At 42.7% G+C, this 230,686-nt stretch carries 213 protein-coding genes and 1 pseudogene (1 of these 214 only partly in view); 117 read left to right on the forward strand and 97 right to left on the reverse strand.

Annotation, left to right across the window (positions count from 1 at the left end):
* Positions 1 to 1,704, forward strand: the 3' portion of a protein-coding gene (locus FHW88_RS19615) for a DUF3857 domain-containing protein (protein ID WP_176627597.1). The gene continues 207 nt to the left of window position 1, outside the view; the window shows 1,704 of its 1,911 coding nt (coding positions 208-1,911); the start codon falls outside the window, past its left edge; it ends in the stop codon at positions 1,702 to 1,704.
* On the opposite strand, the gene FHW88_RS30200 is transcribed toward FHW88_RS19615, so the two are convergent.
* The 5 genes from FHW88_RS30200 to FHW88_RS19635 all read right to left on the reverse strand — a co-directional run bounded on the left by FHW88_RS30200 (position 1,691) and on the right by FHW88_RS19635 (position 8,180).
* Complete coding sequence (locus tag FHW88_RS30200) at positions 1,691 to 1,819, reverse strand: hypothetical protein (RefSeq protein ID WP_255485375.1); 129 nt, start codon at positions 1,817 to 1,819, stop codon at positions 1,691 to 1,693. The genes FHW88_RS19615 and FHW88_RS30200 overlap by 14 nt on opposite strands.
* A gap of 121 nt (positions 1,820 to 1,940) precedes the next feature.
* A complete protein-coding gene (locus tag FHW88_RS19620; RefSeq protein WP_090526655.1) occupies positions 1,941 to 2,507 on the reverse strand; it encodes a C40 family peptidase in 567 nt (188 codons plus the stop codon).
* Positions 2,508 to 2,695: 188 nt separating this feature from the next.
* Positions 2,696 to 5,305 (reverse strand): DNA mismatch repair protein MutS, encoded by a 2,610-nt coding sequence (gene mutS, locus FHW88_RS19625; RefSeq protein ID WP_218117240.1) that lies wholly within the window; start codon positions 5,303 to 5,305, stop codon positions 2,696 to 2,698.
* Positions 5,306 to 5,447: 142 nt separating this feature from the next.
* Complete coding sequence (locus tag FHW88_RS19630) at positions 5,448 to 7,382, reverse strand: LTA synthase family protein (RefSeq protein ID WP_176627598.1); 1,935 nt, start codon at positions 7,380 to 7,382, stop codon at positions 5,448 to 5,450.
* Positions 7,383 to 7,616: 234 nt separating this feature from the next.
* A complete protein-coding gene (locus FHW88_RS19635; protein WP_090526647.1) occupies positions 7,617 to 8,180 on the reverse strand; it encodes a KilA-N domain-containing protein in 564 nt (187 codons plus the stop codon).
* 258 nt (positions 8,181 to 8,438) lie between these two features.
* On the opposite strand from FHW88_RS19635, the gene FHW88_RS19640 reads away from it, so the two are divergent.
* Together FHW88_RS19640 and FHW88_RS19645 are read left to right on the forward strand one after the other, a co-directional pair.
* On the forward strand, positions 8,439 to 9,209 hold the full coding sequence (locus FHW88_RS19640) for an oxygenase MpaB family protein (RefSeq protein ID WP_176627599.1): 771 nt from the start codon (positions 8,439 to 8,441) through the stop codon (positions 9,207 to 9,209).
* A gap of 3 nt (positions 9,210 to 9,212) precedes the next feature.
* On the forward strand, positions 9,213 to 9,998 hold the full coding sequence (locus FHW88_RS19645; protein ID WP_176627600.1) for a DUF817 domain-containing protein: 786 nt from the start codon (positions 9,213 to 9,215) through the stop codon (positions 9,996 to 9,998).
* Between the two features lie 151 nt (positions 9,999 to 10,149).
* On the opposite strand, the gene FHW88_RS19650 is transcribed toward FHW88_RS19645, so the two are convergent.
* From FHW88_RS19650 to FHW88_RS19660, 3 genes are all read right to left on the reverse strand, one after another.
* On the reverse strand, positions 10,150 to 10,701 hold the full coding sequence (locus FHW88_RS19650) for a sugar O-acetyltransferase (protein ID WP_090526642.1): 552 nt from the start codon (positions 10,699 to 10,701) through the stop codon (positions 10,150 to 10,152).
* A gap of 309 nt (positions 10,702 to 11,010) precedes the next feature.
* Positions 11,011 to 11,391: a hypothetical protein gene (locus FHW88_RS19655; protein ID WP_176627601.1), complete on the reverse strand. Its 381-nt coding sequence runs from the start codon at positions 11,389 to 11,391 to the stop codon at positions 11,011 to 11,013.
* Positions 11,392 to 11,424: 33 nt separating this feature from the next.
* A complete protein-coding gene (locus FHW88_RS19660; RefSeq protein WP_176627602.1) occupies positions 11,425 to 11,991 on the reverse strand; it encodes a DUF6252 family protein in 567 nt (188 codons plus the stop codon).
* A gap of 164 nt (positions 11,992 to 12,155) precedes the next feature.
* On the opposite strand from FHW88_RS19660, the gene FHW88_RS19665 reads away from it, so the two are divergent.
* From FHW88_RS19665 to FHW88_RS19675, 3 genes are all read left to right on the forward strand, one after another.
* A complete protein-coding gene (locus tag FHW88_RS19665) occupies positions 12,156 to 12,437 on the forward strand; it encodes a pyrimidine/purine nucleoside phosphorylase (RefSeq protein ID WP_176627603.1) in 282 nt (93 codons plus the stop codon).
* Between the two features lie 644 nt (positions 12,438 to 13,081).
* A complete protein-coding gene (gene gltB, locus FHW88_RS19670; RefSeq protein WP_176627604.1) occupies positions 13,082 to 17,599 on the forward strand; it encodes a glutamate synthase large subunit in 4,518 nt (1,505 codons plus the stop codon).
* Positions 17,600 to 17,602: 3 nt separating this feature from the next.
* Entirely contained in the window at positions 17,603 to 19,081 is a 1,479-nt protein-coding gene (locus FHW88_RS19675; protein WP_176627605.1) for a glutamate synthase subunit beta, read from the forward strand.
* A 117-nt stretch (positions 19,082 to 19,198) separates the two neighbouring features.
* On the opposite strand, the gene FHW88_RS19680 is transcribed toward FHW88_RS19675, so the two are convergent.
* A complete protein-coding gene (locus FHW88_RS19680) occupies positions 19,199 to 19,624 on the reverse strand; it encodes an SRPBCC domain-containing protein (RefSeq protein WP_176627606.1) in 426 nt (141 codons plus the stop codon).
* Positions 19,621 to 19,959 (reverse strand): ArsR/SmtB family transcription factor, encoded by a 339-nt coding sequence (locus tag FHW88_RS19685; protein WP_176627607.1) that lies wholly within the window; start codon positions 19,957 to 19,959, stop codon positions 19,621 to 19,623. The genes FHW88_RS19680 and FHW88_RS19685 overlap by 4 nt, the downstream gene beginning before the upstream one ends.
* A gap of 331 nt (positions 19,960 to 20,290) precedes the next feature.
* Here FHW88_RS19685 and FHW88_RS19690 point away from each other — a divergent pair, with 331 nt between their 5' ends.
* On the forward strand, positions 20,291 to 20,584 hold the full coding sequence (locus FHW88_RS19690) for a hypothetical protein (protein WP_176627608.1): 294 nt from the start codon (positions 20,291 to 20,293) through the stop codon (positions 20,582 to 20,584).
* A gap of 7 nt (positions 20,585 to 20,591) precedes the next feature.
* On the opposite strand, the gene FHW88_RS19695 is transcribed toward FHW88_RS19690, so the two are convergent.
* The gene (locus FHW88_RS19695) at positions 20,592 to 21,059 is read right to left on the reverse strand and encodes a CYTH domain-containing protein (protein ID WP_176627609.1); all 468 of its coding nucleotides are present in this window, start codon (positions 21,057 to 21,059) and stop codon (positions 20,592 to 20,594) included.
* Between the two features lie 138 nt (positions 21,060 to 21,197).
* Here FHW88_RS19695 and FHW88_RS19700 point away from each other — a divergent pair, with 138 nt between their 5' ends.
* The 7 genes from FHW88_RS19700 (at position 21,198) to FHW88_RS19730 (ending at position 29,128) form a co-directional block, all read left to right on the forward strand.
* Entirely contained in the window at positions 21,198 to 22,121 is a 924-nt protein-coding gene (locus FHW88_RS19700) for a hypothetical protein (protein WP_176627610.1), read from the forward strand.
* Positions 22,122 to 22,170: 49 nt separating this feature from the next.
* Entirely contained in the window at positions 22,171 to 23,109 is a 939-nt protein-coding gene (locus FHW88_RS19705) for a hypothetical protein (protein ID WP_176627611.1), read from the forward strand.
* Between the two features lie 54 nt (positions 23,110 to 23,163).
* The gene (locus tag FHW88_RS19710; RefSeq protein WP_176627612.1) at positions 23,164 to 24,126 is read left to right on the forward strand and encodes a hypothetical protein; all 963 of its coding nucleotides are present in this window, start codon (positions 23,164 to 23,166) and stop codon (positions 24,124 to 24,126) included.
* A 157-nt stretch (positions 24,127 to 24,283) separates the two neighbouring features.
* The gene (locus FHW88_RS19715; protein WP_176627613.1) at positions 24,284 to 27,007 is read left to right on the forward strand and encodes a carboxypeptidase regulatory-like domain-containing protein; all 2,724 of its coding nucleotides are present in this window, start codon (positions 24,284 to 24,286) and stop codon (positions 27,005 to 27,007) included.
* A 175-nt stretch (positions 27,008 to 27,182) separates the two neighbouring features.
* Positions 27,183 to 27,587, forward strand: coding sequence for a DUF1761 domain-containing protein (locus FHW88_RS19720; protein WP_176627614.1), 405 nt, complete (start codon positions 27,183 to 27,185; stop codon positions 27,585 to 27,587).
* A 163-nt stretch (positions 27,588 to 27,750) separates the two neighbouring features.
* Positions 27,751 to 28,614: an aldo/keto reductase gene (locus tag FHW88_RS19725; protein ID WP_176627615.1), complete on the forward strand. Its 864-nt coding sequence runs from the start codon at positions 27,751 to 27,753 to the stop codon at positions 28,612 to 28,614.
* Between the two features lie 115 nt (positions 28,615 to 28,729).
* Positions 28,730 to 29,128 (forward strand): hypothetical protein, encoded by a 399-nt coding sequence (locus FHW88_RS19730; RefSeq protein WP_176627616.1) that lies wholly within the window; start codon positions 28,730 to 28,732, stop codon positions 29,126 to 29,128.
* Between the two features lie 137 nt (positions 29,129 to 29,265).
* Here FHW88_RS19730 and FHW88_RS19735 read toward each other — a convergent pair whose 3' ends face one another.
* Positions 29,266 to 29,556: a YciI family protein gene (locus FHW88_RS19735; protein WP_091162351.1), complete on the reverse strand. Its 291-nt coding sequence runs from the start codon at positions 29,554 to 29,556 to the stop codon at positions 29,266 to 29,268.
* Positions 29,557 to 29,736: 180 nt separating this feature from the next.
* Here FHW88_RS19735 and FHW88_RS19740 point away from each other — a divergent pair, with 180 nt between their 5' ends.
* Both FHW88_RS19740 and FHW88_RS19745 read left to right on the forward strand, forming a co-directional pair.
* Positions 29,737 to 30,903, forward strand: coding sequence for a galactokinase (locus tag FHW88_RS19740; protein ID WP_176627617.1), 1,167 nt, complete (start codon positions 29,737 to 29,739; stop codon positions 30,901 to 30,903).
* A gap of 91 nt (positions 30,904 to 30,994) precedes the next feature.
* On the forward strand, positions 30,995 to 31,525 hold the full coding sequence (locus FHW88_RS19745; RefSeq protein WP_129569764.1) for an RNA methyltransferase: 531 nt from the start codon (positions 30,995 to 30,997) through the stop codon (positions 31,523 to 31,525).
* Positions 31,526 to 31,607: 82 nt separating this feature from the next.
* Here FHW88_RS19745 and FHW88_RS19750 read toward each other — a convergent pair whose 3' ends face one another.
* Positions 31,608 to 32,285 (reverse strand): GNAT family N-acetyltransferase, encoded by a 678-nt coding sequence (locus tag FHW88_RS19750; RefSeq protein WP_176627618.1) that lies wholly within the window; start codon positions 32,283 to 32,285, stop codon positions 31,608 to 31,610.
* Between FHW88_RS19750 and FHW88_RS19755 the strand changes: the two genes are divergently transcribed.
* Positions 32,277 to 33,047 (forward strand): YdeI/OmpD-associated family protein, encoded by a 771-nt coding sequence (locus FHW88_RS19755; protein ID WP_176627619.1) that lies wholly within the window; start codon positions 32,277 to 32,279, stop codon positions 33,045 to 33,047. The two genes, FHW88_RS19750 and FHW88_RS19755, sit on opposite strands and share 9 nt — an antisense overlap.
* Before the next feature lie 75 nt (positions 33,048 to 33,122).
* On the opposite strand, the gene FHW88_RS19760 is transcribed toward FHW88_RS19755, so the two are convergent.
* The 3 genes from FHW88_RS19760 to FHW88_RS19770 all read right to left on the reverse strand — a co-directional run bounded on the left by FHW88_RS19760 (position 33,123) and on the right by FHW88_RS19770 (position 35,014).
* A complete protein-coding gene (locus tag FHW88_RS19760) occupies positions 33,123 to 33,338 on the reverse strand; it encodes a hypothetical protein (protein ID WP_090526601.1) in 216 nt (71 codons plus the stop codon).
* A 140-nt stretch (positions 33,339 to 33,478) separates the two neighbouring features.
* Complete coding sequence (locus FHW88_RS19765; protein ID WP_176627620.1) at positions 33,479 to 34,030, reverse strand: GNAT family N-acetyltransferase; 552 nt, start codon at positions 34,028 to 34,030, stop codon at positions 33,479 to 33,481.
* A gap of 39 nt (positions 34,031 to 34,069) precedes the next feature.
* Complete coding sequence (locus tag FHW88_RS19770; RefSeq protein WP_090527600.1) at positions 34,070 to 35,014, reverse strand: hydroxypyruvate isomerase family protein; 945 nt, start codon at positions 35,012 to 35,014, stop codon at positions 34,070 to 34,072.
* Positions 35,015 to 35,237: 223 nt separating this feature from the next.
* Between FHW88_RS19770 and FHW88_RS19775 the strand changes: the two genes are divergently transcribed.
* Both FHW88_RS19775 and FHW88_RS19780 read left to right on the forward strand, forming a co-directional pair.
* Positions 35,238 to 35,723 carry a hypothetical protein gene (locus tag FHW88_RS19775; protein ID WP_090526595.1) on the forward strand — a complete coding sequence of 162 codons (486 nt, stop codon included), beginning with the start codon at positions 35,238 to 35,240 and terminating at the stop codon, positions 35,721 to 35,723.
* Positions 35,724 to 35,769: 46 nt separating this feature from the next.
* The gene (locus FHW88_RS19780; RefSeq protein ID WP_090526592.1) at positions 35,770 to 35,967 is read left to right on the forward strand and encodes a hypothetical protein; all 198 of its coding nucleotides are present in this window, start codon (positions 35,770 to 35,772) and stop codon (positions 35,965 to 35,967) included.
* A 69-nt stretch (positions 35,968 to 36,036) separates the two neighbouring features.
* Here the strand turns inward: FHW88_RS19780 and FHW88_RS19785 are convergent, their stop codons facing one another.
* On the reverse strand, positions 36,037 to 36,366 hold the full coding sequence (locus FHW88_RS19785) for a YbjQ family protein (protein WP_090526590.1): 330 nt from the start codon (positions 36,364 to 36,366) through the stop codon (positions 36,037 to 36,039).
* A 396-nt stretch (positions 36,367 to 36,762) separates the two neighbouring features.
* Between FHW88_RS19785 and FHW88_RS19790 the strand changes: the two genes are divergently transcribed.
* From FHW88_RS19790 to FHW88_RS19845, 13 genes and pseudogenes are all read left to right on the forward strand, one after another.
* Positions 36,763 to 37,254, forward strand: coding sequence for a D-glycero-alpha-D-manno-heptose-1,7-bisphosphate 7-phosphatase (locus FHW88_RS19790; protein WP_090526588.1), 492 nt, complete (start codon positions 36,763 to 36,765; stop codon positions 37,252 to 37,254).
* 140 nt (positions 37,255 to 37,394) lie between these two features.
* Positions 37,395 to 38,915 (forward strand): hypothetical protein, encoded by a 1,521-nt coding sequence (locus FHW88_RS19795; protein ID WP_176627621.1) that lies wholly within the window; start codon positions 37,395 to 37,397, stop codon positions 38,913 to 38,915.
* Positions 38,916 to 39,548: 633 nt separating this feature from the next.
* Positions 39,549 to 40,400: an ATP phosphoribosyltransferase gene (gene hisG, locus FHW88_RS19800; RefSeq protein WP_090526584.1), complete on the forward strand. Its 852-nt coding sequence runs from the start codon at positions 39,549 to 39,551 to the stop codon at positions 40,398 to 40,400.
* Between the two features lie 82 nt (positions 40,401 to 40,482).
* Positions 40,483 to 41,769 carry a histidinol dehydrogenase gene (gene hisD / locus FHW88_RS19805; protein WP_176627622.1) on the forward strand — a complete coding sequence of 429 codons (1,287 nt, stop codon included), beginning with the start codon at positions 40,483 to 40,485 and terminating at the stop codon, positions 41,767 to 41,769.
* A 2-nt stretch (positions 41,770 to 41,771) separates the two neighbouring features.
* Complete coding sequence (locus FHW88_RS19810) at positions 41,772 to 42,461, forward strand: hypothetical protein (RefSeq protein ID WP_176627623.1); 690 nt, start codon at positions 41,772 to 41,774, stop codon at positions 42,459 to 42,461.
* 1 nt (position 42,462) lies between these two features.
* Positions 42,463 to 43,509 carry a histidinol-phosphate transaminase gene (gene hisC / locus FHW88_RS19815; RefSeq protein WP_090526578.1) on the forward strand — a complete coding sequence of 349 codons (1,047 nt, stop codon included), beginning with the start codon at positions 42,463 to 42,465 and terminating at the stop codon, positions 43,507 to 43,509.
* 45 nt (positions 43,510 to 43,554) lie between these two features.
* The gene (hisB, locus tag FHW88_RS19820) at positions 43,555 to 44,694 is read left to right on the forward strand and encodes a bifunctional histidinol-phosphatase/imidazoleglycerol-phosphate dehydratase HisB (protein WP_176627624.1); all 1,140 of its coding nucleotides are present in this window, start codon (positions 43,555 to 43,557) and stop codon (positions 44,692 to 44,694) included.
* A 36-nt stretch (positions 44,695 to 44,730) separates the two neighbouring features.
* Positions 44,731 to 45,399 (forward strand): imidazole glycerol phosphate synthase subunit HisH, encoded by a 669-nt coding sequence (gene hisH, locus FHW88_RS19825; RefSeq protein ID WP_176627625.1) that lies wholly within the window; start codon positions 44,731 to 44,733, stop codon positions 45,397 to 45,399.
* A gap of 5 nt (positions 45,400 to 45,404) precedes the next feature.
* Complete coding sequence (locus tag FHW88_RS19830; RefSeq protein WP_090526572.1) at positions 45,405 to 46,154, forward strand: HisA/HisF-related TIM barrel protein; 750 nt, start codon at positions 45,405 to 45,407, stop codon at positions 46,152 to 46,154.
* Between the two features lie 52 nt (positions 46,155 to 46,206).
* Positions 46,207 to 46,539: pseudogene (locus FHW88_RS30205) on the forward strand (endonuclease domain-containing protein); the annotation flags it as partial.
* A gap of 9 nt (positions 46,540 to 46,548) precedes the next feature.
* Positions 46,549 to 47,334 (forward strand): imidazole glycerol phosphate synthase subunit HisF, encoded by a 786-nt coding sequence (gene hisF / locus FHW88_RS19835; protein WP_229701594.1) that lies wholly within the window; start codon positions 46,549 to 46,551, stop codon positions 47,332 to 47,334.
* Positions 47,335 to 47,470: 136 nt separating this feature from the next.
* Positions 47,471 to 48,058 carry a bifunctional phosphoribosyl-AMP cyclohydrolase/phosphoribosyl-ATP diphosphatase HisIE gene (gene hisIE, locus FHW88_RS19840; RefSeq protein ID WP_091162321.1) on the forward strand — a complete coding sequence of 196 codons (588 nt, stop codon included), beginning with the start codon at positions 47,471 to 47,473 and terminating at the stop codon, positions 48,056 to 48,058.
* Between the two features lie 100 nt (positions 48,059 to 48,158).
* Positions 48,159 to 49,070, forward strand: a complete 912-nt coding sequence (locus FHW88_RS19845; protein ID WP_176627626.1) for a WD40 repeat domain-containing protein — start codon at positions 48,159 to 48,161, stop codon at positions 49,068 to 49,070.
* Between the two features lie 92 nt (positions 49,071 to 49,162).
* Here the strand turns inward: FHW88_RS19845 and FHW88_RS19850 are convergent, their stop codons facing one another.
* Together FHW88_RS19850 and FHW88_RS19855 are read right to left on the reverse strand one after the other, a co-directional pair.
* A complete protein-coding gene (locus tag FHW88_RS19850; protein WP_176627627.1) occupies positions 49,163 to 49,927 on the reverse strand; it encodes a C40 family peptidase in 765 nt (254 codons plus the stop codon).
* Positions 49,928 to 50,192: 265 nt separating this feature from the next.
* Entirely contained in the window at positions 50,193 to 50,546 is a 354-nt protein-coding gene (locus tag FHW88_RS19855) for a 4Fe-4S dicluster domain-containing protein (RefSeq protein ID WP_090526563.1), read from the reverse strand.
* Between the two features lie 101 nt (positions 50,547 to 50,647).
* Between FHW88_RS19855 and FHW88_RS19860 the strand changes: the two genes are divergently transcribed.
* The 5 genes from FHW88_RS19860 to dnaJ all read left to right on the forward strand — a co-directional run bounded on the left by FHW88_RS19860 (position 50,648) and on the right by dnaJ (position 54,949).
* Complete coding sequence (locus tag FHW88_RS19860) at positions 50,648 to 51,673, forward strand: acyl-CoA reductase (RefSeq protein WP_176627628.1); 1,026 nt, start codon at positions 50,648 to 50,650, stop codon at positions 51,671 to 51,673.
* Between the two features lie 217 nt (positions 51,674 to 51,890).
* Positions 51,891 to 52,094 carry a fructose-6-phosphate aldolase gene (locus FHW88_RS19865; protein WP_090526558.1) on the forward strand — a complete coding sequence of 68 codons (204 nt, stop codon included), beginning with the start codon at positions 51,891 to 51,893 and terminating at the stop codon, positions 52,092 to 52,094.
* A gap of 4 nt (positions 52,095 to 52,098) precedes the next feature.
* Complete coding sequence (locus tag FHW88_RS19870) at positions 52,099 to 52,779, forward strand: cell division ATP-binding protein FtsE (RefSeq protein WP_090526556.1); 681 nt, start codon at positions 52,099 to 52,101, stop codon at positions 52,777 to 52,779.
* 265 nt (positions 52,780 to 53,044) lie between these two features.
* A complete protein-coding gene (locus FHW88_RS19875) occupies positions 53,045 to 53,659 on the forward strand; it encodes a nucleotide exchange factor GrpE (RefSeq protein ID WP_255485376.1) in 615 nt (204 codons plus the stop codon).
* A gap of 126 nt (positions 53,660 to 53,785) precedes the next feature.
* Positions 53,786 to 54,949 carry a molecular chaperone DnaJ gene (gene dnaJ, locus FHW88_RS19880; RefSeq protein ID WP_090526554.1) on the forward strand — a complete coding sequence of 388 codons (1,164 nt, stop codon included), beginning with the start codon at positions 53,786 to 53,788 and terminating at the stop codon, positions 54,947 to 54,949.
* A gap of 117 nt (positions 54,950 to 55,066) precedes the next feature.
* On the opposite strand, the gene pyrF is transcribed toward dnaJ, so the two are convergent.
* Positions 55,067 to 55,897: an orotidine-5'-phosphate decarboxylase gene (pyrF, locus tag FHW88_RS19885; RefSeq protein ID WP_176627793.1), complete on the reverse strand. Its 831-nt coding sequence runs from the start codon at positions 55,895 to 55,897 to the stop codon at positions 55,067 to 55,069.
* 364 nt (positions 55,898 to 56,261) lie between these two features.
* Between pyrF and rho the strand changes: the two genes are divergently transcribed.
* From rho to purS, 3 genes are all read left to right on the forward strand, one after another.
* On the forward strand, positions 56,262 to 57,896 hold the full coding sequence (rho, locus tag FHW88_RS19890; RefSeq protein ID WP_176627629.1) for a transcription termination factor Rho: 1,635 nt from the start codon (positions 56,262 to 56,264) through the stop codon (positions 57,894 to 57,896).
* Between the two features lie 90 nt (positions 57,897 to 57,986).
* Positions 57,987 to 58,709, forward strand: coding sequence for a CDP-diacylglycerol--serine O-phosphatidyltransferase (pssA, locus tag FHW88_RS19895; RefSeq protein WP_090526549.1), 723 nt, complete (start codon positions 57,987 to 57,989; stop codon positions 58,707 to 58,709).
* Positions 58,690 to 58,944: a phosphoribosylformylglycinamidine synthase subunit PurS gene (gene purS, locus FHW88_RS19900; protein ID WP_176627630.1), complete on the forward strand. Its 255-nt coding sequence runs from the start codon at positions 58,690 to 58,692 to the stop codon at positions 58,942 to 58,944. Before pssA ends, purS begins: the two co-directional genes overlap by 20 nt.
* 162 nt (positions 58,945 to 59,106) lie before the next feature.
* Here purS and FHW88_RS19905 read toward each other — a convergent pair whose 3' ends face one another.
* Both FHW88_RS19905 and folK read right to left on the reverse strand, forming a co-directional pair.
* Entirely contained in the window at positions 59,107 to 59,484 is a 378-nt protein-coding gene (locus FHW88_RS19905) for an Hpt domain-containing protein (protein WP_112655708.1), read from the reverse strand.
* Between the two features lie 16 nt (positions 59,485 to 59,500).
* Positions 59,501 to 59,989 (reverse strand): 2-amino-4-hydroxy-6-hydroxymethyldihydropteridine diphosphokinase, encoded by a 489-nt coding sequence (gene folK, locus FHW88_RS19910; protein ID WP_176627631.1) that lies wholly within the window; start codon positions 59,987 to 59,989, stop codon positions 59,501 to 59,503.
* Between the two features lie 87 nt (positions 59,990 to 60,076).
* Here folK and sppA point away from each other — a divergent pair, with 87 nt between their 5' ends.
* The gene (gene sppA, locus FHW88_RS19915; protein ID WP_176627632.1) at positions 60,077 to 61,867 is read left to right on the forward strand and encodes a signal peptide peptidase SppA; all 1,791 of its coding nucleotides are present in this window, start codon (positions 60,077 to 60,079) and stop codon (positions 61,865 to 61,867) included.
* A 104-nt stretch (positions 61,868 to 61,971) separates the two neighbouring features.
* Here the strand turns inward: sppA and FHW88_RS19920 are convergent, their stop codons facing one another.
* Positions 61,972 to 62,736: an ankyrin repeat domain-containing protein gene (locus FHW88_RS19920; protein ID WP_176627633.1), complete on the reverse strand. Its 765-nt coding sequence runs from the start codon at positions 62,734 to 62,736 to the stop codon at positions 61,972 to 61,974.
* A 186-nt stretch (positions 62,737 to 62,922) separates the two neighbouring features.
* Between FHW88_RS19920 and FHW88_RS19925 the strand changes: the two genes are divergently transcribed.
* From FHW88_RS19925 to FHW88_RS19955, 7 genes are all read left to right on the forward strand, one after another.
* The gene (locus tag FHW88_RS19925; protein WP_176627634.1) at positions 62,923 to 64,596 is read left to right on the forward strand and encodes a DNA polymerase/3'-5' exonuclease PolX; all 1,674 of its coding nucleotides are present in this window, start codon (positions 62,923 to 62,925) and stop codon (positions 64,594 to 64,596) included.
* 78 nt (positions 64,597 to 64,674) lie between these two features.
* Positions 64,675 to 65,664 (forward strand): D-glycero-beta-D-manno-heptose-7-phosphate kinase, encoded by a 990-nt coding sequence (gene rfaE1 / locus FHW88_RS19930; protein ID WP_090526535.1) that lies wholly within the window; start codon positions 64,675 to 64,677, stop codon positions 65,662 to 65,664.
* A gap of 73 nt (positions 65,665 to 65,737) precedes the next feature.
* Positions 65,738 to 66,304 (forward strand): D-sedoheptulose 7-phosphate isomerase, encoded by a 567-nt coding sequence (gmhA, locus tag FHW88_RS19935; protein ID WP_090526533.1) that lies wholly within the window; start codon positions 65,738 to 65,740, stop codon positions 66,302 to 66,304.
* An 81-nt stretch (positions 66,305 to 66,385) separates the two neighbouring features.
* Positions 66,386 to 66,889: a D-glycero-beta-D-manno-heptose 1-phosphate adenylyltransferase gene (gene rfaE2, locus FHW88_RS19940; protein ID WP_091162286.1), complete on the forward strand. Its 504-nt coding sequence runs from the start codon at positions 66,386 to 66,388 to the stop codon at positions 66,887 to 66,889.
* Complete coding sequence (locus FHW88_RS19945; RefSeq protein WP_255485377.1) at positions 66,861 to 67,868, forward strand: glycosyltransferase family 9 protein; 1,008 nt, start codon at positions 66,861 to 66,863, stop codon at positions 67,866 to 67,868. Before rfaE2 ends, FHW88_RS19945 begins: the two co-directional genes overlap by 29 nt.
* Positions 67,869 to 67,999: 131 nt before the next feature.
* Positions 68,000 to 68,629, forward strand: a complete 630-nt coding sequence (locus FHW88_RS19950) for a porin family protein (protein ID WP_090526526.1) — start codon at positions 68,000 to 68,002, stop codon at positions 68,627 to 68,629.
* Between the two features lie 164 nt (positions 68,630 to 68,793).
* A complete protein-coding gene (locus tag FHW88_RS19955) occupies positions 68,794 to 69,270 on the forward strand; it encodes a SixA phosphatase family protein (RefSeq protein WP_090526524.1) in 477 nt (158 codons plus the stop codon).
* Between the two features lie 150 nt (positions 69,271 to 69,420).
* Here FHW88_RS19955 and dprA read toward each other — a convergent pair whose 3' ends face one another.
* Positions 69,421 to 70,518 (reverse strand): DNA-processing protein DprA, encoded by a 1,098-nt coding sequence (dprA, locus tag FHW88_RS19960; RefSeq protein ID WP_176627635.1) that lies wholly within the window; start codon positions 70,516 to 70,518, stop codon positions 69,421 to 69,423.
* A gap of 248 nt (positions 70,519 to 70,766) precedes the next feature.
* Here dprA and FHW88_RS19965 point away from each other — a divergent pair, with 248 nt between their 5' ends.
* From FHW88_RS19965 to FHW88_RS19975, 3 genes are all read left to right on the forward strand, one after another.
* Positions 70,767 to 71,144, forward strand: coding sequence for a BlaI/MecI/CopY family transcriptional regulator (locus FHW88_RS19965; RefSeq protein WP_176627636.1), 378 nt, complete (start codon positions 70,767 to 70,769; stop codon positions 71,142 to 71,144).
* On the forward strand, positions 71,141 to 72,892 hold the full coding sequence (locus tag FHW88_RS19970; protein ID WP_176627637.1) for a M56 family metallopeptidase: 1,752 nt from the start codon (positions 71,141 to 71,143) through the stop codon (positions 72,890 to 72,892). Before FHW88_RS19965 ends, FHW88_RS19970 begins: the two co-directional genes overlap by 4 nt.
* Before the next feature lie 291 nt (positions 72,893 to 73,183).
* Complete coding sequence (locus FHW88_RS19975) at positions 73,184 to 73,426, forward strand: hypothetical protein (RefSeq protein WP_091162272.1); 243 nt, start codon at positions 73,184 to 73,186, stop codon at positions 73,424 to 73,426.
* 121 nt (positions 73,427 to 73,547) lie between these two features.
* On the opposite strand, the gene rsmG is transcribed toward FHW88_RS19975, so the two are convergent.
* Genes rsmG through FHW88_RS19990 form a run of 3 tightly spaced genes read right to left on the reverse strand, consistent with a single transcriptional unit; the run spans position 73,548 to position 75,881 of the window.
* Positions 73,548 to 74,174: a 16S rRNA (guanine(527)-N(7))-methyltransferase RsmG gene (gene rsmG / locus FHW88_RS19980; RefSeq protein WP_176627638.1), complete on the reverse strand. Its 627-nt coding sequence runs from the start codon at positions 74,172 to 74,174 to the stop codon at positions 73,548 to 73,550.
* Positions 74,164 to 74,769 carry an RNA polymerase sigma factor gene (locus FHW88_RS19985; RefSeq protein ID WP_090526513.1) on the reverse strand — a complete coding sequence of 202 codons (606 nt, stop codon included), beginning with the start codon at positions 74,767 to 74,769 and terminating at the stop codon, positions 74,164 to 74,166. Before FHW88_RS19985 ends, rsmG begins: the two co-directional genes overlap by 11 nt.
* Positions 74,760 to 75,881, reverse strand: coding sequence for a glycosyltransferase (locus FHW88_RS19990; RefSeq protein WP_255485378.1), 1,122 nt, complete (start codon positions 75,879 to 75,881; stop codon positions 74,760 to 74,762). The genes FHW88_RS19985 and FHW88_RS19990 overlap by 10 nt, the downstream gene beginning before the upstream one ends.
* Positions 75,882 to 76,105: 224 nt before the next feature.
* On the opposite strand from FHW88_RS19990, the gene tgt reads away from it, so the two are divergent.
* From tgt to FHW88_RS20015, 5 genes are all read left to right on the forward strand, one after another.
* Entirely contained in the window at positions 76,106 to 77,236 is a 1,131-nt protein-coding gene (tgt, locus tag FHW88_RS19995) for a tRNA guanosine(34) transglycosylase Tgt (protein WP_090526509.1), read from the forward strand.
* Positions 77,237 to 77,301: 65 nt separating this feature from the next.
* Positions 77,302 to 78,405: an LptF/LptG family permease gene (locus tag FHW88_RS20000; protein ID WP_090526507.1), complete on the forward strand. Its 1,104-nt coding sequence runs from the start codon at positions 77,302 to 77,304 to the stop codon at positions 78,403 to 78,405.
* Positions 78,405 to 79,307, forward strand: coding sequence for a DMT family transporter (locus FHW88_RS20005; RefSeq protein ID WP_176627640.1), 903 nt, complete (start codon positions 78,405 to 78,407; stop codon positions 79,305 to 79,307). Before FHW88_RS20000 ends, FHW88_RS20005 begins: the two co-directional genes overlap by 1 nt.
* A 1,008-nt stretch (positions 79,308 to 80,315) precedes the next feature.
* On the forward strand, positions 80,316 to 80,594 hold the full coding sequence (locus tag FHW88_RS20010) for a lipopolysaccharide assembly protein LapA domain-containing protein (protein WP_167516085.1): 279 nt from the start codon (positions 80,316 to 80,318) through the stop codon (positions 80,592 to 80,594).
* A gap of 3 nt (positions 80,595 to 80,597) precedes the next feature.
* Positions 80,598 to 81,485: an NAD(P)-dependent oxidoreductase gene (locus FHW88_RS20015; protein ID WP_176627641.1), complete on the forward strand. Its 888-nt coding sequence runs from the start codon at positions 80,598 to 80,600 to the stop codon at positions 81,483 to 81,485.
* 325 nt (positions 81,486 to 81,810) lie between these two features.
* On the opposite strand, the gene ispE is transcribed toward FHW88_RS20015, so the two are convergent.
* Entirely contained in the window at positions 81,811 to 82,611 is an 801-nt protein-coding gene (gene ispE / locus FHW88_RS20020) for a 4-(cytidine 5'-diphospho)-2-C-methyl-D-erythritol kinase (RefSeq protein ID WP_176627642.1), read from the reverse strand.
* 180 nt (positions 82,612 to 82,791) lie between these two features.
* Here ispE and FHW88_RS20025 point away from each other — a divergent pair, with 180 nt between their 5' ends.
* The 6 genes from FHW88_RS20025 to FHW88_RS20050 all read left to right on the forward strand — a co-directional run bounded on the left by FHW88_RS20025 (position 82,792) and on the right by FHW88_RS20050 (position 90,274).
* Complete coding sequence (locus FHW88_RS20025) at positions 82,792 to 83,613, forward strand: thymidylate synthase (RefSeq protein WP_176627643.1); 822 nt, start codon at positions 82,792 to 82,794, stop codon at positions 83,611 to 83,613.
* 73 nt (positions 83,614 to 83,686) lie between these two features.
* Positions 83,687 to 84,007 carry a four helix bundle protein gene (locus tag FHW88_RS20030; protein ID WP_218117241.1) on the forward strand — a complete coding sequence of 107 codons (321 nt, stop codon included), beginning with the start codon at positions 83,687 to 83,689 and terminating at the stop codon, positions 84,005 to 84,007.
* A 139-nt stretch (positions 84,008 to 84,146) separates the two neighbouring features.
* Positions 84,147 to 84,629, forward strand: coding sequence for a dihydrofolate reductase (locus tag FHW88_RS20035; protein WP_176627644.1), 483 nt, complete (start codon positions 84,147 to 84,149; stop codon positions 84,627 to 84,629).
* Between the two features lie 116 nt (positions 84,630 to 84,745).
* Positions 84,746 to 87,736: a protein translocase subunit SecDF gene (gene secDF / locus FHW88_RS20040; RefSeq protein WP_176627645.1), complete on the forward strand. Its 2,991-nt coding sequence runs from the start codon at positions 84,746 to 84,748 to the stop codon at positions 87,734 to 87,736.
* Positions 87,737 to 87,981: 245 nt separating this feature from the next.
* Positions 87,982 to 89,295, forward strand: coding sequence for an NAD(P)/FAD-dependent oxidoreductase (locus FHW88_RS20045; RefSeq protein ID WP_176627646.1), 1,314 nt, complete (start codon positions 87,982 to 87,984; stop codon positions 89,293 to 89,295).
* Positions 89,296 to 89,422: 127 nt separating this feature from the next.
* Complete coding sequence (locus FHW88_RS20050; RefSeq protein WP_176627647.1) at positions 89,423 to 90,274, forward strand: hydroxymethylglutaryl-CoA lyase; 852 nt, start codon at positions 89,423 to 89,425, stop codon at positions 90,272 to 90,274.
* A gap of 132 nt (positions 90,275 to 90,406) precedes the next feature.
* On the opposite strand, the gene FHW88_RS20055 is transcribed toward FHW88_RS20050, so the two are convergent.
* From FHW88_RS20055 to FHW88_RS20090, 8 genes are all read right to left on the reverse strand, one after another.
* On the reverse strand, positions 90,407 to 91,639 hold the full coding sequence (locus FHW88_RS20055; RefSeq protein WP_090526485.1) for an ROK family protein: 1,233 nt from the start codon (positions 91,637 to 91,639) through the stop codon (positions 90,407 to 90,409).
* A 246-nt stretch (positions 91,640 to 91,885) separates the two neighbouring features.
* Complete coding sequence (locus tag FHW88_RS20060; protein WP_176627648.1) at positions 91,886 to 92,107, reverse strand: hypothetical protein; 222 nt, start codon at positions 92,105 to 92,107, stop codon at positions 91,886 to 91,888.
* On the reverse strand, positions 92,079 to 92,333 hold the full coding sequence (locus FHW88_RS20065; protein ID WP_176627649.1) for a hypothetical protein: 255 nt from the start codon (positions 92,331 to 92,333) through the stop codon (positions 92,079 to 92,081). Before FHW88_RS20065 ends, FHW88_RS20060 begins: the two co-directional genes overlap by 29 nt.
* Positions 92,334 to 92,424: 91 nt before the next feature.
* On the reverse strand, positions 92,425 to 92,850 hold the full coding sequence (locus FHW88_RS20070; RefSeq protein ID WP_090526479.1) for a VOC family protein: 426 nt from the start codon (positions 92,848 to 92,850) through the stop codon (positions 92,425 to 92,427).
* 67 nt (positions 92,851 to 92,917) lie between these two features.
* Positions 92,918 to 93,535, reverse strand: coding sequence for a pyridoxamine 5'-phosphate oxidase family protein (locus FHW88_RS20075; protein ID WP_176627650.1), 618 nt, complete (start codon positions 93,533 to 93,535; stop codon positions 92,918 to 92,920).
* Between the two features lie 90 nt (positions 93,536 to 93,625).
* Positions 93,626 to 94,165: a carboxymuconolactone decarboxylase family protein gene (locus tag FHW88_RS20080; protein ID WP_176627651.1), complete on the reverse strand. Its 540-nt coding sequence runs from the start codon at positions 94,163 to 94,165 to the stop codon at positions 93,626 to 93,628.
* A gap of 96 nt (positions 94,166 to 94,261) precedes the next feature.
* On the reverse strand, positions 94,262 to 95,125 hold the full coding sequence (locus FHW88_RS20085) for a helix-turn-helix domain-containing protein (protein WP_176627652.1): 864 nt from the start codon (positions 95,123 to 95,125) through the stop codon (positions 94,262 to 94,264).
* Positions 95,126 to 95,158: 33 nt separating this feature from the next.
* Positions 95,159 to 95,884: a DUF2071 domain-containing protein gene (locus tag FHW88_RS20090; RefSeq protein WP_090526471.1), complete on the reverse strand. Its 726-nt coding sequence runs from the start codon at positions 95,882 to 95,884 to the stop codon at positions 95,159 to 95,161.
* A gap of 190 nt (positions 95,885 to 96,074) precedes the next feature.
* On the opposite strand from FHW88_RS20090, the gene FHW88_RS20095 reads away from it, so the two are divergent.
* Complete coding sequence (locus tag FHW88_RS20095; RefSeq protein ID WP_090526469.1) at positions 96,075 to 96,908, forward strand: sterol desaturase family protein; 834 nt, start codon at positions 96,075 to 96,077, stop codon at positions 96,906 to 96,908.
* A gap of 20 nt (positions 96,909 to 96,928) precedes the next feature.
* Here FHW88_RS20095 and FHW88_RS20100 read toward each other — a convergent pair whose 3' ends face one another.
* The 12 genes from FHW88_RS20100 to fdhD all read right to left on the reverse strand — a co-directional run bounded on the left by FHW88_RS20100 (position 96,929) and on the right by fdhD (position 109,579).
* Complete coding sequence (locus FHW88_RS20100; RefSeq protein ID WP_090526468.1) at positions 96,929 to 97,369, reverse strand: DUF695 domain-containing protein; 441 nt, start codon at positions 97,367 to 97,369, stop codon at positions 96,929 to 96,931.
* 195 nt (positions 97,370 to 97,564) lie between these two features.
* Complete coding sequence (locus FHW88_RS20105) at positions 97,565 to 99,982, reverse strand: glycoside hydrolase family 3 N-terminal domain-containing protein (RefSeq protein WP_176627653.1); 2,418 nt, start codon at positions 99,980 to 99,982, stop codon at positions 97,565 to 97,567.
* A gap of 313 nt (positions 99,983 to 100,295) precedes the next feature.
* Positions 100,296 to 101,693 carry a hypothetical protein gene (locus FHW88_RS20110; RefSeq protein WP_176627654.1) on the reverse strand — a complete coding sequence of 466 codons (1,398 nt, stop codon included), beginning with the start codon at positions 101,691 to 101,693 and terminating at the stop codon, positions 100,296 to 100,298.
* 106 nt (positions 101,694 to 101,799) lie between these two features.
* On the reverse strand, positions 101,800 to 102,822 hold the full coding sequence (locus tag FHW88_RS20115; protein WP_176627655.1) for an alpha/beta hydrolase family protein: 1,023 nt from the start codon (positions 102,820 to 102,822) through the stop codon (positions 101,800 to 101,802).
* Positions 102,823 to 102,889: 67 nt separating this feature from the next.
* Positions 102,890 to 103,459, reverse strand: a complete 570-nt coding sequence (locus FHW88_RS20120) for a Crp/Fnr family transcriptional regulator (RefSeq protein WP_090526461.1) — start codon at positions 103,457 to 103,459, stop codon at positions 102,890 to 102,892.
* Positions 103,460 to 103,588: 129 nt separating this feature from the next.
* Entirely contained in the window at positions 103,589 to 104,131 is a 543-nt protein-coding gene (locus tag FHW88_RS20125) for an O-acetyl-ADP-ribose deacetylase (protein WP_218117242.1), read from the reverse strand.
* 19 nt (positions 104,132 to 104,150) lie between these two features.
* On the reverse strand, positions 104,151 to 104,879 hold the full coding sequence (locus tag FHW88_RS20130; RefSeq protein ID WP_176627656.1) for an esterase family protein: 729 nt from the start codon (positions 104,877 to 104,879) through the stop codon (positions 104,151 to 104,153).
* Positions 104,880 to 104,922: 43 nt separating this feature from the next.
* Positions 104,923 to 105,528, reverse strand: a complete 606-nt coding sequence (locus tag FHW88_RS20135; RefSeq protein WP_090526457.1) for a GDSL-type esterase/lipase family protein — start codon at positions 105,526 to 105,528, stop codon at positions 104,923 to 104,925.
* Between the two features lie 100 nt (positions 105,529 to 105,628).
* A complete protein-coding gene (locus FHW88_RS20140) occupies positions 105,629 to 105,943 on the reverse strand; it encodes a hypothetical protein (protein WP_091162212.1) in 315 nt (104 codons plus the stop codon).
* A 71-nt stretch (positions 105,944 to 106,014) separates the two neighbouring features.
* Complete coding sequence (locus FHW88_RS20145) at positions 106,015 to 108,330, reverse strand: FdhF/YdeP family oxidoreductase (protein WP_176627657.1); 2,316 nt, start codon at positions 108,328 to 108,330, stop codon at positions 106,015 to 106,017.
* Positions 108,327 to 108,683 carry a DUF7009 family protein gene (locus FHW88_RS20150; RefSeq protein WP_176627658.1) on the reverse strand — a complete coding sequence of 119 codons (357 nt, stop codon included), beginning with the start codon at positions 108,681 to 108,683 and terminating at the stop codon, positions 108,327 to 108,329. The genes FHW88_RS20145 and FHW88_RS20150 overlap by 4 nt, the downstream gene beginning before the upstream one ends.
* Before the next feature lie 14 nt (positions 108,684 to 108,697).
* Positions 108,698 to 109,579, reverse strand: a complete 882-nt coding sequence (gene fdhD, locus FHW88_RS20155) for a formate dehydrogenase accessory sulfurtransferase FdhD (RefSeq protein WP_176627659.1) — start codon at positions 109,577 to 109,579, stop codon at positions 108,698 to 108,700.
* 368 nt (positions 109,580 to 109,947) lie between these two features.
* Here fdhD and FHW88_RS20160 point away from each other — a divergent pair, with 368 nt between their 5' ends.
* The 3 genes from FHW88_RS20160 to FHW88_RS20170 all read left to right on the forward strand — a co-directional run bounded on the left by FHW88_RS20160 (position 109,948) and on the right by FHW88_RS20170 (position 111,193).
* Entirely contained in the window at positions 109,948 to 110,190 is a 243-nt protein-coding gene (locus FHW88_RS20160) for a MoaD/ThiS family protein (protein WP_090526447.1), read from the forward strand.
* 136 nt (positions 110,191 to 110,326) lie between these two features.
* The gene (locus FHW88_RS20165; protein WP_176627660.1) at positions 110,327 to 110,761 is read left to right on the forward strand and encodes a GNAT family N-acetyltransferase; all 435 of its coding nucleotides are present in this window, start codon (positions 110,327 to 110,329) and stop codon (positions 110,759 to 110,761) included.
* Positions 110,762 to 110,773: 12 nt separating this feature from the next.
* Positions 110,774 to 111,193, forward strand: a complete 420-nt coding sequence (locus FHW88_RS20170; RefSeq protein WP_090526441.1) for a molybdenum cofactor biosynthesis protein MoaE — start codon at positions 110,774 to 110,776, stop codon at positions 111,191 to 111,193.
* Between the two features lie 244 nt (positions 111,194 to 111,437).
* On the opposite strand, the gene FHW88_RS20175 is transcribed toward FHW88_RS20170, so the two are convergent.
* The 5 genes from FHW88_RS20175 to moaA all read right to left on the reverse strand — a co-directional run bounded on the left by FHW88_RS20175 (position 111,438) and on the right by moaA (position 116,495).
* Entirely contained in the window at positions 111,438 to 112,496 is a 1,059-nt protein-coding gene (locus FHW88_RS20175) for a HesA/MoeB/ThiF family protein (protein ID WP_176627661.1), read from the reverse strand.
* Complete coding sequence (locus FHW88_RS20180) at positions 112,471 to 113,682, reverse strand: NTP transferase domain-containing protein (protein ID WP_218117243.1); 1,212 nt, start codon at positions 113,680 to 113,682, stop codon at positions 112,471 to 112,473. The genes FHW88_RS20175 and FHW88_RS20180 overlap by 26 nt, the downstream gene beginning before the upstream one ends.
* Positions 113,663 to 114,133 carry a cyclic pyranopterin monophosphate synthase MoaC gene (moaC, locus tag FHW88_RS20185; protein ID WP_090526435.1) on the reverse strand — a complete coding sequence of 157 codons (471 nt, stop codon included), beginning with the start codon at positions 114,131 to 114,133 and terminating at the stop codon, positions 113,663 to 113,665. The genes FHW88_RS20180 and moaC overlap by 20 nt, the downstream gene beginning before the upstream one ends.
* A gap of 158 nt (positions 114,134 to 114,291) precedes the next feature.
* On the reverse strand, positions 114,292 to 115,488 hold the full coding sequence (locus FHW88_RS20190) for a molybdopterin molybdotransferase MoeA (protein ID WP_218117244.1): 1,197 nt from the start codon (positions 115,486 to 115,488) through the stop codon (positions 114,292 to 114,294).
* Between the two features lie 17 nt (positions 115,489 to 115,505).
* On the reverse strand, positions 115,506 to 116,495 hold the full coding sequence (gene moaA, locus FHW88_RS20195) for a GTP 3',8-cyclase MoaA (protein WP_176627662.1): 990 nt from the start codon (positions 116,493 to 116,495) through the stop codon (positions 115,506 to 115,508).
* A 432-nt stretch (positions 116,496 to 116,927) separates the two neighbouring features.
* On the opposite strand from moaA, the gene FHW88_RS20200 reads away from it, so the two are divergent.
* Positions 116,928 to 117,518, forward strand: coding sequence for an NTP transferase domain-containing protein (locus tag FHW88_RS20200; protein WP_090526429.1), 591 nt, complete (start codon positions 116,928 to 116,930; stop codon positions 117,516 to 117,518).
* Between the two features lie 5 nt (positions 117,519 to 117,523).
* Here the strand turns inward: FHW88_RS20200 and FHW88_RS20205 are convergent, their stop codons facing one another.
* The gene (locus FHW88_RS20205; protein ID WP_090526427.1) at positions 117,524 to 117,967 is read right to left on the reverse strand and encodes a KTSC domain-containing protein; all 444 of its coding nucleotides are present in this window, start codon (positions 117,965 to 117,967) and stop codon (positions 117,524 to 117,526) included.
* A gap of 276 nt (positions 117,968 to 118,243) precedes the next feature.
* Here FHW88_RS20205 and FHW88_RS20210 point away from each other — a divergent pair, with 276 nt between their 5' ends.
* The 3 genes from FHW88_RS20210 (at position 118,244) to FHW88_RS20220 (ending at position 121,851) form a co-directional block, all read left to right on the forward strand.
* Entirely contained in the window at positions 118,244 to 118,969 is a 726-nt protein-coding gene (locus tag FHW88_RS20210) for an RluA family pseudouridine synthase (protein WP_090526425.1), read from the forward strand.
* Positions 118,970 to 118,989: 20 nt separating this feature from the next.
* Positions 118,990 to 120,504, forward strand: a complete 1,515-nt coding sequence (locus FHW88_RS20215; RefSeq protein ID WP_139159957.1) for a hypothetical protein — start codon at positions 118,990 to 118,992, stop codon at positions 120,502 to 120,504.
* Positions 120,505 to 120,840: 336 nt separating this feature from the next.
* Positions 120,841 to 121,851 carry a glutamine synthetase beta-grasp domain-containing protein gene (locus FHW88_RS20220; RefSeq protein WP_090526420.1) on the forward strand — a complete coding sequence of 337 codons (1,011 nt, stop codon included), beginning with the start codon at positions 120,841 to 120,843 and terminating at the stop codon, positions 121,849 to 121,851.
* Positions 121,852 to 121,935: 84 nt separating this feature from the next.
* Here the strand turns inward: FHW88_RS20220 and FHW88_RS20225 are convergent, their stop codons facing one another.
* The 3 genes from FHW88_RS20225 to FHW88_RS20235 form a co-directional block, all read right to left on the reverse strand.
* Positions 121,936 to 122,913, reverse strand: a complete 978-nt coding sequence (locus FHW88_RS20225) for a zinc-binding alcohol dehydrogenase family protein (RefSeq protein WP_176627663.1) — start codon at positions 122,911 to 122,913, stop codon at positions 121,936 to 121,938.
* Between the two features lie 73 nt (positions 122,914 to 122,986).
* The gene (locus FHW88_RS20230; protein ID WP_090526416.1) at positions 122,987 to 123,571 is read right to left on the reverse strand and encodes a Crp/Fnr family transcriptional regulator; all 585 of its coding nucleotides are present in this window, start codon (positions 123,569 to 123,571) and stop codon (positions 122,987 to 122,989) included.
* A 2-nt stretch (positions 123,572 to 123,573) separates the two neighbouring features.
* Positions 123,574 to 124,020, reverse strand: coding sequence for a gamma-glutamylcyclotransferase (locus tag FHW88_RS20235; protein ID WP_176627664.1), 447 nt, complete (start codon positions 124,018 to 124,020; stop codon positions 123,574 to 123,576).
* Between the two features lie 116 nt (positions 124,021 to 124,136).
* Here FHW88_RS20235 and FHW88_RS20240 point away from each other — a divergent pair, with 116 nt between their 5' ends.
* The 12 genes from FHW88_RS20240 (at position 124,137) to arsB (ending at position 134,463) form a co-directional block, all read left to right on the forward strand.
* Positions 124,137 to 125,495 (forward strand): glutamine synthetase family protein, encoded by a 1,359-nt coding sequence (locus tag FHW88_RS20240; protein WP_176627665.1) that lies wholly within the window; start codon positions 124,137 to 124,139, stop codon positions 125,493 to 125,495.
* Between the two features lie 172 nt (positions 125,496 to 125,667).
* The gene (locus tag FHW88_RS20245; RefSeq protein WP_090526410.1) at positions 125,668 to 126,705 is read left to right on the forward strand and encodes a hypothetical protein; all 1,038 of its coding nucleotides are present in this window, start codon (positions 125,668 to 125,670) and stop codon (positions 126,703 to 126,705) included.
* Positions 126,706 to 126,755: 50 nt separating this feature from the next.
* Complete coding sequence (locus tag FHW88_RS20250) at positions 126,756 to 127,625, forward strand: HAD-IIA family hydrolase (RefSeq protein ID WP_176627666.1); 870 nt, start codon at positions 126,756 to 126,758, stop codon at positions 127,623 to 127,625.
* Between the two features lie 263 nt (positions 127,626 to 127,888).
* The gene (locus tag FHW88_RS20255) at positions 127,889 to 128,941 is read left to right on the forward strand and encodes a UDP-glucose--hexose-1-phosphate uridylyltransferase (RefSeq protein ID WP_090526406.1); all 1,053 of its coding nucleotides are present in this window, start codon (positions 127,889 to 127,891) and stop codon (positions 128,939 to 128,941) included.
* Positions 128,942 to 128,984: 43 nt separating this feature from the next.
* Entirely contained in the window at positions 128,985 to 130,151 is a 1,167-nt protein-coding gene (locus tag FHW88_RS20260) for an aldose epimerase family protein (protein ID WP_176627667.1), read from the forward strand.
* A gap of 64 nt (positions 130,152 to 130,215) precedes the next feature.
* Positions 130,216 to 130,572, forward strand: a complete 357-nt coding sequence (locus tag FHW88_RS20265; RefSeq protein ID WP_090526402.1) for a DUF6717 family protein — start codon at positions 130,216 to 130,218, stop codon at positions 130,570 to 130,572.
* Between the two features lie 15 nt (positions 130,573 to 130,587).
* Positions 130,588 to 130,824 (forward strand): hypothetical protein, encoded by a 237-nt coding sequence (locus tag FHW88_RS20270; protein ID WP_176627668.1) that lies wholly within the window; start codon positions 130,588 to 130,590, stop codon positions 130,822 to 130,824.
* Positions 130,825 to 131,091: 267 nt separating this feature from the next.
* Positions 131,092 to 131,577 (forward strand): hypothetical protein, encoded by a 486-nt coding sequence (locus FHW88_RS20275; RefSeq protein WP_176627669.1) that lies wholly within the window; start codon positions 131,092 to 131,094, stop codon positions 131,575 to 131,577.
* Between the two features lie 153 nt (positions 131,578 to 131,730).
* Complete coding sequence (locus tag FHW88_RS20280; protein WP_090526397.1) at positions 131,731 to 132,060, forward strand: ArsR/SmtB family transcription factor; 330 nt, start codon at positions 131,731 to 131,733, stop codon at positions 132,058 to 132,060.
* Positions 132,061 to 132,100: 40 nt separating this feature from the next.
* Positions 132,101 to 132,943 carry an arsenite methyltransferase gene (locus FHW88_RS20285; RefSeq protein ID WP_176627670.1) on the forward strand — a complete coding sequence of 281 codons (843 nt, stop codon included), beginning with the start codon at positions 132,101 to 132,103 and terminating at the stop codon, positions 132,941 to 132,943.
* A 7-nt stretch (positions 132,944 to 132,950) separates the two neighbouring features.
* Positions 132,951 to 133,376: an arsenate reductase ArsC gene (locus FHW88_RS20290; RefSeq protein WP_090527580.1), complete on the forward strand. Its 426-nt coding sequence runs from the start codon at positions 132,951 to 132,953 to the stop codon at positions 133,374 to 133,376.
* A gap of 1 nt (position 133,377) precedes the next feature.
* Positions 133,378 to 134,463: an ACR3 family arsenite efflux transporter gene (gene arsB / locus FHW88_RS20295; RefSeq protein WP_176627671.1), complete on the forward strand. Its 1,086-nt coding sequence runs from the start codon at positions 133,378 to 133,380 to the stop codon at positions 134,461 to 134,463.
* Between the two features lie 71 nt (positions 134,464 to 134,534).
* Here arsB and FHW88_RS20300 read toward each other — a convergent pair whose 3' ends face one another.
* From FHW88_RS20300 to gatB, 3 genes are all read right to left on the reverse strand, one after another.
* On the reverse strand, positions 134,535 to 135,224 hold the full coding sequence (locus FHW88_RS20300; protein ID WP_176627672.1) for a response regulator transcription factor: 690 nt from the start codon (positions 135,222 to 135,224) through the stop codon (positions 134,535 to 134,537).
* Between the two features lie 106 nt (positions 135,225 to 135,330).
* The gene (locus FHW88_RS20305; RefSeq protein ID WP_176627673.1) at positions 135,331 to 136,476 is read right to left on the reverse strand and encodes a TlpA disulfide reductase family protein; all 1,146 of its coding nucleotides are present in this window, start codon (positions 136,474 to 136,476) and stop codon (positions 135,331 to 135,333) included.
* Entirely contained in the window at positions 136,477 to 137,946 is a 1,470-nt protein-coding gene (gene gatB / locus FHW88_RS20310; protein ID WP_176627674.1) for an Asp-tRNA(Asn)/Glu-tRNA(Gln) amidotransferase subunit GatB, read from the reverse strand.
* Between the two features lie 286 nt (positions 137,947 to 138,232).
* Here gatB and FHW88_RS20315 point away from each other — a divergent pair, with 286 nt between their 5' ends.
* The gene (locus tag FHW88_RS20315; RefSeq protein ID WP_176627675.1) at positions 138,233 to 138,745 is read left to right on the forward strand and encodes a hypothetical protein; all 513 of its coding nucleotides are present in this window, start codon (positions 138,233 to 138,235) and stop codon (positions 138,743 to 138,745) included.
* 229 nt (positions 138,746 to 138,974) lie between these two features.
* Here FHW88_RS20315 and alaS read toward each other — a convergent pair whose 3' ends face one another.
* Entirely contained in the window at positions 138,975 to 141,614 is a 2,640-nt protein-coding gene (gene alaS / locus FHW88_RS20320; protein WP_176627676.1) for an alanine--tRNA ligase, read from the reverse strand.
* A gap of 174 nt (positions 141,615 to 141,788) precedes the next feature.
* On the opposite strand from alaS, the gene FHW88_RS20325 reads away from it, so the two are divergent.
* Complete coding sequence (locus FHW88_RS20325; protein WP_090526381.1) at positions 141,789 to 141,989, forward strand: hypothetical protein; 201 nt, start codon at positions 141,789 to 141,791, stop codon at positions 141,987 to 141,989.
* A gap of 105 nt (positions 141,990 to 142,094) precedes the next feature.
* Here the strand turns inward: FHW88_RS20325 and FHW88_RS20330 are convergent, their stop codons facing one another.
* Together FHW88_RS20330 and FHW88_RS20335 are read right to left on the reverse strand one after the other, a co-directional pair.
* Entirely contained in the window at positions 142,095 to 144,335 is a 2,241-nt protein-coding gene (locus FHW88_RS20330; protein ID WP_176627677.1) for a hypothetical protein, read from the reverse strand.
* Positions 144,332 to 146,212, reverse strand: a complete 1,881-nt coding sequence (locus tag FHW88_RS20335) for a transglutaminase-like domain-containing protein (protein WP_176627678.1) — start codon at positions 146,210 to 146,212, stop codon at positions 144,332 to 144,334. The genes FHW88_RS20330 and FHW88_RS20335 overlap by 4 nt, the downstream gene beginning before the upstream one ends.
* A 102-nt stretch (positions 146,213 to 146,314) precedes the next feature.
* Between FHW88_RS20335 and FHW88_RS20340 the strand changes: the two genes are divergently transcribed.
* From FHW88_RS20340 to FHW88_RS20355, 4 genes are all read left to right on the forward strand, one after another.
* Positions 146,315 to 146,650 carry a MerR family transcriptional regulator gene (locus FHW88_RS20340; RefSeq protein WP_112655836.1) on the forward strand — a complete coding sequence of 112 codons (336 nt, stop codon included), beginning with the start codon at positions 146,315 to 146,317 and terminating at the stop codon, positions 146,648 to 146,650.
* Between the two features lie 91 nt (positions 146,651 to 146,741).
* A complete protein-coding gene (locus FHW88_RS20345; protein ID WP_176627679.1) occupies positions 146,742 to 148,844 on the forward strand; it encodes a ComEC/Rec2 family competence protein in 2,103 nt (700 codons plus the stop codon).
* 79 nt (positions 148,845 to 148,923) lie between these two features.
* Positions 148,924 to 149,568, forward strand: coding sequence for a DUF4412 domain-containing protein (locus tag FHW88_RS20350; RefSeq protein ID WP_176627680.1), 645 nt, complete (start codon positions 148,924 to 148,926; stop codon positions 149,566 to 149,568).
* A 71-nt stretch (positions 149,569 to 149,639) separates the two neighbouring features.
* On the forward strand, positions 149,640 to 151,526 hold the full coding sequence (locus tag FHW88_RS20355) for an LTA synthase family protein (protein WP_176627681.1): 1,887 nt from the start codon (positions 149,640 to 149,642) through the stop codon (positions 151,524 to 151,526).
* A gap of 112 nt (positions 151,527 to 151,638) precedes the next feature.
* Here the strand turns inward: FHW88_RS20355 and FHW88_RS20360 are convergent, their stop codons facing one another.
* From FHW88_RS20360 to FHW88_RS20375, 4 genes are read right to left on the reverse strand one after another with little or no spacing between them, the layout of a single operon-like run.
* Entirely contained in the window at positions 151,639 to 152,244 is a 606-nt protein-coding gene (locus FHW88_RS20360) for a hypothetical protein (RefSeq protein WP_218117245.1), read from the reverse strand.
* Positions 152,245 to 152,247: 3 nt separating this feature from the next.
* Positions 152,248 to 153,513 (reverse strand): adenosylmethionine--8-amino-7-oxononanoate transaminase, encoded by a 1,266-nt coding sequence (gene bioA / locus FHW88_RS20365; protein WP_176627682.1) that lies wholly within the window; start codon positions 153,511 to 153,513, stop codon positions 152,248 to 152,250.
* Positions 153,510 to 153,950, reverse strand: a complete 441-nt coding sequence (locus FHW88_RS20370; RefSeq protein ID WP_176627683.1) for an NUDIX domain-containing protein — start codon at positions 153,948 to 153,950, stop codon at positions 153,510 to 153,512. Before FHW88_RS20370 ends, bioA begins: the two co-directional genes overlap by 4 nt.
* The gene (locus tag FHW88_RS20375) at positions 153,950 to 154,924 is read right to left on the reverse strand and encodes a cation diffusion facilitator family transporter (RefSeq protein WP_176627684.1); all 975 of its coding nucleotides are present in this window, start codon (positions 154,922 to 154,924) and stop codon (positions 153,950 to 153,952) included. The genes FHW88_RS20370 and FHW88_RS20375 overlap by 1 nt, the downstream gene beginning before the upstream one ends.
* 93 nt (positions 154,925 to 155,017) lie before the next feature.
* On the opposite strand from FHW88_RS20375, the gene FHW88_RS20380 reads away from it, so the two are divergent.
* Positions 155,018 to 156,211: a pyridoxal phosphate-dependent aminotransferase gene (locus FHW88_RS20380; RefSeq protein WP_176627685.1), complete on the forward strand. Its 1,194-nt coding sequence runs from the start codon at positions 155,018 to 155,020 to the stop codon at positions 156,209 to 156,211.
* Positions 156,212 to 156,367: 156 nt separating this feature from the next.
* Here FHW88_RS20380 and FHW88_RS20385 read toward each other — a convergent pair whose 3' ends face one another.
* The 4 genes from FHW88_RS20385 to FHW88_RS20400 all read right to left on the reverse strand — a co-directional run bounded on the left by FHW88_RS20385 (position 156,368) and on the right by FHW88_RS20400 (position 163,174).
* Complete coding sequence (locus FHW88_RS20385; RefSeq protein ID WP_090526363.1) at positions 156,368 to 156,940, reverse strand: hypothetical protein; 573 nt, start codon at positions 156,938 to 156,940, stop codon at positions 156,368 to 156,370.
* 400 nt (positions 156,941 to 157,340) lie between these two features.
* On the reverse strand, positions 157,341 to 160,517 hold the full coding sequence (locus FHW88_RS20390; protein ID WP_176627686.1) for an efflux RND transporter permease subunit: 3,177 nt from the start codon (positions 160,515 to 160,517) through the stop codon (positions 157,341 to 157,343).
* Between the two features lie 74 nt (positions 160,518 to 160,591).
* Positions 160,592 to 161,767 carry an efflux RND transporter periplasmic adaptor subunit gene (locus FHW88_RS20395; protein ID WP_090526359.1) on the reverse strand — a complete coding sequence of 392 codons (1,176 nt, stop codon included), beginning with the start codon at positions 161,765 to 161,767 and terminating at the stop codon, positions 160,592 to 160,594.
* Positions 161,768 to 161,821: 54 nt separating this feature from the next.
* The gene (locus FHW88_RS20400; protein WP_176627687.1) at positions 161,822 to 163,174 is read right to left on the reverse strand and encodes a TolC family protein; all 1,353 of its coding nucleotides are present in this window, start codon (positions 163,172 to 163,174) and stop codon (positions 161,822 to 161,824) included.
* Between the two features lie 371 nt (positions 163,175 to 163,545).
* On the opposite strand from FHW88_RS20400, the gene spt reads away from it, so the two are divergent.
* From spt to FHW88_RS20455, 11 genes are all read left to right on the forward strand, one after another.
* Positions 163,546 to 164,754 carry a serine palmitoyltransferase gene (gene spt, locus FHW88_RS20405; protein WP_090526354.1) on the forward strand — a complete coding sequence of 403 codons (1,209 nt, stop codon included), beginning with the start codon at positions 163,546 to 163,548 and terminating at the stop codon, positions 164,752 to 164,754.
* Between the two features lie 104 nt (positions 164,755 to 164,858).
* The gene (locus FHW88_RS20410; RefSeq protein ID WP_090526353.1) at positions 164,859 to 165,977 is read left to right on the forward strand and encodes a GNAT family N-acetyltransferase; all 1,119 of its coding nucleotides are present in this window, start codon (positions 164,859 to 164,861) and stop codon (positions 165,975 to 165,977) included.
* Positions 165,974 to 166,960, forward strand: a complete 987-nt coding sequence (locus FHW88_RS20415; protein WP_090526351.1) for an NAD-dependent epimerase/dehydratase family protein — start codon at positions 165,974 to 165,976, stop codon at positions 166,958 to 166,960. Before FHW88_RS20410 ends, FHW88_RS20415 begins: the two co-directional genes overlap by 4 nt.
* Before the next feature lie 33 nt (positions 166,961 to 166,993).
* Positions 166,994 to 168,316, forward strand: coding sequence for an inositol-3-phosphate synthase (locus tag FHW88_RS20420; RefSeq protein WP_090526349.1), 1,323 nt, complete (start codon positions 166,994 to 166,996; stop codon positions 168,314 to 168,316).
* A 607-nt stretch (positions 168,317 to 168,923) separates the two neighbouring features.
* Positions 168,924 to 171,488: a DUF5686 family protein gene (locus FHW88_RS20425; protein ID WP_090526347.1), complete on the forward strand. Its 2,565-nt coding sequence runs from the start codon at positions 168,924 to 168,926 to the stop codon at positions 171,486 to 171,488.
* Between the two features lie 28 nt (positions 171,489 to 171,516).
* Positions 171,517 to 172,257 (forward strand): CDP-alcohol phosphatidyltransferase family protein, encoded by a 741-nt coding sequence (locus tag FHW88_RS20430; protein WP_090526345.1) that lies wholly within the window; start codon positions 171,517 to 171,519, stop codon positions 172,255 to 172,257.
* A 246-nt stretch (positions 172,258 to 172,503) separates the two neighbouring features.
* Positions 172,504 to 173,127, forward strand: coding sequence for a sterol desaturase family protein (locus tag FHW88_RS20435; RefSeq protein ID WP_090526343.1), 624 nt, complete (start codon positions 172,504 to 172,506; stop codon positions 173,125 to 173,127).
* A gap of 2 nt (positions 173,128 to 173,129) precedes the next feature.
* Positions 173,130 to 174,065 (forward strand): phosphatase PAP2 family protein, encoded by a 936-nt coding sequence (locus FHW88_RS20440; protein ID WP_090526341.1) that lies wholly within the window; start codon positions 173,130 to 173,132, stop codon positions 174,063 to 174,065.
* Between the two features lie 264 nt (positions 174,066 to 174,329).
* The gene (locus tag FHW88_RS20445) at positions 174,330 to 177,425 is read left to right on the forward strand and encodes a TonB-dependent receptor (protein WP_218117246.1); all 3,096 of its coding nucleotides are present in this window, start codon (positions 174,330 to 174,332) and stop codon (positions 177,423 to 177,425) included.
* Between the two features lie 378 nt (positions 177,426 to 177,803).
* Positions 177,804 to 178,604, forward strand: a complete 801-nt coding sequence (locus tag FHW88_RS20450) for a hypothetical protein (protein WP_176627689.1) — start codon at positions 177,804 to 177,806, stop codon at positions 178,602 to 178,604.
* A gap of 108 nt (positions 178,605 to 178,712) precedes the next feature.
* Complete coding sequence (locus tag FHW88_RS20455) at positions 178,713 to 179,270, forward strand: CAP domain-containing protein (RefSeq protein ID WP_090526334.1); 558 nt, start codon at positions 178,713 to 178,715, stop codon at positions 179,268 to 179,270.
* A gap of 109 nt (positions 179,271 to 179,379) precedes the next feature.
* Here FHW88_RS20455 and FHW88_RS20460 read toward each other — a convergent pair whose 3' ends face one another.
* The 4 genes from FHW88_RS20460 to FHW88_RS20475 all read right to left on the reverse strand — a co-directional run bounded on the left by FHW88_RS20460 (position 179,380) and on the right by FHW88_RS20475 (position 182,100).
* Positions 179,380 to 179,628, reverse strand: coding sequence for a DUF1456 family protein (locus FHW88_RS20460; RefSeq protein ID WP_176627690.1), 249 nt, complete (start codon positions 179,626 to 179,628; stop codon positions 179,380 to 179,382).
* A gap of 22 nt (positions 179,629 to 179,650) precedes the next feature.
* Positions 179,651 to 180,952 (reverse strand): DEAD/DEAH box helicase, encoded by a 1,302-nt coding sequence (locus tag FHW88_RS20465; RefSeq protein WP_176627691.1) that lies wholly within the window; start codon positions 180,950 to 180,952, stop codon positions 179,651 to 179,653.
* Between the two features lie 146 nt (positions 180,953 to 181,098).
* Entirely contained in the window at positions 181,099 to 181,368 is a 270-nt protein-coding gene (locus FHW88_RS20470; protein ID WP_176627692.1) for a hypothetical protein, read from the reverse strand.
* Between the two features lie 54 nt (positions 181,369 to 181,422).
* The gene (locus tag FHW88_RS20475) at positions 181,423 to 182,100 is read right to left on the reverse strand and encodes a pseudouridine synthase (RefSeq protein ID WP_090526328.1); all 678 of its coding nucleotides are present in this window, start codon (positions 182,098 to 182,100) and stop codon (positions 181,423 to 181,425) included.
* A 196-nt stretch (positions 182,101 to 182,296) separates the two neighbouring features.
* Between FHW88_RS20475 and FHW88_RS20480 the strand changes: the two genes are divergently transcribed.
* Entirely contained in the window at positions 182,297 to 183,445 is a 1,149-nt protein-coding gene (locus tag FHW88_RS20480; RefSeq protein ID WP_176627693.1) for an acyltransferase family protein, read from the forward strand.
* A 107-nt stretch (positions 183,446 to 183,552) separates the two neighbouring features.
* Here the strand turns inward: FHW88_RS20480 and rlmF are convergent, their stop codons facing one another.
* A complete protein-coding gene (gene rlmF, locus FHW88_RS20485; RefSeq protein ID WP_255485380.1) occupies positions 183,553 to 184,515 on the reverse strand; it encodes a 23S rRNA (adenine(1618)-N(6))-methyltransferase RlmF in 963 nt (320 codons plus the stop codon).
* Positions 184,516 to 184,541: 26 nt separating this feature from the next.
* Complete coding sequence (locus tag FHW88_RS20490; protein ID WP_218117247.1) at positions 184,542 to 185,012, reverse strand: nucleoside triphosphate pyrophosphohydrolase family protein; 471 nt, start codon at positions 185,010 to 185,012, stop codon at positions 184,542 to 184,544.
* 266 nt (positions 185,013 to 185,278) lie between these two features.
* Here FHW88_RS20490 and FHW88_RS20495 point away from each other — a divergent pair, with 266 nt between their 5' ends.
* The 3 genes from FHW88_RS20495 (at position 185,279) to FHW88_RS20505 (ending at position 189,462) form a co-directional block, all read left to right on the forward strand.
* Entirely contained in the window at positions 185,279 to 185,602 is a 324-nt protein-coding gene (locus tag FHW88_RS20495; RefSeq protein WP_090526322.1) for a hypothetical protein, read from the forward strand.
* A 283-nt stretch (positions 185,603 to 185,885) separates the two neighbouring features.
* A complete protein-coding gene (locus FHW88_RS20500; protein ID WP_176627694.1) occupies positions 185,886 to 188,660 on the forward strand; it encodes a TonB-dependent receptor in 2,775 nt (924 codons plus the stop codon).
* 214 nt (positions 188,661 to 188,874) lie between these two features.
* A complete protein-coding gene (locus FHW88_RS20505) occupies positions 188,875 to 189,462 on the forward strand; it encodes an RNA polymerase sigma factor (protein ID WP_176627695.1) in 588 nt (195 codons plus the stop codon).
* A gap of 8 nt (positions 189,463 to 189,470) precedes the next feature.
* Here the strand turns inward: FHW88_RS20505 and FHW88_RS20510 are convergent, their stop codons facing one another.
* Entirely contained in the window at positions 189,471 to 190,025 is a 555-nt protein-coding gene (locus FHW88_RS20510) for a dihydrofolate reductase family protein (RefSeq protein WP_176627696.1), read from the reverse strand.
* A 178-nt stretch (positions 190,026 to 190,203) separates the two neighbouring features.
* Here FHW88_RS20510 and FHW88_RS20515 point away from each other — a divergent pair, with 178 nt between their 5' ends.
* From FHW88_RS20515 to FHW88_RS20525, 3 genes are all read left to right on the forward strand, one after another.
* The gene (locus tag FHW88_RS20515; RefSeq protein WP_176627697.1) at positions 190,204 to 191,196 is read left to right on the forward strand and encodes a FecR family protein; all 993 of its coding nucleotides are present in this window, start codon (positions 190,204 to 190,206) and stop codon (positions 191,194 to 191,196) included.
* Positions 191,197 to 191,260: 64 nt separating this feature from the next.
* Complete coding sequence (locus FHW88_RS20520; protein ID WP_255485381.1) at positions 191,261 to 193,924, forward strand: TonB-dependent receptor; 2,664 nt, start codon at positions 191,261 to 191,263, stop codon at positions 193,922 to 193,924.
* A 4-nt stretch (positions 193,925 to 193,928) separates the two neighbouring features.
* Entirely contained in the window at positions 193,929 to 194,750 is an 822-nt protein-coding gene (locus FHW88_RS20525) for a DUF4249 domain-containing protein (RefSeq protein ID WP_176627698.1), read from the forward strand.
* Positions 194,751 to 194,987: 237 nt separating this feature from the next.
* Here the strand turns inward: FHW88_RS20525 and FHW88_RS20530 are convergent, their stop codons facing one another.
* Entirely contained in the window at positions 194,988 to 195,497 is a 510-nt protein-coding gene (locus tag FHW88_RS20530; protein WP_176627699.1) for a hypothetical protein, read from the reverse strand.
* 202 nt (positions 195,498 to 195,699) lie between these two features.
* Between FHW88_RS20530 and FHW88_RS20535 the strand changes: the two genes are divergently transcribed.
* Genes FHW88_RS20535 through FHW88_RS20545 form a run of 3 tightly spaced genes read left to right on the forward strand, consistent with a single transcriptional unit; the run spans position 195,700 to position 198,616 of the window.
* On the forward strand, positions 195,700 to 196,404 hold the full coding sequence (locus tag FHW88_RS20535; protein ID WP_176627700.1) for a 3'-5' exonuclease: 705 nt from the start codon (positions 195,700 to 195,702) through the stop codon (positions 196,402 to 196,404).
* On the forward strand, positions 196,388 to 198,295 hold the full coding sequence (locus tag FHW88_RS20540) for a DUF294 nucleotidyltransferase-like domain-containing protein (protein WP_176627701.1): 1,908 nt from the start codon (positions 196,388 to 196,390) through the stop codon (positions 198,293 to 198,295). Before FHW88_RS20535 ends, FHW88_RS20540 begins: the two co-directional genes overlap by 17 nt.
* A 3-nt stretch (positions 198,296 to 198,298) precedes the next feature.
* On the forward strand, positions 198,299 to 198,616 hold the full coding sequence (locus FHW88_RS20545) for a GIY-YIG nuclease family protein (RefSeq protein WP_229701582.1): 318 nt from the start codon (positions 198,299 to 198,301) through the stop codon (positions 198,614 to 198,616).
* A 216-nt stretch (positions 198,617 to 198,832) separates the two neighbouring features.
* On the opposite strand, the gene FHW88_RS20550 is transcribed toward FHW88_RS20545, so the two are convergent.
* The 7 genes from FHW88_RS20550 to FHW88_RS20580 all read right to left on the reverse strand — a co-directional run bounded on the left by FHW88_RS20550 (position 198,833) and on the right by FHW88_RS20580 (position 209,325).
* A complete protein-coding gene (locus tag FHW88_RS20550; protein ID WP_176627702.1) occupies positions 198,833 to 199,900 on the reverse strand; it encodes a glycoside hydrolase family 76 protein in 1,068 nt (355 codons plus the stop codon).
* A gap of 97 nt (positions 199,901 to 199,997) precedes the next feature.
* Positions 199,998 to 201,152 (reverse strand): glycoside hydrolase family 76 protein, encoded by a 1,155-nt coding sequence (locus FHW88_RS20555; RefSeq protein WP_176627703.1) that lies wholly within the window; start codon positions 201,150 to 201,152, stop codon positions 199,998 to 200,000.
* A gap of 66 nt (positions 201,153 to 201,218) precedes the next feature.
* The gene (locus tag FHW88_RS20560; RefSeq protein ID WP_090526297.1) at positions 201,219 to 202,355 is read right to left on the reverse strand and encodes a SusE domain-containing protein; all 1,137 of its coding nucleotides are present in this window, start codon (positions 202,353 to 202,355) and stop codon (positions 201,219 to 201,221) included.
* A 43-nt stretch (positions 202,356 to 202,398) separates the two neighbouring features.
* The gene (locus tag FHW88_RS20565) at positions 202,399 to 204,027 is read right to left on the reverse strand and encodes a RagB/SusD family nutrient uptake outer membrane protein (protein ID WP_176627704.1); all 1,629 of its coding nucleotides are present in this window, start codon (positions 204,025 to 204,027) and stop codon (positions 202,399 to 202,401) included.
* An 11-nt stretch (positions 204,028 to 204,038) separates the two neighbouring features.
* Entirely contained in the window at positions 204,039 to 207,401 is a 3,363-nt protein-coding gene (locus FHW88_RS20570; protein ID WP_175489970.1) for a TonB-dependent receptor, read from the reverse strand.
* A 258-nt stretch (positions 207,402 to 207,659) separates the two neighbouring features.
* Positions 207,660 to 208,628 (reverse strand): FecR family protein, encoded by a 969-nt coding sequence (locus tag FHW88_RS20575; protein ID WP_176627705.1) that lies wholly within the window; start codon positions 208,626 to 208,628, stop codon positions 207,660 to 207,662.
* Positions 208,629 to 208,695: 67 nt separating this feature from the next.
* Entirely contained in the window at positions 208,696 to 209,325 is a 630-nt protein-coding gene (locus FHW88_RS20580) for an RNA polymerase sigma-70 factor (protein ID WP_176627706.1), read from the reverse strand.
* Positions 209,326 to 209,519: 194 nt separating this feature from the next.
* Between FHW88_RS20580 and FHW88_RS20585 the strand changes: the two genes are divergently transcribed.
* From FHW88_RS20585 to FHW88_RS20605, 5 genes are all read left to right on the forward strand, one after another.
* Positions 209,520 to 209,903 (forward strand): hypothetical protein, encoded by a 384-nt coding sequence (locus tag FHW88_RS20585; RefSeq protein ID WP_176627707.1) that lies wholly within the window; start codon positions 209,520 to 209,522, stop codon positions 209,901 to 209,903.
* A gap of 50 nt (positions 209,904 to 209,953) precedes the next feature.
* Entirely contained in the window at positions 209,954 to 210,640 is a 687-nt protein-coding gene (locus FHW88_RS20590; protein WP_091162075.1) for an NUDIX hydrolase, read from the forward strand.
* A gap of 274 nt (positions 210,641 to 210,914) precedes the next feature.
* Positions 210,915 to 211,811 (forward strand): NUDIX domain-containing protein, encoded by an 897-nt coding sequence (locus tag FHW88_RS20595; RefSeq protein ID WP_176627708.1) that lies wholly within the window; start codon positions 210,915 to 210,917, stop codon positions 211,809 to 211,811.
* A gap of 4 nt (positions 211,812 to 211,815) precedes the next feature.
* The gene (locus FHW88_RS20600; RefSeq protein ID WP_176627709.1) at positions 211,816 to 213,234 is read left to right on the forward strand and encodes a nicotinate phosphoribosyltransferase; all 1,419 of its coding nucleotides are present in this window, start codon (positions 211,816 to 211,818) and stop codon (positions 213,232 to 213,234) included.
* Positions 213,235 to 213,292: 58 nt separating this feature from the next.
* Positions 213,293 to 214,195, forward strand: a complete 903-nt coding sequence (locus FHW88_RS20605; RefSeq protein ID WP_176627710.1) for a ribose-phosphate diphosphokinase — start codon at positions 213,293 to 213,295, stop codon at positions 214,193 to 214,195.
* A gap of 383 nt (positions 214,196 to 214,578) precedes the next feature.
* Here FHW88_RS20605 and FHW88_RS20610 read toward each other — a convergent pair whose 3' ends face one another.
* A complete protein-coding gene (locus FHW88_RS20610) occupies positions 214,579 to 215,115 on the reverse strand; it encodes a hypothetical protein (RefSeq protein WP_091162070.1) in 537 nt (178 codons plus the stop codon).
* A gap of 427 nt (positions 215,116 to 215,542) precedes the next feature.
* Between FHW88_RS20610 and FHW88_RS20615 the strand changes: the two genes are divergently transcribed.
* Complete coding sequence (locus FHW88_RS20615; protein WP_176627711.1) at positions 215,543 to 215,920, forward strand: hypothetical protein; 378 nt, start codon at positions 215,543 to 215,545, stop codon at positions 215,918 to 215,920.
* A gap of 149 nt (positions 215,921 to 216,069) precedes the next feature.
* Here FHW88_RS20615 and FHW88_RS20620 read toward each other — a convergent pair whose 3' ends face one another.
* The 8 genes from FHW88_RS20620 to FHW88_RS20655 all read right to left on the reverse strand — a co-directional run bounded on the left by FHW88_RS20620 (position 216,070) and on the right by FHW88_RS20655 (position 227,369).
* On the reverse strand, positions 216,070 to 216,615 hold the full coding sequence (locus FHW88_RS20620) for a transposase (RefSeq protein WP_176627712.1): 546 nt from the start codon (positions 216,613 to 216,615) through the stop codon (positions 216,070 to 216,072).
* Between the two features lie 845 nt (positions 216,616 to 217,460).
* Complete coding sequence (locus FHW88_RS20625) at positions 217,461 to 218,354, reverse strand: flavin reductase family protein (protein WP_176627713.1); 894 nt, start codon at positions 218,352 to 218,354, stop codon at positions 217,461 to 217,463.
* Between the two features lie 86 nt (positions 218,355 to 218,440).
* Positions 218,441 to 219,985, reverse strand: a complete 1,545-nt coding sequence (locus tag FHW88_RS20630; protein WP_176627714.1) for a carboxylesterase/lipase family protein — start codon at positions 219,983 to 219,985, stop codon at positions 218,441 to 218,443.
* 683 nt (positions 219,986 to 220,668) lie between these two features.
* The gene (locus FHW88_RS20635; RefSeq protein ID WP_176627715.1) at positions 220,669 to 221,961 is read right to left on the reverse strand and encodes an NAD(P)/FAD-dependent oxidoreductase; all 1,293 of its coding nucleotides are present in this window, start codon (positions 221,959 to 221,961) and stop codon (positions 220,669 to 220,671) included.
* Between the two features lie 456 nt (positions 221,962 to 222,417).
* Positions 222,418 to 223,557: an XdhC family protein gene (locus FHW88_RS20640; protein WP_176627716.1), complete on the reverse strand. Its 1,140-nt coding sequence runs from the start codon at positions 223,555 to 223,557 to the stop codon at positions 222,418 to 222,420.
* Between the two features lie 14 nt (positions 223,558 to 223,571).
* Positions 223,572 to 225,704, reverse strand: a complete 2,133-nt coding sequence (locus tag FHW88_RS20645; RefSeq protein ID WP_176627717.1) for a xanthine dehydrogenase family protein molybdopterin-binding subunit — start codon at positions 225,702 to 225,704, stop codon at positions 223,572 to 223,574.
* A 40-nt stretch (positions 225,705 to 225,744) separates the two neighbouring features.
* Positions 225,745 to 226,737, reverse strand: coding sequence for an FAD binding domain-containing protein (locus FHW88_RS20650; protein WP_176627718.1), 993 nt, complete (start codon positions 226,735 to 226,737; stop codon positions 225,745 to 225,747).
* Positions 226,734 to 227,369, reverse strand: a complete 636-nt coding sequence (locus tag FHW88_RS20655; protein ID WP_176627719.1) for a (2Fe-2S)-binding protein — start codon at positions 227,367 to 227,369, stop codon at positions 226,734 to 226,736. The genes FHW88_RS20650 and FHW88_RS20655 overlap by 4 nt, the downstream gene beginning before the upstream one ends.
* Positions 227,370 to 227,529: 160 nt before the next feature.
* Here FHW88_RS20655 and FHW88_RS20660 point away from each other — a divergent pair, with 160 nt between their 5' ends.
* Complete coding sequence (locus FHW88_RS20660; RefSeq protein WP_176627720.1) at positions 227,530 to 227,901, forward strand: VOC family protein; 372 nt, start codon at positions 227,530 to 227,532, stop codon at positions 227,899 to 227,901.
* Between the two features lie 4 nt (positions 227,902 to 227,905).
* On the opposite strand, the gene FHW88_RS20665 is transcribed toward FHW88_RS20660, so the two are convergent.
* Positions 227,906 to 229,666, reverse strand: coding sequence for an alpha-L-rhamnosidase C-terminal domain-containing protein (locus FHW88_RS20665; protein ID WP_176627721.1), 1,761 nt, complete (start codon positions 229,664 to 229,666; stop codon positions 227,906 to 227,908).
* Between the two features lie 514 nt (positions 229,667 to 230,180).
* Positions 230,181 to 230,654, reverse strand: coding sequence for a Dps family protein (locus tag FHW88_RS20670; RefSeq protein WP_090532899.1), 474 nt, complete (start codon positions 230,652 to 230,654; stop codon positions 230,181 to 230,183).
* Between the last annotated feature and the right edge of the window lie 32 nt (positions 230,655 to 230,686).

The raw sequence follows: 230,686 nt of genomic DNA on the forward strand, positions 1-230,686 counted from the left end.
GGTGACGATGACGTTGATATAGCGATATGGCATGACAAAAGCCGGTATATCAAGGATATAAAAGGCGTTATTTATAACCAATGGGGCAAACCCACAGGCAAATTTTCAGAAAGCGATTTTGAAGATAATACCAACCGTGATGGCTTTTCGCTTTTTACCGACCTGAAGATAAAACATTACCAGCCCAGGGTAGCAGATTATCCTTACACCATCAGTTATGAATATGATGTAAAGTCGAAACAATCACTTGACCTTGAAGGCTGGCTCCCAATACCTTCGGATGGTATAGCCGTTGAAAAAAGCTCATATACATTAATCTGCAAGCCCGATTTTAAGATCAAATACAAACAAACCAATTTATCTGTTAAACCAACAATTGGTACCAATAAACAGGGTATGCAAACATACACCTGGCAAACTAATAACCTTAAAGCTTTAAAGCATGAGCCATATAGCCCTGTTTACCGATCAATAATGCCCAGCCTGGAAATAGTGCCCGAAAAATTCATTTACCGTGGTATCAGTGGCTCATTTACCAACTGGAAAGAACTTGGGCAATGGCAATATGACAAGCTTAATGCAGGCCGCCAGCAGCTTTCGCCTCAAACTGTGGCAAACATGAAGGAGCTTACAGCATCAATAACCGATCCTAAAGCCAAAGCGCGTAAGGTTTATGAATACATGCAGGGCAAAACGCATTATATCAGCATCCAAGTAGGGATAGGCGGCTTACAACCCTTCCTGGCTTCGGATGTTGACGCTCAAAATTATGGTGATTGCAAAGCCCTCGTTAACTACACACAGGCGTTATTAAAGGCTGTCGACATCGATTCATATTACTGCGTGGTGTATGCGGGATCATCGAAGGTAAATTTCCAGCCCGACTTTGCAAGCATTGACCAGGGCAATCATGTTATTTTATGCCTGCCTTTTAAAAATGATACCACCTTTTTAGAATGTACCAGTCAGAACATACCTTTTGGCTTTTTAGGTGATTTCACCGACGACAGGATCGTACTGGCCTGTACCCCACAGGGCGGCAAATTAATGCGTACGCCAAAATACACGGCCCAGGCTAATCTCGAACAGCGCAAAGCCAATTTTACATTGAGTGCCAACGGTAACCTGTCGGGTACAATGGTTACCAATTTCAAGGGCACTAATTATGAAGATCGCGACCATGTGATCTATGAATCGAAAACAGAACAGATCAAAGATCTGAAGAAGATTTATCCCATTAATAACCTTGATATTGAAAGTGCAGATCTGAAGCAGTTTAAAGTTGAACAACCATACACCACCGAAACGTTAAAAATTTCGGCTACAGACTATGGCTCGGTATCTGACGGAAAAATAATTTTTCTGGCCAACCCGGCCAACCGTGTAAGTTCGCCGTTACGTGAGGTCCGTAACCGACATAACGATGTTTACATTAACCGTGGATATACCGATGAGGATGAGATCACTTATACCCTACCCGCAGGATACAAGGTTGATATGCGCCCTAAAAAAGTAAGCATCGAAAAACCTTTCGGAAAGTTTGAATCAAGTGCAACTGTAAATGGGGATAAGCTGGTATACAGTCGCAAGCTACAGATCATAGATGGTACATATAGTAAAGACACCTATCAGGACCTTGTTGATTTTTACCAGTCAATTGCGGATGTAGATAATGATAACGTTACCTTAGTTAAAGGTAACTAAATATCACGATACCGAGGATAATACCAAGCACCATGATCACATAAAGCATGATCTCGGTGCCTGCGAACCGCTTGTACTTAGTCCAGAATGAGTAATCTTGTTTTTTGTCGGCCATAACAGCGCAAAATTATTGAAAATAAACACACCAATTGGGTCAAATTTTAACGAATTACACCAATGTGATTTAAGCTTAATATTGGTGTAATTCGCAAAAATCCTTCTAAAATTTGTGTTACTTAATTCATGCTGGTGGGCACATTTTCGATTGAGCCAGCCCTTGAAAAGTATTTGTATAACGACGGATCGCGCAGTTTTACAATGATAACCCCGCGACGTGAGCTGGCATGCACAACATACCCATTTTGCAGGTAAACACCCACATGGCTAAACTGCTTTCCGTCGAAATCAAAAAACACCAGGTCGCCTTCCTTTAGCTCATCTTCATATTTTCGTTTGATGACGGAGATCTGCTTGCTGGTCATGCGGGGAATGGTGACGCCATAGACCTGCTGTTCCAGCAGAAATGCCAGGCCGGAGCAATCAATACCATCTTTATCAAGTCCGCCAAATTTGTAAGGCGTACCCATCCATTGATCAATAAAAGCGTAAAGGCGACCATTTTGAATACTGCCCTTATCAACCTCCATAATTTCGGAATATTTTGAAGCGATATCAGGCGAGGGATTAACCACCTCACCCGGCTGGCCGCGCATAGCGGCCTTGCGCGAGTGACATGAACTTAATATAAATGGGGAAAGGAAAAGTATAAACAAATAAAAACTACGACGCAGGTATATGCTCATAAAATAAAATTAACTTTAATGTTTATTGAGAGGATGCGGATGTTTTTAACATATTAACATGGGTGGAAGAAGTCTGCAAGTCCGATGTCCGAAAGTCCGGAAGTTAATTTCTTTGAATTAAAACCTTTACAAACTTCGACCTTTCTGACTCGCCGACTTTCGGACATCGGACTTTCGAACCTCGAAAATCAACTCTTCACCACCCTTTGAATTTCATCCAGTTTCATGAGTGCCTCAACCGGAGTAAGGGTATTTACATCAAGATTGTTCAGCGTATCGCGGATCTTAACCAGTACCGGGTCATCTATCGAAAACATCTGCATTTGTACAGCTTGTTTCTGAACCTTGCGGATACTTTCTTTGATATGCTCGCCGCCGGTACGTTCGTTTTCCAATTTCTTTAGGATCTCATTGGCGCGGCTTAACACTTTTGAGGGCATCCCAGCCAGTTTAGCTACGTGGATCCCGAAGCTGTGTTCGCTGCCACCCGGTACCAGTTTGCGTAAAAATATGATCTGCTGGCCCACTTCTTTTACCGATACGTTAAAGTTTTTAACCCGGTTAAATGAGTTGCTTAATTCATTAAGCTCATGATAATGTGTAGCAAATAAGGTTTTAGCCCTCGCTGTTGGATGGTTATGCAGGTATTCGGCAATCGACCACGCAATGGAAATCCCATCATAGGTTGATGTACCACGACCGATCTCATCCAGCAGGATCAGGCTCCTGTCGCTCAGGTTATTGAGGATGCTTGCCGTTTCATTCATCTCTACCATAAAGGTTGATTCGCCGGATGAAAGGTTATCCGACGCTCCTACCCTTGTAAAGATCTTATCAACCAGGCCTATTGACGCAGCTTTAGCCGGCACAAAACAACCCATTTGGGCCATCAGTACTATCAAGCCTGTTTGCCTTAATAAAGCCGACTTTCCTGCCATATTAGGGCCGGTAATAATGATGATCTGCTGGGTTTCCGAATCGAGATAAACGCTGTTGGTGATGTACTCCTCGCCTATCGGCAGGTTCTTTTCAATAACAGGGTGGCGACCGCCCTTAATGTCAAGTACCTTAGTTTCATTAATTTCGGGCTTAACGTAGTAGTTTTTAATGGAGATGGTTGCAAAGTTGAGCAGCACATCCAAACGGGCTATCAGTTGGGCATTCAACTGGATTGGCTTAATATATTCGGCCAGTGAATACAGCAGGTCATTATATAATTGTGTTTCAAGCGCCAGGATCTTTTCTTCGGCACCTAAAATCTGTTCTTCATATTCTTTAAGCTCGGGCGTAATGTATCGCTCGGCATTAACCAGCGTTTGCTTGCGGATCCATTCGGCTGGTACTTTATCCCTGTGGGCATGGGTAACCTCCAGGTAGTAACCAAATACGTTATTGAACGATACTTTAAGCGACGGGATCCCGGTTAACTCAGCCTCACGCTTCTGGATCTCCAACAGGTAACCTTTACCGCCGAAGGCGATCTTACGCAGCCTGTCAAGCTCTTCATTAATCCCCTCGTTCATTACAGAGCCTTTTACCAGCATCACCGGCGGCTCGGGGTTCAGTTCCCGTTCTATCTTTTCACAGATCAACGCGCAGGGGTTAAGCTGCTCGCCAATGGCACGCAGCGGGGCACTTTGTGATGATTCGGCAATCCGCTTAATTTGTGCTATGGCGGTGAGGGCCTTTTTTAACTGGCAAACCTCACGTGGATTGGCTTTTTGTAAACCTATTTTTGAGATGAGCCTTTCCAAATCACCTATCTGGCGCAGGTATTGGAGCAACTCTTCCCTCAGCTCTTCGTTTTCTATCAGGTATTCAACCACGCCAAGGCGGTCGTTAATTGCTTTGATCTGCTTCAACGGCATTACAATCCAGCGGCGCAATAAACGCGCGCCCATGGGCGAACAAGTATGATCAAGTACATCAACCAGCGTCATGGCATTTTCATTGGCCGAACCTACCAGTTCCAGGTTGCGGATGCTGAACCTATCGAGCCATAGGTACCTGTCTTCCTCTATCCTGCTGATGGCTGAAATGTGGCCCAGGTTGCGGTGTTCGGTTTCATTCAAATAATGAATAGCCACGCCGGCAGCGATGATGCCTAAATTCAGTTTATCAATACCAAAGCCTTTGAGCGATTTAACGCCGAAATGCTTGAGCAGCGTTTCGGTAGCGTAATCGCCGCTGTATGGCCATTCGTCAAGCGCATAGGTATAGAAGCGGTCGCCATAAGTATCTTTAAAATCGCGTGTACGGCTTTTGGGGTAGATCACTTCGCTGGGCGAAAAACTTTGCAGCAGCTTATCAATATAATCGCTGTTACCCTGGGCGGTCATGAACTCGCCGGTTGAGATATCAATCAGGGCAATACCTATCGTATTTTTTTCAAAGTGCAGCGAGGCCAGGTAATTATTGCTTTTTTGCTGCAGGATGTTATCGTTAGTGGCTACGCCGGGGGTAACCAGTTCGGTTACACCGCGTTTAACGATGGTTTTTGTAGTTTTGGGATCTTCCAGCTGATCACAGATGGCCACACGCTGCCCTGCGCGTACCAGCTTAGGCAGGTAAGTATCCAGCGAGTGGTGCGGAAAACCGGCAAGCTCAATATGTGTAGCGGCGCCGTTTGCCCGGCGGGTTAGTACGATGCCTAAAATACCGGCAGCCTTAACGGCGTCTTCGCCAAATGTTTCATAAAAATCGCCCACCCTAAACAGCAGCAAAGCACCGGGGTATTTCACTTTAATAGCATTATATTGCTGCATTAAGGGGGTTTCTTTGGTAGTATCTTTAGCCAAGCGGTTACTCCTTCTGTTAATCGGGTAAAGTTAATGCATTAGCGGGGGTTTTAGGGTATTGTTGAAAAGTTGGGGTAGTGTGGATATGTAGAAATAAGTGTATCTGCCACACTGATTAGGCGTATCCGTTTCTACCGAAACCCTACTTCGCCACCAACTTTCCGTTCACGATCCTATCCGTATAATCCTGTATCAGTGCCTTGCAATCCTGCATGCCTTTTTGCATTTCGGCGTTGGGTTGCGCCGTCATCAGATTTTTCTCCAGCCCCTTATCAGCCACAGCGAAAATGCCTGTGAAGTTTTTGCCATCAAACAGGTAGGTATAATTACCCTGCATAAACTGGTATATGTTACCTGTTGAGTTGATAACCCTGGGCTGCTCATCGGGCAGGTTGCTCACCAAACTCCTGCCCCATGACCTGAAGGGTTTGTTATAACCGACTAAATCGACCAATGTTGGGTAAATATCCATTTGCGATGCCAGGTCGGTGCGCACGCCTTTCAGATTATAAGCGCTGTTGGCACTGTAAAACAGGATAGGCACCGCGAAACGGTTAACCTGCTTACTATATTCGGGATAATAAGTTTGGCTGGTATGATCGGCTGTGATCACAAAAATGGTGTTGTTAAACCAGGGCTGTGTTTTAGCGTAATTGAAAAAGATCCGCAAGGAATTATCTGTATACTGAACGCATTTATCAATAGCCAGCGGACCACCCTTAAACCTTGCTTTATATTTTTCGGGCAGTTGATAAGGATCATGCGATGACAGTGTGAACAGCGTAGCCATAAATGGCTGCTTCTGGTTGCTTAGCGTACGCCCCATGAATGGGAAAAAATGCTCGTCCCAAATGCCCCAGATGCCGTCGAAATCTTTGTCGTCGTTGTATTCTGTACGGCCATAATAATTTTTATATCCCAAAATACTGCCAAAACCCTGAAATCCCATCGACCCATTGGCTGCCCCATGGAAGAACGAGGTTTGATATCCCATACTGTCACAAACTGATACCACCGACTGGATATTCTGCTTAGCATAAGGCGATGATGTAAAAGCATTCTGAAAAGATGGGATCCCCGCTATTACCGATGATACAGCATGAATGGATTGCCGTCCTGTAGCGTAAGCATTGGTAAAAATAAGACTGCTGTTTGATAGTGAATCCAAAAACGGCGTATATGATTTAAAGCCTGGGATATTAACATCGCGATTCATGCTGCCCCAATACTCGCGGGCCATGCTCTCCAGTATAATGATAACTACGTTGGGTTTAGCAGCCGGTTTGGTGTTGTATTTTTTTACGGGTTTGATATTACTGCTGATGTATGCTTCGTCTACCCAGTGTTGAAGCTTGTAGTTATTGGTTCCCAGTGTGCGGAATACAGCAAAAGGGGTGTTCAGCACAATATCGCCCTGGTTGGGAACAGTGATGTGTTTATATGCATCAACCATGTTGATAGGCCGTGTGCTATGTGCAAAATCGCCCCTGATACCACCAATAACCAGGGTAAGGATCAACAGGAAGGAAACTATCGACGATAGAAAATACACTTTCTTATCCGTTACCGCAGCGGGCTTTAACTTCACCTGTTTGTACAGCCAAACCCAGCAAACGGAACATAATATAAATATGATGATCACATACCAGTAAGCTTCCGAAAAATGGGTAAATAACAGTTTCTTGTTATTTTCATCGGCCAATACGTCAAGTGTTGCCTTGGTTGAACGCACCTGGCTAAAGCGATAGTAAATGATATCAACAAAGTTGGTGGCGTAAGCAAGCAAATTGGTAACAAAGTACAGGATAGCCATACCTTTTTGAAAAGCCGGCCGGGTATTTACAGTTAAGGGCAAAACGCTGAGCAGGATAAACAGGCTGTTGATGTACAGTAAAGCCGTTGTATCAAAGGCCATACCGTAATAGCACAATTTAAGCAGCGCCCAAAAGCTATCAACAGCGAACAGGTGCGTATTGAATGCAAAGAACAATACCCTGGCAATAAAATAAAACAAATACCCCAAAAACAGCCTGTATAAAAGTACTTTATATTCGGCCAACCTCAATTTACTTTCCATGAAAAACGCTTTGCTTTAGTTTCCCCAAAGGCTTGACCGGCAGGAGTTGATCAAACCTAATTTACCCCAGGGAGCTAATAAAAAGCGAAAGTAAAAAAAATAGAATAACAATTATTTAATACGAAATCAACGGTGATTTAATGACATTAGGTTGGCAAAACGGAATGTTAAATATTTTCAACAGAGGAAAAACGAACCCTGGGAAAGCTGAATCCCTTCTTTTATAAAAATATATCAAATAGCTTTCAATTGCCTGTACTGCCTTAAGGTAGCCTGATTGTTTCTTTTGATCCGGTAAGGCAGCTTTTTCAATTTTTCCTGTAATTGCATATAGGCCTGAAAATCGGCATTGCCCTGTAGTTTTTTCACCAGTTTATCCAACTGATCTTCAAACTTTACAATTTGCTTATAGGCCTCGTTGTTATCCCTTAAGTTGGGCAAAAATTCCCGGATGGTGCTATACACCCAAACTTCAAACTTAGGGTTAAGCCAGCCTGCAAATTTCAATGCTAAAATTTCGCACATCCATAGCCCATCCAGCTTATTCACAAATATCATGGCTTCTAGGTCAGCAGAATTCTTTGCGCTGTTCCCTTCAAAATTCGATTCATTAAACGGCAAGGGCATGCTTTTCAATTCGTCAATAAAATCTTTAGTTTGTTTCAGCTTTAAAAACTCTGTTGGGTTTTTCCCAAAGATCTTGCCCATTTCTGTGGCATTGATCATTAAATCCTTATCGCTGATATCAAACTCAACAACCTGATTATTAAATTCAAATTCAAAAACTGCATTTACCATAAGCCTGCTCTAATATATATCTAACTAAAATACAAGTATACCAACAGCAATTTTAAAACTATAAAAATTAGCAAAAAAGTTTTGAACAATTAAAAAGCCATAAAAATTAGCAATCAATTAGTAACTGAATCTGATATCAACTTTCCACCACTCTAAAATAAATCCCCTGTTTACCATTGCAAACTTAAATCATTTTAATAACTTTGAAATACAAAGTACTTTTATAAAATAAAGTAAAAGCAACAAAAAACATATAACATGAACCTTTTTGTAGATGAACATTCGATAGTGCGCAGGATCTGGGGCAAGGCAGATACCATCCTGTTCATTTTCGCCGGGGCCGCAGCCGAGTTTGCGTTAAATAAGGCTGTCGACTGGCTTTATTTCACGGGCAAACTTCCTGCTGATCCTTTAGCACGCCTGTTTAGCACCGTAGCCTATTCGCGGCAAATCATTTTTTCGGAACGCGATGAAGCTTTAAAGGCTATTGATAAAATAAATGCCATTCATAAAGGTGTTGAAACCGCCCGTGGTTCCCAAATACCCGACTGGGCTTATCGCGATGTGCTGTTCCTGTTGATCGATCTGTCCATTCGTTCATATGAATTACTGGAAAAGCCTCTTAGTATAACCGAAAAAGCCGAGGTATTTAATGTATTTTATAGAGTTGGTAAACGAATGCAGCTAACAGACCTGCCATCAGATTATCAACACTATCTGCAAATGCGTAAAGAACACCTTGAACACAACTTGATCAGCAGCGCCTTCACTGCCGACTTATATCGCCAGTATGAAAAACATCTTGGTTTTGCCCGGTACCAGATTCTGAGGCAGGCACAGTTGCTAACCGTACCCACGCAGGTTAGCCAACAACTGCCGCTGGGTAAAATAGCCTGGCTTTGGCCTGTATTAAAGTTATACAAAGCAATAAAGAACCTTAAACCCGGAAAGTTTTTAAGGGATGCCCTCCTGCCGGCGCAATACAAAATTCAGATCCAGGGAATGGACCAGGCATACGCTTTAAATTAATCCATGAAAACAGTTATTAAACATTTCGGGGTTTTTGTGCAGCAGCAGGCACTCTCCTGCCTGTTCCCGGTTCTGGTATTTGCCATGCTGGCACTTTCGCATTTGTTTACGGGCATTTTGCCCCGGTATGATTTTATGCTGATAGCTTGCCTGCTTATCCAGGCGGCTTTATATTATACCGGGATTGAAACTAAGGATGAAGCACTGGTAATTTGCATATTTCACCTGCTGGGCCTGTTGATGGAGCTTTTTAAAGTTCACTACGGTTCATGGGCCTATCCTGAGTTTGCTTATCTGAAAATAGGCGGCGTTCCGCTATATAGCGGCTTTATGTATGCCAGCGTTGCCAGCTATATGTGCCAGGCCTGGCGAAGGCTTAACCTGCAAATACAAAACTGGCCTACCCGCTACATTGCCCGCACTATAGGTATTTTGATATACTTTAATTTTTTTAGCAATCATTTTATGCCCGATATCCGCTATGGCATAGGCGTTCTGATCATTTATTTTTTCAGGCGGTCAGTAGTAGTTTTTCATTTACAGGGAAAAGTTTATCGCATGCTAACAATATTATCATTTATGCTTATAGGCTTTTTCATCTGGCTTGCCGAAAATATAGCTACCCGGCTTGGGGCCTGGCGCTATGCATACCAGCACCATGCCTGGACAGTAGTAAATTATCAGAAAATAAGCTCCTGGGCCTTCCTGGTAATTGTAAGCTTTATCATTGTTGCCGAACTGAAATTATTAAAAGACAGCACAAAGCCGTTACCGGTGTTATCAGCTTGAATACTTTCACAATGTCAAGCTCGGTAATTTCAAGTAAAGGGGCTAAGCATAAAAGAAGTTTCTTCAGTTCCTTCACATATGTCTAAAATAGCTTGCTCCCAAAGTCCCCAAATCCGAAATCGAAATTCCGAAATCCGAAATTATAATGAAATCACAATTCCCTGATCACCCGGCATGGATTTCCTGCAGCAACTATATTTGCCGGAATACTTTTGGTCACCACACTTCCTGCACCTATTGTCGTATTATCACCTATGGTGACTCCGGGACAAACAATTACACCACCACCCAGCCACACGTTATTGCCAATAGTAATAGGTGCCGCATATTCGGGGCCTTTGATCCGTTCGGCAGCTATTACCGGGTGATAGGCTGTATAGAGCTGCACATTGGGCGCCAGGAACACGTTATCGCCAAAGGTAACACGGGCACAATCCAATATAATGCAGTTAAAATTCAGAAACAGATTATCCCCGGCTATTATATTAAAGCCATAGTCGCAGTAAAAAGGCGATTGAATATCAATATTGCCTTTAAAGCTTCCCAGCAGTTGTTTTAACAGGGCCGTTTTGGTTTCTTTATCATCATAGCTTGCGGCATTGTATTGTGTAAACAATTGCCGGGCCTTTGAACGGGCGGCAACAAGTTCGGCATCTCCGGCATTATACAGTTCGCCGGATATCATTTTTTCAAGTTCAGTCATAGGGTAATGTTTGCATATGCAGGTTACAGGCAAATATAGGTGCTCAATATTTAAACCGGCCACTCATCAACAATGCAAACGCTGTTATAATTCGTTGCATTACCAGGGCATTTGCTTCAATAGGTGTGGTTAATGCACTGGACTTGGATTCATTTCAAATTTCAAAAACTATTCCTTTCTCGTTAAGTTATCTTAATAGTTAACTTTTCATAAATAAAAAGAAAAAAATATGAAAAATTTAAGAATAACAGCCGCAGCTATCGCCCTGTCATTAGCCGGCTCTTTGGCATTAGCTAACGGACACCAAGGTCAAAATACCGGTGTATCAGTAACAAAGTACACATTGACTACTGATACTGTGCCAGATAAAAATAAAAAGAAACCAAAAACTCCGGTACCCACACCAAAACCAACAGATACTGTGCCAAGTCCAACACCAACGCCGACACCAACGCCTACTGATCCAAATCGGGTACCAACTCCTGCGCCAACGCCAACACCAAACCCTTCACCAACACCTAATACCCCTAATCCGGCGCCGCAGCCAAACACCCCTAACCCAAGCCCTATACCAAATACGCCAAGCCCGACAACACCAAGCCCGACACCTAATCCGTCGAGCCCAACCAGGCCAAGTCCTGGCCAATAATTACGGATCGGTTTAAAAAAGAACGCCCCGGGATATTGCAACCCGAGGCGTTCATGTTATATTTTCTAATTTATTTAATTACTGACCTGGGTAAAGGTATAAGGCAGATTAGTGAATGTACCACCTAATATCTGCGACGTTTCAATAGAGGCAATGGTACCATCATCATTATAGTTTACTTTTTTCGTGGTCATGCTATAGGTACCGGTTATCACATTTTTTGATGGATCTATAGAGGTAATTATGATAGAACCCGAACCTGGCTCAACCACCCCCACCTGATTATAGGATGTACCGCCGGTTGATGTAAAGTAAGCCATATTTACCCTGCTGGTAGCGTCAACCTTATAAGTAGCCACCGGAAAAGTATTAACATTGGTAGCATTAGCATCACTTAAAGTAATTGTCCATTTTACTCTTTTCAGGTCAGCAGTACCAACTACATTAAATGATTTTGTTTTAGCAGTAGCATCATAATTTATAGTAGCGGTAACATCATCAGGGATCCATGATGTACCATTTATAGTTGCGGCAAGTATTTGGTCGGAAGTAGTGGAAGCAGAAGTAACAACGTCCTTTTTACAGCCCTGGAATATTATAGCTGATAAAACGAACAGCATTAATAGTTGGATTTTCCTCATATATAAATTTTATGCAAATAACGATGTTTAAGAAGTAATAATCACAACCGAAATTACTTTTTTCACATATTTTAACATTCGCCGGCACGGCGGCTTTTAATAGTTAAGCCCCAATTATAATACAATTCATTTTATTTAACCATATTAGGCCGAAATTTTTAAACATGATCAACGTAAACGAATATTTTGAAGGTGCCGTAAAATCACTGGCATACACCACTCCGCAAGGGCGCTCAACCATCGGCGTTATTGAACCCGGCGAATATGAATTTGGCACATCAAGTCACGAAACCATGACCGTAATTGAAGGCAGCCTTGAAGCTTTATTACCAGGCCAAAACCAATGGCAAACTTTTACCAACGGTCAAGTATTTGAGGTTGAAGCCAATACATCATTTAAAGTAAAAACAGAAATACAGAGTTCATATTTGTGTACTTACCGATAGTTTATAACTATGGTTCATGGATCATAGTTGATGGTTCATAGGACCGATCAATAATTTGAAGCGAATGGTGCATTAGGAATAATAGGAGCGGATACCGGCCCGTGGCTAATCCTGTGTAGTATAAGCGGATAGCCCGCCGCAGGCAACGCCCATTCAGTTGGCAGCTTAAAGTAGGCGGTTAGCCGTTTTTTTGTCTGAACCCGAATTAAACTATTCCTTCGTTTACCCTGCAAAGATATTATGTGCCTCCGGTATCCCGGAACTTCTCCTATCTTCCTCAATTAATCCAACTTTCAACCATGATCTATGAACCATCAACTATGAACTAACTTCCCAAATCCTACTAATCACATAGGGAAACACCACAAAATTTAATTTGGTTATAGCTAAAAAGTCAGCTTTAATAAATGTATTGCACAAGTTTGGTATAACTTTATATTGATTCTAAATAATTTTTTTCGTACTTTCATTTTGTACATCATAATATTTATCTCTTTTTGTTGAGATAATGTTAAATAATTATGATTTAAATAATTGATTTTTTAGAAATCTTTAAAAATTACCGTAAATTTTATAATTTATTTGAGTTTTGGTAACTTCGTGGTTACACCCCTTATAAAATTGTAAACGGTTTAATTTAAACAATGGATCAAACTGATAGCCACCAGGGTCTTTACAGACCGGAATTTGAACACGATTCGTGCGGAACGGGATTTATAACCAATATCAACGGTCATAAAACCAACCAAATTATTGATAACGCGTTAACCATGCTTGAAAACATGGAACACCGCGGTGCGTGCGGATGCGACCCCGAGAGCGGGGACGGTGCGGGAATTTTAATACAATTGCCCCATGAGTTTTTAATGGAAGAATGCTCAAACCTCGAGATCAGCCTGCCGGAACCCGGCGAGTATGGTGTAGGTATGATATTTTTACCTAAAGATTCGGCCCAGAAAAAGGCCTGTCGTACCATTATTAACAATGCTATTGAAAAATTAGGTTTACATAAGCTGGGCGAGCGTAAGCTTACCGTTGATTCATCAGTTATTGGTGAAACAGCCCGCCAAGCCGAGCCTGATATTGAGCAAATTTATATTGCAAGGCCACATCATATTACCAACGCCGATGATTTTGAACGCAAATTATTCGTGCTCAGAAGGTATATCAACAAAACCATTACTGAAACGGTAGCCGGCGCTTCTGATAATTTTTATTTTACATCGTTAAGCTGTAAAACAATTATTTACAAAGGGCAGCTTACTACCTACCAGCTGCGTAAATACTATACTGATCTTTCTGATCCGCGTATCGCATCGGGCTTTGCCATGATCCACTCGCGTTTCTCTACCAATACTTTCCCTTCATGGAAACTGGCCCAACCATTCCGCTTAATTGCGCATAACGGCGAGATCAATACCCTTACAGGTAACTTAAACTGGTTTTATGCCGGCCTGAAATCATACGCTTCGTCGTACTTTACTGCCGAAGAAATGGATATGTTGTTGCCGGTGATTGATAACAACCAGTCGGATTCTGCCTGTCTGGATAATATCATTGAAATATTGTTGCACTCCGGCCGTTCATTGCCACATGTGATGATGATGCTGGTGCCTGAAGCATGGGATGGCAACGAAGCCATGGATCCGCTTAAAAAAGCCTTCTATGAGTTCCACGCTACACTAATGGAGCCATGGGATGGACCTGCCGCAATTACCTTTACCGATGGTAAACTGGTAGGAGCCCTGCTTGACCGCAATGGTTTGCGCCCACTGCGCTTCGTGGTAACCAACGATGGTCGTGTAATAGCTGCTTCTGAAGCAGGTACTTTAACTATCGACGAAAGCACTGTTTTACGCAAAGGCCGTTTACAGCCTGGTAAAATGTTATTGATCGACACTGAAAAAGGCCGTATCATTACAGATGAGGAGATCAAGAAACAAGTTGCTTCACAGCAGCCATATGGCCGCTGGTTAGAAAACTATAAAATTAACCTGAGCGAGCTTTCAGAACCGCGTTTGGCTTTCGCCAGCCTGTCTGAAGCTTCTGTTTACCGTTACCAGCAGGTATTTGGCTACAGCCGTGAGGATATTGACACCATCATTAAACCAATGGCATTAGATGGCAAAGAGCCGGTAGGCTCAATGGGTACCGATGTGCCTTTGGCTATCCTTTCGGACAAACCTCAGCACCTGTCAAGCTATTTCAAACAGTTCTTCGCGCAGGTAACCAATCCGCCAATCGACCCGATCCGTGAGCGTTTGGTGATGAGCCTTGCTACCTTTATCGGCAACAATGGCAACCTGCTTGATGAGGATAAAATGCATTGTCATTGCGTGGTATTGAAACACCCGATATTGAAAAACCATCAGTTAGAAAAACTGCGCAGTATCGATACCGGCCTGTTCCACGCTAAAACACTGCAAACATACTTTAAGGCTGATGGCCTGCCGGGTTCACTGGAAAAAGGCATTGCACGCCTTTGCCGCTACGCCGAGGATGCTGTTGATGACGGCTTTGAGGTATTGATCCTTTCGGATCGTGCGGTTGATTCTGAGCATGCCCCTATCCCTACCCTGCTGGCTGTATCAGCAGTACACCACCATTTGATCCGCAAAGGTCGCCGTGGCGCTGTTGGCCTGGTTGTTGAAACCGGCGATGCCTGGGAAGTACACCACTTTGCTTGCTTACTGGCCTTTGGTGCTACAGCTATCAACCCGTACCTGGCGCTTTCAACTATTGAAACCCTTAAAGATAATGGCAGCCTTGAAACCAGCTACGATATCAAAAAGCTGCGGAATAACTACGTTAAATCTATTAACGATGGCTTGTTGAAGATCTTCTCGAAAATGGGGATCTCAACCTTACAGTCATACCATGGCGCACAGGTATTCGAGATCCTTGGTTTAAACAAAACCGTTGTTGACAAATACTTCCACGGTGCAGTTACCCGCATAGGCGGTTTAGGCCTCGATGAAATTGCCCGTGAAGCACTTTGCAAACACAAAATGGGCTTTGAAGCTAAAGGAGCTGACAACCTGTTACCTGAAGGTGGTATCTACCAGTGGAAACGCCGAGGCGAAGCCCATTTGTTTAATCCTACTACCGTTCACCTGTTACAGCACGCCACACGTACTAATAGCTACGAGGTATATAAAAACTATGCTAAGGCAGTAAACGAGCAAACTGAAAAACACTTCACCATCCGTGGTTTACTTGATTTTGCCCACCACCGCGAATCGATCAGCATTGATGAGGTTGAACCTGCAGAAAGCATCATGAAGCGTTTTGCTACAGGCGCCATGTCATTCGGCTCTATCTCACACGAGGCGCACAGCACCATGGCTATTGCCATGAACCGTATTGGCGGTAAAAGTAATACTGGTGAAGGTGGCGAAGACGAGATGCGTTACGACAAATTGCCAAACGGCGATTCGTTACGTTCTGCCATTAAACAGGTAGCATCGGGCCGTTTTGGGGTAACTTCAAACTACCTTACCAACGCCGATGAGTTGCAGATTAAAATGGCACAGGGTGCAAAACCAGGTGAAGGCGGTCAGCTGCCGGGCCACAAGGTTGACGACTGGATCGCTAAAACCCGTCACTCTACTCCGGGTGTAGGTTTGATCTCTCCTCCGCCGCACCACGATATTTACTCTATCGAAGATTTGGCACAGCTTATCTTCGATCTTAAAAATGCTAACCGTGCAGCCCGTATCAACGTTAAATTGGTATCAAAAGCAGGTGTAGGTACTATTGCAGCCGGTGTTGCCAAAGCACACGCAGACGTAATCCTGATTGCAGGTTATGACGGTGGTACTGGTGCATCGCCAATAAGCTCTATCAAACATGCTGGCTTGCCATGGGAGCTTGGTTTAACCGAAGCTCACCAAACACTGGTACGTAATAAACTGCGCAGCCGTGTGGTGCTACAAACAGACGGTCAACTGAAAACTGGTCGCGATTTGGCAATCGCAGCCCTGATGGGCGCCGAAGAATGGGGTGTGGCTACTGCTGCCCTTGTTGCCGGCGGTTGTATCATGATGCGTAAATGCCATCTGAACACCTGCCCTGTAGGTGTGGCTACTCAAGATCCTGAATTACGTAAATTATTCTCGGGCAAACCTGAGCATATCGTTAACCTGTTCCGCTTTATGGCCGAAGAGTTGCGTGAGATCATGGCCGAGCTTGGTTTCCGTACTATTCATGAAATGGTTGGCCGCGTACAGTTCCTGAAAGTGAAAGATAACCTGCAAAGCTGGAAAGCCAAAAAGATTGACCTTAGCGGCATCCTGCACCCGGTTACCAACACCAAAGGTATGACCTTGTACAACAGTGAATCACAGGATCATGGCATGGCCAATATCCTTGACTGGAAACTATGGGAAGCTGCGAAACCCGCTATTGAAGATAAAACCCCGGTATTTGCTTCGTTTGATGTGATCAACGTTGACCGCACCATCGGCACCTTGTTATCTAACGAGATTTCTAAAGTTTATGGTTCGGCTGGTTTACCTGACAATACCGTTAACTTCAAATTCAAAGGTTCGGCTGGTCAAAGTTTTGCAGCATTCACCACTAAAGGTGTTTCTTTCGAGCTGGAAGGCGAAGCTAATGATTATGTAGGTAAAGGTCTTTCGGGCGCTCAGATAGCCGTTTATCCGGCAGCTAATGCAACATTTGTACCTGAAGATAACATCATCATCGGTAACGTGGCCCTTTACGGCGCTACATCTGGCGAGTTGTTTGTAGGCGGTATGGCCGGTGAACGTTTCGCGGTACGTAACTCAGGTGCCACCACGGTTGTTGAAGGTATTGGCGACCACGGTTGCGAGTACATGACCGGTGGCCGTGCATTGATTCTTGGTAAAACAGGCCGGAACTTTGCAGCCGGTATGAGCGGCGGTATAGCCTGGGTTTATAACCCTGAAGGTACTTTTGCAGAAAATTGCAATACCGAAATGGTTGACCTTGACCCGCTAAGCGTACAAGACGAAGAGCAGATCCTCACCCTGCTGCGTAAACACATCACCTTAACCGGCAGCAAGCTGGCGCAAAAGATACTAAACAACTGGAATGAAGCATCAACCCAGTTTGTGAAAGTATTCCCGAGAGAGTATAAAAAAGTATTAGAGAAATTACAATATCAAACCATAGGCTAAGAAATGGGAAAACCTACAGGATTTCAGGAGTTTAATCGCGAACTTCCATCAAAAGTTCCGGCTGCTGAACGCGTTAAGAACTATAACGAATTTGTGAATTTATATACTGAAGAAAAGCTTAACCAGCAATCGGCCAGGTGTATGAATTGCGGTATCCCTTTCTGCCATTCGGGATGCCCCCTTGGTAATATCATTCCTGAGTTTAACGATGCCGTGTATCGTAAAAACTGGGAAGAAGCTTACCATATATTATCATCAACTAATAACTTCCCTGAGTTTACAGGCCGTATCTGCCCTGCCCCATGCGAATCTGCATGCGTGTTAGGCATCAACAAACCGCCTGTTGCTATTGAGGAAATTGAGCGCCATATCATCGAGATCGCTTATGAGAAAAACCTTGTAAAACCAACTGCACCGCTTGTTAAAACGGGCAAAAAGGTAGCCGTTGTAGGTTCGGGCCCTGCGGGTCTTGCCGCAGCAGCCCAACTGGTAAAAGTTGGCCACACCGTTACCATTTACGAACGTGATGACCGTGCAGGTGGTTTATTACGCTATGGCATCCCCGATTTTAAACTGGAAAAATGGGTTGTTGAGCGCCGCGTTGAAGTAATGGAAAAAGATGGCGTTATATTTAAATACAACAGCGAGGTTGGTGTAAACGTAGCTGCTGATGAACTGGTACGTAACAACGATGCCGTGATTTTAGCAGGAGGTTCAACAATCCCGCGTAACCTTAACATTCCGGGCCGTGAGTTAAAAGGCATCCATTTTGCAATGGATTTCCTGAAACAGCAAAACAAACGTGTTAGCAATATTGAAGTTACTGCCGAAGATATTATAGCTACAGGTAAAGACGTAGTGGTAATTGGCGGTGGTGACACCGGATCAGACTGTGTGGGTACTTCAAACCGCCAGGGTGCTGCATCAATCAAGCAATTTGAGGTGATGTTCCAGCCGCCGGCTCAGCGTACACAGCATATGCCATGGCCTACTTACCCAATGGTACTGAAAACTACCAGCTCACACGAGGAAGGTGCCGACCGTTTCTGGGGTGTTAATACTTTAGAATTTTTAGGCGATGAAGAAGGTAACCTGCGTGCCCTGAGAGTAGTTGATGTTGAATGGGAACAGGATTTTATGGGTCGCCCTGTAAAATTCCATGTAGTTGAAGGTTCGGAGCGTGAAATCCCTTGTCAGCGTGTATTCCTGGCTATGGGTTTCTTACATCCACAGCATGATACTTTCATCAGCCAGCTTGGCGTTGAAATTGACGACCGTAAAAACGTTAAAGCCAAAGAAGGTGTTTACCGTACCAACGTAAGCAAAGTGTTTACAGCAGGCGATATGCGCCGCGGACAATCATTGGTGGTTTGGGCTATATCTGAAGGCCGCGAAGCTGCCCGCAAGGTTGACGAGTTTTTAATGGGCCACTCTCTGCTGGAAAGTAAAGACGCTGTTAACCAGTTCGACCAGGTATTTTAATATTAGAGATTGGAGGTTTGAGATTAGAGGTTAGTTATTTTTAACTTACAAAGTAGATATCTCCTTATCATATTGTTTTAATTATGAAGCCGGGCGCTTGCCCGGCTTTGTTGTTTTTTACTTTTCCAGATACTCTTTAAGCGAAATACCCGTAATATGTGTCCAACCGGCAACAAAATTTTCTTTTTTGAAGGAATCCAACGGCGGGAAAGTTTCCAGACCGCTATGGGTGAGGATTAATTTGGTGCCATTCCCTTCAGGAAAAAGTTCCCACGTAACTTCCGAGTCGCCGTCGTAGCCATCATATCGCCAGGTATAAGCAATAGTTTTACCCTCAACAACTTTAGTTACCCGGCACAGGTGACGGTATTGAAAATTATCCTTATCCCCCGCCGTAAATTCAAATTCAAATCCTACCTCGGGTTTAAATTCGGCAAGGTCAAAATACCATTCTTTCATTTTTTCTCTAACGGTAATGGCTTCCCATACCTTTTGAATGGGCGCCGAATAAACACGTTCAATTACAAATGGTTGTGTGCTCATAGTTTGCTGTTTTTATGGTTATCTGTATTTTGTTCGTTGGTTAAAAAAGCGTCGAGGACATCCAGTTTCTGCGTCCAAAACCGGCGGTATTGCTCTGCCCAGTCTGTAACTTGCTTTAACTGTTTCAAATCGGCATGGCAATAGCGTTCCCTCCCCTGTTGCTTAATAATGAGCAAACCGCATTCGGTTAATATTTTTATGTGTTTGGATACGGCCGGCCTGCTGATATCAAAATTATCAGCCACGGCATTAAGGTTCATTTGCCGGTTGGCCAGCAGGTTAATGATCTCACGACGGGTTGGGTCGGCAATGGCCTGGAAAACATCTCTTCGCATAGTAACAGAACGGAAACATGAAACCGTTCGGTTACAAATATAAATGAAACCATTTGGTTACGCAATATCTATTTTAATTTTCTTAAAAAGATGCAACACGCACCTACAGGGTGCTACTTTACTTTCAACATACTTATTTACAAGCACATGCAATACACTCCTATCCGCAAATCATTTCATTATTCGCCAAATAAGCGATATGGTCAGCAAGCAGCAGCGCCTATACCATAGGTAATTTTACGTAGTGAAAATTGGGTGATTATACCTATTTCGGGGTATTGCTTTTTACCATATTTTTATCCCACCTGAATGTTTAATGCAATTTAATACAATGGCAGTACGTATAGTATCTATAAAAACCGACAGCGCACCGCACGATAACCCATATGTGGCCATCGACTCACTTGAGTGGATCAACGAGCGGATCAATGTAAAAGGCCTCACCGAAAGGTCGAAACTTTATGACTGGATAAAACATGAGGATGGTGAGGCTTACATTATTGATGACAAAGGCAACAAAACCAGTTTGATCCCTGCTGTTTGTCCCCAAGGCAACAAGTATGTTAAAACGGTTTACGACGAATCGAAACCCGACTATCTGCTTGGCTTACCGGAATGTGCCTGAAAAGTTGCTACCAGTTTTTAAAAGGATGAACGCTTAACCTGGCATTGTAATACCGATCATCGCCGGTTACCTCAGTTGTTACCCATGGCGGCAGTTCAAACTCTTCATCCTCGCTGCCAAGTTCAATTTCGGCCATCAGCAAACCCTGGTTATCGCCTAAAAACTCGTCAACTTCCCAAAGTTTACCGGCATAAGTAATGCGGTAGCGGTATTTTTCCAACTCAGAGGCGGCAAAATTATCAAGCAATTGAACGCCATCGGCTGTAGGAATGGTATATTCAAACTCGCTCCGGCTAAAACCTGCTGTACTTCCTTTTATAGTGATATATGCTTCGGTATCAGTAACCCGTACCCTGATAGTTTTCTTTTCATCACTAAAAATGTACCCCTGCCTGAAATGCACTGTTTCAGGCTTTGTTACCTGCTGCCATTTCTCCTGATCTACCAAAAATTTACGTTCTATTTCAATTGCCATCAGCTTATATCCGATTTACTTACAATCTGCAATTTTAGCATTATTTAACATTTGGGCGTTGGTAAATATCATATATTTATAATATATCGAACCTATATGCTAATTGCTAAACCTTTTACAAATTTAACCTGCATTGTTTTGACTTTGTTTTGCCTTGGCTGCAAACCCCGAAACATTGTTAAACACAACGGCGAAAAAGATCTGATCTCATTTAAACCTGTCTTAGGCATCAGTTATACCGAAATTGCGCGGCGTTCACAAAACGGGCTATCATTTAACCATTTTGGTTACCAGTTAGAACCGGAATGGAAAATGCGATTTGTTTCAAATGATTCTACCAGTATCTATAGTCCAACAAAAAAGCAGTTCATCAATTTCCCCCTTACCCGTGGTTATGATTCTATTTTTAATACAGCCCGCACCTGGCTCAAAGTTAAAACCATGACAAAAGACAGCATGATCATTGAATTGCTAAAGGCCTATGCAGATTCGGTTGATACGCGCGGCGCTAAAGTTTACATGGTTTTTTATGCGGATAAGTATATAACCAACGTGCTTCATGGCGATTTAAGCAAATGCAAAAGCCCGAGCAAAAAAGACTCTGTTTACATACAATGGTTAACCGATGCCGCAAATAAAAATGTTACCAAAGCCTTTGCCGCCCGGCAGCCCGTCGAACTTAAAAGCAAAAGCCCTTTGATCACCATCAGTAAACGTTACACAGAGCCAACCATGCTCAACAACTTCGATACTTCTTATGATTATATGAACCCCGAGTTTTATATTACCATCAATAAAGCCTACAGCAATTTTTACTATTCATTCTCCGTGTTCGTTGATCAGGCCGGGCAAATACATTATGGAAAACCCCTTACGGTATTTACAGAAAAAAGCTACGAGGAAAATTATATTCACCTCTCTACAGCAGTAATGAACAGTTACCTTAAATACTACCTAAACTTTATTCCCGGTAAGACACTTGGTATAGTGCATACCAGCGAGATAGCCGTTCACGTTACAGGTAACCGAGGCCGTGTAGATTTAGGCCATAAGATTATGTAAACTGTCCATTTTGCGTTCATAACAAGTCATATATTTAACAAATGCCTATATGATACCTAACAAATCCGCGGCAAAATTAACCTGCATTGTATTGGCGTTGTTTTGCCTTGGCTGCAAACAGCGCAACATTGTTAAACACAACGGCGAAAAAGACCTGATTTCGTTTAAACCCGTATTGGGTATCAACTATACAGAAATAGCGCGCAGATCAGATAATGGGCTGTCATTTAACAACTCCGGTTATCAATTAGAACCGCAATGGAAAATGCAATTCGTTTCCGATGACTCAGCCAGCATTTACAGCCCGGCTAAAAAACAATTCATCAATTTTCCGCTTACCCGCGGATACGATTCCGTTTTCAATACCGCCCGCACCTGGTTAAAAATTAAAACCATGACTAAGGATAGCATGATCATCGAAATGCTTAAAGCCCATGGCGATTCGGTTGATACTCGCGGCGCAAAGGTTTATATGGTTTTTTATGCCGATAATTATATTAAAAACACACTTCACGGCGATTTGAGCAAATGTAAAAGCCCCAACCGCAAAGACTCGATATATATAAAGCAGTTAGCCGAAGCTGCCAATAAAAACATTAAAAAAGCTTTTGCAGCCCGGCAACCGGTTGAGCTTAGCAGCAGCAGTAACCGGATAAAAATAAAAAAACTCCATACCGAGCCAACCATGCTCAACAATTTTAACCCATCCGACTATATGCGCCCTGAATTTGACATCACTATTGATAAAGCCTATGCAAACTTTTACTACTCGTTCTCAATTTTTGTTGACCCCGTGGGGCGGATGCATTATGGTAAACCCCTACGGGTATTTTTCGAAGAAACTCAAAGGGTAAGCAATACCCATCTTTCAAAAGCCGTAATGGAAACTTACCTCAAGTTTTATCTTGATGTGAAGCCAGGCAGTACACTTGGCATTGTGCATACCAGCGAGATTGCAGTAAACGTTACCGGCAAAAGTGGCTTATAATGATATCGGTCCATTTTTTAGCCATTTATCAAATTATCTATATCTTTAGCAGCAATGCTACTTATCAATCTTAAAAAGTTAAAACCGGCAGCATTTGGGCTGCTCATCATTATATCTGCCTTTATTTCAGGTTGCGGCAGCGGCTCTTCAGGTAACAAGAAAAGAGAGTTGATCTCCTTTAAACCTTACAATGGCATCAACTACTCCGAAGTATCCAGACGTCAAAAAAACGGGCTCTCGTTTAACGAATATGGCTATCAACTGGAGCCGCAATGGAAGCTAAAATTTGTTTCAGACGATTCGATAAGCATTTTCAGTCCAACAAAAAATGCTTTTATTAATTTTCCGCTAACCCGCGGCTATGATTCAATTTTCAACGCAGCGCGTTCATGGTTAAAGATAAGGCAAATCAATAAAGACAGTATAACCATGGAGATCCTGATCCAGAAAGGCGATTCCCTTGATGTTAAAGGCACCAAGGTGTTCATGCGGTTTTTTGCTGATAATTATGTAAAAAACGTTTTGCACACCGATACCACAACATTAAGAAGGCCAAGCCATGCCGATACTGTATTCATCCGTTCGCTTGCCGCTAAAGCAACTGCAGATTATACCAAGGCTTTTGCAGCCAGACAGCCGGCCATAATAACCAGCAAAAGCCCGCTGGTAACCGTATCTCGCCGTACTACCAAACCGGATATACTTAATAATTTCGATAACTCTGACGATTACCTTGACCCTACTTACGACATCGTGATCAAAAACGCTTATAAAGATTTCTATTTTTCCTTCACCATGTATGTTGATGATAAGGGCAAGTTGTACTACGGCGCCCCGCTTGTTGGATTTAACGGCGACCAGGAAAGAGAGGCTGATTATATCCATACCTCAAAAGCGGTTGTGGACAGCTACTTTAAATTTTACCTTAATGTAAAGCCCGGTACTACCCTGGGCATCATCCACTCAAGCATGGTCTCGGTACATGTTGAGGGCAAGGCCAAAACTGCAGCCAAGTAACAATTGTGCTATTTTGTATAAGCGTATAGCTTTTAGCGTTTAACTTTCGCAAGCGGCTAAAAAAAGCATTTGTAAAAAAGTGTTAAATAAACAGCCGCTAAAAATGCAATACGGCTAAATGTTTATATTAGCCCTGTTACTTCTTTAACTTATATTGATGATCATACGTCGATTTTTACTCCTATTATGCCTGTTAACCGCATTTGGCGCATCTGTTTTTGCCCAGCAGGATAGCATCCCCCTAACAACCATAATCGAAAAAACAAGCAAGTTTAACAGCAGCTACCCTATCGAGAAGGTTTACCTGCATACAGATAAACCTTATTACGCTGTTGGCGATACCATTTGGTTTAAGGCCTATGTAACCATTGAAAAGCACCAGCCATCGGCATTGAGCCGCATTGTTTATGTCGACCTGATCAACAACCGGGATTCGGTAGTTGAAAGCCAGCGCATTGCAGTTACCAATGGCTTTGCCAGCGGTAACATTGTACTTAACGGCGATACTTATAAACAGGGAGCTTATCGTTTGCGCAGCTACACCAACTGGATGCGTAATTTTGACCCGGATTATTTTTATGACCATACTTTTAATGTTGGCAACGCCATAGATAACCAGGTACGCACCAACATTACTTATAAAAGTTCAAGCAAAAGAACAGGTGTTAAAGTTGATGCCACCATCCTTTACAAAGGGCCGGACAACAGTCCATATGCCAACAAAAAAGTAAACTGGCAACTGATGAAAAACGGCGACCCTGTAAGCAAAGGCCACGGTATTACTGACGATAAAGGCGTATTGCAGGTTGACCTGCCCGAAAGCCAGGCCGATGTAATTACCGGCGGTATCCTGGTTACTTCCATTGACGTTGGCGACCGTAAAACCATTAGCAGCAGCTTTTCAATGCGTACTGCAGTAAAAGGTTATGATGTACAGTTTTTCCCCGAAGGTGGCCAGTTAACCAATGGGATCCGTACTAAAGTTGCGTTCAAAGCCATAGCTTCAAGCGGTTTGGGTGTAGACATTAAAGGAACGATAGTTGACGATAAAGGCGCCGAAATAGCCCAGATCAGCAGCGCGCATTTAGGCATGGGAATTTTCGCCATCACGCCGGATCTTGAAAGATCATACAAAGCGAACATCACCTTCCCTGACGGGTCGCAGGCTACCTATAACCTGCCACGCGTACAATCAATGGGGATAAATATTGCCGTTTACAACAATGACCCAACCAATCTTACTGTAAAAATATCGGCTAACGACCTGTTCTTTCAGCGTAAAAAAAACAAAAGCTTTTATCTGGTGGCGCAAAGCGGTGGCGTTATTTACTACGCGGCGCAAACTGTATTGCAAAGCACAGTTTATTCGGCCAATATCCCTAAAAGCAAGTTCCCCACAGGTATTGTACAGGTAACGCTGTTTTCATCGGGCGGATATGCTTTATGCGAGCGGATTGTATTTATTCAACATAATGACCAGATGAACCTGGCCCTTAAAACTGATAAACCATCCTACAGTACAAGGGGGAGTGTTAAGATCACAGTATCGGCAAAAAATAATACAACCCCGGCCGAAGGCAGCTTTTCGGTAGCTGTTGTTGATGATGGCACGGTACCATCAAATGAAGATGCAGAATCAACCATATTAAGTAATATGCTGCTTACCTCCGATCTGAAAGGTTACATCGAAAAACCGAACTATTACTTTAATAAACCCGATGATGAAAAACTGGCCAACCTGGATATTTTGATGCTTACCCAGGGTTACCGTCGCTTTGATTATGAGGATATACTGGCCGACAAAAATCCGCCTATATACCTGATGCCGGAGCAAGGCATTGACGTAACAGGAACATTGAGGACCAATGCGGGCCTCCCGGTAGCCAAAGGCAGTTTAAGGTTGCTAATTCCTGATAAAAACTTTTCGGCAGAAACAATTACCGATATGTCGGGCAATTTTAAATTCTCAAACGTGAATGTGCCGGATACGTCAAAAATTACACTGAGTGCCCGTAACAATCCTAACGGACGCAACATGGTCATATCGGTTAATGGCGAAGCTTATCAAAAACTGAGCAAAAACAACAACATCCCCGATGAGATCCTGAACATTGACAGTACTTTCCGCCCTTATTTACAAAACAGCTATAAGCAATATCAAAGTTCACGTACCATAAAAGAAGTTGTTGTAAAATCAACCAAGATCGTAAAAAAAGCCAGCCATGCTGATTATGGCACCTTCTCAGGTTTACCTATGCAGGCCGATCATGAAGTATCTGCACAGCAATTACAGGGCTGCCCTTTGTTGTTAAACTGTTTATCAACCATGGCAATGGGCCTTACCTATATCGACAACAATTTTTACGTTACCCGCGATTACAATGCCGGTGGCCGCACCCCGGTGCAGGTATATGTAGGCAGCCTGCCTGTTGATGCCAACTTTTTATCGAGCATCCCATCGAGCGAGGTCGAATCTGTGGAGATCTTTTTAAATGATGGGGTAAGCGGCATCAACCGTAGTACCCAAACCAAGGGCGTACTGGTGATTAACAAAAAGGTTGTTAAAAAACAAAAGATAACCCTCGCACAATTACAGGAACTTATCCCCAAACAAAATGTGATCACTTTTGCAGTGCAGGGTTACACCAAAGCCAAAGAGTTTTACTCGCCTAAATATGATGTAACCAAAGCAGGCACGCTTGGCGGCGATTTGCGTAATACTATTTATTGGAAACCTAACGTAATTACCGATAAAGCAACCGGCACTGCAACCATCAGCTTCTTTAACAGCGATCAGCGCGGCTCATACCGCGCTATAATTGAAGGGATTGACGCCGAAGGTAATATCGGCCGAAGTGTGATACATTATAACGTAAAATAAGATAACTCCCCCCCGGTTATTATACTTTGAAAACCCTGATCGCTTAAGCAGCAATCGGGGTTTTCCATTTATACCTATTCAGTGTTTTTTTCAAAAAGCTTTAAGCCTTGTGCATTCAGCTTTTACCTATTAATAGTTTATATTAGTACAACCAATTAATTTAAACATTATCATCATGAATTTTCAACTTATCAACTGGCTGGCCGTTGTGGTTGCAGCATTATCCGCGTTTTTAGTTGGCGGTATCTGGTACTCTCCTGCGCTGTTTGCCAATGCATGGATGGCAGATAATAAACTAACCAGTGCCGAATTACAGGCTTCCAATAAAGGCAGGGCCTTCGGCTTTACAGCCTTCTTTTCTATCATTATGGCTGTAAACCTTGCTATATTTTTAGCCGATGCAAAAACTGATCTTGCCTGGGGAGCGACAGCGGGTTTTCTTGCGGGCATCTGGACGTTTTGCGCTATCGCCATTCACAGCCTGTTTGAGCTCAAAAGCTGGCGGCTGATATTCATAAACGGCGGCTATAGCGTAGTGTCCTTAACCCTGATGGGATTGATATTAGGTGCATGGAGATAAGATGATCCACTAATGGAAAACGATTTTATGCGAATTGCACAAATAGTCATCGAGCTTTAATTTGTGTAGTTCGTTCACAAATGACATTGATGTTATACATTCCATGAACAATACTGGTGCTTTTTAGTTGAACTTTACAGTAGTTAATCCAAAATACATTACCATGGCAAGCACAACAAGTTCATTTGAAAAGACATTCACCATTGGTGGCGACATTACCATTAATCGTTTAGGTTACGGCGCAATGCGTATTACAGGTCCCGGCATCTGGGGACCGCCGAAAGATAAAGACGAAAGCATCCGTGTGTTGAAGCACGCTATTGAACTCGGTGTAAATTTTATTGACACAGCCGATAGTTATGGGCCAAATGTATCGGAAGAGTTAATTGCCAAAGCCCTGCACCCATACCCTACCGACCTCCTGATAGGTACCAAAGGCGGCCTGTTACGTACCGGCCCTAACGAATGGCCTGTGGATGCTTCGCCAAAGCATTTGAAGGAAGCCCTTGAAGGCAGCCTGAAACGTCTCCAGGTTGATCGTATAGATCTGTACCAGCTACACCGCATCGACCCTAAAGTTCCTGCCGAAAAATCATTTGAGTTTTTGCAAAAAGCACAGCAGGAAGGTAAGATCAGGCATATAGGCTTATCTGAAGTAAGCGTTGACGATATCAAGCTTGCCCAGCAATACTTTGAAGTAGTATCAGTACAAAACATGTACAGCGTTGATAACCGCAAATGGGAGGCCGAACTGGAATACACCCGCGATCATAACATCGCCTTCATTCCATGGTTCCCGCTTGGCGGCGGCAACGTACAGGGCGAAGACATATTAGGCCGTATTGCCGCCAAACACGATGCTACCATTCATCAGGTGGCGTTAAGCTGGTTATTGCATCATTCGCCAAACATTCTGCTTATCCCCGGCACATCAAGTGTTAAACATTTGGAGGAAAATATGAGAACCGCCGATATTCAACTGTCAGATGATGATATAGATGTATTGAACAGCCTGTCTGAAGCATAAATAGAACATTTGAAGAGCTAAAATTAAAAGGATGTCATTAATTTGGCATCCTTTTAATTTTGAACCAAATTGAAAGGAATGAACACCGGCAGCTATTATGAAACATCAATCCTAAATGAAAAGTAAAGAAGAAATACTGAACAACTATAACACTACTGGCAAGGATGGCCTGCCGGAAATATCAGCAGAAGACCTGCTCAACGCCATGGAAGCTTACAAACAACAATGGGCCGAGGCAGCTTTTAACGCAGCAAGGAAACAACGTAACGAAGCTTACGAGTTTGAAACTTTTAATGATTTTATCGCGAGCACCCAAACTAAGAAGCAGATGCAGGATAACTTCGGTGCTATGATAACCGCGGTAGCTGATAATGTAGTCGCCAATTTTTTGCCGGATGACAGTTCAATAAATGAGTTTGATTTTAATTTTACGATGCAGGGCAAGGGTTATACTGCTTTTTATGCTAAAGATGCTCGGGGATACTGGCAAATGAGCAGATGGGCGGAGCAATAGGCAGTAGGCAGTTTTGAGTTAGCAGTTTGCAGTGAAAATCTGTTTGACATTCTGTGATATCGCTGTCCGAAGTCCTTGGCTTCGAACAGCGGAGTTTTTTGTCACTGCAAACTGCACACTAATGACTGCAAACCGCATTAAACGTCGGCCACTTTAAAGGGCTTTACATCAACGCTTTCCCATACCTTTTGAGTAACATACGGATCATTTTGTTTCCAGGCTTCCATCTCTTCGTCGGTTTCAAACTGTACTATCATGGTTGAGCCAATCATCTTGCCTTCTTCGTTCAGCATAGCTCCTCCTAACACAAAATTACCATTGGCTTTTAAAGCCCTGGCACCATCAAGATGATGAGGGCGGGCGCCTAAACGACGTTCAAATGCCTCGGCATCGGTGTAATCATAGGCAGTAACGAGGTATTGTTTCATGGGTATCTATTTTAATTGGTATTTAAATAACAGGCCTGCAGTTTTTGCGCATGCATGCTTTATAAGGTTCGAATATCTGCAAAACTATCCCATTAAAATAAATTAAAAATTAAATTAAATTTATAACTGTAAAGTTGACAATTTTTACAATATTTGTTTCCCGAAAAACCAACCTGAATAATGAAGAATAATTTGCACCAGGAATTTATTAAGATCTTTAACAAAGAAGCAGACAACGCGTACTTTTCGCCCGGTCGTGTAAACCTTATTGGCGAACATATTGATTATAACGGTGGTTTGGTTATGCCATGCGCCATTACTTTTGGTACTTATTTACTAACCTCCCCTAATGAGGATAGCGTTTTCCGCTTCAGGAGTTTAAATTTTAGTGAGCAAAAAGATATTCCGTTGCAAATCAGTTATGAAAAAACCGGCGAAAACTGGTTTAACTTTCCTATTGGTGTTATTGACCGCTTTATTAAGGATGGTCACCCGTTAAAAGGCCTGGATATGTTATTTTATGGCGATATCCCAATTGGCTCGGGTTTGTCATCATCAGCTTCAATCGAGGTGGTTACCTCCTATGCACTTAACGACTTGTTTAACAGCGGCTATAGCAAGCTCGACCTGGTTAAACTGTCAAAAGATGTAGAAAACAACTTTATAGGTGTTAACTGCGGTATTATGGACCAGTTTGCAGTTGCCTTTGGCGAAAAGAACAAAGCCCTGATGCTTAACTGCGATACCCTGGATTACCAGGCGGTTGACAGTAATCTTGGCGATTATGTACTTGCCATTATCAACACAAATAAACCCCGCAAACTGGCCGAATCAAAATACAACGAACGCGTAGAAGAGTGCCAGGCAGCCCTTATGGCCCTGCAACAGCAACTGGACATTAAATATCTTTGCGAGATCAATAGCACTGTTTTTGAGCAATACAAACACCTGATAACCGATCCGGTTGTGTTGAAACGGGCCAAACACGTAATTGAAGAGAACGACCGTGTAAAACTGGCCGCAACGGCCCTTGCAGATAACAACCTGACCGAATTCGGCAGGCTGATGTACGCCTCACATGATTCCCTGCGCGATTTATATGAAGTAAGCGGTGTTGAACTGGATACCGTTGCTGAATACAGCAAAACCAATCCTGATGTTGCAGGTGCTCGTATGACGGGAGCAGGTTTTGGCGGATGTGCCATTGCCCTGGTAAAAGGTGGCGCGTTTGATAATTTCAGCAAAGAAATAACCGAATACTACACGCAAAAAATTGGCTATGCACCTTCAGTTTACAGCTCGCTTATTGGCGATGGTGTAGGCGAACTGGCTTCAGTAACTAACTAACCGCTTTTTTGTATTTTTGTCGATGGACCATGGTTGATGGACGATAGCCATTCACTTTAAACTATCGACTATGGACTATCGACAAAAAAATATGCGCAAATTAAAATTGGATGAGCTGAACCGGGCTACGGTTGATGAATTTAAAGCACAGGATAAATTACCGGTAGCTGTAGTGTTGGATAACGTGCGGAGTATGCACAACATCGGCTCTATTTTCCGCACCTCCGATGGTTTTGCAGTTGAACAGATCTGCCTTTGTGGTATTACAGCCCAGCCCCCTCACCGCGAAATTGAAAAAACAGCCCTTGGCGCAACCCAATCAGTAAACTGGATTTATTACGAAACCCCTTTGCAGGCTGTTGAACAATTACGTAACGATGGCTACCAGATCATAGCCATTGAACAAGCCGAAAACAGCACCATGCTTCACGAGTTTAAACCTGCCGAAGATGGCAAATATGCCCTGATTTTTGGCAACGAGGTAAACGGCGTAAGCGACGAAGTAATGCAAGCGATTGACGCCTGTATCGAAATCCCCCAGTTTGGCACCAAACATTCGTTTAATATTGTAGTATCGGCAGGGATAGTGCTCTGGGATTTTTTTGCCAAAATGGCGATATAGAACCTCACCCAAACCCTCTCCAAAAGAGAGGGCTTAAAAATGCTTCTTAAAGTCTCCCCCCTCGGGGGAGATTTAGAGGGGGTTACTTCCTCAACACATAAAACGACATTTCCTTCCTCGTTACAAAACCGAGCTTTTCATACACTTTAATAGCCCTTTCATTTTCACTTTTCACATGCAGAAATGGAATTTCAGAAGCTGCTTTGATCCGCTTAGCCTGGTTTAACAATAATTTGCCTGCATAACCACGACCAAGATAATCGGGATGGGTACAAACAGCACTGATCTCGGCATAGGGAGTAGGGTTTAAGCGCTGGCCGGCCATAGCAACCAACTTATCTCTATCAAATATGCCGTGATAATGTCCAAACTCAATAGTTCGCTCTATAAAGGGGCCAGGATTGGTTAGTTGAGTAAGTTCAATCATTTGGGGTACATGTTGCTCTGTAAGCGGCAACAGATCGTCATCAGCAAAACCAGCAGGCACCTCTCCCTCAAAAACCATCTGCAGACACTTCAGATAGTGTACTATGTTCCACTGCTCCGGGATTACAACATCATGTGGTGCAATAAATATAAAGTGGCTTTCAAAAGGAATGGTATCGTAAAGCAGGTTGAAATTTTCCGCAGATATTTCGGGAATAGCAACAAAAGGCGAAACCTCCTTCGGGAAATATTTAGCTATATCATTACCGCCCGCAAAAGCTTTATTACCGGTGCTAAGGGCGTTCCAGGCCGGGTTGTCAAGTACATGTTCCATCAAGGCAAAGCTATTAAAAATACCATGCAGCAGGGTTTGGGCTTGTCATTCAATTTTAATTTATTGCTTACATTAGCTTTATCCATAATCAATGTGCTTACTATGAATGCCCTTGCTAAAAAACTGCTGATCAAACCAAATTCACGCTGGTTGTTGCAAAATGCGCCCGCAGGTTACCAGGATAGCTTGTCTCCCCTACCGGATAATGCCAGCCTTGTATTTAACACCGAAGGCGAATTTAACGGTATCCAGCTATTTGTGACCAACACTACAGAACTGACATCCGAACTTAAGGTAATCACCCCTTTACTTAAAGACGATACTGTTTTCTGGATTATCTACCCTAAAAAAAGTTCAAGTATCCAAACAGGTCTGGAAATGATGGGCAGTTGGGACGCCCCTGCTCTGTATGGCTTACGGCCTGTAGCATCAGCTGCTGTTAACGAAGTATGGACTGCATTGCGCTTTCGGCCGGTTGAAGCTGTAAAAGTTTCTGAAGGACGAAATGAGGCTGTACGAAATAATGAGTACGGCGATTATATTGACGTGGATAATAAAATAGTAACCCTCCCTGATTACATAAAAGAAACATTGGAGCAACATCCGGCAACGCTTGACTACTTTCAATCGCTGGCTTACAGCCATAAAAAGGAGTATGTACTTTGGATCCTTACAGCCAAACAGGAAAAAACCCGCCAGGACCGCTTAACTAAAATGGTGGAAATGCTGCAGAATAAAAAGAAGAATCCTTCGGATAAATAAAAATTTCAAATGGTTACTAAACAAAAGCGCCCTGCATTTTCAACAAATACAGGGCATTTTTATGTTTAGTTTTATTTACCAGCCAGAGCCTTTTTTAGCATTACCATTTTTGATATGCTCTTCGGCAGTTGCTTTGCCCATGATGGCAGCCATTTTGTTACCTTCACTGTCAGTTCCTGTTGCAATGTATCTGCCCGATTTTACGTCGATAACGGGATTGATCATTGGTACATTTTTAGTTTTTGTTTTCACTGAATAAGCGGTGATGCCACTTCCTTTTTCTGTTGCCATGATAAGTTTCTTTTGTTTTTTAATGTTAACCCCATTTAAACTGAATTGTTTTCAGCACAGGTATAATTGGTTTCTATGCGTAAACATGCATCATTTTTTTTTAATTAAAAATAGCTGGCATAAATAATTTGTTAACAGATTTAAGTTTGTGTTAATAACGAATAAACCATCGTATCCTCAAAACGACCGTTATACAAATGATCTTCCTTAAAATAAGCTTCCTGCACAAAATTATTTTTGAGCAATAATTTAATTGAAGCGAAATTCCCCGGACTTACATAAGCTCCTATAGAGTGCAGTTTCATCACATTAAAACCATAGTCAATAGCGGCCGTTATCGCCTCCTGCATGAGTCCCTGCCCCTGGTATGCGGGGTTTAAAAGGTACCCGATCTCGGCACGGTGACTGTCTTTCTCTATCCGCCAAAAACCTATGCTCCCAATATATTTATCATTGTTTTTCAGGCAGATACACCAGGTAATGCCATCATTTTTGCCAAGCAGGTCTTCTATCACGTCTATCAGTGCAATGGCGTCATCAATGGTTTTATTGATTGGCCGGTGAATGTACTGCATCACGGTTTCGTTCGACCGCATTTCAAACAAATCGGCAGCGTCATCACGGGTAAAGCGCCTTAATATAAGGCGCTCAGTTACCAAAACAGGAAACGGATTAAAGTTGGGGCTAAGCATAAATAAATAATGTTGATAACCGGTTACAATAGCGGCATTTTAAATAAAACTGTCCGCCTCGCGATATGCTTTAATTAATGCAAGCTCACCTTCTTTTCCTGTTCCGGCAGTACCATGCTCCATACCCATTACGCCTTTATAGCCTTTATTATAAATGTGTTTGAATATGTTTTTATAATTAACCTCACCGGTTCCCGGTTCTTTACGGCCGGGGTTATCTCCTATCTGGTAATAGCCTATCTCATCGTAAACCAAATCAAGTGTCGGGATAATATTACCCTGGTTACGCTGGACGTGATACATATCATACAGGATCTTACATGACGGACTTCCCACAGCCTTACAGATGGCATAGGCCTGGTCGGGTGTACGCAGGAACAGATCCGGATTATCGCTTAGCGGCTCCAAAACCATAATAATTCCGTGCGGCTCCAGTATAGCAGTTCCCTTTTTTATGGCTTCAATAACATTGCCTGTTTGCACACCGATAGGAAGTTTCCGCGCAAAATCGCCGGGGACAACGGTAACCAGTTTGCTGCCTATGCGTTTGGCTACCTCAACCGCCTGCTTGCAGGAAGCTATAAACTTTTCAACCTGGTCGGCATTGCCTGTTGCCAGCATGTTGCTGTCATTGCCAAGGCCGGGTTGCACAAAAACCCCCATGGCCATACCCAGCTTTGCTAATATCTCGCCAATCTTTTTTTGCTGCTCAACCGGCCGGCCGCTCATCCCGTTATCCTCAATAGCGCGGAAACCTTTATCGTATGCAAATTTTATCTGGTCGATAAAATCATCGCCTGCATGGCTTTTAAACATGCCGTCGTGAATGCCATAGTTAAGGTTAAAAGGTTTATCGCCGGCTACAGCAGCTACTTCTCCTGTAGGTTGAGCGCAACCGGTAAGCGCGGAGGCTTTTAAAACACCTGTGGTAAAAAGTGAAGCCCCGGCCAGTACCGAGCTTTGAACAAAGTTTCTGCGTTTCATGAGGTTTTTTGGGTTGGTTTACGGGCTAAATATAGTCATTGTGACAGTTAATTAAACAGCACAAGGCTTTTACTATCACAATTAATCGGATTATGCAACCCGTTAAACTTGCCGGCCCGTAATAGTATATAGTCGTTACATTGTAACTATTTCGTGGCGGTAGTCCGGAGTGATTGAACCTTTTAGTATTTTAATTGTCATAACAAAAAAATTAACCACAGTTATGAAATTTCAATTAGGCTTTGTTTCCCTTATCACAATAACGGTTGCCTCTTGCTCGGGCAATCATTCAACAAATGATGCCGACACGGCAATAAAAAAGGAAGACACTGCCATGGCTAATGCACCCGACGCGCCGGCTGTAAATATGGAGTATTGCTTTTATACAACTGAAGGTACCGCCAGCCAGGATACTACAAAAGTTAACCTGCATATTAACGGCAATAAAGTTACCGGCGATATGGACTGGCTGCCTAAAGAAAAAGATGCCCGTAAAGGCAGCCTGATGGGCAATTTAAACGGCAATGTTATTAAAGCCTTATGGACTTACGGGCAGGAAGGCCGCACGGATACGCTGAGCGTAGAGTTTCAGCTAAGGGGTAACCAGCTTGCCCAAAAGCCTTACAGGTACGATCCCAAAACCGGCAAGCAACAAACCAACAGCACAGCTGATTATACAGTAATTTACAGCATGAAAAATTGCCGTTAATTTAAACGCAATTTATAAATTAGCTAAAAAATAAAAGGTCAAGAAAATGGAAAAGCGCGAAACCAGTATACTATATCTTGTTTTAGGATTATATAGTTTAATGATAAGCTGGTATTACAATCACAGTGTTATTTTACTTATTATCCATTACATATTTTGGCCTGTTTACCTGATATATGAGCTGTTGATAGGCCACCTTGCCCACGGCATGTGGAAAACCATCCCACTTTCATATTTTAAATAAAGTAAAGCAGTACTCTATAAAACAGAAAAACCACCCTAAAATCATACCAGGGTGGTTTTTCCTTTTTTATTAAACCTTTTCAACCACGACAGCGGTACCGTAAGCAAGCACTTCTGTAACGCCCTGCATTACTTCGTTGGCATCATAACGCATGTTAATAATGGCATTGGCACCAATAGCCTGCGCGTGCTGAATTAAAAGCTGGTAAGCCTCTTCGCGTGCGTTTTCGCACAGTTCAACATAAATTGAAAGCCTGCCGCCAAACAGCGATTGAAAACCGCCGGCAATATTGCCCAAGGCGCTGCGGCTGCGCACCGTAATGCCGCGTACAACGCCTAAATGCCTGGTAACCCTGTAGCCATCTAAGGCTGTACTGGTAGTAATAAGTGATGTATCCATTTTTAGTTTAAGTTTGTTAGCCAGCAATTTAACCGGCCTGATTTTTATTTAGATGTAGTATGGTTAACGATATTACGTAAATATCTGTTTTTATTTTTTGAGATCAATGGTTGTGATCAGAGATTAGTGGCTGGAGGTTAGAGATTAGTTTCTTTGCATATACAATCGCTAATGATATCTGAATTAAGAGCAAATCCTAAAATCCGTTTAATCCAGGTCAGAAACATAGCCGGTATCCGCTATTAACCAACGCAAACTCCGTTTTCAATTTAAGTAATCGAAGCAAACTACCCATGCTCCTTAAACCACCAACCATGATCTATGAACTATAAACCATGGTCTATAGACCATCGACTATGGACTAAAAAACGTACCTTCGCCAAAAAATTAAAATAGATGCCTGATAAAATTAAAGCTGTTTTTTTAGATCGTGATGGTGTGTTAAACCAGGAAATGGGTGATTACGTTCGCCGTTTTGAGGATTTCCATGTACTTGATAACTTTGATGCCCTTAAAACCCTGCAGGATCGCGGCTATATGCTGCTTGTTGCTACCAACCAGGGTGGTTTGGCCAAAGGCTGGTATACCGAAGAGGAACTGGCAAAAATGCACGCTCACCTGAAACAGGTTTATCATGAACACGGCGTTGAACTTACCGACTTTTTTTACTGCCCGCATCACCCCAACTTTACCGGCGACTGCGATTGCCGCAAACCAAAACCGGGGCTCCTGCTGCAAGGCATAGCTAAATATAACATTGATCCGTCAAAATCTTACTTTATAGGCGACCGTGAACGCGATGTTGAAGCAGGTACAGCTGCAGGTGTAAAAGGTATTTTGATAGACAGCGACCAGCCGATTAGTACGGTACTGGATCTGATATTGTAAAACGAGCTCCTCTAAATCTCCCCTGGGAGGGGAGACTTGAGTTTAAAGCCGCCCCTTCGGGGAGGATTTGGGTGGGGCTTTTTCACTTTCCCTAAAACATTTTCTTCTCTCCTGCTTTTTACAAATATTTATATTATCCTATGCAAAAAAGCCGCTACTTAAAAAACCTTGATGCTGTAATAGCCGCCTTAATCGGCTGGTTTATATTAAGCTTGTTTTTCAGGTATAGCGGTGTAGGAGTTTCTCCGGATAGTATCATGTATACCAGCGCGGCCAGGAACTTTAAAGAGCACGGTACCCTGCTAACGTTTAACCATGTACCTATTGTTGACTTTCCGGTTTTCTATCCTATTTATCTTGGTATAATTTCAGTTATCACCCAGATAGATCCTGTTAAGTTTGGCGCGGTAATGAATGGGATCATGTTCGCCACACTCATCTTTACCAGTGGGTGGATCATGGAGCGCTTTGTACCGGCTTCAAGAATTTATAAATGGCTGATGCTGGCGGCTATCATCCTGAGCCCGCCGTTGCTCCAGGTATATTCCTATTTATGGTCGGAGACCTTGTTCATCCTCGAAATCCTTTTTTTTCTGGTAGCCTTTCGGGAATATCTTTTAAAACACACGCTTAAAGCGCTTATTGTAGCGGCTGTTATAGCCGCCATAAGCTGTATTACGCGTTACGCGGCTGTTACTATTGTAGGTACAGGCGGCTTAATTTTATTGCTTGACAGGGTGCTGCCGCTTAAAAAGAAAATAGTTCATATCAGCATTTACGGACTAATTTGCATTTCGCTGCTGGTAAGCAACCTGGTATTCAATGCTTTTGTAACAGGTACAACAACCGGTCCGCGGGAGCCATCCATCACTCCGTTTAGCAAAAACCTGTATTACTTTGGTACCGTAATGTGCGACTGGATGGGCCTTACACCAAATCAACACTGGGCTGCTACACCTTTAGCCATCATCATATTCCTGGGCTTTATTGCTGCCCTGGCATTTAATTATTATCGCCGCAAGCTGGATAGTTTTGAAAATTTGGCCATTACCTTCGCATTGGTTTACGGGGCTTTTATTGTGCTCTCATCTACTTTCTCAAGGTATGAACGGATCAATCACCGCCTGTTATCGCCATTGTACATTTCGGCCTTATGGGGATATACCAGTTGGGCTTTGCTCCTGCTGAAAAAAATAAACAATACCACTACCCGGCGCATTATCGGTGCTGTAATGATTGTGCTGATGCTGGGTTTTATCACCAGCGAATTTTTGATAGATAAAGCCCGGTACAACGACCAGGTAGCCGACGAATACGGTAACCCCGGCTATACCGACGAAAGCTGGATAGATTCGGAATTTGCAGCCTATTTAAGGGGTACAGACCACAGCCTGTTTAAACCCGGCGTCAAAATCTATACCGACGCGCATGAAGCCGTTTACTTTTTTTCGGGCATGTCATCCTACCTGGTGCCGCACCGTTTCTTCACAAAGGATATCGATAAGTTTTATAAGGTGAAACATTATTATCTTATTTGGTTTAATGTATTGGAGAACCCAGAGCTAATCAACCTGAAGGATATCCAAAAGGTTAAAAACCTTAAAAAGATCAAGGATTTTGGCGAAGAAGGGGCGATTTATGAATATAAGTCTGAACCATGATTTATAGGATTTTAGGATTACCATGAATTCCATTCCCACCGTTATTGGTGATGACACGCTCCCGCCATTGTTGGTGTTGTCACCAACAACTTGTTCCCGTATCTTTTTATGAACCTATAAGGCCGCTATGCATAGCGTAAAAGTTGTAGGTGACAACACCAACAACGGCAAAAGTGATGACAAGCTGACCACAAGTTTAATATTTTAACAAATCTTTTGCCGTACCCCCCTATCTAAATCAAGTAATTGACAGCTAGTAACTTAATTTCGAATATTCAAATTTATGTTAACCCTGTTAACCCCCTCTCATTGCAATCTGCGGTTGCTGTTGTCACCAACAACGGCAAAGGTTAACAAAATTAAATTCTAAAAGCTCGTTCAATCGGACATAAAACTTCTTGAAAATTTCACGCACCCGTATACTTTTTTACATTAAATTTTGATTTAAAAAACATCTGTCTATATTTGCACCGCTAATCTATAGTTTTACTATATAAAAAATGAACGGTATCGCACTACATCATCTTCATCTGCATCACCACCATGTGGTGATCAGCTAATATGTATGTTTCTACGCGAAATAACAACCTCCGTTTATATTCTTTTTTATCATAGTCTCTTAAATTCAATCTTTTGAAAACACTTAAAATAGCTATCCAAAAATCGGGTAGGCTCAACGAAAAATCTGTTGAATTATTAAAAAATTGCGGCTTAAACTTTGAAAACTACAAAAGCTCGCTTATCTCTCCGGTATCCAATTTCCCTTTAGAGATCCTTTTCCTCCGTGATGATGATATCCCTGAATATGTGCAGGATGGTATTGCCGATTTAGGTATCGTAGGCGAAAATGTGATCCAGGAAACCGAAGTTGAAGTAAGCTATCTGCAGCGCCTTGGTTTTGGTAAATGCTCGCTCAAGATAGCAGTGCCCAACAACAGCGATATCAACTCACTGGCCGATTTACACGGCAAAGCAATTGCTACCACCTACCCTGCCATTTTAGGCAAGTTTTTAAAACAACAAAATATTACTTCAGATATCCGCACCATTTCCGGTTCGGTTGAAATATCACCAGGCTTAGGTCTTAGCGACGCCATTTGCGATTTGGTATCAACAGGCGGTACCCTTAAAAGCAACGGACTGAAACCTTTTGCCGATGTAATGTCATCTGAAGCGGTACTGATAGGCAGCAAGGCCATTGCCGAAAGCGACCTTGTGCAGGAACTGATCCAGCGTATTCAATCAGTTTTACGCGCTAAAGAAACTAAATACGTGGTACTTAACGTTGAGAAAAAAAACCTCGATGCCGTTATTGCTTTATTGCCGGGCGTAAAAAGCCCGTCGGTAGTACCATTGGCCGAAGATGGCTGGGTAGCAGTACACACTGTAATTCCCGAACGTGATTTTTGGAACCGTATAAGCCAGCTTAAACAGGCCGGCGCGCAAGGCATTGTAGTAATGCCTATTGAGAAGATCATTTTATAGTAGTTGGCAGTGGCTGTTGGCAGTTTGCACTATGGTAAATTGCTGATTGTTGCAAACTGCAAACTGATAACTGCAAACTGGAATGAAGACATACAATTATTTAGAACTTACTGCATCCGATATCCAGAAGCTGGTTCAGCGTAATGTTGACCCGGCCAATGAGATCAGGACTATTGTTGAAGATGTGATTGCCAGCGTGCAGCAGCATGGTGACAAAGCCCTGCTTGATTATGCTTTAAAGTTTGACAAGGTAGAACTGAACAAACTTTATCTTGATAAAGCCGAACTGGAAGAAATTGCCAAAGCAATATCTGCCGATCAGAAAGCAGCGTTGGAAACAGCGTATAGCAACATTTACAAGTTTCACCAAACGCAGCTAAAAACCGAGGACAAAGTTGAAACCATGCCCGGCGTAACCTGCTGGCGCGAATTAAGGCCGATTGAAAAAGTAGGCTTGTATATCCCCGGTGGCTCTGCTGTATTGCCAAGTACGTTTTTGATGCTGGGAATCCCGGCATGTATTGCCGGTTGCCATGAAATAGTAGTTTGCTCACCCCCGCAAAAAAACGGTAGGGTAAATGCTTTTATAGCTTATGTAGCGCTGATGCTGGGGATCGATAAGATCTACCTGGCAGGTGGTTCGCAGGCTGTGGCGGCAATGGCTTACGGAACTGCAAGCATCCCTAAGGTAGATAAGATCTTCGGGCCCGGCAACCAGTTTGTAACCAAAGCTAAAACCATTATCCAGTCAACCACCACAACGGCAATTGATATGCCTGCGGGCCCGTCGGAAGTATTGGTTATTGCAGATGAAACGGCTATTCCGGCATACATTGCAGCCGATCTGCTGGCCCAGGCCGAGCATGGCATCGACAGCCAGGCTGTATTGGTTTGTACCTCCGTTGATGTTGCCGAAAAAGCCATTGCCGAAGTTGAAAAACAACTGCCTGTATTGCCCCGTGGGGAGATAGCCAAAATGGCCATCGATAATTCATATGTGGTGATCACTGATAACCTGAACGAAGCAATGAGTTTCAGCAATCAATATGCTCCTGAGCACCTGATCCTGGCAACCGACAGTTGGGAACAGATCACCGGAGACATCATCAATGCGGGTTCAGTATTTTTAGGAAACTTAACACCAGAAAGCGCAGGTGACTATGCATCAGGAACCAACCATACCCTGCCAACCAGCAGTTATGCAAGGGCTTATTCGGGTGTGTCAGTTGATTCGTTTGTGAAAAAGATCACGTTTCAGCATATCACTCGCGAAGGGATCCAAAACATCGGTCCAACAGTTGAAGTTTTGGCCGAATTGGAGGGTTTACATGCACACAGGAATGCTGTGAGTGTCAGAAACAATAGTTGATCATGAAAAAGCTTGCATACCTTTTGAGTTTGTTTGCACTCACTGCTTGTCACAACGGTAATCATAAACAATTAATATCTGATACAGTTAAACGAGATACCACTACCTCGTTTAAGCCTTATCAGCTTAATAAAGACTACATTGTAATTGACACAGGTATTTTTGATGCAACTGTTATGGGAGGCTATGCCGTTGTAACAAGAAACGGAAAGCTTGCCGATACTATTGACAAATATTACGGAATTGAGAAAATTGGCAACGATAACTATTTATATCTAACAATAACAGGTACAGGGCCGGGAGAAGATGATACTTCGAAAACACAGAAATCTCAAAAATCAATCAGTGGGTCTTTGGGCAGTTATATAATGGTCGTAAATGGTAAAAAACAAAATCTGTCAGCGTTTATAACTGACTTTAATGACTATTTTTCTTCACCATCTGTAATAAACGGCAACATTTATTTCTGGCAAATAAAAAAAATAGATACAACAGGTAATAACAGTATATCGGCTGCTAAATATGATCCGGTTACCAAGAAAACCACGAATTATTATTTGGTTGATGATTATATCGAAACAGATGATGCCAACTATTTTTCAGCGCCATATTTAAAAAATGACACCATCTATTTTGACGGAGAGAATAAAAAATTAAGAAAATTCACAAAGGATTTTAAGCCTTACAATTAAAATGTTCGACATAAATAATATACTCAGAGAAAATATAAAACGTCTTGTACCCTATTCATCGGCACGCGATGAATACCAGGGTGAAGCAAGCGTTTTCCTGGATGCCAATGAAAATGCTTTTGGCTCTCCTTTAGATCAGCAGTTTAACCGCTACCCTGATCCTTTACAGTACGATTTAAAAAAACGCATTACCGAAATTAAAGGCGTACCGCCGCGCAATATTTTTGTAGGCAACGGCAGTGATGAAGCTATCGATATCCTGTTCCGCAGCTTTTGTAACCCGGGTGTTGACAATGTGATATTGGTGCCGCCTACTTATGGCATGTACGAGGTATCGGCCAATATCAACGATATCCAGGCCCGCAAAGTAAACCTTACGGAAGATTATCAGCTAAATTTAGAGGGAATTGCCGAAGCTATCGACAAAAACACCAAGCTCATCTTTATCTGCTCGCCCAACAACCCGACTGGCAATTCTATCAACCGCGATGATATTCAAACCCTGCTGGCCAACTTCAGCGGAATTGTAGTGGTTGATGAGGCTTACATCAACTTCAGCCGTCAAAAGTCATTTATACAGGAATTGACCGAATGTGCCAACCTTGTGGTAATGCAAACCCTTTCCAAAGCCTGGGGCCTGGCCGGTTTACGTGTTGGTATGGCTTTCGCCAGCGAGGAAATCATTGAGGTGATGAACAAAGTAAAGCCGCCTTATAACGTTAACGAGTCCTCACAACAGCTGGCATTGGCTGCCCTGGCAAACGTTGGTCAGGTTAATGAATGGATTAAAGAAACCCTTACACAACGCGACAGGTTGGTTTTACAACTGAAAGATTTTGAGTTTGTGGTAGATATTTACCCTTCAGATGCCAACTTTATCCTTGTAAAAACCACCAATGCTAACGGTATTTACGACTACCTGGTAAAACAGGGCATTATAGTGCGCAACCGTTCAAAAGTTGAGCTTTGCGAGGGCTGTCTGCGCATCACTGTAGGCACACCAGATGAGAACACTATTTTACTCGAAGCGCTTCAAAACTTTAAATAAAAAAATCACTAACTCAATAATTCGCTAATTCACTAATTATAAAGAATGAGTTTACAGAAAATATTATTTGTCGACCGCGACGGCACCCTGATCAAAGAGCCTGCTGATGAGCAAATTGATTCATTTTCCAAGTTGGAGTTTTATCCGGGCGCGTTAACCTATCTGCCCAAAATAGCCAAAGAACTTGATTTTGAACTGGTAATGGTTACCAACCAGGACGGTTTAGGAACTTCTGTTTATCCTGAAGATACATTTTGGCCTGTCCACAATTTCATCCTGCAAACCTTTGAAGGTGAAGGCGTAAAATTTGCTAACCAGATCATTGACCGTACTTTTGCGCGTGATAATGCCTCCACCCGTAAGCCGGGCACTGCACTGTTAACGCAATACTTAGATGCGGATAAATACGACCTGAAAAATTCGTTTACCATCGGCGATCGTAAAAACGATGTGCTGCTGGCAAAAAACCTGGGTGCAAAAGCTATCTGGCTTAACAACAACAGCAACCTTGGCGGCAACGAGTTTAGCGAAGCAGATCATATTGATGACGTTATCGCCCTTGAAACTACCGACTGGCAAAAGATCTATGAGTTTCTGAAACTTGGTCAGCGGGTATTTGAACATCGCCGTGCCACTAAGGAAACCGATATCTATATCAAAATAAACCTTGATGGTAAGGGCGATGCCAAAATATCAACCGGTTTGCATTTTTTTGACCACATGCTGGATCAGATTGCCCGTCATGGTAGTATTGACCTGGAAATTACAGCCAAAGGAGATCTGCATATCGACGAGCATCATACCATTGAAGATACCGGCATTGCTTTAGGCGAAGTATTTGCCGCTGCTTTGGGCAACAAAATGGGAATTGAACGTTACGGTTTCTGTTTGCCAATGGACGATTGCCTTGCACAAGCTGCTATTGATTTCGGCGGCCGTAACTGGCTTGTTTGGGAAGCCGATTTTAAACGCGAAAAAGTAGGCGATGTGCCTACCGAAATGTTCTACCACTTCTTCAAATCATTCAGCGATGCCTCAAAAAGCAACCTGAATATAAAAGCAGAAGGACAAAACGAACATCACAAAATTGAAGCTATATTTAAAGCCTTTGCCAAGGCAATAAAAGTGGCTGTAAAACGTGATGTAGATAAGATGGTTTTACCAAGCACTAAAGGGCTTTTGTAACTCCCCAGCCTCCTAAAGGGGGAGTAACTAATCAAAATGGAAACACCAGATCAAAACAATACATCGGGAACCGATAAAAGCCTCGCAGAGGCACCCCCTTCAGGGGGCGGGGGGGGTATCGGCATCATCCTATACGGAGCCGGAAACATATTTTCCCTAACTGCCGCTTTAGAGCGCTTAGGTATCCCCTATGACTTTATAAACAGCGAGGAGGATTTTGACAAGTACGACCGCTATATCATCCCCGGTGTCGGACATGCGGGCGCAGCCATGAATAAGCTTAAAGCTACCGGGCTTGTACCTTCCATCAAAGCGTTAAAAAAGCCCACCCTCGGTATTTGTGTAGGTATGCAATTGCTTACCTCTTACTCTGAAGAGGGCGACTCTAACCTGTTGGATATCATACCGGTTAAAACTTTAAGGTTTAAAGATAGCGCCGATCATAAAGTGCCGCACACGGGCTGGAACAGGGTTTATCCTGAAAAGGACAACCCGCTATTTGAAAATATACCGTCAGGTTCACATTTTTACTTTGTACATTCATACTTTATTGAGTATGATAAAGCATACACTTTATTAGCCTCCGATTACGGAAATCAATTTTCGGCATCAATTTGGCTTGATAATTTTTACGGCGTACAATTTCACCCCGAAAAGTCGGGCGTGTTTGGCGAAACATTGTTAACTAATTTCTCAAAAATATAAAGGATATGTACATTATTCCTGCCATTGACATTTTGAACAAGAAGGTTGTCCGTCTTCGTGAAGGCGACTACAAACAGGTAACCGAATACGATGTTACCCTTGAAGAAATGATTGAACGCTACCAGAGCAACGGCACCAACTTCATCCACATTATCGACCTTAACGGCGCAAAAAATGATTTCAGCAATCAGCAGTACCTGTTTGACGTGATCCGTAAAACTGATATGAAGGTACAGTATGGCGGTGGTATACGCAGCATCGAAAAAGTAAAAGAGCTGATAGATGCAGGCGTTCACCGCGTTATTGTTGGCACGCAGGCACTTACCAACCCTGATTTTCTACCAGATCTGAGCAAAGAGATCTGCGGCAAAGACAAATGCTCCGACCAGGTGGTAGTAGCCATCGACGTACTTGACGAGGTAATCAAATACTCGGGCTGGATGGAAAGCTCCCCCATCAAACTGATGGATTACGTTGATAAATGCCTGGCTTTAGGTTTCTTCCGTTTCCTTTGTACTGACATTAATAAAGACGGTAAATTGGGCGGTGCCGGCATTGAACTGTACGAAAAACTGCTTGACCATTCTCCGTTCATTAAGTTGATCGCCTCAGGCGGCGTTAGCTCCATGAGCGATATCGAAAAACTTAACCGCTTAAAAGTTGAGTCGGTAGTAGTTGGCAAAGCCATATATGAGGGCCATATCACCATTGAAAACGTGAAACACTGGAATTTGGACGCGCTGATATCGATATAATCGCCCCCTAACCCCCTAAAGGGGGAACAATAGTTTTATAATGAAAAGAAAAATGTTTTTGGGAGCAGATCGATTAGTCTTTCAAAACGCAGAAGCACTTCGTTATAGAATGACAGTTGCCGAAGAGTTACTTTGGGAACAATTAAAGGGTAAACGGTTGGGTGTAAAATTTCGAAGGCAGCATCCTTTAGGAATTTACATCGCTGATTTCTATTGTCACCAACATAAATTAATCATTGAATTGGATGGAAGTATTCATAATCTTCCTGATGTAATTCAAAATGATATTGTTAGACAAAACAACTTGGTTTCCGATGGACTTAAAGTATTGCGCTTTACCAATGACCAGGTGCTTAATAATTTAGAAAAAGTATTGGAAAATATAAATACGCAAATCAAAAGCTCCCCCTTTAGGGGGCGGGGGGGGTTAGCCAAGCGAATCATCCCCTGTCTTGACGTTAAAGACGGTCGTACGGTAAAAGGTGTAAACTTTGTTGACTTGCGCGATGCCGGCGACCCGGTTGAGCTGGCCTGGAATTACTCGAACCAGGGAGCCGACGAGTTGGTGTTTCTGGATATCACAGCTACCGTTGAGCGCCGTAAAACTATGGTGGAGCTGGTAAAAGCTGTTGCCAGGCAGATCAATATCCCTTTCACTATCGGAGGAGGTATTAATGAAATTGCGGATGCCGATGCACTACTCAATGCCGGAGCCGATAAAATCTCCATCAATTCGGCCGCTGTGCGTAATCCGAAGCTGATAGATGAACTTGCTAATGCCTTCGGTGTTCAGTTTGTAGTAATAGCGGTTGATACCCGTAGCATTGGTGATAAAAATATAGTACACCTGAATGGCGGCAGGCTGCCAACCGAGCGCCAAACACTGGAGTGGATCCTGGAGGCTGAAAGCCGTGGCGCAGGCGAAATCCTGCTCACTTCTATGGATCATGACGGCACCAAAGGCGGCTTTGATAATGGTTTGCTGAAAACTGTTAATGATGCCGTGCATATCCCGGTGATAGCCTCGGGCGGTGCAGGCAAGGTTGAACACTTTGTTGATGTATTTGAGAAAACCAATGTGGATGCAGCACTGGCGGCTTCAGTGTTTCATTATGGTGAGATTTTGATACCGGATTTAAAGCGGATATTGCAAAGCAATAAAATAGAAGTTAGGATTTGAGATAACGCGGCGGCCTTGCGCGATTCCCTCCCTTGGGAGGGTGTAGGGAGGGGTTTCAGCAACAGATGTACCCCCCTTCCCTGCCATTGCACATTCCCAATACACCCCTCCCCAGGGAGGAAATTAAAAGAAAAGAATGAATATAGATTTTGAAAAAACCGGCGGACTTGTCCCCGTAATTATACAGGACGAACAAACTTTAGAGGTACTGATGCTGGGTTACATGAACCAGGAAGCTTACGATAAAACCGTTCAGGAAAATATCGTTACTTTTTATTCCCGTACAAAAAACCGTTTATGGACTAAGGGGGAAACCAGCAGCAACTTCCTGCATGTAAAAAGCATCAGCATTGATTGCGATAATGATACGCTGCTGATCAAAGTGAAAGCCGACGGCCCAACCTGTCATACAGGCTCACGCAGCTGCTTCAATACCGAATTTAATCAAAATTTTATCCTGGAGCTGGAAAATATCATTGCCGACAGATATACTAACCCGGTTGAAGGATCATATGTAAATAAACTTCGCAACAAAGGCCTTAACAAAATAGCCCAGAAAGTTGGTGAAGAAGGAGTTGAAACTGTTATCGCCGCCCTTGCCGAAACAGAAACCGACCTGATCAATGAATCATCAGACCTGGTTTTCCATCTATTGGTTCTGCTTCGTGAAAAAGGTTTAACACTGGAAACTATCGCTAAAAATTTAGAATCAAGACATAAGTAAATAGTTGGCAGTTTTGAGTTTGCAGCAGGCAGTTGGAGAGTTTTAACTAATATTGCAAAATACAAAACTATAAACTGCCAACCGGCAACTGCAAACTGAAATGATCACCATCCAAAAAACAGCCGAGCTCACAGGCCATGCCAACCCAATATTCACGCTTGAGTTATCGCAAAAGCCGGGCATATTGTTTACGGGCGGAAATGATAAAGGACTGGTTGAATGGGGCTTGAATGATTTCACTTTTATTAAAGTGATGTTCCCGGTCAATGCATCTATTTATGCTATTCATTGTCCGGAGGGATATCCGCTAATGTTTGCGGGTTTGCGCAGCGGCGAAGTTCTGGTGTTTGATTTTATTCAGCAAAAATTGCTCAAACCTTTAAGGCACCACCGCAAGGCTATCTTCGATATCAAATCATCAGTTAAAAAAGATGAGTTATTAATAGCATCGGAAGATGGCACCGTATCTGTATGGAACCTTAAAACGCTTGAAATGGTGCACAGCATAACAGTATCCAGGGACACCGTTCGTTGTATTGCCGTTTCGCCGGATCAAAAACAGGTGGCATTCGGTTGCCGGGATAATCACATCGCCATTTACGACCTGGAAGATTATACTATTATTAAAGCTCTTCACGGCCATACTATGGCTGTTTTTGCGCTTGTCTACAGTCCCGATGGGAGTTACATCGCTTCCGGCTCAAGAGATGCACAGGTAAAGATTTGGGATAGCAGCAGTTATCATGAAATAAAAAATGTTCCTGCCCATTTATTTGCGGTGAACCATATTGCATTCCATCCCACCCTACCCTATTTTGCTACCGCCAGCATGGATAAAAGTATCAAGATTTGGGGATCGGACGATTTTAAACTCTACAAAAATATCAGCAGGGAAAAAGGCTATCCAGGCCATGTGTTATCTGTCAATAAATTAGCATGGGGAACTCCCGACCAACTCCTTTCGGTAAGTGACGATAAAAAGATCATTTCATGGGAGATTAAATTTAGTTGACATCCTTCTTTTTTTCAGGAAACTTATCTTACCAAATTAAACTATCTTCCTTCCGTATGCCTTTACATTATTGGGGTAAATAAGGCATGGAGCTAATTAAAAAAACGCCTTATGCCGCACAGGTTATGGGTATATTTTTTTTGCTCCCGTGAGTATATACCATCTTCGTTAATAATATCAATTTTAACCTTGCCCGATGCATGAATGATGTGCTCATTATTAAGTATAATACCCACGTGAGTTACCCTGCCTTCGGAATTATCAAAAAAAGCCAGATCGCCTAACCGTGCTTCCTTTATCGAATCAACCTTGATACCTTCTTTCACCTGCATGCTTGCATCCCGCTTAATTCTGAGGCCTTTAAGTTTGTAAACCATTTGTGTAAAGCCCGAGCAATCAATACCAAAATGCGTTCGCCCGCCCCACAAGTAAGGAGAGTTCAGAAATGCTTTAGCGGTGGCAGCAATATCTTCAGGCTCACCAATTTTACCAATTATTTCAAAACGTTCATGACCAATGCGGCATGAGGTCCCTTCTAAAAAAGCAAGCGAGCTGCCCGCCGGCAAATAAACAACACTATTGTCGCTCATTTTCCATGCCTGCGTAACCGGCTGGTAAGTGAGCTTTGAGGGATGGTTCCTGATATTTTTATACGCTATATGACCAAGCATAGCAAATTGCAAGCGGCCTATCCACCCGATATACCCATCCGCCTCGGCAATGATCTTAACCCAGTTGTTTTGCCACTCAGTAATTTCAAACACTTCGCCAAATAGCAATTGCGATACCTGCTCGCTCCGCTCACTGGGCTCGGCCCTTAGCGGGATTACAGCAAGATTACATATCCCGTACTCCATAGTTCTGTAATGTCAAATAAACAAAAATCTGGCACGTATTTTTTAATCTATACGCGGTTAACATTTTAATATGATATTATTTAATAATTGGTATCAGTAACTTTTGGGGTAAAAGCTATACGATAATACAAAATATTTTTGAAATATTTAACCCAACAGAAATCTTCCGGCAATCCTTAATACTTAATTTATCACTCGCCGAATCATCGCTAACTAAAAAGGGACATGCATTGCATATCCCTTTTTATATCCCTAAAATAATGTCCTATTCGTTCATATGCAGCCACTCTTTTTTGGCAAGCAGCTCTTCTTCGCTTTCGCGGATATCTTCGTCATCAACACAACAATCTACAGGGCAAACCGCAGCACACTGGGGTTCATCATGGAAACCTACACATTCGGTACACTTATCGGGTACTATATAATAAATATCGTCAGATAATGCAGCTTGTGTTTCTTCGGCATTCAGGGTATTACCATCGCCAAAATCAATTATCCCTCTAAGGCCAGTCCCATCGCTGAAACGCCAGGCCGCTCCTGCATCATAAATAGCATTATTAGGGCATTCCGGTTCGCAGGCCCCGCAGTTTATGCATTCGTCGGTGATTTTAATCGCCATATTTCTAAATATCTAATAATCTCAATTAACTTTGCCTGCAAATTACAAGCGTACAAATATAACAAAAAAAGGCTTTAAGGGTTTAATCCCTTAACATATATATGTCAAAAATTAATCCAAAAAACTCAATAAATTCATTTTCGGAATTAGGCAGGCAACTTCTGGCCCCCGATGCGGCATTAAGCGTACTCATTGAAAACGAACAATATCATAATGCCTGGTTTACGCCGGCAAGTGTTTCAGAAGCCGTTACAGCCATAGGCGCCATGCTTAACGTGGAAGATCTAACTACATGGCTTTCGAAATATGTGCTTGAAACAGGCAAACCTGCAAAAAACGTAGGGCTTATACTGGCAGGCAACATCCCGCTGGTAGGGTTTCATGACGTACTTTGTGTTATTGCTTCCGGCAACAAGGCGCTTATCAAAGCCTCATCACAGGATGCACGACTCATCAAAGCTGTATTGGAAAAACTGGTAGCTATTGATCCTGCTTTTGCCGGCAGCTTTAACTTTGTTGACAGGCTGGAAGGTTTTGACGCCATCATAGCCACAGGCAGCAACAACAGCTCACGTTATTTTGATTATTACTTTGGCAAAGTGCCTAACATCATTCGTAAAAACCGTAACAGTATTGCCGTTTTAAGCGGCAAGGAAAGCGCTGCAGACTTATTTAGCCTGGGACATGATATTTTAGATTATTATGGCCTTGGCTGTCGTAACGTATCCAAAATACTGGTACCGGAGGGGTATGACTTTACTTTCTTTTTCGAATCGATAGAAGATCATAAAGCCATCATTAATCATCATAAATACAACAATAATTACGATTATAACAAATCCATTTACCTGGTTAATGGTGATAAACATTTTGATAATGGTTTTTTGATGGTTAAAGAAGATGACAGGCTGACATCTCCGCTGTCAGTATTGTTTTTTAACTATTATCATGACATGGCAGAGGCCGAAAATATCGTTGATCAGAATGCCGAAAATATCCAGTGTATAGTGAGCAAACTACCGCTGCAGGTTACAAGCCAGGTGGTAGGTTTTGGACAAAGCCAGCAACCCAAACTATGGGATTATGCCGACGGCGTGGATACGATGGAATTTTTGTCAAGTCTTTAAATAAAATAAATACCTTTGGGAAGTAAGGTGAAAGGACAAAGGTAAAAGGCGAAAGGTTACTACCCTATTGTACTTGAACGACACCTTTTGCCTTTCAGCTTTAACCTTAAAAAAATGTATATTATAAAAAAGTAAGGTAAAAGGCGAAAGGTTACTACCTTTTTCACCCCAAAAGGCACCTTTTGCCTTTTGCCTTTCAGCTTTAACCTTAAAAAAAATGTATATCATAAAAGTTAAAGGGGTTGCCAAAATACCCGATTATGTACAACTACGTGATGATAAGTTTACGCTGTTGGCTTATTTCAGGGTTGACAGACCGGATAAATCGCTTGATAAGGTTGGATTAGGCGACAAGGCCGACGAGATCATGAATATTATCAAAGACCTGCCGTTTGGACAGATCTTAAAATTAGAGTTATAAAACAATGATTGGAAATTCTATAATAAAACTAAACAACGTTGATATTTTTCAACAGGCTCACCTGGTACTTTCAAACGTGAATTTACATGTTGATAAAGGTGATTTTGTGTGGCTGATAGGTCAGACAGGATCAGGGAAAAGCAGCCTGCTGAAAGTAATTTATGGCGACTTGGGGATTAAAGCGGGTACCGGTCATGCCTGTGGCTATGAATTAAGCAAGCTGCCCAGCCGCGACATTCCCTACCTGCGCCGTAAACTGGGTATAGTTTTCCAGGATTTTCAGTTGCTTACCGATCGTACCATTGAGCAAAATCTCAACTTTGTAATGCGCGCCACCGGTTGGAACGATAAAAAACTGATTGCAGATAAAGCTCTTGATGTACTTGAAAAGGTTGGCCTGCGGTCAAAATTAAAGAAAATGCCTCACGAACTTTCAGGCGGCGAGCAGCAGCGTGTAGTTATAGCACGCGCCTTGCTTAATGACCCGGAAATAATCCTGGCCGATGAACCTACAGGCAACCTCGACCCTGAAACATCTGAAGAAATTGTACTCCTGCTCAAACAAATCAGCCAATCGGGCACTGCCGTACTGGTAGCCACTCACGATTATCACATTATCCGTGCTTTTCCATCGCGTATTATCAAATGCGAGAACGGTAAGGTTTTGGAAGATGTGGAGATATGACCGCTGATCATTGATGATTACGTTGATTTCGTTGATCTTTTAATTTAATGATTGAACTGATGTTTTAAATTCGCCGGCAAGTCAAAATCATGCCGACTAATAGTCATAAACACCCTTCAAGAACAATCAACGAAATCAGCGCCATCAAAAACCAACGGTGACAAATCAACGGTTTGCCTGTCACCCTTTCTTAAAATCATTTCATGCTACTGACAGCTTGACTGCTTTACAGTTGTGGCAAGATACTTGATTGGCACTACTCGCTATGAAATTTAACGATATGTTGAAGAAAAAGAAGAAAGAAAATACGGATAATACTGAAAATATAAACGAAGTGAACAACGAGCAATTACATGATGAAGGGCAGGAACAAGCCCCGGTAGCAGAAGCTACAGCCACGGAAACCCAACAGGGAACTGCCGCTGCCCCAACTGCTGAAGAAAAGTTGAAAGACGAGCTGGCACAGGCTAATGACAAGTACTTGCGTTTATATGCCGAATTTGATAACTTTAGAAGGCGTACCATTAAAGAACGCGAGGAAGCCCGCAAAACTGAAGGTAAAGATGTAATTGTGGCTTTACTACCTGTACTTGACGACTTTGAACGCGCGCAGCGTGCCATGGATAAGGCCACAGAAGTTGCCCCGGTTAAAGAGGGCGTTACTTTGATCCAACACAAGCTAAAAAATATACTTGGCCAAAAAGGTCTGAAAGAAATGACATCAATAGGCAATGCCTTTGATGCCGACCTGCATGAAGCTATTACCAATATTCCGGCACCTACTGATGACCTTAAAGGCAAGGTAATGGACGAAATGGAAAAAGGCTACACCCTTAACGACAAAGTGATACGCTTTGCTAAAGTGGTTGTAGGAGCGTAACTGATTTCGGATTTGAGACTTTCAATTTCGGATTTATCCGGATGTGATAGTCTATCCTGATCTTACACAATATTAAATAATAATAAATCCGAAATCTGAATTTCGGAATCCGAAATTTTTAAAATTATGGCTAAAAGAGATTATTACGATGTGCTTGGGGTTGCGAAAGGCGCAAGTGCTGATGACATAAAAAAAGCATATCGTAAAATGGCTATTAAATATCACCCTGATAAAAACCAGGGCGATAAGGAAGCGGAAGAAAAGTTTAAGGAAGCTGCCGAAGCTTACGAAGTACTAAGCACTCCCGAAAAACGTCAGCGTTATGATCAGTTTGGTCACGCAGCCAACGCTTCATCGCCAAATGGTGGTGGTTATGGTGGCGGTGGCATGAATATGGACGACATATTTAGCCAGTTTGGCGATATTTTTGGTGGTGGCAGTCCGTTTGAAGGTTTCTTTGGCGGCGGCCGTCAAAGCGGTGGCGGCGGCAGGCGTGTAGCCCGCGGCAGCAACCTGCGTATCAAAGTACGCTTAACCCTTGAAGAAATTGCCAACGGCGCCGAAAAGAAGATCAAAGTAAATAAGCAGATCATCTGTAAAACCTGCGATGGCAGCGGGGCTAAAGACAAATCATCCTTCCAAACCTGCAAAACCTGCGGCGGTTCAGGAGCGGTACGCAGAGTAACCAATACCATTTTGGGTCAGATGCAAACTACCAGCACCTGCCCTACCTGTAACGGCGAAGGATCAACCATACTGTCAAAATGTAACGTTTGTCATGGTGACGGCGTGGTTCGCGGTGAAGAATTGATCACCATCCAGGTGCCTGCGGGTGTTAGCGAAGGTATGCAGTTAAGCATGAGCGGTAAAGGTAATGCAGCCCCACGCGGCGGTGTTCCCGGCGACTTGATCATCCTGATTGAAGAGGTGCCTCACGAAACATTAAAACGTGATGGCAACAACGTGATCTATGATCTGCATGTAAACTTTGTTGATGCAACTTTAGGCACATCTATTGAAGTACCAACCATTGACGGTAAGGCTAAAATAAAAATTGACCCCGGAACACAAGGGGGCAAAATACTACGCCTGAAAGGTAAGGGTTTACCGGAAGTAAATTCATATCACCGTGGCGATCAACTGGTGCATATCAACATTTGGACACCAAAAGCGTTAAGCCGCGAGGAACGTGAGATCCTGGAAAAGCTGCAGGGCTCTCCTAACTTTAAACCCAATCCGGGCAAAAACGAAAAAAGTTTCTTTGAACGGATGAAGGAATATTTTGAATAGTCTTTTTGAGGTGAAAGGATAAAGGCGAAAGCTAAAAGGTATATGCAAAGCCCGGAGTTATTATGACTTCGGGCTTTGTAGTTTAAAGAAAGTTGAAGCGTAGACGCCTGACTTGCTTTATATAACTCCTGCCTTTTCCAGCTCCACCTGCATCTGCTGTTGTAAACTTAGTGCTTCCGCACGGGCGGCATCGGCAAAATCTTCGCGATTGCTTGCATATAATATAGAACGCGACGAGTTTACGATAAGGCCGCAATCTTTAGTGATGCCGTATTTGCAAACTTCTTCAAGGCTTCCTCCCTGTGCTCCTACTCCGGGTACTAATAAAAAATTATCGGGCGCATATGCGCGGATGTTAGTAAACTCGGCGCTTTTGGTTGCGCCCACTACATACATGATCCTGTCGGCTCCGGCCCAGGTATTGGCCTTTTTTATCACATTTTCATATAAATAGCCGTCTCCGGTTTGCAGGTATTGAAAATCCTTACTGCCAACGGATGATGTCAGGGCTAAAATAATAACCCATTTACCTTCGTAAGCCAGGTATGGTGTAACACTATCGTTACCCATATAAGGCGTAATGGTAATAGCATCAAAGCTCATCCCGCCCGATTGCTCATCAAAAAATGCTTTGGCATATTTATCGGATGTATTGCCGATATCGCCCCGTTTAGCGTCAATGATACTTAAACAATCTTTGGGAAGGTATTTATAGGTATCAATTAAGCTTTGTAATCCTTTTATACCATAGGCTTCGTAAAAAGCAGCATTAGGCTTATAAGCTATACAGAGATCCTGCGTAGCATCAATGATGCGTTTGTTAAATTCAAGTATAGGATCGGGATATGATCTTAAAAATTCGGGGATCTTGTTGATATCGGGATCAAGCCCAACACATAAAAACGATTTCTTTTTTTTGATTTGTTCAATTAACTCCTGGCGGGACATCATCAGCGGCTGAATAATATTTTAATTGTCAAAAAAACTAAAAATTTGGCTTATGTGTTCTGATATAAGTGATATTTATTTAATTAATTTGAAATTAAAGAATAATTGTTTACACTTGCATCGTTTTCCATTGAATTTTTCTTGCACTAAAGAAACAATTTAAATCACCACGCTTTTTATTATCACTTTATATAATACTTGCATGGGTTTGGATGTTTACTAAAACAAGGTTTCAAGATCAATTTCTTTCAATTATAGCCTCATATGTTTTTACATGTGGTCAAGCTTTAACACTTGCATAGAAATTTTTGCCGTTTGAAAACAAATTACAATTAAAAAATCCCATTGAACTATAATTCATATCATGTCTGATAAAATTGAATTGAACGACAAACTCGTTTCTGAGTTGCGCGAAATTGCCAGAAATTTAGGTATTGCTGAGGCCGACGAACTACGTAAAGCTCAGCTTGTTGCCCGTATTATTGAACAACAACAGCTTATTGAAGCCGCCAGGGCTCAACAAAATCTGATTGAATCAAACTATACCCCTACACCCGCGCCAGGCGAAGCGCCTGCTGAAACAATTGAAAAGCCCCGAAAAAGGACCCGTGTTATAAAAACCAAAGATTCATCAAAACCACGTATAGAGGTTCCTTTAGATGATACCAATCTTTTTGATGCGCAGGATGATGAGCCATCACAAGATGATCCGGAAACGGAAATTCCTGCTGTAACTGCAGAAACAGAAGCGCCGCAAGCCGGTGAAACAGTTGCCCGTACGGAAGAAGTTGTTCCGGAAGCCCGCCCGCAAAAGTTTGAGCGCAGGGTTAACAGCAACAACCAAAATCAGCAAAAAGCACAGGAACCGCCAATCAATCTCGACTTTGATAATGTAATTGTAAATGAAGGTGTTTTGGAAATTATGCCTGATGGTTATGGCTTCCTTCGTTCATCTGATTACAACTACCTTACTTCTCCCGATGATATTTACGTATCACAATCACAGATAAAACTATTCGGCCTTAAAACAGGTGACACGGTTAGGGGCAGCATCCGCCCACCGAAAGAAGGTGAAAAATACTTCCCGCTGGTACGTGTTGAGGCCATCAACGGCCGCATCCCTGCCGAGGTACGTGACCGTGTTCCTTTTGATCACTTAACACCTTTGTTCCCTTCCGAAAAACTGAGCCTCTTCACCGATCCGAACAACTATTCAACCCGCATCATGGACCTGTTTTCGCCTATTGGTAAAGGTCAGCGTGGCTTGATCGTGGCACAGCCAAAAACAGGTAAAACCATGTTATTAAAGGATGTGGCCAATGCTATTGCCAAAAACCATCCCGAAGTATACCTTATTATATTGCTGATAGACGAACGTCCGGAAGAGGTTACCGACATGGCCCGCAGCGTACGCGCCGAAGTTGTTTCATCCACTTTTGATGAGCCTGCTGAGCGCCACGTAAAAATTGCTAACATTGTGCTTGAAAAATCAAAACGTATGGTAGAGTGTGGTCATGACGTAGTGATCCTTCTTGACTCTATCACCCGTTTGGCACGCGCTTATAATACTGTTGCCCCCGCATCAGGTAAGATATTATCAGGCGGTGTTGATGCTAACGCATTGCACAAACCTAAACGCTTTTTTGGTGCCGCCCGCAACATTGAGGATGGCGGTTCATTAACTATCATTGCTACAGCGCTTACCGAAACCGGCTCAAAAATGGACGAGGTTATTTTTGAAGAATTTAAAGGTACCGGTAACATGGAGTTACAACTGGATCGTAAATTATCGAATAAACGTATTTTCCCGGCTATCGATATTACTGCTTCAAGTACCCGCCGCGACGACTTACTGCTTGACCGTGACACGCTTCAGCGCATTTGGATTCTCCGTAACCATCTTGCCGATATGAATTCGCAGGAATCAATGGAGTTTTTACAAGCTCAAATTAGAGGCACAAAAACTAACGAAGAATTTCTGATTTCGATGAATTCGTAATATTTTAGCGATAATGAAGTTATAAGTAAGTAGAATATTATTTGTAACTTCATTATTACTTAATAAATTCCTGATAATTTCGATGGCGAAATGAAGAGACGCGTCAAAAAACACCTTCCAAATGCTATTACCTGCGCCAACCTTTTTAGCGGTTGTATAGGTATAGTTTTCGCTTTCCAGGGTAACCTCATAGTGGCTGCTTATGCCATTTTTCTTTCCTCAATATTTGATTTTTTTGATGGCCTTGCATCAAGGGTTTTAAACTCTTATTCATTTATAGGCAAAGACCTCGATTCGCTGGCCGATATGGTAAGCTTTGGCGTATTGCCGTCAGTGATCATGTACGAACTATTTTTACAGGCTCCGCAATTAAACGGCATAAGTCACCTGTTAAACTTCGTTGCATTCCTTTTACCGGTATTTTCGGCATTGAGGCTTGCAAAATTCAATAACGACACGCGGCAATCAGATAGCTTTATCGGGTTACCGACACCAGCAAACGCCATCCTTATAGCATCGCTGCCTTTAATAGTACAACAGTACGATGCTTTGGCGCATTACATTTTAAATCCTTACTTTCTAACAGTTCTGGTTTTAATAATGTGCACGCTACTGGTATCCGAAATACCGCTCATGTCGCTTAAATTCAAGAACCGCGACTTTAACAAAAACATTTTCCGTTATTTACTGCTCTTGTTTTCGGCAATACTCATACTATTTTTTAAATTTGTGGCCGTTCCGGTGGTTATATTTATTTATATCACCTTATCTCTAATTCAAACAAAACTCACAAATGACAAAGTTCCAGGCTGAAATCGACGTAATGCCCAAAAAAGAAATACTTGATCCACAAGGAAAAGCAGTAACCGGTAGCATGAAAAACCTTGGCTTAGCCGAAATTCATAACGTGCGCATTGGCAAACACATTACGCTTGAAATAGAAGCCGAAAATGCCGAAGCCGCCAGCGTCAAAGTTGACCAGGCCTGCAAAAACCTGTTGGCCAACCTGATTATGGAAAGCTATACTTTTAAAATATCAGAAGTTTAGGTTAAAGGCGAAAGGTAAAAGGTCAAAGGTTCTTTATTTGCATAAATAAAAACTTTATAAATACAAAAGGCAAAAGGGAAACCTCTTGCCTTTGTTTTTTTATATGTAAGTGGCGAAACTTTCACCTTTTACCTTTCGCCTTTATCCTTTCACCTTAAAGACTTACAAATTAGCTTCCTTTTCGGCTTTAATTTCCTTTAAAGTGATGAGGTTTGCAGATACCATGCTGTTTACCTGGTTAAACTTTTCAAATATTTCGGTTGGGTTTTGACCGCCGGCTTTACAGGCCAGCTCAACTTCCTGTATGGTAGCCTGACTTATGGGCATACCAAAAAAACCAAGGTTAGGCTTTAATTTATGAGCTGCCTGGGCTGCTAACGCCCAATCCTGGTTATTTAACGCGTTGCTGATCGTATTAAGTAGATCGGGCGATTGCTCAAGGAACATCCCAATCGAGTCAACAATAAAATCGTCGCTACCATCGGCAATCTCGTATAAAAAAGAAAGATCAAGGTCCTGTTCTGGTGAAATATCTGCCATTATAAAAGCTTTGTGTTTATTCAAAAATATGCTTTTTTACGATTAAGTTATCCTTTAGTTCATCCTTTAGCTGCAAAATATTTTTTTTGAACACAGGATGAATAAGGTTAGGTGCTATCTCGGCCAGGGGGATCAGCGTAAAACTGCGTTTATACAATTCGGGATGGGGCACCACCAGGTTAAAATCATGGATCACTTCATCGCCATAAAATAAAATATCAATATCAATAATGCGCGATCCCCATTTAACCTCCCGCTTACGACCCATTTGCAGTTCGATATTCAATATTTTTTCCAACACGTCCTGCGCCGACAGATCAGTTTGGAGCATCAGCACCTGGTTTAAATAGTCGGGCTCATCGGTTTTACCCCACGACTGGGTTTCATAAACCGACGATATCAGTTTAACCGGAGCAATCTGGGCCGAAATAGATTCAATTGCCTGCTGCAGAAACAATTCGCGGGTGCCAAGGTTGCTCCCAAGCAATAAAAAAACATCAATCATGTTGTAACAAATATAATGGAAACCGCTCTTAGCATTATACGGCTCCTTATTACTAAGTTTGCATAGTTAAAAAGATTTATAACATTAATGAAACAATTCTTCAAATTCGTTCTGGCCACTATTGTAGGGGTAATTATTTCGGGTATAATAATAGGTGTTGTAGGAGCGGTTCTTGTTATCGGCCTTATTGCATCCGCCGGCAGTGATAAAACTGTAGATGTTAGCCCAAACTCTATTTTATACATGTCGCTAAAAAATCAGATCACCGAGCGTACACCAAACAATCCTCTTGCCGGTCTGGATTTTTTGGGTTTGAATGAAGATAAATCAATCGGCTTAAATGATATCCTGGCTGATATTAAAAAAGCAAAAACCGACGATAATATTAAAGGCATATACCTTGATGAGAGTTATATGACCGCCGGCCAGGCCACTACCGAAGAGATCCGCAACGCACTTATCGACTTTAAAAAATCAGGCAAATTTATTGTAGCCTACGCCGAAGTATATACACAGGGTTTTTACTATCTGGCATCAGTAGCCGATAAAGTTTATATTAACCCAAAAGGCATTTTTGAGTTTCATGGCTTCAGCTCTCAAACCACTTTTCTGAAAGGTGCACTGGACAAATTAGGTATTGAGGCACAGATCATTAAAGTTGGTACCTTTAAAAGCGCTGTTGAACCATTGTTCCTTACCAAGATGAGCGATGCCAATAAACTACAGGTAACTTCATATCTTGGTTCACTGTACAATCATTTTTTAACCGGTATCAGCAAAAGCCGGGGCCTTAACAGGGATTCATTATTCAGCTATGCCGATAATATGCGCATTCAATTTCCTGAAGATGCCTATAAATTGAAGCTGGTTGACGGCTTAAAATATAAAGATGAGATCCTTAACGATTTGAAAAGGCGCACCGGTACCGATTTAAAAGACGATTTAAAAAGCGTTGATCTTAGGGACTACGCCAAAAGCAAAAGTGATGATTCGGACGATAAGGAGGATGATTCATCATCTAAAAACCGCATTGCTATTGTCTATGCATCAGGTGATATTACAGGTGGTGATGGCGACGACAACAGTATCGGTTCAGAAACTATTTCGAAAGCATTACGCAAAGCTCGTTTAGATGATAAAGTTAAAGCTGTGGTATTGCGTGTAAATTCGCCGGGCGGCAGCTCACTGGCATCTGATGTGATTTGGCGCGAAGTAAAGTTGATCCACGAAAAGAAGCCGATCATTGTTTCTATGGGTGATTATGCTGCATCGGGTGGTTATTACATTTCATGTGCGGCCGATTCGATCATTGCCCAGCCTAATACTATTACCGGTTCTATCGGCATTTTCGCCGTATTGCCAAACATGCAAAAACTGTTTAACGATAAACTGGGTGTAACCTTTGATGGTGTAAAAACCGGAAAGTATGCAGATTTGGGCGACATTAGCCGCCCGCTTAATCCCGACGAGCGCCTGATATTACAAAACAGTGTGAACCGTGGTTATGATGAATTTACGAAAGCAGTGGCCGAAGGCCGCGGCAAAACACAGGCTTACATTAACAGCATTGGCCAGGGCCGTGTTTGGACCGGTGAGCAGGCCCTTAAAATTGGCCTGGTTGACCGTTTGGGGAATATCAACGATGCTATCACTTCAGCTGCCAAAAAAGCTAAGATCAAAACCTATAATATTGTAAGTTACCCCGAGCAAAAAAGCTTTTTCAACAAGGTGGGCAGCGGTTTAAGCGCCGAAGTACAAACCCGCATGGTGAAAAACGAGCTTGGCGAAAATTACAGGGTTTATCAACAAATAAAGGGGATCACCCAAATGATGCGTACTCCGCAGGCCCGCCTGCCTTATGACCTTGTGATCAAATAAAATTTCATTAATACATTAATTTTGATTGTGAAAAGCTGCCCGATTTGGGTGGCTTTTTTGTTGTCCGGTAAGACTTGCAAAATTTTGAAAACTGCATAAGTCTGTTAAATATAATACATCTTATCCCTCTTCAAATAAGCATTCGGCACATTCATCGGTACATAGTCAATTCCGTAAGCATGCTTTATCAGCAGGCTAACTACCTCCATAATAGTTTGCTCCTTGCGGTGAAATTGTGGTAGTGACCCCATCATGGCATAACTTATTGGGTTTACAGATGGAATAAACGTTTCCCATTCATATCCCCGGCCCCAGATCAACCCTTTAACTGTATAGAACAGATCGGTACCGTTTTGCAACAGAAAGTGAAGCATATCAACAGAACTATTCCCGTTTTGATTAACCGTATGAAAAATAGGTGTATGTCCGCCGAAACCATGATCATCATAAGCTGCTTTGGCATTTACATCAGCCCCATGCTGTAAAAGTATTTTGGCGCAGGCAAGGCTATTATATTCGGCGCAAAAATGCATGAGTGTTCCACCCGTTAAAGGAGTATAGGTATTATTATATAAAGAATAGGTTTTGTTAACAGCAGATGGATCTATCGTCAAAGCCTGTTTTAACATCTCCTCATCGTGGGCAAAAACCGCCAGTAACGCCTTGTATTCATAATCAAGTCCGGCATCAATAAAAGCTTGCACACATTCTTTAAACCGGGGGCCGCGGGCATACATTTCAACCATCATGGTAAAAACAGGCATGCCATCATGAACTTCGTTCGGGCTGCCGCCTTTATTAAAATACGCTTTGATCTCATCAACAGCATGAGTTTCGGCGGCGTAAAGGATGTCGTTATAATCGGGCATGATCTTTTTATTAAAGTTAAAGAATCCAATGATTACTCATTCAATAATTTAAAAGACGCCAGCCAGGTATTCTCAAACTGTATTATGGCTTGCCTTTCGCGAGAAAATAGCCCTGCTCAAAAACAAACCCACCGCATAAGCTGTCATTACAATGGCTTTTTGTATTTTTACTGCCTCATTGTAATTATGGAAAATAAACCCATAGCCCGTACACTTCGTTTACTCTCACAACTCATGGAACTCCATGAGGTTAATCCGTTCAAGATCAAATCGGTAGCCAACGCAGCTTTTAAGGTTGATAAGCTCCCCTTCCCTATCGCCGGTAAAAAACTGGACGAACTGGAGAAGATTGATGGTATAGGTAAAAGCATAGCCGGCAAAGTTGCTGAGTTGCTTGAAACCGGCACCATGACCGAGCTGCAGGATATGTTGGATAAAACCCCTGCCGGTGTGGTTGAAATGATGGGTATTAAAGGCATCGGCCCCAAAAAGGTAGCTGTCATCTGGAAAGAACTGGGCATTGAAAATACCGGTGAGCTTTTTTATGCCTGCAATGAAAACCGCCTGATAGAGGCAAAGGGCTTCGGTCTTAAAACGCAGGAAGAGATCCGTAAGGCTATTGAGTTCAGGATGGCGAGCAATGGCAAATTTCTTTTTGCCCAGGTTGAAAAGGAAGCCAACGAACTGATGGATGAGGTAAAAGCCATTTTCCCTGATGCGCTAAAGCATTTCGCCGGCGAATTCAGGCGTTTGAATGAGATCATCACCGAAATTGTGATCGTAGTAGGTAGCCTTAACCATGATGTTGCCTACGAAGCGCTGGTAAATTCAACCATACTTTGCAATGTAAGTAAAAATCAAAACCATATTCAGGGCGAGCTGCAAAATGGCTTGCTCGTTGATATTGTTTGTGTAGATAAGGCTGATTATTACAAAGAACTATTTATCAATACAGGTACTGATGATCATGTACAGGCCGTTTTCGACAGGATTAATGTTCCTGTTGAACAGCCAGAAACGGAAGAAATGATCTACACCAAGGCCGGCTTAAGCTGGATGCAGCCCGAACTGCGTGAAGGTACCCTGTTTATTGAAAAGGCCGAAAAGAACATACTGCCAACGCTCATTAACTGGCACGACCTGCAAGGTACACTTCATAACCACAGCACATGGAGCGATGGCGTTAACAGCATTGAAGAAATGGCCTTGTATTGCCGGGATACCCTGAAATTAGAATACCTGGGCATGTGTGATCACAGTAAGAGCGCGTTTTATGCAAAAGGCCTGAGTATTGAACGGGTATTGCAGCAACATGAAGAAATAGATGCCCTGAATAAAAAACTCGATGGTTTCCATATTTTTAAAGGTATTGAATCGGATATTTTGTATGATGGTTCGCTTGATTATCCTGACGAGATCCTGCAAAAGTTTGATTTCATTGTAGCCTCAGTTCATTCAATCCTCAAAATGGACGAGGAAAAGGCTACGTCGAGACTGATCACCGCAATCGAAAATCCTTATACAACTATATTGGGACACCCAACAGGCAGACTTTTACTAAGTCGTAGCGGATATCCTATCAACTATAAAAAAGTGATAGATGCCTGCGCAGCGAATAACGTAGTTATTGAAATCAATGCCAACCCGTTAAGGCTCGACCTCGACTGGCGCTGGCACCAATATGCTTTAGATAAAGGTGTTATGTTATCTATAAACCCCGATGCCCACCGTATTGAAGGCTTCACAGATATGCATTACGGTATTCTTGCCGCACGTAAAGGCGGTTTGTATAAAGAAATGTGTATGAATGCTATGTCCGTGGCTGAAATTACGAAGGCGTTTGCTGCAAAGAGAGGTTAGTGATTAGAGATCAGAGGTTAGTGTTTTTTACGCGATAAACAATGACCTAATGAAGCAATGAAACAATGACTAAATTAAATGAACCTAAAAGATAAAGTACACGCTATACAGGCTACGGTTCGCAAACCGGCAATACTTGTTATTGGCGACCTGATGGTTGACCATTATATATGGGGCAATGCTACCCGCCTTTCGCCCGAGGCGCCTGTGCCTATTGTAAACGTTAAAAACGAAACCACTACATTAGGTGGTGCCGGTAATGTGGTTCAAAACCTGGTATCATTAGGTGCAAAAGTTATTGTTGCCGGCATAATTGGAAATGACCAGGCTGCCGGAGAATTGATCAAAATCCTGACCGACGAAGGCGTTGAAACTGACACTATTATTAAAGATAGCAACCGCCCTACCACAGTAAAAACCCGCGTTGTTGTTGGCAGCCACCAACTGGTACGTGTTGACCGTGAAGTTACCGACGAAGTATCGGAGCCTATCGCCAACGAGCTTATTAGTAAGCTAAGCGGTTATATTGACAACGCAGATATGGTACTTTTATCTGATTATAACAAAGGCCTGTTTTCGCCGTTCCTAACCCAGGGCATTATAAAAGCAGCAAATGCTAAAGGCAAAAAAGTAATCATCGACCCCAAAGGGCTTAATTACGAAAAATACAAAGGCGCTTTTATCATTAAGCCTAATCGCAAGGAATTGTCTGAAGCTGCTAAAACCGATAAGATCAACTCGATAGAAAGCCTGCAACAGGCCGGTAAGGTAATTTTTGAACAAACCGGGACTCAATATATAGTAGTTACCTTATCCGAAGAAGGCATGGTAATATTAAGCGAAGAGGGCTATCAAAGTTTACCGGTAAAGGCAACCGAAGTGTTTGATGTAACAGGTGCCGGCGATACTGTACTGGCCACCATGGCATACTTTATGGCGGGAGGCTTAAGCATTGAGGATTCATGCGAACTGGCCAACCACGCGGCTGCTATAGTAATTCGCCACGTGGGCAGCGCAACAACTACGGTAGATGAGATTGTTGAGGATATTTTAAAAAGCGAAAGGTAAGGCAGAGGTTAAAGGCCAATGGTTTGAATGTGCTTGCCCTAACCAACCAATGAACTAATGAACCAGTGAACGAATGAACGAAAAAATATTAAACGAACTTAAAGATCACCAGGATACGCTGCAAAGGGTAATTGATACGCTTGGCGGCGATATCGAGATAGCCTGTGATATGATTACCTCAACCATAAAAAAAGGCAATAAAGTATTACTGGCTGGTAACGGCGGCAGTGCTGCTGATGCTCAGCATATTGCAGCAGAGCTTACCGGGCGTTATGTAAAAGATCGTAAACCCTTGCCGGGCATTGCATTAACAGTTGATACTTCGGCGCTTACATCTATTGCCAATGATTACGGCTACGAACATGTATTTTCACGCCAGTTGGAGGCATTTGCCAAACCGGGCGACTTGTTCATCGGCATTTCGACGAGCGGAAACAGTCCGGGGATCCTGGCGGCATTTGAGTCTGCTAAAAAACTGGAAGTTAAAACCTTAGGCCTTTCGGGCAGGGATGGCGGTAAAATGAATGGTCTTTGCGATCTTAACATCATCGTGCCGTCAAACATTACCGCGCGTATCCAGGAAATGCATATCCTTATCGGGCATATCCTGTGTACTGCCGTTGATGACCTTTTTGATTAAACAGTACCGTAGAGACGCATCACATGCGTCGTTCTAATAATATACAAAGACACATGTGATGTGTGTTTACAGGAAAAACAAATGAGGACCGGCTTCGAAAAAACCCTTCTTGATAAAATAACAGATCAGCCGTCGCTACAGGCACAGATCAAAAACTGGCAAGCTGAAGGCAAAAAGGTGGTGTTCACCAATGGTGTTTTTGACCTGCTGCACATAGGCCATCTCACCTACCTGGCCAAAGCGGCCGAACTTGGCGACAAGCTGGTGATTGGCCTTAATGCCGATAGCTCGGTAAGGCGCATCAAAGGGCCAACCCGCCCGGTAAATGATCAAAACAGCCGTGCAGCACTGTTGGCGGCATTATTTTTTGTAGATGCCATTGTCGTTTTTGAGGAAGATACGCCCTTGAATTTAATCAGCTCCCTCCTGCCGGATATCCTGGTAAAAGGTGCTGATTACGCGGTTGAAAACATTGTAGGGGCTAAAGAAGTGATAGCAAACGGAGGCGAGGTTAAAACCATTAATTTTGTTGAAGGGTATTCATCCACTTCCATAATTGAAAAAATCAGGAACCAGATTTCCTGAACTTGATAACGACATGAAGATACTGGTGATCCGCTTTAGCTCGATGGGTGATATAATTTATACTACGCCTGTTGTGCGCTGCCTCAAAAAGCAGATCCCTGATGCCGAAGTTCATTTTTTAACCAAACCAGCTTTCAAATACATTTACGATAATAACCCGTATATTGATAAGTTGCTGTTACTAAAACCCTCGTTAACAGATACCATTAACGACATTAAGGCAGAAAAGTATGATCAGATCATTGATCTGCATAATAATCTTCGCACAAGCATCATCAAGCTTCGAACAGGCATCAAGGCATCCACCTACAAAAAACAGCCGATCCTGAAATGGCTGAGTTTAAAACTGAAACGCAACCTGGTAAGTGAGGAACATTTGGTTGACAGGTATTTAAAAGCCGTTAAATTTTTAGGCGTAGTTAATGACGATAAACCTATAGATTATTATATCAAAGCCCAACACGATATAACTAAATTACTGCCGGTTAGCCATCAACATGGCTATGTTGCTTTTGTAATAGGTGCAACACATTTTACGAAGCGGATGCCTAATTACAAGATCATCAGCATTTGCAGGCAGCTTAATTTACCTGTTTTGTTATTGGGCGGTAATGATGTAAAAGCAAATGGCGATGAAATAGCTACGGCAGTTGGTGAATCTGTTTACAATGCATGCGGAGTAACTTCTCTTGATGAATCGGTTTTTTTGGTATCGCGCGCAAAAAATGTAATTGGTTTTGATACAGGTCTCACACATATTGCAGAAGCGTTTAATGTGCCTATAGCCTCGGTTTGGGGTGGCACCACACCCGATTTGCTGGGGGTTTGGCCTTATAAAGTAAAAGAAACACTGATTGCCGGTATTGAACTATCCTGCCGTCCCTGCTCCAAATTCGGACTTGAAAAATGCCCGCTCGGACACTTTAAATGTATGAACGATATGCCAGAAGCTGATATTGTAGACTTCTCCAATCTTTAATTGCGGGTGTGACCTTGCCTAAGTTATACTTACAAATCCACAATTGTTAATATTTCACCAAAAAACATCAGATACCTTTTAATGTTAGTGTATTTGTATACTTTTGTGTATTAACTTAAATCCCTTACACGATGAAAAAAACATTACTAAGCCTGTGCCTTTTAATGGCATCCTTTGCAGCATTTGCACAATTACCTACTGTTGGTTTTAAAGGAGGTGTAAACTTCGCAACGTTACACGCAACTTCAAACGGCAGCAACCTGTCTATTAACTCAGGTACTTTAACAACATTTAATGTAGGTGCTTTTGTTGATTTCAAATTCGGAAACGTTTCGTTACAGCCGGCCCTTAACTTCACTGGCAAAGGTGGAAGTTTTAGTGGATCAAATGACGAAGATTTTGAAGGTTCTGCACAATTTAAATTGTATTATCTCCAAGTACCTGTAAACGTCGTTTACCACGTTCCTGCTGTTGTAGGCGATTTTTATTTTGGCGCCGGCCCTTTCTTAAGTATGGGTATTTCCGGCAAAGAAAAAATCAAGGTAAACGGAGATGAACAATCTGAAGACGTGAAATTCGGTAGCGGAGAAAATGAAGTTAAACGGACGGAATTTGGAGCAAATGCTATTGTGGGATTCAAATTTAAAACCGGTTTCCTAATCAATGCTAACTACGACTTGGGCTTGTCGAACATTACAAACGACGATACCGGCAAACTTAAAAACCGCGTTTTCGGAATTTCAGTCGGTTATGCGTTTTAATAACCTGGTGAAAAATTGAAGTAGACTTTGTCTGTCTTTTATTATAAGGAGAAGCAACAGCTTCTCCTTATTTATTTAGTATTATTGGAAACTTATTATAAATGTCTCACGTTATAATCACAAAACCGTAACATTACAAACCGATCGGTCAACCGTTCAAAATCATGAAAAAGTTATTATTAATACGCCACGCAAAAGCTACCCATGAAAGCGGTTATGTTGATTTTGACCGGCCTTTAAAACAATCGGGTATGCAGGATGCGGTTTTAATGGCCACCCTTTTAAAAGGACAGTTACAAATACCTCAAATTATAATAACCAGCCCTGCACTGCGTACCAAAACTACTGCCGAAATTTTTGCTAACCAGTTTAAATTACCGGCTCCTGGGGAAGACAAAAGAATTTACGAAGCCAGCGAAAACACCTGGGTTAAAGTAGTTAATAGCCTGCCCGATGAATATGATTATATAGGCATAGTTGGCCATAACCCGGGTATAAGCCAAATACTATATTACCTCACCAGCCAGCTAAAAGAGATGCCGACCTGTGCCGTGGCCATCATTACCTTTGAAAACGATACATGGCAATCCATCAGCGAAGAAGACGGGACACTGACGCATTTTGATTCACCGAAGGGGTAGCGTTGTGTCCGAAAGTCAGAGAAGTCCGTAAGTCCGAAAGAAAAAATACTATTTGACCTTCATCAGTCGCCAGCGAGGCGAAACTATTTCAAATTTTACGGAAAAAAATTACCGTTAAATAAGAATCTTACCGACTTTCGGACTCCCCACTCAATTCACTCTATAAGTTTTCCCCGGCAGCGAACTGATATACCCTTGCATTTCCATATTAAGGAGGTTCATGGCCAGTTGGCTCATAGGCATATTAGCCCTTAAAGTAAGATCATCTATGGCAAGCGGCGTTTTATTCTGCTGCAATATCTCCATAATCAGCCGTTCATCTGCCGACAAATCAAAAGGCAGCATAAATTGCTCTACAGGTTTATTGGCATCGTTCTTTTCCCAGCCAAGACTAAAAGCCAGATCGGCGGTGCAGGTGAGCAAGCTTGCTTTATTATTGCGGATCAGGAAGTTACATCCTTCAGAAAATTCATCACCCAATCTGCCCGGAAAAGCAAAAACATCCCGGTTATAGGAGTTGGCAATTTCGGCCGTGATGAGCGCACCTCCTTTTATACTGGCTTCAATTACCACAGTTGCATCGGCAATGCCGGCAACTATCCGGTTTCGCTGCGGAAAGTTTTCCCTGTCGGGATTAGTGCCCGAAGGATATTCGGATAGTAAACCGCCGTTTTCGAGCATTTTATCGGCAGTGGCCCGGTTTTGAGCAGGATAAAGCCTGTCAAGCCCATGGCCAAGTACACCGATGGTTGGCACGTTTAGCTTTACACATTCTTTATGTGCCGCTACATCAATACCATGTGCCAAACCACTTACTATTAATACATTATATTGCTGTAATTCCTCAACTAACTGGCGGCATAATTGCCTGCCATAATCGGTAGCGTTACGGGTGCCCACTATACTAATAATGTGGGGCGGGTTAAGATCCATTTTGCCCTTCGCATAAAGCAGCACCGGTGAATCGTGGCAATTTTTTAAGCGCTTGGGGTAACGGGCATCTGTATAAAAAATAACATCGATATTGTGACCTTCTAAAAACTTCAGCTCCTTTTCGGCTTGCCTCAAAGCATCGTCAAAATCCCATTTTACAGCGCGTTTCTCACCTATTCCCGGAATCCTGGTCATTTTTTCGGGCGATGCATTAAACACTTCTTCTACGCTGCCAAGATATGCGATCAGTGACTTAGCCGCTACCGGCCCGAGGTTTTTAACAAAAGATAAAGCTACTTTATGGAGTAATGACATTGGGTTTAGACGTACGGATTATAGCCTTGCAAATTATAAATATTCGGGCGATTTTCAAGCAGGACCTGTTATTTGCAATACAATATATAAAGTGTGGATATCATATTCAACTTTAAACCATATGTCTTTCCTTATTTAATTTGCATATCTGCACATTCCTAATTCGCACGCCTATTAAAAAACTACAAAAATAGTTTGCAAACTATAAAAATAGTTTTACCTTTATTCAACTATAAAAATAGTTTACTATGCGTATCAAAGAACTAACCAAAGCCGAAGAGCAGGTAATGCAGATCCTTTGGCAACTGAAAGAAGCTATTGTTAAAGACATTATTGAAGAAATGCCGGAGCCTAAACCCGCTTATAACACAGTGTCGACTGTGGTAAGGGTATTGGAGGGCAAAGGCTTTATCGACCATAAGGCCTATGGTAACTCGCATGTTTACTTTCCGCTCATCAGCGATGCGGAGTACAAAAAATTCACATTTGATAAGATGATGAAAAACTATTTCAGCAACTCATATCAAAGTTTGGTATCCTTTATTGTGGATGAAAAGAACATCAGCGTAAAAGAACTGGACGAGCTAACATCATTAATTGATAAACTTAAAAGCAAACAACAATGAACTGGCTATATTATTTGCTTGAAGCAAACTTGTACCTATGCGTATTTTATGCAGGGTACTGCTTGTTTTTAAATAAAGAAACACACTATACCTTAAACCGTATATACCTGTTATTGAGCTGTGTGATTTCATTTGTATTACCCGTTGTACAAATTGGCTGGCTAAAACCGGTTAAAACTGCAACAAAAACAATCGTTATCATTCCGCAAACGGCTTACCAAACCACCGTGCAAAAGCTTACTGTGCAGCCAACGTTAACCTTTAACGATATTTTGGTTTACGCCTATATACTTGGTACAATAGTACTTACCACAGTACTCTTTATCAGGCTTTATCAATTGGTCAAACTAACAAAGGCCACCAAAACTCTGGTTAATGATAAGTATAAACTCATCAATATAGAGGGATCAAACACCGCCTTTTCCTTCTTTAACTACCTTTTTATTGGCACAAAAACCCAAGCTAATAATATCATTATCAGGCACGAGCTGGTTCACATTCGTCAAAAACACTCGGTTGATATTGTTTTTCTGGAGTTGATCAAGATTATCAATTGGTTTAATCCGCTGGTTTATTTATTGCAAATCAGCCTGAAAACCATCCATGAATATATAGCCGACGAGCAAACTGCCGCGCAGGAAAGTGATGCCCTCAGCTATTCGTCGTTTTTGGTAAGCAATGCTTATGGGTTAAACGGCTCGCCCCTGGCGCATTCATTTTTCAATTATAACTTATTAAAAAAGAGGATAATTATGTTAAACCAAAAACGTTCGGGGAAATTAGCCAGGCTAAAATACCTCGTGGCCGTACCCATATGCGCCGGCCTGCTTTGTGCATCAACCCTGGTATTCAGTAAAACTTATGTTTTTTTCGATCTGATACCCCAACAGGAAATTGTCAATAAAAAGGTGGCCAATACGCATACAGCCCCCGCCGACACTGTAAAAGTAGACCCAGTCCGAATAAAAAAAGCAGATGTTACTGCCAAAGGTTTTAAATACGAAGAAACCGGTTACCTTGTTAATAAAAAAACCGATTTCAGGGTAATTATTACCGAAAAGAACGGAGAGCAAAAAGAATACTATAAAAGCAAAGCTACCCCGGAAGAACTGGCTACACTGAAAACTAAATACGGCTATACATTTCCTAAAATGTTAATTTATCCAAAGCTTCCACCACCTCCGCCTGCTCCACCCGCAAACAGCAAAAAACCTAAGGTTATTGATGTAAAGCTGCCACCTCCGCCACCGCCTGCAAATCCGGAAAAGATAAAGAAAGCACCTAAAGTGATAGAAGGGGCACCTGTTACCCCGAAGGCCCCCACACCAGCTGTTGCAGAACGTGTCCCGCCGCCCCCGCCACCTGCAGATCCATTTCAAACCCTATATATGTACGTCGCTAAACACACACGCTATCCGTCAAAAGCACGTGAAAACCACATTTCGGGAAAAGTGACGTTAAATTTTAATATTATTAATGGTAAAATAAGTGAAGTGGCCCTTGTCGAAGGCGTTGATCAGGATATAGATAATGAAATATTAAGAGTTGTAAATAATTTCGACGGTAATCTCGGCATAAAATCAGGCCATTATAATTTACCCATATCTATGGCTTTAGTTGCTGACAATCATAACTATTACCCCCCTGTACCTTCAAAGCAATATGATCAGGCAATGGCTTCTACAAAAGCTTCAACTACCCTTCGCGAAGTTATTGTGGTAGGCTACCCCGCAAAAGAAAACAAATAAAGATAAAGCTTTAAACAAGCTTTTATAATTGCCGACCGGCCTAAAACCGTCCCGGCAATTTTCTGCGTAAATCCCTCCGTTCTCTTTAACCGCCCTGTTTTACAAATAGCTAAATAATTTCTTTTAGTATCCAAAAATTTGTAACTTAGATATATCCAATCGGGACAATTTCTTTTAAAATATATCTAAAACAAAGCAAACACATTAAAATACGCTTTGTTTAATAAGTACCAATTATACTTCCTGGACCTTACCGTTAACCTGATTTTGTTCATTTTTAAACCTCATAATATGAAAAAGTTTGGGATCATTTTAGCAATAGTAGGCATTGTGATGCTTATTGCAGGTAATTTTTTTTATAAGCATACCATCAATGCGGTAGATAGCTCTGGCAGTTCAATTATTACTACCGGCTTAAATGGTGGATGGACATTTAAACTACCTGTTTTTGCCGGTGGTGCGTTATTTTTCCTGGGGTTTGTTTTTTGGGCAGCATCACGCACCGACAACCAGCATCATGATCATTTGATATAGAAGTTAAACCGCATTTTATAAATGATTTCTCGCAAAGACGCGAAGGCGTAAAGTGATTTACTTTAACGCAGTAGCGTCTTTATGTGCATATTTATAATCAGAAAGGTGGATTACAAATAGATTATCCCTTCACGTATATCACCTGTTTTGTTTCGAAAAACTCCTCTTTAAAGTAATCTTTCAGATGATATTGGATAACTTTTAAGCCCGATTCTTTGATCTCCTGCTCCAAATCGCCGCCCTTTAAATACAGGATACCGTTGGGTAATTTGTTATTCGATTGCTTGTTGAATTTACCTTTTACCCATGGATAAAAATCCTTTAATTGGGTAACAGCGCGTGATACTACAAAGTCAAATTTATCCGCAATTTGTTCGGCCCGCAGGTGTGATGCTTTCACATTTCTGAGGCCTAAGGCTGCAGCTACTTCCGTAACAACCTTGATTTTTTTGCCTATAGAATCAACCAAATGAAATTGTGTTTCGGGGAATAAAATAGCCAGGGGAATACCAGGAAAGCCCCCACCGGTACCCACATCAAGCACATTTTCGCCCGGTAAAAAAGCCATTACTTTGGCAATCCCAAGCGAGTGGAGCACGTGACGTTCAAATAAAAGATCAATATCTTTGCGGGAAATTACGTTGATCTGGCTGTTCCAGTGTTCATATAAAGCTGGCAATTTTTCAAATTGCTCACGCTGTTCGGCACTTAAATCAGGAAAATATTGTAGAATTATTTCAGATGTCATCCCTGTTAAAACGGTTAATAATATTGCCAAGCAGGTACCTTGCCCTAAATAATTGCGCCTTTACCGTCCCTAACGGGAGATCGAGTTGCTGGGCTATTTCTTCGTACGAAAGCTCATCAAAATAGCGTAAGGTAATCAGGTTCCTATAACGCGTGGGGAGGCTTTCAATTAATGATCTTAGCTCCTGAGTTTGTTGCTTTTTGATAGATGTTTCTTCGGGGTTAAGGCTATCCGCCTTAATTTGCAGCGGTTTTTCATCCCCTTCATCGTCCATCATGCCATGAATTGACATGGTACTTAGTTTCTTTTTGCGGATAAAATCAATGCAATTGTTAGTTGCTACCCTGAAAAGCCAGGTGCTAAAAGCAAAATCAGGCTGGTATTTTTCAAGTTTTTCAAATGCTTTGGCAAAGGTTTCAACCGTTAAATCCATTGCATCTTCTTTGTTGTTTACCATCTTAAGCACCATGAAATAAATCGAGTCTTTATAACGGTGCATCAAATCGGCATAGGCTTTTTGATCTCCCTGCCTGGCCTTCACTACCAGGTGAAAATCATTCTTTGCGTTCTCGGTAAAGTTGGCGTTTATTTCCATTGAGTAGTTTTTAAAAAGGTACCGATCAATCCAAAAACATTTAAATATGTATAATATAATAGGTCAAAAAAGGGGAGATACCACCAAAGGTCTTTGCCATTAAGTTTTTTAAATATACGATTATAAATGGCCATTTGTAATATCAACCTAAAAACGTACAAACCTAATGCCAGTAACGGTTCATATCTTAAAATAAGGAATAATATTAATAAAATATAGAATATAAAGCCGCTAACTGCATCAAAACTAAGCATACGCCTGTGCTGGTTTTTATACAGTTTCCCTACTCCCATGTGTCGCTTTTTTTGTTTAAACCATGATTTAAAAGTGGTTTTAGCCTCTGTAAACATAAATGATTCGGGGCTCAGTTCAACTACTGTGTTGTCAGGAGTAGCATGCTGGTTAACAAACAGGTCATCATCGCCTGATATTACGTGCATGTGCGAAGCAAACCCTTTTGCACTAAAAAATAACGTTTTTGTATAGGCAAGGTTGCGTCCAATACCCATATAGGGGTCGCCGGTTAACGCGCCCGACAGGTAATTGGTTGCTGTTTTTATGGTTTCAAAGCGGGTAAAAGCATTAATAAAACCACCTTTTTTATAGTAAGGAGAGTATCCCAAAACTATTTGCACACCGCTTGCAAAATTGGCTGCCATACGGCTTATCCAGTTTTCGGAAGCTGGCTTACAATCAGCGTCGGTAAATAAAAGGTGTTCATTTTTTGATGCCTTGATGCCTAAGGTAAGGGCAAACTTTTTACCGGTTTTAAAGCGGTCATGCTCGGTAATGGTAACAACTTTCAGGTGGGCGTATTTTTTTTGCATGGTTTCAAGCACCTCGTCGGAAGTATCAAAAGAGCAATCATTGATAACAACCACCTCAAAATCAGGATAGTTTTGTTCCAGTATCGATGGGAGATTTTCCTCTAAGTTACGGGCTTCGTTGCGGGCGCTGATAATAACAGAAATGGGGATTAAGACTCTGGGCGGCGGCCCTTCGGCGGGTTTATGGCCTGCAAGGCGGGTATGCCTGCTTACCAGGTAATATAGCTGAACTATAAAACAAAGCTGAAAAAGAATAAAAAGCGCGTCGTGTAAGTACGTTTCCAAACAAAAAAAATAATGAGGCAAATTTGTTAAAAATCAATGAAATTAAGGCTCAATATCAGCGTTAATTTGAAGTTTAATGTACTCTTATTTAATCCCCCTTAAAATAAAAGTACTTTAATTAACATGGTTTTAATATTCAGCACGTTTATAAATAGCTTTTATCCTGCCGCCGTTTTGGAAAGGACGGGCATGAGGGTTTTTTTTGCTAATTTTGCAACCCTAAAATGAAATTTAACTTAACAGCACAAGACCCGCTTTCAAAGGCCCGAGCCGGCGAGATCACTACCGACCACGGTACCATACAAACCCCTATTTTTATGCCGGTAGGCACTGCCGGCACTGTAAAGGCGGTGCACCAGCACGAGCTTAAACAGGATATTTCGGCGCAAATTATATTGGGCAACACTTACCACCTATATCTGCGCCCCGGTTTAAATACACTTGAAAGCGCCGGAGGACTACATAAATTTAATGGATGGGACGGTCCCATCTTAACCGATAGCGGCGGCTACCAGGTATATTCATTAACCGAGGTACGCAAAATAAAAGAGGAAGGGGTTACTTTCCGCTCGCATATTGACGGATCAAAACACTTGTTTACTCCCGAAAATGTAATGGACATTCAGCGCATTATCGGCGCCGATATTATCATGGCGTTTGATGAGTGTACCCCCTATCCCTGCGATTACAACTACGCAAAACGATCGATAGAAATGACCCACCGCTGGCTGAAACGCTGCTGCGACAGGTTTGACAGCACCGGACCAAAATATGGTTACAGTCAAACGCTTTTCCCAATTGTACAGGGTTCGGTATATAAAGATCTGCGTGTACGATCGGCCGAAGTAATAGCTTCATATGAGCGTGAAGGCAATGCCATAGGTGGCCTTTCAGTAGGTGAACCGGCCGAGGAAATGTATGCTATGACCGAAATTGTATGCAATATATTACCGCAGCAAAAACCGCGTTACTTAATGGGTGTAGGTACACCTGTAAACATTTTGGAAAACATAGCTCTGGGTATTGACATGTTTGATTGCGTTATGCCAACCAGGAACGCGCGCAATGGCATGCTTTTCACCAAAAACGGCATCATCAACATCAAAAATGAGAAATGGAAAAACGACTTTTCGGCCATTGAAGATGACAGCGATCTGTTTGCCGACAGGGATTACAGCAAAGCCTATTTACGTCATTTGATCCACTCTGGCGAAATGTTAGGCGCTCAGATCGCCACCTTGCACAACCTCCATTTTTATCTATGGCTGGTTAAAGAGGCGCGAAAAAAAATTATTGCGGGTGAGTTTTACGATTGGAAAAACATGATGGTAAAGCGCCTTGGACAGCGTTTATAACAACTCATAAAATCACAAGAAATCTCCAGGAAAAACATGGAAATTAACAATCAAACAACCGACAGATGAAAGCTTTTTTTCATAGATATTTAAAGATCATCGACAGGTTTATTATTGGCAAATACCTTGGCACTTTTATATTTACTATGGGCATTTTCATGGTGATATCTGTAGTGTTTGACGTGTCAGAAAAGCTTGATAACTTCCTGAATAAACACGCCAGTTTGCACGATATCGTCTTCAGATATTACGCGGGTTTTATTCCATTTTATTTGAATATGTTATCGCCGCTGATCAACTTCTTGGCGGTGATTTTCTTTACAGCCAAGATGGCAAACCAAACAGAAATTGTTCCGATATTGAGCGGCCGGGCAAGTTTTAATCGATTTTTAAGACCTTATGTAATCGCTTCATCAATCATATTTGTGGTGTCTTTTTTTGCAAATGTATACCTTATTCCTTTCACAAACCGGCTGAAAATCGACTTTGAAAATGCCAATGGCATGATGGACAATGACCCGACTAAGGTGGAGGTACACATGCAAATTGACAAACATACTTTTGTTTATCTTGCCAATTACGATCCCACAACTCACTTCGGTTACAATTTTATAATGGAGAAATTTAATGGTGATACGTTGCGTGAAAAACTGATTGCCGAACAAATTCAATACGATTCTTTAAAACGGATCTGGTCGCTTAAACAATACAGTGTTAAATATGTAAACGGAATGAAAGAACAATTCATTACAAGTAACACGCCAAAAGACACTGTTTTGGATATGCACCCGAGCGATTTTATTGTATATGATAACGTATACCAGGCCATGTCTTTAAGCGACCTGAACAAGAATATTGACAAGGAAAAACTGCGCCGCCCGGAATATTTAAAGGCCATTTATTTTGAAAAATATCACCGTTTTGTGTACCCTTTATCAGCCTTTGTACTCACATTAATCGGTGTTTCCATATCGTCGAGAAAGGTACGCGGAGGCGTTGGATTACCCCTGGGGATAGGTATTCTATTATGCTTCGCTTATATTATATTAGAACGGTTTGCCCTTGTATTTTCGGTAAAAGGGGGCATGTCGCCTCTGGCAGCTGTATTCATTCCTAACATCGTTTTTGGCATTTTGGGCTATTACCTACTTTTAAAAGCACCTAAATAATGGCGCAAAACACCCCCTCTACCCTAAATAAGAACCTTATAATACTCCATTTTACTGTTTTTGTGTGGGGATTTACCGGAATTTTAGGCGCCCTGATCACCATTTCGGCCGTACAATTGGTGTGGTACAGAGTACTTATTGCCTCTGTTTCGCTGTTTTTGTATTTTAAATTCAATAAAACCGATTTTAAAGTCGACAGAAAAACGCTGATCAAACTGGTGCTTACGGGGGCAATTGTGGGTGGGCATTGGATCCTTTTCTTTGCAGCCATTAAACTTTCGACGGTTGCAGTTACCCTGGTTTGCCTCTCATCCATCACACTTTTCACGGCAATATTTGAGCCGATCATCAATAAAAAAAGCATTTCAAAATTGGAAATTTTAGCCGGGATTTTAATTATTTCAGGCATCATTTTAATTTTCAAATTTGAAACAAGATACACTAAGGGTATTATAGCTGGACTTGTAAGCGCGGTTTGCGCCAGCCTTTTTTCCATCATTAACTCTCGCCACGTACAAAAATTACAGGCGCCGGTTATTGCATTTTATGAGCTATCCGGCGCTTTTGTATGGATCTCGATTTACCTTTTGATAACCTCCGGCTATACCCGGGCCATGTTGTTAAAGCCAGCGGATATTGGTTACCTGGTACTACTTGGCACCGTGTGTACATCGCTCGCTTACGTTGCCGGTGTATCCGTAATGCGCGAGCTTTCGGCGTTCAGGGTGGCGCTTATCACCAATCTTGAACCGGTGTACGGCATCATAATGTCGTTTATTTTTTTGGGCGACATGAATAAAATGACGCCGGGGTTTTGGAGTGGTGCGCTTCTTATTTTGTCGACAATCTTCTTGTACCCCGTCGCCCGAAAGCAAATTACCCAGCGCAAAACCAAAGCCTGATCTTTATATTTTTCGCCTCCTGTTACTTCGTAAAACAGCTTCAGAAACCATACTTCTGCCGGTTACCTGATAGCTGTTTAAAACCCAAAATCTATCCCGGCTTTTTAATTTCTAACCCAAAATAGGGGTGAAACCCTTGTGCTTCATTTGGCCGTTTTTAGCCCCTCAGAGCGATTCTATTTTTTTACCGCATTCTGGGCTCAATCAATACTTCAGCACAAAACAGCGGCAAAATTCAATTTTTACTTAGTGTATTAAGTTCCAATATAAAAATTGGATCGGCAAACTATACAATTTCAATTTAAGTCATTTCACATCGATTAATAAATTTGAACTAACTATTTATATTATAAAAATATAAATTTAAAAATCAGATATTTATATAATTCATATAAACAAATAATCAAACAAAAGCAATGCAAATAAAATCACAAAAAACTAAAAAAATTAGCATTTAAAAAACAACAAGCAAAAAATCATCATATAAATTTATAAATCAAATAATTAATACATCTTATTTAGCGTAAAACTTTCTAATTCGGCACGAACAAGCCCACGTCAGAAAGTGTAGTGAAGTAATGATTCAGGAATAAAAAAAAATCGCGGCATCTCTCCTGCTTGTATACAAAATCAGTTTTCGAACGGATTTTTTTTCACTCTCGCAGGATTCTCGCTAAGAAATTTTGGGCGAAAGAAATCCTCGCAATATCAAATTCCAGGGGTATTAAAAGTTCTGATTTTAGCCTTTGAAAAATACGGGCAAAATTTCACTGCGGTTATTGTCACCTCATTTTTTTGAAAGGGCAATTATCAACCGGGCAAAATCTGGGCGACTTAAATTGAAGAGCTACCGGAGGTGGACACAGCCAATAAAATATGAACCTAAAAATGCAGACACATCTCCGCACTATTTCGCGATCAAATTCCATGACCTCGATTTACATGAGATCAATTTTTATTAAACATTTAAAAAGCGGATATTGTATTACTCTAAAACCAACATCCATCATGAGCATTAAAACAATAGTCATTGTAGCCATCGCAGTTTTGCTTACCATCGTACTGATGCAAAATACCGACGAGGTTTACTTCAAATTTTTGTTCGCCACTTTCAGGGTATCCAAACTAATGATGATGCTGGTAGTTGCGGTAACAGGTTTTATATTGGGCTTGATCGTGGCATGGCCTAAAAAACAAAAGTTCGATATTGAAGGCTATCATGACGCCATGCACAAAAAAGACGACACCGATACACTAAGTGACGAAGACAGGGAATACATCAGCTAAAATATGAAAACAAAGATTGGATTTATAGGCCTTGGCAACATGGGTATCAGCATGGCCAAAAACCTCATTGACTCAGGGTACCATTTGCAGGTTTACAACCGCACACTTTCAAAGGTAGACGAGCTTGGCACCGACAGTGTAACCAAATGCCAGAGTCCTGCTGAAGCCGCGGCAAATGTGCCATTTTTGATCACTATGGTATCAGATGACGAAGTGCTGCGAGAATCGGCTGTAGGCGACGGCGGAATTTTAAAAACGCTACAGCCAAATGCTGTACACATATCCATGAGCACTATTTCACCTGGAACTTCTGAAGAATTGGCCAGGTTACATGAACAGGCAGGAAATCGCTACCTCGCTTCTCCTGTATTCGGAAGGCCCGAAGCAGCCGCTGCACGTAAGCTATGGATCTGCGTTTCGGGTGATGAACAAACTAAAATTGACGCCCGTCCTATACTTTATTTACTTGGCCAGGAAGTGATTGATTTTGGCCCCTCGGCGGGAGGTGCAAATGTGGTTAAAATAGCAGGCAATTTTATGATCATGGCATCCATGGAAATGATGGCCGAGGCATTCACCCTTGCCGAAAAAAACGGACTAAGCAGAATGCAGGTAGCCGACTTTTTCAGCTCGACGCTTTTCAACGCTCCAATTTTCCAGAGCTACGGCAAGGCCCTCGCCGGCAAGCAATATCAACCAGTAGGCTTCAAATCAAAATTGGGTTATAAAGATGCGCGCCTCGCATTTAAATTATCGCAGACAAGCGAGATGCCCATGCCTATTGCAAACGCCGTACACAGCCGTTTATTAACCGCTATTGCCAAAGGCTGGGGCGAGCACGATTGGGTGGAAGGCATAGGGCGAGGCGTGAGTGAAGACGCGGGCATTTGATTTCGGATTTCGGATGTTTGATTTCGGAATTTGTAAGTAGGATTTTGGAATCGGATATTTCTTTTAAATAAAATGCCGGAAGGTCTATCGACCGATAAAATGATCGATAAATCATCCGGCATTTACATGCAGCAGGATAATTAAGTTTCGTAGCAGAATTGTTTTATATCACAACGTCATTGCGAGGTACGAAGCAATCCCAAACTATACAGGGACGACCTGCCAATCGGAGATTGCTTCGTACCTCGCAATGATGCTTTTATTTTGCTTCGGGACAGCTTCCCGAATCCTACCAAATCCGAAATCAAACATCCGAAATCCGACATCACAAATAGAACACTTGGTTCTCCCCTTCCAAAAATTTCAAATCGGGAGTTTCAGCAAAAATACCGAACACAGATGCTCCGGTTCCACTCATGCCTGAGTATATGGCCCCTGCCTCATAAAGGGCCGCTTTGATGCCTCTGATTTCTGCATGATTTTCAAACACGGTTTGTTCAAAATCATTTTTGATAAGCTTCTTCCAATCAGCTATCGGTTCGTTGATCAAATCGAACAATGAATCTTTTACCGGGGTCGGCTTTATACCGCGAAAAGCTTCCCCTGTTGATACATGAACAGGCGGCATTACCAACACGATTTTATAAGCCGACAGGTCGAGCCTGATGTTCTCAAATTCATCACCGCGTTCAAAAGCAAACACAGGTTTGTTCTCGATAAAAAAAGCACAGTCGGCACCGAGGCGGCGCGCGTAATTGGTCATTTCATCTACCGAAAGGCCGAGTTTAAATTCATCATTCATCAACCTGATAAAAAATGCGGCATCGGCCGATCCCCCGCCCAACCCCGAGCCTATCGGAATATGCTTATGCAGATGAATGCTCACCGGTGGCAGGTCATGGTCCTGCTTGAGCATTTGATAACCTTTAACGCAGAGATTATCCTCCGGTAGGCCAGGAATATCCAGCCCGCTTGAGGTGAAGCTAAATTTGTCGCTTTTCACTACTTCAAGGGCGTCTTTAATGTCGATAGGGTAAAAAATGGTTTCGAGATTATGATAACCATCCGGCCGGCGTTCGGTAATATTGAGGCCGATGTTTATTTTTGCATTCGGAAATAAAATCATACAAATTAATTAACACGTGATGTATTTGCCAACATCCGTAGGAAACCAAAGGTAGATTATTTTTCTTTGCCTTTTGAAACTTTGGTCATTGAGTCATTAGGTCATTAAGTCATTGCCTTCTCAAAGCATTAACCTAATCAACCAATTTAACTCAATCAACCGAATCTAACTTAAAATAAAATGAAACAGTATCTTGACCTGATGAGACATGTGATGGAAACCGGAGCGCAAAAGCATGACAGAACCGGCACCGGTACAGTAAGTGTGTTTGGCTACCAGATGCGTTTCAATCTCAAGGATGGTTTCCCGATGGTAACCACCAAAAAACTGCACCTCAAATCTATCATCCATGAGCTCATCTGGTTTTTGAGCGGCGACAGCAATATCCGCTACCTGAAAGAAAATGGCGTAAAAATATGGGACGAGTGGGCCGACGAAAATGGCGACCTTGGCCCCGTGTACGGCAAACAGTGGCGCTCGTGGCCTACACCAGATGGCGGTCATATCGACCAGATCAAACAGGTGGTGAACCAGCTTAAAAACAATCCCGACTCGCGCCGTATCATCGTGTCGGCCTGGAACGTTGCCGAGGTTAACCAGATGGCCCTGCCGCCATGCCATAGTTTGTTCCAGTTTTACGTAGAGCCCCCTAACCCCCTGAAGGGGGAACAAAAGGGAAAACTTTCGTGCCAGTTGTACCAACGCAGTGCCGATATTTTCCTTGGCGTTCCGTTCAACATAGCTTCCTATGCGTTGCTCACCATGATGATGGCACAGGTATGCGACCTTGATCTTGGCGACTTTATACACACTTTTGGTGATGCCCATTTGTATAACAACCATATGGACCAGGCGCGCCTGCAGCTAAGCCGCGGTCCTCGCCCCCTGCCAACCATGAAAATCAATCCGGAGGTAAGAGATATCTTCTCATTCAAGTTTGAAGATTTCACTTTGGAGAATTATGATCCCTGGCCGCATATTAAGGCCGAAGTGGCGGTATAACTTAGTCATTGGCTTCGCGTCATTTGGTCATTGAGTCATTTTTTGATTGTCCTATTTTACGCCTGATCTTATCATGAGTAATAGAATTGAAGAACTTGAAGTGTATAATCTTTCAGAAGCATTTTCCGACAGGGTTTGGTTTATAGTGGCTAAATGGGAATACTTTGCTAAAGACACTTTGGGTAAACAAATTGTTCGCTCATCTGATTTGATTGGCGCAAACATTGCTGAAGGATTTGGACGCTATCATTACAAGGAGAATAAGAACTTCTGCTATTTTAGCCGCGGATCAGTAATTGAAACCAAAGGTTGGCTCAAAAAGGCAAATACGAGAAGCCTGATCAATAACGACGAATATCAATCGCTGCTCCGGGAATTAGAACAATTCACGTAAAATTAAACATCTATATCAAATTCATTGGGAAAGGCAATGCATAACTACAAGTCAAAAAATGACTCAATGACGCGAAGTAAAATGATGCAAAGCAAAATGACACGAAGCAAATGACCCAATGACTTAATGACCAAATAAAATGATTTTATCCATCATCGTAGCCATAGCAAAAAACCACGCTATCGGTAAAGACAATAAATTACTCTGGTATTTGCCTAATGATCTGAAGCATTTTAAAGATGTTACTACCGGGCATACCGTGATCATGGGCCGTAAAACTTTTGATTCGGTTGGTAAGCCCTTGCCCAAACGCCGCAACATTGTTATTACCCGGCAGGCCATCAGTATTGAAGGTTGCGAGGTAGTACCATCCATTGAAGCGGCCATTGAGCTTTGCAAGGCCGAGGATGAAGTTTTTATTGTTGGGGGGGCCGAGATCTACCGACAGTCAATTCCGTTAACTGATCGCATATATCTCACCATTATTGACCAGGATTTTGAAGGCGATACCTTCTTCCCGGAATTAAATCCTGATGAATGGCAGGAAAAAGATCGTGAAGATTTTGAACCCGACGAAAAAAACAAGTATAAATATTCTTTTATCACACTTGTGCGGCGCTAACATTTTTTGTCATGATTTTGTTTTAATTTAAAATTTTGTGCTTACGAAATTTTATTAGATTTGCTGCCTTATTGAAAAAAAGCTTATAAACTAATTTATTACATATTACAAATTCGATGCAAGGCAAAGGGGTTATTAAATTTTTCGCCATACTACTGGCAGTGGTGTGCTTATACCAGCTATCATTTACGTGGGTGGCCCATAAGGTTAGGGAGGATGCCAAAGTATACTCAAAGGGAGATCCTGAGAAAGAAAAAGCTTATTTGGATTCTATTTCCAATCAACCGGTTTATCCGCTATTAAAACATGATTACGCTTATGTATTGCAAAGGGAAATTGCATTAGGCCTTGACCTTAAGGGTGGCATGAACGTTACTATGCAGATCCAGCTTGATGAGCTGGTTAGGAAAATTGCCAACAACAATCCTGATGCTACTTTTAACCAGGCTTTGGCTAACGCCGACAAATTGCAGGCCAATGCTCAAACCAACCAAAAAGATTACATCGCTTTATTTGTAAGCGAGTACGAAAAGCTAAACCCCAATGGTAAACTTGCCGCTATCTTTTCAACAAAAGATAACCAGGACCACCTGAAGTTCAACGCTTCAAACAGCGAGGTTAAAACTTATCTTGAGGATTTGGCTTCAACTGCGGTTAAACAATCATTTACTGTTTTGAACACCCGTATCAACCAGTTTGGTGTAACCCAGCCAAACATCCAGTTGCAACAAGGCTCGAACAGGATTTTAGTTGAATTGCCGGGTGTTAAAGAGCCAGAGCGTGTTCGCAAATTGCTTTCGGGTTCTGCGAAGCTGGAGTTTTACGAAACTTTTGATAATGCTGAGGCATATCAATACCTGATCAACATTGACAACCTGCTTGCTGCAAAAAGCAAAACCGCCAAAGCGGACACAGGTAAATCAGTGAAAGCTGATACCACTGCTAAACTTGCAGCCGGAAAAGCTGATACAGCTAAAGGAGGTTCATTGTTAAGCAAAGTTCAAAAGAATGCTGCTAAAAACGATACTTCGGCTGCTTCATTAAGCAAAACAAAATTAGCTGCACAACACCCGTTGTTTGCAGTAATGTCATTAAACGTTGGCCAGGGTGCAAACGGCCAGCAGCAATTAGGCCAGGGCCCTGTTGTTGGTTATGCTCCACTTCAGGATACTGCTAAAGTAAATTCATACCTGCACAGTGCCGATGTTTTAGCGGTTATTCCACGGAACATCAAATTTTTGTGGGAAGTAAAACCTATTAAAAACACCAAAACTTTCGCGTTATACGCTATCAAACTTACAGGTGCCGAAAATGGCCCGGTATTATCAGGCGACGTAATTAACGATGCCCGTGCCGATAACGACCAAAAAGGCAGCCCTGAAGTTGTGATGATCATGAACTCAGAAGGTGCTCAAAAATGGCGTGCCGTTACGGCCGAAGCATCATCAGGCACCAACAAAAAAGCTATCGCCATCGTTTTAGATGATAACGTATACTCTGCTCCTACCGTACAAAACGAAATTTCGGGCGGTGTATCATCAATCTCTGGCAACTTTACCATTGATGATACGCGCGACTTAGCCAACGTATTAAAAGCAGGCCGTTTACCGGCTCCTGCCCACATCGTATCTGAGTCAATTGTAGGTCCGTCATTAGGCGAGCAGGCTATCTCTGCAGGCATTACTTCAAGTGTCTTAGGCTTAGTTGTGGTATTGATCTTCATGATCGCATACTACAATCGTGCCGGTACTGTAGCAGTTGTTGCAGTAATCATCAATATCTTCTTCCTGATGGGTGTACTGACCAGTTTAGGCGCGGTATTAACTGTGCCAGGTGTTGCAGGTATCGTATTAACCCTCGGTATCGCGGTAGATGCCAACGTACTGGTTTATGAACGTGTGCGTGAAGAGCTTGGCCTTGGCAAATCATTAAGGGTTGCAGTTTCCGACGGTTTTAAACACGCTTTGCCTTCAATCCTCGATTCACAGATCAGTACCTTCCTTACCGGCTTAATCCTGTTTGTATTTGGTTCAGGTCCTATCCAGGGCTTTGCAACTACATTGATGATCGGTATCGCAACTTCATTGTTCTGTTCATTGCTGATCTCAAGGGTTATATTTGAGTGGATGCTTGACAAAGGCATGGATATCAAATTCTCTAACCCTTGGAGCTCACATACCTTTAAAAATGCAAACTTCGCGTTCGTAAAAAACCGCGGCAAGTTCTACATTTTCTCAGGCTTATTCATTGCAGCAGGTTTGATATCTATCTTCACCCGCGGCTTTACCTACGGTGTGGATTTTGAAGGCGGCCGTAACTACATTGTTAGCTTCCCTAACAAAAACGTTACTACCGAGCAGATCCACGATGCTATCGACGCCACTTTAGGTCGCAGTACCGAGGTTAAAACCATGGGTACCGATAAATTCAGTATCACTACCAACTATCTGTTCAATGATAACTCAACAGCTGCCGATGCCAAGGTAAGGGCAACCCTTGTTAGCACATTAGCTGCTAAAGCTGAAACTAAAATTACCGACAGCAACATTTTAGGTGGTTCAAAAGTAAGTGCTACTATTGCCGATGAGTTAAAAACATCAGCTATTTACACCGTACTATTCGCCATATTTGTAATCTCGGCTTACATCCTGATCCGTTTCCGCAAATGGCAGTTCAGCTTGGGTGCCATGATCGCGACTGCTCACGATGCCTTATTGGTATTGTCGTTCTTCTCATTATTCAATGGCTTCCTTCCATTTTCACTGGATATTGACCAGGCGTTTATTGCGGCTATATTAACGGTTATCGGTTATTCAATTAACGATACCGTGGTAGTATTTGACAGGATCCGTGAATTCCTTGATCACTCTAACAAAAACGAAAAACCAGAAGAGGTTATCAACAGAGCCATTAACAGTACCTTAAGCCGTACCATTATCACAGCATTAACCGTGGTATTCGTATTGTTAGTATTGTTCATCTTTGGTGGCGACGTGATCAAAGGCTTCTCATTTGCGTTATTGATCGGTGTTCTTTTCGGTACATATTCGTCGATCTGTGTGGCAACACCGGTGATCGTTGACTTTGGAAAGAAAGACCTGAAATAAGGAAAAGAATAAATTATTGAAAGGCTCCAAAGTAATTTGGGGCCTTTTTTGTTGATGTACAATGCAATACTGCTCATTAGAAAAAGCCATAATATCACCGACAGATGGTGTTGCATATCGCGTACAATGAACTATACTTACACCGTATTTCATATAAATGTTATTGGCGGCACGGAGATTGCGCTATATTCCCAAAAGCGCATTACGTTGCCCTTAAAAAGTTTTTTAACAGATACCCTGCACAAATGAACACATCAAATAATTCAAAATTTCCACTTGTAGTGATCGTAGGCGGCGGCTTTGGCGGTCTGCAGGTAGCAAAACAACTAAAGGACAAACCCGTAGATGTTTTGATGCTGGATAAGCACAACTACCATACATTTCAGCCCCTGTTGTACCAGGTGGCCATGGGCAGCCTCGAGTCGGAGTCGATAGCTTTTTCCCTGCGGAAGAATTTTGCCAGTCAAAAGAACTTCAGATTCAGGATAGCCGAGGTAACCAGGGTGGATGCGGAAAATAACATACTCGAAACCACTATAGGCAATATAGCTTACGATTACCTCGTGATTGCTACCGGCTCAACTACTAACTTTTTCGGCAATAAAGATATCGAGCATTATTCCATGCCGATGAAGTCGATCCCTGAGGCGTTGAACCTCCGGTACTCTATTTTGCAGAACATTGAAGAAGCCCTGCTTAAAGTAGGTAAGGCCGAGCGCGATCCCTACCTTACTTTTGTACTGGTAGGCGCTGGCCCAACGGGTGTTGAGCTTGCAGGCTCACTGGCCGAGCTTCGTAATCACGTTTTGACTAAAGACTACCCTGAACTCAAAAAGGAGGACATGAAGGTGTACCTGGTCGATTTTTTACCGAAAGTACTTGGCCCCTTCTCCGACCAGGCATCCAACGCGGCCCGCACCTTCCTGACTAATATGGGCGTTGAAGTGCTAACCGGCGTAAAGGTGGAAAGCTACGACGGCGAGGAAATAAAATTTGAAGGCGGTAAAACCATCCGCACCAAAAACGTGATCTGGAGTGCCGGGGTTATGGGTGTTGTGCCCGATGGCTTTGATAAAGAGGTTATTGAACGTGGAAATAGAATAAAAGTGGATAGCGTTGGCCGCGTTGCCGGCTTTAACAATGTATTTGCAATTGGCGACGTTGCAGCCATGATCACCGATGAAACCCCTAAGGGACACCCCGGCGTAGCGCAGGTAGCCATACAAATGGGCCAGCACGTGGCTAAAAATATCATTCATATCATTAACGGCGAACAAACCTCACCGTTTAAGTATAACGATAAAGGCTCATTGGCAACTATTGGCCGCAATAAGGCGGTGGCCGATTTGGGCAAAGTAAAATTCCAGGGATTTTTTGCATGGCTTGTATGGATGTTTGTGCACCTGATATCGCTTTTAGGCGGCCGTAATAAGGTGATTGTATTCATTAACTGGGTATCGAGCTATGTAACCTATAATGGCGGTACAAGGCTTATTATCCGCAAATTTGAGCGCGAAGGCTTAACTGAGGATCAGCATTTGCCGAATACAGTTGATTAGCTTAAGTCCTGAATCTAAAGTCTCGGGTTTTAAGGCTTAAATCAAAAGTTTTAAGTTGGAAGTTTAGCGTTTTGTAAACTAAATTGATGACTTTTGACTTAAGACTTAAAACCTACGATTTCCAAAAATGAGCATCAAAATAACCGAATGCCCCCGCGATGCCATGCAGGGCATTCATGATTTTATTCCTACCGATATAAAGGCCGAATACGTTAACCTGCTTTTACAGGTGGGTTTTGATACGATAGATTTTGGCAGCTTTGTATCGCCCAAGGCTATCCCCCAGTTACAGGACACGGCGGAGGTATTAAAGAAACTCGATCTGAGTAATACTCGGTCAAAGCTATTAGCTATTATAGCCAACTATCGCGGGGCAGAAGACGCGGCTAAACATGAAGAGATCACTTACCTTGGTTATCCATTTTCCATATCCGAAACATTTCAGCTTAGAAATACCAATACCACTATAACGCAAGCCTTTGAAAATGTGCAGCGCATGAATGAATTGTGTGGTAAAAACGGCAAACAGTTATTGGTATACCTCTCTATGGGTTTTGGTAATCCCTATGGCGATGAATGGAATACCGGCATTGTTGAACAATGGGCTGAAAAAATGACAACCGAGGGAATAAAGGACATTGCCCTTGCCGATACTATAGGCATCGCAGATGCGGCACAGATTGGCAGTATTTATCCTAATCTTTGTCGGTTATTCCCCAACGTTGAGTTTGGCATCCATCTTCATTCCACACCAGATACCTGGCAACCTAAGATAACAGCAGCCTATGAAAGCGGCTGCAAGCGTTTTGATACTGCATTAAAAGGATACGGAGGCTGCCCAATGGCCAAAGACGACCTCACAGGCAACATTGCTACCGAAAACCTGATAGGCTACCTTAAAATACAAAATGAGCCCACAGGGCTTAATATGGATAAATTCCAGGAGGCGATGGAATTTTCGGAGAAAGTGTTTGGATGAAAATAAAGATCATCCCCCCAATACGTCATTATAAGGTACGAAGCAATCCCCAATTAGCAGAGTAACTGTGCAAGTACCTCTGTATAGTTCGCGATTGCTTCGTGCCTCGCAATGACGGTAACCGGATATTTTTTACGCTGCCGCGCTTTTAGCCGCTTTTGCAGCTTTGCTTTTCACCACCCTGTCAAAGTTTTCCATTACCAATACAGCCGCACCAATTAACTCAGCATCAAACCCAAGTTCAGATACCAATAGTTCGGTACCGCCTGCCAGACGCGGGATACAGTACTTGTGAAGGGCTTGTTGTATCGGGGCCATCAGTATCTTGGCAACTTTAGCTCCGCGACCACTTAATACAATGATGGCGGGGTTCATGATGTGGATAAGGATGGCCAGGGCTTTCCCTATTTTATAACCGGCGTCGGATAACAGTTCGATAGCAAACTGGTCACCGTTATTGGCAGCCTCTATCAGGGCATCTCCCATTAGTTTGGAGTGATCTTCCTCATTATATTTTAAGCTGGTTACACGGCCTTTTTTGATACCTGCTATGGCTTTTTGAGCAACTACCAATAATGATGCTTCGGCTTCCAGGCAGCCGCGTTTACCACATTCGCAAAGGGAACCATCTTCCGATAGCGGGATATGGCTTAGCTCGCCCGCAAAACCGTTGTGGCCGCGGAACAGTTTTCCATTTACGATCATCCCCAGGCCAATACCCCAGCCCAGGTTTATTACCATAACTTCCTGCTGTGATTTGGCAATACCAAATTTTTGTTCGGCGAGGGCTATCAGACTTGAATCATTATCGATATAAGTGGCGATGCCTGTTTTGGAAGTAAGGTAGGCAGTTAAGCTTTGTCCGCCGGCATCAAGGTAGGTATAATTGATACCTTCGGTGATATTGATGAAGCCGGGCATACCGATGCCTATTCCGGCAATCTTATCTTTAGGGATCCCACTGTTTGCTATGTAGTTGTTAATCTGCTCAACCAGCGTGGGCAACGCCTCGGGGTTATTGAGTAGTTTAAGCTCAAAGGTAAGCATATCGGCAACCGGATTATTCAGCAGATCAAACATCTGGATACGGGCGGTGAGCTGATCGAGCGCGATAGCTAAAATGTGCATAGCGCTTGACTTTACCGAATACATTAACGGGCGACGGCCGCCGCTTGAAGGGGCATACCCCTGTTCAACCACAAAACCCTCGTGCATTAACTCGTTTATAGCTTTGGCTATAGACGGGATACTTTTATCAAATAACTCACTTAATCCGGCACACGACATGGCCTTATTAAAATAAAGCCTTTTAATGATCATATTTTTTAACTGGCTGCCTTTTACCCCTTTATTCGTAAGTTCCATCAACAATTATTATAGTTTGGTTTATAACAGGCAACACCTTAGTGTTCTGAATTTTATAAAATTAAAAATAAAGTTAATAAGTACAACTGTAAATATTACAGTAAACCTGTTGTATGTACATGGACACCATTAATGTGCCTTTTGCCTACAACGCACAAAAATATCTATTATATTGGTGTACGATATAAAATATGCGAAAGTTTTGATTAAAACTTGCTATCACGGCTATTTGAACCCAATAATTTACTATGGCAGCAGCCAAAACCGCCATCCGCTCCAGTATTCATCATATTGCGATCTGAAATCTTTTAAATGCCGCGATAATGGTAAACCGTATGAAACAGCAAAAGCGTTATACATTGGCTCATCACTGAAATTAACAACACCTTTAGTTCTTAAGTTATAAACTTTATATCCCGAATCAACCGACATGCAAAGGTTATCGCCTTTTAAAATAAGTATCCACATGGATTTGTTCACTTTTCCCTTTAGGCACAAAATAAGCAAACTGGTCGCTCTCCTCCATAGCTTCTCCATGCCCCAAAGGAATCCGGGATTCATCGCCGAGGCCATGATTGCCATAATAGGTAAAGGAAAACACGATCAGCGATATACTGACAATTTTATAAACTGCAAATACGCTGAACCATTTAAAGCCGGTATACTTTTTTGTGCTTTTAAAAACAGCACCCATAAAAACCAGACTACCGGGGTATAAAGCAACCCAAGAATGGATGATTTAATTACAACAAACAATAAATGGAACAGCGTAGTCATAAGGTGGTTTAATCTCTTTTAATTTGCATAAACATCCAGCGCTGCCCCTCCAGGTCGGCAGCACGATAGCGGGTGCCGGGAAAGCCATATTCCAATTCACTTAATATCGTTGCGCCTTTACTTTTAGCAGTTCTGTAATGCTGTTCAACATCGTCTACATACACCAAAACTCCATTGATAATATAAGGTACAGCGCTCCATTTAGCAGCGATATCACAATTCTGGGCATGATGTGCCGGGCTTTGATAATGGGACGTAGGCTCAGCCAGCATAACCAGGCTTTCGCCCATTTTGAGCTCCCCATGAGCAAGGTGATCAGCCGCATCCGTCATCCGCATATTTTCAGTAAAACCAAAAACATCGCACAACCAGTTCATGGCCGCAATACCATCTTCATAGGCAAGCATGGGGATTATTTGTTGAATTATGTTCATTAGTTTACGCCTGCTGTTATCAGCATTAATTAAAGGTAAACTATTGCGGTCTATTTATCAAAGCCGCTTATTTTTCTTCCAGTTGCTTTTTTAGCTTAGCTATTTCATACTCCAGTTTAAGCACATATTCATTTTGCGGTGCGAAGGCTTCCTTAATTTCCTCAACGGTGTAGCGCGGTGTAATATGCTGCGGACAATTCCAGTCGAATGCTTTTACATCGAAAACGAGCATTCTTTCAGGTGTATGTTTGTACTCAGCGGGATCAATCAGGTCAAATAATTCGGGATTGTCGGCAAGTTCAACAATACGGGCATCAGCATAGATCTTGAGCCTTGTTTTATGCGGATAATCCATCAAAAATAAAGATACCTGCGGATGGGTCATCACGTTACCAACCGAAATATATTGCTTGTTCCCCCTGAAATCAACCACTCCAATAGTATGGTTATCTATAACTTTGATAAAACCGGCAGGGCCTCCCCTGTGTTGAATATATGGATAGCCGTTTTCGCCTATACTGGCCATATAAAAACTGTCGCGGCTTTCAATAAACATTTGTTCAGGTTCGGTAATGCCATCTTTATCAGCCATGAGGCTTTCCATGCGGGCATAACTACTACGGCTGCCATATTTTTGCTGCAGCTTTTTAACACCATCGGTAAAAGCAAAACGTGCAAAGTTCATGATGTAAACAATTTAAAGATAAATACTTATGCCCACCCTGCAGTGCAGGGCGGGCATAAGGGTGTAAACTATAATTATAAATCAGGGATATTATTTAACCAGTTCAGGAATAGCAGGCCAGTCAACCGGCACCTGGGTCAAGGCGTATACATAGTTAGTAATTGTTTTATCGCCCACTGCTACGGCTACGTCAATCAGGTTAGCTTGTGTATAACCGGCAGCGTAAAAGTTTTCAACCAGTTGATGATCGGCATGGCCTTTATTTTCGGTAATTGATTTAGCTACTTTAACCAAAGCATCAATTTTCGGGTCGAATGAAGCTGAACCGCCACGGATTTCAAGGATCTGATCATCGTTAAAGCCATTCATTTTAGCGATGGCGGTGTGAGCGGCAGAACAGTAAGCACAGTCATTTACCTGGCTCACGATAAGGTTTACGGCTTCTTTTTCTTTGGCACGTAATGATGTTTTACCGTTTGAAAGTGTTATATAATTAGCAAGCGCATGATCTGAAGTTGCAAAAACTGCAAACAGGTTTGGTACGCGGCCTACTACTTTTCTTAATGTATCAAATATAGCCTGATTTTCTGGAGTTACTTGTTCTCTTGTTGGAATTGCGAAAGTTTTCATTTTTGTGATGTTAATTTTTGTTGTTTTGAATTAACAATACAAAGGTGGCAACTTTAGCAGCCCTGCGGAATGGGCAAATTTCCCGGGTACTTGTAATTATTTCCCTTCGGCAACTAAAACCTTATTATTTCTGAAATCGGTTGGTGAAAACGAGGTGTGTTTTTTGAAGAAATTGCTGAAATAAGCCGCATCATCGAAGCCCAGTTCATAAGTAATTTCCTTAGCCGATTTATCGGTATAATACAACAGGCGCTTTGCCTCAATAATCAAACGCTCCTGTATCACCTGTAAGGGCGATTTATGGTTATACAAGGCAAAAAGATTGGAAAGCGTTTTGGGTGATTTATTTAATTGCTGTGCATAATAGGCCACAGTATGGTGTTCACGGTAATTATTCTCCACCATTAAGTTAAACTTGCGGATAGTACCAAACTTTTCATCGGCAATTGCCGCTTTGTGAGCACTGTGAGCCTTTGCCAGGCGGGTTACAATAATAATAAGACGCTTCAGCAGCATCCGGAGCATATCTATCTGGATATTATCTGCTGTTTCAAATTCTTCAATGAAAATATCAAGCAAGCGTTGCAGTTTAAACTGCATGGCTTCGTCAAGGGTAACAAAAACCTGGTCGGAGCTACCATAAAACAGGAAGCCCACGCAGCTTACTTCTTCGTCATGATCAACAATGCAATAAAAATCGCGGTTAAACTGCCAGGCTACTATATCTTCAGGCCGCTCAAAACGGAAAGATTGGTTAACCATTAGGGGCAGAATGGTGTTGGGCAGAAAATCATAATCCACCTCATCGATGGTTACAGTTTGCTTTTCGCCACGGTTCCAGGCTATGGTAAGGTATTTATGCTGACGATCGCGGGTAAAAAACATCCTGTCGAAATGTTTTTCATTGATAAGCAGCAGCAGATCGCCGCCCGTGGATTGTTCTGTAGCTGATAATTTCATTTGCGTAAGCGCAAAGATATTTAAAAGTAATAATTAAGCGCTCACCACCATCGGTTTATCGCAGCCGGATGACCAATCGTGCTGAACATTGGTCATAAGTAACGCATTGTCAAACGTTACTGAACCCTTCGGAAAAATGCTTTCATCTTCAAAAAAGCTTGATTTAACAGCACTCACTTCGAGCGCCTGTACTTTCCAGTTATCGGTATATAACACTAACCCTTCATACTTATTGCCATTGGGTGAATATCCCGTTGCCCCGGCCTTAAAGAAATCAGAAGCTACATCAAGCGTCCCGAATATCGAATCCGGATTGAGTTCATCAGCAACTTTTGCATCCACACTAATCACCGTTCCGTCCGAACTGGTGAAAGCCACGTGATATTGGTCGTCGTGCTCATTAACGTCAAATTTGGCCTGGTGATGTCTACCGGGGAATACCCTGCCACCTGCAATCGTATTAAATAAGGACGAGGTATCCCGTCGAGGTATATAAACTCCTTCTTTCAATTCCCCGTTTTCCTCCCATTGTACGGCTATTCGATGTGCGCCATTTTCCGAACCTACGCCTAAAAAAGCAGGCATACCTTTAGGGCGAACGTGCTTAAGCCTGATCAAACAGATCCCTGCTATAGCTTTGCTGTTAACAAGCTTGGGAGTAAAGGGCGGTGGCACTATTTTTTTTGCTATGTCCGCATCCGCGGTAAAGTTCACCAATATGCGCCTGTCAATTATGCCGGTAATTTTCGGAATCTTCATATGATAAATTTATAATGATTTTTCAGCGTTCGGATAACCCAGGACAAATTATACTGTCAAATGTGCTCCTCTTCCATTCACAGTACATTAACAACCGCTTAACATACTTCATCAAACATTCATTCAAAAAAAAGATATTGCATTCTAATTGCCTTCTAATATCAAAGGCGATTACCCTACTAATTTAAGAATGACTATTACCCAATTCCTCGACCGGCATCAGGATGCTGTGCAAGTTGCTTTATATGCTTTTATTATCTGCTCACTGTGGCTGATGGAAGTCTGCGTTGCTTCTGGTATGATTTCGGTAAAAAAACGCTGGCAGCACAATAAAACCAACCTGCTGTTCATTTTCACAGCCCTCCCTATCCAACTATTACTTACCACGATTGTTTTACTCATAGTTGGCTGGACCAACGCACATCATTGGGGGCTAATCAATTACATACCCGGTCATCATAATAAATGGGTTTACTATATAAGCCTTTTTATGCTGCTTGACCTTTGCGAATACGTTTATCACGTGGTAATGCACAAGATAGATCCGCTGTGGAAATTTCACCTCGTGCATCACAGCGATCTTCATGTTGACGTTTCGACCACAGTACGTGAACATCCCGGCGAAACCTGTGTACGCACCTGTTGCTTAATGCTTTGGGTATTTATTTGCGGCCCGGCAATTGGCGTTTTGGTATTGAGGCAAACTTTTCAATCATTATTTAATATCCTGGCCCATACCGAGTTCAGGTTACCACAACGTGTTAACAAAATTGTTGGCCTGATTTTTATAACTCCTAACCTGCACCATGTACACCATCATTATCAACTACCACATACCGACCGTAATTACGGCGATGTACTAAGTATTTGGGACAGGCTTTTTGGCACCTTTGGCGAACTTGAACAGGAAAACACCCGTTTCGGCATTGATACCCATATGGATAAAGAAACTACCGGCAAGTTTTTGAATATCCTCAAAATACCATTTCAGAAGTTGGAACGGCCAAACGGGCATCGGAATTAACGGTTAACCGGGGGCAATCTTTATTTCCCATCCTCTCCAAAATCTTCCATTACACCAAAATATTCTTCCCATTCCGGGTCGTCAATAACCGTGATATTAATCGGGAGTTCATCAAATTCGGATAAGGCATCGTTTAACCTGTCGCCTGCTTCCTCAATATCTGTGGTATACCAGGCCCACCAGCGTTCGTTTTCGCCGGTAAATACAAAGGCCAGTATGCTTTGATGACCATCTTCAAGCAGATCGACTAAAGCATCCTCTACCTGTTCCATCAGCAACATTTCATCAGTTGGGGGCAACAATGACGGATCAAATGATTCATAGTTCCAGGTTACATCCATCCGCTGCAGGTAAACACCGGTTTCAAAAAAGTTTGATAAATTGGGTCTGTAGCGGACCAGCAACGGAATATCATCGTCGGATACGGCTTCTACCGATACCCAGGTATCATCTAAGATCATAAGGGATGTTTTTACAAGGTTTAGCAGAGATGTTTATATAAAATTAAAGCAAAACTATACTTAGTATAAAGATAGTCACGCTTGACCAAATCTGGTATACTTATTCAAAAAAATCATTTGTAAAAGCATCCCTTCTGCTTAATAGATACCAGACTTACGAAGCTTTGTAAACTTCGTAAGTCATAAACATCTCTTTTATTCTATCTCAAACTCTTTTTTCAATTTGATATCAACAGATGAACTGCCTATCATCACCATAAATTTACCCGGCTCAACAGTCCAGTTCATATTTTTATCCAGCAGGGCCAAATCATCAGGGTGCAAGGTAAACTGCACTGTTTTCTTCTCGCCGGGATTTAGTGTAACGCGATCAAAGCCACGCAGATCGTACTCGTAAGTAGTAACGCTGCTTACCTCATCCTTAAGGTAAAGCTGCACCACATCATCGCCTTTGCGCTGCCCGGTGTTGGTTACATCAACGCTAACCTGTATAAGTCCCTGAGAATTACCTTTTTCGGGCGATATCTGCAGGTTGCTGTACTCAAATGTGGTGTAGCTTAACCCGTAACCATAAGGGTACAAAGCTCCTTTCACACTGGTTTTGCCCCAGCTGTTCTGTCCGCCCTGCTCTGCCTGTGACGATGGTTTAAAAGGAAAATTATATTCCAGTTGACCTGTTGTTTTTGGGAAAGTGATCGGCAATCTTCCACCGGGATTATTATCGCCAAATAAGGTTTCGGCAATCACCTGCCCACTTTGTACGCTCGGAAACCAGGCCTCTAAAATGGCCGGCACATATTTATTTTCCCAGTTGATGGTAAGCGGCTGCCCGTTGATCATCACCATTACCACAGGTTTTCCGGTAGCCTGCAAAGCCTGGATCAACTTCAATTGCCTGCCCGGCAGGTTTAAACCCGTACGCGATAAACTTTCGCCAACACGGTCAACATCCTCGCCTACCACAGCAATCACAATATCCGATTGTTTAGCCTGTGCAACTGCCGAATCAATACCGGCCTGCTCCTGGGCGGTTAGCGGTGTTTCAATAATCTCACTCTCCGGCCAGGTGGCATCAATCATATCGCAGCCTTTAACATAGCTTACTTTGGCATCGCTGCCTACGTAATTTTTAACACCGTCAAACGCGGTAATAACCGGGTTGTGCGATGGACCATACCTGCTCACAGCATAGTTAGTTTCCTTAGCCAGCGGACCAGTTACCAGGATATTAGGATATTTCTTTTTATCCAACGGCAGCAGATTGCCTGCATTTTTTAGCAATACCATCGACTCGCGGTTCATTTTCAGGCTCATGGCTTTATCCGCATCGGTATGCACTATTTTATCGGCAGTTTTAGGGTCTTTAACATAAGGGCTATCAAACAAACCTAATCTGAACTTCACTTTTAATACCTCGCCAACGCGGGTATCGATGATCTTCATGGAGATACGGTTTTCTTTGATCAGCTCGCGCAAAGGCATAATAAAGGTTTGCGGCATAGTGAAATTAGTACGCACGTTAAGGCCAGCCTCAACAGCCTGCCTTACAGCTTCTTTGTAATCGGCAGCAACATGATGTTTTGAATAAAGAAACTCAACAGCCTCACTATCGCTTACCACATAGCCATTAAAGCCAAATTGCTGACGTAAAAGCTGCGTAAGGAAGTAATAGCTGCCAGTTATTGGTACGCCGTCCCAATCATTATAACTGCTCATTACCCCCATTGGATGCGCCTCCTGGATCACCCTGCGGAAGGGATACAAATATAGCTGGTGCATTTCGCGCGGAGCGACATGCGGATCGGTACGGGCACTGCCATCACGGCCTCCTTTAGGTACGCTGTACACAGCAAAGTGCTTAAGGGTTGACGCTACGCCGCCTTCCTGGATGCCCAACACCATCTGCTTGCCCATTTCGGCAATATGAAAGGGATCTTCACCATAACATTCAACCACACGGCCCCAGCGTTGGTCGCGGGCGGGGTCAAGTATGGGGGCGTAAACATTGGTATAGCCCAAAGCTTTAGCCTCGCGGCCAACGGTTCTACCTGCCTCATAAACCAGTTCTTTATCAAAGGTGCTGCCTATAGATATCGGCGCGGGCAACGGCGTGGCCCTGTCATGGTTAAGGCCGTGAATCCCCTCATTGGTGAAATCAACCGGGATCCCTAAACGGGTTTCCTCAACAAACCATTTTTGAATGTTATTAATGGCCGATGCATGTTTACTAAACGGGTATGAATATTGTGTAGGCGCATCATCAGTATGCGAAGTAAGATTATTCAGTTCTTCATCAATATTGGCTATGCCATCTTTCCATACTTCATTTTTCCAGTTAGGGACGGGCATTTCGTCCTTTAACACACGCTTATAACCATAAAGGGTAGCCATTTGGCAGGTTTTCTCTTCAACGGTCATCTGGCTTACCAGGTCGGCCACGCGCTTATCAATGGGTTGTGACGGGTCTTCGAACACATCCATTTTACCGTTCTTGTTAAAATCTATCCAGCCTTTATGATAGATGTTCTTTTGCTGTGCCGAGGCTGCAAGGCTAAAGCTGATAGATAAAGCGGATGCCACAAATACCCGCGGCAGATAGTACTTAATTCTCATGAGGTTGTATTGGAGTTGGAACTTCAAATATATAAACCTGTGTGGGGTGCAGCCATGCCCGGGGCCGTATATTTTAACTATATCGTTTGAGTGATGAGGTTTAAACCCGCCACTTGCATAGTAACAACCCTAATCTAATCCAATTCGGCATTTGCGTACCTTCTAATTTTAACGCTGATCATTTATGGCATCTGCCGGGAAGGCCGCGAGATAACGGCAGCTATTATGTAAGGTTTGTTTGCAATTGCGGATTATATAATTGGCGTTTGCAGCTATTTGATAATATATATTATCAAAACTCCATGGCATGATCTTAACGGGCATCTGCCCAATCAGCTTCGGTAAAGGCTGGATTTATTTTATAATCGTTATATGTAATGCTGCTTTTTTGCGCACCCTCTGTTTGTAATTCGGCGGCAGGGAAAACAATACCATCAACCGTTTTAAAACCGGTAAAAGCCGATATCTGCACTACCGAACCTACTTTAGTACCTTCGCCAACCAGCTGATTTTTACCGTCTAACACTGCAAAACTGGTTACGCCGTCAAAACTATAGCTCACTATCATCACGTTATTTTTACCCTCCTGTGCCTTAACATTTTGAATATGGTCGAGGTTCTCTTTCCTGAATAATAACGCTCCTGAACGGAAACCTTGTTTCAATTGCGATATGCGGGAAGATGAAAGCGGTTTTTTATCGCCGTTACGCCATTGCCAGCCATTATCACCTTCCATTTGCTCAACCTGCAACAACTTCCCACCTTTGCGAATCTCAGAGCGGACACGATGAGCAGACAGGTCAATCTTAATGGTAAAATCGAGGCCCGTCATCGTAGCAGAGATCTGCATGGTTTTAATTGCATTGAGCTTTGCACCGCCGTGTACTTCGGCAGCCTTGTTTAATAAACCCGCAGCATCATTATCACCGGTTTCAGCTGCCTGGTTTCCGGCAGTTGTTTTGGCATTGCCGGAAGACCCGGATGTTGTTTTAGATGAAGATGACGCGCTTTTAGGCGCTTTATCTTCCATAAAATAAATATTGCCGTCTATGGCAGCCATTACCGGCTTTTCACCGGGACGGCAAAAGAAACTATGCGTTTCGGTTTTACCTGTATTGTAATTTAGGGTAAGTACTCCATCTTTAATTGTATAGGTACCAGCCCCGCTGTCTTTGCGACCGCCGCCACCGCCTATGCCTTCACCCGATACCATAGTGGCTGAAGAGCTATTTTGGCTAAAATTACCCTTCCCATCAAAATAAAGACCTTTTGAGCCCGATGTGCCAACAAATACCTGCCCGGTATTCCCTCCTCCCATGCTACTTGCGTGGGTAAATTGGTAGTAACCGGCAGGCACCCTGTCGGCAGTATTGAGCTTTAGGATACTAAAAGAGCCCGCATCGATATCGCCGTCAGATTCAATTTTATACTCCTGTTTGGAGCCTTTGAGGTATTGCAATTTGAGCGTATTGCCCTGTACCTGGTAACGACCTGCAACATGTGTTTTCCAATCGGGCTTTTCAAGCAAATCGTTAAAAGTACCATCGGGCCTTAACTGGAAAACAACATCACTGCGGCCCATGCCTCCCCCCATAGTAACAGGTAAGGTTATTTCAATACCGGCGTAAACGCCGCTTACATTTTTTGGTTGCGCACCGGCATTAACACCGGCAAAAAGTGTGATAAGCAAACCTAACACAAAAGCTTTCATAGTATCGGCAGGAAAAAATTCTACGATTCAGATTTAACTATCAACTCCTGCACGATAAAAATGTTTTTAACCTAATGATAAGGTTTTGTTAAATTTTACCGGCCGACTAATACTTTAACGCCGTCTTAAAAAAACCGACAGCCAAGCTGTCCACCTGTAAGTGAATGGCATGCCTGTTAACCGAAGGATCATCCGTAAAATATATCGGAGCTTCTTTTTTTACAGCGTCAATGGCTTCACCAAGCATTACGTAATGGCCAACCTTACCGGGCAACTCTGTATATTTTGATCTACCAATGAGCTGATGATAATGCCTTGCATTGGTTTTAACCGGGGCTATGCTATCACTTTGCGAGCCTACAATATACAAGGCGCCTTTAATATCAGCTACCTGCTCTTTACGAGTGAAACCAAAGCCTAATGCGGGCGATATGGAAAAGAATGCTTTGATCCGGTTATCTTTTAGCGGGGGCACATGTTTGGAATCGGCGATCATGGAGCTATCGTCCAGTAATTTTACCAAGCCCGGAAATTCGGGGATTTCCAGCTCTTTGCGGCCTGTGGTTTTGTAATAGTTGCGGGCCTGTTCAAAATCGAGCTTTGCACCGGCCAGGGCGATCATAGTATAGCCGCCAAATGAAAACCCGGTTGCGCCTATTTTTTGCTGATTAATAAGGGGGCCGATCTCGGGGTTATTCAATAAGGATGTAAGAGCAAAACTGATATCCAGCGGGCGTTCCCATGGCTTAACAAATTCAAGGGGAATTTTATGATCGTAGGTATTGCCATAATGATCGACAGCAGCAACTATACAACCGCTGTTTGCGATGGCCTGGGCCAGCCACTCCAAAGTTAACCGGCCGCCACCTGTGCCATGCGAGAGCAGGATAAGCGGCAGTTTATTTGCGGGAAGCTTGCCATTACGGACCGTCGGTTGCCGTAAAAAGGGCGAAAAATGCTTATCTGCAGGCTTCAATGTATCGGCAGTTGGATACCAGATTTCGGTTACCACCGGACGGTTATTACGGCTTTCGTCCTTAAAATTGAGGGTACGCTCGCCTAAGTTTTGGGCAATCGCAAGATGGCCTGATAGCAAGATTATAATAATGGTGAAGGTTTGTTTCCACATAATGTTAGCGTTTATATCACAAAGCAACACATTCAGTGAGTCAAAAAGATTGACAATAGTCAATAAATCACTTTTTTGATTTAAGGCGGCTCAGGGTTTCCTGAGAGATGCCAAGGTAATCGGCAACTATTTTATTGGGCAGTCTTTTGATGATTTCGGGCTGGGTTTGCATCAGGATATTATAACGGGCTTTTGAATCCATAGTGATAAGGCTTTCTATCCGCTGGATGGATGCGATATAATCAAGCTCAAGACCCGTACGGTACATAGTTTCAAAGCCGGGGATCTCCTTCAGTAGCAAATCGCGATCTGCATAGCTCAATACCAATAATTCTGATGGCTCGGGGCTTTGAATAGATGCAACAGAGGGCTCTTTCAATATGAAACTCGGAAATGCGGTACCCATGCGCCCTTCAAATATCAGGAACCGGGTTGATTCGTTGCCCTCATCATCGGTTAAAAACACGCGGAGGCATCCTTTTACCACAAAATATAAATGCTTTGCGATGCTCCCCTTTTCAACCAGTATCTCGTTTCGTTTGGTAAAACGGGTTTTAAAACAATTAGCAATCAGCCGCTCATGTTCAGGCGAGAGGATTAATTTATCTTCAAGATGTTGTTTTAAAGCAGGATGCATAGTTGCAATTTATGCACTTAGCATTGGGTTGACAAATTCCAGATTATTTTAACCTGTGAAGACTTACGAAGTTTTAGAAACTTCGTAAGTCTGGGTCTACAACATATAAGGGATAAGCACAGTCTGCTGCTAAGTAAGCAGCTTATTATACAAGCTGTAATTTTCGTTATCGAAGCAGACAAATATGACTTTCTCAACTACTTCGTTATCTGACAAAAAATCTTTAACCGTTTTAACAGCGATTGCCGCAGCCCTGTCCTTTGGAAAATGATAAATGCCGGTACTGATATTAGGAAAAGCTACGGTATGCACATCATTTTGGGCAGCAAGCTTCAAACTATTTAAATAAGCGGATTGCAAAAGTTCATTCTCACCTCTTTTACCACTATTGTAAACGGGGCCAACTGTGTGGATCACATATTTAGCCGGCAGCTTACCGCCGGTTGTAATTACAGCCTGCCCGGTTTTGCAGCCGCCCTGCCGGGCTACTATCTTACGACAATCTTCCAGAATCTCCGGTCCGCCGGCGCGATGGATAGCGCCATCGACACCGCCGCCGCCCATGAGCGAGGTGTTTGCCGCGTTTACAATGGCATCAGCTTTAATTTTTGTGATATCGCCCTGTACTAATTCAATAGTGCCATAATATTTTAAATTATAGCAGATAAACAAACAGGAAAGTGTTTTGCTTTTAGAAATAAAGTTGCACCATTTTACGCCAGTAACGGGCGCGGTGTGCTTCCTCGTGCCAAATATACAAGCTGTTTTGGATGCCTTTGCTGGCCAATACGGTGCTTAGGTATTTATTATCTTCCAAAAATGCATCCTCCTCGCCCACGGCCAGGATAATTTGGAGACGCTTGATCTGGTCAATAATTTCGGGGCTATGCAGGTTATTTAAAAACTGGTTAGGCATATTGAAATACACATTCTCATCGCGGTACCCATCTAACAGGTCGCGGAAATTGCCCATAGCCTGGGTAATGTCATAGCGCCCGCTCATACCTACTACTTTCACAAATACCAAGGGATGTTTAAACGCTATGTTAACCGCATGATAGGCCCCCATGCTGCAACCTGCCGAAATAATTGAACCGGCGGCGTTAAGTGTTTTCATTAAGGGCACTACCTCCTGTAAAATGTATTGCTCATACTGAAGGTGCCTTTCCATGCGATGGTAGGGATGACTGAACTCATTATAAAAGCTTTCACGGTCGATGCTATCCACACAGTAGACCTGCAGGTGACCTGCCTCAATTTTACTGCGTAAGGCTTCAATTACTTTCCAGTCTTCATAATCATAAAACCGGGCTGTGCGGGTGGGAAAAAATAGAACAGAGGCGCCCGCATGGCCAAAAACCAGCAATTCCATATTGCGCTGAAGCGACGGACTGAACCACTTGTGGTACTCTCTTTTCATCTTTTAAACCGCTGAAAGATGACAAATGCGTGTAAACCCTATATTAAGCTAATTTGATACTTTGTGGCATTCGCTGTAAAACAGCTTTTTTCCACAAAGCGTAACCGGCGCTGCTCAAATGCAAACCATCTTTATCATAATATTCTCGTATTGGTTTACCGGAAGCATCTATCATCTGATTAAATATATTGATGAACTGCCAGTTTTTATGGCGGTGTATTATCTCGTTTTCAATTAGGCTATTGGTGTACCTGTACTTTTCAACAATAGGCCAGCGGGCAAGGCTTGGCTTAAGCGATATATAATAGCAGGGAATGTTACCAAAAAGCCGCTCAACCTCGACAGTGAGCTGCTTAAAAAATATAAAAACTTCTTCAGGGTTGCGGCCATCGCCGAGATCATTATCGCCCGCATACACTACGATGGATTCGGGGTTATAAGAATGCATTATACGCTCAAAAAACCATACGCAAGCAGCCAGTGTAGAACCGCCAAAGCCAAGGTTAACTGGTTGCATGTCATCAAAATCAACATCAAGCGTATTCCACAAACGAATGGATGAGCTTCCATAAAAAATTACCCGCGGCACATAATCAAGCTTGGTTCGCTTAATTTCCAGCTGCTTCACATCCTCTTCGTACCAGATCATATTCTTTTATAGTAGGGCCGTATTAATTTAAGCGCTAAAGATAATACAATAGCCCTAACTTAATGTAACGATGATAAAACTAAAAATGTAAAAATGACTATTATTCTGCCGCTTCTTCACCTTTGGTGCCCAGCTCAACAATATCACCTTCTTTAAAAAGGATAGCTTGCAGCGTAGTACGCCATACCGGCTTTTTGCGCAGTAAAAACTCAAGGTCCATACCAAAGTGCTTAAACTCCTCCTGCTGTGCGTTTTGCATAATGGCTTTGGCCTGGTTATCTTTCTCGACAGAAATCCGCTGTTCGTACCAGTTTATAGCCTCAGCCTCTTCGGTTAATGAAACTATCATTCGGGCAAAGGTGCGGGTTTCGTCGGATAGTTCATTTGCCGGCTCGTGATATTGATCAAATGACATAATACTTTTTTTAAGGAGATAAGTATTATGTAAACGCTTTTGTTTTAAGGTGTAAGTATTTAGAATGGTTATTAACCCACGTGTTTCCTGATTTTGATATTAACCAGTTTGGATGTGGGCGTATTACTTTGTTCGGCAACGCTGTTGATAGGAACCAGTACATTGGCCTCGGGGTAATAGGTAGCTGTATTCCCTTCGGGGATGTTGTAAGGCACAACTACAAACAACCTCGCTACCCGCTCAACACCATCATCATAATTAAACAGGTTAACTTTTTCCTGCGCCCTGAAACCGGCTTTTTTCATATCTTTTTCATTCATCAAAATTACCCGGCGCTCATTGTGAATGCCCCGGTAGCGGTCGTCAAGGCCATATATGGTGGTGTTAAACTGATCATGACTGCGGATGGTTGCCATATGGTATTCGTCGGCAGCCAGTTCATGCTTCGGCAACGGGGCGATATTGAAAGGCACAACAGCTCCATTCTTTTCGGTGATAAACTTACCCTCGCGGGCGGCGTTTGGCAGGTAAAAACCGCCGGGCAAACGTACCTTTTGGTTATAATCCTCACAGCCCGGAATGACTTTGGCAATCGCATCGCGCACAGCATCATAGCTTTGTGCGTACTTATCCCAGTCGACAACGGCACGATTACCTAATGTGGCTTTAGCAAGATTACAAATGATCTGGTTCTCGTTCATCAGATGTTCAGATACAGGCTTCAGCATCCCTTTTGACATTTGGACAACCCCCATGGAGTTTTCACAGCTTATAAATTGATCCTCGCCATTTACAACATCTCTATCGCTTCGTGACAGTGTTGGCAAGATCAAAGCTTCTTCACCATGAACCAGATGGCTACGGTTTAATTTGGTTGATACATGTACCGAAAGTTTAAGTTTACGCAAGGCCTGTGCCGTAAACAGGGTATCCGGCGTAGCCGAAAGGAAATTGCCGCCCATGGCAAAAAACACTTTAAGTTTGCCTTCGTCCATAGCTTTAATAGATTCAACAACATCATAACCATGGCCCCGCGGCGGCTCAAAACCAAAAACTTCCTTGAGTTTATCCAACTGCTTCGGTTTTGGCTTATCCCAGATCATCATGGTACGGTTACCCTGTACGTTGCTATGACCACGCACCGGACACAAACCGGCACCGGGTTTACCAATGGCGCCTTTAAGCATGGCCAGGTTCACAATTTCTTTTACGGTATCCACTCCGTTTTTATGCTGGGTGATGCCCATAGCCCAGCAAATAATGATGCGGCTTTTATTTTTAATCAAATCAACCGCCTGTTCAATTTCATTCACTGTTAAACCGGCAGCTTTAGCCAGGTCGTCAACCTCATATTGGTTCAGACTGTCTAAAAAGGCAACGTAACCGGTAGTGTTCTTTTTAATAAATTCATGATCGAAGACGCTGCCGGGATTTTCCCGCTCGGCTTTATATAGCAGTTTTTCCATGGCTTTTAGCAAAGCCATATCACCGTTTATTTTTACCTGCAGGTACAGATCGGCCAATTGCGTTTTGATACCTAAAATGCCTTTTACCGTTTGCGGGTTTTTAAAACCCATTAACCCAGCCTCATGCAAGGGGTTTACCGCAATGATCTTTGAGCCTTTCTGCTTAGCCTTTTCAAGCGCGCTAAGCATCCGGGGATGATTGGTACCTGGGTTTTGCCCCATGATAATGATTACATCGGTATCGTAAAAATCATTAAGGGTGACTGTGCCCTTGCCAATGCCAATAGTATCGGCAAGGCCAACACCGGTACTTTCATGGCACATATTGGAGCAATCGGGCATGTTATTGGTACCAAACTCGCGCACAAATAACTGGTAAGTAAATGAAGCCTCGTTACTGGTACGGCCGGATGTATAAAATGCAGCTTCATCGGGCGACGCCAAAGCGTTAAGCTCATTCGCTATTTTTTTAAACGCGAAGTCCCAGTTTACCGGTGTGTAATGTGTAGCTCCTTTGGCCAGATATACTGGTTGGGCTATGCGTCCCTTCTTCCCTATCTCATAATCGTTAAGTTTGGCAAGATCCGCTACCGAATTTTCAGCAAAAAAATCACCAGTGAGCTTTTTGGTAGTAGCTTCTTCGGCAAGGGCTTTGGCACCATTTTCACAGTATTCGGCAATGGGCGAACGGTCGTCATCCGGGTCGGGCCAGGCACAGCCAGAACAATCAAAACCGCTCTTTTTGTTCATATGAAACAAGCCTTCCATACCTCTTGCCAGGCCTGCTTCCTTTAATATATCAACCATAGCCACTGTAACAGCAGGGACACCCGCCGCCCAGTCTTTTGGATGTGTTATTTTCAGGTCGAGTAGCTCCTCAGGATTCTCTGCTGCCGGTCCTTGTTCTGCTTGCTTGCTCATGGCTTTTTAGCTGCTAAGGGATTAGGATAATTATCGCTTTGATCTTCGGCGACTTCATCCAAACACGTAAAATCTTTTTCAACCAGTAAATGCAAACTGCCGTGTTTACCTTCATAACCTACCTTATCGTCGTCGGCAAAGCCGGTGGCCACAGCTTTTGGCACATATAGTGTTATGGCATTCTCCTTATAGGTTGCCGAAAGATGCTCATCATCAACCAGTCTCAAAGCATAAATAAGCTGCTGACTGCCAAAATCGACGGTTTCCTGAACATAACCTTCTTCGGCCAGTTTGGCTACATCGGTTTTAGTGAGCCTGTATCTTAGTGAATTACCTTTTATCCTTATTTTCATTGGTATCAATCAGTTTACACCGATGGTGCCGTTAGTACGGCCTCATCGGGGACCATTACCCGGTGCGCGCCCGCGTAAATATTAAAGCGCTCATCGCGTAAAAAGCCAATCAGTGTAATATTAAATTCGTTTGCCAGTTCTATAGCCAGGCTTGACGGCGCACCTACTGCCGCAATAATACTGATGCCTGCCATCGCGGCCTTTTGAATAAGCTCAAAACTCGCCCTGCCGCTAAGTAACAATACTGTTTGCTGCAACGGCAGCCAGTTATACATCATAGCAGCACCTATCAGCTTATCTAAAGCGTTATGCCTGCCTACGTCTTCTCTTAATAATAACAGTTCACCCAAAGGAGTAAACAAAGCCGATGCATGCAAACCGCCCGTATCATCAAATACCCGCTGGTGCCCGCGCAAAATCTTCGGTAACTGATTAAGTACCAAACTATGAATCACATTGCCATCATCTGCCCCGGCGGCAAAATTGCTTACTATGCGAATAGCGCTGATAGAACCCTTTCCGCACACACCGCAACTGCTTGTGGTATAAAAATTCCGTTCGGTATTTTGAAGGTACGGCAGTGCATCTTGTTCAAGTGTTACCAGCATGGTATTCTTCTTGTTTTCAGCGCAGGTTATAAAGCTGTGTTTAGCTGATTTTATCTCATCTGCATTTTTAATAATGCCTTCGGTAAAAAGGAAACCGGTTGCCAGTTCGGCATCATGACCGGGGGTACGCATAGTTACAGAGATATTACGTAACTCTCTGCCATCTGCAGGACCATATTCCAGTTTAATTTCAAGTGGTTCTTCAATGGCTATGCTATCCTCCTCCCTTGCGCTTCGGTTAGCGTTAACTTTTACAACCGGGATATGAATAACTGATGGCGAAGACATATTCAAAGATACAATTTATGGCATAGTTTGTTTATGCAAGTTTATATGCAGAAGGCAAGTTTAAGTCCCTTCGTTTGAATTGTTTTTGAGGCAAGCGTCTGCAAAACAGCCGTTAACTTAGGCTGGCAAGGGGTTAACAGGGTTAACAGAAATTCGAGCAATTTTATACTATCCAATTAACAATCAATTAATTACATTAAAAATAGTATTAACACATGTAAACCCCGGCAAGGTTAAGGCTTCACGCTTATTTTTTGTTTAGGCTCAAACCCGGAGGCTTTAACCCGCATAATGAACTTACATATGTTGATTTGTTAAATTTAAAACCCAGTACTCGTTTTGTAAGCTAATTTGAATATTTTTGAGATATGAAGATCAACATACTGGCTTTTGGAGTGGCTAAGGAGATATTTGGAAGCAGCGAAGTTAGCCTGGAAATGACCAACGATGCAACTATCTCCAATTTAAAATACCTGCTTGAGCAACAATACCCGCGTTTAAAGCAGCTTTCATCATACATGCTGGCTGTTAACAACGAATATGCCCTGCCCGGCGATACTATTCACGAACGCGACGAAATAGCGATCATTCCGCCGGTAAGCGGGGGGTAGATCAGTTTGCAGTTTTTAAGTAGCAGTGGCAGTAAACTTTTTAGCGGCAGTTTACAGTTTTTAGTGGGCAGCTTGCAGTAGTATTTTAGGACTTACCCTCAATTTCATCAATATAAAACAATCAACTTAATATAGAATGGCCATCAGAAGCGCAACGCTTGCCGATCATACTGCAATATCAAATTTGCTAACACAATTGGGCTATCCAGGCACTGAAGATTTTTTGCCGGGTAACCTTGAACGAATGTTAGAGCAACCTTCATCGAAGGTTTTGGTTTATGAAGATGAAGGTAAGGTTGCAGGTTTTATCGCCATTGATTTTTTAACTCAACTGGTTGTTAAGGGTGATTTTATTCGCATCAGTTGTTTTTCTGTTGATGAAAACACCCGGGGCAAAGGTATTGGTAAGGCTCTTGAGGGTTATATTACCGAACTTGGCAAAGAACGTGATGCCGACAGGATAGAGGTGCACTGCCATACACGCAGGACCGACGCCCACCGGTTTTATTACAAGCAGGGTTATACTGAATTGCCCAAATACCTCATGAAATCATTGGCAGATAAAATATAGATTTGCATTGCTATGAACACACAGATCCTCCTATCGGCCCAAACACTGGATATCCAATCATGTATCGACTGGATCATGTCACATGAATCCGGGGGGATAGATGTATTCATTGGTACCGTACGCAATTCAACCAAAGGAAAAAAAGTTTTAAGGCTCGATTTTGAAGCTTACGAGCCAATGGCCATCAGCGAAATGAATAAGATTGTTGCCTGGGCCTTTGAACGCTGGCCGGTACAAAAAATACTGATCCACCACCGTACCGGATTGCTGCAGGTTGGCGAGGTACCGGTTGTTATTGCCGTTTCAGCAGCGCACCGTGACGCTGCCTTTGATGCCTGCAGGTACATCATCGATACACTTAAACAAACCGTCCCTATCTGGAAAAAAGAAAGCTTTGAGGACGGCGATGTCTGGGTAGCAGCACATCCTTAGGATTTGGGGATGTTGGATTTCGGAACTTGAAATTCGGATTTTTCAATTTTCAATGGGAGATTTTCCTCGTCGTTGTTGGTGTTGTCACCAACAACTCCCGCTCCGTAGCTGCCGCTTGTTGGAGGTTTCGTCATTATAAAAGCTTAGGATACAAAAAAGTTGTTGGTGACAACACAAACAACGGCACAAACTTTCGATTCAAATTAAAAAAATCCGAAATCGAAATTCCGATATCCGAAATCATTTAATCAGCCTTATACTCTTCTAACCCGCCTTCCAATGAAAACACATCGGCCTCGGGGATCATTTTGAGGATAAGTTTTACGGCTTCCTCGCTTCGTTTACCTGATGAGCAGTAAAGGACTTTGGTATTCGGGCTGGTAAAGTAGGCCAGGTACTCTTCTATTTCGTCCAGCGGGATATGCGTACCGCCAATATCATAGGCTTCACGCTCGTGGATGGTACGCACGTCAATAAGTTCTACCGTATCATCTAAAAGGATCCGTTTTTTTAGTTCATCTGCATTGATGGTTGGAATAGTGATAGTTGTTTTTAACCTGCGGATATGTGTTTTTGTTACCGGGCCAATCTTAAAGATGCGGCTTTGCATGCTTTGTGCATCAAAGATCAGCACTTTCCCGGCCAGTAATTCACCGGTTTTGGTAATGTACTTGATTACTTCATTGGCCTGCATACAGCCAATGATTCCGGCCAGTGTAGGTACTACTCCGCCTTCAGTACAGTTAGGGATCTGGGTAGCATCCACTTCGGGGAACAAATCACGATAATTGGGCGAATTTGCCCCTTTGGGGTTGCTTACGTTCCAAATGGCAACCTGCCCTTCAAACTGATAAATGGCACCATAAACAAGCGGCTTACCGGCCAAAACACAGGCATCATTAAGCAGGTAACGGGTTTCGAAATTATCGGTACCATCCAGCACAATGTCGTAATTGTTGATAACATCCATCACATTATCGGATGTTATTTTGATGGCATGAGGTACGAGCTTAATACTCGGATTTTGAGCCTGTAGGCGTAAACAAGCCACTTCAGCTTTATTTTTCCCCTCATCAGCAGGGTTATATAATACCTGGCGGTGCAGGTTACTTATCGATACCTGGTCGAAATCGGCAATTCCTAATGTGCCAATTCCGGTTGATGCCAGGTATTGTGCAGCCGGGCAGCCCAACCCCCCAGCCCCGACAACCAGTACGCGGGCTTGCTGCAATAATTGCTGGGCTTCCTCGCCAAAACCGGGCAGTGCTATCTGGCAGTTATATCGTTGTAAATCCTGATTCATTAGTAGCAACTATTGTATGGTGGATCATTGATTTTACTTTCTCCAATTCTTCAGGCGTATTGACATTGGTCAGCGCCTCCTGTTGTGGTGCGTTTAACAATGTAATATCACTATTGATCAAAACCTTACGCGGGCATGAATACCCCTGCGCCAAAAACGATAAAAGTACAGGGTAGCTTTTAGGCTCCCATATGGCTATCAAAGGTTCCGGGAAATTGGTTACCGGGCTGTGATAAGCCGTAGCCACCGACGAACTGTTTCGCCAGGCCACTAAATTGCGAAGGGTAGCTTCATCCATCAAAGGCAAATCACAGGCTATGATCAGCCAGGCGGCATCCGGCTGTTCGCGAAAAGCGGAAAGAATTGCCCCATAAGGTCCTAAACCAGTAAATGTATCCTCAATAACGGGATAAGCAGGGTCAATTTCCTGCTGCTGGCCGGGGCGACCAGAAATGTAAACCTCCCGGCAAAAGGTTTTGAGCAAATCGGCCATATAATATCGTTGCTGCTTGCCATGCCACTTGGCCGCTCCTTTATCAAAACCCATTCGGGTACTTTTGCCGCCAGCCAATACCAGTCCGTTTAAAACAGGTTTGGCCTGTTTTAAAGCAGTCTCAAAAAAAGCAACGATCCTTTCACGGTCATCTACCTTTAAAACGGGGATCTGTTGCCAGTGAGGGAGAACCTCCTGTATAAAGCCCGGGATTTGGCTTGCATTATCGGCCAGCAGAAAAAGCTGAACGTTATTGAGCTGAGCTGTCCTTTTTTGCAGTGACGCCTCTTTATTAACGTCGATAATAACTACCTGGGCCTTAGCCTGCTGGTGATTTCCATTAACTAATACCAGGTCGGCAGACGAAAATTGCTGTTTAAGCTGATAAGGATATACCGGGTTTTGATAGTTAAACTGCTGATAGTTTACCTGGTCGGTATAATCAAGCGAAGCGCCGCTCACCAATCTGCCGGGCAGCAAAGTAATATCATCATTATGTGACATATCCACATAAGCACATTTATAAACCGGAGAAAGTGAACGGATCACATCATCGGCCAATAATTTGATCACGGTACAGGGGCCACCTAAAATTGCCCATTCGTTACGGCCGAAGTTACCGGTTGAAGGGCGGGCCAGTTTAGCGTGTTTTTTATGCGTGCCTGATGGCTGGTTATGATCTTTTAAAGTCACGTTTACCTCCTGTTTTTGAGATCAGTTTGGTTTCTTTTATCACTATATCATGGCTCATGGCCTTGCACATATCATAAATAGTAAGTGCCGCTATTGAAGCGCCTACCAGCGCTTCCATTTCCACACCTGTCTTTGCCGTAATGCTTGCAGTACAGTCAACCACCACTTCCTGCTGCTCATTTATTCGGATAGTAACATTACAGTTATCCAAACCCAGCGGATGACAAAGCGGGATCAGGTCGCCGGTTTTTTTTGCGGCCATGATACCGGCGATGATAGCTGTTTGAAAAACGGGGCCCTTTTTACTCTGCAATTCATTCCCTGCTAAAAGTTCAAATACCTCTGCCGGCAAACTAATAATGCTACGCGCAGTAGCAGTACGGTGTGTAACCTGCTTTTCAGTTACATCAACCATATTAGGATCGCCTTGTTTGTTTATGTGGGTTAACATTATTTTTTATTATGATTACACTGATTTCTTATTGTGATTTCATCGATTTGTTAGGGCCATGATTCCTTTGTTTGTTTATAGCGACTTATTATGTTATGGATTCGATCAAATCAAAAAATCGGTGTAATCAACAAAGAAAATCGGTGAAATCCCAAAAACTAAAACCTCCAAACCTTAAACACCTCTCCTGCTTTAAAATTATTCTTTTCAGGCGGAAGTTCTAAAAAAGCTTCGGTATCTGCTAAGTTAGCAAAATCGCCCGAACCATTTCCTTCAACGGGTGTAGCTATCAATTGGCCCTGCCCGTTACTTTGCAGCTTTACCTGCAGATAGTATTGTAAAGCCGGCTGAAATGTAAAATCTTTTCCTAATACCGCATATGTGACGGCTTTCGCGGGCAAGCCGAGCGCTGCTGTATTAAGCCATGTTAAAAAGTAACGGTGCAGGCACATAAATGTGGCTACAGGGTTACCCGGAAAAGCAAACACCAATGCACCGTTATTATGCCTGCCAAACCAAAAGGGTTTACCGGGCCGCTGGGCTACTTTATGAAACAACTTTTCAACCTTTAATTCCTCAAGTGCCTGGGGGATATAATCAAACTTCCCCATCGAAATACCACCACTCAGCAGCAGCACATCATAGTTTTGCAAACAGTATTGGATCTTTTCTTTAGTAACCGCGGGCTCATCAGGGATATGCAAAATATCAGCATCGGCACCATGTTGTTTTAAAACGGCCTTTACCATATAGCTGTTTGATTTGCGGATCTGGTACGGCAGCGGCGTTTCATGCACATCAACTAATTCATCGCCCGACGAAACTATTACCACCCGCGGCATTTTTTTAACAAGCAGATGGGTTTTACCCACTGATGCCGCCACACTAATGATAGCGGGGCTTACCAGCTGTCCTGCCGTTGATATAACATCATTTTGTTTTTTATCAAGGCCCTGCAAATGCAGGTTCTGCCCTTTTCTTATGTCGCGGGTATGTATACTCGCCGACCCGGCGATGATCTCCACATCCTCATAGCGGATCACTGTATCAACCGAAGCGGGCAACACAGCACCGGTCATGATCTCGATGCATTCATCGGCGCTGTCGATTTGAACCGGCTCGTCACCGGCTGCCTGGGTAGCTTTGATCCGGAAAATATTGATCCCACTCTCAATAGCTTCATATCTTATAGCGATACCATCCATGGTTACCCGGTTAAAGGGCGGCAGATCACGGTCGGCCTTCAGGTCTTCGGCCAGGGCACAACCCAGAGCCTGTTCAAACGGGAGGCTTTGAGTACCATAATCCCTAATTTGCGCAAGCACCAGTTTTTCAGCTTCTTCAACCGTTGTCATATATATGTAGTTTAAAACTATCCGCCAATAGTGGCCATTGACTCGTGGATACCTGTTTTGGCTACCCGTGCCCGCTCGGCTTCCCAGCCATCTGCCGGGCGGTGGCTAAAAGCGGTTAACAGGGCATCCTCCAATACTTCATCAGAAGCTCCCGCACGCATCAGATCTTTTAAATTGAGCACGCCATCATCATACAAACAGGTTTTTAACCCACCCTGAGGCGTTATGCGGATCCGGTTACAGCTGCCGCAAAATGTACGCGAATAAGCGGCTATAATACCAACTGTACCCTTATGCCCCGGGACCTGATAATTGTATGAAGTAGAATAAGCCGGGTCATCCAGTTTCTTTATTTGCGGATACTTGCTTTTTATTTCATCTAAAATGCGAAGATAATCCCAATGTAATCCATCGTACACATGACCATCGCCGTTAAAAGGCATTTCTTCTATAAACCTGACACTTACCGGCAACTCTTTGGCCAATTCAACCAGCGGGATAATATCCTGTATATTTTTGCCATCCATCACCACGGCATTGATCTTTACTTCCATATCATGGCTCAGCATGGCATCTAAGGCTGTCATCACACTGGCAAATTCGTCGCGGCGGGTAATGGTAAAAAAGCGGTTGGCATCCAGCGTATCCAGGCTCAGGTTTATTGACCGTACACCTATCTTTCTTAATTCGGACACATAAGGAGCTGTAAGTACACCGTTAGTTGTAAGGCCCAGCTCTTTTAAGCCGTCCAGCCTGGATATAGCTGTGAGCAAATGCATAATATCTTTGCGTACAAAGGGCTCGCCCCCGGTAATACGGATTTTTTCGATACCCATTTTTACAAGCAAACTGCAGCTGCGCAGCATTTCCTCATAGGTCATGAGCTCGGCACGTGAAAGCCAGTTCAAGCCATCCTCAGGCATACAGTAAAAACAGCGCAGGTTGCACCTGTCTGTCACCGCGAGGCGCATATAGCTGATCTTCCGTCCATGATTATCTGTTAACAAAATATAGCTTTTTTATCCTGTAAATTTAATTAATTAACAGCCATTACACCTTTAAGTTTATGCACGGCAATTGTAAAAATAAGCATTACCCCGCTTGGAGATGTTTACGAAATGTATTTTTATTCCCTTCCTCAGTGATATATCCGGTCTGAAATAAAATTACAAAAGCGTAACAGGGTTATACCCCTTTCCCAATACACGCATAAAGCACAAAAAATCAAATTGTTATAAATGAATAGATCCGACTAAAACTTTAATTAAATTATTACCGTATTAAGGCAAGCATCCGCCCCAAAGAATTTATAAAAAGGAAGCCCCCTGAGCCTAACAAACATAAACCGCAGGACCGGAAGCTACAAAATGGTAATGCATGATCATTAACCAGGCATTACAACAACAGTTATACCAACATCTAATGTAACAGTAATAAAAATGACAGGGATTATTATTCTGGCAGCGGGCGCATCAAATCGTTTTGGCTCGCCCAAGCAAAACCAAATTTACCAGGGTAAAACCCTTTTACAGCGGGCAATTCAAACCGCGCTTACCTGCCTGCATTGCGAAAAAGTTATTGTGGTGTTAGGAGCCAATGAACAATTAATCCGTCCAAATATAGATGAACAACTTGTAGGCGTCATTCACAATCCGCGTTGGGAAGAGGGAATGGGCTCGTCAATAAAAGTTGGTGTAGCCGAAATTTTGAGGCTTGAACCCCGCATAACTTCAATTATCCTGATGCTTTGCGATCAGCCATTTGTTGATTCATTCCTGATATCACAATTAATGGAAAAAAAAGAAGTTAATGACTGCGGTATTATTGCCTGCGGCTATCGTGATGTTTTGGGCGCGCCCGCTTTGTTCGATATAAAATATTTCCCCGAACTACTTGACCTGCAAGGCTCCGAAGGTGCAAAAAAAATCATTGAAGCACATACCGATGACGTTTTTATACTCCCTTTTCCGCTGGGCGCTATTGACATTGACACCGCCGATGATTTAGAAAGGCTTAACCAGGTAGGATAAGATAATTAAGCCGAAGCAACCAGTTTATTTACACTGCGATATACAAACTCGTTAAAAATATGCCTGCGGGCAAACCGGCCGGGCGAATCAGCATTGATCAGTTTGATATAAACGGCTTTGGGCACGCCAAAATATTCATACACATTACCATCAAGAAAAGTAACTTTCAGTACCTGTTGCTTATACTCAAAATCGGCTATGTTTGATAACGTTGTGGTAGCTGTATAATCAGGCAAAGTTTGAGCACGGGTTTCAGGTGCAATGCTTACCAAAAAATGATAAGCTTCAATAATTGTTTTACTCTTCTCTTCTGCCTCTGCCCTGTTGTCGTCCTGAAACCTGTCGGGGTGCCAGGTTTTCATCATGCTTTTATAAACCGAACGTAACTCGCTTAACTCTGCATTTTCGGTCACGTTCAGGAGTTTCCTGTAGTCGCCAATTTTTTTCATTGTTTATTTAATTCTTTTTTATTGTCGATGAAGGGATTACAGGCAAAAAAGCGCTCAGCACCACCATGAAAATAACGGCGCGAAGGTACACTTTTTTAACGAGGAAAAACAGGAAGTTTTATTTATTAAACAATGATGATATGGAGTAAATATTAGCTAAAACTTTTATTAACATTCAACTTAATTCCTTACCCTGTTTGCAACTTTAATTTAGCAGCATAAATGAATAAAATACGGTGGCAGCTGTTTAAATTATAAACCGTATTTTTGCGGGCTATGAAGTTTCCCAAATTTGCCGATCTGATACTGTTTGAGAACGACGACGTTATTGTTGTAAACAAACCGCCTTTTATAAGTTCACTTGATGAACGGGGCGAAGGCAGCAGCGAGATCAGCATGTTAAGGCTGGCTAAGGCTTATTGGGACGATGCGCAGATCTGTCATCGCCTTGATAAAGAAACATCCGGCGCGCTTATTTTTGCAAAAAATCCCGAGGCTTACCGGTCGGTTTCCATTCAGTTTGAAAAGCGTAAGGTTAAAAAAGTATATCACGCGGTTATTGACGGCACACATACTTTCGATAACCTGCTTGTTGATTTGCCTATATTAAATGTTGGCAAGGGCAGTGTAACCATCAGCAGGCAGGAAGGCAAGCGTGCCGAAACCTGGTTTCAGTCGTTAAAATATTATAAACATTATACTTTGGTTGAATGCCGCCCGGTTACAGGCCGTATGCACCAGATCAGGATCCACCTGGCTACACAAAGAGCCTCCATAGCCGGCGATGAGATGTATAAGGGCGAGCCTGTTTTTCTCTCTAAAATAAAGCGCAAATATCATTTGGGTAAAGATCAGGAAGAGCTGCCTATCATGAAGCGCTTTGCCCTGCATGCTTATGAAGTAACATTTCGTATCAATCCCGAAACCGAAGTTACCATCCATGCTCCATATCCTAAAGACTTTGAAACGCTTTTGAAGCTGCTTGATAAATTTGACAGTTAAAATTAAATGGTACAAAGTATTTGAAATTATCATGCGCCAACGTATTTTTATGCTCCATGCCGCGTAGCTTAAAAAAATTCCTCTACTGTTTTTTGCTGGTAATATTTGGTGTGAGCTATTCAAAAGCTGATCCTTATATATATCTTCCTGAAGACAGTCTTGTTCATTTTTTAAAGATCCAGAACAGGGATCTTCAGGATAAAAAACTGGTTAATTATATTAAGCTCCGCTTTCAGCAGGGGCCCGTAAATACAATCCCGCAGGGTAAAAATGAAGTTTATAAGGAGCTTGATAAATACGATGTGGGCGATAAGGAAGCTTTAAAATACTTTATTGAAAGCATTATTCAGAAACGCTTTTTAAAACTCCCCGAAGCTGAAAGTGCTATGGTTAAAGCCATTAATCAGGCTTCAAAGAACAAAGCCGATTTTTTGCTTTATTCGTTTATTAGCCATCTTGCTTTTATTCAAACAGATAAAGGCAACCCAATAGGCGCTATATACAGTTACGGCCTGGCTCAAAAACAAGCTTTAAAACTTAACGATCCGCTATTGCAGGTATTCTTGAACATCAATATATCCGATCTGTATTACAAACTCAACCTGTATAGCCAGTCATTATATTACCTTAACCAGGCATTCCATATCAAGGAGGAAAATAAGATAAAGGACGACAGATTTTACACGATAATAAGCTATAACAAGGCCGAGAATTTTTTTAGGATGAAAAACCTTGATTCGCTGCAGCGATGTCATGATGATTTAATGGGGCCAAACAACAAAAGTTATAAACTATTCAGCTACCAATATCGTACTGCCTATTATATATCGCTGTTAAAACATGATTATAACAAAGCTATAACACAAATTAAAAACCTTCAAAGGGACAAAAAATATGTACCTAACGATGTTGAGAAACAAAATCTGGCCGATGCTTTTTACCTGAACGGACAACCGGATTCGGCAAGCGCTATAGCTAACCAACTGCTCGCGCTTCCATATTCTGATAATCACCCTGAAATAAAGCATCATCTTTATCAATTGCTTGGAAAAATAGCGCGGGACAGGGGCGATTACAAACTGGCTGTCGAGAATTTTGACCTTGCATTGAAACAATCAGAAGAGAGCCTGAATAATACTACACAGGTGGGCAATGTATCGGCGCAAATAAAAATTGATAAAATTGAAACCTCGTTTACCGATACTGCCGAAAAATACAGGCGCGAACGCCTTATTTTGATCCTCATCAGCATTACCACAGTTTTCATGTTTGCTGTTATTGCCCTGTTATATCGCAGCGCCAGGCAAAAACGGCACTATGAAAAATTACTATATGATACCAAAAAAAACGAGCTGGCTTTTATCAACTCGCATGAGGTACGCAAACATCTTACCAATATATTAGGCCTTGTTGAGCTGATGAGCGAAAGCAAAGACAAAAAAGAGGAGTTTTTACAGGTTGAAAAGCATCTTTACGATTCGGCCACCAGGCTCGACGACGCTATTAAGAACATATCAGAAAAATTAAGCGACTAAGTTCCTGTATCAATAATTTTTATCTCAGCCTTACCGGAAGAGGCAAGTATATCTGCTTGTATTATACCTGCAAGGCTACCCCGTACACGCACATTTGCGTTATTGATAAAAAACAGCCCTTATTCATTTCCGAAAATATGAAATTGTTAAAAACACAGTTTTACAGACCCTTTTTTACAGGTTTACAGCTATAATTAACGTGTTATTGAAAAAAAATACAAAATTTCTTAACATTTGTAATGAATTTTGTAAAAAAAATTTAAATTCGCCTTAATAATTATTGAGATTAATACAAAAACTATAATTAGAACCCCAACTTTACAAATTAATTAAAAAATGGCAACGAAACTCGAGTACATTTGGCTTGACGGCTATAAACCAACACAAAGCCTGCGTAGCAAAACAAAAATCGTTAAAGAATTTAGCGGAAAAGTAGAAGATTTAGATAACTGGAGCTTTGACGGTTCTTCAACTGAGCAGGCACCAGGTGGTTCATCTGATTGTATCTTAAAGCCAGTTTTTGTTGTTCCAGATCCGCAAAGAAAAAGCGCTTACTTAGTAATGTGCGAAGTATTAAGTGCTGATGGCAAACCACATGAATCAAACGGCCGTGCTACCATCGCTGATGATGATAATGATTTCTGGTTCGGTTTTGAGCAGGAATACTTCCTGTGGGATCCCGCAACAAACAAACCACTTGGTTTCCCTGCAGGTGGCTACCCTGGCCCGCAAGGCCCTTACTACTGTTCAGTAGGTGCAAACAATGCTTTCGGTCGCGAAATTGTTGAAGAACACTTAGACGTATGTTTAGAAGCAGGCTTAAACGTTGAAGGTATCAACGCTGAGGTTGCTGCCGGCCAGTGGGAATTCCAAATCTTTGCTAAAGGTGCTAAAGAAGCTGGTGACCAGATCTGGGTTGCACGTTATTTATTGGAAAGAATTGGCGAAAAATACGGAGTTGCTGTTAACTGGCATTGCAAACCGCTTGGTCAATTAGACTGGAACGGTTCAGGTATGCACGCTAACTTCTCAAATACTACTTTACGTACTGCAAACAGCAAAGAAATTTTCACAGCTATCTGCGAGTCTTTCCGCCCTGCAGTTGCTGAGTGTATCGCTGTTTACGGCGCTGATAACGATCAGCGTTTAACCGGTAAACACGAAACAGCTTCTATCCATGACTTTAGCTATGGTGTATCTGACCGTGGTGCTTCTATCCGTATCCCTCTGTACGCTGTTGACCACAACTGGAGCGGTTACCTGGAAGATCGTCGTCCTAACTCAGCTGCCGATCCATACAAAGTTGCTGCTGTGATCATCAAAACTGTAAAATCAGCTAAGCTTTAATCCCCCTAATAAATAGTTATTATTTTATCCCCCGGTTTATAACCGGGGGATTTTTTGTACCGGGATATTATGCTTTGAAATGCCTCAATTGTCGATTATCACCACAAGGCGTTGCCCGTTAGGCACTTCCAGGTTCCAGAGTTCGGCAATATCTGCTAAATTCACCTTAACAGTATCTCCTTTTAATTTACCTGCAGCCGCAAGCGAAAACATCTCCGGTAAAATCTCCCTAAAAAGTTCACCTACCTGTGCTTTTGACCATGCGCCAAGTCCCGACCCTGTTAACTGAAGATCAGCACTTCGGAGGGTTGCCGCCGAAAGCTGTACAAGATCTCCGGCCATACTACCTACAGATACATATCTTATTTTATTGGTAAATGAACCGTTACCCTTTAAGCAAGTAAGGATCATTTCGGCAGTATGCCCCCATAAATAGTCTATGACAATATCTATCGGTGTTTGCGAATGTACTGCTGATAACCGTGCTTTAAAGCCGTCATCATCCTGCGTTAAGGAAATAGTCTCATCGGCCCCAAGTGCCAACAGTTCGTTAAGGGATGCTTTGTTTCTACCGGTTGCAATTATTTTTTTTGCACCGTAGTGTTTGGCAATCTGTACGGCTACACGCCCGGTAAAGCCGGTGGCGCCATTGATAAGCACAACATCTCCGGGTTTGATATTGGCCTTAAATTTAAGTCCCATAGCGGCGCCAATAACTGCATTTGGCAAAGCGGCCGCAACGGCATCATCCACACCATCAGGTATTTTCACCATCCTGTTTTTATTTATAACAGCCTTTTCTGCCAGCATACCGCTTACACCTATACTATATACGCGTTTCCCATCTTCAAGAACACAAACACCGTCGCCACCAATTACACGACCGTTTTCATTAAGTGCATCGCTCGAATAATGCTTGCCCGATGCCCTGCTTTTGTCAAGATGTTTAATAGCTACTGCTTTTACACTAACCAATACTTCGTCGGGATTTTGAACCGCCGGTTCAGGAAAATCTGTATATTGAGGTAGCCCTCCCTGTTGATACATTACTGCTGCTTTCATGTTATTTTTCTTTTTTTGATAACACAAAATTAGCCAGGCATACAAACCGGGACGATAACATATGTTATCAAGTTCAGAAATGCGATTTGCCTTTTGCCAGTTTGCTTTTTATGCGGCTTAAATGCACTTTGCTTACACCCAGATACGAGGCAATATAATGCTGAGGTACTCGCTGTATGATATGCGGCCTCTCGTTTAAAAGAAGCTGATAGCGTTGTTCAGGTGTATCGCGAATAATGGAAACAAACTCATTAATGTAATGCATTTGCCGCCGGGCCGTCATCTGTAATATCATTTGTGCAAAATCGGGCTCGTGGCTTAACTCATCCATTAATTGGGAAACATACTGCCTGGGCAACAGATAAATAACCGATGGTTCAATAGTTTCGATTGTGAACGAGCTTGGCACGTTGTTTACAAAACTATCGAAAGAACTTAACCCTTCATTTTCAAAGAAAAATTGTACCGTTTTATCATCACCATTGTTATTGAAAAATGTTCGTACACAACCTTTTTCAATAAAGATATAATGCTGAGATATTTTGCCTTCCTGAAGTAACACTGTTTTAGCCGGTACCTCCATGCGTTTCTGAAATGGCAGGTATCTGTCCCAATAGGCATTCAACTTCGGAAATCTATCTTTGAAATGAAAAAACATCGTTATTTAAATGGCTGCTTAGCAACATTATTTTTGACAGAAGTATCTTTTAAATATTGGATATAGTCACCCGTGGTAATCTCATTATAAGCGGCTACAGGTAAATTATAAAGATACATCCAACACTCCATGATATCATTAGTGGTATAGATGCTCACCGTTTCCCTTATATATTCATGCGGATGTTGGTATAACCCACCGACACCTTCATAATCGTCAATTACCTTTAATATAATGTCGGGGTCATCCATCATAAAAATACTACCGTAAATGTAGCGTTCTTCAGTATTACCGATCACTGCGCCAGGATATTCGCCAATATCATAAAGTCGCCCTCTTATTCTTCCGTCACCTATAAATTTACAGTGTTTATTTAGGTACGCTGCAAACTCATTACCGGGCTGCAGCAATGTGCCATACACAAATAAAAATTGACTTGTTGTTTCCATAAATAGCTCAAACAAAGGTAAGCGCAAACGCGTATTATACACGCACAGGCTATTTTTTTATAGTTTAAGCCATAATAGCTATCTTGCTGCACCTTAACCGGCCATACTTTTATACCATGAACACAGAAGAGATCAAAGCGTATATAGAACAGAATAACATCCAGAAAATAAAATTCGCCTTTGCCGATATTGATGGCATTTTGCGCGGTAAGGTGATCCACCCTAAAAAATTTATTGATGGATTGCAAAGTGGCTATGGCTTTTGCGATGTGGTATTTGGCTGGGATAGCAGCGATGTTTGTTATGATAACGTACAGTTAACCGGCTGGCAAAGCGGTTACCCGGACAAACTTTGCCGTATTGACCTGTCGACCCTGCGTAATGTGCCCTGGCAGGATGATATCCCCTTTTTTTTAGCCGATTTCAGCAAACCCGACGGCAACGACTTGCCGGCCTGTCCGCGTAGCCTGCTCAAACATGTTAAAGCGCAATGTGATGAGATGGGCTATCACGCCGAATTTGCACAGGAGTTTGAATGGTTCAATTTTAAAGAAACACCGCAAACCCTTGCCGATAAAAAGTTCACTAATATTGAACCGCTCACACCGGGCATGTTCGGCTATTCTATACTGCGTACATCAGAAAACAGCGATTTTTATTATGATCTGTTTAATCTGCTTACCAAATTCAATATCCCGATTGAGGGCCTGCATACCGAAACTGGTCCGGGAGTATATGAAGCTGCCATATTGCATGATGAAGTTTTAGCTGCCGCTGATAAAGCAACCCTGTTTAAAACCGCAGTTAAAGAGATAGCCTATAAACACGGCATTATAGCGTCATTCATGGCCAAATGGACTGAAACGCTGCCAGGCTGCAGCGGCCATATCCACCAAAGCCTGTGGACTAAAGATCAATCAAAAAACCTGTTTTACAACGCCAATGATGTAAACAAAATGAGCGACCTGCATAAGCATTACCTTGCAGGCCAGCTATATTGCATGCCTTACCTGTTGCCTATGTACGCGCCAACCATCAACAGCTACAAACGCCTTGTTGAAGGGGCCTGGGCACCCACTACCATAACCTGGGGCGTAGAAAATCGCACTACCGCGTTACGTGTTATCAATACCACCGAAAACTATACCCGCCTGGAAACCCGCATCCCGGGTTCAGATACCAACCCATACCTGGGCATGGCTGCAGCACTGGCTTCGGGCTTGTACGGTATTAAAAACAAGCTTGAGCTAAATATTAAGCCAACAACAGGCAATGGTTACCAGGACAAACGTAATGGTGTACTATGGCCAAACCTGCATACAGCCGCCACGGCAATGCAAAACTCCGACTTGGCCAAAGAGCTCTTTGGCGAAGGTTTTGTTGATCACTTCACCCAAACCCGGCTGTGGGAATACCGCCAGTTTGCCAAAAGCGTTACCGACTGGGAGTTGAAGAGGTATTTTGAGATTATATAATCTGAACCGGAAGGATGTCTGAACTCGAATTAAACGAATTTTGGGAATGAGTAGAATTAATATTCTGTTTAATTTTTTAATTCGAAAAATTCGGGTTCAGACAATATATTTACACCCTTAATTATAAACCGAATGCTGCCAATGGCGTAACTTTGCCGGCAGACACATACAAATGGACTATTCTTTTATTATCCGCAAGGCCTGGGAAGGGTATGACGCGTCAAAAACCATCCGCGATATTGAAGATATCAGCGCTATGGTTTCAACCAATCACGTGTACCGTATTACGTTTGATGACGATGATATTATCATAGCCAAACTCTCTTACTTTGGCAAGTTCGAACATTTTAAAGAGGACCACCGCATTATTCAAACGCTGGCAATTAACCTGCTGTACCCGTTTGAGAATTTCCTGGCCCGTTCTTTACAAAAAAACAACCGCGTTTACATCTATCATCATAAACACGGCAAAACCGATGCCTGGGTGGTTTTCTATAACCCTACACGTATTTTACAGCGCCTGCCACGCCGGTTAGAAGAAAACCATATTAAAAAACTTGGTCAGCAGGTTGGCAAATTCCATAAAGCCTGCTCAAGGGTTAAAAATGTGCTGCCTAAATCGTCAAAGACTTTACGCACCGATATCTGGGCCTTGCAGCAACAAATCGAGAGCAACCCAAAACAATTTGGTACCGGCATGCAGGCCGACTTTTTAAAATACCACTGTGAAACCTTTTTGAAAAACCGCTCCAAATACAACATGAGCTCGTTCGAGATCATTCCTGTATTTATCGACTGGAATATCGGCAACTTTTCGGTAACACCTGATCTTGAGCTTTACTCGCGCTGGGATTATGACTGGTTCAGGATGAGTTACCGTTTGCTCGATTTTTATTTCTTCAGTCGCGTAGTTTCTGATATTGGCGACCGTACTGTTTTCAGCTACGTGATCAACACTATGATGGAAGACCGATTCATTATTTTTTTAAAAGAATACCATAAAGTTAACCCGCTTACTGCCGATGAGATCCGCTTTTTAAAAGAAGCTTATCGTTTTTTTATCCTGAATTACGTAATTAAAGATGGTAAGCACTTTTTTAGCGAACAATATGCCAAAAAACTACAGGCTGAAGCTTTTGACATCTATTTACCATCGGTAGACAGGGATTTTGATGCCGAAAAGATCATTGAGGCCTTAAAATTAAAATAGGTTAACTATCTTTCAGGCTTATTTTATAAAAAGCCCTAAAACAGATAAGCATGACCAGGATAGACAACTTTAAATCCATAATTGATAAATACGAAGTTGTTTTTTTTGATGCTTTTGGGGTTTTGAAAAACTATGGCGGCCTGCTTCCGGGTATTGAACGCACTTTTTCTTACCTGGCAGAACAAGGTAAGGAGTATTATATTGTAACCAACGATGCATCACGAAGCCCGGTGCAATTAGCCGAATCCTATACCACCAAAGGATTGACCGCCATAACGCCCAACAGGATCATATCATCGGGCATGCTTACCAAAGAATATCTTGACCTGAAGGTGAACGACGGTATCGTAGCCTATTTAGGCACGCCCGATTCTGCCCATTACATTGATAGCTCTGGGCTGCATACATTGCCTATCAGCGAAGTAAACGAAAGCAATATTGACAGGGTTAACGCGCTGGTGTTTTTAGATGACGAAGGTTTTGACTGGGGACGTGACCTGAACAAATCAGTTAACCTCATGCGTAAGCGCACCATTCCGGCCATTGTAGCCAATACCGATCATGCCTATCCGCTAACCAAACATGACGTATCTATAGCCATAGGCGGCTTAGCCAGTATGATAGAGAAAATTGTAGGCAAAGAGTTCATTCGATTCGGTAAGCCGGATTCGCAGATGTTCATGTTTGCTTACGATCTGCTTCGCGAACGCAGGCCTATCAGTAAAAGGGATATTGTGATGGTAGGCGATACCCTGCAAACAGACATTTTGGGCGGTAATAAATTTGGTTTGGATACCGTACTGGTGCTATCCGGTAATACCCAGGTCAAAGACGCCGAAAACCGCATCACCGCCACCGGCATTGTGCCAACTTATATTTGCGATTCGGCAGTGGTGGAGGCCGGTGGATTGGGATTCTAAACTTCCAAAGCATGTTGTTGCGCGGCAACCGCAAGGAAGCATAGCCGCCTGTACAGAATGTTGTTGCTTCGTCGTTCCTACTCGTATGACATTCAATCCCCCCCTTTTTCTACAAATCCTATCAATCTTTCTACCGCAACTATTTATTTAGAAAAATTTGTTTTAAATGTATGGTTTACATTTATTTTTACCAACTTTGAAATCGCTAAGGTATAACTGTCTACCTTACATGTATAAGCCAATTATTACCTGATTTTAAACTAATGGACACAAATTTTGATCTTAAAGAGCACCCTCACAGCAGGTTAAACATTTTAACAGGCGACTGGATCCTGGTATCGCCGCATCGTACAAAACGCCCGTGGCAAGGCAAAGTTGAGGCTACACAAGCCGACGACCGCCCGCAATATGATCCAGCCTGTTACCTGTGCCCCACAAACAAAAGGGCCGATGGCAGCGAAAATCCCGATTATAAAGGAAGCTTTGTGTTTACCAATGACTATTCATCGCTGTTGCTGAATACGCCGGATGGCGGTTTAAATGAAGAAGAACTGCTGGTAGCTAACAGCCAGAAAGGTATTTGCCGGGTAATCAGTTTTTCGCCGAGGCATGACCTCACCCTGCCCCAGATGACCACCAAAGAGATCAGCAAAGTGGTTGACGTATGGCAGTCGGAATTTGAAGACCTGGCTTCTTATCCATGGATCAAGCACATCCAGATCTTTGAAAACAAGGGCGATATCATGGGCTGCAGCAACCCGCATCCGCATGGGCAAATTTGGGCGCAAAACAGCCTGCCCGTTGAAGTAGCTAAAGAAACCCAGCAGCAAAAGCTGCATTTTGAGCAAAAAGGAACAAGCCTTTTAGCCGATTACCTTGCATTGGAACTTAAAAAGCAGGACCGCATAGTTTTTGAGAATGAACATTTTGTTGTGCTTGTGCCGTTTTGGGCGGTTTGGCCGTACGAAACTATGATTGTAAGCAAAAGGCATGTAACAAGCATTTTATACTTTACCGGGCAGGAAAAACATGCCCTCGCCGACGCTATCAGGAGGCTCACCATCAGGTATGATAACATGTTTGAAACATCGTTCCCTTATTCGGCAGGTATGCACCAATCACCGGTTAACTCGGGCGATCATCCCTACTGGCACTGGCATATGCATTTTTACCCGCCGCTGTTACGTTCGGCCACGGTTAAAAAGTTTATGGTAGGTTATGAGATGCTTGCCAATCCGCAACGCGATATCACAGCAGAGTTTGCTGCTGAAAAATTGCGTGGTTTAAGTGAGATCCATTATAAAACGAAGGAATAATGAAAAAAAGCTATTTTTAAACCAAACTATAACCAACCTATTTATGAGAAAATTAATTAAAGGTATTTATTTAACAATTTTACCTGCTTGTAGCCTATATTTGGCTGCCTGTAATCAAAATTCAACCTCACAGAAAAACACTACTATGGCGGATAGCACCCAAACCACGGCATCAGCATTCGAAAAAACAATCGATGGTAAACAAACCCATTTATTTACCCTTAAAAACAAAAACGGCATTATTGCCACCATCACCAATTATGGCGGCCGTGTGGTAAGCTTATTAGTACCCGATAAAAATGGCAAGTTAACCGATGTTGTTTTAGGTTTTGATGATGTGGAAGGTTTTGAAAAATCAACCGAACGTTATTATGGCGCTACCATTGGCCGTTACGGTAACCGTATTGCCAAAGGCCATTTTAAAATAGATGGTAAAGATTATCAATCATCAATTAACAATACGCCCAATATGTTGCACGGTGGCAAACACGGTTTCCAGGAAGTGGTGTGGGATGGTAAAATGATCGATTCATCTACCGTAGAGCTTACCTATCTTTCAAAAGATATGGAAGAAGGCTTCCCCGGTAACCTCAATGTTAAAGTAATTTACAGCCTTACCGACGATAATTCATTTAAATGCCAGTACGAAGCTACTACCGATAAAAAAACGGTTGTTAACCTTACCAATCACGCGTTCTTTAACCTCAATGGCGAAGGCAGCGGTACAATCCTCAATCATTTGGTACAGATAGATGCTGATAATTATTTACCGGTTGATGCAGGCTTGATCCCTACCGGGAAACTTGAAAAAGTTGCCGGCACTCCGTTCGATTTCACTAAGCCCGAAACCATAGGCAAACGTATCAACGACGACAATGTGCAGTTAAAAGATGGCAAAGGTTACGATCACAACTTCGTACTGAACAAACATGACCTGAGCACTCCAATTGCGACTGTTGTAGGTGATAAAAGCGGTATCAAAATGGAAGTATTTACCGAAGAACCTGGCTTACAGTTTTACAGCGGTAACTTTATGCAGGCTAAAAATGCAATGAAACGCGGTATTAAAGATGAGTACCGTACTTCATTCGCGATGGAAACCCAGCATTTTCCTGATTCACCAAATCAGCCGCAATTCCCTTCTACGGAATTGAAACCCGGCGATACCTATAAAACGCAATCGCTTTATAAGTTTTCGGTAGTGAAATAATTGAACACCTTTTTTATACAAAAGTCCTGCCCAACGGCAGGACTTTTTGCTTTATATTAGCGTAATGACAACCGCTATTCATACTTATAAATTTATAAAAGAAGATAACGGCCGCTGGTACATCGATCTACCCGATTGGCAGGGCGTTAAGGCCGACCTTGAAATGGTTGAAGGAGCCGATACCATGCTTGATTATGTTGGTGAAGGGAGCAACGAAGTTAAACTTCTTTTGGCCGAAGAACCTTTTGAAGGCAGCGCGATACTCCAACTCATCGAAGATTATAAAGACCATGTTGGCGGCGGCATTTATTTGCTTGGAGACTATGAAGGAAAAGCCCTTGACCAGCAAATGTGGCTTTGCGATGTTACAAAGTTTGTGTTTGGTAAACTCCCGCCTTTTATCTATTTTAAAAAACAATAAGAAATATCAGCAGTTATGAGCGCCTGGCGAAAACGGGCAATTGAATGCCTCCCTTCCTTAAAGAAGGACTTTGAGGATCCACAAACTTCAATTTATGGCGTTTTTATGGAGTTATTACCGGTTACTGTAGCTTCTCATAAAAGTAATAACGTCGCACAACTCAAAAAGAACTATGATTTTGCCGAATGGTGTTTCAGGCAAAATCTGAAAACCTGTGGAATGCTGCCGGAGTATCATTTTATGAACATTTAGGTGATAAATCCGAAACACTGTAAGCGATCCATCTATGGGTTAAACTGGATATCTATATCGAGATACGATCACTCTTGAACCAAAGAGTTGGCGAGGCTACTTTAAAAATAATAGACGGCTTATATGGATTGAGTAATGCCAGGTTTACGGGCTGATCTTAATGGCTTCGATGTTTAATGTTTGTTAAGCAGATTTAAAACAAACCTAAACTTTTTGAGGTTAACAGGTTAATTAATAACAATCTGTTTACCTATCTATAAAAACATCATGAGTGATCAATCAACCCAACCCGAAGAAAAAGGATTTTTCGAGAAGGTTAAAGAAACAATTGAAAGCCTTTGGGAAGGCACAAAAGATACAACCGAAGACGTAAAAGAAGCAGCCGAAGAAAAAATAGAGGATATCAAGGAAAAAGTAACCGCTAAAAAAGCCACGGCTACCAAAAAAGCTGCGCCAACTAAAACCACAGCAGCTAAAAAAGCAAATGTGGTAACCGCCAAAGCAAAAAACGCAGTTTCTGAAGTAAAAGCAAAAGCCGACACCAAGGCTAAAGCCATTACCGCCAAAGCAAAAGATGAAGCAGCAACCGCTAAAAAAGCCGTGGCTGATGTAAAAGCAAAGGCTGCAACTAAGGCGAAAACTATTACTGCTAAAGCTAAAACCGAAGCCGCGGAAGCTAAGAAGGCCATAGCATCGAAAACTGCTAAAACAGCTACCAGCGTTAAAAAGAAAGCGGCAGCTACAGCTAAGTAAGATTGCCAATTTTCAGACCTGCGAAGTTTCTAAAACTTCGCAGGTCTTCCTCTTCTCTGTCCGAATTTACTTCATCAATCAACATCCAGCCGAAAATTAAATTGTAAAAGCTATTGACAGTAATTTAATTAATCGTAATATTGCAATATAATTATGGGAATCACTAAAACAGAAATATTTACCGACGAGCAGAACAAACTGGCTGTGCAGCTTAAAGCTATCGCTCATCCGGCCCGTATTGCCATCCTGCAGCTTATTATTGAAGCCAAGGCTTGTATCTGTGGGGATCTGTCATCTGAACTGGGGCTTGCCCAACCTACAGTGTCCCAGCATCTTAAAGAATTAAAGAATGCCGGCCTTATACAGGGTACCATTGAAGGCGTAAGCGTTTGCTACTGCATTGAACCCGAAGCCTGGCAAAACCTGAATGATGAGTTGAATAAACTATTCTCATCGTACAAAGACTTCAATAATTGCTGTTAAAATTTTTTGGTCACATTAATCGTAATATTGCAATACACAAATGAAAACAAACGAGGAATTAAAAGAGTTGGTAAAGCTGAAATACAGCGAAATTGCCTTACAGGACAAGGATACCAATCAATCATCATGCTGCGGAGCCAGCGGATGTTCAACCGAGGTTTATAATATCATGAGCGAAGATTATACCAAACTGCAGGGTTACAATGCCGATGCCGATCTTGGTTTAGGCTGCGGTTTGCCCACGCAATTCGCCCAAATTAAAAAGGGTGATACGGTAATTGACCTCGGCAGCGGTGCAGGTAATGATTGCTTTATAGCCCGCTCCGAAACCGGCGAGACCGGCAAAGTAATAGGAATTGATTTTACAGAAGCTATGATTAGCAAGGCACGCGAAAACGCCGACAAACTTGGCTTTAATAATGTGGAGTTCCGTTTGGGCGATATCGAGCATATGCCGGTAACTGCCAACGCGGCCGATGTGATTGTAAGCAACTGTGTATTAAACCTGGTGCCTGATAAAAACGCTGTCATTAAAGACATTTACCGCGTATTGAAACCCGGGGGCCATTTTAGCATTTCGGATATTGTATTGACAGGCAGCCTGCCCGAAAAGATCAGGACAGCCGCCGAAATGTATGCAGGCTGCGTATCAGGGGCCATTCAAAAAGAGGAATACCTTGAGCTCATCAGCAAAAATGGTTTTGTCAATATCATTGTGCAAAAAGAAAAAGCCATTATTATTCCTGATGATATTTTAAGCAATTACCTATCGGCAGATGAAATTAATGAATTTAAAAACGGCAACGGCGCTATTGTAAGCGTCACCGTGTATGCCGAAAAACCCGAAACAAAAGTATGCTGCGAACCAGGCTGCTGCCAATAAAACAATTATGAAAAATATATTAGTACTATGCACAGGCAATAGTTGCCGGAGTCAGATAGCCGAGGGATATTTAAAGCATTTTGCGGGCAGTAAAGCAAACATATACAGTGCAGGCATTGAAACACATGGCGTGAACCCCAAAGCTATTAAAACCATGGCCGAGGATGATATTGATATTTCCAATCATACCTCAAACCATGTGGATGAATACGCCAACGTTGCTTTTGATTATTTAATAACCGTTTGCGATAATGCTAACGAAGCCTGCCCTTACTTTCCGGGGAATGTGAAACGTTTTCATTACAACTTCCCGGATCCGGCCAAAGCCCGCGGCACCGAAGATGAAGTGATGGGCGAATTCAGAAAAGTACGTGAACAGATCAAAGCGTACACCCAACAATTTGTAGAACAGCATTTAACCGAAGCGCAATAATATGTCTGCCAATAATTGCACTCCGGTGGTTGAACGCAAACGGCTCGGTTTTATTGATCGCTATCTCACCATCTGGATTTTCCTGGCCATGGCTATAGGCGTTGTAACAGGGTATTTTATACCCTCATCGTCCGATTTTATCAATTCGTTTTCGAGCGGGACTACTAATATTCCGTTGGCGATCGGCCTCATATTAATGATGTACCCGCCGCTTGCCAAAGTAAAATATGAACAGATGGGCAGGGTATTTAAAGATGTAAAGATATTAAGTGCCTCGCTTATTTTAAACTGGATAATAGGCCCTATCCTAATGTTCATTTTAGCTGTCGTTTTCCTGCGCGGTTACCCCGGATATATGACAGGACTGATACTGATTGGGCTTGCCCGTTGTATTGCCATGGTTGTAGTATGGAATGAACTTGCCGATGGCAGCCGCGAATATGCCGCCGGTTTGATAGCCCTGAACAGCATTTTCCAGGTACTTTTATATAGCGTATATGCTTACATTTTTATAACCATACTGCCGCCGTTGCTCGGCTTTAAAAGTCTCCAGGTACATATTACCATGCTCCAGATTGCCAAAAGTGTGGGCATCTATCTCGGTATTCCTTTTGCCGCCGGTATTATTAGTCGCTACACATTGATCAAACTAAAGGGCGAGGGCTGGTTTCAGCAAAAATTTGTTCCTTTTATTTCACCCATAACCCTTATTGCGCTGTTGTTTACCATTATACTGATGTTTAGCCTCAAGGGTAGGCTTATAGTGCAAATCCCTATGGATGTGGTTCACATTGCTATACCGCTGGTATTTTACTTTGCAATTATGTTCATGCTTAGTTTTTTCATCGGCAAATATTTTGGTGCTGATTATTCAAAAAGTACCTCCATTGCCTTCACAGCTACCGGCAATAATTTTGAGCTCGCTATCGCGGTATCTATTGGTGTATTTGGTATTAACTCAGGGCAAGCCTTTGCAGGGGTAATCGGCCCGCTGGTTGAGGTGCCGGCACTGATAGCGCTGGTTAACGTGGCATTTTGGCTTCGCCGAAAATACTATCGTAATGAAGTTATAGCCAAAGCAGATTAATTACAATGCCAATAAAAAAGCGATTGGACAATCCAATCGCTTTTTAATATCACTCCCTTCGGGCCGGGGGCTTAAGCCTCAAACTTATAACCCACACCCTTCACAGTAGCAACGCAATCGTCGCCCAGTTTTTCGCGTAGTTTACGGATGTGTACGTCGATGGTGCGGTTGGTAACCACTACCGAATCTTCCCAGATGTTTTTAAGGATCACCTCACGGGTATAAACTTTACCGGGTTTTGAAGCCAGCAGGTACAACAGCTCAAATTCTTTTTTGGCCAATACAACTTTAACACCGTTTTTATAAACCAGGTAAGCTTCGCGGTCGATAACCAGGTCGCCTATTTCCAGTTTATTATCAATTACGTCTTCGGCAGGGGCATTACGACGAAGTATGGCGTTTATACGGCTAACCAGCGCGCGTGGCTTGATAGGTTTTGCAATGTAATCATCGGCACCTACGTTAAAACCGGCAATTTCCGAATACTCTTCGCTGCGGGCTGTTAAAAACACCATAAAGGTATTTTTAAACTCGGGCATGGTGCGCATAATGCGGCATGCTTCTATCCCATCCATTTTAGGCATCATGATGTCAAGTACAATCAGATCAGGCAGGGTCTTTTTTGCCTCGGCAACAGCTTCCTGGCCGTTACGTGCTAAAAACACCTGGTAACCTTCCTTTTTGAGGTTATACTCAATCAGTTCTAAAATATCCGGTTCATCATCAACAATAAGTATTTTCTGTTTTGCGGTGCTGCTCATGTTGCGTTAAATTTTTTGTATAAAAGTATACGCTTTACAACAGCTAATAGTTAAGCTAATATTAACAAATTGTTAAACGTTACCTTATATTAACCCTAAGTTGAGGCTATTTAAATGTTTTATTTAAAAAAGCTTCAAGATCGGCGCCTGTAATATTTTTGGCAACAATATTTCCCTGCGGATCGATGATGAAATTTGAAGGAATAGCTTCAATATGGTAAAGCCTTTCTGTAGGGCCTTCAAAGCCGTTTAAATCCGAGCCATGCGCCCAGGCAAGTTTATCATCGCTGATGGCTTTTTGCCATGGTGCTTTGTCTTTGTCAAGCGATACCCCTAAAATATTAAAGCCTTTATCTTTAAATGCATTGTACTGTTTAACCACATTTGGATTTTCCTGGCGGCAAGGCTGGCACCATGAAGCCCAAAAATCAATCATTACATATTTGCCTTTGTAATCAGACAAATTAATTGGCTTGCCATCAATACCGTTAACGGTAAACTCGGGCGCTTTATGACCAAGGGATATCGGCTTAGCCTTATCCATTTGCGCGATAAACTTTTGCACGGTAGGGTTATCTTTAAAATCGCCCCTGATTTCATCGGCAAATTTAATAAGCTGGGCTTCGTATTTGGTAGGATCGAGCGTGGTAGCTGCATAAAAGCCCGCAAGCGATTTTTTATTATCGTTCACAAATTTTAAAACCGCTTCGCCGCCTTCATTCACATTCTTTAAAAATATAGGCATATATATTTTTAGCAGCGAATCATTCCGCTCACCGCGAGATTTTTCCTGGTATTCGGCGAAAAGCTTAGCATTTTTATCACCGTAAAGATTACTGATGCGGTTAAACTCCTTTATCTTATCCGAATCATCAGAACCTTTGATAGTATACTCGTGGTTTTTATTGTTATTGTCTGTCTCGAATTCAATATCGTCGCCATTTTTAGCAATGAAATCGTACAGGTTTTCGCCCTGCATTTCGCCACCCTGCGGACCAGTATTGCCTACCCTAAGTTTAAACAAGTTTGGATAAAGCGCTACATGCTTAAACTCAAACTTACCACCCTCGCCTAACGAAGTAGAATCAACAACCTTTAAGCCCGAGCTATCGGCCTCAATCAAATAAACAGCTTTAAGGTTACCCGGATTTTTGATAGTTCCCGAAACACTAAATTGTGATTCGTTTTTACAAGAGTACATGCCCGCGCTAAGCAATAACAACGCGCCGGCAGCCAGATTTTTAACTTTCATTTACTTAGCTTCTAATTCCTTTATCAATAGCTGGTTAGTTTTCTGTGGGTCGATCTTCCCTTTTGAGCTTTTCATGATCTCGCCCATAAACAGGCCTAAAACGCCCTTTTTCCCCTTTTGGTATTCCTTAACCTTATCAGGATATTTGGCGATGGCATCCTTTATAAAACGGGTTACATCATCACCATCGGCACTTATCAGCAGGTTAAGTTCCTTAGCCAGATCATCCGGTTTTTTGCCGGGTTCTTTGATCATGGCAGGAAATAATTTGTGCGAAGCTACAGAATTATTTATCACCCCGGTGTCAATTAGTCTGATGAGGGCGGCAAGGTTTTGCGGCGTAACAGCAAAGTTACCAATGGTTTGGTTATGATCATTCAGGTATGAGCGTACAGCACCCATCAGCCAGTTAGCAGCAGCTTTATAATGATCGGTATATTTTATCAGCGATTCAAAATAAAAGGCGGTGTCCCTATCGGCAGTGATAACCGAGGCGTCATAAGCGGTTAAGCCCAATTGCTCGGTGTATTTATGATACAACTGACCGGGTAGCGCCGGCAAGCTTTTACGGACGTTTTCCACATACTCATTGGTAAGCTTCAAGGGTGGCAGGTCCGGCTCAGGGAAATAGCGGTAATCGTTGGCCATTTCTTTTGAACGGAGTACTGAGGTCTCGCCTGTATCGGCGTTAAAGTTCAGCGTATTTTGATCGATGTGGCCGCCGGCTTCAATAATGTTTACCTGGCGAGCAAACTCATGCTCAATAGCACGCTGCACGTTACGGATGGAGTTAAGGTTTTTTACCTCGCAACGGTTACCATAGGCAGTTGCACCTTTAAGCCGCACCGAAATATTAGCGTCGCAGCGCATGCTGCCCTCTTCCATGTTACCATCGCAAATATCAAGATAGCGGAGAATTTTACGCATTTCGGTCAGGAACTGACCAGCCTCTTCGGCGCTGCGCATATCCGGTTCAGATACGATCTCCACCAGCGGTACACCGGCGCGGTTCAGGTCGATAAGTGAATCGGCGTGGTGCTGATCATGCATACTTTTCCCGGCATCCTCTTCCATATGAATGTGGTGCAGGGCTATGTTCTTTTCAGTGCCATCGGCCAGTTTCACGGGCACATAACCGTTAAGGCAAACAGGCGCCTGGTCCTGACTAATCTGGTAGCCTTTGGGCAGATCGGCATAAAAATAATTTTTACGGGCGAAGCTGTTATTCAGGTTGATAGTGCAATTACAGGCCAGGCCCATTTTAACGGCATATTCAACCGCTTTTTTATTAATAAAGGGCAAAGTGCCTGGATGGCCCAGCGATACCGCGCTAACATGGCGGTTAGGTTCGGCACCAAAGGCAGCCGAATCTGCCGAGAATATCTTACTTGATGTAGATAACTGCGCGTGTACTTCGAGGCCTATCACCAACTCGTACTTTTCAGCTACCCCGTCTGCGAGAACTGTCATAAAAATAAAAATTCAGCTATGATTTTACTGATGTATAAAAGTCAAATATATAAAGATTAATACAGTAACAACACCATTTTGCTTTTAAAACAACGGTAAAAGTGCAATTATATAGTTGTAAGGTAGGGGTTATAGAGATTATAGCAGATGATTGGAGATCAGTTGATGGGAATATTCAATTCAAAACATGCCTGTCATCAGCATGATTAAACTTTCTGTATCCTCCGCTGTCTATTTATTTGTCAGGCACAGAAATTGAATAAGTGTTCATATTTAGACAGACACCATGAAAAAATTAATTTTAGGAATGCTTGCAGGATGTTTTTTACTTGCAGCTTCGGTTACCAGGACAAATGCACAGGTAAGTGTAAATTTAAATGTTGGCTTATGGAACCCGCCCGCCGAATATGCGGGTATTAATTATTACTACTTACCCGATGTAGAAAGCTACTATTATGTCCCTACTCATCAATATGTTTATTTGGATGGCGGAAACTGGGTTTGGAGGCGATCATTGCCGCCACGCTATGCCAGCTACAACATTGCGACAGGTTACAAAGTGGCCGTAAACCGCCCAAGAGCGTATACCTATTTTACACACGACCGTGACACCTATGCCCGCTACCGCGGTACAAAGAATGTTATAGTGCGAGATAACTATCGCACCAGGGTAATGAACCGCACACATGTGGTTAACCGTACCAAGGTAGTAAACCATTACCAAAAGCCGCATAAAACCGTAGTAAAACGTACCCGCGTAGTTGAACACCGTGGACAAAAAAATGGTCACCGCCATTAATTGTCCAACAGGCTTTCCCCTAAAAAGTATATAAATAAAAAGACTGCTCAATAAAAGCGGTCTTTTTATTTATTAGATTATTTATACACCAGGTCATGGGAATTTGGATATCTGGTTTGAACTGTGAAATGCTATTTGTTAAAGAGGGCTTGTCACCCTGAGCCCGTCGAAGGGTCGCGCGCAGAGGCCCTACCCCCCATGCTTCGACAGGCTCCGCATGAAAGCCTTTTTACCCTACAAAACTCCTCGCTTTCACCAATACATTATCCAATCCGCTTACATCACTGCCACCAGCTGTAGCGAAAAACGGCTGACCGCCGCCACCGCCTTTAACTTCTTTAGCCAGCTCTTTAACGATGTTACCGGCATGCAGGCCTTTTTCCTTCACCAGGTTTTCGGCAATCATTACGGTAATGCTTGGTTTGCCATCGAAATCAGCAACCAGCACAAGGAACAGGTTCGATACGATATCTTTAAGCTGGTAAGCCAGGTTCTTAACCGCATCGGCGTTAGGCAGGGCAACTTTTTGGGCGATGAAATTGATATCACCAATAGCTTCGGCTTTTTGGGCCAACTCAGTTTTTAAACCTGATGATTTTTCAAGGATCGATTTCTCGATCTCTTTTTTTAGCTTAGCATTTTCGTCCAATAATCCTTCAATACTTTTTGATAGATCTTTTGGATTTTTAAGCAGCTCCTTTAACTGGTTAACCAAAGCGTTTTGGGTAACGATATATTTTTCGGCGGCAACACCGGTAATGGCTTCAATACGGCGCACACCGGCGGCTACAGCACTTTCGGCTATAATTTTGAAGAAACCAATTTGCCCGGTAGCTTTCACATGTGTACCACCGCAAAGCTCCTTACTAAAGTTATCATCAAAGGTAATTACGCGTACGTATTCACCATATTTTTCGCCAAACAAAGCAGTTACACCGCTGCTGATGGCTTCGGCATACAGTACACTGCGCTCTTCTTTCAACGGAATATTTTCACGTACTTTTTGGTTTACGATAGCTTCTATCTGCGCCAGCTCCTCATCAGTAACTTTAGCGAAGTGTGAAAAATCAAACCTCAGGTAATCGGCATTCACCAATGATCCTTTTTGGTTTACATGGCTTCCCAAAACCTGTTTCATGGCAGCATGCAGCAAGTGCGTAGCCGAGTGATTACTATTGGTTTGGCTGCGTAGAGCAGGATCAACAATAGCAGTTAAGGCATCGTCAATATCCTGCGGCAATTTATCGGTAAAATGAACTATCAGTCCGTTCTCCTTTTTCGTATCTGTAACCAGGATGATCTCCCCATCAGGGAAAACCAGTTCGCCCTTATCCCCTACCTGCCCACCGCTTTCAGCATAGAAAGGTGTTTTATCCAGCACCAACTGGTATTGTTCCTTGCCCTTAGCGGTTACCTTACGATATTTTACGATATGGGCAATGGTTTCGGTTTCGTCATAACCGGTAAACTCAACCGATTCATCATCTTTTAAAACGATCCAATCGCCGGTATCAATAGCGGTAGCAGCGCGGGAGCGGGTCTTTTGCTCCTGAAGAGCGGCTTCAAAACCCTCCATATCTACTGTCCAGCCAATTTCGCGCGCCATCAATTCGGTAAGATCGATAGGAAAACCGTAGGTATCAGATAATTCAAATGCGAGGGCGCCACTTAAAACTTTATCATTATTGCCGCTCACGCTTTTATTAAAATAGCTTATACCCTGCTGCAGTGTTCTTAAGAAAGAAATTTCCTCCTCCAAAACTACCTTCTGTACAAAATCCTTTTGAGAAAATAGCTCATCAAACACCCCCTTAAACTGTCCGGCCAATAACGGCACCAACTGATTAAAGAAAGGCTCCTTAAAACCTAAAGTTTGATAGCTATAACGCACTGCCCTACGTAAGATCCTGCGGATCACATACCCCGCTTTGTTACTTGCAGGCAATTGACCATCAGCAATAGCAAAGCTTATGGCACGAATATGATCGGCCAGAACACGCATAGCCACAGCATCATTCCAATCGGCATCGCCGGGTTTGGCGGCACTGTTATATTTTTTGCCCGATTTATCGGCAATAAACTGGATCATTGGTTGAAAAACGTCGGTATCATAGTTGGATGTTTTGCCCTGTAATACACGTACCAAACGCTCAAAACCCATCCCGGTATCCACATGTTTGTTGGGCAATGGTTGCAATACACCACCTTTAAGGCGGTTGAATTGCATAAATACATCATTCCAGATTTCGATAACCTGGTCATGGTCGGCATTAACTAAAGTTGCACCGCTTACTTCGGTACGCTCATTATCCGGGCGGCTATCAAAGTGGATCTCTGAACAAGGGCCACATGGGCCAGTCTCACCCATCTCCCAAAAGTTATCTTTTTTGTTGCCACGGAGAATATGATCTTCCGCTACATATTGTTTCCACAGTTCGTAGGTTTCGGTATCAGCTTCGAGGCCTTCCTTTTCGTCACCTTCAAAATAGGTAACGTACAGGCGGTCTTTAGGCAGCTTGTACACCTCGGTAAGCAGCTCCCAGCTCCAGGCAATGGCTTCTTTTTTAAAGTAATCGCCAAAGCTCCAGTTGCCCAGCATTTCAAACATGGTGTGGTGATAGGTATCGATACCCACCTCTTCCAAATCGTTGTGCTTGCCGGACACGCGTAAACAACGCTGCGTATCCGCCAAGCGCGGGGCTTTCGGTGCCGCCTCGCCTAAAAATATATCTTTAAACTGGTTCATCCCCGCGTTGGTGAACATCAGGGTTGGATCGTTTTTAATTACAATTGGTGCCGAAGGAACGATGGTATGTCCCTTTGAAACAAAAAAATCAAGAAAAGCCTGTCGTATTTCGGTAGCAGTCATAGGAAGCAAAGGTAAATAATAGTCGGGAAGTCCGGAAGTCGGAAAGTAAAAGGAATTACTCCGAGAGCCCCTGAGGGACTTTCAATTTGAGCTTTATTTATTAATTACATCATATTAACCCTCATTCGTCGATATATATTAATACAATTTACCTTATTTGCTTTAAATTTGTTTATGGAAACTTTAAGAGTTGATATTCAAAACGAACAGGAGAAGCGAGTACTCCTGGCTTTTCTTGACAGTTTGGATTATAATTATCGCATAGATAATGAAAACGACGCTGTGCTTGAACAACAGGCTAAAGACCTGGCCAGCCGCAAAGCTGATTTCCTGGCAGGCAAAGCGTCTTCCCTGCCCTGGAGCGAAACCAAATAGCCATACGATACAGATTTAGCGGACATTAAAAATAATTACTGATGCAATTATAGAGCGGGTTGAAAAAAAGTCCGAATGTAGTATCCGGACTTTTTTAAACAGTCATTAACTTTTTTTCTCAAACAGTATTTTCTGCGCATTGAATCCCGCTGAAGCGTCAATCACCTCGCTAAGGAGCGGCCAGTTTTCTGCTTTTTCAAAATTATTATTGTAAACACGTGTTATCACAATAGTTACAACATTACCGTTAAGGGTTGCTTCTGACGAAAACGAACCGGTTTTATTAGTCTTTTTTGCTGCTATTTCCTCAAGGCCTTTGGCTGTATATCCCTGTGGCACAGCAATGTTTATGGTGTATTTAAAACTACGGGAACATGGCATATACACGTCATAAGTGCGTTTTCGTTCTTTTTCTTCCAGTTTGTAAAACGATCCTGCAAGTTTACCGGCGTCAATAATATAATTATTGCCCGCTTTTTTTACCAGATTATCCAATACAAATGATTCCGAGTACTGAAAAACCGGACTGCTATTATCAAGAGCGGCATTAATAATTTTACAATCTATAACCTGGGTTGGCTCCTGCTCGTACTGGGTTTTTATTTCAGACGTAAATTTCTTTACTGATTTTGACTCATCATCCGAAAATGCGTAGCTGAAATCATCACGCAGTTTTTTTGTTTCAGGGTTTTCTGCCAGTCGTTTTTCCAGCCTTTCACTCTTAGATAATTCCATAAGGATGTTATCAATATCAACTACGGGCAGTAAACGTAACTGATCATCATGCCTCATCAAACCTGTTTGTTTAACCAACCTCTGTATCTTTATTTTTTGCATATTGGCCGGCAAAAGCGAAACCTTAATGTCTTCATTGATATTATTAACAGCGGCGTGCATTACCGGCAAAACCGCTGTACCTTCAGCAAACGAATATTTGGTTGAACTTTCCCGCTTAGGAGTAAGCACAATCACTTTTTCACCCTGAAAGCGTTGAGGTATCTCATTAAAGTGAGTTGCGGCGTCATCAAAAAACATATATAGCGGCTTGGTATCGTTTATGCGGATACAGGCGTCAAAATCACTATAATTAAAGATATTATCTAGTGTATTAGCATTACGCGAACAAACCAATAATACGTCATGATCAATTTTCAGATCATTTAAAGCCATGCTCATAACAACCGTATTAAACTTTGAGGACATACGACGATAATTGATTTCATCAACTTTGCCAACATCATCTTTACTATAACTACCAAAAACCATCCCCTTTCTGATATTGTAAAGCACCTTCATAGCGCTATCAAGCGGTACAGCTTTAATGTTCTTTTTACCGTCGAAATATTTTTTTAAACGATCAACAACATCGCTGAAGTAAGGAATGTTCCGCTCGGTAAAAGTTCCTTCAAAAATTGCTTTATTGGCCTGCAACCTATCGGCAGCACTTTCACCTGCTTTACCACCCGAAACAAACTTTACAAAGCCCATGGTGTGTGAACTGCTGATTTCGATATAAGGGAACTGACGAAACTTGGAAGTCCAAAATTCACTGGAATACTTGGCCTGATCTCTGACCTTCAAACTGTATATCTGGTCGCCTGCTGCGTTCGTACTTATATTAAACTGCGGGGCGCCATTTGCACAAATATGCTTTACATTATCTTTTTTTGAATATTGAAAATCGTAGCTGCTGTATAAAACAGGATACTCGCCGGCCAATACAAAAACCATATCGTTATCAGCAAAATTATCGGTACTTGCATTTTCGTTTACGTCGACAGTGCTCACGTAATAATCAAGTATATCACCAACCTGCAAATCGGATACGGCAAGTTTACTCACCTGATCGTTCTTTTCATTTTTGATCAGAACTTCTTCGCTTGTGTTTACCACAACTTCTTTGCCGCTTGGCTTAATAATCTTAGCCCCAATGTAGGTATCATGTGTCATGGAAAATTTAGCGCTCAAAATATGTACGCTTTCATCAAGACGTTTTTGGTAAGATATAGTTGAAAAATCTTCAAGTGCTGATTTATCGTTTATCTTAACCCGTTCGTGAAAAGTGGTAAGCTTGAGTGCCCGAGTTGTTGATGACGCCGTGATGATCATAAATTTAAATTTATTGGTCAGCGATCTTTGCATGCTGTATGATTTGGCAAAAACCACGGCGCTTTCATTACTTAAATTAACAGGCACCTTTGTGGTTGCAAATTCAGGCACGGTTGTCCCCCAAACCTCCTTCTGAATTTCGGCTGCTTTTTCCGCGTAGGTTTGGTTATTGTTTTGCGCACCCGCGGTCATAGCAAACAGAGGAAAGAAAAATAATAAACGTAATGTTTTTTTCATTGTGATACAGGTTTTATAACTAAATTTTCGTTGTAAGATTTATTCAAGAGTTCAATATCCTGGTTCCATTGCGCAAAATTTGCCTTTGTAAGCAGCGTGTTCTTTATGAGCAACGTTTTTTTATAAGTGATTTTTCCGGGCGAACTGATGTAAGTGATATAAAACTCATACCCCGGCCTGGATATGTTAACGCCGGGCGGTATGCTTGCAGTTTTATAACCTGGCGGCAGCGTGAGTTCGGTCTCGGCTGCAATCTGGTCTTTTCTTGAAAACCAATAATCATTTTTTTGCTCATCAATAGCTATGACAGCACCCGAAAGCTCCTTACGGTTATCCAGATCAATATAATACTCTTTACCAAAAGCAGATATTCCACTTTTACGATCAACATCATACCCGGCATTTAAATCTTTGTCGGGATTGCTTGTGCTACTTAAAACAAGGTTATTGATGGCATAATCGGTATTACCTGCAGCAAGATAATGTTTCATAACATCTTCGACATTTTCATGCTTAATGCTATTTATTCCGGCTAATACTGCTTCTTTATCCTCTCCTTTCCAAACGTTGCTCACTTTACCGGCAAGGCTTGCTCCATTTATATAGAGTTTGCTTATTTCGCTGCTTACATTTTGCTGAGGTTGCGCGTATGGTATTTTACCGAGAATATACTTATCACCATCTTCCATTAAAACCTGTCTGCCTTGTATCCTTTCAGCATATTCATTAATACCTATATAGGTTTCAGTAGCATCAAGATAGTAGATTTTGCCTTTATAAGGCAACCCGCAAATCATATGATTATCAACTGCCATTGAGGGTGTTTGATAATCATAAGCAATATGTTTTGTACCCAGCCAGCAAAGCCGGGCATCAAAGCCTGCAGATACAAGCAGGGCTTTGGTGAGGTTGGCCATTCCCTTACAGTCACCATATTTTTTTCTTAGCACCTCGTCGGCTTTTTCAGGTTTAAAACCTGCTATGCCATCTTCAAATGCTATATATCTGATGTTGTCCTGAACATAATAAAATATGGCTTTTATTTTATCTAAATCATTAGTTAACCCTGCAGTGAGCTCATTACTTTTAGTACGTAACAGCGCGGGGTCGCCGGCCACATCCTTTACTAACTCGTGGTACCATGCATAAAGATCGGCAAGAGTATTGAAATAAGTAAATTGTTTACTCCCTACAATCGCCGATTTACACATGATGAGCAAATGCGGATATACGTAGGTTGGGCCCGGACCATGCAATTCCTTTTTCATTGCCGGGATATTAGTAAACTTATATGTTATAATATCGGCATCATTGCTGCTGTTATAAACGGTACTTTTTTTAATATTAAAAGCATTAAAATTAAACTCCTTAATCTCCACCTTCATCCAGCGCGGAATTTCGATACTGACTTCGCCTTGTTGGACCGGCAGGTTATCAGCAAAATAAATATTGGTAAAATAGCGGGGATCATTAACGGTTTCTTCAAAAGTAACATTGCCAATACTTCCTTTTTTTGCCAGATCGAGCGTAAAGTAACACAACCGTTCGTCCGAATAAAAAATATCATTATTGCTGTAATAAGTATACTCAGGTTTAAAACCGCGGGGAGTGCGGCCGTCAACTTTGCAGGTTATATTATCAATAGAGATATTGTTGTTGTAAAATTCAGATACCGTGTAATTAACCTGGTAAGCACTACTGGTGTAGATATTATTAAGTTTCTGGATGATCTCTACACGGTTATCTTTGCTGTTCCAATTAAACCGAAACTCATTTTTCAAGGAGGTTATGGTTACAGCCGAATCAACTTCGAGGGCACTTAACCGCATAGTACATAACACACACAGCGTGTATGTTATCAATAGTTTAATAGTCATAAGGTTATTAGAGCCATAAATATATAATTATATGGATCAGATTCAAAGAAAATTCCGAAATCGAAATTCCCAATTCCGAAATCAAATAGATACATTTGTATTATGCCGTATAAAGAACGTGAGATAAGCAAGATGTACTACACCATGGGCGAGGTATCGGCCATGTTTGATGTTAATCAGTCGCTTATACGTTTTTATGAAAAAGAGTTTGATGTTCTGCAACCTAAGAAAAACAAAAAAGGCAACCGGTATTTCACCCCCGAAGACATTGAAAACTTCAAGATCATCTTTCACCTTATCCGTGATAAGGGCTACACTTTAAACGGAGCAAAAGAACATCTTAAAAACAACATGGGCGATACCAGGGATAACCAGCGCGTTATCGATTCGCTCGAAAACCTCAAAAAATTCCTGCTTGAGGTACGCGATCAGTTGTAATCTTCCGCATAAAAACTATCTTTATTTCCAAAACACCGTCGGGTTAACCTATAACCATGCTGTCACCTGCTATAACAATCCGTAAAGATATATGATCGCTAACCACAAGGGCGAGATCCCGGTTGTTATTTTACTGATTCCTTTTTTATTGGGTATAAGCGCTGGGATCAATTTAAGGTCTGTCGCTTATTTAATGCCCTTGGCTATTGGGTTTGCCAGTCTGCTAATATTATTTCTCCTGCTTAATTTTTATTATAGCCCTTTTAAAGTTTATAAAAGGCGGTGGCTTGGCGGCACAATCATTCACCTGCTATTACTGCTTGCCGGCTGGATAGCAACAATTAATAATAATGAGCTCAATAACACCGGTCATTTTTCAAAACAACCCGCCCAAAAGTTGCTTGTACGTATTAATAACGAGCCCCAACTTAAAAACGGGCTCATCCGCTTTACAGCCACTGTAATTGCAAACATTAATCAAAAACAGCCAACACCAACAACCGGTACATTGATGATCAGCATCAAAGACAGCGCTGCAACGCGATTGAACTACGGCGATGAACTGCTCATCCCCTGTAAGTATTCGCCTATCGATCCGCCTTTTAACCCTGCCGAGTTTAATTATAAAAAACACCTCGCCCATCAAAACATTTATTACCAGGAGTTTTTATACCCGGGGCAATACCGTTTGGTGCAATCACACGCCGGCAATATGTTCATAGCAAACGCGCTGGGGCTAAGGCGGCAAATGGTTGAAAAGCTAAAAAAACAGATGCATGATCCAAACGCTATAGCCGTAGCCTCCACCTTAATATTAGGTTATAAAGCTGATTTGAGCGAAGATGTGTTGCAGGCCTATTCCAAAACCGGCACCATTCACGTGTTATCGGTTTCCGGCGCTCATGTGGCTATCATTTGGGCTTTGCTGGCATTTATGCTGAATTTCCTGAACAGGTTCAGGCATGGCAGGGTGATTAAAGCGATCATCATTATTCCTATCATCTGGTATTATGCTATGTTAACCGGTTTTTCACCCGCGGTTTGTCGGGCAGCTGTCATGATCAGCACGGTTATCATCGGTAAAACTTACAACCGGTACATCAACAATTTAAATATCCTGGCTATATCGGCTTTTATATTATTGCTTTATAACCCCTTGCTGATAACAGATGTAGGCTTTCAATTGTCATACCTCGCGGTTGCCGGGCTGGTAGTTTTACAACCTGTGGTTTATAAATGGTTTACTTTTTCTAATAAATGGATCGAAAAACTTTGGGCTTTGTGTTCGGTATCATTAGCTGCACAGGTTATCACGTTCCCGCTGAGCGCTTTTTATTTTCACCAGTTCCCGGTTTATTTTTTGTTTAGCAACCTGTTCATCATCGTTCCCACAGCTGTTATTATGTATAGCGGGATCTTTTACCTGCTATTGCCGCAAATCCCCTTTATATCTGCCGGCCTTGCCTGGTTCCTCGAAAAAACCATCCTGCTCACGAACGCTGTACTGGCCAGGTTTGAGCACCTGCCGTTGGCAAGCATTAACAAAATATGGCTTACCACAACCGAGTACCTGTTGCTTTACGCTATTATCATATGCGTTTTTTACTTTTTGTACGATAGAAAAATATGGCTGCTGAGAGCAGGTATTGCATTGATATTTTTGTTAGCTGTAAGTATCAGCATAAAAACATACCGCTCATATACAACCAACAGCATCGCCTTTTTAAACCTGCGCAAAAACATAGGGATCATCTTTAAAAACGGTAACCGTGCTCTTGTACTAAGTAACCTAACCGATACCAATAAAAACTACCAATATTCTATCCAACCCTATCTTGATAGTTGTAAAATAAACAACATCGCTTTGTATCAACCTGATCAGGATATCCGATCTGGCTTTTTACGAAAACAGAATAATTTTATTCAATTTCGAAATCGGTCGATAGCTGTTGTGAACAGAGATTATGTGGACACCATATCCGCGGTAAAACAAAAAACCGACTACCTATACATAACCGGGAGCCCTAAAATTCCGCTTGCTATTATTAATAAAAATCACGAATATCATACTATAATTATTGATGCTACCAATGCCCCTAAAACCGTACAATTTATTGCAGATCAGGCACGTGCCCTGCATATCAATTATGTAATATTAAAACGTAACAAATCGTTCGTGACAGCATCTAATTGAAAAACATATTAAACTACTTATCTAAAAATTTGTCTTTTAATTATTAAAAATTAATTTGGCATTAAATCAAACTCAAAACATGAACATTAAAATTTTCAATGTTGCCTTAGGCCTTGCCCTTACCGCAACAGCTATCAGCGCAAACGCCCAAAAAGCTTACAAAGAGGGTGTGGTAACTATTTCAACGGCTATGCAGGGGCAACAGGTTGAAGCTAAAAGTTATTTCCGCGCCGATTCGGCCGCAATGCAATTTACTACAGGGCCTGCTACCATAAAAATATTAACCGATGCCGATGGTAAATCGTTAGTTGTAATGGTTGATGTACCTGTTGCATCTATCAAAAAAGCAGCAGTAGCAACTCCTGATGAGGTTGACCAGGCTATGGCTTCATTACCAACTCTTACTTTTGCTCCCGGTACCGAAACTAAAGTTATTTCGGGTTTTAATTGCAAAAAAGTGGTAGCTACAGATGCAAAAGCCAACAAAACTTATGATATCTGGGTAACTAATGATGTTACTGTACCTATAACTGCTATTGCTAAATACTACCGATCTGTTGGTGGTTTCCCGGTACAATACACTTCATTTTCACAAGGTCAAAGCACCGAGGTTACTGTTAAAAGTATTACCGAACAAAAAAACCCTGCCGGCACCTTCGGGATCCCTGCTGATTTTGAAAAGATCACCCTGGATGACCTGAAAGCTATGAGCGGCGGCAGGTAATCGAAATATTTCATTAACAATTCATTAAAGGTTCCTTAACATTGTGGCAAAATACTATTTTTGCTACCCCAATGTTAAGGAACCTTTTTAGCTTTTTCAGATTCTTCATCTTTTGGATCGCTTTTTTCGCAATTACGAGAGCGACATTTGAGATCTATTTTCTGCACAAGCTGGATCACGCCCGCATCGGGGAAATCCTTCAAACGTTTTTCTGGGGCTTAAGGCTCGATGTTTCGGCAACAGCCTATATCTGTATCATTCCCATCCTTGTATTTGCCATCAACTGGTTTATCCCAAAGGTTAGAATAAAACCCATCTGGCTAAAAGTATATGTTTGGTTTTGCCTGTTCTGCATTTCGTTGAATACGGTACTTAACTTTAATATTTTCCGTGAATGGGGCACCAAGGTTAGCTTCAGGGTGTTTACCTCATTTTATCATGCTCCTTCAGAAGCAATCGCATCCAGCGGTTCGTCGCCGGTTGGTAAATGTATTTTTATCGGGATTGCCTTACTGGCCACCGGCATAGTGTTATCTCATTTCATCATCAATTATCAGTTTAAAAAGCCCGATGTCCGGCCAAGCCTTAAAGTTTCGCTTACCACACTGCTGCTTTTTGTAAACTTTGTGATGATGCGCGGCGGTTTGCAAGCTAAACCCGTAAGCCAGAACTCTGCTTATTTCTCCGAAAAGCAGATCCTCAACCAAAGTGCCCTCAACACCGAGTGGAACCTTTTTAACAATGTATTTGAAAACCTGCGCGCACCTTATAACCCTTATCTCTACAATCATCCAAATAATGCTGCTAAAATTGTTGATGAACTGTATAACGTTAAAAACGACTCTACCGAACAAATCCTTACTACCAGCAGGCCCAATGTGGTAATTATCCAGTTGGAAAGCTATACAGCCGATGTGATCGAATCATTAGGCGGTGATAAAGGCGTGGCACCAAACTTTGAAAAGTTCATCAGGAACGGACTGCTTTTTAACAACATCTACGCCTCCGGCGATCGTACTGACAAAGGCATTATCGCCCTTATGAGCGGCTTCCCTTCGCAGGCTATCCGCACTATCATCAGCGATACGCTTAAACATAAAAAACTTCCGGCTATATCCGCGTCATTTAAAGATGCAGGCTATGAAACCGCTTATTTTTATGGTGGCAAAAGTAATTACATGAATTTTGATAAGTTCATGACTTCTCATAATATCGATCATATTATCGACGAGGCCAGCTTTGATAATAGCCATATAAAAACACAATGGGGCGTTTATGACGATGACCTGCTTATGCGAAACCTGCAATATTTGGCCCGCCAAAAACAGCCATTTTTTAATTATGTACAAACCTCATCCAATCATGAGCCTTTTGTACTACCCGTTAAACACCATTTTAATGAGGATGCTGATGTAAGTAATAAATTCAGAAGCACAGCCTATTTTACCGACTCATGCCTGAACGCTTATTTTGAGCAGGCCAGAAAACAGCCCTGGTATAAAAACACACTGTTTATCCTTGTGGCCGATCACGGTCACCGCCTGCCGCGTAATACAGCCGAGGCTTACGACCCGGCTAAATACCATATACCTCTTTTGTTTTTCGGCGATGTGATCAAGCTCGAATATCGTGGTAAAAAAAACAGTAAACTGGGCGGACAAACAGACCTCGCAGCTACCCTGCTGGCTCAGTTAGGTATGCCACATAATCAGTTTAAATGGTCGAAAGATCTCTTGAATCCCAATAGTAAAGAGTTTGCTTTTTTTGATTGGGATAACGGGTTGGGTTTTATGCAGCCGGGGCAGGCTGTTTCATATGATAACGCCGGCCGAACCATGATCTATAACAGCAAACCAAATGCTGATAAAAAGGCTACTGAAGCTGCGCTTGCTCATGGTAAAGCCTATTTGCAGCAGGTGTTTACGGAGTATATGGGTATTGAAATCCCTCTTTCTTAAAGGCGTCATTGCGAGGAACGAAGCAATCCCATACTTTACAGAGAGACTTGTATAGCGACTCTGCTCATCGGGGATTGCTTCGTTCCTCGCAATGACGCGCAAGAGAGAATTCTTACAATGCCAATTCCCTTCCCAATTGTTCAACCCATTGATTAAATAGTTTAGTTTCAAATTCAACCGCTTTTTGAGCGTGCAGTTCCCATTCTGGTGAGAAATGCTGTAGTTGATTAATCATCTCTTCCAGGTGGCCTTCCTCTTCTAAAATAATCGATTTTACGTTTACTTTGCTGCCTGCTTCGTCAAGGGCATCCTGGTAAATTGGATAAAGTTCATCGGCACGTACCTCAATAGCGTAGGTAACCAACAGGTAAGCTGCAAAACGGAGGTCGGCACCTTTCAGGTTAAGCTCGCTTTTTAAATAACGGCAAACATCAACATCCAACTGGTTCAAATAGTACTTACTTGAGCCCGGAGCCAGCAGGTATTCGGCCGCGTACGTAGGCAGTGTTACAGCCGTTTTTTCCAGTTGTTTTTTTAGGTAGAAAGCATGACGGTGCTCTTCGGCAGCATGCTTTAATATGATGTAAGTCACAGTAAGTGGATCTTCACTGGCCGAAATCTTGCGTGCGCCGGTATTTTCCATTAACGATAATGTGTTTAACCAGCGTGAATGAAGTTCGTTATCGGCTATTATAGTAGGTAATATTTTGTTCAGCATAATTTATAATTCTTCAAGAGCCTGCTCAATTTTGCTGTAAACATAACTGAGTTGCTCATTAGTAATGCAATATGGTGGTAAAATATAAATAACGTTCCCCAGGGGACGCAATATGATCCCCGCGGATAAAAAATAATGGTACAGCTTATCCCTAAGCGAACTGAAGTATGAGGTATTATCGCCGGTTTCCCACTCCATGGCCAGTATAGTGCCTGTTTGCCTCGCGGTTTTTATTTTAGGGTGATTGCGGATCTTATCTGCAAAGGCGGTATGAGCGGCTTTGATCCTGGCAATGTTCACTGCCGTTTCGGGTTGTTGAAACAGATCAAGACTTGCCAATGCCGAAGCGCATGCTATCGGGTTGGCCGTAAACGAATGCCCGTGAAAAAGGGTTTTCAACTTATCATCCGATAAAAAAGCATCATAAATTTGCTGCGTACAGGTAGTTAAGCCCAGGGCCATGGTACCGCCTGTAAGCCCCTTTGAGAAACACATGATATCCGGTTCAACATCCACATGATTTGTGGCGAAGGGTTTACCCGTACGACCAAAACCTGTAAACACCTCATCGGCAATCAGCATCACTTCCTCCTCACGGCAGTGGGCCATCAATTCATTCAAATACTCAGCCTCATACATGATCATCCCTGCCGAGCCCTGCACCAATGGTTCAAAAATAAAGCAGGCTGTTTCGTTCTTTAGATTTGAGATCTGAGATTTGAGATTTGAGATGTTTTCTTTTGTAGGGATGTCGATGAATTCTACTTCAAACAACAGGCTATCAAACGCTTTGGTAAATGCACTGCGGCCGCTTACGGCCATAGCTCCGAAGGTATCGCCGTGGTAAGCATTATTAAAGGCAATGATCTTAGTGCGCTGATCACCTTTATTAAGCCAGTATTGCAGGCACATTTTTATTGCTACCTCAACAGCGGTTGAACCATTATCCGAATAAAAAGCTTTCTTTTGACTGGCCGGCAAAATAGCCAGCAGGCGCTCAGCCAGTTCAACGGCACCCTCATGGGTAAAGCCGGCAAAGATCGCATGCTCCAGCTTATGCAACTGCTCCGACACCTTTTGGGCGATATAAGGATGCGCATGCCCGTGGATGTTTACCCACCATGATGATACTGCATCAATGTACTGTTTTCCTGCTTCATCAAATAATAGTGCCCCTTCGCCACGCACAATGCCTATTGGTGGCTGGGCGGTTTTCATTTGGGTATAAGGGTGCCATATTACTTTTAAATCCCTTTCGGTAAGGTTCATAGTTCGTTTTGTAAAAGTTCAACCACACGTTTATCTGTCGGGAATTCAAAATCGGCTGTGCTTAGCGCAGTAAGCGGCACCCATCTAAAAGCCTGTAACACCTCTCCTTCCCCGTCAAAATCGAAGGCAACAGACTTTATATTCAAATTAACCGGGGTAATGCTTCGCACTAAATAGTATACACTGATGACCTGTGAATTATTGAAGGCTGATTTTACGGCAAAATCAGTAGTATAAAAATGGCCCACAACTTCAATCTCAATATTGCATTCCTCCATAAACTCGCGTTTGAGCCCGTCAATCAAGCCTTCGCCTAATTCAAGGCCACCGCCAGGAAATTTTGAAAACCGCATGCCATACTCCTGTTCATCGCTTATCAGCAACTCATCATCGTCATTTAATAGCAGGCCGTAAACCCTTACATTAAAGTATTCCATTATTCAAAGTGTTTTTTATTGCGTACAACCTTTTCCAGTGTCCAGGTTATTGTTTCGGTTTTTGCTTCCGACCGGATAGGGCAATTGGGCATGCTGCAGTAGTGACAGCAATTAGGCACACAAGGGTCAGCATGTATAAAAAGCTCTGTTTTGATGCCCATATCCTTATTGATCATCTTATCAACTAATGATATTTCGGTATGTACCGTGTTCAGATCAAAATAGTTTGGCAGCGTCATGTGACAGTCGATATGCAGCTCATGGCCATATTTCTGCGCGCGCAGGTTATGTACATCTATCCAGGCCTCGCGGCGCTTTTCGCTCAAAACGTTAATGATATCGGTTACCACCTGAAAATCGGCTTCATCCATCAATCCCCCTACCGATTTACGCACCAGTTTATAACTGCTGTATACGATGTATAAACCTACCAGTATGGATAGCACGCTATCCAGCCATAAAATGCCGGTAAATTCAATCAGCAATAAACCAACCACCAGGCCACCGCTCGTAACCATATCGGCCAGCAGATGACGGCCGTCGGCATCAAGGGTTAAGGAACGAAGTGCCTTTCCCTTACGGATCATATAATAACCCAGGCCACCATTAATAGCTCCCGTAATACCTATAATAATAGCGCCTGTTAACAGATCATGAATAATATTAGGAAAGAAAAGACTATAAACTGATTTCACGATGATGATACAACCGGCAATACCTATGAGTGAACCTTCAATAAAAACGGAAAAAAACTCCACCTTGCCATGCCCGTAAGGGTGGTTTTCATCTCGTGGCAGGGCCGAGAGGTAGATACTGTAAAAGGCAAATGAGCTTGCAATAACATTTACAATACTTTCGGCGGCATCGGTAAGTACAAAATTGGAGGCTGTTAAAAAGTATGCGCCAAATTTCGCCAGCATCAGCACAATCCCCGTTATCAGCGAAATTAATATGATCCTTTTTTGTTGATTCAAAGCAAGGGTGGTATTAGGCCGCAAATTTAAAAAATAACAACCGTAAGTAGCAGTAAAGTTATTTTCTATATTTGCCGCGATAACACAATTTATATGAGCGCATTAAGTACCCGGATACAAAACCTGTCCGAATCTGCAACAATTAAAATGGCCAAACTGGGCCGTGAACTTGCCGCTAAAGGTGTCGACGTGATCAGCCTTAGCTTTGGCGAACCTGATTTTCATACCCCTGAACACATCAAGGAAGCCGCCAAGCAGGCCATGGACAAGAACTTCACCTACTACACACCAGTAGCAGGCTACCCTGAACTTCGTAAAGCCGTAGTTGCCAAGCTGAAGAACGAGAACAATCTTGATTATGATTTCAGCGAGATCGTGGTTTCTACGGGTGCCAAGCAGGCCATCGCCAACGCGGTATTATGTTTGGTTAATCCCGGCGAAGAAGTGATCATTCCTACTCCTTACTGGGTTTCATATAGTGAAGTGGTTAAGCTTGCCGAAGGTAAAAGTGTTTTCATCAACACCACTGTTGATACTAACTTTAAAATCACCCCCGAGCAATTAGAGGCTGCGATTACCCCTAATACCAAGCTGTTCATGTTTTCATCACCTTGCAACCCTACTGGCAGTGTTTACACTAAAGACGAACTGGAAGGTTTGGCTAAAGTATTCGAAAAACATCCACATGTTTATATCCTAAGCGATGAGATCTACGAACACATCAACTTTGTTGACAAACACGAGTCTATCGCTCAGTTCGATTATATTAAAGATCGCGTGGTGATCATCAACGGCTGGTCGAAAGCCTTTGCCATGACCGGCTGGCGCATCGGCTATACAGCCAGCACTAAGGAATTGGCCGCCGCGTTTGATAAAATGCAGGGCCAGGTAACTTCCGGCACCTGTTCAATCACTCAGCGTGCCGGCGTAGCCGCTTACGAAGGTGGTTTGGAAAGCGTGCTTGAAATGCGTGCCGCATTCAAAAAGCGCCGCGACATTGTTTATAAATTATTAAGCGAGATTGAAGGCATTAAAGTGAACCTGCCCGATGGCGCGTTCTACTTTTTCCCTAACGTTACCTCATTCTTTGGTAAAAGCTATGAAGGCCGTGTAATTAATGACTCGGACGATTTGAGCCTTTACCTGCTTGAAGAAGGCCACGTAGCCACCGTGGGCGGCGATTCATTCGGCGATCCCTCATCTATCCGTTTATCATACGCTGCGGCCGAAGATAAACTGATTGAGGCTATGAGAAGGTTAAAAGAAGCTTTAGGTAAATTGGCATAATAAACTGAACCTTGATTTTTAGGATTTGAGGATTATCAGGATCTTCATTGTCTGCATGGCAAAACCAATCTTATAAATCCCCGCTAATCCCGGTTCAGAAATAAAAAATCCGCTTGCTGTTGGCAAGCGGATTTTTTTGTTTAAGTATATTAGAAATTACAATCCAAATCCATATGCTAAACGTAAGCCAACCAGGCCATAGTTATTGCTTTGTCCAGAGAAGTTTTCATAACGCACACCAATATCCCATGATTTGGTGGCATAACCTAAGCCAGGAGAAAGGATAAGTTTGGTATTCTTTTCCCCCCCTGCAATTGGTGGGTGAACTTCAAAACCGGCACCCACTTCGCCTGCGAAATAAAAGCCATCGCCCACAAAAGCTTTAATACCGGCTTTTACAGGAATTATGCCTAAAGACCTGCCCTTAACTGTAACTGTAGTTGTTGACGTAGAGTTGGAAAATGATGATGTATAGGTTTTACCAAAAAAATTGTAATAACCCGAGGTAAGTGTAAGGGCTAAATCATTACTTACACCATATTGCAAACGAGCAGTACCGCCTAACTCAAATTTTGAAATGTCGTGGGCGTTACCTGTTGGGATACCTGCTTCCAGGCCCACCCCAAAGCGCAACGCGTTTGCTGGTGTGGTTTGAGCTTTAACATTTGTTCCGATAAAGATAGCCACCGCAGTAAACGCCGAAGCTATCATTTTAGTCATTGTTTTCATAGTTGTGTTTTTTAGTCAAATTCTACAATGTTCATTTTTTAATTTTCCATTGTATTAACTCCTCCTTAACAAATACTTTGCCATTATTGGCATCATTTACTATCCAGGATATTATTTAAACTATTAAAACAACCACGTTTAATCCAATCACACACGGCTTAATAATTGAAAATCAATATTATTTAAAGCGATAAGGTCAATACAAAATAATTAATGTTTAATATAATTTATGATGAATAGTTTTATTAAAAACTGCCCTGCATAAGCATCAAAAGTGTCTACTAACACCAAATTTCGATCCCTTAAATGGTTAAATAGCGATGTACAGCGGTATACCAAACCTACCGGAAAGTAAAAAAGAGAGACTTGCGCCTCTCTTTTTACAAAACTTTAACAATTATTATGCCTCCGGTCCGTGCTTTTTAGGGTCAAAATTTTTTTCAAGCTCGGCAAGTTTTTCTTTACCGTAAGCCATTTTGGTGATCAGGTAAAATAAAACCGGTACTATAAATATAGCCAACGAAGTAGCAGTAAGCATTCCCCCGAACACCGTCCAGCCTATGGTTTTACGGGCTTCAGCACCGGCGCCCGATGCAACCATCAACGGACCTACACCTAATATAAATGCCATCGACGTCATGATGATTGGCCTTAAACGCAGCCGGACGGCCTCGAGCGTAGCTTTTTCCAGTTCCATGCCTGCGTCTACACGTTCCTTGGCAAACTCTACAATCAGGATGGCGTTTTTGGCCGCCAAACCTATCAACGTTATCAAACCGATCTGGGCGTAAACATTATTGGTAAGATCAGGCCAGAAAGTAAGGAACAATATGGCACCAAATGCACCCAGGGGCACTGACAATAACACAGAGAAAGGTACCGACCAGCTTTCATACAAAGCAGCCAGGAACAGGAACACGAATCCTATTGACAGTGCAAATATATATACCGTTTTTGACCCGGATAATAACTCCTCACGGCTCAGGCCCGAAAACTCGTAACCGTAACCTTGCGGCAATACCTGCGCGGCTGTCTCTTTCAAAGCGGTAATAGCATCACCACTACTATACCCCGGCTTGGTACTACCGTTAATCTCGGCCGAACGGAACAGGTTATAGTGCGATATCAATGGTGAGTTTTCAATTACCTTATATGATGTAAGTGTGCTCAATGGCACCATGGCTCCTGAAGAATTTCGCACAAAATACTGTCCTATGTTTTGCACATTGGTACGATAACTGGTATCGGCCTGGGCCACTACCCTGAAGTTACGACCGTAAATGGTAAAGTCGTTGATATAGGTACTACCCAAATAGGTTTGCAACGCATTGTTCACGTCAGATATCGCTACACCAAGCTTTTTAGATTTCTCTCTGTCTATCGTTAACTGGTAAGCAGGCGTACTGGCGGTAAAGAACGAGAATGCCCTTGCTATCTCCTTACGCTGGTTGATTGCGCCAAGGAACGTTCGGAGCGTTTTCTCAAATACCTTGATATCGCCGCCTGCCTGTTTCTCCTCTAATATAAACGAGAAACCTCCTGTACTACCCAACCCCGGAATTGCCGGTGGCTGGATCACCACAACATTGGCTTCCTTATACTTACCGAGCTTTTGGTTTAACCGTGCAACAAGCGCTGTTATCTGCTGCGACTTTTCTTTACGTTCATCCCAGGGTTTCAACTGCACGAATATGGTTGCACTATTTGATTTACTTGCAAAGCTGATGGCATTCAAACCACCCAGCGCCGCGTAATGAGCTATTTCCGGTACGCTATCAAGCGTTCTCATCATGTTGTGCAACACATCAACAGTACGGCCGGTTGCTGATGCCTCGGGCAAATCAAAAGTAATATACACACGACCATCATCTTCCAGCGGAATAAAACCCGACGGCTTGCTTCTAAATAAAAGTATCGCGCCTGTAATGATACATACCAGCAGAATGATAATGTATCTTGAGTTTTTAATGCTTTTATCAACTGTGTTTCGATATTTACCGGTTACGCGGGTAAACCAGGTATTGAATTTAAAGAAAAACTTATTTAAGCCACGGGAGCTTTCATCTATCTTATGCGGCCTTAATATCAACGTACACAATGCAGGTGTTAATGATAGCGCAACAAAAGCCGATATCAATACAGATATGGCAATGGTGATGGCAAACTGTTGATACAATCGCCCTACTATACCCGGCACAAAGCCTACCGGCACAAACACTGCAGCCAGGATCAGCGCAATTGCTATTACGGGGGCCGAGATATCGGCCATAGCGTGCTGGGTGGCTTCTTTAGGTGTCATACCCTCCTCATCCATATAATGCTGTACAGCCTCAACCACCACAATAGCGTCATCAACCACAATACCAATGGCCAGTACGAAACCAAACAGCGTTAACGTATTAATGGTAAAGTTGAGCGGGATAAAAAAGATAAACGTACCGATAATAGACACCGGGATAGCCAGTACCGGTATCAGCGTTGTGCGCCAGCTTTGCAGAAACAGGAACACCACCAATATAACCAGCACCAGTGCTATAACCAGCGTTTCGATAACCTCGCTTACCGAAACCTTTACCACGGTTATGGCCTCAAAAGGAACTACGTAATCTATATCTTTAGGAAAGCTCTTTTTAAGCTCATTCATAGTAGCGTATACATTATCGGCAGTTTCAAGCGAGTTACTGTTCGGGGCCTGGTACACCAGCAGATAAGATGCCCTTTTACCATCAACAAATGAGTTACCTGAGTAGTTGAATTTACCCAGCTCAATCCTGGCAACATCTTTTAAGTGTACTATGCCCCCATTGTTAGGCTGGGTTTTAACAACCACGTTACCAAATTCTTCAGGCTTTTCTAAACGACCTTTTACAATTACCGAATACTCAAATGTTTGCCCCTTTAATTGCGGTGTAGCGCCTACCGTACCGGCGGCAACCTGCGCGTTTTGCTCCTGTAGGGCACTGGTTACATCCGCAGCACTCATACCTAACGCAGCAAGTTTGTCCGGATTAAGCCAGATCCGCATACTAAAATCATCAGCACGTGTAACAACGTCGCCCACTCCTTTGGTACGCAAAATAGCGTCCTTTATAAATACGTTGGTATAGTTATCAGTAAAAGTGACATCATGGGTGCCTTTTGGACTAAACATGGCCACAAGCATCAGGATACTTGGATTACGTTTACGTACCACCATACCCAAACGCTGTACCTCCTGCGGCAAGGTTGGTAAAGCAATACCTACACGGTTTTGCACGTCGAGCGCTGCGATATTAATATCTGTACCAACGTCAAAGTTAACGGTCATGCTCATTTGCCCGTTACTACTGCTGTTACTTTGCAGGTAGGTCATGCCTGGTACGCCGTTTACCTGAACCTCAACCGGGGTAGCAACAGTTTGCTCTACGGTTAGCGCGTCGGCACCGACATAGTTACCGCTAACTGACACGGTTGGAGGTGTAATATCAGGGTACTGGCCTATAGGCAGGCTGGATATTGACAGGATGCCCACTATTAATATCACCAGGGATATTACAATAGCGGTAACCGGTCGTTTTATAAAAGTATCTGCGATCATTCTTTCTCTATATTAAGTTTTCCAGGGTAGATGCGCCCCTTCTTCGGCTTAAAATTTTTCCTGTTGATATAAATTTATTTTTTGGGTGCTGCTCCGGCCGGCGCGGCTGTTCCGGTAGTGACCCTGCCACCATCGCGCAAACGCTGAAAACCGTCGGTAATCACTTTATCACCTTGTTTTATGCCATCCATTATCACTACGTCGCTGTTAATACGCGGCCCTAATTTCACCTTCACCTGTTTTGCAATTGTATCGCGCCTGTCCTTAACAGTTTTATCGGCAGCTGTATCTTTAACAACAGTATCTCTCGTTGCGAAAACAAAAAACTCACCCATTTGCTCAGTTACTGCTTTGTAAGGGATTTGTACCCGCTGGCCCGACTGGCTGTTCAGCACCTGTAAAACACAACTCATGCCATCCTTAAGCACATCATCCTCGTTCGGGAACTGGATTCTCACCCTAATGCTGCCGGTTTGGTTGCTAACGCCCCTGTCAATCGCCAGTACTTTACCTGTTTTGTTGTATTTGCTTCCGTCGGGCAGCACCAATTTAAAGGTACTGTCGGTACTTGATTTTTGCAGACCGTAAAAGCGGTTAATATCCTGCTCATTGATCACCACATCAACACCTATGGGGTGCTCGGCCGATATGGTGTTCATCAATGTGGTTCCTGCTGCTACCTGTGTTCCAAGCCTCACCTGCGAGATCCCTATTCGCCCCGTAAAAGGCGCGGTAATGGTGGCATATGATAAATCGGTACGGGCCGACTCAAGCGCGGCTTTGGCTACAGCAACCTGGCTTTTATTAGTTTCGTAAGTAGCCTGTGCCTGATCCACTGTCTGACGGGCAATCGCATCGCTCTTAAGCAGCATGTTATACCTGTCAATGTCTTTTTGCGCTTTAACCAAATTGGCCTCGGCGCTTAGCACATTAGCTTTAGCCTGGTCAAAAGCAGCCTGGTATTTGCGTTTATCTATTTCATACAATACTTTGCCTTTTTGCACAACATCACCCTCTTTAAAAAATATACCCGTTACAAAACCCGGTACCTGGCTGCGCAGTTCGACAGTGTTCACCGAAACCACAATACCCTGGTATTTATCATAGTATACTGCTTCGGCTGTTTTAGCGTCGGCAAGGTATACTGGTGTTGGGGGCATGGCCGCCGGCCCGCCCTTTTTAGGTTTACCGCATGATGCCCATGTTAAAAGTGCTGCAGGGGCTAACCAATATATATATGTATGTTTCATGTAGAATAGGTTGTTCGTGTGTTGCTGTAGTTTTTATTTTTTTATAACGATATCTTATGGTTGCTGAACAGGCAGGATTCCAAGGGCTCTCTGCAGGTCAATTTTACTGCTGAGCAAATTGAACAGGGCATTATAATAGCTCAGTTCGGCAGTACGCAGATCTGCCTGCGATACAATTACGTCGAGGTAAGTTTTTACTCCCTCGCGGTATTGCAGGCTTACCACCTTATATACATCTTTTGCAAGTGTTACATTTTCGCGAATGAGCTGGTAGCTGGTATAATTGCTTTTATATGCCGCCAGTGCCTGGGTATATTCCGTATAAATACTATTTTTTGTATTGATCAGGTCCAGGTCGGTACGTTCAACCTGCAGCCTGGCTTTAGCGAGGTTTTGCAGGCGCTTCGTCCCCTGGAAAATAGGTACAGCCAGCGTTAAGCCAACATAACCTGTAGGGAAAGACTTATTATACAAATCACCTAAATCATGACTGAAGTATGCATGCTGGTAACTCCCTACCGCTGATAATGAAGGCAAAAACCCAAAGCGATAGTAATTTACGTTGAGATTATTGAGTGCCTTTGTTGTTTCAAGCAAACGGTATTCGATCCGGTTATTTACATTGATCGATTGTAAAGTATCAATACTGGCCTCTTGCTCATACCGGCTCGAATCATACGAAAGGCTTAACGGTGTAGCCGCGCCTACACCCATGATCTGCTTTAATAAAGCAGTTTTACTTTTGATGGCTTCTTCGGTTTGTTTACGGGTAGCCAATGAATTATTTAAAGCGATGGTTGCCTGCTTATAATCCGTAGGATCGGATACACCGGCAGTATACCTGCTTTTGGCATCCTTCAGGCTTCTTTGCAACCTGATGATATCCTCATTAGTAATGTCAAGTTGTTTGCCGGATAGTAAAACATCAAAGAAAGCTTTGCTTACATCACTTACTACATCAATCTGGCTGCTCAAGGTGTTCTGCTTATAGTACTCGCGCGAATATCTTTTCGCCCTTGAAGCAAGAAATACATCGTTGTTATATAATACCTGTGAGGCTGTGACACCCAGGGTTGAAAGGTTACGGATACTGCCCGCGTTGCTGGGGATGTTAGCACCGGAGGCACCAGCCTGCGGGCTGCCCTTATAGTAATAATTATAAAGGCCCGAGCCGTTCACCTGCGGCAGCCAGGCCGACAGGCCAATTCTAATATCACGCTCATTGATCTGTTCATCAATGGAAGCCTGCCTTACTGTTGGTTGGTTACGCAAGGCAAAGTCAATAGCCTGTTTTAGGGAAACCGGTCCGCTTATACTATCAGCGGCAGTTTGGGCATAACTATTGCTATGTAAATTCAATGTTAAATTAAGTACAAGAAGCGCCAAAAAGTACTTGTGTTTTTTCATAGGGTAGCTATAAATAACAATGTATATCAGGCAAAAATTATAAGAAAAATTTTATAATTAGTGCAAGATTGTTACGGGGAATGCGAATATGTAATTAATATTACTAATTTAAAATCACGAACAAGAATTTTACGTAAAAAATTACAAAAACACGGGATAGTATCAGCTTTTTGGGCTTTTGACAAAAAAATGAAAATAATAGGCTCGATATAAACAAAAAAATTAATTAATTTGCCGTGTAAGAATTTGTGTGCTTCTTAAGTAGTATTGATACGTTAATAGGCATTATTTTAAAAAAATTTACACACACCGTATAAGTTATATGCTTATTCATGGTATTTTTACACAAAATTTAAGCAGAGTTAATATACATGGTTAAAAAACTACATGGGAAAATCGCTCAGTTTCAAGTAGCAAATATGCTGCGTGAACGGGGGTTATATCCTTATTTCAGGCCTATTGAGTCTGCACAAGACACTGAGGTAATTATTGACAACAAGCGGGTATTAATGTTTGGTTCTAACTCATACTTAGGCCTTACCAATCATCCAAAAATCAAAGAAGCTTCAAAAAAAGCAATTGACAAATATGGCACAGGCTGTGCCGGTTCACGTTTTTTGAACGGCACACTTGATATCCACATTGAGCTTGAAAACAGGCTTGCTAACTATGTAGGCAAAGAAGCTACTGTTTTATTCAGCACAGGTTACCAGGTTAACCTTGGTGTACTTTCGTGCGTTACCGGCCGGAATGACTATATCATACTTGATGAGTATGACCATGCCTGTATCATTGACGGCAGCCGCCTGTCGTTTTCAAAAGTGATCAAGTACGCCCATAACGATATGGCCGATTTGGAGCGCAAATTAAGCATACTTCCTGAAGATGCCGTGAAGATTATCGCTGTTGACGGTATTTTTAGCATGGAAGGCGACATTGTTAAATTGCCTAAGATTGTTGAGCTTGCCGATACTTACGGTGCCAATATCATGGTTGATGATGCCCACAGCCTTGGTGTAATTGGTGATAAGGGTGCAGGTACCGCCTCACACTTTAACCTTACCAATGAAGTTGACCTGATCATGGGTACCTTCAGTAAATCATTAGCCTCGTTAGGTGGCTTCATCGCCAGCGATCAGGACACTATTGATTATATCAAACACCGCGCACGTTCATTGATGTTTAGCGCAAGTATGCCTCCGGGCTCTGTAGCCAGCGTAATTGCCGCTTTAGATATCATTGAATCAGAACCGGAGCGTATCGAGAAATTATGGGATAACACCAATTATGCCATGAAACTTTTGCTGGAAGAAGGCTTTGACCTTGGCCCTACCGAAAGCCCTATTTTGCCGATCTACGTTCGTGATAACGAAAAAACTTTCGCGGTTACCAAACACCTGCAAGCTTCAGGTGTATTTGTTAACCCGGTTGTATCCCCTGCCGTTCCTTCCGATTCGTCACTGCTTCGTTTCTCATTGATGGCTACCCATACCTTTGAGCAAATTGACGAAGCCGTTGAAAAACTGTCAAAAGCCTTTAAAGAAGTTGGTGTAACCGCTTCTGTTAAAGAAAAAATATAATGAAGAAACCTGAGGTGCATTTAGCTGCTTTTTAATTAAGGTAAGCTAAATGCACTTTTTATTTTAAAGCATACCAATTTGCTTTATTCAATCATTTACCACACATGATTACAATAGTAACGGTTAAATCAAAAAAAGAACTGGCTTCGTTTATTGATTTCCCGCATGACCTGTACAAGGACGATCCTTACTATGTTCCGGAGTTGTTTATTGCCCAAAGGGACCTCTTAACCAAACATCCCTTCCATAAACACAATACCGTACAACCCTTTTTAGCTTATGATGGCGATAAAATTGTTGGCCGGATAGCCGCGATCCTTAATAACGGCCATAACGAATACAGCCACGTTAACGATGGCTTTTTTGGCTTTTTTGATTGTATTAACGATACGGCGGTATCTAACCTGCTTTTTGAAACCGTTACCAAATGGCTTAAAGAAAAAGGCGTTACCGGCAAATTATTAGGCCCTACCAACTTTTCAACCAATGAGCCTTGCGGTTTATTAATAAAGGGATTTGATAGTTCACCGTTCCTGATGAACACCTATAACTTTGCTTATTACGCTAATCTGGTCGAAAATTTTGGTTTTGCTAAAGATGTCGATCTGATTGCCTGGCACTGGGACGGACAAGCTTATGATGATAAATCAGTACGTTTATTAAACGCGCTTGAAGAGCGGTTAAAGCGAAACGATATAGTTATTCGTAAGATCAACCTTAAAAATTTCAAGGAGGAAGCCGCCAAACTGCGCGAAGTGTATAACTCAGCATGGGACAAAAACACCGGTTTTGTGCCCCTGACCAACGAAGAGTACGATTACCTGGCCAAAGATCTTAAACTGATCCTTGATCCCGATTTTGCCATCGTGGCCGAGCAACGTGGCAAGATAGTTGCATTTGGCCTGGCCCTGCCCGACTATAATGACATCTTCAAAAAAATAAAACGCGGTCGGTTGTTGCCAACCGGTATTTTCAAATTACTGTTCGGCAAAAAAAGCATTACCGGTATCCGTATTTATGCCCTCGGTGTTATTGAAGATTACCGCAAAATGGGTATCGAGGCCTGTTTATATGGCACCATCATAAAGGAATATAAGGCCAAGGGTTATAAACATGCCGAAGCCGGCTGGACACTGGAAAACAACGACATGATGAACCGTGCCATTGAAGCCATAAAAGGCGATCCTTATAAAAAATACAGGTTATATCAAAAAGCGATATGAGGGAGCGGGTTTTAATAACCGGTGGAAGCGGATTTGTTGGATACCATTTGATTGAAGAGGCCTTACAAAACAATCTGGAGGTTTTTATAGCCATCAGAAAAAGCAGTGTAATAAGTCACTTAAACGATTTAGATATCCAATATATCTATCCCGAATTTAACAATAAGGAAACATTAAAGAAGCAACTGGCCGAGATAAAGCCCGATTATATCATCCACGCGGCAGGTGTAACCAGTGCCCGCTCCGAAGCCGAATATAACCGGATCAATGCTACATATACCCATAACCTTGCTTCGGCGGCTTATGAAGCTTGCCCCGATTTAAAAAAGTTTGTACTTATTGGCAGCCTGGCTTCGGTTGGGCCGCTTAATACGCTAACCGGCACTATAACCGAAGCAACCCCGCCGCATCCGGTTACAGCATATGGCAGGAGCAAATTGCTTGCCGAACAGAAATTAAAAACGGTGAGCGGCCTGAATTATACCATACTAAGACCTACCGCGGTTTACGGACCAAGGGACACCGGCATATTTATATTTTTTAAACAGATAGTGAAGGGCATTGAGCCCTATATAGGCAAGGCGCAGCAAAAGCTCAGCTTTATATATGTTAAAGACCTGGCCAAAGCAAGTATCAAGGCTTTATACGGTGGCAATAACAAGACATATAACCTGAGCGATGGTAATTTTTATAACCGTTATGAGTTAGGCACCATCACCAAAGATGTATTAATGCTAAAAACGCTAAAGTTTCATCTGCCTGTAAATTTTGTTAAAATGATTGCAGCAGTATCTGAAAAAATAAGTTCTTTGAGCAACAAAGCTGCAGTGCTGAATATCGAAAAACTTAATGAACTGACCGCCATTAACTGGAATTGCGATATTGAAGCAGCTAAATCCGACCTGGGTTTTTATCCTTTATACAATCTGCAAAGCGGCATGGCCGAAACGCTAAAATGGTATAAAGCCAACAAATGGCTTTAACCAATTAATTTGAAATAAATAATAGTAACATAAATGAAAATCAACATTACACCTGCTAAAGGTAAGCTTGGCATCCTGATCCCCGGGTTAGGCGCTGTAGCAACTACCTTAATTGCCGGCGTAGAGGCCGTTAAAAAAGGCATCTCGCAGCCAATTGGCTCCCTTACTCAAATGGGCCACATACGTTTAGGAAAAAGAACCGAAAACCGTAACCCGAAAATTAAAGAATTTGTTCCTTTAGCCGATTTAAACGACATCGTATTTGGCGGTTGGGATGTTTATGAAGATAACGTATTTGAAGCTGCCTCAAACGCACAGGTATTGGAAGCAGGACTTTTACATTCGGTTAAAGCCGAATTGGAAGCTATAAAGCCAATGAAAGCCGCGTTTGATAAAAACTACGCTAAAAACCTTGATGGCACCCACGTTAAAACCGGAACCAGGCTTGAACTTGCCGAGCAGGTAATGGAAGATATCAAAAACTTTAAAGAGGCTAATGGTCTTGACAGGGTTGTGTTGGTATGGTGTGGTTCAACCGAGATCTATTATGAAGCATCTGCTGTACACCAGTCATTAGCCGCTTTTGAAGAAGGATTGAAAAATGACGACAAGCTGATCGCTCCAAGCATGATCTATGCTTACGCGGCTTTAAAATTAGGTGTTCCTTTTGCTAACGGCGCCCCTAACTTAACAGTTGATATCCCTGCTTTAATCGAACTGGCCAAATTAACCAAAACCCCGATTGCTGGTAAAGATTTCAAAACAGGTCAAACTTTAATGAAAACAGTATTGGCCCCAGGTTTGGCAGCGCGTTCATTAGGTGTGCATGGCTGGTTCTCGACCAACATTTTGGGTAACCGCGATGGCTGGGTTCTTGACGATCCGGATAACTTCAAAACTAAAGAAGTATCAAAACTGGGTGTATTGGAAGATATTTTCAAACCGGAAGATAACCAGGAACTTTATGGTAACATCTACCACAAAATCCGTATCAACTACTACCCTCCGCATGGTGATAACAAAGAGAGCTGGGATAACATCGATATTTTTGGCTGGTTAGGCTACAAAATGCAGATCAAGATCAACTTCCTTTGCCGCGACTCAATCCTTGCTGCCCCTATCGCGCTTGATTTGGCTATCTTCTGCGATCTGGCTAAACGTGCCGGCATGAGCGGTATCCAGGAATGGCTGTCATTCTACCTGAAATCGCCTCAAACTGCACCGGGTTTACATGCAGAAAATGACATCTTTAAACAACTGATCAAATTGGAGAATACCCTTCGTTACCTGATGGGCGAGGACCTGATCACCCACCTTGGTTTGGATTATTATGACGATATGTTCGCGACCGAATAATCGTTAAATTACCAAATACCGTCAAAACAGCCGTAAGCAACTAAACCCTGCTTTACGGCTGTTTTGTTTTTATCAGGTAAAAATGATCATACGCAAGTAACATTATTTTAAGGCAATAGTCTTATTGGCGCTAATGTTAATTTGTTAAATAATGTTATTTATTAACCTAAACGACTTCTTCCAAACAATCAAAAAATGGCAAATAACATCTAATTATCAGAGCGTTACGCAATTGGTTATATAACTAACAGCAAACAATAGGAATACTAACTAACCGGCCAAGCCGTTGTTTGAGTTTAGTTATAATTACAGTAATATGATAGCGTAAATAGCTGTAAACAATATTTGACTTTTTGACCACATTAGTCTGTAGTGATTTTTTTTACCTTTGGCCTGTTAATTGTAAACTCCGTAATAACCATCTGCCGGGAGTGTACAAAACAAGGTAAGTGTAGAGAGATTAAGCGGCAGAACAATGAAAAACATACGGAGGCGGGCATAATTAATCTGCCAAAAATATTTGAATAACTGATACATACCTCTTTATCCGATAATAAAAGTGTTAAGCCGAAAAAAGAAGTTTGTATTTGCACAATGCACAAAGTACATGGATTGTAAAAAATTTTATAAAAGCTTATTTTTCTTAATACTGTTCTTCTCTGCTTCGGCATTATATGCGCAGCAAACGGTAATAACGGGTACTGTTACCGATGCAGGTAATAAACAAACCCTGCCTTCTGTTAGTATTTCTTTTACGGGCAGCACTACCGGTACCACTACAGATGTTAATGGCAAATATCGCCTGGCTACAAACAATCAGCAATATAAACAAATCAAAATTTCATTTTTAGGCTATAAAGATGCTTTTTTAGCTGTTGTTCCCGGTAAAGAGCAGGTTATCAATGTAAAGATGTTCCCCGCTTCTCAGCAACTTAACGAGGTTGTGGTAAAATCGGGCAAAAAACCTAAGTACCGTAATAAAGACAACCCCGCTGTTGAGCTGATCCGTAAGGTTATCGAAAATAAAGAAAAGAACCGTCCCGAAGCATACAACTATGTTGAATACAAGGAGTATGATAAAATGATGTTTGCACTAAGCAATGTATCCGCCCAGTTTTCGGACAGGAAATTCTTTCGCAAGTATAAGTTCATTTTAGATAACCGCGATAGCTCATTGGTACCAGGCAAATCATTGTTGCCTATTTATCTTGATGAAAAGCTGCAGCAGGTTTATTACCGTAAAAACCCCGAAAAAACAAGGGAAGATATAACCGGCCAAAAAAGTGTTAACTACGGTGCGGGTATCGATAATGAAGGGCTTACCCAATATTTCAAGCACTTATACAACAAGGTTGATATTTATACCAACAACGTATTTTTGATAACCAGCCAGTTTCTTAGCCCAATATCTGACAACTCGCCGAACTATTACAAATACTTTATTGCCGATACCATTGTTGACGCACATAACAACAAACTGGTTAAGCTTGACTTTACACCCCGCAATACAACCGACGTACTTTTTGAGGGTAGTATCTACATTACGCTTGATGGTAACTACGCTGTACAAAAGTGCGACCTGACCATTAATAAACATATCAACATCAACTTTATCAGGTCGATGACTGTTAACCTGGAGTTTCAACAAAACCCCGATGGCCGCTATCACCTGAGCAAAAGTACTACCATTGCAGATTTTGGTGCATCCAAAAAAGATGCAAAGAGTGGTTTATTTGGTATCCGGGCCATAACCTACAGCAATTACGTGGTTAACAAACCCCGGCCGGATACAACTTACCAGGGGTCGCCATATGCTGAATTAAGCGATGAAGTAAAACATCGCCCCGAATCATTCTGGCAGGAAAACAGGCCGGATACTTTAACGCTTGCCGAATCAAAAGTTTATAAAAACATCGACAGCCTGCGTAATATGCCTTCGTTTAAACGTACGGTTGATATAGCAACCCTCCTGCTTGCAGGCTACAAAGGCTTTGGTAAATTTGAGTTAGGCCCCGCCAACACATTTTACAGCTTTAACCCTGTTGAAGGTTTCCGTTTACGTGTAGGCGGCCGTACAACGCCCGAATTAAGCAAACGTTATTATTTTGAAACTTATGCAGCTTATGGTTTTAAAGACGAGCGCTGGAAGTACTTTTTAAGTGCAACCTACTCCATTAATAATAAATCTATCTATCGTTTCCCTCAAAACTATATTAGGGCAAGTTTTCAGCGTGATACCAAAATCCCTGGCGCAAGCCTGCAGTTTGTGCAGGAGGATAATTTCCTGTTATCGTTTAAGCGTGGTGTGAACGATAAGTTCCTTTATAACGATTTTTACAGGTTTGATTATTTACACGAACTGGAAAGCCATCTTTCGTTTGCCGCGGGCTTCAAAAAATGGACCCAAGAGCCGGCAGGATCATTATATTTTGATAATGTTGTTAATGATCTGCCAAATTCTATCCATCATTTAACCACCACCGAGCTTACCGGAAGTATCCGCTGGGCACCTCATGAGCAGTTTTACCAGGGCAAGATCTATCGCATCCCTATCCCTAACAAATACCCGGCCTTTGAACTTGATTATGCTCAAGGTATTAAAGGCTTATTTGCCGGCGAATACAATTATCAAAAGCTTGACTTCCGTGCCGATAAACGTTTCTATTTTTCGCAGTTAGGTTATGCGGATATTAATGTTTCGGCAGGTAAAATCTTTGGTTCGGTGCCATACCCTTTGTTAACCATACACAGGGCTAACCAAACTTACGCGTATGACCTCGACTCATACAACTTAATGAATTTTTTGGAGTTTGTGAGTGATAAATATGCCAGCTTCAGGATAGATCAGCACTTCAGCGGTTTCTTCTTTAATAAAATACCTTTGCTAAAGAAATTGAAATGGCGCGAAACCGCATCGTTAAAAGTACTATACGGCGGCCTGTCTGATCAAAACAATCCTTCGATACATCCGTCATTATATCAATTACCCGTTGGCACCGATGGCGTGCCGATTACTTATACATTGGGCAAAACGCCTTATGTTGAGGGTAGTGTTGGTATTGAAAATATATTTAAATTTATACGCATAGATTTTGTGAGGCGCTTTAACTACCTTGACCAGCCAAACGTTGCCCAATGGGGCCTGCGCACAAGGGTTAAATTCGACTTTTAATCATTGCACCTAATAAGCAGAGAGAAAAATGGAACAGCAAACAACAACACTTAGGAGATCATTCAGAACCAACCTACAGTTAGGGATATATAAGGTTATTGATCCGTTTGTGAAGATCCTTATAAAAATAGGCTTAACCCCCAATGCAGTTACTACCATAGGTTTTGTACTTAATGTAGGCGTTGCAGGGATATTTATTTTAGGTGCCGAAGAAGGTAACCGCGGCGACCTGAGCTATGTTGGCTGGGCCGGCGGCCTCATCCTTTTTGCAGGCTTATTTGATATGCTTGACGGTCAGGTAGCCCGCTTAGGGAATATGAAATCAACCTTTGGTGCTTTGTACGATTCCGTACTCGATCGCTACAGCGAATTGATCATGTTTTTGGGTATTTGCTATTATCTGGTGGCGCATCACTACTTCCTGAGCTCGATAGCTGCCTTTATAGCACTGATCGGCTCCATGATGGTTAGTTATGTACGTGCACGTGCCGAAGGTTTAGGTGTTGAAATTAAAGGCGGCTTAATGCAAAGACCTGAACGTGTAGTAACTATCGGCTTATGCGCAGCTTTATCGGGCATAGTAGCTCAATACATCGGCGGTAACTATAAATTATTTGTTCCCGGCATCAAATTTCATGTATTTGAAACCATATCGATATTTACTATTCCGCTGGTAATACTTGCCGTTTTAACCAATATTACGGCGTTTAACAGGTTAAGAGAAGCTAAAAAAGCTTTAATTAAACTGGAAGAGGAAGAAGGTAAGTAAGGCTATAGTTCTAAGTCAAAAGTCTTAAACGAGGACGTTGAATTACTTCTCCTAAGACTGCGAACTTTAGGCTTAAGACTTAGCAACAAATATCATATCTTCGTAACAATAAAATAAAGGCATTTACGCTTAGCAATATCTTTGCTAAAATTGCCTTTTGCTGGTTTAAGGCCAGCCATTCTGAACAATTTTAACACCATAAACAGGCAGAGAGATCGTAAAACATTTTAAACCCTGATTATAACAATGAAAAAGAAATATATATCCAACTCGCAGGAATCGGTGCGAATGTTTAAGAGCGACTTTTTAGAAGGCTTATCAAAGGTACACTATACCGTACCTCTATATATTTTTGTACCCGTTATTGGATATTGCAGCTATAAATTCTTTGACCTGGGATTGGATGTATTAACATATCTTGGCCTGTTTATTTTCGGCCTCTTCATCTGGACTATCACCGAATACATCATGCACCGTTTTGTTTTCCACTATCAGCCAAGCGAAAAACTGGAATGGGCACAACGTCTGCATTTTATCATGCATGGCGTGCATCATGATTATCCGAGCGATGCCAAACGTTTGGTATTGCCCCCGTCATTAAGCATTCCGCTGGCTACAGGCTTTTTCTTTTTGTTTAAATGGTTATTGCCTGTAAACTACATCTGGGGCTTTTTTCCGGGCTTTATTTTGGGCTACCTGTTTTATGACATATCGCACTATGCCATGCACCATTTTAATTTTAAAAGCGGCTTGTTCAAAAAAATAAAACAACACCATATGCTGCACCACTACCAGGATCCTGAAAAAGGCTATGGTGTGAGTTCACCTTTCTGGGATAAAATTTTCCGTTCAGATTTCTTAAAAAAATAGCAATGACCAATGCCAATACAGGCGTAACAGTAAATATCCGGTCGATAATTATTGTTTCGTTGCTTTCCATTGCTTACCTGGCGTTTTCAACTTTCCTTATTGGTTATAAACCAGACGAGCTTACGCTGGTAGTTATTTTCAATGTGCTGTTCTATGCATCGGCAATAACACGCAAGTTTATATTGGGCTTCACTATTTTCATAGTGTACTGGATTGTTTTTGATTACATGAAAGCCTTCCCCAATTATAACTACAACCCGGTACATATTGCCGAGCTTTATAATGCAGAGAAACGCCTGTTCGGCATTCATTTTAACGGCAAGCTGCTTACACCTAACGAATACTGGCTGGCCAATAGCAACACTTTTATTGATGTGTTATCGGGTTTATTCTATTTATGCTGGATCCCCGTGCCGCTGGGTTTTGCCGCTTACCTGTTCTTCAAAAACAAAAAACAGTTCCTCAATTTTTCGTTAACGTTTGTTTTGGTGAATATCCTGGGCTTTATAGTTTACTACGCCTACCCTGCCGCACCACCCTGGTTTGTTCAATATCACGGGTTTCATTTTATTCCATTAACTATGGGCAATACCGCCGGATTGGCCAGGTTTGACGCCTATTTTCATGCCGGAGTTTTTAAAGGGATTTATACAAAAGGTTCAAACGTGTTTGCTGCCATGCCGTCGCTGCATTCGTCATACCCGGTTATAGTGCTTTACTACGGCTTAAAAAACAAGCTGGGACTTGCTAATATCTTTTTTGCGGTGGTAACCGTTGGCATCTGGTTTACGGCGGTATATGCAAGCCACCACTACGTGCTCGACGTGTTAGCCGGTATCACTTGTGCGGCATTAGGTATTGCCTTATACAATGTACTGTTAAAAAAAATCCCGGGTTTGCAGTCTGCTTTAAATAAATACCAAAGGGTAATCTCGTAGTGTAACATCTTGCTTACACAATTAGCGGATTGTTAGCGTTTACTACAAATTATCATTATATTAAATATAAGCAAAAAATACTGAAACTTTATCAATATTCCCCGAAATACATTATCAATTTTTAACGTTTCACCAACCTCCCCTTAACACCGCAGATGCATTTTTGCCTTAACTAAAAATGTTAAAATGTTAAGGATAAACAAAGTTTTTTTTAAAAAGTTGTGCCTTTTGGGCATATTCAATTTATTTTTAATAACGGCGGGTATGGCACAAACCAATTTGGCCGGTATTTCAGGGAAGGTTTCCGGCCCGAATGGTGAAGCCCTGCCAAATGCAACCATTACCGTTAAAAATGAGTCGACCGGGTTTGTAATCAAAGCTACAACCAATTCAAAAGGAACATTTCTGTTAAAGGAGCTTCCGCTGGGCGCGCCTTATAGCATAACGGCAGAAATTATGGGCATGACTGCACAAAAACAAACCGGTTATGCTTTAAATCAGGGCGACTTGCTACAGGTTACGTTTGTAATGACAGAAAAGATCCAGGAACTCAATGTTGTTGAAGTAAGAACTACCACAACCCGTAACAGGATCGAAAACATTGGCTCATCCACTGCTGTTACAGCTAAAGATATAGCCAAGTTACCGGTAAACGGTCGTAATTTCACATCCCTGGCCGATTTATCTCCATTGAGCGCGGGAAGCAGCTTAAGCGGGCAGCTGGGCTCAGCTACAAATTATACCATTGATGGCATGGCGGCACGCAGTACTATAGCCGGTGGCCAACCAACCGGTGCTTACTCTATTTCGCTTGAGGCTGTAAGGGAATTTCAGGTAGTTACCAATCAATATGATGTTACTTATGGCAATGCCGGCGGCGGTACAATAAGTACGGTAACCAAATCAGGAACTAACGTATTATCAGGGAGCGCTTTCACTTATGCACGTGCAAATTGGCTATCCAGTCCATTTGGATTAAATGGATTAAAACGTAACCAGTCGTTTTCTACTTATCAATATGGTTTTTCATTAGGAGGCCCTATTGTTAAAGATAAAGCGCAATTCTTTATTGCGTGGGATCATCAGGCAGATTCAAGGCCACTTTATATTGCCAATATCCAATCTGCAGATGACGAAAAACGAAACAATGTAACCCAGGCCACATTAGATAACTTTTTGAGCATAGCAAGGGCTAAATATGGAGTTGCCAATACCCCACAGTTTGGTCAGTTTGATAAATTTAAAAATACTCACGCTGCTTTTGCACGTGTCGACTGGCAAATTAATTCCAAAAATTTGTTTACCATCCGGGATAACTTTATCTATGACCTTGACAACCAATCCGACGGTGATAATACTGCCATAAACATCTACGAAGTTTACAGCACGCGCAAAAGTTTAAATAACAGTGTAATGGCCTCATTGCGTAGTATATTCAGCCCTAATTTAACCAACGAACTGAAAGTGCAGCACTACTGGGAGTACAATAAGATGTTTGCAAACAGCCAGTTACCTGCCGATAATATTCCCCGCGCTATCGTGCAGAATATTTCCTCGCTTGCAGCAGATGGATCCACTTATTCAACCGCCATACAGTTGGGAGGGCAACGTTACGGCGGCGACTATTTTAATAATAATGTAGCACAGCTAACCGACAACTTGTACTGGACCAAAGGCAAATATAACTTTACATTTGGTGGAGGGTTAACTTTTACCAACCAAAATTCTATTTACGGCAGCGAAACCAATGGACGTTTTTACTTTACAGGCTTAACTAATTTCAATAACCTTACACCCTATCGCTTTGCAAGGGATATTTATACCTCATCAAACCGGAACATTAAATTTAACATACTTGCACCTAATGCTTACGCCCAGGTACAAACCAACTTGTTTCCGGGTTTTGAAGTAACCGCCGGGGTACGTATCGATTACACCGATTACCTTGACCAGGCAAATTTCAATCCTACGGTTTATAAAACTTTAGGCTTAAATACATCTAACAAACTGGCTACGCTACAAATTCAACCGCGTTTGCAAACCACCTGGGATGTAGGGCAAAATGGTAAAGACATTGTCAGGTTAGGTGGTGGCATTTTAGGTTCGGCATTGAACCCTTATTCTATGATAAACAATATGCTGTTTGATGGCTCACACATTTTAAGTGTTGATCTTAACGGCAGCCAGGTGCCTACCCCTAACTTTCCGGCTTACCGCAAGGACCCTGCAACAGCACCAGGACAGGATTTACTTAATAACCCCACCATACCCAAGCTTGCTACTATTAATATGAATGGCAAGGATGCTAAAGTGCCAACGGTTTACAAAGCCAACTTGTCTTATTCGCACTTCTTTGCTCAAAACTTCAGGGTTACAGCATCCGGCTACTTAAGTTTAGGCCGCAACAACTATACTTATCTGGATAAAAACATGGTTGATCAGCCGTACTTCCGTATTGCTGCCGAAGATAACAGAGGTGTATATGTTCCGGCAAATACAATAAACGCGTCAAATGGTTCGGCTGACTGGACACAAGGCAGAAAAACAACTGAAGTAGGCAGGGTACTGGAATTAGAAAGCAAGGGCAGAGTTAACCAGATGGCTTTTGTTATTGATGTCGACTACAAATATTATAAACAGGGCGAAATCTCCGTTTCTTATACATGGAATCAAACTAAAGACAATACATCATACAACGGAAACGTTGCTAATACGGCTACGCTTGTACAGTACGTAAAAGATGACCCACGTAACCTGGGCGGCATGAATTATTCTGATAACCAATTCAGGAATAAGATTGTTGCTTACGGAAGTTCGCCAACATTTCATGGCTTTAGCGCAGGCTTGCGATTTTCGGGGATAAGCGGCACCAGGTATTCTTTATTGGTGAACGGTAACGTGAACGGCGATTTTGTGGCCAGTAACGATCTGGCTTACATTTACGATCCGAATGCAGCGTCAACACCTCAATACATAAAAGACGGGATCAATGCGATACTGAACAACCCTAAGGTAGAGCAAAGCGCCAAAAATTACATAGTTAAAAGTTTCGGAAAAATTGCTGAACGTAATGGAGGAGTAAACCCGTTTTATGGCGTATTTGATCTACGGTTGATTAAAAGGGTAACGCTATTAAAAAAACAGTATTTTGAAATATCTGTCGACTTATTTAACGTGGCCAATTTATTGAATAAAGAATGGGGCGTTAACCATAACCTGGGTGCAACTCCTATTTATACGATTAAAAGCTTCGACCCAGTTAAAAAACAATACGCATACGCGGTTAACACAAATGCAGGGGTATCCAATTTAAGCGGCAACCCTTACCAGTTTCAGATAGGCTTAAGATATGGTTTTTAATTATCAACCCTAATTAACAACAATAGCGAAAACCTTGTAAACCTTTACGGCTCTGCTTTGAATAGCATAGGATTTTAATGGAATAAAGCTTTGCGATTGGCAACTTTTGACCTTTAAAATCCTTGCTATTGTAAATACCCATTAGTGCAAAATCTCTTTTTCTATACAACTTTATGTATTAAAGCAGGCAGTGTGGAAAACGTACAAACATTTGTTAATTAATATTTCCAGGGCTATCCTCCTGAAAAACAGCCCATACATTTCAAAAACGAACAAAAAGCCAAGCACCTTTCACAAACACCCATGGCGGTGATCTTAAACAGGCACGCTATTTGCCTAATTACAAGTGGATTATTGTATTTTCGAGTAATCTGTTATATGAAGAGACTTATTACCTTACTTTTTATTCTGACAGCCACGCTTAAATTATCCGCACACACCAGTGAGCTTGATAGTCTTAAGCAAAAATTACAGGTTACCAGCGACTCGTTAAAAGGCCCTATCTATACCCAAATAGCTGCTCATTATTTAGGATACGATACCGTATCAACCCGGCGAATGAAATACTATTTCCAAACTGAGGCGCTTAATTACACTATGCTCGCCCTGCATAGCTATTCAACTTATAACGATACTTTAGGCTTGCGTACAAGCTTTAACGCGCTTGCAAAGGTTTACCGCTCACAGCGTAAATTCAGCCAGGCTAAATGGTTCATTTTGCAATCGAACACCATATCAAGACAAAGGAAGGATACCCTTAATATTATCAACTCGCTCATAGAGCTTGCAGCCATTAAAAGCGACATCAAAGACTATAAACTCAGTATGAAGGACCTGAACGATGCTTTAACATTGTCGCTCAAAACCCACGATCCTAAAAAAGAGTCGATAGTGCAGGTAGGCTTTGCCGAACTGTACCGGAAAATGAACGATTATGATAAAGCTGCGGTAGCTATTAAACGCCATGAATTTTTGGACGATAGTCTTAACCAGGTTACGGTCGACAGCATTGCCAAGGTAGCTGCTGCCGATTCGATCAAGATCAAAAAGCAGGATTCGGCGATAGCCAAAAAAAAAGTATATACCAAAAACTCCAGGCGCAGGCCAATGCTAAGATACGCCAGGCACATAACGTCATTGTCGTTCTCATCGGCACCACTCTTGTTCTCGTCGTTGTAGCCATCATTATCATTTACAGGCGGAAGAAAACCGGTCGCTGGCGTTCTGCTATCAGGCGGCCTAAACAATAATTAAACCACAGGCGTTTAAAAGTGTCAAAGCACTAAGATGAAAAAATTGATAGTATTATTTGCTGCATTATTCTGGTTTGCAAATGCCTACAGCCAAAGCAGCAAACACTTCAGGACCGAGTTTTTAAACAGCATTAATGCTACACGCCAGAAAGGCTGCAATTGCGGCAGCAAATATTTCCCGCCGGCCCCTCCCCTTACCTGGAATAATGATTTGGAAGATGCAGCCATAGGCCACGCTAAAGACATGGCCCGCAAAAGCTATTTTAGTCACGACAGTAAAGATGGCCGCAGCATGGAAGACCGCATAGTATACGCCGGTTATAAATTTAAAGGGTTCAAAAGTTTTGCCATCGGCGAAAACATAGCCCAGGGCCAACAAAGCATTGCGGAAGTGATGGCCGGCTGGTTTAAAAGTGAAGGCCATTGCCGCAATCTCATGAACCCGGACTTTAAAGAAGTTGGCGTGGCAGAATATAAAACCTATTGGGTACAGGATTTTGGCGGCCGGACCTCATTTTCGGCTCAGCAACAAAAGCTGATTAAATCAGGGAGATACAGATTAATACAGGAAAAGCCTGTGGAAGGGCATTAATTATTGCCTGAACCGGGATTTCATAGGATTTTTCGGAAGTCAGGATCTTGTCTGTGAAATCCAACCAATCTACTCATTCTTGCCGTTGTTGGAGTTGTCTCCAACAACCTTACTTCCCTGCCTCCGGTTTCGGTTTCTGCTCCCTTGGGCCGCGTTTGTAGATGATGAGACCATTCAAGAAATTACGCAGGATCTGATCGCCGCAGGGTTTAAAGTTGGGGTGGTCATCAGCGCGGAATATGGCGCCTATTTCGGCTTTGGTGATCCTGAAATTAACTAATGCCAAAACCTTGATAATATCATCATCAGTAAATTTCATTGCCACCCGCAGCTTTTTCATGATATCGTTATTACTCATAGTATTCTTCTTTTTAACAAAATTACCTCGAAATTTCCATCTTCACCTTTTTACCTTTAATTTTTTCGGCTTTTACCTGCCTTACCACCTCCTCAATCTTATCCCGTTTTATAGCTGCATATGATGAGTAATCAAGCACTTCTATCAGGCCAAGATCGTCTTTGGCCAGTCCGCCTTTTTTAAGTAGCAGGCCTACTATATCCACCTTGTTTACCTTATCCTTTTTTCCGGCGGCTATATATAAAGTAACCCAGGGGGAAGCCGGTGGAAAGATCAGCTTTTCGGGCAGTTCTTCAATCTCGGGCAGTTGTTTTAAGTATGGCAACTTTTCATCGGGTGTTAGCATCAGGTATGATGTGCCTTTAGCGTTCATACGTGCCGTGCGACCGTTACGATGTAAAAAAGCCTCCTCATTGTGCGGCAGCTGGTAATGTACCACATATTCTATCTCCGGGATATCCAGCCCACGTGAGGCCAGATCGGTGGTGATCAATAAACGGTGACTTCCGTTCCTGAATTTTAACAGGGCACGCTCACGGTCATCCTGTTCCATACCGCCGTGAAAAACATCATGCTCCAACCCCTTGTACCAAAGCAACTCGCTGATCCTGTCAACCGCTTCACGGTGATTACAAAACACAAGGGTTGCTTTATTACCAATTTTACAGATCAGGGCAAAAAGTGCATCCAGTTTATCGGCAGCTTCGGATATCACCGCTTTTTGTTTAATATCTGGCGCCGAAGTAACATTACTTAAAAAGTTCACTTCAACAGGTTTAACAATTCCAGTAAAAGCAGGAATCTCATCCATCTTAGTCGCCGAAGTCAATATCCGCTTTTTAACAACGGGCAACTGCCTGATGATATAAGCCATATCCTCCTGGAAACCGAACTCGAGCGCTTTATCAAACTCATCGAGAATAAGCGTACGTACAGTATCGGTACTAAAATTTTCTTCCCGCAAATGAAAGGCAATCCTTCCCGGCGTACCAACCAAAACTGCAGGCGGGTGCGAAAGGTTATTGCGTTCAATTTTCACGGCATGGCCGCCATAACAGCAATTGATCTTGAACCCTGTACCCATAGATTTCCAAACCTGCTCAATTTGTAAAGCAAGCTCACGCGATGGCACCAGGATCATCACCTGTACTGTAGAAACACCGGCATCAAGCAGGTTAAGCAAAGGCAATAAAAAACCAAGCGTTTTCCCCGAGCCTGTAGGTGATAAAAGGATTACATCACCTTTTTTAGCGGCACTAAGCGCGGCAAGCTGCATGGGGTTAAGGGCAGTTATGCCGAGGTTACTCAATGCCTGATCAATCATGGTTTGCTTTTGTTGAGGCGCAAAGATACGGTAAAATTTTCCCGGGGGACCGATTATCTGCATCTGCTTAGCTATTAACTTAACAGACTAAAAAAACGGGGGAATGTGCGATTCCCCCGCTTGAGGGGATTTTTTGCTTTAGTTCCCTACTCCGCCACTTCCGTTTTAAAATTATGCTTAATAAACCTCGCAACCTTTTTAGCTTCCCGATGGGTTAAATTTCCCATGCAGGTATATTCCCATTCGTGCATATAATCGTCAAAAACAATATCTCCAAGATCTGTTTCCCCTTCACTTAACCTAAATACGCCCGTTGCATACACATGTGTACCGGGTATCAGCTGTTGCACCGCTTCAATGCCGATCTGGCGTATACCATCTTCGGTATCCAGATCATAGATCACCGACTTTTCCATCTATCAAATACAATATTAAGCCCGTTTTGTTTAAATAATTACCTGAAGGCTGGCTTACCAGCTCATGATCTCCATAACCCGGGTAAATTCGGGTTGAAGTGCGGCTTTGATCGTTATTTCTTCACCGGTTATGGGGTGCTTAAAATTTAACTGCGATGCATGCAGTAGCATGGTTGTCATTGCCCATTGCTCTAAAAACAACTTATTCTGTTTGTTACAGCCGTGGGTGCGGTCGCCTATAATTGGGTGAAAAATATGGCTCAGGTGCTTGCGTAATTGGTGCATACGCCCGGTTGCAGGCACAGCCTCAACCAATGAATACCTTGAAGTTGGATGTTTGCCAAGGGCTATATCAAGTTCTGCCCTTTTTAGGGTAGTGTAACTGGTAAATGCATCCTGCAAAGTGCCGTTCTCTTTGCGCAGTGGGTAATCTATATCTTCCGCATCAGGTGTATGGCCCCTTACTATGGCCAGGTATTTCTTGCTCACCTGGTTTTCCATAAATGCTTTTTGCATGGCAATCTCTACCTCTTTATTAAAAGCAAAAAGCAGGATCCCACCTGTTTTACGATCGATGCGGTGAACAGGGTTAACTTTCATGCCAATTTGATCCCGAAGCAATTGCAGGGCAAACTCTGAAGCATCGGCTGCTATGGGCGACCGGTGAACCAGCAACCCATGAGGCTTGTTGATGGCAATCAGATGTTCATCGCGGTATATGATCTCTAACATGGGCATAACTACAAGGCTGCGAATTTACGGCAGCATTTTGGATTTATTTCTGAAATCTTCTACCGTAGGGCACTTCGCATTAAAATACCTCAACAAATCTTTTTAAACAGCTTTTAAAAGTTATTGATGTAAAAAAATAATTTTAAATAGTATTGCTTTTCCTATCTTTAGTTCACACCTAAATACAATTAAACTAATGGCTACCACAGCAGACCAGGCAAGTGCTAAACAGGCCGACGACATTAACGCGGCCCGCACCCGTTTATTTTCACTGGATGCCCTTCGGGGATTTGATATGTTTTGGATTATGGGCGGCGAAGAGGTCTTCCATGGCATGGCCAAAGCCACCGGTTCACCATTCTGGAGCGCTATTGCCAACCAGTTCACCCACCCCGACTGGAATGGTTTTCACCTGTATGATCTTATCTTCCCGTTGTTCCTGTTTATGGCAGGCGTATCAACTCCATTTTCTGTGGGGCGCGAACTGGAAAAAGGCAAAACACGTCAGCAATTACTGCTGCGCGTTATAAAAAGGGCATTTATTTTAGTGTTGCTCGGCCTTGTGGTAAACAACGGGTTAAAAATTATGCCTGTTTCAGAGATCCGCTTCCCCAGCGTATTGGGCCGTATCGGTATCGCCTATATGTTTGCCAACATCATTTACCTGTATAGTACCGAGCGCTGGCAAATGTTTTGGTTTGGCTTTTTCATCATCGGCTATTGGCTACTGCTTAAGTTTACCTCCGCACCGGGCTTCCCTATGGGCGACCTGACCATGAAAGGCAATTTTGCCTCATACGTTGACCGCAGCATACTACCGGGCAGATTGTATTTAGGCATCCACGACCCTGAGGGACTTTTTTCAACCATCCCGGCCATCAGCACCGGCATATTGGGCATCCTTACCGGCCTGTTGCTTAAAAAGGGCGGCGTTACGCAAATGCGCAAGGTAACTACCATGGCTGTTGTGGGGGTGATCTTCCTCATTCTCGCACAAATCTGGAACCTTGATTTCCCGATCAACAAAAACCTGTGGACAAGCTCATTTGTGCTGCATGTAGGCGGTTTAAGCCTATTGCTGATGGCATTATTTTACTTCATCATTGATGTAAAAGGCTATCAGAAATGGGCATTTTATTTCAGGGTGATAGGCATGAACTCCATCCTGATTTATATTTCGGGCCACTTTATTAAATGGAGTTATACAACCGAAGGCTTTTTTGGATGGATAGGCCAGTTAGTAGGCGATCCTTACAATATCGTAGTAATGGCTATTTGCTTCGTAATGGTAAAATGGGCGTTTTTGTATTATCTATATACCAAGAAGACATTTTTGAGAGTGTAAGCTGAACCTTGATTGAAAGGATTTTAGGATAACCATGAATTAAAAAGCATCAAGGCTATCCTAAAGTCCGGCAAATCAAGGTTTAAATATCACGGCATCCTTTAATCCTATAAATCAGGGTTCAACCACATTTTCTGCTCCTCCGGCGTTAAGTAAGTCCAGGCCATAATTCGGCTTACCTTTTGGCCTTGCGACATATTGATGGTTTGCACATCTTTTACGCCTTCTTTTTGAAGGGCATTATACAAGGTCCTGAGATTTTCTTTTTTTGAAACCAGCGTGGTAAACCATAAAACCTGTTTCTCAAATGGCTTACTCTGTACTGCCATCAGTTTCAGGAATGCAGCTTCGCCCCCGGGATACCATAATTCGGTATTTTGGCCGCCGAAATTAAGTATAGGCTGTTTATCCTTTCTTAAACCAAGGTTATCCCATTTACGGGCCGAACCGGCAGCAGCCTCCTTAGCCGAGGCGTGGAAGGGCGGGTTACAGATTGTAAGATCAAATAACTCGCCGGGTTTAATGATCCCTTTAAAAATATCGGCCTTCTTGCTTTGCTGTCTCAATTCAACAGCAACCTTTAACTGGCTGTTTTGCTCAACAATACTTTGTGCCGATGCCATAGCCTCCAGGTCGAGCTCTGAGCCAACAAAGTTCCAGCCATATTCTTTGAAACCTACTATGGGATAAACCAGGTTAGCACCTGTTCCGATGTCAAGCACACGTACTTTCCGGCCTTTGCGCACAACACCGTTATTAACAGAAGCAAGCAGATCGGCCGCATAATGAATATAATCGGCACGGCCAGGTATAGGCGGACATAAAAAACCTTCGGGAATGTCCCAGTAGTTTATGCCGTAATGATGCTGCAGCAATGCCTTATTAAGTGTTTTTACTGCTTCCGGATCGGCAAAATTAATGGTAAAATTATCATATTCATTGGTACGCACAAACGGCCTCAGGGCAGGCGTGGCTTTGATCAATGCTTTAAAATCATACCCCCCGCGGTGTTTATTACGTGGGTGCATATTGGTTTTAGCCTGAGGCTGGTTGGATTCTTGTGCTGACAATGGAATAGTGTTTTTTTAGTTTATGATTAACCCACAATGCCATTCAGATCGGCAGGCGAATAATTGATAGATTTTAATGTTTTATGGTCAGAGGTGCGGTATACCAGGTACAAGCCGTCTATCTCTTTATAGTATGCATCTGTATTGACCGTATTTTTATAATGCTCGATGGTTTTTTCGGCCTCCTCAACTGTTTTGCAGGCTTTGCTCATGTTGGAGCGGTGAACCTCATCAAACAGCTCTTTAAATTTTGAGCCCAAACCAAATTCAAGTACCGCTCCTGATAATACATATTGCAGATCGCAGAGGGCATCAGCTACTTCAACCATGTTATTATCATTAACAGCCTGCTGCAGTTCTTTTAGTTCTTCGGCAATAAGTTCGATACGCAGATCACAGCGTGCTCTTGAGGGTATTGCAGGTTTTTCAATTATAGGGTGCTTAAAAGTGGCATGAAATTCGGCTACCTGGGTTAATGCACTTAAATCTTTGATCATGTTGTTTTAGGGCGATAAATAAACAGCTAAGTTAAGAATTAACCCTAAGGCTTTCAAAAAATTAGTATAAGCCGTATTAGGCCAAAGGTTATAAAACAAAAAATAAATAAAGCAACAACAATTAATAGCACTGATTATCAATTAATAAAAATTTAACATAAATAGCGATTGTTAACATAAACATAATATTAAAACCACATTATATTAACCTAACTTTGCACCGCGCAGGAAAAAACTGTGCTTCACCCGATCTCCAATCCATTCACATGAAAAATATAAAAGATAAAGCCGCTACTAAACAAGCCCGCAAAATTCTTAAGAAGCAATTAAAAGAAAAATTAGTAATCCAGATTGAAACCCTGGTAAGTGAATTTGGCCCCGATGCCGGCAAAACTAAAAAGGCTATCGACAAAGCTGCAAAAAACCTGGCAAAAATATTGGCGGCTAAATTAAGTCCTGAAGTACACGCCGCTCCCGCTGAACTCAAAGCAAAAAAGGAGAAAAAAGCAACCGAAGCAGCATCGGCTACTCCTGCAAAAGCGCCTGCGAGCAAAACAACAAAAGATACCGAGCCTGAAAAAGCCATTTAATTAAAAAAAACAAACGACAAAAAAGACATTAAATTCATTTTTTTAATACCAAAAAAGCCAATTGTTAAGGATTAAGACCTTTCAGCAGTTGGCTTTTTTTATTAATTCAACAATGTGGCATAAAAAAATACAACAATGCCAATATTTTTCATCACAAATCACCCAAAACAGTAAATCACGAGTGCAAATCTTCCAATAAAATTGATTTTATATTGACAATTATTCAATAATTATTAACTTACGTTAAAATTAACATTATTTCAATAGCCATAACCTCCGTTTTATGAAGAAAATTTTACTATTCGCCCTCGTTTTGCTAACCATAACTCCCCTATTGGCATTAGCACAAAAGAAAGCTATAACCGGAATCGTTACCGATGCGGCAAGCAATGCACCAATGCCCGGGGTGTCGGTACATATAAAAGGGAGCAATTTAGGTACAAGCACCAACGCAAAGGGGATATACACCATTTCGGCAGCGGCAACTGATGAACTGATTATAAGCTATACGGGCTACAAAACCATAACAGTTGCTATTAACGAACGTACTAAAATTGATATTACACTGGTTGGTGATATAGCCCAATTAAATGAAGTAGTATTGATAGGTACACGATCTGCCGGGCGGGTAAAACTTGAAACGGCGGTTCCTGTTGATATTGTTAATGTGGGTAAAGCGGCCTCAGTAACCGGTCGTATGGATATTACTGACATCCTTAACTACTCGGCTCCCTCATTCAACTACAATAAACAATCCGGTTCGGATGGTGCCGACCACGTTGAACTGGGTACTTTGCGCGGTTTAGGACCTGATCAAACCCTGGTATTGGTGAATGGCAAACGGCGGCATTCCACTGCTTTCGTTTCGGTATTCGGTACGCGCGGCCGCGGTAACTCCGGTGTCGATCTGAGTTCGATCCCAACGGCATCTATCGACAGAATCGAGATCCTTCGCGACGGCGCTTCGGCCCAGTATGGCTCTGACGCTATTGCGGGTGTTATCAACCTTGTTTTAAAGAAAACCACCGGCGTGTTTAATGCCAACGTTGGTTATTCTGGTTACTATGATCCCGCCTTTAACAGTGGTAAAAGTGTTGTTGCCTCTCAATACCCTCACGGTGGTGCTATTGATGGCAATGGTATCACCATTGATGCCAATTATGGTTTGGCTCTTGGTAAAAACGGTGGTTTCATCAATTTTACGGGCGACTATGCCAAAAACGGCAAAACCTTTCGCCAAACTCATGATACCACAACCTCAAATCCCAAAGCATTGCCTATAAACCCTTACAGGCGTGCCAATGGCGATGGATCGGCCGAGAGCGGCACATTCTTTTTCAACCATGAATCACCTCTTGCCGGTACCCGTACAACTTTATACAGCTTTGGCGGCTATAGCTATAAAGCATCTGATGATTATGCCTTTACCCGTAATTTCTCTGGTCGCCCCGAACGTTTCCCTACTGACAACAGTGGTAACATAATCCCTGTAAGCGGCATTATTTTTACTACTCCCGACGGCGAATCATATTACAATCCCATTATCCGCACCCATAATACAGATCTTGCCATTGCCGTAGGCGCAAAAGGTACCCTGGGCAATGCCTGGGATTGGGACCTAAGCAATAACATCGGCAATAATAAGTTTCACTTTTTTGGCTATAAAACATTTAATGCCTCTTTAGGGGCCGATAAAACCAATTTTGACGACGGCGGATCGGAGTTTCTACAAAACACCAGTAACCTGAACATCAACAAACATTTTGGCAATGTAATGCAGGGCCTTAACCTTGGTTTTGGCGGCGAATACCGTTACGAGCGCTATAAGATCTTTTCGGGCGAAGAGGCATCCTACAAAAATTATGATCCAACTGGCGTAAAAGCGGCAGGCTCACAGGGCTTCCCCGGCTATCAGCCCGGTGATGTGGTAAATGCCCACCGTTCGGTAGAAGGTGTATATGTTGATCTTGAAGGCGATATCACTAAAAAATGGCTGGTCGATTTCGCTAACCGCTATGAACATTACAGCGACTTTGGCTCAAACTTTAATACCAAACTGGCTACACGCTATAAAATTACCGATAACTTTAACATCCGCGGTTCATTGGGTACAGGTTTCCGTGCACCTTCGTTACAGCAGATCAATTACAGTTCAACCTTTACCAACGTACAGGGTACGGTGATATCTGAAGTTAAAATAGCGCCAAACTATAGCCCTATCACCAAAGCAGCAGGTATCCCTAACCTTAAACAGGAAAAATCAAAAAATGCCGGTTTAGGCTTTACCTTTAAACCAATGCCTGAGTTAAGCTTTACTGTTGATGGATACTATATTAAAGTTACCGACCGCGTTGTGCTTTCTGGCCAGTTCAGTGCCGATGACGAAACCCTCGACCCTACATTTACCAATGCCCTGAAAAACCTGCATGTAAGCTCTGCCCAGTTTTTTGCCAATGCTGTAAACACTACCAACAAAGGTTTGGACGTAGTTATTGACTACAACAAAACTATTGGCGCCAACAGGTTCAGGGTGCTTTTTACAGGCAATTTCCAAACCATGAAGATTGACAAGGTAAACTACCCGCCTATACTTGGTAGTACCCCTGCCTTGCGCGAAACATTTTTGAGCGAGCGCGAAAAGAAATTTATCCTGGCATCGGCCCCGCCTCAAAAACTTAGCTTAAACCCCGAGTTTAGCCACAAAAGCTTTACCGTAGGTACCCGCTTTACTTACTTTGGCAAAGTTGTGATTGATGGCTATGGCGACGGTACAACCCTCACCCCTACCGTACCAACTGATAATGGTTCGGCACAACTGCCCGACCAATATATTTACAGCGGTAAAGTTGTAAGCGACCTGTATTTTGCTTATAAAGTGGCGAAATCGGTTCGTGTATCTATCGGAGCGGATAACATTTTTAACGTACATCCTGATCTGGCTTATGTAAAGGGAGCTAAGGGATGGGCTTATAACAACGAACCATCAGGTCCGTTTGATGCCGTACAGATGGGCGAAAACGGCCGCCGCTTTTTTGCCCGGGTAGGCTTTACATTTTAAATAATTAACTAAAAAACTATTAACTGACTGATTCGATACAGGTCGTCCCGATTGTGGGGCGGCCTTTTTTATTTAGAGGAAATTCATAAATATTGATAGCTCTGTAACTTTATATGTTGATTAAACTCTAAACTTGTAAACTGTTAAAACATGTTAAATAGGTTCAAAAAATAAGATTTTGCAATCTATTTAACATAGCATTGCAGATAAAATAATGCCTGTACCAAACCAGCACATAGCCCACACCGACGAACAGTTATTACAACTAATGGCCCGCGACAACCGTGATGCCTTTACCGAGCTGTATAACCGGTATTGGGATAAAACCTTTGCTGTTGCCTATCACCGTTTAGATGATGAGCATGAAGCCGAAGAAGTGGTTCAGGAAGTATTTTTAAGCATCTGGCAGCGCCGGGCAAGCCTTAAGTTAACACATACAATGGCTACGTATCTTTCGGTAGCCATTAAATACAAGGTGATCAATCATCTTGATCGCCAGTACAGGAAACAACAGCACCTGGATGAACTCGCTTTTACCTTGCCCGAAGCAGACGACAGCACTATTCAATGGCTGGAGGAAAAAGAACTGCGCCAACGGCTTAACCACAGCATCAGCCTTCTGCCCGAAAAATGCCGCATCGTATTCCTGCTTAGCCGCGATGAAAATAAAACCTATGCCGAGATAGCTGCTGAACTGGGCATATCGCAAAAAACTGTTGAAGCGCATATGTCAAAGGCGCTAAGTTCGTTAAGGCAATCGCTGGGTATTTCTCTGCCGGTGCTAATTTTACTCCTCAGTTAACATACGCTTCAATTTTTAACATAATGAAGCGCGATACAGCCCGATTCAAGGGTCTTTGATTCAATTAGTTTTAAGCCTACATTTTCCTTTAAACCTACGGCTTCCAGCAGACTTCTTCCCTCACCTACAATTACGGGATGTATAACATAATGAAACTCATCAACCAAACCAAGTTCAATGAGTTGTAAGGGCAGGTTCACACCTCCTATTGAAATATTACCACCAGCCTGTTGCTTCAGTTTGCGGATCTCCTCGCCAGGGTTTGCTTGAGTAATTACAGAGTTTTTATCGTCAGTACTGGTCAGCGTCCGTGAGAAAACAAGTTTTTCAATACCGTCAAATGCCTGTGCAAATTCTTTTTCCTCTTTGGTTGATAAAGGATCTTTTGCGGCATCCGGCCAATACGGAACCATAAGCTCGAAGGTTTTACGCCCGTATACAATCAGGTCTACATCATCCATAAGTCGGGTAAAATGTTCTAATATATCCTTGCCACCGCTAAATTTGGTGTGGTCGCAGCAACCATCTAAGCTCAGGTTAATGCCGTAGATTACTTTTCTCATTTGATTGGTTTTTAATCGACTTTTTTAAAATTAGTAAATTTCAACCAGCATAACTTATACAGATCTTTATCTCACCAAAAAAGAAAAAAAAGATAGCGGTAAATATTTTTCATTTTCCACTAAGGGTATCTGCTTCCATCACTGACTATATGTGCAAAAGGTTGAAAGATCAGGCACGATGGAAAACAACACCTACAACGTAAAGGAGCTCGCTCATAAATTAAAACAAGGCACCATCAGTGCTGACGAAAAAGCCTGGCTTGATACCTGGTATGCCGGTTTTAATGATGAGGAAGTATTGTTATCGGCCTCGAAATACCAAAATCCTGAACAGCTGCGGGAAAGTATTTTGACTAAGATAACCGCGCAAATGGAAACACCGGGGCAACCTGCGCGTAAGGTATTTACCTTATGGCGAAATATAGCTGCTGCAGCGGCTGTGGTATTACTGGTTACCTTTGCCGCGCTTTACAAAAACCAGGTATTGGAAGTTATTGATCCTGCCAAACAGGTCGATCTGGTTACAGCTCCGGGCAAACACCGGCAAATCAGTTTGCCCGATGGTACCCGGATCTGGCTTAGTCCCGGCAGCCGCATCAGTTATCCAGATAAATTCAGGACTAAAGAACGTTTGGTAACATTGGAGGGTGAGGCGTTTTTCGATGTAGTGCATGATGAAGACCATCCATTCGTTATCCAATCGGGACAGCTTAAAACCGTTGTATTAGGTACCAGCTTTAATGTTAAGGCCTATCCCGACCAGATTATCTCTGAAGTTACGGTTATCAGCGGAAAAGTGGCGGTGCAGGAGCATAACCTACCCAAAAGCCAGCAAGCCATTATGGTACTTAACCAACGGGTCTTGTATAACAAAGCTGACAGATCGTTAATTAAGGAAAATTATCCCAATGCCTCCAAATTCCTTTCACAGCGTACCGGTTTGTTCAGTTATGACGGGGCGTCCCTGCAAACCGTAGCTGACGATCTGTCTCATCAGTATGGTATCCGCATACACCTTACGCCGGATATCACCCAAAACGGTTTTTACGGTCATATCAACACGAATGAGCCTATCGACAAAACGTTTAATAAACTTTGCGCCGTAATGGACCTTCGGTGGAAACGCGTCGAAAATCAATACTTCCTGCAACCTTTATCATCCAACAATTAACCTTTTCATTCTAAAACATCATCCCTAAAAAGGAAACAAACCACACCAACAATTTAAAGCAACTATGAAAACCAACAGACCGGCATGGCCCTCCATGCTGATTTGCGAAATAACGCGAATACCCTTCCGAACGGCACTCTGCATGTTGTTATTTTTAATGATGGCACTAAGCAAAGCACAAGCCCAGGGGCCTTTAGATAAACCCGTTACTATAACCATAAACAACGAACCGCTTAAGCAGGCTTTGGATAAAATCACAGCTGCCTGTGGCGTAAGGTTCACCTATAATGAAACAGTTGCCAAAAGCACTGTTAAGATCATTGTCAATGCCAAAAACCAGCCTTTGGGCGAGGTATTACGCAAGGCCCTTGCTCCGCACCCGTTTATTTTTACGGTGCTTGATAATGAAGTATTGATCAAATACGATGCCGGCAAGGTAAAAAAGCAGGCAGCCGCCGGCACTGATGGCAAATACACGGTAAGCGGCACCGTTAAATCAAAACAAACCGGCGAAACTATTATTGGCGCAAGCATTAGGGTTACCGATGCAAACTTTGGCACATCAAGTAACGAATACGGCTTTTATTCGCTTACACTACCTGCCGGTGACCATCAACTTTCGGTAAGCACTATGGGGCAAAAAGCCGCGGTTGTTCAGGTATCATTAGCCGGCAACCTTCGTTTAAATATCGAACTGGAAGACAATGCCCAGCAACTGCAGGAAGTAACCGTTAAAGCAGTGCCTCCCGGCGCGCGCGACCTGGCCAGCCCGCAAATGGGCGTTGAGCACCTCAGCATCCAGGAAACCAAAAACATTCCCGTGCTACTTGGCGAGCGCGATGTGATCAAAACCATCCAATTGCTTCCGGGCATCAAATCGGCCGGGGAAGGCAGCGGCGGTTTCTTTGTACGCGGAGGTGCAACCGATCAAAATTTGATCCTGCTGGATGAGGCACCCGTATACAATGCATCGCATTTGCTGGGTTTCTTCTCCACCTTTAACTCGGATGCCATCAAAAATATTAATATTTATAAAGGCGACATGCCCGCGCAATACGGCGGCAGGCTTTCATCTGTATTGGATATTAAAATGAACGATGGTAACAACCAGAAGTTTGGCGTAAGCGGCGGCATTGGCCTGATTGCCGCGCGCATCAATGCCGAAGGGCCTATTCAAAAAGGCAAATCATCTTTCCTGATTTCTGCACGGCGTACTTATGCAGATGCTTTCCTGGCCTTATCAAAAGACAGTATTGCAAAAAAAAGCCAGCTTTATTTTTATGACCTTAATGCCAAAGCCAACTATGTTTTAGGCGATAAAGACAGGTTGTTTGTTTCGGGATATTTTGGAAAGGATGTGCTTAAGGCTGCCGATATAGCCGGCATTAACTGGGGTAACACCACGGCTACCCTGCGCTGGAACCATATTTTTAACAGTCAGCTGTTTTCAAACACCTCGCTCATCTACAGCAATTATGACTATAAGCTTAACATTAAGCAGGATGTAAACGAATACAATATTTATTCGCAGATCCGCGACTTTAATTTTAAGGAAGACATGCAATGGTATGCCGGCGGCAAAAACACCATCAGCTTTGGTGTAAACAGCATTTACCATACCATTAAGCCGGGCGAAATTTCGGCAACCGGTAACTCTGGCGTTATATCTCAAAGCCTGCAAAACAGGTATGCCCTTGAAAACGCCGCTTATGTTACCAACACCTGGAAAGCAACAGACCGCTTTACCCTAACCTATGGGGTACGCCTGTCGGCCTTTACCATTCTTGGCTCAGGCGATTATTACGATATTGATGCTGACGGGAACATCGTAAGCTCTAAACATTACACTTCCGGCCAGGAGGTAAAAACCTATATAAACCCCGAGCCCCGCATTGCAGCGGCTTTCCAGCTAAACGATGTTAGTTCTATCAAGGCATCGTACGCCCGCAATGCGCAAAACCTGCATTTGATCTCCAACTCAAACTCGGGTTCGCCAACAGATAAATGGGTGGCAAGCACCAACTTGATCAAGCCCGAAATTGCCGATCAGTTCTCTGTTGGATACTACAAGGATTTCAACGAACACAACTATGAATTTACGGTTGAAAGCTATTACAAAAAGCTGCAAAACCAGATAGATTACCGCAATGGCGCCAATGTGTTCACCAATCAACCCATAGAAACGCAGTTGCTTTTCGGAAAAGGCCGTTCCTACGGTGCCGAGTTCTTGCTAAAGAAGAAAACCGGCAGGCTTAGCGGCTGGATCAGCTATACGCTGTCAAAATCTGAACGGATGATTGACGGCATCAATAACAACCAGTGGTACAATGCCCGGCAGGACCGCACCCATGACATTGCCATTGTAGCTATGTACAAAACCAGCGAAAAATGGACATTCTCGGCCAACTTTGTTTACTATACCGGCGATGCTGTGACCTTCCCGAGTGGTAAATACCAGGTTGATGGCGTAACTTATTACTACTATACCAACCGCAATGCCGACAGGATGCCGGCCTACCACCGCTTAGACCTGGGAGCCACTCGGCAACTCAAAAAAACAGCGAAATTTCAATCTGATCTAACCTTCAGTCTTTACAATGCTTACGGCAACCCTAACGCTTACCGCATATTCTTCCGCGATAATAAAACCGATGCAAGCCGCACCGAAGCTGTACGCACTACCCTGTTCACGTTTGTACCTTCGGTTACTTATAACTTTAAATTTTAAGCCGATGAAAAACACTATAAAATACATCACCACTATGCTTTTTGCAGCAACCTTAAGCAGCTGCGAAAAAGCCATCGACCTGAAACTAAAAGATACCACTCCGCAATATGTAGTTGAAGGCGTATTAACCAACCAGGCCGGCGGCTGCAAGGTATTATTAAGCAAGACCAAAAACTTCACTGATAATAATGACTTCAATGGCATAAGCGGCGCTACCGTTACCATTGCCGATGATAATAACAATGTTTACCCGCTTACAGCTACCAGCACAGGCATTTACCAAAACAGCACTTTAACAGGCAACCCTGACCATACCTATCAGCTTAGTGTGAGTGTTGATGGCAAAACATTCACCTCAAGCTGCTTAATGCACCCCGCCGTTCCGTTAGATAGTATTTACCTGGTTAAAGACGAACTTGAAAATAACAAGGACGGCACTCCGCGTAAATATGTTACCGTGCGATATAACGACCCTATAGCTACCAAAAACTATTATCGTTTTGTACAGTATGTAAACGGCCGCAAAGAAGAAACGATCATGCTGGAAGACGACGAATTTACCAACGGACAGGAGGTTAACAACAACCTGAGGTTTGACAACAGCAATGATAACCCGGCACGTGATATCCGCCCCGGCAACCACGTAACCATCGAAATGATGAGCATTGACCAGGCCGTTTACAAATACTTTTACAGCCTCAGTAACAGCGCTAATGGCGATGGGAACAACGCCGCCCCGGCAAATCCATTAACCAACATTAAGGGCGGCGCACTGGGATATTTTAGTGTGCATACGGTGGAGAGGAAGACGTTGATAGCGCCGTAATCTGGTTCAAGTTTAGCGACAGCGTAACTTGGACCTAAAACCGGGGAAGCATTCTGCTTGCCCGGTTTTAGTTAAAATGCCCCTTATTCAACCCGCTTCCAAATAAGGATTGTTTAACTCACGCCAAAAGATTAAGCCATTTTAGGAGGAAGTTACGCTATCGTTAAACATCGACCAGTAACAGTGGCAACTTATACATTTCAGACTGCCGACACAATATGTTTACGCCTGCTGCAGTTAACGCTCTGTATATAAATACTTTTTCATTGTTTTACAATTAAAAAAAAGGAACACACTTATCATCAACATGATCAAATTTACCTGGAAAGACAATTGAGGATATTTAGTATTGTCGTAGAAAAACAGTTTAATAACTACATTAAAAACATCGTAATAAAAACCGTAATCAAGACCACCCCAATTCTTTTTAAAATAAACTGATATATCAGGGCCTAAATTATTGCTAATGATAATACCTCTCCCGCGAAACTCAAGGCCAGAAATTAAACTATATATTGCGTTTACAAGTAAAATCAATTTACGGCCATTTTCGGATTCTTTTTTGAACAAAAAGAATAAGTTAACCACCACGACAAATAGATTAATCAACAAAACAGATATAAAGAAGATATTGAAATTTCCTATTATTTGGCTGATTTTTGTAATTAAAATAAAAAGGGTCACCAAACCAATAAAAGTTAAATAGCTTATCAAAGCCTTAATAAATTTGATCTTCTTATTCGTCATCATATTTTCCTATAAGTGTATATTACGAATATGCGAATTTAAGCCAAGCATTAAATCTGCTTTTAAATCAGCGGTTTTTTTTTCCATAAGATTTTAAATTAATGATCTGATTTTAATTCCTAAATAACTTTCGACCAATCAATGGTTTTAAAGGCAATTCACACTTGCTCCCATCATTCAAATAAATTCATAAATTTAGCATGTGCAAGATTACCTTTTATTCATAGATACCGAAACCTCCGGCCTGCCCAAAAAGTGGGACCTGCCCTATTGTGATAACGACAACTGGCCTTATGCCCTGCAGGTGTCGTGGATTGTGTACACCAATGACATGCAGGAGATAAAGCGCGAAGATCATTATATTAAGGATAATGACTTCACCATAAGCCCAAAAGCGTATGCTGTTCATGGCCTTACCCAGGAATATTTGGTTGAGCACGGTGAATGGCGGAGGGATGTAATGAACATGCTGGCCAACGATCTGCTTGAATATCAACCACTCGTAGTAGGTCATTTTATTGAGCTTGACCTGAATGTTGCCGGCGTTGAGTTTTATCGCACAGGAATCACTAATCCGCTTCAAAATTTAAAAACCTTTTGTACCATGCTGGCTACCACCAAATGGGTACAAAACCCGCAGACCAAGTATTTAAGGTTAAACCAACTGTACGAAGTACTGTTTAACAAAACATTCGACAGGCAGCACAACGCCCTTGAAGATGCCGAAGCTACCGCCGAATGCTTTTTTGAGATGCTGAAACGCGGCGATATTAGCGAAGAGAGCGTAGAGCACCAAGAGGTTTACCTGCAAAAAATCCGCTCCGAAAAAAAATACCTTTTACCCGCAGCCATCATTTTAATTTTGATCATCATCATAGCTTTTTGGTTATATGGTTCAACGTCTTGAATTTTTAAGTAAAGTATCCCCTTTTAATCTGCTTCCTACAGAAGTATTGGAACAGGTTGCCGACCAGTTGCAGGAGATCCGTTATAGTAAAGACACGGTTATTTACCAGCAGGAAGTAACCAAAATGCGTGGCGTGGATATCATTGCCGAAGGCGAATACGAATCCTTTTTTTATGACACCCAGCAAAATAAGCGGTTGTTGGAGTATCATCATTCGGGTTACTGCTATGGAGGTATTTCGGTATTGCTTAACCGTAAACAGTCTATCCGTACGGTAATAGCCAAAAAGGGCACAACCGTTTTCTTTTTACATCGCAAAGATTTCCGGTCGCTGTGCAAAGCTTACGAGGATTTTGTACAATATTTTACTGCCGATTTTGGCAAACGGATGCTTGATGATGAGTTCGCCCATTTTTATAAACGTCCGGCAACTTTTGAGGAAAGCTACATAGCTTCCGAACAAATGTACTCGCGTAAAATTGAAAGTATCGAATACCGCGAGATAGTATCCTGCCCTCAAGGGACCCCTGTTTATGAAACGGCCCGCCTAATGGCTAAACATAAGGTAAGCTGCATTTTTATTCGCGATGAACAAGCCAAAATTGTAGGCTATGTGACCGATATAACCCTGCGCGATAATGTAGTTGCAAAACAGGCAGATAACGCCCAGCCGGTTGGCAACATTATGGATAACCCTATCGTTTGCATTAGTACCAACGCTTATGTATACGAAGCTATTTTGATGATGTTCCGTACCAAAACCCGGTATTTACTCATCAAAAACGGGGATGAATTTGTAGGCAGCATCAGCAGGAATAAATTATTGTCCGAACAGGCGCAATCGCCACTGGTGTTTATTCAATCGGTAAAACAAGCCATTTCAGTACAGGAGCTTAAGCGTAAATGGGAATCGGTACCGCAAATGGTTACGCAATTGCTTGGCCGTGGTGTAAACGCCGAAATTGTAAACCAGGTGATTACCACTATTGCCGATACCATTGCCATAAAAGTAATTGAAAGCGTTATTGCAACTATGGGACAGCCGCCTGCCAAATTTGTTTTCATGGTGCTTGGCAGCGAAGGCCGTAAAGAGCAAACCTTTAAAACCGACCAGGATAACGCCATTATTTACGAAGATAAAGCCAACGAGCAGCGTGAGTTAGTGCGCGAATATTTCCTGAGCTTTGCGCAGCAGGTATCCGAAAAGCTTGATCATATCGGCTTCAGCTTTTGTACCGGCGGCTACATGGCCCAAAACCCCAAATGGACGCACTCCCTCTCCCATTGGAAACGCAATTACGAAAGCTGGATGACCGAGGCCGTACCCGAAACTGTGATCCAATTCTCTACCTTTTTTGATTGCCGCTACTTGTATGGCGAGGCCAGTATTATGGATGAGCTCAAAGAATTTCTGGATGAGGAACTGCAAAAACCGTTGGGCAAGATCTTCTTCCACATGGCTAAAAATGCTTTGCAATATGAGCCGCCCCTCACCTTTTTCAAAAACATCAAAACGTTCACCAAAGGCAGCCAGGAAGTTTTCGACATTAAAAAATCAATGACCCCTATCGTCGACCTGGTGCGAATGTACGCCCTGCGCCACCGTATTTTTGAGGTTAATACAGGCGAGCGGTTGAAGGCGCTAAAAGAGAAAGGTGTGTTCAACGAAAAAGAGGTTCATGAGCTGATCCAGTCGTACTATTTTTTAATGGGCCTGCGCCTCCGCAACCAGGCCTCCCAAATTATCAGGGACCGCACCGAACCCGACAACTACATCGACCCGGACAAACTCACCAAAATTGAAAAAGTGGCCTTAAAGGAGATTTTTAAGACGATAGATAACTTTCAAACAAGGATAAAGATGGAGTTTACGAATAATTTGTTTGGGTAAGGGATGATAAACGTTGGCCTGAATCAATATCACGTTTATATATTGAAATGTGCTGATGGTTCGTACTACACTGGAATAACTAATAATATTGAGCGAAGATTGATTGAGCATCAATCCGGCGAGAACCCCGCTTGCTATACTTTTAAACGACGACCATTGAAATTGGTTTTTAATGAAGTATTTAATGACGTTAATCAAGCAATTGCATTTGAAAAACAAGTTAAGGGCTGGAGGAGGGAAAAGAAAGAAGCTATCATAAACGGCACTTGGGATCTTTTACCGGAATTAGCTAAAGCAAAAAATAAAGGCCTGTTACCCTGAGCTTGTCGAAGGGTCGCGCGCAGAGGCCTGCCCTCCATACTTCGACGGGCTCAGTATGACACCCATTTTTTAAGTTGTCATGGGTAGGCTCTCGAAGCATGACAACCGTTTTATTTTCGTGGGCGGGCCTGTCACCCTGAGCCTGTCGAAGGGCGCGCGCAGAGGCCCTATCTGCCATGCTTCGACTGGCTTGGCATGACGGGCGGTAATCTTACCTTATACCCCCATCTCCTCCAACCTCGCATAAATCTCTATCATCGCTGCCTGGTCTATCAGGCTTTTGATGCGATGCTGGCCGAGCAGGTTTTTATCGTTCCGTTCCTGTTGCCATATACGGTTAGCGTCGTCAACAAAAAAACGAAATTGTGTTTTGTCTTTATCAACAAGATATAATTCCTGGTAGCCACGAAGTAAAACCGCATTGAACCAATAATTGCCGGGCAGCCGGTTGTTACGGTAAAAATATTGTTCGGAAGCTTTGGCTATGCGACGGGCCTCGGTCAGGTATTTTTTATCATGGGTGATGTTATAGAGCAGCACATTGGCTTGCAGCATAGCACCCGCATTGTATGTATAAATGGCCGAATCGATCTTTAACGACGGCACCTTTATGTTGTCATAAAATAAGCCGGATGGCGCCTGCAGGTTTTTGTTTGTCCAGTTATAAGCCAGCAAAGCGGTATCCAGGTATTGTTTGCGGCCTGTTGCTTTATACAGTTGCAAGGCCACCAATATCCCCGGACCATTTGAGCAGGTGTTTTTACTTTTCCGGTTGCCTTCTTCCCAATAAAAACCACCGCCTGCCTCATTGGTATAACCGGTTAGTAAAAAGCGGTAGATCATTTTAGAGGTTTCCAAATACTGTTTATTATGGGTACGGTTATAGGCATCCATCAGGGCAATGGCCACCCACTCGTTATCATCATAAAAACGCGAATCCTGTTTTTCCTTTGCTACCATGGCCTGGTAAGCCGGTGCAGGTGAACGAGGCGAATAATATTGCTGGATAGCAACCATAACAGGCTTAAGATATTGTTTGGAAGGTTCCAGCACTTCCATTTCGTTAGCGGCCTGCACCAGGGCACAAAGCGGCCACAAAAACGAATGGTTGCCCTTATTCTCAACCGAGTCGGTAGTTTCAAGATACAACCCTGTTTTGGTATCAGCAAAACAACTGTTGATATTTTGGTTAATGATTTTTATCCGCTCTTTGTAGCCGGGCGTTTGGGCACTTGTACTTAAGGCAACAGACAGACAAAGCAGGCTAATCAATTTAATTTTCATAGATAATTGTATTTAAGACAGGTATAAATCAGATACTAAAATAAGCCATAAAAGTGGTTGAATACTTTTATGGCTTTTATTGTTACAAAGTTGTTGTTTAAAATTTACCGGCCGATTTCAGCGTTGCGGCAGCTTCAACCATCATCACACCGCTTAACTGGGTAGTAAGGTCTGTTGTTCCCGATGGTTTCTTTTTCCAGTCGGGGCTGATCATGAGCGATGGCCGCTCGATACCGGCTGTGTAAAGCGTTTCGGCGTTAAATTTCAGGAAGCTGATAAACTTAGTCCTGTCGGTTTCAGCAACATCGGGGTCGAGGGCCAGCAGTGTAAGATACCTGATCAGGATTCCCTTAAATAAACCGCCATCACCCTGCCCTTCCGATTTCAGGATCCCACCCGGTGAAATATCTGTATCATTAATGGTGGCATTGGCTGTGTTTACCGCATCGGTAAGGTAGGCAGCATCTTTGGTAACATGATAAAGTTCCAATGCAGCCCCGATAAACACGCCCTGGTTATAGGTAAACTTCCACTTGCTGATCTGCCCGTCGCCATTGGCGTTGATACCATCCCAGATAATGCCCGAAGGATCAAGCAGGGTTTTCTTGAGCCAGGTATATAATCTTTTTGCTGTCGCGAGGTCGGCTTCATTTTTTTCCAAAGCATATAAACGGGCTGCAAAGATGATGGCCGGAGCATTTGCAGGTGTATTTTTATAATCCAACTGATTTTTACGCCAGGCTATACCGCCGCCCTGGTTGCTGTTTTCGCCGGTTTGAATATCTGTCCAAAGCGTGTGGGCTGCCGTTAGATAAGCGGCATCCTTTGTAGCATTGTAAGCCCTTAATGTAGCCAGATCCAGCCATTCCATATCATCGTAAAAATTATTGGAAAGACCGCCGTTAGTAGTTTTTATTCCGGCTAAAAGCGAGCTCATTCTTTGCTTGTAGATATCATTATTGGTGCGCAGGTAGGCATCGGTAAAAATATCAAGGGTATGGGCATTAGGCCAGTAATTAAAAGTGGTACTGACGGCATTGTTCGCCACAAAATAATTTCCGTTTGCTGATATGAAGGTTGTGTATGTTTTTTCCTGTAATGAATCGGCTGTTTCGGCGTACTTATATTCCACCTTTGCCGAAGCTTTATTGCCGTACAAGGGGAAAGGCTTATCCTTTAAACATGATGAAAAAGTCATGGCTATGCCGCCTACAAGGACAGCAGTAGCTATGTTGAGCAATTTATTTTTCATAAAATATCTTTTATCGTCAACCTGCCGCCATATTTTGGCAACACGGCGGCAGGTAGGCGGTTAATATTATTTAACAGTAACAGAGTGGGTATAAGCAGCAGCATCAGCGCTAAAGTCAACTACGATATCGGCGTTGTGATTATCGGCTGCACCGGTAAACTTAAAGCAGAAATCATATTGCGAGTTGTTAACCGGCACCATGTACCAGAATGATTTGGCTGTATTGGCATCCGGGCGACTGTTATCCGAATTTTTGCTGCCATAAAACTGGGTTGAAGTGTTACCCGCAGCATCTTTAAAGGTAAAGCGGAACTTGTAACGCTCATCCCTACCCCATGATTCCTGGTGAAATACAATAGAAGCGTTATCTATTTCCCATTTACCACCGGCTTTGTAAGGGAGCGGGAACCATACTTTATTATCTGCCGCAAACCATAAACCAACCTCCGTTACTTCGGTTATAGTAGCCGATGCAGATGTAAAGTCAACTACGATACGCTCAACTTTAGTTGCGCCGGTTACGGTAGTGCTACCATCTTTCAGCAGCTTGATACCATCGATAGAATAGGTAGCGGGCGTGCCTGTGTTACGCTCGGCGAAGTGATAAGTACCTGCTTTTAATGAAGTCCAGGCCTCAAATACACCAGCAGCAGTTTGTTTAAAATGTACCGCTTTGCTTAAGTCTTCGCCGCCTTCGGTAGCCGAACCTGTCAGGTACAGATCGGCAGGAATATCGGTAAAACCCGCGGCACGCTGCACTTCAATAATGCTTGATGCAGTCGCTTTAACCACATTGATACCTTTCGACGACATTACGGTCCATTTCAATTTACCTGTAGCCTGCGGTTGGATCCCCGCTAAATCGGCCACCTTATTCAGGTCTTTGTACGAGATGGTAAGCTTGTTGTAGAGTCCGTTAGCATCTGAAGGAATAGTATAAATTGGCTTTGAAAAATCGCCGCCTTCTTTATCAAAAGCAACCTCGTACAAAACCAGGCCATTGTCTTCGGCATGGGCTTCGGCCCATTCAAATGTGGCCGAACCGGTTACCGGCTCTAACTGGATGAATTTGTTATTTGCAGGAGCAAAAAGGTTGGTTACTGCCGATACCTGTGTATGTTGTAAGGTTTTATCCTTTTTGCAGCCTGTTACCATTAAAATGGCTATGATGCCTGCCATGAGGCAGTATGTAATATTTTTCATGATCGTAATTGATTATAATGTCTTTTTATAAATAATTAATGATTTACCAGCCCGGGTTTTGAGTTAGGTTAGGGTCAACAGCGCGCTCATCGCGAGGGATTGGCCAGAGGTAGTTTTTACCTTTGTCAAATGTGCGCAGGTTGGCCCTGATGTAGCCATTATCAACCGATGCCGGACCAAATTTGGCTCCGTGCGCCCAACCGTTCAGTACGGTTTCGGCAGTATGCCAACGACGGATATCAAACACCCGCAGGCCTTCCATAGCCAGTTCTACACGGCGCTCGTTACGAACTATCTCTCTTAAATCAGCTTGGCTTCCAGCTGCAAAATTTAATGCAGGGGCATCGGTAAAGCCTGCACGACTGCGCAAGGCTTTGATTGTTTTATCCCAAACACCGGCATCCAGCTGGCCAAGCTCATTTTTAGCTTCGGCATACATCAGTAACACATCGGCATAACGGATGAGGATCAGATTCAAACCCGACTGAAAATTAGTGGCAGATGTAGGATCGTAATACTTACGGATATAGTAGCCAGTCGGCGAACTTACCTTTCCGGGAGCATATTCATCAAGCTTGGTAGGAGCAGGATCATCGCCCGGTTTGGTATATATAACCTGTGTTGTGTTATCAGGCTTTTTCCATTGATAGCCATTGTAAACAATAGTATTGGTTAGACGTGGATCGCGGTGAACGTACGGATTGTTTTCGTCGTAGCCCGAACCTGCATCAGATATTTTTTTTCCGTTATCGATCAGGTAACTGTCCACCAGTTCCTGAGTTGGCGCAAGTGCATTCAAACGCGCGCCCACAGCCAGCGGGGCCATATCAAAAAAGTTGCTGTAGGTGCGTACAATAGGTACATATTCCAGGTCAAGTATTACCTCGCTGTTATATTCGTTTTGCGGCAAAAACACACCTTCATATGAGGGGAACAAGCTGTATGTACCATTACTATTATCGTTCATCAGCTTTTCGCAGGTGGCTGCTACATCCTGCCAGCGGCTTTCATATAGCAGCACCCTTGCTTTTAAGGCTATGGCTGCACCTTTGGTGATGCGCCCTCTGTCGGATTCTTTATAAGCGGTGTTCACCGGCAAATCGGCAGCTGCTGCATCAAGTTCTTTTAAAACAAAATCCACTACCTGCGCCTTCGGCGTACGTGCAACTGTTTTTGATTCTTCAATTGTAATATCGTGATCAAATAAAGGCACATCCCCCCACCAGGTCTCCAGCATAAAATAATGAAAAGCACGAATAAACCTTGCTTCAGCCTTCATACGGGCTTTCAGCGTTGCATCCATAGCGGTAACCTTATCAACATTCTCCAAAAAAATATTACAGGTTTTTATGCCGCTGTAGTGGAACCCCCACTCCTGTTTGATACGCCCTAACGACGGATCATATGTGCCCGCGGCAAGCGAGGCCACACCCTGGTTGTCACCACGGCCATTGTATGCATTATCCGACGCTCCTTCATTATAAAAGAAATAGTCGTTGTTATACATTTGAGTGTAGGCCGTATTAAGTACACTACCGGCCTTTTCAGTTGTCGTCCAGAAGTTGTTATCGGTAAATTTGTTTACCGGTGCCAGGTCAAGCTTTTTACAGGCCGGTGCCAACCCGGCAAGCAGTAAAAAGAAGGCAATTTTATGTGTTGATTTTTTTTTCATGATGGATAGTATTATAAGGTTACATCTAAGCCAAAACCATAATAAATTGGTGTTGGATAAGCGCGCGCGCTGTTTGCTCCACCTGCACTAAGGTTATTGTTGAACTCGGTCGATTCAGGATCTATAAACTTCATACCTGAAAAAGTGAGTACGTTTTGACCGGATACATAAGCCCGCAGTTTCTGCAAACCCAACTTCTTTGACCATGTAGCAGGTAAGGTATAGCCCAACTGCACATTTTTCACCCGCAGGTATTTGCCATCAAACAGATACATGTCTGACCCCCGCCTGAAATTATTTTCATTTGATTGACTACCGCTGGCTGCGAGTCTTGGGTAACGTGCGTCTGGGTTTTCAGGAGTCCAATAATCTAACTGGTGCTGATAAATAACCTGCGAATAATTTACGTGGAAGGGCTCAACCTGTTCGCCTCTTACAAACATGCTCCGCTTGCCCACGCCCTGTAAAAACAGGTTGAAGTCAAAACCTTTAAACGTAACATTATAGGTAAAACCGAAAGTCAATCGTGGGAATGGGTTGCCCAAAACAAACTTGTCGTTATCATCAATAATGCCGTCGCCGTTAACGTCAACATAACGATTGTCGCCAGGCGAAACAGTTAGGCCGGCTGGTTTAGGGCCTGTTTGGATATCATGGAGATTTTGAAAATAGCCATCGCGTTTTAAACCCACATACGAACCAATAGGCAGACCAACGCGGTTAATAACCTGCATCTCATCGTAAGTTTTTAACTGGTCGCCGCCTTCAAGGTATAAAACTTTGTTTTTACTATCGCCCACATTAAAGCTAAAGGAATGCTTAAAGTTTTGAGTGGTCAAATAATAATTAACCGTAAGTTCCCAGCCGTGGTTTTGCACCTTCCCCGCGTTATAACTTGGCAGCCCGGCGCCGAAAGTTCCGGGTACAACCGGCGGCAACAGGATATCACGTGTCGTTTTGTTGAAATAATCAACCGATACACTTAAACTGTTTTTAAAGAAATTGGCATCAACGCCGGCATTAAACGTTGCCGCGCGTTCCCAACGCAGGTTTGGATTGGCAAAATCAATAGTTATGCCGCCAACGCCGGAATTATTGAACCCGTAAGGATTGGGATTGATTGTTCCATCACCATTGCGGTAGGGCCCATAAGTACGCAGATACTGATAATCGCGCACACTCTGGTTTCCCAAAATACCATATGAGGCCCTTAACTTAATATCGCCTAATTTATCGCGATAGTTTTGCATAAAGGCCTCTTCTGTTAACCTGTAACCGCCCGAAACCGATGGAAAAAATGCGTTACGATTTTGTGTATTGAATTTGGATGAAGCATCCAAACGGAAATCGAACTCGCCGTAGAGCTTGTTTTTATACGAATAGTTAGCCCTGCCAAATAACGAGTTAAGACTGGTTTCTACCGTATTATTATTGGTGTTTGATGATGCCGGGTCGATAACGGTACCTGTAACTGGGGTTCCTAACTCGGGGTCGGTATACTTTAAATAAAGCCTGTTTGATTTATTAGTGGTCGATTCATTAGCAACACCAATAAGTACATCAACATTATGCGATTTATTAAATGTTTTAGTATACTGCGCCAGGAACTGTGCATTGGTAAACAGGTTTTTGTCGTTTTCGTCGTTGGTGTTTCTATCAGCACCGTAGGTACCCGACGGATAAAAATTAACCTGCATTACCCTGCCAAACATGTGGTTTGATAGCAAGGTACCACCAAATACACCTTTTAACTTCAGGTCTTTAGTGATGGAAAGTTCGGCATTAAGATTTCCAAATATGTTATCATTATCGCGTAACCGATAGCCACCTTTTTCGAGTATTCCCAACGGGTTAAACTCGGTAAGCACATCATTGGTAAGGTAGCGGCCCTGGTCGTCTTTGATCTTATAATAAGTAGGTGTACGACCAGCATCAACAATAAGGGTACCGGTGCTGTACGAATGTTCTTTAATTTCGGTACGTGAGTAGGCAAGTATGCCTGTTAACTTAAGCTTACCATAATTACTGGTAAGGTTCATTCTATAATTGTAACGCCTTAAGCCATAATTGGGACCAACCAGGTTACTTCGCTGGTCAGTAACCCCGGCCGATACCAAGAACGTAGTAGTGGCGTTTCCGCCGGTTAAAGCCAGGTTGTGATTTTGCTGCCATGCATCTTTTAAAATTGCATCCAAAAACCATTGCTGATCGCCTTGCTGCTGAAAGTCACGAATTTGCTGCGGACTGTAAATAGGCTGCAAACCGGCATTCACCACAGCCTCGTTACGCAAAATGGCATTTTCATAACTATGCACCGGCTTGTACCCAACATGCGGTGATTGGATGCCAGCCTGCCCATTATATGAAAGCGTTGTACGCGAATTATTTTTTCCTTTTTTAGTGGTAACCAAAATAACCCCATTGGCCGAGCGTGAACCATAAATAGCAGCCGAACCGGCATCCTTCAATACCGAAACACTTTCAATATCTAAAGGGTTGAGCAAGTTGATATCGCCGCCCGTAATACCATCAATAACTACCAACGGGTTATTATCATTCAAGGTACTCATACCCCGTATATTAATATTAGCGTAAGCGCCTGGCTCTGAACTGGTTTGCTGGATGATAAGGTTTGGGGATGTTCCCTGCAAAGCTTGTGTCAGGTTAACCGATGGTTTCGTCTCGATAGCCTTCGAGCTGACCTGGTCAACCGCGCCAATAACATTGGCGCGCCTTTGAGTTCCATAACCAATAACTACCACCTCGTTAAGAGAGGTTCTTTCAGGGATCAGCTGCACGTTCAGCGTAGTTTGGCTACCTACGGGCTGTTCCTTTGTGGTATAACCAATAAAGTTAAACACCAGTACAGCGTCAGCATCGGGCGCATCAATGGTGTAATTACCGTTAATATCGGTTACGGTGCCAATGGTTGTACCTTTAACCCGTACGCTTGCGCCGGGTATAACTAAGTTGTTTTCGTCGGTAACTTTACCTTTAACTTTGATGGGTTGCCTGGGGCCCTGCTCAATACCGCCGGTGCTGCTTTCAATCTCGGGCTTTTCATCAATAACGATAACATCATCGATGATCTTATAGCTGAGGTTGAAGGGAGTCAACACCTGATCAAGTACTTCCTTAATACTTTTGTCTTTAACCCTAAGGCTTATGACATAAGTTGGTTTAAGTACATTATCGGCATAGGCAAATTTGATATGCTTTTGGTTCGAGATCTTATCCAGCGCGTCGGTTAGTTTGGCATTTTTTAATTTGAGCGTAACCGATACCTCCAGAAATTTTTGGCCAAACGAGTTGTTTGCCACGGCCGTAAAGCACATGAGGCAAACCACAAAGCAGGCAAGCGAGGTAATTTTCATTAATATTAATACATGACGAATTACTCCATTTGAAAATAGAGATATATTCATAGATTTGAGAAAATTAAAGTGTTTGAAATTCAAGTGCTTCGTTCTGAATTGGACCTCTAAACGCTGCACTTATTAATAACCCGGCATTTTAGTTTAACCCTGTCAAAATCCCTTTTGAGCAGGGTTTTTTAATGTATTTATGTTATCATAGCTTGTTATTTAGGTTAACTGATAATTGGTATGTCTCTTTTATTAATTGGTTTTATGTTAACAGCCCTTGCCTTTTAGCTGATAAGCAGGGCCCTTTTGCACAGCTTTTCCCTTCACCAGTTTCGATATGATCTTCATGATATTTTCCAGTGAAACATTGGTAAAGTTGGCGGTAATAGAGCAACGCGCCAGGTTAACATCGGCCTTTACGGTTACGTTGAAATGGCGGTTAATGGTGTTGAGCACTTCGGGCAGTGCCATGTTTTTAAATACCAGTTCGCCGTCTTTCCAACTACTTAGTGCATTCACATCAACCTGTTTATTTTTGGTGACAGAAAGGCCATCTTTGTTAAAAACAACCTCCTCGGCGGGGGTTAAAAATGTGGTTGTATTTTTTGCTGCAACTGCCGGAGTAACTACCCCAACTTTGCCGCTTAAAACGTCAACCTTAATAAAGCGCTCATTGGCGTAGGCTTTGATGTTAAAACTGGTACCCAATACATGGGTGCTCACCTGCCCGGTATGTATAATAAAAGCTTTGGCAGGATCATGGGCTACATCCAAAAAAGCTTCGCCTTCCAGCTTGATTTCACGTTTTTCACCGCGAAAAGTTTCAGGATAAGTAAGTTTACTGCCTGCGTTTAACCATATCTTAGTACCATCGGCAAGGGTAAAGTTTATAGTTTGCCCGTTAGCAGCAACTAATTGCTTGCTGGCGATAGGATCTAAACGATCAAGCAGGGCATAACGGTAATGATAGGCGGCAGTTACCGAAATGCATAAACCGGCAAGCAGCGAGGCTGCAACCATCCATCTTTTTGATTTGCCGGGAGTTTTCTTTTCTGCATTATCTAAAGTAGCATTGATCCTGCTGTATAAACCGTCGGCGTTAAATTCCACATCATCACCTGCTTCGTTTTGTACGCTGCGGAGATCAAGCTCATCGAAATACTTATTCACAAGCTCTTCCTGCAAATGCCTGTCATTTGCACCGGATTGTTTTTTTCTGAAAGGGAATTTTGCCATGGTTTATAATTGCAGGATGCAATAAACCGGGGTACCCCCTAAAGCAATTGAAAATATTTTTTTATTTCTATTTGCCAAACATATGCAGCAATACCAGCGCCACTACCGATGGCAGATAGTCGGTTAAACCGGTACGCAGGTATCTTAAAGCGATAGTGATCTGATTTTCGACGGTTTTAATAGAAATGTTTAGCCGGGTAGCTATCTCTTTATTGCTGAGATACTCTTTACGGCTAAGGGTAAAGATCTGCCGGCATTTTTCGGGGAGTTGAGCTACGCCATCTTCCAGTAAATGAGCAATATCATCCTGGAACAACTTACTATCAGCTGAATATTTTTCAACCAGTGTCTCAATCACGGTGAGATCTACCGATGCCTTTTTTGTGCGCAGATAAAATAATACCCTGTGCCTTATGGCCACTTTGAGGTAAGCCTCAAGCGAAGTGATATTTAGCTGGTTACGCTTTGTCCACAGATCAATAAATAACTCCTGCACCAGGTCTTCACAAACATCCTTATCCCTGAAAAGATTATAAGCGGCATAAAACAACTTCGAGGAATATTTATGGTACAGAATTTCAAATGCCTTACGGTCATCAAGCCTTAACTGCTCCAATAACCGGGCATCGGGCCACATTTGATATTCCTTATCGTGAAGCATAGCGGCGGTAAAACGGTTTACTGATTGGTAGGGCATATTTACAAGAAAATTTTTAAATAAAAAAACTTTTAAATATTACTTGCGCTAAACCAGGTTATTCGACCAATCTGGAATGGTAAAAAGATTGGGGTTAAGCCATTCGTGTTATCACGTTCTTTAACTATCCACAGGGTTACTTTTGGGTAATCATCGTATTAAATACAAACCAATATCCTATGCCGAAAATTATAATGAACGAAAGGAAATGGACATTAACTGTGATACTTTTAATTGCATTGGGGATTGGCATCTATAATTTGATAAATTGTATAAACAAGCGCTCGATGCAAACCGTTTCTTTTAAAAATTGCACAGAAAATTATTATTATAGTACCCAGTGGCCCGGTATGGAGGGAGACGAAGACCATGCGGCTAAAGGGCGTTTAGCACGCTGTTTGTGTCAATCCTATTTGCAAAAGCCTGATACGGCGATATCCCGAAAAATTATGGAGATCTATAACAGTGATGGTCGTCGTATTTTATTCAACACTTCACACAATAAAAACTATAACAAGCTTGATTCTATAATTAAGTATCGAAAAATGGCATTTGATACCCTGGCTTTATATGATTGATTTATCGATAAACCCTTGCCCCACCGTTTCCCAATATCTAACTTTGTATTATGCCAGTCACCCAAAATATAAAGGTTGCCGTTGATGCCGTAGTATTTGGATATACCTCCAAGGAGGGATTATCCGTACTGCTCATCAAACGCAATATCGAACCTTTTAAAAACAGCTGGGCGTTGCCTGGTGGTCTGGTAGCTGATCATGAATCATTAGAGGAAGCTATTCAGCGTGAGCTAAGGGAGGAAACCGGCGTAAACATCACGTACCTGGAGCAACTGTACAGCTTTGGCCAACCGGGGCGCGACCCGCGTAACAGGGTGATCTCCATAACTTATTACGGGCTTGTAAGGCCCGACGCCTTTGTTGTTAAGGCCGCTACCGATGCCAGTGATGTGAACTGGTTCAATATCAAAAAGCTCCCCGCCCTGGCGTTCGATCATACTACCATTATCAGCGTAGCGCGCGAACGCCTAAAAAGCAAAATGCTTTATCAACCCGTAGGTTTTGAGCTGCTTGAGGAAAAATTCCCTTTTTCGGAGCTCGAAAAACTTTACCTCGCCGTGCTCGACCGCCCTATCGACCGCCGTAACTTTAAAAAGAAGATCACCAAATACGGCTTCCTCGAAGAAACTACCGAAAAACAAGCCCTCGAAGGCGCCGGCAGACCGGGTAATCTTTTCCGCTTTAACGAGGAAAAGTATTTTCAGCTGAAGAAAGAGGGCATTAGTTTCGAGATATAGCAGGTTCTAAATCTATCTTCTGCTGTCATCCTGAAACAAGTTACCTATGACAACTTAAAAACGGGTGTCATACTGAGCCCGTCGAAGTATGGCGGGCAAGCCTCTGCACGCGAGTCTTCGACAGGCTCAGACTGACAAGCCCTCTTTGCCATCTAACCTTCAGAGTCCATGGATTTAATCACTCAACATTAGGAGCATACCAAAGATTTATTAAAAAATAATTTGCGTATTAAAAACGCATATTTATATTGTGTATAATTAACGCAAAATAGAAATGAAAACAGGAGTAATTATAGCACGCTTTCAAACGCCATACCTGCATGAGGGTCACAGGGAATTGATAGCTCAGGTTAAGCAAAACCATGCCAAACTGATTATATTACTGGGTGTTAGCCCCATAAAAGGCAGTCGCAAAAACCCTTACGACTATTACACGCGTGAAAAGATGATCAAAAAAGATTATCCTGAAATTGTGGTGCTGCCCATCAGCGATAACCCGAGCGATAAAATATGGTCGGATAACCTGGACAACCTGCTGAAAAGTGTTTTCAATGCCGAGCAGTTTTGTTTATACGGCAGCCGCGACAGCTTCATTCCCTACTATAGCGGTAAATTTGAAACCATCGAACTGCCCGAACACGGTGACTACAATGCCACCGAACTGCGCAAGCAATATGCCGATAAAGTTTTCGACTCAAATGATTTCCGTGCTGGGATCCTATACGCTTACTATAACCAATATCCAAAGGTGTACCCTACGGTGGATGTAGCCCTTTTCAGGAATAGCCGCAGCGAGATCCTGTTAGGCAAAAAAGCCATCAACAATAAATGGCGTTTTGTTGGCGGCTTTACCGACCCGGAAGATGTCTGTTATGAAGATGCCGCCAAACGCGAGCTTGCCGAAGAATGCGGCGAAATGCAAACCACCGCCATGCAGTACGAAACATCGGCCAAAATAAACGACTGGCGCTACCGCAGCGAGGTTGATAAGATCATTACCCTGCTGTTTAGCTGTGATTTTATTGGCGGCGAGCCAAAAGCCCAGGATGATATTGCCGACCTCGCCTGGTTTAAACTTACCGACCTGCCATTGATGATAAAAGATGGCTCCATAAGCGAAGAACACATTGAATTGTTTAATTTCATCACCGGCAAATACCTTAAAAATTAAAGCCATGAAAAAGGAAAATCTGATCCTCTTAGCCGACGCATATAAATACGCCCACCATAAATTTTACTACCCCGGCACCACCAATATTTATAGTTACCTGGAAAGCCGCGGGGGCATGTTCAACGAAACCGTTTTTTTCGGTCTGCAATATTTTTTGAAGGAATACCTGCAGGGACCGGCCTTTAACCAGGTTGACCTGGACGAAGCCGATGAATTTCTAAAACAGGTTTTCGGGCGCAATGATGTGTTTGATTGCAGCAAGTTTCAATACATATTGGATAAATACAACGGTCACCTGCCGGTACGCATCAAAGCTGTACCCGAAGGCACCAGCGTACCCACCGGTAACGTGCTCATGACCATTGAAAATACTGATCCTGAATGTTACTGGCTCACCAACTTCCTCGAAACCCTGTTGATGCAGGTTTGGTACCCCTGCACCGTAGCTACGCTGAGCCACGAGGTTAAAAAAGTAGTTACCCAATACTATGAAGAAACCGCCACACCCGAAGCTTTTGGTGGAATTGCCTTTGTGTTGAATGACTTCGGTTTCCGCGGGGTGAGCAGCGTGGAGAGCGCGAAAATAGGTGGAGCCGCCCACCTGCTTAGCTTTGCAGGCAGCGATAACCTGGCAGGATCAGGCATGGCTATTAAATATTACCATGCAGAGAAGGTTTACGGCCTCAGCATTCCGGCTACCGAGCACAGCATTTGTACCCTGCTTGGGCAGCAAGGCGAACTGGAAGTGTTTAAGCATGTGCTACGCAGCTTCCCTACCGGCGTCATTGCCTGTGTAAGCGACAGCTATAATATTTTCCGCGCCTGCAGCGAATACTGGGGCGAGGACCTGAAACAGGAGATCCTTAAACGCGATGGCACCCTGGTGATCCGCCCGGATAGCGGCGACCCGGTCATGACCTTATTGGAGATCTTTAACATCCTGTTCGATAAGTTCGGCTATACCACCAATGCCAAGGGGTATAAAGTACTGCCTCCTCAGGTTAGGGTGATCCAGGGCGATGGGGTTAATTATACTGAGATAGGCGTCATTTATAAAGCCCTGAAAGAAAACGGGATCAGTGCCGAAAACCTGGTGTTGGGCATGGGCGGCGCGCTATTGCAAAAGGTCGACCGCGATACCCAGAAGTTCGCCCTGAAATGCAGCAGTGCCGTGATAAATGGCGAAGAGATAGCTGTTGAGAAAAGCCCTGCCGAAATGGACGCCAATGGCAACATCACCACCAGTTTTAAAAAGAGCAAAGGCGGCCGCCTTAAACTGGTAAAAACAGCCGAAGGCTATAAAACCCTTCATGAAGACGAGCAACCCGAACTGGCCGATCATCTGCAAACCGTTTTTGAGAACGGCCATATCATGAAAGATTTTACCTTTGAACAGGTGATCGATACCTTACAGAATCAATAAATCACATTCACAAAAAAAGCTTTATGCTTTAAGCCCTCCTGCTTTAAGCTCTTATATAATGAAGAAACTACTTTTTGCCATAACCGGATATGAATACCTTGCCGAAAAAGTGCTTGCCCTTGGCCATTGCGAACGCGGCGAAATTGAAGTAAGTCACTTTACCGATGGCGAGCGCTATCAGCGCATCCTATCCAACGTGGAAGGCAGAGAAGTACTGCTCATTGGCGGTACGGTGAACGACAGCGCCACGCTTGAACTTTATGACCTGGCTTCATCACTGGTGAGTTATGGAGCCGATTCGCTTACGCTGGTGATCCCCTACTTTGGTTACAGCACCATGGAACGCGCCGTTAAACCCGGCGAAATTGTGACCGCCAAAACCCGCGCCCGTCTGCTTTCGGCCATACCAAAATCAACCCGGGGCAATAAGGTGATGCTGTTCGACCTCCATAGCGAGGGTATCCAGTACTACTTTGAGCAGGACCTGTATCCCGTACACGTGTATTGCAAAGATATTGTAATTGAAGCGGCCACCCGATACGGAGGCGATAACTTTGTAATGGCCAGCACGGATGCAGGCCGCGCCAAATGGGTTGAATCACTGGCTAATGATATGGGTGTAAACGCCGCCTTCATCCTCAAACGCCGCCTCAAAGGCGACCATACCGAAATAAGTGCCATCAACGCCGACGTAGCCGGAAAAACGGTTATTATTTATGACGATATGATCCGCTCGGGCGGCAGCATCGTAAACGCCGCACTGACTTATAAAAATGCCGGTGCAGGGGATATTTATGTGATCACCACACATGGTTTATTTGTGAACGATGGCATTGGAAAGTTAAAAGCCTGTGGGGCTATTAAGAAACTCATTTGTACCGATACGCATGTGAACTGTAAGGATTTGGAAGGAGATGATTTTGTTGAAGTGAGGACTGTGGCGGGGTTGATTTGTGGGTGAAGCGCTAAGAGATTTTTTAAAAGAATTTGTTATTCAAAGAAACTAAGCGATATCAAAGCAAAAAGAGTATTCCAAAAAGAGATCAAATTATGCAAGATATAAGGGACCGTTTTCTTTGGCAAAGCAAGATTAACTATATAAAGGAATCACTCCTAAAATGAGTTAAGCTTTCAGCTTAACTTTATGACAGTTATATCGTTTATTACTATTTAGGCCATGCAAGCAAAATGCTTGAACAGTTTTAGGTTCAAGTCGGGCTACCGCTTCGACCAGAATATATATTCCAGTTTCAGAGAACTGCCCTTGTTGTTCAAACATACAATAAGTAACAGCATTCGTAATTCAAGATTTCGTCTAAGATCTCTTGTACGCTTATATTAACTTTATTCCCAAAAGCCAAACATACCACTCAATCCAAATAAAAAACGATCTTTATTATAATAAAAAATAAAAACTGTTGGCTCAATACTTACAGGCGGTTCGTTATCAAAACCTCCTTGATATGCGTTTAAGAATTTGAAGGCTTTCGTAGCTTTTAATCTCGAAAAGAAGTATCCCGGGTCTTCACTTCGGCCATAAACTAAAACAGGGTGCTTTTTATATTCAAAGAAGCCGTAGTATTTGTCTTTCTTTAAAAGTAAACTATAAAGATCATCTTCTGCCAATGTTGTAAGTCTTACCTGATAGACACCTACTCCGACACTGGATGTAGAATCCTTATTCTTTTGAATTCTTAGCAGAATTGTATTTTTTTTCCTTGAATTAAAATAGCCAAATACAGAATCTATAATTTTTTTTTCAAAATTTTTACGTGGACACAATAAATGGATTTTCTTCGTCTGCCCCATTAAAATGATGCTCCAAAAAACAAAAAATAATAACAATGGAGCAGCAATAATTTTGCTTTTATTGATAATCATAATAAACAAGTTTAGGTCCCAATATTAATAGTTATATATTAATACTTTTTTTGTGTTGTAGTTAAATATTGACGTTGTAAAATCGCATACCGTTCGCGTATTGTTATTCATTGGAAAGTATTGATTTGATATAATGAACTAATGCTCTATCTCTTCGCTGGAGCACGCGTGCCGCGTGTTTCTTTCAACTGATCATGAATGTCTAATTAGGTGAAGTTACAAATTTGTCAAATATCTTTTCAAAACAAAACGGACAAGGTACACGCGACACGCGTGCACCAGTACTAAAACACTCAACACCGCAATCATATATACCGTATCTTTCAAGAATTAACCATAGCTTTAAAAACAGAAATCATCAACACAACCATGCCCACAAGAGAGCATAACCGATGACGCTTATCTATCTCATAAAAAATACCGCTAAATGAACCGGGAGTTAATAGAAAAATACGCGATTAATTTTACCAATAAGGTTATGGACATGGGCAAATGGGGTAAAAAGATTAGTAAGATACCACATACCAATAGTATAGCCAGCAGCTTTTTATATGGTTGGGGGGCGGATGACCTGATTGAAGAAGTAATCCCACAGATAGAAAAAGTACTCAGCGGTGAACTTGCCGAATATGAATCTGGTTCCGATCTTGTAGAAATTACGGTTTACAAAACCATTACGATATTTTATATAGATGATGTTGGGAGGAATTATCCGGAAATTCCTACTACAGAATTAAAAGAACTTGTAGAAGCATGGCGGGACTTTCTGTTACAGCCACCATTTGAGGGAGATGTCGTATTATAATGCGCTTTGCAGTGCTGAAGCTACCCCCGCTGCCGCAAGCGTCCTCGCTTGTGGCCCGCGTTCAAGGTCTACAACATGACAAAATACCTTGCATAACTTAGCATGATGCCCATAAGCGAGGACGCTTGCGGTAGCCTTCAATTTATATGCTAATCCAATATTACATCAACTAATCCTTTGATATCAGCATAATCTCGTGCGCTGCTATAGAGATATTCATAATCATTTTCAACAAAACCGGCAACTACCGGATTATTGTGGGTATAATCTATTTTTTGTTGTATAACGTGATTACTCCAAAGTTCAATAGGTTGGTTGTGTTGTTGCCAAAATTGATTTTTTGTATTATTTGAGTTTGCTGCGCCAGCTTTTTTAAATGAATTTAAAAGCCATTCGCGTCTGCTCTCTTGTATATTTTCATCAATCAACTTGATAAGTTGTCTCGATGTTACAGATTTAAAACCACCTATCAACTCCTCGGGTTTAATCCGCTCTGATCGAAATACCAAATGAACATGGCTTGGCATAATACACCAGGCATATACTTCCATTCCCTTTTCATGCACACAAAAATTAAGATTATCTACCACGCAATCAAAGTACAATCGTCGCACAAATACATCAATCCAAAACACCGTGGCAAAACTCACAAAGTACATTCCTTCGGAGTTATGGAATTTATAATTACGGCTCATATTTAAAAATACATTTTATCTTTCTCTATCCCAAGCGTCTCCTTATAACCCACATTTAGTTAATCAACCACCTGTTGTTTTAGCATGATGTCCACAAACGAGGACGCTTGCGGTAGCGTTTGATTTAACCCCCTCGCTGGCGCACGCGTGTTAAGGCTGCTTATCTAAGTTGTAAGCCTTACAACTTTTCAAAAATTATGTAATATTCCATTGTTCATATTAATTCGTACACATCGGGTAGAGAAAAAGCAGCACGTTAACTATCAGCAGCGCATAATAACCTACCCGCTTATTTGTTTTACTAAATAAAATCATGCCCAAAAGCGATACAATAAATATGGATAAGTAAATAATATACCACATTTTAGATTGATAAATTGAATAAGCTGAAAAAAAATCACTGCCAAATGAATAATCACTATTTCCGTAAAAAACATTATACAATTCAGAAATATTAAACAGCAAAAAGATAATTGGAATAACATTGATCAGAACTAACTTCAGCGTTATTTGATTTTTCATTTTTCTATATAATTTATGGGGGCGGTGGGTTGATGTATTTTGAGTGTCTTATATTTAAAATTCGGAGTATCCCAGCAGCCGCAAGCGTCCGCCCCACTGGTCGAAGTTTAGCGATAGCGTAACTTCGTCCTAAAATGATTTAAGCTTTCAGCTTAATTTTTGACGGTGGTAATTACTTTACTGCCAGTCGGACTACGCAGGCAAAATGCGTGCATAGTTTTAGGTCTAAGTTACGCTATCGCTAAACTTAGACCAAGTTAAGCTGAATTTACAATGCTTAAGACCTCAGCTTTCGATAAAAGCTATCGCAAGGCTTAAATAAACTACATTAGCAACACTTTCCAGGCATCCATTACCCGGCCGTTATCTAACAATTGTTTGGCTTTTAAATGCAGGTGCAGAGTGTGGGTGTCACTGGTGGCAGCATCAACCAGTTCTTTCATTTCATCGGTTTTGCTAAAAGCGCTTACCTCCTCATGGGATGGCAGCGTTTCAACAAGCCCCAATAGCCCCAGATCATTCCCGGTTAATACTTTGGAGTATTTAACCTCTATTGGAAAAGCATCTACACCGATACCTATGCCGGCGCTGCCTGTTGGTTTGGAAATTTTAAATAAATTATCACTGGTTACCCTGCAATACCAATCGCCGCCTAAACGGGCCACCAGATCTATTTTATGCGGGTCTATTTTATCATTAGCGTCCAAAATAGCTTCGCTGATATGGATCCGTTTCACCTCGGCAATAACCAAATTACCTGCGCCCCCGTTTTTTCCTAACGATATCACATCATTCACTGCACATTCCAATTGAACGGTCGACTCCGCTACCCTCGGTGGCTTTACCGTATCCGAAGCCAATTCGGTAAAGCCCGCTTTTGCAAATTCGTTTACCCCTTTTTTGTAATCCATACTGGTTAAATAGGTCTGTTGCACCATCTCGTAGTTCACAATATTGATCACACATTCAGGCACTTCCAAAACGTTTTCGAGTGTGTGCTTAGTGGTATTATCCCGCGCCCTGCTTGTGGGCGAAAAAACACATATTGGCGGGTTGATACTAAAAACATTAAAAAAACTAAACGGACTTAAGTTAACCTCGCCGCTTTTGTTGATAGTGGATACAAAGCATATTGGCCGGGGTGCAATGGCATGGTGCAGATAAACCTGCATTTCGGCCGGTGTTAACGATGCTGCATCAATAGTTCTTAACTTCATTCAAGTTTTATTTAAAGCTTAATCGGCCTAACAGCTATTTCCTTTAATCCGGTACCGACCATTTACGAGAAACCAGGCGCCCCGTTTTATTTAACACCGGCTTCACCATCTGGCGAACGCCTCCATCTGAAATAAGCATCCAATACTTTCAGCGACGCAAGGTCCGGAACAGGGCCGGTATGCGCCGTTTGGGAAAAATACATTACTACCGGACGGGCGGGGCTGTAGGCCGGCCATTGGGGCTTTCCTGCACCATTGGGGTCGCCATATTTTGCAAAGTTTGTCCAGTATGTACTCATCGCATCCGAAATATCAAGGTCTGCTTTAGCCTGCGTACCTGATGCATTAAGCAGGCCGAACACGTAAGCCACTTCCTGTGCATGCGGCGATCCATAACCTGCCTGCGGAGAACCTGCCGGATACTCGGGGTGTTGATCAAAATAATAATAAAAAACCTTGGATTTGCCCTTTTTTGCCTGTAATGTAGCCCAACTCCAGGTATGCCAGCCAAACGCCGCATCACGTGTTAAGTCGCGCGCGGTTTTTGCTACCGTACCGGTGCCGGGCGGATAAGCCTTAATAAGTTCATCGGCGAATTTTCCATAACGGTTTTTTACCGCGGCGATATAGTCATCCGTAGTTTTGGGCGGCGAAAAACTGGCGCCTTCATCAGAGTTGTAACCAACCAGTATTGGTATGTCGTTGTACTTCCCGGCTTCATAGAGCCTGTACTGATCATCGGGAATCACCCAGCCATCAACAATGGGCCATGCAAGCCCGCGTACGGCAGGGAGCTTATCAGCATCAACTTTTCGCAAACTGTCAATTGAGGGATACCCGGCACCTTTAGCATATGCTTCGCCGGCAGCCTCGGCATCATGCAGCTTTTTCATATTTTCGCCCGGAAAGGTTGTGGTACGCGTTGGACCGAATGAGCCCCCGCTTTCGGAAATGGCCCCGCGAAACAGTCCTTTAGCCAGTGGACTTGCACATAACATGCTAACTGCGATGCCTCCTGCCGACTCGCCAAAAATAGTAACCTTGTCAGGATCGCCCCCAAAGGCCGCGATATTTTGTTTAATCCATTTAAGTGCTGCTATCATGTCAAGAAGGCCGTAGTTACCGGATACTCGTTTGGGGCTTTCAGCACTTAATTCAGGATGCGCCAAAAATCCAAGCTGGCCCACGCGATAGGCGATGCTTACCAGCACCACATTTTTTTTTGCCAGATTGGCGCCGTTATAAGCCCATTCGGCAGTGCCGCCGGCATTGAAAGCACCGCCGTAAATCCATACAAGGACCGGAATTTTGCTATCGGGCGATTTAGCAGGTGTCCAAACGTTCAGGTACAAGCAATCTTCACTTTTTCCCGACACAGGATTACCCCCCTGCATGGGTTCCGGGGCAAATTTGTCGGCCAGGCGCACACCATCCCATTTCGCGGCGGGCTGCGGAGGGCACCAGCGCAATTTACCAACCGGAGGAGCGGCAAATGGAATGCCTTTATAAACTGTGAGGCTGTTTTCAAAGATACCCTGCAGCAGCCCTTCATTTACCTTAACAGGAACCGGTTGTGCATTGGCAGTCAGCATAGTAAACACTGAAGCAAGCATATAAATTAAACGTCTCATAAAATTGCGATTGGTTGTTCAAAACTACCATTAAACCGCTAAATCGCAACTGTGAAAACAAGTATTTTACCGTGCTGGTGCGCGTTTCGCGGGTATCTCTAAAACTAATATCAGATAAAGCACATGCGGCATAAGTGCACGGCAATAAAAGTGACTCAAGTCTCGGAGCTGACGAAGCTTCGCTTCGTCACATACACAGAAAAGCGCAAAGCTAATCTTCCCGGCATCAAGCAATGGTGGCAGTACTTTGTCACCATCAAGGCTCCGTCAACCAGCCTTATCAAAAAACATTAAAAAAAGTATAAAAATACACTCAAAAATCAACCCCTGTTTGGATTAAAGGTGAAACACTAAATAAATACTCCAAAAAGTTTTAAACGCTGATTATCAACGATTTAACTATGTTTCATCTAAAAACACAAACCGCTGATTATCAATAAATAACATTTTTAAACCGTTCCGTTATTTTACACTTAAAAAATGGAACACATGGATTTTAAAAAACAGAAGCACCGGGCTTTTTTCATTTTTTTTTCGGGAATCAAAAAATTGGGACAGCCCATTTGTTACAATGCTCCCGGCCATAAATGCGCTTGCGCATTATTTGAGAAACGAAAAAGGGGCAGCAACCTGCACCAGGCGCTGCCCCCTTTTTGTATAAGCAAACCATTTAATACCGACGATTAATCTGCCCGGCTCTGCCCGCTCCCGAATATCATCCTTAGTGCCTGGTCGCGTGTTAAAAAAGCCACCGCCCAGTTATACAAAGTTTTAATTTTATTATTATAATTCACTAAGGACATCAGGTGGATAAATAGCCATACAAATAAAGCCGCAATACCGCTAAGGTGTACCTTGTGCTTAAACAGGTCGACCACGGCATTATGCCGGCCAACAATGGCCATATCTCCCCTGTCGAAATATTTAAATGGTTTTATGGCTTTGCCTTTTGCCATGGCTATAAAGTTCTTAGCGGTATTGCGTCCCATTTGTATGGCAACCTGTGCCAGTTGCGGGTGCCCTTTGGGATAAACCGGGTCGGTTATTTGCACACTGATATCGCCTATGGCGTATATATCTTCAAGGTCTTTAACCCGGTTATATTCATCAGTGATCATGCGGCGGCCTATGCCTAAACTACTTGCAGGGATGCCCTCAAAAGTATTGGCAATGATACCGGCAGCCCAAATCAGGGTTTTAGCTTCAAGTGTTTCACCATCGGCAAAGGTTATCACACCGTTATTAAAATCGTTTACATGGGCATTTAATTTAACTTCAACACCCAACTCAATCAGTGCCTGGCGGGTTTCCTTGTGGGTTTTATCACTCATGGGGGCAAGCAAATCAGGGCCGCCATCAACTATGTAAATTTTACCTTTTGCATTCATTAGCTCGGGGTAATCCTTTTTCAGGATATAGTTTTTCATTTCGGCAAGCATACCAGCTACTTCAACACCAGTTGGACCGCCCCCGGCAACTACTATGGTTAAAAGCTTTTGACGCTCTATCGGATCGGTAGTAATGGCTGCCTTTTCCATTGTTTTAATAAGGCTGTTACGCATTCGGAGCGCGTCATCAATTTCTTTAAGGGAGATGGCATTTTGTTTGATACTCTCAATCCCGTAAAAATTTGTACTTGCACCGGCCGCGAAAACGAGGTAATCATAAGATAGCTCGCCATTACTCAAATAAAGAATCTTTGCCGCAGGATCAACCTTAACCATGGCTGCCATACGGAAACTCAATCTTTTATCCCTGAAAAGCTTACGGAAGGGATAGCTGATACTTGATGGTTCAAGGAAACTGGTTGCTACCTGGTAAAGCAGCGGTGTAAAATAATTGTAGTTATTTTTATCAACCAGGGTAACATCATAATACTTGTTTTTATATAGCTGCTGTGCAATGTTAAGCCCGGCAAAACCGCCGCCAACAATTACTATCTTTTTTTTGCCGCTTTGGGGTGTTATACTTGTCATGATACTTAATATTTTATAGGCAGGTAAAGCAGGATCAGGTCCCGATCTGAAAAATATTCCGGCTTCATTTGCCTCGTTTTTCTAACATAAATTTACTAAAGTTTATGGCAACCAGCCTCATCTTAGTGTAAATATTACACACTTAAAAACTCAACCCATTCCGCTGCATTACCTCACCTATGCGATACAAAATTGCGCAGTAATACCTGATTAAAAATGGCTAAAGTTCTGATGTTTTGGTCTATTTTACGGTTCGGGACAATTAATGATTGCAGTATGACAAATCGCAACCAAAACTGTTAATTCGAAGAAGATTTGAAAAACTAACTAAAGTAATTATTTAGAGTCTACTAATTTCATATAAAATATTTGAATAGAGTTAATAGACAATCTTTGGATTTAAGCTTAGCGCTTTTTGCGTTCCGCTTTTAGCTTTCAAATCCTGATACCTAACGGCTACTTAACCAGGTATTGAAGATTAGAAATATGAATAGGCGCGGGTTTATATTTTAATGAATATCCCTGGCGTGCTGATAACACCGCTTTAATTTCAGACATAATCGATAAAGCTATCTCTTCGGCCCCCTCTGCGCCTATATCCAAGCCTACCGGGCCATAGATGTTGTTCATTTGTGCTTCGCTGATAGATATGCCTGCATGTTCAACTTCTGCCAGCATACGCTCCAATTTCTTTTTGGGGCCGAGGATACCGATATAAGGTAACGATGTCGGTAATAGTTCTTTAAGCAGCGCTATCTCATAGTTATAATTGTGGGTCATCATAACAATAGCCGTACGACCATTGATCTTTATATTTGATAATACCTCAGCCGGTTTGGCAGTTACAACATTTTGAGCAACCGGGAAGCGCTGCTTAATGGCATAATTAGGCCGGCCATCTATCACGGTAATATTCCAGCCTAAAACCGCAGCTATCCGTGTTAAAGGAATTGCGTCGTTACCTGCCCCAACAATCACGAGCGAAATCACAGGTTTAATATGTTCTACAAAGGCAGTATATTCAGTATCAGCCTGGTAAAACCGTATTTCTGATCGCTGTTCCTCCAGTACCCTTTCGGCATCACTTACCAAAGTAACCTGGTATTGCAGGCGCCCGGGATGGCTTATCGTAAGTTTATCTTCGGTAAGGCAAAGGCAGGTACCGGGCTGTGGCGCTTTTCGGTCTTTAATAGAAAATACCGTTGCAAGTACGGCATGCTGACCATTGCTGACGATATTTTTCAACAGACTAATTGGGTTATTGATATCGCTGGTTATGGGTTCAATGAGAATATGGATAATACCGTTGCAACCCAATCCTACGCCCAGCTTGGCATCATCATCGTCGGTAGTATCATAGGTTACCAGTAAAGGTTGCTGCTGCAGGATCACCAGGCGGGCTTTGCGCAGGGCATCGCCTTCCAAACACCCGCCGCTGATGGCGCCGGTAAGTTGCCCGTCCTCAGTAATCAGCATACGTGCACCGGCCCGACGATAGGCAGAGCCTTCCACCAATACAACAGTAGCCAGGGCAGTTTTTTTTCCCAGCGCATATGCCTCATCATAGGCAGCAACAATATCAATGATCTCTTTCATCAGCAGCTTTACAGCTATATCAGTTTGTCGGGTGTTATGGGCAGTTCCCTTACCCTTTTGCCCGTAGCGTTATAAATGGCGTTTGCCAAAGCAGGAGCTACCCCTATCAACGAAATTTCGCCAATACCTTTGGTGCCTACCGGATTCAAAACCGGATCGGGCTTATCAATAAATATAGCTTCTATCTGCTGGATATCGGCATTTACCGGCACGTGGTAATCGGCAAAGTTACCGTTAATGTAGCGCCCGTAACGCTCATCAAAAACAGCTTCTTCAGTCATGGCCATGCCAACGCCACCAACCGCGCCGCCAATCATCTGGCTGCTGGCGGTTTTGTGGTTAACTATTTTTCCGGCATCAACACAGGCTACAATCTTCTTGATCTTTACCTGCCCTGTAAGCGGGTGTACATGCACTTTGGCAAAATGCGCCGAAAACGAGTACATGGAATATTTTTGCGCTTCTGGATTGCCTTTTGATTCTTGTGTAAGCTCAACCGAGGGCATATTGTTTTGCTTTAACACAGCAACGTAATCAATAGGCTCCATACTATCGGCAGGTTTGCCGGCCATGGTGTACAGCTTCTGTTTTAAAGCCACACACACATCATGCACCGCCGAACCAACAGATGATACCGTTGCCGATCCACCCTGCGTTGGCGCATTAGGAAAAGCCGAATTGCCCAGCTCAAACGTGATCTTGTCCGCGGGAATCCCCAAAGTATCAGCAGCTATCAATACCATCGATGTGCCGGTGCCTGGGCCAATATCGCTCGTCGCACTCTGAATATTTACGCTACCATCAGCCATTAACTTTATTTTAGCCATGGCATTGCCCCGGTATGCACCAAACGCACCGCAGCCTATCCCGTAGCCTACCAGCCATTCGCCCTCTTTATTGGTACCAGGTTGTGCTTTACGATCGGCCCAGCCTATGGCCTCGGCCCCTTTCTGGTAACATTCCTTTAGGTATTTGCTTGACCATGGCTTGTTCCGTTCAGGATCGGTATCGGTATAGTTTCTTAGTCTTAGCTCTATGGGATCGAGGTTAAGCTTGTAAGATAACTCATCCAGCGCCGATTCAAGTGCGAAAGAACCTGTAGCCTCTCCCGGACCACGCATAGGCGCAGGCACACCGACATTTAAAGGCACTACCTTGTAAAGCGTATTTACATTAGGACTGTTATATAAAAACTGCGATACATTTACTGCCCCCTCAGTAAATTCCTCATACACTGCCGTTTGCGAATGCGATTCATGGGTAATACCAATCAGCTTACCATCGGCAGTTGCGCCCAGTCCTATTTTTTGAATGGTTAAAGGGCGATAACCTACCTGCGTAAACATCTGTTCGCGGGTGAGCGTAAGTTTAACCGGGCGTTTTACCAGTTTGGCTGCCTGTGCGGCTGCAATTTCATGCGGCCAGGTACGTAACGAAGAGCCGAAAGCTCCACCAACAAACCTCGAATTGATCTGCACATTATCGGGGTTAAGCCCGAACGCCGCAGCAATGGATCGCTGGGAACCTTTTACCCCCTGCGATTTGGTATACAGTGTAACCTTATCATCCCCATCCCAAAAAGCGGTGGTAACGTGCAACTCCATAGGGTTATGTACTTCTGTAGGAAGCAGATATTCCTCCTCAACCGTTACCGGGGCATTTTTATAGGCATTTGCCTCACCGCGCACATAATCTTTATAATTACCTTTTTGCGGGGTTACCCCTTTATCTATGTTTTTATGAAAATTAGTTTCAAAAGGCTCAGTATTGTAAGTTGCTTTAACCAGGCTTGCCGCATAGGTAGCCCGTTCAAAGGTATCAGCAACTACCAACGCAATGGGTTGCGCGTTAAAGTAGATCTTATTATCATTAAATAACTTAAGCCCGCGTACCGGCCTTTCGGCGCCGGCCTGGTAGCCAGGTACTTTTGGCGCATTAAATGGCGTAATGACAACAAGCACCCCCGGCGCACGCTCGGCAGCCCTGGTATCAAGTGCAGTTACTGTACCAGAAGCAACGGTTGCCGATACCAGCACCCCATAGGTGAGATTGGAGACTTTATATTCACCGCTGTATTTAGCTCCGCCGGTTACTTTTAACCGGCCATCAACACGGCTTAAGGAATCGCCAATTGCGTCTTTTTTCATGAAGATCAGTATTAAATCTATTAGCTAAATAATCGTTAATTTATGATGCAAGGCCGGTGGCCAATTTTAAGGATTGTACAATAGCATTAGGCGCAAGCTTTAACTTAAACTTATTGTACTCATAAGCTTTAGCTCCCTGCATGGCAATTTGCGCGGCCTGCTTAAAATTATCTTCAGTAATAGCTTTACCTTTTAAAAATGTTTCGGCAGTTGTTAAACGCCATGGCTTATGTGCCACCCCACCCATGGCCAGCCTTGCGCCTGTAATAGTATTATTTTCGATATGCAGGGCGGCAGCCACCGAAACCAGGGCAAAGGCATATGATGTACGGTCCCGGATTTTTAAATAGTAAACATGCTTGTTATAAGCAGATGATGCTGCAGGCAGATCAACTGAAGTGATCAACTCGCCTTTTTGCAGGGTGTTATCAAGTTCAGGATGGTCGCCTGGCAAGCGGTGAAAATCACCAATCTTAATGGTTCTCGGGCCTTTTACGCCCGTTACGTGGATGGAAGCATCCAACGCAGCCAACGCCACATTCATATCACTGGGGTTAACAGCAATACATTTATCGCTGGCGCCAAAAAGTGCATGCATGCGATTAATGCCCTCCAACGCCCCACAACCGCTTCCGGGAGTACGTTTATTGCAAGGCATAGCAGTATCAAAAAAATAAGGACAGCGGGTGCGCTGCATAAGATTGCCCCCAACGGTAGCCATATTGCGCAGCTGCGGCGATGCCCCGGCATTAATGGCCAGCGCCAGCAACGGGTATTGCGCCTTTATATAAGCGTGCTCGGCAACCTCACTATTGGAGGCTAAAGCACCTATGTGCATACCTGTAGTCGTTTTCTCTATTTTTTTAAGTGGGAGGCGGTTAATATCTATTAATTTATCCGGTATTACCAATCCCATCTTCATCATATCAACCAAGTTGGTTCCGCCTGCCAAAAAGTAACCGTTTGGTTCTTTTGCCAATGATTTAATGGCGGCAGCCGTTTCGCCTGGTCGTGTGTACTGAAACTGGTTCATACCATACCTCCTTTAACTTCCTGAATAGCCTTAACAATATTGGGATAAGCGCCGCAACGGCAAATGTTACCACTCATAAACTCCCTGATCTCTGTTTCGGAACCGGCATGGCCTTCTTTAAGCAAAGCCACAGCCGACATGATCTGTCCCGATGTGCAATATCCGCATTGAAAACCATCATGCTTAATAAAAGCCTCCTGCATAGGGTGCAGCTCTTCCTCTTTGGCAAGGCCTTCAATAGTGGTTATCTTTTTACCATCATTTGTTAATGCAAGACTTAGGCATGAGTTAACGCGTACGCCATTTACATGCACCGTACAAGCGCCGCACTGGCCGCGGTCGCAACCCTTTTTGGTACCCGTAAGGTCGAGGTATTCGCGCAGCACTTCCAGCAGGGTAACACGCGGTTCAACCATTAATTCATGTTTTACACCGTTCACCTCCAAGTGCAGGGCTTGCTTTTCAAAAACGCCGGCAAGTTTCTCATCCCATTGGTTTTCGGCCGCTTTAACTACAGTACCCGGTGTTAAGGCAATGGCCGTTAACAGCGATGTTTGCTTAAGAAAATCACGGCGCGTTCCATTTGAATTGTCTTCGCCGTCGGTTGGAGTACAGGGCTTTGTTGTAGACATAGGTACAGCGATTTATAATTACACCAAGATAGCACTTTTAATATCAATAACTCCGTAACAAATTTGTTTTGAACAATGAAAAATCTAATGATATCAATTACTGCAATTTTAATATTCCCCCGACAAAAGTTTAGGGCTAACTTTAAACAAATATTTCACAATGAAAATGATCCCACTTTTTAAATGCCAGACCTTGCGGCAGGCCGTTGGATTTTACACGAACGTGCTTGATTTCAGGCTCAAATATCCTGAAGCCACCGCTGATGACGGCGTTATTGACCTCATAAGTGAATTTGGAGAGCTGCAGTTAACCGTATATGAAAGCGACCGCCTATTTGGTTCGGTGGTAAATGTTTGGGTTGATGATGTGGATAACCGGTTTACCTATTACCTATCCCGCGGGTTGGATACCTCCGTTAAAAAAGAATCGCCCGTTCACCAAGGCCCAACCGACCAAACCTGGGGAACGCGCGAGTTTTATGTTACGGATACTGACGGCAATACTTTACGGTTTTGCCAGCGGCAACGGTAGATATTTATTGAATTACTCTAATCCCAGCCGGGGCATTAATCACCGATTTCACTTTACCATCAGCCTGCTTAACATGTTTAATTTTCACAATACCATATGGCGTTGGATAAGTTCCTTCGACAAAGCTCAGATCGCCCAAATGGGGTTCAATCTTAATTGCCTTACAACCCGGCGCAATTATCTTTACACCCAACACATACTCAGTTAACCACGGTGTTGGCCCTGATGCCCAGCCATGCGAAAGACTATGCCTGAAACCTTTATAACAATAAGCGCCATAATCACCATGGATATCTTTTTTACCATCGGGCACCAACTCATCTATCCGCGAAGCGTTGGGCAACCAGTCGATATTAAAATCTTCCCAAAAGGTTGTTGCTCCAAGGTTTAGCATCGGTCCCCAAAAGTTACGGATATCGTCAATGCCACCCTGGTAGTCGCCGGCTTTGGCTTTGGTCAACAGCATATAATAACCAAAAAACGTTGAGTAATTGTGTACTCCATCTTTAGAAAGAATATCGTTTGCTTTTTCGGCAGGGAGTAAACCCGATAAGCCCAATAAGGCTGCCGCCTGTTTTGAACCGCCGGCGTCCGGCACATTGGTTTTTAGTTTAGCAACCGCGGCTTCGCATTTTTTGGCGATGGCCGGATCTTTCAATACTTTGCAGAGTTCGGCACCGGCATTCAGGGTCATCACCAGCATGGCCTGTAAACCGGCATGAATAGCAGGTTTATTTTCGCTCGATGGCCAGTCTAAAAACCGACCGGCACCGTCCAGCTTTTCGCTGCCGTTTGCATCAACCTGTACAGCGTACTGATCCAGCAACTTTACCAGGTAAGCTTTCTGCTGCTGCAGATATTTCAAATTACCGGTATGCATATACCAATCGCGTTGGATCAGGATCCACCACATGGAATAGGATACCATCCCGTTCATGTAGCCCGGCAAAGGGGTAATGTCCCGTGCCAGATCAAGGCTCTTTGACACCACCGGATTATCGCCAAATACAGCGGCAATGGTTGATGTTTCGGGATGCATATCACCTACCCAAACCAGCTTATCGCGCTTGATTCCGTCCCAAAGATAATCCTGCATGTTAAGATGGACGGTGTACGCACCGGTAAGCCAGATTTTGTTAAGCAACGTATCACTGCATTTAAATGAGCCGAGGTAAGGGATATCGCGGTAAACAAAAATGGCCCTTGCTTCTTTCAGCTTAAGTTGGCTGTTATCATCCACCAAATCTATCCGTACAAAACGAAAACCGGTATTGCCAATTTCCAGCTTACCCAACCATGGCAGGGATATGATCATATCGCGCATAGCGTGGTCGTTCGTAGCGCCTTTTATGGTATCGATATTTGACATGGCTTCGCTTACCGATTCGCCAAAACGGATACGCACCCTCACCGGCTTGCCACCCCTCGACTGATCGGTTACCAATTGCAAACCACCGTGCAATTCCTTACCAAAATCAAGCAATAAACCGGGCTTTCCTTTTTCATTGCTTTGAAGAATGCACAAGTCATTACCTGAAAGATTGGCTTGTCCATCACCTTGCTTCAGCAGTTTTTCGGTATTGATAATATTGGTAGCTGCATTCGGCGATCTCCAAAGAATGCGGACCGGTGAAAGATATTTCCTTACCGTTTCTGTAGATTGCGCTTCGGCAGATCGCTTAGCATCAAAAACCGGAGGAAGCTTTTGGGCCTCGCAAATAAAACAGAGGATAGTCAATATGAGTATACCGATGATTTTCTTCATGTGAAAATACCTTTTTGCCTAACTTTTATAATTTCCCTCTGAAGAAGGTACACAATGGAAAATGCGACGGCAAAGGCATATTTCCCACTGCTTTTAATTACGTGGTTAAACATAGTCTTTTTCATCGATTCAAGTTCGTTAACCGCGCTTTCTTTGAAGATATTACCGAAGACTAAATACCAAATGATACAGATTTATCGTCAAAGCCGGTAAGTTTATAATTAAACAATACTAACGCTTTCATCATGATCTGGCATCCTGTACTATCTTTTTTTAATACACTATATTATCGATTGTATTTAACGCTCTCCTCTGGAGATCTTACTTCAGGAACAAGAAAAAATGTACCGAAGGTGCAAAAGGTTTGCATGGCAATAGGATTATCATCAACAACTAACTTACCATGAGCAGGCCGAATAATATTGCAGACATAATCATTTTACGTTCCGCTCACGGTCTTCCGTTTGCATCCGGAAGACCATATGAGCCGAAAAGTGTTATTTAAACGGGGATCTTATCTGAAATGTGACCTCAGCATCCAGGCCATGCCTTCATGTGTTTCCATAAGGCCGGTAATAAAATCACTGGTACCGGCATCATTGTACTTGCTAACAAAAGGATCGATATTACCGCGGATAAACTCGATGATGCTTTCATGGTCTTCAAGCAATTCTTTCAAAAAACCAAGGCTATCATTTTTATGATCAAGTTTTTCGGTTAAATGGGTAAGTTGTAATAATTGGGTTAAAGTAGCAGGCGCGTAATGGCCTATCTTACGGATGCGTTCGGCCACGCTGTCCATAATTTCATCAAGCTCGTTGTATTGCTGTTCAAAAAACACATGCATTGAATGAAAGTCGGGACCTTCAATATTCCAGTGGGCATTACGGGTTTTGGTGTACAGTACAAATTCGTCGGCTAATAATTTGGCTAACTGATCTGAAACGACCTGGCGGTCGGCTTCGTTAATTCCGATGTTTGTTTTCATGATATATGTAATTTGTGATTGCTATTTCTTGT

This window comes from Mucilaginibacter sp. SG538B (genome assembly GCF_013376065.1).
Taxonomy (GTDB): domain Bacteria; phylum Bacteroidota; class Bacteroidia; order Sphingobacteriales; family Sphingobacteriaceae; genus Mucilaginibacter; species Mucilaginibacter rubeus.

Excerpts from the sequence above, each read along its gene's own strand:
- FHW88_RS30200 (WP_255485375.1), bottom strand. The coding sequence starts at position 1,819 with ATGGCCGACAAAAAACAAGATTACTCATTCTGGACTAAGTACAAGCGG.
- FHW88_RS19620 (WP_090526655.1), bottom strand. The coding sequence starts at position 2,507 with ATGAGCATATACCTGCGTCGTAGTTTTTATTTGTTTATACTTTTCCTT.
- FHW88_RS19630 (WP_176627598.1), bottom strand. The coding sequence starts at position 7,382 with ATGGAAAGTAAATTGAGGTTGGCCGAATATAAAGTACTTTTATACAGG.
- FHW88_RS19635 (WP_090526647.1), bottom strand. The coding sequence starts at position 8,180 with ATGGTAAATGCAGTTTTTGAATTTGAATTTAATAATCAGGTTGTTGAG.
- FHW88_RS19640 (WP_176627599.1), top strand. The coding sequence starts at position 8,439 with ATGAACCTTTTTGTAGATGAACATTCGATAGTGCGCAGGATCTGGGGC.
- FHW88_RS19645 (WP_176627600.1), top strand. The coding sequence starts at position 9,213 with ATGAAAACAGTTATTAAACATTTCGGGGTTTTTGTGCAGCAGCAGGCA.
- FHW88_RS19650 (WP_090526642.1), bottom strand. The coding sequence starts at position 10,701 with ATGACTGAACTTGAAAAAATGATATCCGGCGAACTGTATAATGCCGGA.
- FHW88_RS19660 (WP_176627602.1), bottom strand. The coding sequence starts at position 11,991 with ATGAGGAAAATCCAACTATTAATGCTGTTCGTTTTATCAGCTATAATA.
- FHW88_RS19665 (WP_176627603.1), top strand. The coding sequence starts at position 12,156 with ATGATCAACGTAAACGAATATTTTGAAGGTGCCGTAAAATCACTGGCA.
- gltB (WP_176627604.1), top strand. The coding sequence starts at position 13,082 with ATGGATCAAACTGATAGCCACCAGGGTCTTTACAGACCGGAATTTGAA.
- FHW88_RS19675 (WP_176627605.1), top strand. The coding sequence starts at position 17,603 with ATGGGAAAACCTACAGGATTTCAGGAGTTTAATCGCGAACTTCCATCA.
- FHW88_RS19680 (WP_176627606.1), bottom strand. The coding sequence starts at position 19,624 with ATGAGCACACAACCATTTGTAATTGAACGTGTTTATTCGGCGCCCATT.
- FHW88_RS19685 (WP_176627607.1), bottom strand. The coding sequence starts at position 19,959 with ATGCGAAGAGATGTTTTCCAGGCCATTGCCGACCCAACCCGTCGTGAG.
- FHW88_RS19690 (WP_176627608.1), top strand. The coding sequence starts at position 20,291 with ATGGCAGTACGTATAGTATCTATAAAAACCGACAGCGCACCGCACGAT.
- FHW88_RS19695 (WP_176627609.1), bottom strand. The coding sequence starts at position 21,059 with ATGGCAATTGAAATAGAACGTAAATTTTTGGTAGATCAGGAGAAATGG.
- FHW88_RS19705 (WP_176627611.1), top strand. The coding sequence starts at position 22,171 with ATGATACCTAACAAATCCGCGGCAAAATTAACCTGCATTGTATTGGCG.
- FHW88_RS19710 (WP_176627612.1), top strand. The coding sequence starts at position 23,164 with ATGCTACTTATCAATCTTAAAAAGTTAAAACCGGCAGCATTTGGGCTG.
- FHW88_RS19715 (WP_176627613.1), top strand. The coding sequence starts at position 24,284 with ATGATCATACGTCGATTTTTACTCCTATTATGCCTGTTAACCGCATTT.
- FHW88_RS19720 (WP_176627614.1), top strand. The coding sequence starts at position 27,183 with ATGAATTTTCAACTTATCAACTGGCTGGCCGTTGTGGTTGCAGCATTA.
- FHW88_RS19725 (WP_176627615.1), top strand. The coding sequence starts at position 27,751 with ATGGCAAGCACAACAAGTTCATTTGAAAAGACATTCACCATTGGTGGC.
- FHW88_RS19730 (WP_176627616.1), top strand. The coding sequence starts at position 28,730 with ATGAAAAGTAAAGAAGAAATACTGAACAACTATAACACTACTGGCAAG.
- FHW88_RS19735 (WP_091162351.1), bottom strand. The coding sequence starts at position 29,556 with ATGAAACAATACCTCGTTACTGCCTATGATTACACCGATGCCGAGGCA.
- FHW88_RS19740 (WP_176627617.1), top strand. The coding sequence starts at position 29,737 with ATGAAGAATAATTTGCACCAGGAATTTATTAAGATCTTTAACAAAGAA.
- FHW88_RS19745 (WP_129569764.1), top strand. The coding sequence starts at position 30,995 with ATGCGCAAATTAAAATTGGATGAGCTGAACCGGGCTACGGTTGATGAA.
- FHW88_RS19755 (WP_176627619.1), top strand. The coding sequence starts at position 32,277 with ATGTTCCATCAAGGCAAAGCTATTAAAAATACCATGCAGCAGGGTTTG.
- FHW88_RS19750 (WP_176627618.1), bottom strand. The coding sequence starts at position 32,285 with ATGGAACATGTACTTGACAACCCGGCCTGGAACGCCCTTAGCACCGGT.
- FHW88_RS19760 (WP_090526601.1), bottom strand. The coding sequence starts at position 33,338 with ATGGCAACAGAAAAAGGAAGTGGCATCACCGCTTATTCAGTGAAAACA.
- FHW88_RS19765 (WP_176627620.1), bottom strand. The coding sequence starts at position 34,030 with ATGCTTAGCCCCAACTTTAATCCGTTTCCTGTTTTGGTAACTGAGCGC.
- FHW88_RS19770 (WP_090527600.1), bottom strand. The coding sequence starts at position 35,014 with ATGAAACGCAGAAACTTTGTTCAAAGCTCGGTACTGGCCGGGGCTTCA.
- FHW88_RS19775 (WP_090526595.1), top strand. The coding sequence starts at position 35,238 with ATGAAATTTCAATTAGGCTTTGTTTCCCTTATCACAATAACGGTTGCC.
- FHW88_RS19780 (WP_090526592.1), top strand. The coding sequence starts at position 35,770 with ATGGAAAAGCGCGAAACCAGTATACTATATCTTGTTTTAGGATTATAT.
- FHW88_RS19785 (WP_090526590.1), bottom strand. The coding sequence starts at position 36,366 with ATGGATACATCACTTATTACTACCAGTACAGCCTTAGATGGCTACAGG.
- FHW88_RS19790 (WP_090526588.1), top strand. The coding sequence starts at position 36,763 with ATGCCTGATAAAATTAAAGCTGTTTTTTTAGATCGTGATGGTGTGTTA.
- FHW88_RS19795 (WP_176627621.1), top strand. The coding sequence starts at position 37,395 with ATGCAAAAAAGCCGCTACTTAAAAAACCTTGATGCTGTAATAGCCGCC.
- hisD (WP_176627622.1), top strand. The coding sequence starts at position 40,483 with ATGAAGACATACAATTATTTAGAACTTACTGCATCCGATATCCAGAAG.
- FHW88_RS19810 (WP_176627623.1), top strand. The coding sequence starts at position 41,772 with ATGAAAAAGCTTGCATACCTTTTGAGTTTGTTTGCACTCACTGCTTGT.
- hisC (WP_090526578.1), top strand. The coding sequence starts at position 42,463 with ATGTTCGACATAAATAATATACTCAGAGAAAATATAAAACGTCTTGTA.
- hisB (WP_176627624.1), top strand. The coding sequence starts at position 43,555 with ATGAGTTTACAGAAAATATTATTTGTCGACCGCGACGGCACCCTGATC.
- hisH (WP_176627625.1), top strand. The coding sequence starts at position 44,731 with ATGGAAACACCAGATCAAAACAATACATCGGGAACCGATAAAAGCCTC.
- FHW88_RS19830 (WP_090526572.1), top strand. The coding sequence starts at position 45,405 with ATGTACATTATTCCTGCCATTGACATTTTGAACAAGAAGGTTGTCCGT.
- hisIE (WP_091162321.1), top strand. The coding sequence starts at position 47,471 with ATGAATATAGATTTTGAAAAAACCGGCGGACTTGTCCCCGTAATTATA.
- FHW88_RS19845 (WP_176627626.1), top strand. The coding sequence starts at position 48,159 with ATGATCACCATCCAAAAAACAGCCGAGCTCACAGGCCATGCCAACCCA.
- FHW88_RS19850 (WP_176627627.1), bottom strand. The coding sequence starts at position 49,927 with ATGGAGTACGGGATATGTAATCTTGCTGTAATCCCGCTAAGGGCCGAG.
- FHW88_RS19855 (WP_090526563.1), bottom strand. The coding sequence starts at position 50,546 with ATGGCGATTAAAATCACCGACGAATGCATAAACTGCGGGGCCTGCGAA.
- FHW88_RS19860 (WP_176627628.1), top strand. The coding sequence starts at position 50,648 with ATGTCAAAAATTAATCCAAAAAACTCAATAAATTCATTTTCGGAATTA.
- FHW88_RS19865 (WP_090526558.1), top strand. The coding sequence starts at position 51,891 with ATGTATATCATAAAAGTTAAAGGGGTTGCCAAAATACCCGATTATGTA.
- FHW88_RS19870 (WP_090526556.1), top strand. The coding sequence starts at position 52,099 with ATGATTGGAAATTCTATAATAAAACTAAACAACGTTGATATTTTTCAA.
- FHW88_RS19875 (WP_255485376.1), top strand. The coding sequence starts at position 53,045 with ATGAAATTTAACGATATGTTGAAGAAAAAGAAGAAAGAAAATACGGAT.
- dnaJ (WP_090526554.1), top strand. The coding sequence starts at position 53,786 with ATGGCTAAAAGAGATTATTACGATGTGCTTGGGGTTGCGAAAGGCGCA.
- pyrF (WP_176627793.1), bottom strand. The coding sequence starts at position 55,897 with ATGTCCCGCCAGGAGTTAATTGAACAAATCAAAAAAAAGAAATCGTTT.
- rho (WP_176627629.1), top strand. The coding sequence starts at position 56,262 with ATGTCTGATAAAATTGAATTGAACGACAAACTCGTTTCTGAGTTGCGC.
- pssA (WP_090526549.1), top strand. The coding sequence starts at position 57,987 with ATGAAGAGACGCGTCAAAAAACACCTTCCAAATGCTATTACCTGCGCC.
- purS (WP_176627630.1), top strand. The coding sequence starts at position 58,690 with ATGACAAAGTTCCAGGCTGAAATCGACGTAATGCCCAAAAAAGAAATA.
- FHW88_RS19905 (WP_112655708.1), bottom strand. The coding sequence starts at position 59,484 with ATGGCAGATATTTCACCAGAACAGGACCTTGATCTTTCTTTTTTATAC.
- folK (WP_176627631.1), bottom strand. The coding sequence starts at position 59,989 with ATGATTGATGTTTTTTTATTGCTTGGGAGCAACCTTGGCACCCGCGAA.
- sppA (WP_176627632.1), top strand. The coding sequence starts at position 60,077 with ATGAAACAATTCTTCAAATTCGTTCTGGCCACTATTGTAGGGGTAATT.
- FHW88_RS19920 (WP_176627633.1), bottom strand. The coding sequence starts at position 62,736 with ATGCCCGATTATAACGACATCCTTTACGCCGCCGAAACTCATGCTGTT.
- FHW88_RS19925 (WP_176627634.1), top strand. The coding sequence starts at position 62,923 with ATGGAAAATAAACCCATAGCCCGTACACTTCGTTTACTCTCACAACTC.
- rfaE1 (WP_090526535.1), top strand. The coding sequence starts at position 64,675 with ATGAACCTAAAAGATAAAGTACACGCTATACAGGCTACGGTTCGCAAA.
- gmhA (WP_090526533.1), top strand. The coding sequence starts at position 65,738 with ATGAACGAAAAAATATTAAACGAACTTAAAGATCACCAGGATACGCTG.
- rfaE2 (WP_091162286.1), top strand. The coding sequence starts at position 66,386 with ATGAGGACCGGCTTCGAAAAAACCCTTCTTGATAAAATAACAGATCAG.
- FHW88_RS19950 (WP_090526526.1), top strand. The coding sequence starts at position 68,000 with ATGAAAAAAACATTACTAAGCCTGTGCCTTTTAATGGCATCCTTTGCA.
- FHW88_RS19955 (WP_090526524.1), top strand. The coding sequence starts at position 68,794 with ATGAAAAAGTTATTATTAATACGCCACGCAAAAGCTACCCATGAAAGC.
- dprA (WP_176627635.1), bottom strand. The coding sequence starts at position 70,518 with ATGTCATTACTCCATAAAGTAGCTTTATCTTTTGTTAAAAACCTCGGG.
- FHW88_RS19965 (WP_176627636.1), top strand. The coding sequence starts at position 70,767 with ATGCGTATCAAAGAACTAACCAAAGCCGAAGAGCAGGTAATGCAGATC.
- FHW88_RS19970 (WP_176627637.1), top strand. The coding sequence starts at position 71,141 with ATGAACTGGCTATATTATTTGCTTGAAGCAAACTTGTACCTATGCGTA.
- FHW88_RS19975 (WP_091162272.1), top strand. The coding sequence starts at position 73,184 with ATGAAAAAGTTTGGGATCATTTTAGCAATAGTAGGCATTGTGATGCTT.
- rsmG (WP_176627638.1), bottom strand. The coding sequence starts at position 74,174 with ATGACATCTGAAATAATTCTACAATATTTTCCTGATTTAAGTGCCGAA.
- FHW88_RS19985 (WP_090526513.1), bottom strand. The coding sequence starts at position 74,769 with ATGGAAATAAACGCCAACTTTACCGAGAACGCAAAGAATGATTTTCAC.
- tgt (WP_090526509.1), top strand. The coding sequence starts at position 76,106 with ATGAAATTTAACTTAACAGCACAAGACCCGCTTTCAAAGGCCCGAGCC.
- FHW88_RS20000 (WP_090526507.1), top strand. The coding sequence starts at position 77,302 with ATGAAAGCTTTTTTTCATAGATATTTAAAGATCATCGACAGGTTTATT.
- FHW88_RS20005 (WP_176627640.1), top strand. The coding sequence starts at position 78,405 with ATGGCGCAAAACACCCCCTCTACCCTAAATAAGAACCTTATAATACTC.
- FHW88_RS20010 (WP_167516085.1), top strand. The coding sequence starts at position 80,316 with ATGAGCATTAAAACAATAGTCATTGTAGCCATCGCAGTTTTGCTTACC.
- FHW88_RS20015 (WP_176627641.1), top strand. The coding sequence starts at position 80,598 with ATGAAAACAAAGATTGGATTTATAGGCCTTGGCAACATGGGTATCAGC.
- ispE (WP_176627642.1), bottom strand. The coding sequence starts at position 82,611 with ATGATTTTATTTCCGAATGCAAAAATAAACATCGGCCTCAATATTACC.
- FHW88_RS20025 (WP_176627643.1), top strand. The coding sequence starts at position 82,792 with ATGAAACAGTATCTTGACCTGATGAGACATGTGATGGAAACCGGAGCG.
- FHW88_RS20030 (WP_218117241.1), top strand. The coding sequence starts at position 83,687 with ATGAGTAATAGAATTGAAGAACTTGAAGTGTATAATCTTTCAGAAGCA.
- FHW88_RS20035 (WP_176627644.1), top strand. The coding sequence starts at position 84,147 with ATGATTTTATCCATCATCGTAGCCATAGCAAAAAACCACGCTATCGGT.
- secDF (WP_176627645.1), top strand. The coding sequence starts at position 84,746 with ATGCAAGGCAAAGGGGTTATTAAATTTTTCGCCATACTACTGGCAGTG.
- FHW88_RS20045 (WP_176627646.1), top strand. The coding sequence starts at position 87,982 with ATGAACACATCAAATAATTCAAAATTTCCACTTGTAGTGATCGTAGGC.
- FHW88_RS20050 (WP_176627647.1), top strand. The coding sequence starts at position 89,423 with ATGAGCATCAAAATAACCGAATGCCCCCGCGATGCCATGCAGGGCATT.
- FHW88_RS20055 (WP_090526485.1), bottom strand. The coding sequence starts at position 91,639 with ATGGAACTTACGAATAAAGGGGTAAAAGGCAGCCAGTTAAAAAATATG.
- FHW88_RS20060 (WP_176627648.1), bottom strand. The coding sequence starts at position 92,107 with ATGTGGATACTTATTTTAAAAGGCGATAACCTTTGCATGTCGGTTGAT.
- FHW88_RS20065 (WP_176627649.1), bottom strand. The coding sequence starts at position 92,333 with ATGGGTGCTGTTTTTAAAAGCACAAAAAAGTATACCGGCTTTAAATGG.
- FHW88_RS20070 (WP_090526479.1), bottom strand. The coding sequence starts at position 92,850 with ATGAACATAATTCAACAAATAATCCCCATGCTTGCCTATGAAGATGGT.
- FHW88_RS20075 (WP_176627650.1), bottom strand. The coding sequence starts at position 93,535 with ATGAACTTTGCACGTTTTGCTTTTACCGATGGTGTTAAAAAGCTGCAG.
- FHW88_RS20080 (WP_176627651.1), bottom strand. The coding sequence starts at position 94,165 with ATGAAAACTTTCGCAATTCCAACAAGAGAACAAGTAACTCCAGAAAAT.
- FHW88_RS20085 (WP_176627652.1), bottom strand. The coding sequence starts at position 95,125 with ATGAAATTATCAGCTACAGAACAATCCACGGGCGGCGATCTGCTGCTG.
- FHW88_RS20090 (WP_090526471.1), bottom strand. The coding sequence starts at position 95,884 with ATGAAGATTCCGAAAATTACCGGCATAATTGACAGGCGCATATTGGTG.
- FHW88_RS20095 (WP_090526469.1), top strand. The coding sequence starts at position 96,075 with ATGACTATTACCCAATTCCTCGACCGGCATCAGGATGCTGTGCAAGTT.
- FHW88_RS20100 (WP_090526468.1), bottom strand. The coding sequence starts at position 97,369 with ATGATCTTAGATGATACCTGGGTATCGGTAGAAGCCGTATCCGACGAT.
- FHW88_RS20105 (WP_176627653.1), bottom strand. The coding sequence starts at position 99,982 with ATGAGAATTAAGTACTATCTGCCGCGGGTATTTGTGGCATCCGCTTTA.
- FHW88_RS20110 (WP_176627654.1), bottom strand. The coding sequence starts at position 101,693 with ATGAAAGCTTTTGTGTTAGGTTTGCTTATCACACTTTTTGCCGGTGTT.
- FHW88_RS20115 (WP_176627655.1), bottom strand. The coding sequence starts at position 102,822 with ATGTGGAAACAAACCTTCACCATTATTATAATCTTGCTATCAGGCCAT.
- FHW88_RS20120 (WP_090526461.1), bottom strand. The coding sequence starts at position 103,459 with ATGCATCCTGCTTTAAAACAACATCTTGAAGATAAATTAATCCTCTCG.
- FHW88_RS20130 (WP_176627656.1), bottom strand. The coding sequence starts at position 104,879 with ATGAAAAGAGAGTACCACAAGTGGTTCAGTCCGTCGCTTCAGCGCAAT.
- FHW88_RS20135 (WP_090526457.1), bottom strand. The coding sequence starts at position 105,528 with ATGATCTGGTACGAAGAGGATGTGAAGCAGCTGGAAATTAAGCGAACC.
- FHW88_RS20140 (WP_091162212.1), bottom strand. The coding sequence starts at position 105,943 with ATGTCATTTGATCAATATCACGAGCCGGCAAATGAACTATCCGACGAA.
- FHW88_RS20145 (WP_176627657.1), bottom strand. The coding sequence starts at position 108,330 with ATGAGCAAGCAAGCAGAACAAGGACCGGCAGCAGAGAATCCTGAGGAG.
- FHW88_RS20150 (WP_176627658.1), bottom strand. The coding sequence starts at position 108,683 with ATGAAAATAAGGATAAAAGGTAATTCACTAAGATACAGGCTCACTAAA.
- fdhD (WP_176627659.1), bottom strand. The coding sequence starts at position 109,579 with ATGTCTTCGCCATCAGTTATTCATATCCCGGTTGTAAAAGTTAACGCT.
- FHW88_RS20160 (WP_090526447.1), top strand. The coding sequence starts at position 109,948 with ATGAAGATCAACATACTGGCTTTTGGAGTGGCTAAGGAGATATTTGGA.
- FHW88_RS20165 (WP_176627660.1), top strand. The coding sequence starts at position 110,327 with ATGGCCATCAGAAGCGCAACGCTTGCCGATCATACTGCAATATCAAAT.
- FHW88_RS20170 (WP_090526441.1), top strand. The coding sequence starts at position 110,774 with ATGAACACACAGATCCTCCTATCGGCCCAAACACTGGATATCCAATCA.
- FHW88_RS20175 (WP_176627661.1), bottom strand. The coding sequence starts at position 112,496 with ATGAATCAGGATTTACAACGATATAACTGCCAGATAGCACTGCCCGGT.
- moaC (WP_090526435.1), bottom strand. The coding sequence starts at position 114,133 with ATGTTAACCCACATAAACAAACAAGGCGATCCTAATATGGTTGATGTA.
- FHW88_RS20190 (WP_218117244.1), bottom strand. The coding sequence starts at position 115,488 with ATGACAACGGTTGAAGAAGCTGAAAAACTGGTGCTTGCGCAAATTAGG.
- FHW88_RS20200 (WP_090526429.1), top strand. The coding sequence starts at position 116,928 with ATGACAGGGATTATTATTCTGGCAGCGGGCGCATCAAATCGTTTTGGC.
- FHW88_RS20205 (WP_090526427.1), bottom strand. The coding sequence starts at position 117,967 with ATGAAAAAAATTGGCGACTACAGGAAACTCCTGAACGTGACCGAAAAT.
- FHW88_RS20210 (WP_090526425.1), top strand. The coding sequence starts at position 118,244 with ATGAAGTTTCCCAAATTTGCCGATCTGATACTGTTTGAGAACGACGAC.
- FHW88_RS20220 (WP_090526420.1), top strand. The coding sequence starts at position 120,841 with ATGGCAACGAAACTCGAGTACATTTGGCTTGACGGCTATAAACCAACA.
- FHW88_RS20225 (WP_176627663.1), bottom strand. The coding sequence starts at position 122,913 with ATGAAAGCAGCAGTAATGTATCAACAGGGAGGGCTACCTCAATATACA.
- FHW88_RS20230 (WP_090526416.1), bottom strand. The coding sequence starts at position 123,571 with ATGTTTTTTCATTTCAAAGATAGATTTCCGAAGTTGAATGCCTATTGG.
- FHW88_RS20235 (WP_176627664.1), bottom strand. The coding sequence starts at position 124,020 with ATGGAAACAACAAGTCAATTTTTATTTGTGTATGGCACATTGCTGCAG.
- FHW88_RS20240 (WP_176627665.1), top strand. The coding sequence starts at position 124,137 with ATGAACACAGAAGAGATCAAAGCGTATATAGAACAGAATAACATCCAG.
- FHW88_RS20245 (WP_090526410.1), top strand. The coding sequence starts at position 125,668 with ATGGACTATTCTTTTATTATCCGCAAGGCCTGGGAAGGGTATGACGCG.
- FHW88_RS20250 (WP_176627666.1), top strand. The coding sequence starts at position 126,756 with ATGACCAGGATAGACAACTTTAAATCCATAATTGATAAATACGAAGTT.
- FHW88_RS20255 (WP_090526406.1), top strand. The coding sequence starts at position 127,889 with ATGGACACAAATTTTGATCTTAAAGAGCACCCTCACAGCAGGTTAAAC.
- FHW88_RS20260 (WP_176627667.1), top strand. The coding sequence starts at position 128,985 with ATGAGAAAATTAATTAAAGGTATTTATTTAACAATTTTACCTGCTTGT.
- FHW88_RS20265 (WP_090526402.1), top strand. The coding sequence starts at position 130,216 with ATGACAACCGCTATTCATACTTATAAATTTATAAAAGAAGATAACGGC.
- FHW88_RS20270 (WP_176627668.1), top strand. The coding sequence starts at position 130,588 with ATGAGCGCCTGGCGAAAACGGGCAATTGAATGCCTCCCTTCCTTAAAG.
- FHW88_RS20275 (WP_176627669.1), top strand. The coding sequence starts at position 131,092 with ATGAGTGATCAATCAACCCAACCCGAAGAAAAAGGATTTTTCGAGAAG.
- FHW88_RS20280 (WP_090526397.1), top strand. The coding sequence starts at position 131,731 with ATGGGAATCACTAAAACAGAAATATTTACCGACGAGCAGAACAAACTG.
- FHW88_RS20285 (WP_176627670.1), top strand. The coding sequence starts at position 132,101 with ATGAAAACAAACGAGGAATTAAAAGAGTTGGTAAAGCTGAAATACAGC.
- FHW88_RS20290 (WP_090527580.1), top strand. The coding sequence starts at position 132,951 with ATGAAAAATATATTAGTACTATGCACAGGCAATAGTTGCCGGAGTCAG.
- arsB (WP_176627671.1), top strand. The coding sequence starts at position 133,378 with ATGTCTGCCAATAATTGCACTCCGGTGGTTGAACGCAAACGGCTCGGT.
- FHW88_RS20300 (WP_176627672.1), bottom strand. The coding sequence starts at position 135,224 with ATGAGCAGCACCGCAAAACAGAAAATACTTATTGTTGATGATGAACCG.
- FHW88_RS20305 (WP_176627673.1), bottom strand. The coding sequence starts at position 136,476 with ATGAAAGTTAAAAATCTGGCTGCCGGCGCGTTGTTATTGCTTAGCGCG.
- gatB (WP_176627674.1), bottom strand. The coding sequence starts at position 137,946 with ATGACAGTTCTCGCAGACGGGGTAGCTGAAAAGTACGAGTTGGTGATA.
- FHW88_RS20315 (WP_176627675.1), top strand. The coding sequence starts at position 138,233 with ATGAAAAAATTAATTTTAGGAATGCTTGCAGGATGTTTTTTACTTGCA.
- alaS (WP_176627676.1), bottom strand. The coding sequence starts at position 141,614 with ATGACTGCTACCGAAATACGACAGGCTTTTCTTGATTTTTTTGTTTCA.
- FHW88_RS20325 (WP_090526381.1), top strand. The coding sequence starts at position 141,789 with ATGGAAACTTTAAGAGTTGATATTCAAAACGAACAGGAGAAGCGAGTA.
- FHW88_RS20330 (WP_176627677.1), bottom strand. The coding sequence starts at position 144,335 with ATGAAAAAAACATTACGTTTATTATTTTTCTTTCCTCTGTTTGCTATG.
- FHW88_RS20335 (WP_176627678.1), bottom strand. The coding sequence starts at position 146,212 with ATGACTATTAAACTATTGATAACATACACGCTGTGTGTGTTATGTACT.
- FHW88_RS20340 (WP_112655836.1), top strand. The coding sequence starts at position 146,315 with ATGCCGTATAAAGAACGTGAGATAAGCAAGATGTACTACACCATGGGC.
- FHW88_RS20345 (WP_176627679.1), top strand. The coding sequence starts at position 146,742 with ATGATCGCTAACCACAAGGGCGAGATCCCGGTTGTTATTTTACTGATT.
- FHW88_RS20350 (WP_176627680.1), top strand. The coding sequence starts at position 148,924 with ATGAACATTAAAATTTTCAATGTTGCCTTAGGCCTTGCCCTTACCGCA.
- FHW88_RS20355 (WP_176627681.1), top strand. The coding sequence starts at position 149,640 with ATGTTAAGGAACCTTTTTAGCTTTTTCAGATTCTTCATCTTTTGGATC.
- FHW88_RS20360 (WP_218117245.1), bottom strand. The coding sequence starts at position 152,244 with ATGCTGAACAAAATATTACCTACTATAATAGCCGATAACGAACTTCAT.
- bioA (WP_176627682.1), bottom strand. The coding sequence starts at position 153,513 with ATGAACCTTACCGAAAGGGATTTAAAAGTAATATGGCACCCTTATACC.
- FHW88_RS20370 (WP_176627683.1), bottom strand. The coding sequence starts at position 153,950 with ATGGAATACTTTAATGTAAGGGTTTACGGCCTGCTATTAAATGACGAT.
- FHW88_RS20380 (WP_176627685.1), top strand. The coding sequence starts at position 155,018 with ATGAGCGCATTAAGTACCCGGATACAAAACCTGTCCGAATCTGCAACA.
- FHW88_RS20385 (WP_090526363.1), bottom strand. The coding sequence starts at position 156,940 with ATGAAAACAATGACTAAAATGATAGCTTCGGCGTTTACTGCGGTGGCT.
- FHW88_RS20390 (WP_176627686.1), bottom strand. The coding sequence starts at position 160,517 with ATGATCGCAGATACTTTTATAAAACGACCGGTTACCGCTATTGTAATA.
- FHW88_RS20395 (WP_090526359.1), bottom strand. The coding sequence starts at position 161,767 with ATGAAACATACATATATATATTGGTTAGCCCCTGCAGCACTTTTAACA.
- FHW88_RS20400 (WP_176627687.1), bottom strand. The coding sequence starts at position 163,174 with ATGAAAAAACACAAGTACTTTTTGGCGCTTCTTGTACTTAATTTAACA.
- spt (WP_090526354.1), top strand. The coding sequence starts at position 163,546 with ATGGTTAAAAAACTACATGGGAAAATCGCTCAGTTTCAAGTAGCAAAT.
- FHW88_RS20410 (WP_090526353.1), top strand. The coding sequence starts at position 164,859 with ATGATTACAATAGTAACGGTTAAATCAAAAAAAGAACTGGCTTCGTTT.
- FHW88_RS20415 (WP_090526351.1), top strand. The coding sequence starts at position 165,974 with ATGAGGGAGCGGGTTTTAATAACCGGTGGAAGCGGATTTGTTGGATAC.
- FHW88_RS20420 (WP_090526349.1), top strand. The coding sequence starts at position 166,994 with ATGAAAATCAACATTACACCTGCTAAAGGTAAGCTTGGCATCCTGATC.
- FHW88_RS20425 (WP_090526347.1), top strand. The coding sequence starts at position 168,924 with ATGGATTGTAAAAAATTTTATAAAAGCTTATTTTTCTTAATACTGTTC.
- FHW88_RS20430 (WP_090526345.1), top strand. The coding sequence starts at position 171,517 with ATGGAACAGCAAACAACAACACTTAGGAGATCATTCAGAACCAACCTA.
- FHW88_RS20435 (WP_090526343.1), top strand. The coding sequence starts at position 172,504 with ATGAAAAAGAAATATATATCCAACTCGCAGGAATCGGTGCGAATGTTT.
- FHW88_RS20440 (WP_090526341.1), top strand. The coding sequence starts at position 173,130 with ATGACCAATGCCAATACAGGCGTAACAGTAAATATCCGGTCGATAATT.
- FHW88_RS20445 (WP_218117246.1), top strand. The coding sequence starts at position 174,330 with ATGGCACAAACCAATTTGGCCGGTATTTCAGGGAAGGTTTCCGGCCCG.
- FHW88_RS20450 (WP_176627689.1), top strand. The coding sequence starts at position 177,804 with ATGAAGAGACTTATTACCTTACTTTTTATTCTGACAGCCACGCTTAAA.
- FHW88_RS20455 (WP_090526334.1), top strand. The coding sequence starts at position 178,713 with ATGAAAAAATTGATAGTATTATTTGCTGCATTATTCTGGTTTGCAAAT.
- FHW88_RS20460 (WP_176627690.1), bottom strand. The coding sequence starts at position 179,628 with ATGAGTAATAACGATATCATGAAAAAGCTGCGGGTGGCAATGAAATTT.
- FHW88_RS20465 (WP_176627691.1), bottom strand. The coding sequence starts at position 180,952 with ATGATTGATCAGGCATTGAGTAACCTCGGCATAACTGCCCTTAACCCC.
- FHW88_RS20470 (WP_176627692.1), bottom strand. The coding sequence starts at position 181,368 with ATGGAAAAGTCGGTGATCTATGATCTGGATACCGAAGATGGTATACGC.
- FHW88_RS20475 (WP_090526328.1), bottom strand. The coding sequence starts at position 182,100 with ATGTTAGAGATCATATACCGCGATGAACATCTGATTGCCATCAACAAG.
- FHW88_RS20480 (WP_176627693.1), top strand. The coding sequence starts at position 182,297 with ATGGCTACCACAGCAGACCAGGCAAGTGCTAAACAGGCCGACGACATT.
- FHW88_RS20490 (WP_218117247.1), bottom strand. The coding sequence starts at position 185,012 with ATGATCAAAGATTTAAGTGCATTAACCCAGGTAGCCGAATTTCATGCC.
- FHW88_RS20495 (WP_090526322.1), top strand. The coding sequence starts at position 185,279 with ATGAAAAATATAAAAGATAAAGCCGCTACTAAACAAGCCCGCAAAATT.
- FHW88_RS20500 (WP_176627694.1), top strand. The coding sequence starts at position 185,886 with ATGAAGAAAATTTTACTATTCGCCCTCGTTTTGCTAACCATAACTCCC.
- FHW88_RS20505 (WP_176627695.1), top strand. The coding sequence starts at position 188,875 with ATGCCTGTACCAAACCAGCACATAGCCCACACCGACGAACAGTTATTA.
- FHW88_RS20510 (WP_176627696.1), bottom strand. The coding sequence starts at position 190,025 with ATGAGAAAAGTAATCTACGGCATTAACCTGAGCTTAGATGGTTGCTGC.
- FHW88_RS20515 (WP_176627697.1), top strand. The coding sequence starts at position 190,204 with ATGGAAAACAACACCTACAACGTAAAGGAGCTCGCTCATAAATTAAAA.
- FHW88_RS20520 (WP_255485381.1), top strand. The coding sequence starts at position 191,261 with ATGAAAACCAACAGACCGGCATGGCCCTCCATGCTGATTTGCGAAATA.
- FHW88_RS20525 (WP_176627698.1), top strand. The coding sequence starts at position 193,929 with ATGAAAAACACTATAAAATACATCACCACTATGCTTTTTGCAGCAACC.
- FHW88_RS20530 (WP_176627699.1), bottom strand. The coding sequence starts at position 195,497 with ATGACGAATAAGAAGATCAAATTTATTAAGGCTTTGATAAGCTATTTA.
- FHW88_RS20540 (WP_176627701.1), top strand. The coding sequence starts at position 196,388 with ATGGTTCAACGTCTTGAATTTTTAAGTAAAGTATCCCCTTTTAATCTG.
- FHW88_RS20545 (WP_229701582.1), top strand. The coding sequence starts at position 198,299 with ATGATAAACGTTGGCCTGAATCAATATCACGTTTATATATTGAAATGT.
- FHW88_RS20550 (WP_176627702.1), bottom strand. The coding sequence starts at position 199,900 with ATGAAAATTAAATTGATTAGCCTGCTTTGTCTGTCTGTTGCCTTAAGT.
- FHW88_RS20555 (WP_176627703.1), bottom strand. The coding sequence starts at position 201,152 with ATGAAAAATAAATTGCTCAACATAGCTACTGCTGTCCTTGTAGGCGGC.
- FHW88_RS20560 (WP_090526297.1), bottom strand. The coding sequence starts at position 202,355 with ATGAAAAATATTACATACTGCCTCATGGCAGGCATCATAGCCATTTTA.
- FHW88_RS20565 (WP_176627704.1), bottom strand. The coding sequence starts at position 204,027 with ATGAAAAAAAAATCAACACATAAAATTGCCTTCTTTTTACTGCTTGCC.
- FHW88_RS20570 (WP_175489970.1), bottom strand. The coding sequence starts at position 207,401 with ATGAAAATTACCTCGCTTGCCTGCTTTGTGGTTTGCCTCATGTGCTTT.
- FHW88_RS20575 (WP_176627705.1), bottom strand. The coding sequence starts at position 208,628 with ATGGCAAAATTCCCTTTCAGAAAAAAACAATCCGGTGCAAATGACAGG.
- FHW88_RS20580 (WP_176627706.1), bottom strand. The coding sequence starts at position 209,325 with ATGCCCTACCAATCAGTAAACCGTTTTACCGCCGCTATGCTTCACGAT.
- FHW88_RS20585 (WP_176627707.1), top strand. The coding sequence starts at position 209,520 with ATGAACGAAAGGAAATGGACATTAACTGTGATACTTTTAATTGCATTG.
- FHW88_RS20590 (WP_091162075.1), top strand. The coding sequence starts at position 209,954 with ATGCCAGTCACCCAAAATATAAAGGTTGCCGTTGATGCCGTAGTATTT.
- FHW88_RS20595 (WP_176627708.1), top strand. The coding sequence starts at position 210,915 with ATGAAAACAGGAGTAATTATAGCACGCTTTCAAACGCCATACCTGCAT.
- FHW88_RS20600 (WP_176627709.1), top strand. The coding sequence starts at position 211,816 with ATGAAAAAGGAAAATCTGATCCTCTTAGCCGACGCATATAAATACGCC.
- FHW88_RS20605 (WP_176627710.1), top strand. The coding sequence starts at position 213,293 with ATGAAGAAACTACTTTTTGCCATAACCGGATATGAATACCTTGCCGAA.
- FHW88_RS20610 (WP_091162070.1), bottom strand. The coding sequence starts at position 215,115 with ATGATTATCAATAAAAGCAAAATTATTGCTGCTCCATTGTTATTATTT.
- FHW88_RS20615 (WP_176627711.1), top strand. The coding sequence starts at position 215,543 with ATGAACCGGGAGTTAATAGAAAAATACGCGATTAATTTTACCAATAAG.
- FHW88_RS20620 (WP_176627712.1), bottom strand. The coding sequence starts at position 216,615 with ATGAGCCGTAATTATAAATTCCATAACTCCGAAGGAATGTACTTTGTG.
- FHW88_RS20625 (WP_176627713.1), bottom strand. The coding sequence starts at position 218,354 with ATGAAGTTAAGAACTATTGATGCAGCATCGTTAACACCGGCCGAAATG.
- FHW88_RS20630 (WP_176627714.1), bottom strand. The coding sequence starts at position 219,985 with ATGAGACGTTTAATTTATATGCTTGCTTCAGTGTTTACTATGCTGACT.
- FHW88_RS20635 (WP_176627715.1), bottom strand. The coding sequence starts at position 221,961 with ATGACAAGTATAACACCCCAAAGCGGCAAAAAAAAGATAGTAATTGTT.
- FHW88_RS20640 (WP_176627716.1), bottom strand. The coding sequence starts at position 223,557 with ATGAAAGAGATCATTGATATTGTTGCTGCCTATGATGAGGCATATGCG.
- FHW88_RS20645 (WP_176627717.1), bottom strand. The coding sequence starts at position 225,704 with ATGAAAAAAGACGCAATTGGCGATTCCTTAAGCCGTGTTGATGGCCGG.
- FHW88_RS20650 (WP_176627718.1), bottom strand. The coding sequence starts at position 226,737 with ATGAACCAGTTTCAGTACACACGACCAGGCGAAACGGCTGCCGCCATT.
- FHW88_RS20655 (WP_176627719.1), bottom strand. The coding sequence starts at position 227,369 with ATGTCTACAACAAAGCCCTGTACTCCAACCGACGGCGAAGACAATTCA.
- FHW88_RS20660 (WP_176627720.1), top strand. The coding sequence starts at position 227,530 with ATGAAAATGATCCCACTTTTTAAATGCCAGACCTTGCGGCAGGCCGTT.
- FHW88_RS20665 (WP_176627721.1), bottom strand. The coding sequence starts at position 229,666 with ATGAAGAAAATCATCGGTATACTCATATTGACTATCCTCTGTTTTATT.
- FHW88_RS20670 (WP_090532899.1), bottom strand. The coding sequence starts at position 230,654 with ATGAAAACAAACATCGGAATTAACGAAGCCGACCGCCAGGTCGTTTCA.